At 63.0% G+C, this 230,686-nt stretch carries 219 protein-coding genes, 5 tRNA genes, 1 other RNA gene, 2 pseudogenes and 1 riboswitch (2 of these 228 running past the window's edge); of the genes and pseudogenes, 92 read left to right on the top strand and 135 right to left on the bottom strand.

The features are described from left to right. Nucleotides 1-838: the 5' portion of a glycerate kinase gene (locus P3G66_RS13985; protein ID WP_276116734.1), read on the bottom strand. The gene continues 230 nt to the left of window position 1, outside the view; the window shows 838 of its 1,068 coding nt (coding positions 1-838); its start codon is at nucleotides 836-838; its stop codon lies beyond the left edge, outside the window. Between the two features lie 134 nt (nucleotides 839-972). On the opposite strand from P3G66_RS13985, the gene P3G66_RS13980 reads away from it, so the two are divergent. The 6 genes from P3G66_RS13980 (at nucleotide 973) to P3G66_RS13955 (ending at nucleotide 6,100) form a co-directional block, all read left to right on the top strand. Beyond that, nucleotides 973-1,629: a DUF3043 domain-containing protein gene (locus tag P3G66_RS13980; RefSeq protein ID WP_276116733.1), complete on the top strand. Its 657-nt coding sequence runs from the start codon at nucleotides 973-975 to the stop codon at nucleotides 1,627-1,629. 2 nt (nucleotides 1,630-1,631) lie between these two features. Continuing rightward, a complete protein-coding gene (gene cobU / locus P3G66_RS13975) occupies nucleotides 1,632-2,219 on the top strand; it encodes a bifunctional adenosylcobinamide kinase/adenosylcobinamide-phosphate guanylyltransferase (RefSeq protein WP_276116732.1) in 588 nt (195 codons plus the stop codon). A 122-nt stretch (nucleotides 2,220-2,341) separates the two neighbouring features. Continuing rightward, nucleotides 2,342-3,400 (top strand): nicotinate-nucleotide--dimethylbenzimidazole phosphoribosyltransferase, encoded by a 1,059-nt coding sequence (cobT, locus tag P3G66_RS13970; RefSeq protein WP_276116772.1) that lies wholly within the window; start codon nucleotides 2,342-2,344, stop codon nucleotides 3,398-3,400. Nucleotides 3,401-3,402: 2 nt separating this feature from the next. Further along, on the top strand, nucleotides 3,403-4,170 hold the full coding sequence (locus P3G66_RS13965) for an adenosylcobinamide-GDP ribazoletransferase (protein ID WP_081341457.1): 768 nt from the start codon (nucleotides 3,403-3,405) through the stop codon (nucleotides 4,168-4,170). A gap of 9 nt (nucleotides 4,171-4,179) precedes the next feature. Then, a complete protein-coding gene (locus tag P3G66_RS13960; RefSeq protein ID WP_276116731.1) occupies nucleotides 4,180-5,154 on the top strand; it encodes a helix-turn-helix domain-containing protein in 975 nt (324 codons plus the stop codon). Between the two features lie 124 nt (nucleotides 5,155-5,278). Further along, complete coding sequence (locus tag P3G66_RS13955; RefSeq protein ID WP_276116730.1) at nucleotides 5,279-6,100, top strand: dienelactone hydrolase family protein; 822 nt, start codon at nucleotides 5,279-5,281, stop codon at nucleotides 6,098-6,100. On the opposite strand, the gene P3G66_RS13950 is transcribed toward P3G66_RS13955, so the two are convergent. Both P3G66_RS13950 and gcvT read right to left on the bottom strand, forming a co-directional pair. Then, a complete protein-coding gene (locus P3G66_RS13950) occupies nucleotides 6,094-7,197 on the bottom strand; it encodes a branched-chain amino acid aminotransferase (RefSeq protein ID WP_003941766.1) in 1,104 nt (367 codons plus the stop codon). The two genes, P3G66_RS13955 and P3G66_RS13950, sit on opposite strands and share 7 nt — an antisense overlap. A gap of 32 nt (nucleotides 7,198-7,229) precedes the next feature. Continuing rightward, a complete protein-coding gene (gene gcvT / locus P3G66_RS13945) occupies nucleotides 7,230-8,330 on the bottom strand; it encodes a glycine cleavage system aminomethyltransferase GcvT (RefSeq protein ID WP_003941726.1) in 1,101 nt (366 codons plus the stop codon). A 158-nt stretch (nucleotides 8,331-8,488) separates the two neighbouring features. On the opposite strand from gcvT, the gene P3G66_RS13940 reads away from it, so the two are divergent. Then, nucleotides 8,489-10,006, top strand: a complete 1,518-nt coding sequence (locus P3G66_RS13940) for a leucyl aminopeptidase (RefSeq protein WP_020908114.1) — start codon at nucleotides 8,489-8,491, stop codon at nucleotides 10,004-10,006. A 55-nt stretch (nucleotides 10,007-10,061) separates the two neighbouring features. Here the strand turns inward: P3G66_RS13940 and P3G66_RS13935 are convergent, their stop codons facing one another. Beyond that, nucleotides 10,062-10,412 (bottom strand): oxidoreductase, encoded by a 351-nt coding sequence (locus P3G66_RS13935; protein WP_276116729.1) that lies wholly within the window; start codon nucleotides 10,410-10,412, stop codon nucleotides 10,062-10,064. Nucleotides 10,413-10,776: 364 nt separating this feature from the next. On the opposite strand from P3G66_RS13935, the gene sucB reads away from it, so the two are divergent. The 5 genes from sucB to P3G66_RS13910 all read left to right on the top strand — a co-directional run bounded on the left by sucB (nucleotide 10,777) and on the right by P3G66_RS13910 (nucleotide 16,221). Next, nucleotides 10,777-12,528 (top strand): 2-oxoglutarate dehydrogenase, E2 component, dihydrolipoamide succinyltransferase, encoded by a 1,752-nt coding sequence (sucB, locus tag P3G66_RS13930; protein WP_058227023.1) that lies wholly within the window; start codon nucleotides 10,777-10,779, stop codon nucleotides 12,526-12,528. A 120-nt stretch (nucleotides 12,529-12,648) separates the two neighbouring features. Continuing rightward, on the top strand, nucleotides 12,649-13,536 hold the full coding sequence (locus P3G66_RS13925; protein WP_003941584.1) for a TIGR01777 family oxidoreductase: 888 nt from the start codon (nucleotides 12,649-12,651) through the stop codon (nucleotides 13,534-13,536). A gap of 29 nt (nucleotides 13,537-13,565) precedes the next feature. Continuing rightward, complete coding sequence (gene lipB / locus P3G66_RS13920) at nucleotides 13,566-14,327, top strand: lipoyl(octanoyl) transferase LipB (RefSeq protein ID WP_256519408.1); 762 nt, start codon at nucleotides 13,566-13,568, stop codon at nucleotides 14,325-14,327. Nucleotides 14,328-14,378: 51 nt separating this feature from the next. Then, complete coding sequence (gene lipA, locus P3G66_RS13915; RefSeq protein WP_003941610.1) at nucleotides 14,379-15,389, top strand: lipoyl synthase; 1,011 nt, start codon at nucleotides 14,379-14,381, stop codon at nucleotides 15,387-15,389. Nucleotides 15,390-15,465: 76 nt separating this feature from the next. After that, nucleotides 15,466-16,221 (top strand): DUF4191 domain-containing protein, encoded by a 756-nt coding sequence (locus tag P3G66_RS13910; protein WP_003941625.1) that lies wholly within the window; start codon nucleotides 15,466-15,468, stop codon nucleotides 16,219-16,221. Between the two features lie 73 nt (nucleotides 16,222-16,294). Here P3G66_RS13910 and P3G66_RS13905 read toward each other — a convergent pair whose 3' ends face one another. Beyond that, nucleotides 16,295-16,768 (bottom strand): hypothetical protein, encoded by a 474-nt coding sequence (locus P3G66_RS13905; protein WP_064113255.1) that lies wholly within the window; start codon nucleotides 16,766-16,768, stop codon nucleotides 16,295-16,297. Between the two features lie 213 nt (nucleotides 16,769-16,981). Here P3G66_RS13905 and glnA point away from each other — a divergent pair, with 213 nt between their 5' ends. Beyond that, on the top strand, nucleotides 16,982-18,418 hold the full coding sequence (gene glnA, locus P3G66_RS13900; RefSeq protein WP_003941609.1) for a type I glutamate--ammonia ligase: 1,437 nt from the start codon (nucleotides 16,982-16,984) through the stop codon (nucleotides 18,416-18,418). A gap of 143 nt (nucleotides 18,419-18,561) precedes the next feature. Here glnA and P3G66_RS13895 read toward each other — a convergent pair whose 3' ends face one another. Beyond that, on the bottom strand, nucleotides 18,562-19,182 hold the full coding sequence (locus P3G66_RS13895) for a YdeI/OmpD-associated family protein (RefSeq protein WP_042445829.1): 621 nt from the start codon (nucleotides 19,180-19,182) through the stop codon (nucleotides 18,562-18,564). A gap of 121 nt (nucleotides 19,183-19,303) precedes the next feature. Next, entirely contained in the window at nucleotides 19,304-20,269 is a 966-nt protein-coding gene (locus P3G66_RS13890; protein WP_007735427.1) for a YafY family protein, read from the bottom strand. 110 nt (nucleotides 20,270-20,379) lie between these two features. Between P3G66_RS13890 and P3G66_RS13885 the strand changes: the two genes are divergently transcribed. Continuing rightward, nucleotides 20,380-21,321 (top strand): alpha/beta hydrolase, encoded by a 942-nt coding sequence (locus P3G66_RS13885; protein WP_042445952.1) that lies wholly within the window; start codon nucleotides 20,380-20,382, stop codon nucleotides 21,319-21,321. A gap of 42 nt (nucleotides 21,322-21,363) precedes the next feature. On the opposite strand, the gene P3G66_RS13880 is transcribed toward P3G66_RS13885, so the two are convergent. From P3G66_RS13880 to P3G66_RS13870, 3 genes are all read right to left on the bottom strand, one after another. Next, on the bottom strand, nucleotides 21,364-21,681 hold the full coding sequence (locus P3G66_RS13880) for a hypothetical protein (RefSeq protein WP_228232664.1): 318 nt from the start codon (nucleotides 21,679-21,681) through the stop codon (nucleotides 21,364-21,366). A 320-nt stretch (nucleotides 21,682-22,001) separates the two neighbouring features. After that, complete coding sequence (locus P3G66_RS13875; protein ID WP_042921868.1) at nucleotides 22,002-22,460, bottom strand: DUF5994 family protein; 459 nt, start codon at nucleotides 22,458-22,460, stop codon at nucleotides 22,002-22,004. A 96-nt stretch (nucleotides 22,461-22,556) separates the two neighbouring features. Then, the gene (locus P3G66_RS13870; protein ID WP_042445944.1) at nucleotides 22,557-22,952 is read right to left on the bottom strand and encodes a PPOX class F420-dependent oxidoreductase; all 396 of its coding nucleotides are present in this window, start codon (nucleotides 22,950-22,952) and stop codon (nucleotides 22,557-22,559) included. Nucleotides 22,953-23,139: 187 nt separating this feature from the next. On the opposite strand from P3G66_RS13870, the gene P3G66_RS13865 reads away from it, so the two are divergent. The 5 genes from P3G66_RS13865 to P3G66_RS13845 all read left to right on the top strand — a co-directional run bounded on the left by P3G66_RS13865 (nucleotide 23,140) and on the right by P3G66_RS13845 (nucleotide 26,529). Beyond that, nucleotides 23,140-24,327, top strand: a complete 1,188-nt coding sequence (locus P3G66_RS13865) for an inorganic phosphate transporter (RefSeq protein WP_007735433.1) — start codon at nucleotides 23,140-23,142, stop codon at nucleotides 24,325-24,327. A 14-nt stretch (nucleotides 24,328-24,341) separates the two neighbouring features. Further along, nucleotides 24,342-24,623, top strand: coding sequence for a hypothetical protein (locus P3G66_RS13860; protein ID WP_064113254.1), 282 nt, complete (start codon nucleotides 24,342-24,344; stop codon nucleotides 24,621-24,623). A gap of 28 nt (nucleotides 24,624-24,651) precedes the next feature. Further along, complete coding sequence (locus tag P3G66_RS13855; protein WP_037129727.1) at nucleotides 24,652-24,984, top strand: DUF3349 domain-containing protein; 333 nt, start codon at nucleotides 24,652-24,654, stop codon at nucleotides 24,982-24,984. An 11-nt stretch (nucleotides 24,985-24,995) separates the two neighbouring features. Then, the gene (locus tag P3G66_RS13850) at nucleotides 24,996-25,334 is read left to right on the top strand and encodes a DUF3349 domain-containing protein (RefSeq protein WP_007735437.1); all 339 of its coding nucleotides are present in this window, start codon (nucleotides 24,996-24,998) and stop codon (nucleotides 25,332-25,334) included. A gap of 151 nt (nucleotides 25,335-25,485) precedes the next feature. Next, a complete protein-coding gene (locus tag P3G66_RS13845; RefSeq protein WP_172827113.1) occupies nucleotides 25,486-26,529 on the top strand; it encodes an alpha/beta hydrolase family protein in 1,044 nt (347 codons plus the stop codon). A 72-nt stretch (nucleotides 26,530-26,601) separates the two neighbouring features. On the opposite strand, the gene P3G66_RS13840 is transcribed toward P3G66_RS13845, so the two are convergent. Further along, nucleotides 26,602-26,994 (bottom strand): VOC family protein, encoded by a 393-nt coding sequence (locus P3G66_RS13840; protein WP_003941628.1) that lies wholly within the window; start codon nucleotides 26,992-26,994, stop codon nucleotides 26,602-26,604. Between the two features lie 56 nt (nucleotides 26,995-27,050). Between P3G66_RS13840 and P3G66_RS13835 the strand changes: the two genes are divergently transcribed. Beyond that, on the top strand, nucleotides 27,051-27,830 hold the full coding sequence (locus P3G66_RS13835; protein ID WP_223304497.1) for an AraC family transcriptional regulator: 780 nt from the start codon (nucleotides 27,051-27,053) through the stop codon (nucleotides 27,828-27,830). A gap of 2 nt (nucleotides 27,831-27,832) precedes the next feature. Beyond that, entirely contained in the window at nucleotides 27,833-28,183 is a 351-nt protein-coding gene (locus P3G66_RS13830) for an inorganic pyrophosphatase (protein WP_042921879.1), read from the top strand. On the opposite strand, the gene P3G66_RS13825 is transcribed toward P3G66_RS13830, so the two are convergent. Genes P3G66_RS13825 through P3G66_RS13815 form a run of 3 tightly spaced genes read right to left on the bottom strand, consistent with a single transcriptional unit; the run spans nucleotide 28,176 to nucleotide 31,094 of the window. Beyond that, nucleotides 28,176-29,285 (bottom strand): LLM class flavin-dependent oxidoreductase, encoded by a 1,110-nt coding sequence (locus tag P3G66_RS13825; RefSeq protein WP_193595217.1) that lies wholly within the window; start codon nucleotides 29,283-29,285, stop codon nucleotides 28,176-28,178. The two genes, P3G66_RS13830 and P3G66_RS13825, sit on opposite strands and share 8 nt — an antisense overlap. Next, nucleotides 29,285-30,130: a hydroxyethylthiazole kinase gene (gene thiM, locus P3G66_RS13820; RefSeq protein WP_276116728.1), complete on the bottom strand. Its 846-nt coding sequence runs from the start codon at nucleotides 30,128-30,130 to the stop codon at nucleotides 29,285-29,287. Before thiM ends, P3G66_RS13825 begins: the two co-directional genes overlap by 1 nt. Before the next feature lie 43 nt (nucleotides 30,131-30,173). Next, nucleotides 30,174-31,094: a rhodanese-like domain-containing protein gene (locus P3G66_RS13815; protein WP_276116727.1), complete on the bottom strand. Its 921-nt coding sequence runs from the start codon at nucleotides 31,092-31,094 to the stop codon at nucleotides 30,174-30,176. 128 nt (nucleotides 31,095-31,222) lie between these two features. On the opposite strand from P3G66_RS13815, the gene P3G66_RS13810 reads away from it, so the two are divergent. Further along, complete coding sequence (locus P3G66_RS13810; protein ID WP_003941581.1) at nucleotides 31,223-31,909, top strand: GntR family transcriptional regulator; 687 nt, start codon at nucleotides 31,223-31,225, stop codon at nucleotides 31,907-31,909. Between the two features lie 48 nt (nucleotides 31,910-31,957). Here P3G66_RS13810 and P3G66_RS13805 read toward each other — a convergent pair whose 3' ends face one another. The 4 genes and pseudogenes from P3G66_RS13805 to P3G66_RS13790 form a co-directional block, all read right to left on the bottom strand. Further along, nucleotides 31,958-32,479 carry a hypothetical protein gene (locus tag P3G66_RS13805; RefSeq protein ID WP_276116726.1) on the bottom strand — a complete coding sequence of 174 codons (522 nt, stop codon included), beginning with the start codon at nucleotides 32,477-32,479 and terminating at the stop codon, nucleotides 31,958-31,960. Between the two features lie 18 nt (nucleotides 32,480-32,497). Further along, nucleotides 32,498-33,527 (bottom strand): annotated as a pseudogene (locus tag P3G66_RS13800) (cupin domain-containing protein). A 59-nt stretch (nucleotides 33,528-33,586) separates the two neighbouring features. Next, entirely contained in the window at nucleotides 33,587-34,408 is an 822-nt protein-coding gene (locus tag P3G66_RS13795; RefSeq protein ID WP_003941629.1) for an alpha/beta hydrolase, read from the bottom strand. A gap of 188 nt (nucleotides 34,409-34,596) precedes the next feature. Next, nucleotides 34,597-35,724, bottom strand: coding sequence for an NDMA-dependent alcohol dehydrogenase (locus tag P3G66_RS13790; RefSeq protein ID WP_003941634.1), 1,128 nt, complete (start codon nucleotides 35,722-35,724; stop codon nucleotides 34,597-34,599). Between the two features lie 166 nt (nucleotides 35,725-35,890). On the opposite strand from P3G66_RS13790, the gene P3G66_RS13785 reads away from it, so the two are divergent. Continuing rightward, nucleotides 35,891-36,751, top strand: coding sequence for a fused MFS/spermidine synthase (locus P3G66_RS13785; protein ID WP_064113251.1), 861 nt, complete (start codon nucleotides 35,891-35,893; stop codon nucleotides 36,749-36,751). Nucleotides 36,752-36,760: 9 nt separating this feature from the next. Here P3G66_RS13785 and P3G66_RS13780 read toward each other — a convergent pair whose 3' ends face one another. From P3G66_RS13780 to P3G66_RS13770, 3 genes are all read right to left on the bottom strand, one after another. Continuing rightward, entirely contained in the window at nucleotides 36,761-39,775 is a 3,015-nt protein-coding gene (locus P3G66_RS13780; RefSeq protein ID WP_030537556.1) for a bifunctional [glutamine synthetase] adenylyltransferase/[glutamine synthetase]-adenylyl-L-tyrosine phosphorylase, read from the bottom strand. Further along, nucleotides 39,772-41,112, bottom strand: coding sequence for a glutamine synthetase family protein (locus P3G66_RS13775; RefSeq protein ID WP_003941637.1), 1,341 nt, complete (start codon nucleotides 41,110-41,112; stop codon nucleotides 39,772-39,774). The genes P3G66_RS13780 and P3G66_RS13775 overlap by 4 nt, the downstream gene beginning before the upstream one ends. 107 nt (nucleotides 41,113-41,219) lie before the next feature. Then, nucleotides 41,220-42,791 carry an alpha/beta hydrolase gene (locus tag P3G66_RS13770; RefSeq protein ID WP_007735453.1) on the bottom strand — a complete coding sequence of 524 codons (1,572 nt, stop codon included), beginning with the start codon at nucleotides 42,789-42,791 and terminating at the stop codon, nucleotides 41,220-41,222. Nucleotides 42,792-42,998: 207 nt separating this feature from the next. Between P3G66_RS13770 and panB the strand changes: the two genes are divergently transcribed. Genes panB through pip form a run of 3 tightly spaced genes read left to right on the top strand, consistent with a single transcriptional unit; the run spans nucleotide 42,999 to nucleotide 45,349 of the window. Further along, entirely contained in the window at nucleotides 42,999-43,868 is an 870-nt protein-coding gene (gene panB, locus P3G66_RS13765) for a 3-methyl-2-oxobutanoate hydroxymethyltransferase (RefSeq protein ID WP_007735454.1), read from the top strand. A 51-nt stretch (nucleotides 43,869-43,919) separates the two neighbouring features. Next, a complete protein-coding gene (locus P3G66_RS13760; RefSeq protein WP_007735455.1) occupies nucleotides 43,920-44,357 on the top strand; it encodes a hypothetical protein in 438 nt (145 codons plus the stop codon). Next, on the top strand, nucleotides 44,357-45,349 hold the full coding sequence (gene pip, locus P3G66_RS13755) for a prolyl aminopeptidase (RefSeq protein WP_003941632.1): 993 nt from the start codon (nucleotides 44,357-44,359) through the stop codon (nucleotides 45,347-45,349). Before P3G66_RS13760 ends, pip begins: the two co-directional genes overlap by 1 nt. A 4-nt stretch (nucleotides 45,350-45,353) precedes the next feature. Here pip and P3G66_RS13750 read toward each other — a convergent pair whose 3' ends face one another. The 3 genes from P3G66_RS13750 to rnpB form a co-directional block, all read right to left on the bottom strand. Continuing rightward, entirely contained in the window at nucleotides 45,354-46,763 is a 1,410-nt protein-coding gene (locus tag P3G66_RS13750; RefSeq protein ID WP_276116771.1) for an RNB domain-containing ribonuclease, read from the bottom strand. A 108-nt stretch (nucleotides 46,764-46,871) separates the two neighbouring features. Continuing rightward, complete coding sequence (locus tag P3G66_RS13745) at nucleotides 46,872-47,057, bottom strand: hypothetical protein (RefSeq protein ID WP_276116725.1); 186 nt, start codon at nucleotides 47,055-47,057, stop codon at nucleotides 46,872-46,874. A 319-nt stretch (nucleotides 47,058-47,376) separates the two neighbouring features. Then, nucleotides 47,377-47,791: RNase P RNA component class A (gene rnpB, locus P3G66_RS13740), an RNA gene on the bottom strand. Between the two features lie 54 nt (nucleotides 47,792-47,845). On the opposite strand from rnpB, the gene P3G66_RS13735 reads away from it, so the two are divergent. Both P3G66_RS13735 and P3G66_RS13730 read left to right on the top strand, forming a co-directional pair. After that, nucleotides 47,846-48,373 carry a DUF1697 domain-containing protein gene (locus tag P3G66_RS13735; RefSeq protein WP_037129712.1) on the top strand — a complete coding sequence of 176 codons (528 nt, stop codon included), beginning with the start codon at nucleotides 47,846-47,848 and terminating at the stop codon, nucleotides 48,371-48,373. Between the two features lie 28 nt (nucleotides 48,374-48,401). Further along, nucleotides 48,402-49,637 (top strand): SLC13 family permease, encoded by a 1,236-nt coding sequence (locus P3G66_RS13730; protein ID WP_276116724.1) that lies wholly within the window; start codon nucleotides 48,402-48,404, stop codon nucleotides 49,635-49,637. 29 nt (nucleotides 49,638-49,666) lie between these two features. Here P3G66_RS13730 and P3G66_RS13725 read toward each other — a convergent pair whose 3' ends face one another. From P3G66_RS13725 to cobC, 4 genes are all read right to left on the bottom strand, one after another. Then, nucleotides 49,667-50,782 carry a bifunctional RNase H/acid phosphatase gene (locus tag P3G66_RS13725; protein WP_050656436.1) on the bottom strand — a complete coding sequence of 372 codons (1,116 nt, stop codon included), beginning with the start codon at nucleotides 50,780-50,782 and terminating at the stop codon, nucleotides 49,667-49,669. Beyond that, nucleotides 50,779-51,516: a C4-type zinc ribbon domain-containing protein gene (locus P3G66_RS13720; protein WP_019748955.1), complete on the bottom strand. Its 738-nt coding sequence runs from the start codon at nucleotides 51,514-51,516 to the stop codon at nucleotides 50,779-50,781. Before P3G66_RS13720 ends, P3G66_RS13725 begins: the two co-directional genes overlap by 4 nt. 108 nt (nucleotides 51,517-51,624) lie before the next feature. Further along, nucleotides 51,625-52,758 (bottom strand): Nif3-like dinuclear metal center hexameric protein, encoded by a 1,134-nt coding sequence (locus tag P3G66_RS13715; protein WP_030537562.1) that lies wholly within the window; start codon nucleotides 52,756-52,758, stop codon nucleotides 51,625-51,627. After that, nucleotides 52,755-53,789, bottom strand: coding sequence for an Rv2231c family pyridoxal phosphate-dependent protein CobC (gene cobC, locus P3G66_RS13710; protein WP_276116723.1), 1,035 nt, complete (start codon nucleotides 53,787-53,789; stop codon nucleotides 52,755-52,757). Before cobC ends, P3G66_RS13715 begins: the two co-directional genes overlap by 4 nt. A gap of 56 nt (nucleotides 53,790-53,845) precedes the next feature. On the opposite strand from cobC, the gene P3G66_RS13705 reads away from it, so the two are divergent. The 3 genes from P3G66_RS13705 to P3G66_RS13695 are packed head-to-tail and all read left to right on the top strand — an operon-like array spanning nucleotide 53,846 to nucleotide 56,006. Continuing rightward, entirely contained in the window at nucleotides 53,846-54,541 is a 696-nt protein-coding gene (locus P3G66_RS13705; protein ID WP_042445748.1) for an HAD hydrolase-like protein, read from the top strand. After that, on the top strand, nucleotides 54,528-55,019 hold the full coding sequence (locus tag P3G66_RS13700; RefSeq protein WP_007735468.1) for a low molecular weight protein-tyrosine-phosphatase: 492 nt from the start codon (nucleotides 54,528-54,530) through the stop codon (nucleotides 55,017-55,019). The genes P3G66_RS13705 and P3G66_RS13700 overlap by 14 nt, the downstream gene beginning before the upstream one ends. A 48-nt stretch (nucleotides 55,020-55,067) precedes the next feature. Continuing rightward, a complete protein-coding gene (locus P3G66_RS13695) occupies nucleotides 55,068-56,006 on the top strand; it encodes an SURF1 family protein (protein WP_081558010.1) in 939 nt (312 codons plus the stop codon). Here the strand turns inward: P3G66_RS13695 and P3G66_RS13690 are convergent. The 6 genes from P3G66_RS13690 to P3G66_RS13665 all read right to left on the bottom strand — a co-directional run bounded on the left by P3G66_RS13690 (nucleotide 55,947) and on the right by P3G66_RS13665 (nucleotide 59,115). Then, nucleotides 55,947-56,966: a cobalamin biosynthesis protein gene (locus P3G66_RS13690; protein ID WP_276116722.1), complete on the bottom strand. Its 1,020-nt coding sequence runs from the start codon at nucleotides 56,964-56,966 to the stop codon at nucleotides 55,947-55,949. The two genes, P3G66_RS13695 and P3G66_RS13690, sit on opposite strands and share 60 nt — an antisense overlap. A 65-nt stretch (nucleotides 56,967-57,031) precedes the next feature. Next, a complete protein-coding gene (locus P3G66_RS13685; protein ID WP_050656439.1) occupies nucleotides 57,032-57,256 on the bottom strand; it encodes a hypothetical protein in 225 nt (74 codons plus the stop codon). Nucleotides 57,257-57,347: 91 nt separating this feature from the next. Next, nucleotides 57,348-57,419: transfer RNA gene (locus P3G66_RS13680), tRNA-Val, on the bottom strand. A gap of 32 nt (nucleotides 57,420-57,451) precedes the next feature. Next, nucleotides 57,452-57,916: a peroxiredoxin gene (locus P3G66_RS13675; RefSeq protein WP_003941619.1), complete on the bottom strand. Its 465-nt coding sequence runs from the start codon at nucleotides 57,914-57,916 to the stop codon at nucleotides 57,452-57,454. A 35-nt stretch (nucleotides 57,917-57,951) separates the two neighbouring features. After that, nucleotides 57,952-58,377 (bottom strand): DUF3052 domain-containing protein, encoded by a 426-nt coding sequence (locus P3G66_RS13670; RefSeq protein ID WP_003941575.1) that lies wholly within the window; start codon nucleotides 58,375-58,377, stop codon nucleotides 57,952-57,954. Between the two features lie 177 nt (nucleotides 58,378-58,554). Further along, nucleotides 58,555-59,115 carry a hypothetical protein gene (locus P3G66_RS13665; protein ID WP_231915136.1) on the bottom strand — a complete coding sequence of 187 codons (561 nt, stop codon included), beginning with the start codon at nucleotides 59,113-59,115 and terminating at the stop codon, nucleotides 58,555-58,557. Nucleotides 59,116-59,348: 233 nt separating this feature from the next. On the opposite strand from P3G66_RS13665, the gene aceE reads away from it, so the two are divergent. From aceE to P3G66_RS13635, 6 genes are all read left to right on the top strand, one after another. Beyond that, a complete protein-coding gene (aceE, locus tag P3G66_RS13660; RefSeq protein ID WP_042445740.1) occupies nucleotides 59,349-62,204 on the top strand; it encodes a pyruvate dehydrogenase (acetyl-transferring), homodimeric type in 2,856 nt (951 codons plus the stop codon). A gap of 99 nt (nucleotides 62,205-62,303) precedes the next feature. After that, nucleotides 62,304-63,632: a helix-turn-helix domain-containing protein gene (locus tag P3G66_RS13655; RefSeq protein ID WP_003941635.1), complete on the top strand. Its 1,329-nt coding sequence runs from the start codon at nucleotides 62,304-62,306 to the stop codon at nucleotides 63,630-63,632. A gap of 127 nt (nucleotides 63,633-63,759) precedes the next feature. Beyond that, complete coding sequence (locus P3G66_RS13650) at nucleotides 63,760-64,668, top strand: ACP S-malonyltransferase (protein ID WP_003941630.1); 909 nt, start codon at nucleotides 63,760-63,762, stop codon at nucleotides 64,666-64,668. A gap of 84 nt (nucleotides 64,669-64,752) precedes the next feature. Continuing rightward, a complete protein-coding gene (gene acpM / locus P3G66_RS13645) occupies nucleotides 64,753-65,028 on the top strand; it encodes a meromycolate extension acyl carrier protein AcpM (protein ID WP_003941649.1) in 276 nt (91 codons plus the stop codon). Nucleotides 65,029-65,035: 7 nt separating this feature from the next. Further along, on the top strand, nucleotides 65,036-66,286 hold the full coding sequence (locus tag P3G66_RS13640; protein ID WP_003941591.1) for a KasA/KasB family beta-ketoacyl-ACP synthase: 1,251 nt from the start codon (nucleotides 65,036-65,038) through the stop codon (nucleotides 66,284-66,286). A 108-nt stretch (nucleotides 66,287-66,394) separates the two neighbouring features. Then, entirely contained in the window at nucleotides 66,395-67,828 is a 1,434-nt protein-coding gene (locus tag P3G66_RS13635; protein WP_003941597.1) for a carboxyl transferase domain-containing protein, read from the top strand. A gap of 110 nt (nucleotides 67,829-67,938) precedes the next feature. Here the strand turns inward: P3G66_RS13635 and P3G66_RS13630 are convergent, their stop codons facing one another. From P3G66_RS13630 to P3G66_RS13570, 13 genes are all read right to left on the bottom strand, one after another. After that, complete coding sequence (locus P3G66_RS13630) at nucleotides 67,939-68,448, bottom strand: DUF3145 domain-containing protein (protein WP_042445731.1); 510 nt, start codon at nucleotides 68,446-68,448, stop codon at nucleotides 67,939-67,941. Between the two features lie 128 nt (nucleotides 68,449-68,576). Next, entirely contained in the window at nucleotides 68,577-69,416 is an 840-nt protein-coding gene (locus P3G66_RS13625) for a serine hydrolase domain-containing protein (RefSeq protein WP_083059168.1), read from the bottom strand. A gap of 36 nt (nucleotides 69,417-69,452) precedes the next feature. Continuing rightward, nucleotides 69,453-70,580 (bottom strand): NDMA-dependent alcohol dehydrogenase, encoded by a 1,128-nt coding sequence (locus P3G66_RS13620; protein ID WP_003941638.1) that lies wholly within the window; start codon nucleotides 70,578-70,580, stop codon nucleotides 69,453-69,455. A 308-nt stretch (nucleotides 70,581-70,888) separates the two neighbouring features. Further along, nucleotides 70,889-72,193 carry an HNH endonuclease signature motif containing protein gene (locus P3G66_RS13615; protein ID WP_276116721.1) on the bottom strand — a complete coding sequence of 435 codons (1,305 nt, stop codon included), beginning with the start codon at nucleotides 72,191-72,193 and terminating at the stop codon, nucleotides 70,889-70,891. 63 nt (nucleotides 72,194-72,256) lie between these two features. Continuing rightward, nucleotides 72,257-72,931, bottom strand: a complete 675-nt coding sequence (locus P3G66_RS13610) for a response regulator transcription factor (protein WP_042450142.1) — start codon at nucleotides 72,929-72,931, stop codon at nucleotides 72,257-72,259. Then, nucleotides 72,928-74,130: a sensor histidine kinase gene (locus tag P3G66_RS13605; protein WP_065352615.1), complete on the bottom strand. Its 1,203-nt coding sequence runs from the start codon at nucleotides 74,128-74,130 to the stop codon at nucleotides 72,928-72,930. Before P3G66_RS13605 ends, P3G66_RS13610 begins: the two co-directional genes overlap by 4 nt. A gap of 18 nt (nucleotides 74,131-74,148) precedes the next feature. Further along, nucleotides 74,149-76,365, bottom strand: a complete 2,217-nt coding sequence (locus P3G66_RS13600; RefSeq protein ID WP_276116720.1) for an MMPL family transporter — start codon at nucleotides 76,363-76,365, stop codon at nucleotides 74,149-74,151. Nucleotides 76,366-76,460: 95 nt separating this feature from the next. Next, a complete protein-coding gene (locus tag P3G66_RS13595) occupies nucleotides 76,461-77,378 on the bottom strand; it encodes a carbohydrate kinase (protein ID WP_007731141.1) in 918 nt (305 codons plus the stop codon). A gap of 47 nt (nucleotides 77,379-77,425) precedes the next feature. Further along, nucleotides 77,426-78,520, bottom strand: a complete 1,095-nt coding sequence (gene ugpC / locus P3G66_RS13590) for a sn-glycerol-3-phosphate ABC transporter ATP-binding protein UgpC (RefSeq protein WP_276116719.1) — start codon at nucleotides 78,518-78,520, stop codon at nucleotides 77,426-77,428. A 27-nt stretch (nucleotides 78,521-78,547) separates the two neighbouring features. After that, nucleotides 78,548-79,414, bottom strand: a complete 867-nt coding sequence (locus P3G66_RS13585) for a carbohydrate ABC transporter permease (protein ID WP_050657016.1) — start codon at nucleotides 79,412-79,414, stop codon at nucleotides 78,548-78,550. Then, nucleotides 79,414-80,364 (bottom strand): sugar ABC transporter permease, encoded by a 951-nt coding sequence (locus tag P3G66_RS13580; RefSeq protein ID WP_019748978.1) that lies wholly within the window; start codon nucleotides 80,362-80,364, stop codon nucleotides 79,414-79,416. Before P3G66_RS13580 ends, P3G66_RS13585 begins: the two co-directional genes overlap by 1 nt. Beyond that, the gene (locus P3G66_RS13575; protein WP_030536581.1) at nucleotides 80,361-81,713 is read right to left on the bottom strand and encodes a sugar ABC transporter substrate-binding protein; all 1,353 of its coding nucleotides are present in this window, start codon (nucleotides 81,711-81,713) and stop codon (nucleotides 80,361-80,363) included. Before P3G66_RS13575 ends, P3G66_RS13580 begins: the two co-directional genes overlap by 4 nt. A gap of 63 nt (nucleotides 81,714-81,776) precedes the next feature. Then, nucleotides 81,777-82,775: a sugar-binding transcriptional regulator gene (locus P3G66_RS13570; protein ID WP_030536582.1), complete on the bottom strand. Its 999-nt coding sequence runs from the start codon at nucleotides 82,773-82,775 to the stop codon at nucleotides 81,777-81,779. A 139-nt stretch (nucleotides 82,776-82,914) separates the two neighbouring features. Between P3G66_RS13570 and P3G66_RS13565 the strand changes: the two genes are divergently transcribed. Then, nucleotides 82,915-83,925, top strand: coding sequence for an NAD(P)-dependent alcohol dehydrogenase (locus P3G66_RS13565; RefSeq protein ID WP_030536583.1), 1,011 nt, complete (start codon nucleotides 82,915-82,917; stop codon nucleotides 83,923-83,925). 7 nt (nucleotides 83,926-83,932) lie between these two features. Beyond that, entirely contained in the window at nucleotides 83,933-85,405 is a 1,473-nt protein-coding gene (locus P3G66_RS13560; protein ID WP_042450149.1) for a mannitol dehydrogenase family protein, read from the top strand. On the opposite strand, the pseudogene P3G66_RS13555 reads toward P3G66_RS13560, so the two are convergent. The 4 genes and pseudogenes from P3G66_RS13555 to P3G66_RS13540 form a co-directional block, all read right to left on the bottom strand. After that, a pseudogene (locus P3G66_RS13555) lies at nucleotides 85,406-85,925 on the bottom strand (DinB family protein). Nucleotides 85,926-86,635: 710 nt separating this feature from the next. After that, nucleotides 86,636-86,983 carry a hypothetical protein gene (locus P3G66_RS13550; protein ID WP_054827189.1) on the bottom strand — a complete coding sequence of 116 codons (348 nt, stop codon included), beginning with the start codon at nucleotides 86,981-86,983 and terminating at the stop codon, nucleotides 86,636-86,638. Between the two features lie 314 nt (nucleotides 86,984-87,297). Continuing rightward, nucleotides 87,298-87,450: a hypothetical protein gene (locus P3G66_RS13545; RefSeq protein ID WP_276116718.1), complete on the bottom strand. Its 153-nt coding sequence runs from the start codon at nucleotides 87,448-87,450 to the stop codon at nucleotides 87,298-87,300. A gap of 158 nt (nucleotides 87,451-87,608) precedes the next feature. Further along, a complete protein-coding gene (locus tag P3G66_RS13540) occupies nucleotides 87,609-88,325 on the bottom strand; it encodes an SGNH/GDSL hydrolase family protein (RefSeq protein ID WP_024487644.1) in 717 nt (238 codons plus the stop codon). A gap of 366 nt (nucleotides 88,326-88,691) precedes the next feature. On the opposite strand from P3G66_RS13540, the gene P3G66_RS13535 reads away from it, so the two are divergent. Next, nucleotides 88,692-89,183: a hypothetical protein gene (locus tag P3G66_RS13535; RefSeq protein WP_276116717.1), complete on the top strand. Its 492-nt coding sequence runs from the start codon at nucleotides 88,692-88,694 to the stop codon at nucleotides 89,181-89,183. Further along, a complete protein-coding gene (locus tag P3G66_RS13530; protein ID WP_133727533.1) occupies nucleotides 89,180-90,142 on the top strand; it encodes an HTTM domain-containing protein in 963 nt (320 codons plus the stop codon). Before P3G66_RS13535 ends, P3G66_RS13530 begins: the two co-directional genes overlap by 4 nt. A gap of 827 nt (nucleotides 90,143-90,969) precedes the next feature. On the opposite strand, the gene P3G66_RS13525 is transcribed toward P3G66_RS13530, so the two are convergent. Then, nucleotides 90,970-91,043, bottom strand: a tRNA-Ile gene (locus P3G66_RS13525). A 177-nt stretch (nucleotides 91,044-91,220) separates the two neighbouring features. On the opposite strand from P3G66_RS13525, the gene P3G66_RS13520 reads away from it, so the two are divergent. Both P3G66_RS13520 and P3G66_RS13515 read left to right on the top strand, forming a co-directional pair. Continuing rightward, nucleotides 91,221-91,418, top strand: a complete 198-nt coding sequence (locus P3G66_RS13520; protein ID WP_003941659.1) for a hypothetical protein — start codon at nucleotides 91,221-91,223, stop codon at nucleotides 91,416-91,418. Beyond that, nucleotides 91,348-91,836, top strand: coding sequence for an HAD-IA family hydrolase (locus P3G66_RS13515; RefSeq protein ID WP_276116716.1), 489 nt, complete (start codon nucleotides 91,348-91,350; stop codon nucleotides 91,834-91,836). Before P3G66_RS13520 ends, P3G66_RS13515 begins: the two co-directional genes overlap by 71 nt. 55 nt (nucleotides 91,837-91,891) lie before the next feature. On the opposite strand, the gene P3G66_RS13510 is transcribed toward P3G66_RS13515, so the two are convergent. Beyond that, nucleotides 91,892-91,964, bottom strand: a tRNA-Asn gene (locus tag P3G66_RS13510). Nucleotides 91,965-92,100: 136 nt separating this feature from the next. Between P3G66_RS13510 and P3G66_RS13505 the strand changes: the two genes are divergently transcribed. Then, nucleotides 92,101-92,352, top strand: coding sequence for a hypothetical protein (locus P3G66_RS13505; RefSeq protein ID WP_003941570.1), 252 nt, complete (start codon nucleotides 92,101-92,103; stop codon nucleotides 92,350-92,352). Nucleotide 92,353: 1 nt separating this feature from the next. On the opposite strand, the gene dnaG is transcribed toward P3G66_RS13505, so the two are convergent. After that, on the bottom strand, nucleotides 92,354-94,273 hold the full coding sequence (gene dnaG / locus P3G66_RS13500) for a DNA primase (protein WP_007731115.1): 1,920 nt from the start codon (nucleotides 94,271-94,273) through the stop codon (nucleotides 92,354-92,356). 72 nt (nucleotides 94,274-94,345) lie between these two features. On the opposite strand from dnaG, the gene P3G66_RS13495 reads away from it, so the two are divergent. Beyond that, nucleotides 94,346-95,896 carry a serine/threonine-protein kinase gene (locus tag P3G66_RS13495; protein ID WP_276116715.1) on the top strand — a complete coding sequence of 517 codons (1,551 nt, stop codon included), beginning with the start codon at nucleotides 94,346-94,348 and terminating at the stop codon, nucleotides 95,894-95,896. A 13-nt stretch (nucleotides 95,897-95,909) separates the two neighbouring features. Here the strand turns inward: P3G66_RS13495 and P3G66_RS13490 are convergent, their stop codons facing one another. Both P3G66_RS13490 and P3G66_RS13485 read right to left on the bottom strand, forming a co-directional pair. Continuing rightward, the gene (locus P3G66_RS13490) at nucleotides 95,910-97,208 is read right to left on the bottom strand and encodes a deoxyguanosinetriphosphate triphosphohydrolase (protein WP_003941643.1); all 1,299 of its coding nucleotides are present in this window, start codon (nucleotides 97,206-97,208) and stop codon (nucleotides 95,910-95,912) included. A gap of 5 nt (nucleotides 97,209-97,213) precedes the next feature. Beyond that, the gene (locus P3G66_RS13485) at nucleotides 97,214-97,792 is read right to left on the bottom strand and encodes a YdcF family protein (RefSeq protein ID WP_128638009.1); all 579 of its coding nucleotides are present in this window, start codon (nucleotides 97,790-97,792) and stop codon (nucleotides 97,214-97,216) included. Nucleotides 97,793-97,972: 180 nt separating this feature from the next. On the opposite strand from P3G66_RS13485, the gene P3G66_RS13480 reads away from it, so the two are divergent. Both P3G66_RS13480 and P3G66_RS13475 read left to right on the top strand, forming a co-directional pair. Next, nucleotides 97,973-100,039 (top strand): TPM domain-containing protein, encoded by a 2,067-nt coding sequence (locus P3G66_RS13480; protein ID WP_276116714.1) that lies wholly within the window; start codon nucleotides 97,973-97,975, stop codon nucleotides 100,037-100,039. A 99-nt stretch (nucleotides 100,040-100,138) separates the two neighbouring features. After that, nucleotides 100,139-100,876, top strand: coding sequence for a polyprenol monophosphomannose synthase (locus P3G66_RS13475; protein WP_003944487.1), 738 nt, complete (start codon nucleotides 100,139-100,141; stop codon nucleotides 100,874-100,876). On the opposite strand, the gene P3G66_RS13470 is transcribed toward P3G66_RS13475, so the two are convergent. Beyond that, nucleotides 100,851-101,657 (bottom strand): helix-turn-helix transcriptional regulator, encoded by an 807-nt coding sequence (locus tag P3G66_RS13470; protein ID WP_047270801.1) that lies wholly within the window; start codon nucleotides 101,655-101,657, stop codon nucleotides 100,851-100,853. The genes P3G66_RS13475 and P3G66_RS13470 overlap by 26 nt on opposite strands. A gap of 138 nt (nucleotides 101,658-101,795) precedes the next feature. Here P3G66_RS13470 and P3G66_RS13465 point away from each other — a divergent pair, with 138 nt between their 5' ends. Together P3G66_RS13465 and P3G66_RS13460 are read left to right on the top strand one after the other, a co-directional pair. Continuing rightward, nucleotides 101,796-102,161 carry a nuclear transport factor 2 family protein gene (locus tag P3G66_RS13465; RefSeq protein WP_054826187.1) on the top strand — a complete coding sequence of 122 codons (366 nt, stop codon included), beginning with the start codon at nucleotides 101,796-101,798 and terminating at the stop codon, nucleotides 102,159-102,161. Nucleotides 102,162-102,209: 48 nt separating this feature from the next. Continuing rightward, nucleotides 102,210-102,686 (top strand): MepB family protein, encoded by a 477-nt coding sequence (locus P3G66_RS13460; protein ID WP_276116713.1) that lies wholly within the window; start codon nucleotides 102,210-102,212, stop codon nucleotides 102,684-102,686. On the opposite strand, the gene P3G66_RS13455 is transcribed toward P3G66_RS13460, so the two are convergent. Beyond that, nucleotides 102,661-103,242, bottom strand: a complete 582-nt coding sequence (locus P3G66_RS13455) for a dihydrofolate reductase family protein (RefSeq protein ID WP_276116712.1) — start codon at nucleotides 103,240-103,242, stop codon at nucleotides 102,661-102,663. The genes P3G66_RS13460 and P3G66_RS13455 overlap by 26 nt on opposite strands. Nucleotides 103,243-103,336: 94 nt before the next feature. Beyond that, on the bottom strand, nucleotides 103,337-104,728 hold the full coding sequence (locus tag P3G66_RS13450; protein WP_003944491.1) for a glycine--tRNA ligase: 1,392 nt from the start codon (nucleotides 104,726-104,728) through the stop codon (nucleotides 103,337-103,339). 294 nt (nucleotides 104,729-105,022) lie between these two features. Between P3G66_RS13450 and P3G66_RS13445 the strand changes: the two genes are divergently transcribed. Both P3G66_RS13445 and P3G66_RS13440 read left to right on the top strand, forming a co-directional pair. After that, nucleotides 105,023-105,310, top strand: coding sequence for a metalloregulator ArsR/SmtB family transcription factor (locus P3G66_RS13445; RefSeq protein ID WP_223257795.1), 288 nt, complete (start codon nucleotides 105,023-105,025; stop codon nucleotides 105,308-105,310). 11 nt (nucleotides 105,311-105,321) lie between these two features. After that, nucleotides 105,322-105,753, top strand: coding sequence for a Fur family transcriptional regulator (locus P3G66_RS13440; RefSeq protein WP_003944514.1), 432 nt, complete (start codon nucleotides 105,322-105,324; stop codon nucleotides 105,751-105,753). A 5-nt stretch (nucleotides 105,754-105,758) separates the two neighbouring features. On the opposite strand, the gene P3G66_RS13435 is transcribed toward P3G66_RS13440, so the two are convergent. From P3G66_RS13435 to recO, 3 genes are read right to left on the bottom strand one after another with little or no spacing between them, the layout of a single operon-like run. Then, a complete protein-coding gene (locus tag P3G66_RS13435; RefSeq protein ID WP_019749000.1) occupies nucleotides 105,759-106,181 on the bottom strand; it encodes a YbjN domain-containing protein in 423 nt (140 codons plus the stop codon). Beyond that, entirely contained in the window at nucleotides 106,178-106,996 is an 819-nt protein-coding gene (locus P3G66_RS13430) for an isoprenyl transferase (protein WP_003944543.1), read from the bottom strand. The genes P3G66_RS13435 and P3G66_RS13430 overlap by 4 nt, the downstream gene beginning before the upstream one ends. Further along, nucleotides 106,953-107,768 carry a DNA repair protein RecO gene (recO, locus tag P3G66_RS13425; RefSeq protein WP_029255636.1) on the bottom strand — a complete coding sequence of 272 codons (816 nt, stop codon included), beginning with the start codon at nucleotides 107,766-107,768 and terminating at the stop codon, nucleotides 106,953-106,955. Before recO ends, P3G66_RS13430 begins: the two co-directional genes overlap by 44 nt. A gap of 96 nt (nucleotides 107,769-107,864) precedes the next feature. Here recO and P3G66_RS13420 point away from each other — a divergent pair, with 96 nt between their 5' ends. After that, nucleotides 107,865-108,614 carry a TetR/AcrR family transcriptional regulator gene (locus P3G66_RS13420; RefSeq protein ID WP_276116711.1) on the top strand — a complete coding sequence of 250 codons (750 nt, stop codon included), beginning with the start codon at nucleotides 107,865-107,867 and terminating at the stop codon, nucleotides 108,612-108,614. Here P3G66_RS13420 and P3G66_RS13415 read toward each other — a convergent pair. Both P3G66_RS13415 and P3G66_RS13410 read right to left on the bottom strand, forming a co-directional pair. Continuing rightward, nucleotides 108,611-109,600: a diiron oxygenase gene (locus P3G66_RS13415; RefSeq protein WP_003944493.1), complete on the bottom strand. Its 990-nt coding sequence runs from the start codon at nucleotides 109,598-109,600 to the stop codon at nucleotides 108,611-108,613. The two genes, P3G66_RS13420 and P3G66_RS13415, sit on opposite strands and share 4 nt — an antisense overlap. Nucleotides 109,601-109,703: 103 nt before the next feature. Next, nucleotides 109,704-110,144 (bottom strand): DoxX family protein, encoded by a 441-nt coding sequence (locus P3G66_RS13410; RefSeq protein ID WP_165638846.1) that lies wholly within the window; start codon nucleotides 110,142-110,144, stop codon nucleotides 109,704-109,706. A 138-nt stretch (nucleotides 110,145-110,282) separates the two neighbouring features. Continuing rightward, nucleotides 110,283-110,376: riboswitch (TPP riboswitch) on the top strand. On the opposite strand from P3G66_RS13410, the gene P3G66_RS13405 reads away from it, so the two are divergent. Next, entirely contained in the window at nucleotides 110,367-111,158 is a 792-nt protein-coding gene (locus tag P3G66_RS13405; RefSeq protein WP_276116710.1) for a 3-oxoacyl-ACP reductase, read from the top strand. Its footprint overlaps the riboswitch before it by 10 nt. After that, nucleotides 111,158-112,438, top strand: coding sequence for an LLM class flavin-dependent oxidoreductase (locus P3G66_RS13400; protein WP_058039414.1), 1,281 nt, complete (start codon nucleotides 111,158-111,160; stop codon nucleotides 112,436-112,438). Before P3G66_RS13405 ends, P3G66_RS13400 begins: the two co-directional genes overlap by 1 nt. Here the strand turns inward: P3G66_RS13400 and dinB are convergent. Further along, nucleotides 112,435-113,733: a DNA polymerase IV gene (gene dinB / locus P3G66_RS13395; protein ID WP_276116709.1), complete on the bottom strand. Its 1,299-nt coding sequence runs from the start codon at nucleotides 113,731-113,733 to the stop codon at nucleotides 112,435-112,437. The two genes, P3G66_RS13400 and dinB, sit on opposite strands and share 4 nt — an antisense overlap. A 121-nt stretch (nucleotides 113,734-113,854) precedes the next feature. On the opposite strand from dinB, the gene P3G66_RS13390 reads away from it, so the two are divergent. Then, entirely contained in the window at nucleotides 113,855-114,316 is a 462-nt protein-coding gene (locus P3G66_RS13390) for a MarR family transcriptional regulator (protein ID WP_007731082.1), read from the top strand. Beyond that, nucleotides 114,313-115,293 carry a zinc-binding alcohol dehydrogenase family protein gene (locus P3G66_RS13385; protein ID WP_042924097.1) on the top strand — a complete coding sequence of 327 codons (981 nt, stop codon included), beginning with the start codon at nucleotides 114,313-114,315 and terminating at the stop codon, nucleotides 115,291-115,293. The genes P3G66_RS13390 and P3G66_RS13385 overlap by 4 nt, the downstream gene beginning before the upstream one ends. A 9-nt stretch (nucleotides 115,294-115,302) precedes the next feature. On the opposite strand, the gene P3G66_RS13380 is transcribed toward P3G66_RS13385, so the two are convergent. The 6 genes from P3G66_RS13380 to kdpF are packed head-to-tail and all read right to left on the bottom strand — an operon-like array spanning nucleotide 115,303 to nucleotide 123,070. Then, nucleotides 115,303-115,983 (bottom strand): response regulator, encoded by a 681-nt coding sequence (locus P3G66_RS13380; RefSeq protein WP_003944545.1) that lies wholly within the window; start codon nucleotides 115,981-115,983, stop codon nucleotides 115,303-115,305. After that, nucleotides 115,980-118,520, bottom strand: coding sequence for a sensor histidine kinase KdpD (locus tag P3G66_RS13375; protein WP_158170118.1), 2,541 nt, complete (start codon nucleotides 118,518-118,520; stop codon nucleotides 115,980-115,982). The genes P3G66_RS13380 and P3G66_RS13375 overlap by 4 nt, the downstream gene beginning before the upstream one ends. Nucleotides 118,521-118,527: 7 nt before the next feature. Further along, a complete protein-coding gene (locus tag P3G66_RS13370) occupies nucleotides 118,528-119,178 on the bottom strand; it encodes a potassium-transporting ATPase subunit C (protein ID WP_276116708.1) in 651 nt (216 codons plus the stop codon). Between the two features lie 6 nt (nucleotides 119,179-119,184). Next, the gene (kdpB, locus tag P3G66_RS13365; RefSeq protein WP_276116707.1) at nucleotides 119,185-121,290 is read right to left on the bottom strand and encodes a potassium-transporting ATPase subunit KdpB; all 2,106 of its coding nucleotides are present in this window, start codon (nucleotides 121,288-121,290) and stop codon (nucleotides 119,185-119,187) included. Next, nucleotides 121,287-122,972, bottom strand: a complete 1,686-nt coding sequence (gene kdpA / locus P3G66_RS13360; protein WP_276116706.1) for a potassium-transporting ATPase subunit KdpA — start codon at nucleotides 122,970-122,972, stop codon at nucleotides 121,287-121,289. The genes kdpB and kdpA overlap by 4 nt, the downstream gene beginning before the upstream one ends. After that, the gene (gene kdpF / locus P3G66_RS13355) at nucleotides 122,972-123,070 is read right to left on the bottom strand and encodes a K(+)-transporting ATPase subunit F (RefSeq protein ID WP_007731078.1); all 99 of its coding nucleotides are present in this window, start codon (nucleotides 123,068-123,070) and stop codon (nucleotides 122,972-122,974) included. Before kdpF ends, kdpA begins: the two co-directional genes overlap by 1 nt. A 329-nt stretch (nucleotides 123,071-123,399) precedes the next feature. On the opposite strand from kdpF, the gene P3G66_RS13350 reads away from it, so the two are divergent. Both P3G66_RS13350 and P3G66_RS13345 read left to right on the top strand, forming a co-directional pair. After that, the gene (locus P3G66_RS13350; RefSeq protein WP_228401096.1) at nucleotides 123,400-124,818 is read left to right on the top strand and encodes an amidase; all 1,419 of its coding nucleotides are present in this window, start codon (nucleotides 123,400-123,402) and stop codon (nucleotides 124,816-124,818) included. A gap of 4 nt (nucleotides 124,819-124,822) precedes the next feature. Then, nucleotides 124,823-125,374, top strand: coding sequence for a TetR/AcrR family transcriptional regulator (locus P3G66_RS13345; protein WP_030536607.1), 552 nt, complete (start codon nucleotides 124,823-124,825; stop codon nucleotides 125,372-125,374). Here P3G66_RS13345 and era read toward each other — a convergent pair. The 5 genes from era to P3G66_RS13320 form a co-directional block, all read right to left on the bottom strand. Further along, on the bottom strand, nucleotides 125,371-126,288 hold the full coding sequence (gene era / locus P3G66_RS13340; RefSeq protein WP_003944451.1) for a GTPase Era: 918 nt from the start codon (nucleotides 126,286-126,288) through the stop codon (nucleotides 125,371-125,373). The genes P3G66_RS13345 and era overlap by 4 nt on opposite strands. 24 nt (nucleotides 126,289-126,312) lie before the next feature. After that, on the bottom strand, nucleotides 126,313-127,617 hold the full coding sequence (locus P3G66_RS13335) for a hemolysin family protein (protein ID WP_003944509.1): 1,305 nt from the start codon (nucleotides 127,615-127,617) through the stop codon (nucleotides 126,313-126,315). Nucleotides 127,618-127,638: 21 nt separating this feature from the next. Then, nucleotides 127,639-128,181, bottom strand: a complete 543-nt coding sequence (gene ybeY / locus P3G66_RS13330; protein WP_003944525.1) for an rRNA maturation RNase YbeY — start codon at nucleotides 128,179-128,181, stop codon at nucleotides 127,639-127,641. 48 nt (nucleotides 128,182-128,229) lie between these two features. Beyond that, nucleotides 128,230-129,231, bottom strand: coding sequence for a PhoH family protein (locus P3G66_RS13325; protein WP_223304543.1), 1,002 nt, complete (start codon nucleotides 129,229-129,231; stop codon nucleotides 128,230-128,232). Between the two features lie 199 nt (nucleotides 129,232-129,430). Then, nucleotides 129,431-130,126 (bottom strand): TetR/AcrR family transcriptional regulator, encoded by a 696-nt coding sequence (locus P3G66_RS13320; RefSeq protein ID WP_007731067.1) that lies wholly within the window; start codon nucleotides 130,124-130,126, stop codon nucleotides 129,431-129,433. 128 nt (nucleotides 130,127-130,254) lie between these two features. Between P3G66_RS13320 and P3G66_RS13315 the strand changes: the two genes are divergently transcribed. Beyond that, entirely contained in the window at nucleotides 130,255-131,859 is a 1,605-nt protein-coding gene (locus P3G66_RS13315) for an MFS transporter (RefSeq protein WP_007731066.1), read from the top strand. On the opposite strand, the gene P3G66_RS13310 is transcribed toward P3G66_RS13315, so the two are convergent. The 5 genes from P3G66_RS13310 to hrcA all read right to left on the bottom strand — a co-directional run bounded on the left by P3G66_RS13310 (nucleotide 131,851) and on the right by hrcA (nucleotide 137,043). After that, nucleotides 131,851-132,627 (bottom strand): alpha/beta hydrolase, encoded by a 777-nt coding sequence (locus P3G66_RS13310; RefSeq protein WP_050654648.1) that lies wholly within the window; start codon nucleotides 132,625-132,627, stop codon nucleotides 131,851-131,853. The two genes, P3G66_RS13315 and P3G66_RS13310, sit on opposite strands and share 9 nt — an antisense overlap. Before the next feature lie 14 nt (nucleotides 132,628-132,641). Then, the gene (locus P3G66_RS13305; protein ID WP_054187678.1) at nucleotides 132,642-133,880 is read right to left on the bottom strand and encodes an Ig-like domain-containing protein; all 1,239 of its coding nucleotides are present in this window, start codon (nucleotides 133,878-133,880) and stop codon (nucleotides 132,642-132,644) included. A 123-nt stretch (nucleotides 133,881-134,003) separates the two neighbouring features. After that, on the bottom strand, nucleotides 134,004-134,765 hold the full coding sequence (locus tag P3G66_RS13300; protein WP_276116705.1) for a 16S rRNA (uracil(1498)-N(3))-methyltransferase: 762 nt from the start codon (nucleotides 134,763-134,765) through the stop codon (nucleotides 134,004-134,006). A 2-nt stretch (nucleotides 134,766-134,767) separates the two neighbouring features. Next, the gene (gene dnaJ / locus P3G66_RS13295; protein WP_003944460.1) at nucleotides 134,768-135,919 is read right to left on the bottom strand and encodes a molecular chaperone DnaJ; all 1,152 of its coding nucleotides are present in this window, start codon (nucleotides 135,917-135,919) and stop codon (nucleotides 134,768-134,770) included. A gap of 80 nt (nucleotides 135,920-135,999) precedes the next feature. Next, on the bottom strand, nucleotides 136,000-137,043 hold the full coding sequence (gene hrcA, locus P3G66_RS13290) for a heat-inducible transcriptional repressor HrcA (RefSeq protein WP_276116704.1): 1,044 nt from the start codon (nucleotides 137,041-137,043) through the stop codon (nucleotides 136,000-136,002). Between the two features lie 157 nt (nucleotides 137,044-137,200). On the opposite strand from hrcA, the gene P3G66_RS13285 reads away from it, so the two are divergent. Beyond that, nucleotides 137,201-137,524 carry a type II toxin-antitoxin system VapB family antitoxin gene (locus P3G66_RS13285; protein WP_003944521.1) on the top strand — a complete coding sequence of 108 codons (324 nt, stop codon included), beginning with the start codon at nucleotides 137,201-137,203 and terminating at the stop codon, nucleotides 137,522-137,524. Between the two features lie 3 nt (nucleotides 137,525-137,527). Here P3G66_RS13285 and P3G66_RS13280 read toward each other — a convergent pair whose 3' ends face one another. Further along, nucleotides 137,528-138,148, bottom strand: a complete 621-nt coding sequence (locus P3G66_RS13280; protein ID WP_054782177.1) for a hypothetical protein — start codon at nucleotides 138,146-138,148, stop codon at nucleotides 137,528-137,530. A 35-nt stretch (nucleotides 138,149-138,183) separates the two neighbouring features. Then, the gene (gene hemW / locus P3G66_RS13275) at nucleotides 138,184-139,410 is read right to left on the bottom strand and encodes a radical SAM family heme chaperone HemW (protein WP_054831429.1); all 1,227 of its coding nucleotides are present in this window, start codon (nucleotides 139,408-139,410) and stop codon (nucleotides 138,184-138,186) included. 502 nt (nucleotides 139,411-139,912) lie between these two features. On the opposite strand from hemW, the gene P3G66_RS13270 reads away from it, so the two are divergent. The 7 genes from P3G66_RS13270 (at nucleotide 139,913) to P3G66_RS13240 (ending at nucleotide 147,154) form a co-directional block, all read left to right on the top strand. Continuing rightward, entirely contained in the window at nucleotides 139,913-141,643 is a 1,731-nt protein-coding gene (locus P3G66_RS13270; RefSeq protein WP_042450188.1) for a nitrite/sulfite reductase, read from the top strand. Next, entirely contained in the window at nucleotides 141,640-142,353 is a 714-nt protein-coding gene (locus tag P3G66_RS13265) for a phosphoadenylyl-sulfate reductase (protein ID WP_003944488.1), read from the top strand. Before P3G66_RS13270 ends, P3G66_RS13265 begins: the two co-directional genes overlap by 4 nt. Beyond that, nucleotides 142,350-143,285, top strand: coding sequence for a sulfate adenylyltransferase subunit CysD (gene cysD / locus P3G66_RS13260; RefSeq protein WP_007731054.1), 936 nt, complete (start codon nucleotides 142,350-142,352; stop codon nucleotides 143,283-143,285). Before P3G66_RS13265 ends, cysD begins: the two co-directional genes overlap by 4 nt. After that, nucleotides 143,285-144,571, top strand: coding sequence for a GTP-binding protein (locus P3G66_RS13255; protein WP_020969973.1), 1,287 nt, complete (start codon nucleotides 143,285-143,287; stop codon nucleotides 144,569-144,571). Before cysD ends, P3G66_RS13255 begins: the two co-directional genes overlap by 1 nt. Before the next feature lie 4 nt (nucleotides 144,572-144,575). After that, complete coding sequence (locus P3G66_RS13250) at nucleotides 144,576-145,331, top strand: sirohydrochlorin chelatase (protein ID WP_030536613.1); 756 nt, start codon at nucleotides 144,576-144,578, stop codon at nucleotides 145,329-145,331. 94 nt (nucleotides 145,332-145,425) lie between these two features. Then, nucleotides 145,426-146,202, top strand: a complete 777-nt coding sequence (locus tag P3G66_RS13245; RefSeq protein WP_054801921.1) for a DUF998 domain-containing protein — start codon at nucleotides 145,426-145,428, stop codon at nucleotides 146,200-146,202. 55 nt (nucleotides 146,203-146,257) lie between these two features. Continuing rightward, nucleotides 146,258-147,154 carry a universal stress protein gene (locus tag P3G66_RS13240; protein ID WP_003944544.1) on the top strand — a complete coding sequence of 299 codons (897 nt, stop codon included), beginning with the start codon at nucleotides 146,258-146,260 and terminating at the stop codon, nucleotides 147,152-147,154. 125 nt (nucleotides 147,155-147,279) lie between these two features. On the opposite strand, the gene P3G66_RS13235 is transcribed toward P3G66_RS13240, so the two are convergent. The 6 genes from P3G66_RS13235 to P3G66_RS13215 all read right to left on the bottom strand — a co-directional run bounded on the left by P3G66_RS13235 (nucleotide 147,280) and on the right by P3G66_RS13215 (nucleotide 151,632). Then, a complete protein-coding gene (locus P3G66_RS13235) occupies nucleotides 147,280-148,329 on the bottom strand; it encodes a sulfate ABC transporter ATP-binding protein (RefSeq protein WP_007731046.1) in 1,050 nt (349 codons plus the stop codon). Further along, the gene (gene cysW / locus P3G66_RS13230) at nucleotides 148,326-149,132 is read right to left on the bottom strand and encodes a sulfate ABC transporter permease subunit CysW (RefSeq protein ID WP_003944503.1); all 807 of its coding nucleotides are present in this window, start codon (nucleotides 149,130-149,132) and stop codon (nucleotides 148,326-148,328) included. The genes P3G66_RS13235 and cysW overlap by 4 nt, the downstream gene beginning before the upstream one ends. Further along, a complete protein-coding gene (gene cysT / locus P3G66_RS13225) occupies nucleotides 149,129-149,977 on the bottom strand; it encodes a sulfate ABC transporter permease subunit CysT (protein ID WP_030536617.1) in 849 nt (282 codons plus the stop codon). The genes cysW and cysT overlap by 4 nt, the downstream gene beginning before the upstream one ends. Before the next feature lie 7 nt (nucleotides 149,978-149,984). Beyond that, the gene (locus P3G66_RS13220; RefSeq protein WP_003944569.1) at nucleotides 149,985-151,016 is read right to left on the bottom strand and encodes a sulfate ABC transporter substrate-binding protein; all 1,032 of its coding nucleotides are present in this window, start codon (nucleotides 151,014-151,016) and stop codon (nucleotides 149,985-149,987) included. A 196-nt stretch (nucleotides 151,017-151,212) separates the two neighbouring features. Next, nucleotides 151,213-151,302: an Ms4533A family Cys-rich leader peptide gene (locus P3G66_RS31965; protein ID WP_309599318.1), complete on the bottom strand. Its 90-nt coding sequence runs from the start codon at nucleotides 151,300-151,302 to the stop codon at nucleotides 151,213-151,215. A 123-nt stretch (nucleotides 151,303-151,425) separates the two neighbouring features. Next, nucleotides 151,426-151,632 carry a hypothetical protein gene (locus P3G66_RS13215; protein WP_003944489.1) on the bottom strand — a complete coding sequence of 69 codons (207 nt, stop codon included), beginning with the start codon at nucleotides 151,630-151,632 and terminating at the stop codon, nucleotides 151,426-151,428. 82 nt (nucleotides 151,633-151,714) lie between these two features. On the opposite strand from P3G66_RS13215, the gene P3G66_RS13210 reads away from it, so the two are divergent. After that, nucleotides 151,715-153,673 (top strand): glycoside hydrolase family 15 protein, encoded by a 1,959-nt coding sequence (locus P3G66_RS13210; RefSeq protein ID WP_003944557.1) that lies wholly within the window; start codon nucleotides 151,715-151,717, stop codon nucleotides 153,671-153,673. A gap of 56 nt (nucleotides 153,674-153,729) precedes the next feature. Here the strand turns inward: P3G66_RS13210 and P3G66_RS13205 are convergent, their stop codons facing one another. The 3 genes from P3G66_RS13205 to lepA all read right to left on the bottom strand — a co-directional run bounded on the left by P3G66_RS13205 (nucleotide 153,730) and on the right by lepA (nucleotide 157,619). Beyond that, the gene (locus P3G66_RS13205; protein ID WP_231915812.1) at nucleotides 153,730-154,710 is read right to left on the bottom strand and encodes an ABC transporter substrate-binding protein; all 981 of its coding nucleotides are present in this window, start codon (nucleotides 154,708-154,710) and stop codon (nucleotides 153,730-153,732) included. A gap of 80 nt (nucleotides 154,711-154,790) precedes the next feature. Further along, nucleotides 154,791-155,720: a nitronate monooxygenase gene (locus P3G66_RS13200; RefSeq protein WP_047270792.1), complete on the bottom strand. Its 930-nt coding sequence runs from the start codon at nucleotides 155,718-155,720 to the stop codon at nucleotides 154,791-154,793. Between the two features lie 6 nt (nucleotides 155,721-155,726). Next, a complete protein-coding gene (lepA, locus tag P3G66_RS13195) occupies nucleotides 155,727-157,619 on the bottom strand; it encodes a translation elongation factor 4 (RefSeq protein ID WP_003944564.1) in 1,893 nt (630 codons plus the stop codon). Between the two features lie 72 nt (nucleotides 157,620-157,691). Here lepA and P3G66_RS13190 point away from each other — a divergent pair, with 72 nt between their 5' ends. Further along, on the top strand, nucleotides 157,692-158,225 hold the full coding sequence (locus P3G66_RS13190; RefSeq protein ID WP_020969977.1) for a type II toxin-antitoxin system PemK/MazF family toxin: 534 nt from the start codon (nucleotides 157,692-157,694) through the stop codon (nucleotides 158,223-158,225). A 30-nt stretch (nucleotides 158,226-158,255) separates the two neighbouring features. Here the strand turns inward: P3G66_RS13190 and P3G66_RS13185 are convergent, their stop codons facing one another. The 4 genes from P3G66_RS13185 to P3G66_RS13170 are packed head-to-tail and all read right to left on the bottom strand — an operon-like array spanning nucleotide 158,256 to nucleotide 162,581. Further along, nucleotides 158,256-159,029, bottom strand: a complete 774-nt coding sequence (locus P3G66_RS13185; protein WP_058039402.1) for an aquaporin — start codon at nucleotides 159,027-159,029, stop codon at nucleotides 158,256-158,258. A 59-nt stretch (nucleotides 159,030-159,088) separates the two neighbouring features. After that, the gene (locus tag P3G66_RS13180) at nucleotides 159,089-159,919 is read right to left on the bottom strand and encodes a transglutaminase family protein (RefSeq protein ID WP_276116770.1); all 831 of its coding nucleotides are present in this window, start codon (nucleotides 159,917-159,919) and stop codon (nucleotides 159,089-159,091) included. A gap of 8 nt (nucleotides 159,920-159,927) precedes the next feature. Continuing rightward, entirely contained in the window at nucleotides 159,928-160,899 is a 972-nt protein-coding gene (locus P3G66_RS13175) for an alpha-E domain-containing protein (RefSeq protein ID WP_276116703.1), read from the bottom strand. A 56-nt stretch (nucleotides 160,900-160,955) separates the two neighbouring features. Continuing rightward, nucleotides 160,956-162,581, bottom strand: coding sequence for a circularly permuted type 2 ATP-grasp protein (locus tag P3G66_RS13170; RefSeq protein WP_003944471.1), 1,626 nt, complete (start codon nucleotides 162,579-162,581; stop codon nucleotides 160,956-160,958). Between the two features lie 197 nt (nucleotides 162,582-162,778). Here P3G66_RS13170 and rpsT point away from each other — a divergent pair, with 197 nt between their 5' ends. Beyond that, nucleotides 162,779-163,039, top strand: a complete 261-nt coding sequence (gene rpsT, locus P3G66_RS13165) for a 30S ribosomal protein S20 (protein WP_003944567.1) — start codon at nucleotides 162,779-162,781, stop codon at nucleotides 163,037-163,039. A 672-nt stretch (nucleotides 163,040-163,711) separates the two neighbouring features. Here the strand turns inward: rpsT and holA are convergent. The 11 genes from holA to P3G66_RS13110 all read right to left on the bottom strand — a co-directional run bounded on the left by holA (nucleotide 163,712) and on the right by P3G66_RS13110 (nucleotide 175,231). Then, on the bottom strand, nucleotides 163,712-164,689 hold the full coding sequence (holA, locus tag P3G66_RS13160) for a DNA polymerase III subunit delta (RefSeq protein ID WP_003944476.1): 978 nt from the start codon (nucleotides 164,687-164,689) through the stop codon (nucleotides 163,712-163,714). Further along, entirely contained in the window at nucleotides 164,686-167,046 is a 2,361-nt protein-coding gene (locus P3G66_RS13155) for a ComEC/Rec2 family competence protein (RefSeq protein ID WP_058227184.1), read from the bottom strand. The genes holA and P3G66_RS13155 overlap by 4 nt, the downstream gene beginning before the upstream one ends. Continuing rightward, on the bottom strand, nucleotides 167,043-167,924 hold the full coding sequence (locus P3G66_RS13150; protein WP_276116702.1) for a ComEA family DNA-binding protein: 882 nt from the start codon (nucleotides 167,922-167,924) through the stop codon (nucleotides 167,043-167,045). Before P3G66_RS13150 ends, P3G66_RS13155 begins: the two co-directional genes overlap by 4 nt. Nucleotides 167,925-168,005: 81 nt before the next feature. Next, nucleotides 168,006-168,848 carry a DegV family protein gene (locus P3G66_RS13145; protein ID WP_003944515.1) on the bottom strand — a complete coding sequence of 281 codons (843 nt, stop codon included), beginning with the start codon at nucleotides 168,846-168,848 and terminating at the stop codon, nucleotides 168,006-168,008. A 4-nt stretch (nucleotides 168,849-168,852) separates the two neighbouring features. After that, on the bottom strand, nucleotides 168,853-169,635 hold the full coding sequence (gene octT, locus P3G66_RS13140) for a diglucosylglycerate octanoyltransferase (RefSeq protein WP_042924057.1): 783 nt from the start codon (nucleotides 169,633-169,635) through the stop codon (nucleotides 168,853-168,855). After that, nucleotides 169,622-170,296: a histidine phosphatase family protein gene (locus tag P3G66_RS13135; protein WP_007731024.1), complete on the bottom strand. Its 675-nt coding sequence runs from the start codon at nucleotides 170,294-170,296 to the stop codon at nucleotides 169,622-169,624. Before P3G66_RS13135 ends, octT begins: the two co-directional genes overlap by 14 nt. Further along, nucleotides 170,293-170,739: a ribosome silencing factor gene (gene rsfS, locus P3G66_RS13130; RefSeq protein ID WP_003944502.1), complete on the bottom strand. Its 447-nt coding sequence runs from the start codon at nucleotides 170,737-170,739 to the stop codon at nucleotides 170,293-170,295. Before rsfS ends, P3G66_RS13135 begins: the two co-directional genes overlap by 4 nt. 46 nt (nucleotides 170,740-170,785) lie before the next feature. Further along, complete coding sequence (gene nadD / locus P3G66_RS13125; RefSeq protein WP_276116701.1) at nucleotides 170,786-171,502, bottom strand: nicotinate-nucleotide adenylyltransferase; 717 nt, start codon at nucleotides 171,500-171,502, stop codon at nucleotides 170,786-170,788. Between the two features lie 18 nt (nucleotides 171,503-171,520). Then, entirely contained in the window at nucleotides 171,521-172,984 is a 1,464-nt protein-coding gene (locus P3G66_RS13120) for a VWA domain-containing protein (protein ID WP_003944477.1), read from the bottom strand. An 8-nt stretch (nucleotides 172,985-172,992) separates the two neighbouring features. After that, nucleotides 172,993-173,904: a MoxR family ATPase gene (locus P3G66_RS13115; RefSeq protein ID WP_003944506.1), complete on the bottom strand. Its 912-nt coding sequence runs from the start codon at nucleotides 173,902-173,904 to the stop codon at nucleotides 172,993-172,995. A 40-nt stretch (nucleotides 173,905-173,944) separates the two neighbouring features. Further along, nucleotides 173,945-175,231, bottom strand: coding sequence for a glutamate-5-semialdehyde dehydrogenase (locus P3G66_RS13110; RefSeq protein ID WP_058039397.1), 1,287 nt, complete (start codon nucleotides 175,229-175,231; stop codon nucleotides 173,945-173,947). 195 nt (nucleotides 175,232-175,426) lie between these two features. Between P3G66_RS13110 and P3G66_RS13105 the strand changes: the two genes are divergently transcribed. The 9 genes from P3G66_RS13105 to P3G66_RS13065 all read left to right on the top strand — a co-directional run bounded on the left by P3G66_RS13105 (nucleotide 175,427) and on the right by P3G66_RS13065 (nucleotide 185,453). Continuing rightward, nucleotides 175,427-176,530 (top strand): NADH:flavin oxidoreductase/NADH oxidase, encoded by a 1,104-nt coding sequence (locus P3G66_RS13105; protein ID WP_054826982.1) that lies wholly within the window; start codon nucleotides 175,427-175,429, stop codon nucleotides 176,528-176,530. Nucleotides 176,531-176,773: 243 nt separating this feature from the next. Beyond that, on the top strand, nucleotides 176,774-178,216 hold the full coding sequence (locus P3G66_RS13100; RefSeq protein ID WP_276116700.1) for an MFS transporter: 1,443 nt from the start codon (nucleotides 176,774-176,776) through the stop codon (nucleotides 178,214-178,216). Beyond that, the gene (locus P3G66_RS13095; RefSeq protein WP_256519439.1) at nucleotides 178,213-179,094 is read left to right on the top strand and encodes a ribokinase; all 882 of its coding nucleotides are present in this window, start codon (nucleotides 178,213-178,215) and stop codon (nucleotides 179,092-179,094) included. The genes P3G66_RS13100 and P3G66_RS13095 overlap by 4 nt, the downstream gene beginning before the upstream one ends. Nucleotides 179,095-179,149: 55 nt before the next feature. Beyond that, nucleotides 179,150-179,971 carry a MerR family transcriptional regulator gene (locus P3G66_RS13090; RefSeq protein ID WP_007731010.1) on the top strand — a complete coding sequence of 274 codons (822 nt, stop codon included), beginning with the start codon at nucleotides 179,150-179,152 and terminating at the stop codon, nucleotides 179,969-179,971. Nucleotides 179,972-180,010: 39 nt separating this feature from the next. Beyond that, nucleotides 180,011-182,110, top strand: coding sequence for a DEAD/DEAH box helicase (locus P3G66_RS13085; protein ID WP_030536630.1), 2,100 nt, complete (start codon nucleotides 180,011-180,013; stop codon nucleotides 182,108-182,110). Nucleotides 182,111-182,270: 160 nt separating this feature from the next. Beyond that, nucleotides 182,271-182,786 (top strand): diaminobutyrate acetyltransferase, encoded by a 516-nt coding sequence (gene ectA / locus P3G66_RS13080; protein WP_003944572.1) that lies wholly within the window; start codon nucleotides 182,271-182,273, stop codon nucleotides 182,784-182,786. Between the two features lie 48 nt (nucleotides 182,787-182,834). Further along, a complete protein-coding gene (gene ectB, locus P3G66_RS13075; protein WP_007731008.1) occupies nucleotides 182,835-184,097 on the top strand; it encodes a diaminobutyrate--2-oxoglutarate transaminase in 1,263 nt (420 codons plus the stop codon). Between the two features lie 15 nt (nucleotides 184,098-184,112). Continuing rightward, on the top strand, nucleotides 184,113-184,511 hold the full coding sequence (locus tag P3G66_RS13070) for an ectoine synthase (RefSeq protein WP_276116699.1): 399 nt from the start codon (nucleotides 184,113-184,115) through the stop codon (nucleotides 184,509-184,511). 9 nt (nucleotides 184,512-184,520) lie between these two features. Further along, nucleotides 184,521-185,453 carry a D-isomer specific 2-hydroxyacid dehydrogenase family protein gene (locus tag P3G66_RS13065; RefSeq protein ID WP_007731007.1) on the top strand — a complete coding sequence of 311 codons (933 nt, stop codon included), beginning with the start codon at nucleotides 184,521-184,523 and terminating at the stop codon, nucleotides 185,451-185,453. Nucleotides 185,454-185,497: 44 nt separating this feature from the next. Here P3G66_RS13065 and P3G66_RS13060 read toward each other — a convergent pair whose 3' ends face one another. After that, on the bottom strand, nucleotides 185,498-186,019 hold the full coding sequence (locus P3G66_RS13060; RefSeq protein ID WP_346349158.1) for a VOC family protein: 522 nt from the start codon (nucleotides 186,017-186,019) through the stop codon (nucleotides 185,498-185,500). A 50-nt stretch (nucleotides 186,020-186,069) separates the two neighbouring features. On the opposite strand from P3G66_RS13060, the gene P3G66_RS13055 reads away from it, so the two are divergent. Continuing rightward, nucleotides 186,070-186,927: an NAD-dependent protein deacetylase gene (locus P3G66_RS13055; protein WP_042450219.1), complete on the top strand. Its 858-nt coding sequence runs from the start codon at nucleotides 186,070-186,072 to the stop codon at nucleotides 186,925-186,927. On the opposite strand, the gene proB is transcribed toward P3G66_RS13055, so the two are convergent. The 9 genes from proB to P3G66_RS13010 form a co-directional block, all read right to left on the bottom strand. Continuing rightward, nucleotides 186,900-188,003, bottom strand: a complete 1,104-nt coding sequence (gene proB, locus P3G66_RS13050) for a glutamate 5-kinase (RefSeq protein ID WP_003944552.1) — start codon at nucleotides 188,001-188,003, stop codon at nucleotides 186,900-186,902. The two genes, P3G66_RS13055 and proB, sit on opposite strands and share 28 nt — an antisense overlap. A gap of 44 nt (nucleotides 188,004-188,047) precedes the next feature. Continuing rightward, entirely contained in the window at nucleotides 188,048-189,499 is a 1,452-nt protein-coding gene (obgE, locus tag P3G66_RS13045; protein WP_276116697.1) for a GTPase ObgE, read from the bottom strand. 231 nt (nucleotides 189,500-189,730) lie between these two features. Beyond that, on the bottom strand, nucleotides 189,731-190,000 hold the full coding sequence (gene rpmA / locus P3G66_RS13040; RefSeq protein WP_003944532.1) for a 50S ribosomal protein L27: 270 nt from the start codon (nucleotides 189,998-190,000) through the stop codon (nucleotides 189,731-189,733). A 42-nt stretch (nucleotides 190,001-190,042) separates the two neighbouring features. Beyond that, complete coding sequence (gene rplU, locus P3G66_RS13035) at nucleotides 190,043-190,354, bottom strand: 50S ribosomal protein L21 (RefSeq protein ID WP_003944533.1); 312 nt, start codon at nucleotides 190,352-190,354, stop codon at nucleotides 190,043-190,045. 319 nt (nucleotides 190,355-190,673) lie between these two features. Then, entirely contained in the window at nucleotides 190,674-193,922 is a 3,249-nt protein-coding gene (locus tag P3G66_RS13030; RefSeq protein ID WP_276116696.1) for a translation initiation factor IF-2 N-terminal domain-containing protein, read from the bottom strand. Nucleotides 193,923-194,370: 448 nt separating this feature from the next. Beyond that, nucleotides 194,371-194,790: a nucleoside-diphosphate kinase gene (ndk, locus tag P3G66_RS13025; protein WP_003944527.1), complete on the bottom strand. Its 420-nt coding sequence runs from the start codon at nucleotides 194,788-194,790 to the stop codon at nucleotides 194,371-194,373. Nucleotides 194,791-194,808: 18 nt separating this feature from the next. Then, entirely contained in the window at nucleotides 194,809-195,249 is a 441-nt protein-coding gene (locus tag P3G66_RS13020; RefSeq protein WP_003944448.1) for a DUF4233 domain-containing protein, read from the bottom strand. Then, nucleotides 195,246-196,685, bottom strand: coding sequence for a folylpolyglutamate synthase/dihydrofolate synthase family protein (locus P3G66_RS13015; RefSeq protein WP_030536635.1), 1,440 nt, complete (start codon nucleotides 196,683-196,685; stop codon nucleotides 195,246-195,248). The genes P3G66_RS13020 and P3G66_RS13015 overlap by 4 nt, the downstream gene beginning before the upstream one ends. Continuing rightward, nucleotides 196,682-199,363 carry a valine--tRNA ligase gene (locus tag P3G66_RS13010; protein WP_099698216.1) on the bottom strand — a complete coding sequence of 894 codons (2,682 nt, stop codon included), beginning with the start codon at nucleotides 199,361-199,363 and terminating at the stop codon, nucleotides 196,682-196,684. The genes P3G66_RS13015 and P3G66_RS13010 overlap by 4 nt, the downstream gene beginning before the upstream one ends. 172 nt (nucleotides 199,364-199,535) lie before the next feature. Between P3G66_RS13010 and P3G66_RS13005 the strand changes: the two genes are divergently transcribed. Beyond that, a complete protein-coding gene (locus P3G66_RS13005) occupies nucleotides 199,536-200,237 on the top strand; it encodes a hypothetical protein (protein ID WP_019749074.1) in 702 nt (233 codons plus the stop codon). 71 nt (nucleotides 200,238-200,308) lie between these two features. Here P3G66_RS13005 and P3G66_RS13000 read toward each other — a convergent pair whose 3' ends face one another. The 3 genes from P3G66_RS13000 to P3G66_RS12990 form a co-directional block, all read right to left on the bottom strand. Then, on the bottom strand, nucleotides 200,309-202,342 hold the full coding sequence (locus P3G66_RS13000; RefSeq protein ID WP_276116695.1) for a S9 family peptidase: 2,034 nt from the start codon (nucleotides 202,340-202,342) through the stop codon (nucleotides 200,309-200,311). Nucleotides 202,343-202,354: 12 nt separating this feature from the next. Beyond that, complete coding sequence (locus P3G66_RS12995) at nucleotides 202,355-202,969, bottom strand: GNAT family N-acetyltransferase (protein WP_042450225.1); 615 nt, start codon at nucleotides 202,967-202,969, stop codon at nucleotides 202,355-202,357. A gap of 63 nt (nucleotides 202,970-203,032) precedes the next feature. Further along, nucleotides 203,033-204,040: an iron-siderophore ABC transporter substrate-binding protein gene (locus P3G66_RS12990; protein WP_030536639.1), complete on the bottom strand. Its 1,008-nt coding sequence runs from the start codon at nucleotides 204,038-204,040 to the stop codon at nucleotides 203,033-203,035. Nucleotides 204,041-204,161: 121 nt separating this feature from the next. Here P3G66_RS12990 and P3G66_RS12985 point away from each other — a divergent pair, with 121 nt between their 5' ends. Then, nucleotides 204,162-206,471, top strand: a complete 2,310-nt coding sequence (locus P3G66_RS12985; RefSeq protein WP_030536640.1) for an FdhF/YdeP family oxidoreductase — start codon at nucleotides 204,162-204,164, stop codon at nucleotides 206,469-206,471. A gap of 1 nt (nucleotide 206,472) precedes the next feature. Next, nucleotides 206,473-207,342 (top strand): formate dehydrogenase accessory sulfurtransferase FdhD, encoded by an 870-nt coding sequence (fdhD, locus tag P3G66_RS12980; RefSeq protein WP_003944453.1) that lies wholly within the window; start codon nucleotides 206,473-206,475, stop codon nucleotides 207,340-207,342. Here the strand turns inward: fdhD and P3G66_RS12975 are convergent. The 3 genes from P3G66_RS12975 to aroQ are packed head-to-tail and all read right to left on the bottom strand — an operon-like array spanning nucleotide 207,293 to nucleotide 210,530. Beyond that, complete coding sequence (locus tag P3G66_RS12975; RefSeq protein WP_230358827.1) at nucleotides 207,293-209,206, bottom strand: sugar phosphate isomerase/epimerase and 4-hydroxyphenylpyruvate domain-containing protein; 1,914 nt, start codon at nucleotides 209,204-209,206, stop codon at nucleotides 207,293-207,295. The genes fdhD and P3G66_RS12975 overlap by 50 nt on opposite strands. Then, nucleotides 209,203-210,081, bottom strand: a complete 879-nt coding sequence (locus P3G66_RS12970; protein ID WP_276116694.1) for a shikimate dehydrogenase — start codon at nucleotides 210,079-210,081, stop codon at nucleotides 209,203-209,205. Before P3G66_RS12970 ends, P3G66_RS12975 begins: the two co-directional genes overlap by 4 nt. Continuing rightward, a complete protein-coding gene (gene aroQ / locus P3G66_RS12965; protein ID WP_276116692.1) occupies nucleotides 210,081-210,530 on the bottom strand; it encodes a type II 3-dehydroquinate dehydratase in 450 nt (149 codons plus the stop codon). Before aroQ ends, P3G66_RS12970 begins: the two co-directional genes overlap by 1 nt. A 127-nt stretch (nucleotides 210,531-210,657) precedes the next feature. Here aroQ and P3G66_RS12960 point away from each other — a divergent pair, with 127 nt between their 5' ends. From P3G66_RS12960 to P3G66_RS12950, 3 genes are all read left to right on the top strand, one after another. After that, nucleotides 210,658-211,332, top strand: coding sequence for a TetR family transcriptional regulator (locus P3G66_RS12960; RefSeq protein ID WP_007730968.1), 675 nt, complete (start codon nucleotides 210,658-210,660; stop codon nucleotides 211,330-211,332). A gap of 71 nt (nucleotides 211,333-211,403) precedes the next feature. Further along, on the top strand, nucleotides 211,404-213,626 hold the full coding sequence (locus P3G66_RS12955; protein WP_042450290.1) for a glycoside hydrolase family 3 C-terminal domain-containing protein: 2,223 nt from the start codon (nucleotides 211,404-211,406) through the stop codon (nucleotides 213,624-213,626). Between the two features lie 190 nt (nucleotides 213,627-213,816). Then, nucleotides 213,817-215,154 carry an MFS transporter gene (locus P3G66_RS12950; RefSeq protein WP_003944496.1) on the top strand — a complete coding sequence of 446 codons (1,338 nt, stop codon included), beginning with the start codon at nucleotides 213,817-213,819 and terminating at the stop codon, nucleotides 215,152-215,154. A gap of 134 nt (nucleotides 215,155-215,288) precedes the next feature. Here the strand turns inward: P3G66_RS12950 and clpX are convergent, their stop codons facing one another. The 5 genes from clpX to P3G66_RS12925 form a co-directional block, all read right to left on the bottom strand. Further along, the gene (gene clpX, locus P3G66_RS12945; protein ID WP_003944582.1) at nucleotides 215,289-216,569 is read right to left on the bottom strand and encodes an ATP-dependent Clp protease ATP-binding subunit ClpX; all 1,281 of its coding nucleotides are present in this window, start codon (nucleotides 216,567-216,569) and stop codon (nucleotides 215,289-215,291) included. Nucleotides 216,570-216,901: 332 nt separating this feature from the next. Continuing rightward, nucleotides 216,902-217,564, bottom strand: a complete 663-nt coding sequence (locus P3G66_RS12940) for an ATP-dependent Clp protease proteolytic subunit (protein ID WP_003944539.1) — start codon at nucleotides 217,562-217,564, stop codon at nucleotides 216,902-216,904. A gap of 48 nt (nucleotides 217,565-217,612) precedes the next feature. After that, nucleotides 217,613-218,200, bottom strand: coding sequence for an ATP-dependent Clp protease proteolytic subunit (locus P3G66_RS12935; protein ID WP_007730960.1), 588 nt, complete (start codon nucleotides 218,198-218,200; stop codon nucleotides 217,613-217,615). Nucleotides 218,201-218,416: 216 nt separating this feature from the next. Beyond that, nucleotides 218,417-219,790: a trigger factor gene (gene tig, locus P3G66_RS12930; protein ID WP_073512225.1), complete on the bottom strand. Its 1,374-nt coding sequence runs from the start codon at nucleotides 219,788-219,790 to the stop codon at nucleotides 218,417-218,419. A 132-nt stretch (nucleotides 219,791-219,922) separates the two neighbouring features. Next, nucleotides 219,923-219,996, bottom strand: a tRNA-Pro gene (locus P3G66_RS12925). Nucleotides 219,997-220,391: 395 nt separating this feature from the next. Here P3G66_RS12925 and P3G66_RS12920 point away from each other — a divergent pair. Both P3G66_RS12920 and P3G66_RS12915 read left to right on the top strand, forming a co-directional pair. Further along, nucleotides 220,392-220,465 (top strand) — tRNA-Gly (locus P3G66_RS12920). 192 nt (nucleotides 220,466-220,657) lie between these two features. Next, a complete protein-coding gene (locus P3G66_RS12915) occupies nucleotides 220,658-221,434 on the top strand; it encodes a hypothetical protein (protein WP_050654637.1) in 777 nt (258 codons plus the stop codon). Here the strand turns inward: P3G66_RS12915 and P3G66_RS12910 are convergent. Beyond that, a complete protein-coding gene (locus P3G66_RS12910) occupies nucleotides 221,431-222,228 on the bottom strand; it encodes a DNA-formamidopyrimidine glycosylase family protein (protein WP_003944531.1) in 798 nt (265 codons plus the stop codon). The genes P3G66_RS12915 and P3G66_RS12910 overlap by 4 nt on opposite strands. 15 nt (nucleotides 222,229-222,243) lie before the next feature. Then, nucleotides 222,244-222,717 carry a ribose-5-phosphate isomerase gene (locus P3G66_RS12905; RefSeq protein ID WP_003944571.1) on the bottom strand — a complete coding sequence of 158 codons (474 nt, stop codon included), beginning with the start codon at nucleotides 222,715-222,717 and terminating at the stop codon, nucleotides 222,244-222,246. Between the two features lie 142 nt (nucleotides 222,718-222,859). Here P3G66_RS12905 and P3G66_RS12900 point away from each other — a divergent pair, with 142 nt between their 5' ends. Further along, a complete protein-coding gene (locus P3G66_RS12900) occupies nucleotides 222,860-223,696 on the top strand; it encodes a M48 family metallopeptidase (protein WP_228232720.1) in 837 nt (278 codons plus the stop codon). Here P3G66_RS12900 and P3G66_RS12895 read toward each other — a convergent pair. Further along, a complete protein-coding gene (locus P3G66_RS12895; protein ID WP_007730951.1) occupies nucleotides 223,684-224,307 on the bottom strand; it encodes a DsbA family protein in 624 nt (207 codons plus the stop codon). The genes P3G66_RS12900 and P3G66_RS12895 overlap by 13 nt on opposite strands. A 166-nt stretch (nucleotides 224,308-224,473) precedes the next feature. Here P3G66_RS12895 and P3G66_RS12890 point away from each other — a divergent pair, with 166 nt between their 5' ends. Then, nucleotides 224,474-225,709 carry an FAD-dependent oxidoreductase gene (locus P3G66_RS12890; RefSeq protein ID WP_073512178.1) on the top strand — a complete coding sequence of 412 codons (1,236 nt, stop codon included), beginning with the start codon at nucleotides 224,474-224,476 and terminating at the stop codon, nucleotides 225,707-225,709. 65 nt (nucleotides 225,710-225,774) lie between these two features. Next, nucleotides 225,775-228,354, top strand: coding sequence for an aminopeptidase N (gene pepN, locus P3G66_RS12885; protein ID WP_276116691.1), 2,580 nt, complete (start codon nucleotides 225,775-225,777; stop codon nucleotides 228,352-228,354). 71 nt (nucleotides 228,355-228,425) lie between these two features. Here pepN and P3G66_RS12880 read toward each other — a convergent pair whose 3' ends face one another. The 3 genes from P3G66_RS12880 to P3G66_RS12870 form a co-directional block, all read right to left on the bottom strand. After that, on the bottom strand, nucleotides 228,426-228,905 hold the full coding sequence (locus tag P3G66_RS12880) for a DUF5130 domain-containing protein (protein ID WP_003944512.1): 480 nt from the start codon (nucleotides 228,903-228,905) through the stop codon (nucleotides 228,426-228,428). Further along, nucleotides 228,892-229,155 (bottom strand): hypothetical protein, encoded by a 264-nt coding sequence (locus P3G66_RS12875; RefSeq protein WP_007730943.1) that lies wholly within the window; start codon nucleotides 229,153-229,155, stop codon nucleotides 228,892-228,894. Before P3G66_RS12875 ends, P3G66_RS12880 begins: the two co-directional genes overlap by 14 nt. A 118-nt stretch (nucleotides 229,156-229,273) precedes the next feature. Continuing rightward, nucleotides 229,274-229,972: an HNH endonuclease gene (locus P3G66_RS12870; RefSeq protein WP_003944465.1), complete on the bottom strand. Its 699-nt coding sequence runs from the start codon at nucleotides 229,970-229,972 to the stop codon at nucleotides 229,274-229,276. A 182-nt stretch (nucleotides 229,973-230,154) separates the two neighbouring features. On the opposite strand from P3G66_RS12870, the gene P3G66_RS12865 reads away from it, so the two are divergent. Continuing rightward, nucleotides 230,155-230,562: a globin gene (locus P3G66_RS12865; RefSeq protein ID WP_003944464.1), complete on the top strand. Its 408-nt coding sequence runs from the start codon at nucleotides 230,155-230,157 to the stop codon at nucleotides 230,560-230,562. A gap of 4 nt (nucleotides 230,563-230,566) precedes the next feature. Here the strand turns inward: P3G66_RS12865 and P3G66_RS12860 are convergent, their stop codons facing one another. After that, a protein-coding gene (locus P3G66_RS12860) for a cupin domain-containing protein (RefSeq protein ID WP_007730941.1) crosses the window boundary here: on the bottom strand, nucleotides 230,567-230,686 show its end. It continues 315 nt past the right edge of the window; only the last 120 of its 435 coding nucleotides appear in the window; the start codon falls outside the window, past its right edge; it ends in the stop codon at nucleotides 230,567-230,569.

The raw sequence follows: 230,686 nt of genomic DNA, 5'->3' as shown, positions 1-230,686 counted from the left end.
TGACGAGTTTGCCGCGCAGAGATTGGTGGTCGAACTTGCCTTCGCCTGTGATCACCAGGTCAGCGGATGCCAGTAGCGCGGCCTGTCCGGTGCGATCCGCGACGACGTCGGCCCCGGATCGCCGCTGTGCACCGAGCGCAAAGAACGCGGCACCGATACCACCCGCGGCGCCGGCACCCGGAAAATTCGACACTCGTTTTCCGGTGACGGACTCCAACTGTTCGGCCCATCTCGCGTTGCTCGCTTCGAGGACTGCGACGGCTTCGGCGTCGGCGCCCTTTTGCGGGCCGAACACCGCTGCCGCACCGTGCTCGCCGAGAAGTACGTGTTCGACGTCGGTGGCGGCGACCAACTGAATGCCTGCCGTAGCCGCCGTTGCAGCCTCCAGGCCGCCCAGCGCCTCCACCAGTCCACGTCCCCCGTCGGTGCAGCAACTCCCACCGAGTCCGACGACAACCGTCTTCACGCCTGCCTCGAGCGCGACAGCGATCAGCTCTCCCACACCGCGACTGTGCGCGGCGAGTGCGGTGTCCCGCGTCGGCGGACCTCCGAGCAGGCCGAGCCCGACGGCCTCGGCGGACTCGATGTACGCCGTGTCCGACTCGAACAGCCACGTGGCGTCGACGGCGGCGGTCAAAGGCCCGGACACCCGTGCAGTCCGGATGTCGCCCCCGACCGTGGCCAAGACGTCGACGAATCCCGGACCACCGTCGGATTGTGGCGCGATGACGACGTCGTCGCCGGGTCGACCGCGCCGCCAGCCGGCAGAAATGGATTCGGCCGCCGCGACGGCAGTCAGGGTTTCGCCGAATGAATCCGGAGCAACTATTACCCGCATAACCGAAGTCTAAGAGTCCCGAATGACCCCGATGTTTCACGATCTCGCGCGTTTCAGTGCCTCGGGCGATTGGGTTTTTCAGAAAGACCGAGGTCGGTTTCCCAGACCGTGCACTTATCCAATAGCCTGGAGGTGTGAAATTGCTACGCCGCGGTGACTCAGACAACTCCGACAAACGTGACGTCGAGGGCACTGAGGCATCCTCGGCCTCCGAAGAGTCGCCCATCGAGCAGGTGGGCAAGGGCCGCCCCACACCCAAGCGTCGTGACGCCGAGGCGAAGAGGCGTGGCCCCGTTGCCCCTGCCCCGCTGACCGCGAAGGAAGCCCGCGCCCGCCGCAAGGCGACCCGCGGCTCCAAGGAGGACCGCAAGGCCGAAGCCGCCGAGCGTCGCGCATCGTCGGCAGACCGCCGCGCCCGCATGCTCGCCGGCGAGGACAAGTACCTGCTCCCCCGCGACAAGGGACCGGTTCGCGCCTACGTCCGTGACTTCATCGACGCTCGCCGCAACCTCGTCGGGCTGTTCATGCCGCTCGCGTTGATCCTCATCATGACCATGTTCGTCACGCCCGCGCTCCAGCAGATCGTCACACTGGCAATGCTCGTGATGATGCTCTTCATGGTCGGTGAAGGCATCTGGCTCGGTCGCATGATCAACAACCGCGTCGCCGAGCGCTTCCCCGACAGCACCGACGGCGGATTCAAGCTCGGCTGGTACGCGTTCGTTCGCGCGTCGCAGATCCGTAAGCTGCGCGCACCGAAGCCTCGTGTGGGGCCGGGCGACGCAATCTGAGCGTGACGAACACGTATAGAACATTGGTCCTCGGCGGCGCGCGGTCTGGTAAGTCCGCGCACGCCGAGGATTTGGTTTGTGGAGGCCACCTACCCGAAGGTTCGGCACCGATCCGGTACCTGGCGACGGCAAGGCGCGATGTCTCCGACGCAGACTGGGAGAGCCGGATCGACCAGCACCGCAACAGGCGGCCTTCCCATTGGTCGACTGTCGAAACCGCAGATGCCGGCGACCTCGCGGCACAGCTCGAAAGCGATTCACACACAGCGACGTTGGTCGACGATCTGGGAACGTGGCTGACCACGGAACTCGATCGGCAAGGCGCCTGGGACGCTCCGCGCGGCACCGTCACTCCCGCTGCGGACAGCCTGGTCGCCAGTGTCGAGAACTATCGTGGACACCTGGTGCTGGTCAGCCCCGAAGTGGGTTTGGCCGTCATCCCCGAGACGCGGTCCGGACGATTGTTCCGCGACGAGATCGGCACTCTCAACGCTCGTATCGCCGCGGTGTGCGATCGTGTCGTACTAGTGGTTGCAGGGTTACCGCTCATCTTGAAAGATACTGCTGCACAACCGGAAGGCACGATGTGAGTACCGAGGCCAATCCAGGGGCCATTTCAGGGGCGAATCCAGTTGCCAACCCAGAATCCAACCCTGACGTCGCGCCAGTCAGTAACGCCGACTTCGAACCCGTCACCCCGCCCGACCGCGAGGTGCGAGCGCAGGCCGATGCGCGTCAGCGTGATCTGACCAAGCCGGCCGGTTCGCTGGGCCGACTGGAGGCTCTCGCCGGCTGGGCATCAGCCTGCCAAGGAGTTTGTCCCCCACACGCTTTCGCTCGGCCTCGCGTCGTCGTCTTCGCGGGTGATCACGGAATCGCCCGCAACGGCGTCTCCGCCTATCCGCCGGAAGTGACCGCACAGATGGTCGCCAACTTCCTCGGGGGCGGCGCGGCAGTCAACGTCCTCGCCGAGGTTGCCGGCGCCACGGTACGCGTCGTCGACATCGCAGTGGACGGCGATACCGATCCGTCCGTCTCGAACCACAAGGTGCGCAGGTCTTCCGGGTCCATTGACCGCGAAGACGCCATGTCGAACGAGGAAACCCTTCAGGCCATCGCCGCCGGCCGAGCGATCGCGGACGAGGAAATCGACGGGGGCGCAGATCTTCTCATCGCCGGCGACATGGGCATCGGCAACACGACGCCCGCAACCGTACTCATCGCAGCCCTGACGGACAGTGAACCCGTCGCGGTCGTGGGTCGAGGTACCGGTATCGACGACGCCGGGTGGATCCGCAAGACCGCAGCGATTCGCGACGCTCTCCGTCGCGCCCGTCCGCACGTTCGCGACACAGTCGCGCTGCTGCGCACGTCTTCGGGTGGCGACCTCGCCGCGATGGCCGGCTTTCTGGCCCAGGCAGCTTCGCGTCGTACGCCGGTGATCCTCGACGGCGTAGTGGTCACCGCAGCCGCCATGGTTGCCGACGAACTGGCTTTCGGCGCACGTGAATGGTGGGTCGCCGGACACCGCTCCACCGAACCCGCCCACACCATCGCATTGACCCGCATGGGTCTCGACCCGATCGTCGAGTTCGACATGCGTCTCGGTGAAGGTTCCGGTGCAGTCACAGCGCTCCCGATTCTTCAGGGCGCAGTGGCAATCCTGGGCAAGATGGCGACATTCTCCGAAGCCGGTGTCAGCACTCAGGGCAGCGCACCTGCCGACGAACCGGAGTCGATCGACCTGACCAAGACCGATACGGCGGAGTGAGCATGGCGGGCCCGCTGTCCGGAGTGCCTCTGGCCTTCTCGTGGCTGACGGTCCTTCCGGTTCGTGGTCCCTCCGACATCGACCGAACTGCCGGTCGTCGCGCCATCGCGGCAGCTCCGCTCACCGGGATCGCACTCGGCATTGCCGCGACGTTTCTGCTCTGGGGCACAACCAGTATCGGCCTGAATCCCTATCTCGCAGGCTTGCTGACGGTCGGTGCGCTCGCTCTCGGGACACGCGGGATGCACGTGGACGGACTGGCAGACTCCGTCGACGGACTGGGTTGTTACGGTCCACCGGAGCGCGCCCGCGAGGTCATGCACAGCGGCGGTGCCGGACCGTTCGGGGTCGCGGCACTGTTCATCTTCCTTGGGCTGCAATCGGTCTCCTTCGGCGTCCTCGCTGTTGCCGACTCCCCCACGCAGTGGATCGCCGTTCTCGTTTCTGTCGCTGCGGGTCGTGTGGCCGTCGTTTTTGCCTGCCGCCGAGGTATTCTCGCGTCTGGCCCGAGCGGATTCGGTGCGCTCGTCGCCGATTCACAACCGCTCTGGGCCGCAATCGTATGGTCGGTTCCGCTGATCGCCACTTCCGCCTTTGCCACCGACCGGTGGTGGCTCGGCCCTCTCGTGACCGCGTCGGCGCTGGTGATCAGTGTGCTGTGCGTGCGTCACTGCGTCCGTAGATTCGGCGGACTCAACGGAGACGTTCTCGGATTCGCACTCGAACTCACTGTGACGCTTACTGCCGTCGGCCTCACTCTCGGACTGTGATCCGACGTCGTGCGAGTAGGTGTCCTTGCGTACGAAGGTTGCCTGGCGGCCGAGATCTTCGTTTTCACCGACCTCCTCCTGATCGCGAATCGGGTCGCTGATGGAGCGCCCGCCGACCCCTTCGAGGTATCGGTCATCGCAGCGTCGGGCACGCCCGTAGTTGCGGCAGGTGGATTTTCGCTCGGGGTGCAGGAGGGGCATCACGACATCGATCACCTGGTTGTGCCGGGGTTCGACCTCGTGCCGTCCGAAGACCCTACGACGCGTTTGTCGCTGTGGGACAGAGAAATCGAGTTCATCCGTGCGTGCGAGGCGCGCGGCGTTCGGGTGTCGTCGGTCTGCGTCGGCGCGTATCTGCTGGGCGAGGCGGGACTGCTCGACGGACGCCGATGTACGACGTCGTGGCTGTACGGTGCGGACCTCGCGAGTCGTTACCCCGGTGCGACGGTTCGAACCGACTCGTTGATCGTCCAGGATGACGGCGTCACCACCACTGCGGCGTTCACTGCCGCGCTCGACCTCGCAACAGCACTCGTGCGCGAGCACCTCGGCGACAAGATTGCGCGAACGACTGCAAGAATTACTCTGGCGCCGGAAAACCGAACCAGTCAATCTCCGTACATCGTCGACTCGATACTGCCCGTCAAACACACACAGTTCGCCGACGACGTCGGAGGTTGGCTGGTCGAACGGATGGCGGAGCCTTACGACTTGGATCTGCTGTCGGATGCTTTTCACCTCAGCACCCGAACCATGCTTCGGAAGTTCAAGGACGAGACCGGGGAATCGCCGCGCAGTTACCTGCAGCGTGCACGGATCCGAAAAGCGAAACGGTTGTTGGAATCGACCGACTGGTCTATCGGAAAGATCTTGGGGCACATCGGTTATCAGGATCCTGGAACCTTCCGTCGCCTGTTCGCCGACCGCGTCGGCATCAGCCCGGCCGACTACCGAAAGCGATTCCGCAACGGCGGCACCGGATAAGGCGTTTGGCGAGCCAGCCCGAAAACGTGGCGAACCGCCCTCTTCTGTAGTTGATCCCGCGCCGAAAGACTGTGCAGAGGAATTGTTTCGACTACTGAGAGGGCTCACCGTGCCGAACCGGAGCATGACCGAAGACGATCCACTCGAAGACTTCGACCGTCGAACGATCACGATCGACGCAGTGGCGAAGTCCGTGTACGTGGCCGGCACCGGTCCCGCAGTAATCGTCATGCCGGAGATGCCGGGCATCAGCCCGCATGTAGCGCGATTCGCCCGCTGGGTGCGCGACGCCGGTTTCACTGTCTTCGTTCCGTCACTGTTCGGGCGCGCCGGAGCGGTCCCCACAGTGGACGAGGGGCTGACGGTGTTCAAGAGAGCCTGCGTCAGTGCGGAGTTCCGCGCCCTCGCTGTCGACGAACCGAGTCCGGCGGTCCGTTGGCTGCGTGCACTCGCCGCTTCGGCACACGAGGAGTGCGGCGGTCCTGGCGTTGGCGTGATCGGGATGTGCTTCACCGGAAACTTCGCGTTGTCGATGATGCTCGAACCCTCGGTCATCGCGCCGGTTCTCGCCCAACCGTCGTTACCGCTCGACCGACCGGACGAAACCGACAGCGGGCCCGAAGAACTCGAAGCCGTGCGCTCGAGACTCGAGGCCGAAGACCTCACGGTGCTCGCATACCGGTTTCAAGGTGACCCGTTCTGCCGCGCACAGCGATTCGCGGCCTACTCGAAGGCCATGGGCGAGCGCTTCGTCGGAAAGGTACTGCCCGACGAAGCGGCCAACGCGACAACGTCACCGTTCTTCGAACACGTCATTGCCAATCCACACAGCGTGGTGACGGCTCATCTCGTCGACGAGGCGGGATCGCCCACCACCGTCGCTCGAGACGAGATTCTGCAGTTCTTCCGCGAGCGGTTGCTCGCGGAACGAACCAGCGATCAGTGAAGCTTGGTCATCCAGCCGTGGGTGTCGGCGAAGGTGCCGCGCTGAATCCCCGTGAGGGTGTCGCGCAGTGCCATCGTCACTTCACCCGGCTCGCCGTCGGCGATGGTGAACTCGCCCTCGGCGGACTTGACGCGTCCGACGGGGGTGATGACTGCTGCTGTGCCGCAAGCGAAGACCTCGGTGATTTCACCGCTCTTGCACTTGGTGCGCCATTCGTCGGTGCTGATCTTGCGCTCCTCGACGGCGAAACCGGAATCGGCGGCAAGGGCGAGCAACGAGTTGCGCGTGATGCCCGGCAGCAACGAACCGGACAGCGACGGCGTCACGAGGCGAGCGTCGGGGCCGGAGCCGAAGACGAAGAACAGGTTCATTCCACCCATTTCCTCGACGTACGTGCGCTCGATGGCGTCGAGCCAGACCACCTGGTCGCAACCCTCGTCGGCAGCTTGCGCCTGGGCGAGGAGCGAAGCGGCGTAGTTGCCGGCGAACTTGGCCGCGCCGGTACCGCCAGGGGCCGCGCGAACGTATTCGGTGGACAGCCACACACTGACCGGCTTGACGCCGCGCGGGAAGTACGCACCGGCGGGTGAGGCGATCAGCAGGTAGCGGTACTCGTCGGCGGGACGGACACCGAGTCCGGCTTCGGTGGAGAACATGAACGGACGGAGGTAGAGCGCGTCCTCGCCACCGGCTGCGGGAACCCAGTCGAGATCGACGTCGATCAGTTCGGTGATGGAATCGATGAACATCTGCGACGGGAGCTCCGGCATGGCCAGACGGCGCGCAGATGCTGCGAAACGCTCGGCGTTGGCCTCGACGCGGAACGAGCTGATCTCGCCACCCGGCTGACGGTATGCCTTGAGGCCCTCGAAGATGGCCTGTCCGTAATGCAAAACCATTGCGGCCGGATCGAGCTCGATGTTTCCGTACGGCAACACCTGGGCGTCGTGCCAGCCCTTGCCCGCGGTGTAGTCGATCGAGACCATGTGGTCGGTGAAGTGCCGCCCGAAGCCGGGCGCCGCCAAAATGTCACGGCGCTCGGCGTCGGACTTCGGGGACGAGCTCTGAACACGAACGAAATCGGCGGCACCTGTCATGGGCGCAATCCTATCGAACGTGAAAAAGCTCTCTACTTGGTGTTGGTCTCCACGAACGGAGGAGACACCACGACGCACCGAAGAGCACGACCACGGACGTCGACTTCGATCTCGTCGCCGGCCGAGACATTGGCACCGGAATCGAGGAGGGCCAACGCAATTCCCACTTTGAGCGAAGGCGAAAACGTCCCCGAGGTGGTCTCGCCGATTGCCTCGCCGTCACGCAGAACACCGAGGCCGGCACGAAGCACACCGCGGTCGAGAGCCTTGATCCCCCAGAGTTTGCGAGCCGGGCCGGCAGCCTTCTCGTCGGTCAAGGTCTCTTTGCCCCAGAATGTCGGCTTCTTCCAACCGATCGCCCATCCGCAGCGCGCTTCGAGCGGAGAAATCTCGAGCGAAAGCTCATGCCCGTGCAGCGGATAACCCATCTCGGTACGAAGAGTGTCACGAGCGCCGAGTCCGGCGGCCTGCCCACCCTCGGCGCGCACTGCCTCGAGAAGCGCACGGAACAACGGCTCGCTGTCCTCCCACCGCGGCAGGAGTTCGTAGCCGACCTCACCGGTGTAACCGCTGCGGCACACACGAACAGGCACGCCGTTCCATTCCGCATCTTCGTACGCCATGTACTCGATCTCGGTGGGAAGTCCCAGCGCCGTCAGAACCGCCACCGATTTCGGACCCTGCACAGCCAGCACACCGTAGGCACGATGCTGATCCTCGACGGTGATTCCGTCCGGTGCGAGGGCGACCAGAGCCGCAACGACGTCCGCGGTATTGGCCGCGTTCGGGACGAGGAAGATCTCGTCGTCGCTGACGTAGTACGCGATGAGGTCGTCGATGACACCACCGGACTCGTTGCAGCACAACGTGTACTGAGCCTTACCCGGCCCGATCTTGTTCAGATCGTTTGTCAGTGCGGAGTTCACGAATTCTGCGGCGCCCGCGCCACGCACGACGGCCTTGCCGAGGTGACTGACGTCGAAGAGTCCGACATTCTCACGCACAGAGGTGTGTTCGGCCACGACGCCGGCGTACGAAACCGGCATCTGCCATCCCCCGAACGGCGCGAACGTCGCGCCGAGTTCGACGTGGACGGGGTGGATCGGGCCCTGCAACAGTTGTTCGTCGGTCATGGCCCACAACCTATCGGACTTCGCCGATCGAAACATGTCCGCAGCGAGAGCTCACCCGGCCGTGACGATCGCCCGTCCGCAAACGGCAAAGGGCCTAACATCGACTCAGGCATCCGCCAGAACCGGACGCATCGCACACTCACCTCACAGGAGACACCTTGAGCACTCGCACAGCCCGATCGTTGGGACCCGACCTCGTTCTCGCCGGCACAGTCGCCAAGCGCGCAGAGATATTGGTCGTCGGTCTGACGTCGGGTCCGGACGGCCCCGAGATCGCACTCAGCGAAGGCATCGTCGCCGAAGACGTGCTCGCCGAGATCCTCGACAGCCTCATCGCCGTCGGCGCCACCGGCAAGCCCGAGCAGCTCACCCGCGTCCCGGCACCGAGCGCGCTGTCGGTCACCAGCGTCCTCGCCGTCGGACTCGGCTCCGCCGACAAGCTCGACAGTGAGCAGATCCGCAAGTCCGCGGGCGCTGCAGCTCGCTCGCTGTCCGGCATCGACACCGTCGCAACCACGCTCTCGATCCTCGATCTCGGCGCAGCCGCCGAGGGATTTGCGTTGGGCGCGTACAGCTTCACCGAATTCAAGTCGTCCATGACGGCTCCCGGTCCTGATTCGCAGCCACTGGCCCGCGTCGAACTTCTGGTGCCCTCGCCGCGCACGAAGGAGACCAAGGCAACGCTGGCACGGTCGGCAGCGATCGCCGAGGCCGTCGCCACCGCACGCGAGTTCGTCAACACTCCCCCGAGCCACCTCTACCCCGCCGAGTTCGCCGCGCGCGCCAAGGCACTGGGCGTCGAGGCCGGGCTCACCGTCCAGGTGCTCGACGAGAAGGCACTCGAGAAGGGTGGCTACGGCGGAATCATCGGCGTCGGCAAGGGCTCGTCACGCCAGCCTCGTCTCGTCCGCCTCGAATACGCGTCGAAGAAGCGTGGAGCCCGCAAGGTCGCACTGGTGGGCAAGGGCATCACCTTCGACACCGGCGGAATCTCCATCAAACCCGCCGCCGGGATGGAGAACATGACCTCGGACATGGGCGGCGCCGCAGCCGTCATCTCCACCGTCGTGCTTGCCGCCAAGCTCGGTCTGCCCGTCAACGTCGTCGCATACGTTCCGATGGCCGAGAACATGCCGTCCGCGACCGCGCAGCGTCCCGGCGACGTGCTGACCCAGTACGGCGGAATCACCATCGAGGTCGTCAACACCGACGCCGAGGGCCGTTTGATCCTGGCCGACGCGATGGTTCGCGCGGGTGAGGACAACCCCGACTACATGATCGACACCGCAACCCTCACCGGTGCGCAGATGGTGGCGCTCGGCAACCGCACCCCCGGCGTCATGGGCACGGACGAGTTCCGTGACCGCGTCGCCTCCATCTCGCAGAGCGTCGGCGAGAACGGTTGGGCCATGCCGCTGCCAGAGGAACTGCGCGGAGATCTCGACTCCAAGGTCGCCGACATGGCCAATGTCACCCCGCACCGCTGGGGCGGCATGCTGGTCGCCGCTCACTACCTCAAGGAATTCGTTCCCGAGGGTGTCCAGTGGGCGCACATCGACGTCGCAGGTCCTGCGTACAACACGTCAGGGCCGTGGGGTTACACCGGCAAGGGCGGCACCGGCGTTCCGGTTCGCACGATGATCTCGGTCCTGGAGGACATCGCGGTCAACGGCTGACCACTTGCTGTGCGCCTTTATTAACCCCCCGCGGTTAATAAAGGCGCACAGCAGTTCAGGCGCCGTCGCGTAATTCCTGCTCTCGGGCCCGCTTGCGTTCGATTCGCTTACGTTCGTCGTGATCGCGCATACGCTGCGGATATCCCGTCTTGCGGACGTCGTAGACCGGGATCTTCAGGTCCTGTCCCAATTTGCGGGCACCACGTTCGCCGCCGACACGACGACGAGTCCACTCCCCGTCCTTCGCAACCAGGACGACGGTCACCTCGGTCACCGTCGTCTGCGGTTCCACATAGGCTTCGACGCCTTCGTGCGAGTGCGCCCAATTCGCCAGATGATCCGCATCACTTTGCGCTGCGACCTGAGCCGCACTCGGCGGACGCTTGAAACGATCGAACAGTCCCACGGTCGTACCCTCCTCGGTACCGACGCCGCGGATGCACCCCGGCGATATGTCAAGTTTGCCAGGCGATGTCCGTTGTGCCTGCGCACGACATACCGTTTGGTCCGCTTACGACGTTACAGCCGGACCCCCGACGCATACCTACTCGCCAGTAGCCGACACACCCGAAACGGACGGCATCCCCCTCATAGGACACGCCCGGCGTATCAATGGAAAGATGAACGACGGTGACGCCGCGCCCGCGCGTCGACATCGGCAAAATAGCTACAAGTAGCCGCACGTCGCGCGCCACTCGAGCACAATGCATTACGACCACAAGTCGACAAAATTCAACAACCCGAACACAACTGTCGAGGAGTCAAAAGACATGGCCTTCTCCGTCCAGATGCCAGCCCTAGGTGAGAGCGTCACCGAGGGAACTGTCACACGGTGGCTCAAGCAGGAAGGAGACACGGTCGAAGTCGACGAACCCTTGCTCGAAGTCTCCACGGACAAGGTCGACACCGAGATTCCGTCTCCCGTCGCCGGCGTCCTGACCAAGATCGTCGCGCAGGAAGACGACACCGTGGAAATCGGTGGCGAGCTCGCCCAGATCGGTGAAGCCGGCGAAGCCGCAGCACCAGCGGCAGAGGCACCCGCCCCCGCCGCCGAGGAAGCTCCCGCCGAGGAAGCGCCGGCTGCCGAAGCTCCCGCTGAAGAAGCTCCCGCTGCCGAGGCACCCGCCGCTTCGAGCGGTTCCGCTGAAGGTACCGCCGTGACGATGCCCGCCCTCGGTGAGTCCGTCACCGAAGGCACCGTCACCCGTTGGCTCAAGGCTGTCGGCGACGAGGTTGCCGTCGACGAGGCGCTGCTCGAAGTCTCGACCGACAAGGTCGACACGGAGATCCCGTCCCCCGTCGCCGGAATCCTGCTCGAGATCAATGCGCAGGAAGACGACACCGTCGAGATCGGTGGCCAGCTGGCCGTCGTCGGATCCGGCGCACCCGCCGCGGCTCCGGCACCCAAGGCCGCTCCCGCAGCACCGGCCGCACCCCCTGCCCCCAAGGCTGAAGCACCGAAGGCTGAGGCACCCAAGGCCGAGGCACCCAAGCCTGCTGCCGCACCGGCCGCCCCCGCTCCGAAGCCTGCTGCGGCTCCCGCACCGGCGGCTGCCCCCGCAGCGTCCGGCGACAGCAGCCCGTACGTCACCCCGCTCGTGCGCAAGCTCGCAACGGACAACGGCGTCGACCTCGCGACCGTCACCGGCACCGGCGTCGGCGGCCGCATCCGCAAGCAGGATGTGCTCGCCGCTGCGGAGGCCAAGAAGGCTCCCGCCGCCGCAGCTCCTGCTGCTGCAGCACCCGCGGCCGCACCGGCCGCCACCGCAGCCGCAGGCGTCCGACCCGAACTGGCACACCTGCGTGGAACCACGCAGAAGGCCAACCGTATTCGGCAGATCACGGCCACCAAGACGCGCGAGTCGCTGCAGAACACCGCTCAGCTCACGCAGACCTTCGAGGTGGACGTCACCAAGATCGTCGCCCTGCGGGCCCGTGCCAAGGCCGGCTTCATCGAGCGCGAAGGCGTCAACCTGACGTTCCTTCCGTTCTTCGCCAAGGCAGTCGTCGAGGCGCTGAAGTCGCACCCGAACATCAACGCCAGCTACGACGAGGCTGCCAAGCAGATCACCTACTACGACGCTGAGCACCTCGGCATCGCAGTGGACACCGATCAGGGCTTGCTCTCCCCCGTCATCCACAACGCCGGCGATCTCGGCCTGGCCGGCTTGGCCCGCGCCATCGCCGACATCGCCAAGCGTGCACGCTCGGGTGGCCTGAAGCCGGACGAGCTCTCGGGTGGCACCTTCACCATCACCAACATCGGCAGCCAGGGCGCGCTGTTCGACACCCCGATCCTGGTACCGCCGCAGGCGGCCATGCTCGGAACCGGCGCGATCGTCAAGCGCCCGATGGTGGTCACCGACGAGAACGGCAACGAGTCCATCGGCGTTCGCTCGATGATCTACTTGCCGCTGACCTACGATCACCGTCTGGTCGACGGCGCCGACGCCGGCCGATTCCTCACCACTGTTAAGCAGCGGTTGGAAGAAGCCTCGTTCGAAGCTGATCTGGGCCTGTAAGCAACTGCTCGGCCGGCCGGGGCGTCATCTCCATCAGGAGGTGGCGCCCCGGCTTTTTCAGTACGGTCGGAGATATACGTTCGGATATCGAAGCACGCTGAATCGAAGGAGGCTTTCCGAATGCGAGTAGTCATCGCCGGCTCGTCCGGTTTGATCGGAACGGCCTTGGTGTCATCGTTGCGCTCCGACAACCACGACGTGGTGCGTCTGGTGCGACGCTCGACCGCCGGCCCCGACGAATCGCGTTGGGACCCGGACCACGACCGTCTGGACCTCTCCGTCCTGCAGGGCGCCGACGCCGTCGTGAACCTCTGCGGCGTCGGCATCGGTGACAAACGGTGGTCGGGTTCCTACAAGCAAGCGATCCGTGACAGCCGCATCGTCGCGACCGACGTCTTGGCCGAAGCGGTCGCGAGTCAGAAGGTTCCCGTCCTCGCCAACGCGAGCGCCGTCGGCTATTACGGCGACACCGGCGACAAGATCGTCGACGAGGATTCGCCGGCAGGCACAGACTTTCTCGCCACGACGTGTCGCGATTGGGAACTTGCCACCGAACCGGCGCGTGCGGCGGGTGCCCGCGTCGTCAATCTGCGGTCCGGCGTCGTGATTTCACCTCATGGGGGCATGCTCGGTCGGCTTCGGCGCCTCTATTCGTTCGGCCTCGGCGGGCGACTGGGCAACGGTCGCCAGTACTTTCCGTGGATCTCACTCGAGGACGAGTGCGACGCGATCAAATTCGCGCTCACGAATTCCGAACTCTCCGGTCCCGTCAACCTGACCGGTCCGGCCCCTGTCACCAATGCCCAGTTCAATGACGCCATGTCCCGGGCGGTCCACCGCCCGGCTCCCTGGATCGTTCCCGGGTTCGCACTCGAAGCGTTGATCGGAGAATTCGCCAAGAGCGGCATCCTCGGTGGCCAGCGCGCCATTCCCGCAGCTTTGGAAAAGGCGGGATTCTCTTTCCGCCACAACACGATCGGCGAAGCGCTGGCGGCCGCACTCGGTTGATTCCGAAGTCGGGCGTAATCTCTACGTCCATGAGCAGCGCTGCCGTTTCCGCCCGGTTCTCGAAACTGCCGATCGCCGTCGAGCAACTCGGTTCGATCGACTACAACGCCGCGTGGGACCGCCAGCGTGAGCTCGCGGCAGCGCGGGCGGACGACATCGGACCGGACACGCTACTGCTCCTCGAACACCCGACGGTGTACACGGCAGGACGACGCACGGAACCCGAAGATCGTCCCGTCGACGGCACGCCTGTCATCGACGTCGACCGCGGCGGGAAGATCACCTGGCACGGCCCCGGCCAGCTGGTGGGATATCCGATCGTGAAACTGGCCGAGCCCATCGACGTGGTGCGGTATGTCCGACGCATCGAGGAAGCACTGATCACGGTGTGCACGGACCTCGGCCTGAACTGCGGGCGCATCGACGGCCGCTCCGGCGTCTGGCTGCCTGCCGAACTCGCAAACGGGCAATGGAAGCCCGAGCGCAAGGTTTCTGCCATCGGCGTGCGCGTCCAACGGGGCGTGGCACTGCACGGCTTCTCCCTGAACTGCAATTCGGTCCTGACCGGATTCGACAACATCATTCCCTGCGGCATCCGTGACGCCGGGGTCACGACGCTGTCGCATGAACTCGGTCGCGACGTCACCGTGGACGAAGTCACTCCCGCTGTGACCGAGGCAGTGATCGCTGCTCTCGACGGAACCATGCCCGTCACCGAACGGAACGTCGAGCGCGTCACCTTCGAAAGCGCCTCACCTACTCCGACTTTTACTACCGTTCAGTACAGCTGACGGGCTCGCCCGAACCCCGTTGCAGTAATCACCGGGCGTAGGATCACTGTCGTGACTATCGCCCCAGAAGGACGTAAGCTGCTCCGTCTTGAGATCCGAAACGCGGAGACGCCCATCGAACGCAAACCCAACTGGATCAAGACCCGAGCAAAGATGGGCCCCGAGTACACGGAGCTCAAGGGCCTGGTCAAGCGTGAAGGTTTGCACACCGTCTGCGAGGAAGCGGGCTGCCCCAACATCTACGAGTGCTGGGAAGACCGCGAAGCCACGTTCCTGATCGGCGGCGAGCAGTGCACACGCCGCTGCGACTTCTGCCAGATCGACACCGGCAAGCCCGAAGCCCTCGACCGCGACGAGCCCCGTCGCGTCGCGGAAAGCGTTCAGGCCATGGGCCTTCGATACTCCACGATCACCGGCGTCGCCCGCGACGACCTCCCCGACGGCGGCGCCTGGCTCTACGCCGAGACCGTCCGCAAGATCCACGAACTCAACCCGGGCACCGGCGTCGAGAACCTGGTTCCGGACTTCAACGGCAAGCCCGAACTGCTCGACGAGGTCTTCGCCTCACGCCCCGAGGTACTCGCACACAACCTCGAGACCGTCCCCCGCATCTTCAAGCGGATCCGTCCGGCATTCCGGTACCAGCGCAGCCTCGACGTCATCACCGCAGCACGCGACTACGGACTGGTCACCAAGTCCAACCTGATCCTCGGCATGGGCGAAACCCCTGAAGAGGTCACCGAGGCGATGGCAGATCTCCACGCCGCCGGTTGCGACATCCTCACCATCACCCAGTACCTGCGCCCCTCGCCCCGGCACCACCCCGTCGAGCGGTGGGTCAAGCCCGAGGAGTTCGTCGCACACTCGAAGGCTGCAGAAGAGATGGGCTTCGCCGGCGTCATGGCCGGTCCGTTGGTTCGCTCGTCGTACCGCGCCGGCCGCCTGTATGCGCAGGCCATGGCACATCACGGCCGTGAACTTCCCGAGGCGCAGCGTCATCTGACCGAGGGCGGCGACGCTTCCCAGGAAGCCAGCTCACTCATGGCGCGCCTGAATCGCTGATCCACTTTTTGCTGTGCGCCTTTATTAACCGCGGGCGGTTAGTAAAGGCGCACAGCAATGGACGTATCCTGGGTACATGGCGAACGGCAGCAAATCCGGTAAGGGCAAACCCACCAAAGAGGCAAAGGCTGCAGCGAAGGCTGCCCGCAAGCAGGCTTCCAAGGAACGTAGAACTCAGCTCTGGCAGGCATTCCAGATGCAGCGCAAGGACGACAAGCTCCTCCTTCCGCTGATGATCGGCACCCTCGTCGGTGCAGCTCTGGTCTTCTTCCTGGTCGGCCTCATCTGGGGCCTTCAGTGGTTCCTGCTGCCGATCGGCATCGTTCTCGGTCTCCTCGGCGCCTTCATCATCTTCGGTCGTCGCGTCCAGAAATCGGTGTACAAGAAGGCTGAAGGTCAGGCCGGTGCCGCTGCGTGGGCGCTCGACAACATGCAGGGTGCGTGGCGCGTCACGAATGCCGTCGCCGGCACTACCCAACTCGACGCCGTTCACCGCGTCGTCGGACGGCCGGGTGTCATCCTCGTCGCCGAGGGTTCGCCGCAACGCGTCAAGGGCCTCCTCGCGCAGGAGAAGAAGAAGACCGCCCGCCTCATCGGCGACACCCCGATCTACGACATCATCATCGGCAACGACGAGGGCCAGGTTCCGCTCTCGCAGCTCCAGCGCTACTTGAACAAGTTGCCCCGCAACATCGACACCAAGCGCATGGACAACATCGAAGGTCGCCTCGCTGCGCTCAGCGCACGCGGCGGCGGAGCAGCGCTTCCCAAGGGACCGATGCCCGGAGGCGCGAAGATGAAGGGAATGCAGCGGACCATTCGTCGTCGCTGACACTCCCCCACAGCAAAACGAAAGACCCGGGCCCACACGGACCCGGGTCTTTCTTTACTTCGAGAGATTTGTGTCAGCGCGATTTCACGAGCAAAGTGCCGGTCGCGCGGTCCTGCATACCGCGACCGTCGATGTCGGTGATGGTCGCGGGAATGACGAACACAAGCAGCGCCTGACGCCCGAGCGCGCGCACGAAGCCCACTCGGATCGGGCCTTCGATTCGCGCAACCTGAAGTCCGAGGACGAACTGCCCAGGGGAGAAGTTGAACAGCGCCACCGTGACGACGCCGACTGCGAACCACACCATCAGCGTGACAGTCGAGGTCATACCGTCGAAGAAGTCGCCGGTGATGAGCGAGGCCACTCCCACAGCCATCACCCAATCCACCAACAGTGCCGCGATACGACGGCCCGAACCGACCAGCGAACCCGGACCCTCCTGAGGGAAACCGAGGAGCTCGCCACGGTACGACTGCTCACGGCCGTCCGCGCTCTTCGGCAAAGCTGCTTGCGGCCCAGAGAGCCAAGTTCCGGTGATACGTGCCATGCTGTCCAGGATAGGCGTCGCAGCACCGTAGTCCAGATTTGCCGGGTTTTAACTGTGTGGCCGGTCACATGGACTTCGGAAATCCCCAGGATGCTGCGACGCGTAACACTGCCGAAACAAAGGGTTGACGAGCGGGCAACACCAGCTCCCTACCGTCTGCCTCGACGGATTCAACCGACATCACTTGGCTGAAGCGACTTAAGGAGCACAAGCGTGGCGTTCACCACGGCCGAAGAGGTCATCAAGTACATCGCGGACGAGAACATCGAGTACGTCGACATTCGGTTCAGCGACCTGCCCGGCGTCCAGCAGCACTTCTCGATCCCGGCGTCTGCTTTCAACCAGGACGTGTTCGAGGACGGCCTCGCATTCGACGGATCTTCGGTCCGCGGATTCCAGTCGATCCACGAGTCCGACATGATGTTGCTTCCCGACGTCACCACGGCGCAGATCGACCCCTTCCGCAAGGCGAAGACCCTCAACATCAACTTCTTCGTGCACGACCCGTTCACTCGTGAGTCCTACAGCCGCGACCCGCGCAACGTTGCCCGCAAGGCCGAGGAGTACTTGGTCAGCACCGGCATCGCGGACACCGCATTCTTCGGCGCCGAGGCCGAGTTCTACATCTTCGACTCGGTTCGCTACGACTCCGGCATGAACTCCGCTTTCTACGAATTGGATTCCATCTCCGGTTCCTGGAACACCGGCGCAGAGACCAACGCCGACGGCTCCCCCAACCTCGGTTACAAGGTTCGCGCCAAGGGTGGCTACTTCCCCGTCGCTCCGTACGACCACTACGTGGACCTGCGCGACGAAATCTCCACCAACCTGACCAACGCAGGCTTCGAGCTCGAGCGCGGCCACCACGAGGTCGGCACCGGCGGACAGCAGGAGATCAACTACAAGTTCAACACGCTGCTCGCAGCTGCTGACGACCTGCAGCTGTTCAAGTACATCGTCAAGAACACCTGCTGGCAGCACGGCAAGTCCGCAACCTTCATGCCGAAGCCGCTCTTCGGTGACAACGGCTCGGGCATGCACGTCCACCAGTCCCTGTGGAAGGACGGCAAGCCCCTCTTCCACGACGAGTCCGGCTACGCGGGCCTCTCGGACATGGCTCGCCACTACATCGGCGGCATCCTGCACCACGCTCCGTCGCTGTTGGCCTTCACCAACCCGACGATCAACTCGTACCACCGTCTGGTGCCGGGCTACGAAGCCCCCATCAACCTCGTGTACAGCCAGCGCAACCGCTCGGCAGCTGTCCGTATCCCGATCACGGGCAACAACCCGAAGGCAAAGCGTCTCGAGTTCCGCGCACCCGACTCCTCGGGTAACCCGTACCTCAACTTCGCTGCACAGATGATGGCCGGCCTGGACGGCATCAAGAACAAGATCGAGCCGATGGCTCCGGTCGACAAGGACCTCTACGAGCTTCCCCCGGAGGAGGCTCGCAACATCCCGCAGGCTCCGACCAGCCTCGAGACGGTCATCAACCGCCTCGAGGCCGATCACGAGTACCTGACCGAGGGTGGCGTCTTCACCACCGACCTGATCGAGACCTGGATCTCGCTCAAGCGCGAGCAGGAAATCGCTCCGGTCAACCTGCGTCCGCACCCGTACGAGTTCGAGCTCTACTACGACGTGTGATCCGCATCCTGACGTAAGTCAGACCTGCGAGTACCGAGTCCACCCGTCCCGCTTCTGCGGGGCGGGTGGACTTGTTTCGTCCGAGGGAAACCCCTCGGACAGATGATGACCGGCCTTCATACCGGACGCGGTCGAATCGCGGATCAGCCGCGGGCACGTTGACCGATGGCCGCATTGTTGACGATATGGGCGATTCGACCTGCCCGTGTTGCGTCTCGAGCGGCACTGACGATCCACCACAGCATCTGTTTGCGGGCGCTGGGCGGAAAACTGTCCCAGTTGCTTCGCGCTTGCGTGTCCAGGTCCAGCGCCGCCTGCAAGTCAGATGGTTCCTCGAGGTCTTCGACTTGGTCGAGAATCGTCCACCAACCAGTGGATTTCGCGGCAGCAATGGCACCACGACCAGCAGCGGTCATGAGGCCACGCGCCTCCATATCAGCTGCGCGTTCGCGGTTGAGTCGGGTCCAGGAACTCTTGCGTCTCCGCGGTGTGAACAGTTGCAAATTGCGCTCTTCGTCGAAGACGGTGTTGGTGGAATCGATCCACCCAAAGCAGATCGCTTCCTCAACGGCCTGAGGGTAGGGGCAGCGTGGTCGGCTGGTGGTGGTGCGCCAGGAGCACAACCACACTCCGCGGCCTGACGTGTGATTGTCCGTCAACCAAGTTCGCCACTGTTCGCGAGTCTCGGCGTGGATGATCGGGTAGTCGAACTTCCACGTCTGAGGGTGGACGGAAGCCGGCGGCGATGATTTCGAATCGGTCACTTACTCTCCAGCCTAGAGGGAATCGGATACGTGTCTCGATAGACGAGGGGCCTGCGCAGGGAACACGTCCCCGCGGCAACTTGGACGTGAATGGTCTTGTCGCGCAATCCTCTTCTGACTGTCATGGTGGCGAGACCCTGAGGTGAAGGGCGAGCCGACTGACGGTGTCGGCAAGCTCGGTTGGTTCGATGACGACCACTGGGGCGGTGAGCGCAATGCGCGCAACCGTCATGGCGAGCCTGCCGAGATCTTCGCTGCGGATCTCGACAAGGCAGCGGTCCGCTGCCACCTCGATCGGTGTGTGGTCAATCCATCTGAGTACGCCCTCGAGGTCGGCGAACGTAGCTTCGATGGCGAGTTTTGCATCGTGGTGACGGGGTGGCGAGCCAACTGATCTCGCGACGAAGCCTGCCGCGTCACCGCCCGGGATCTCGCGTGGCGTGAAATGACTGCCTGCCAGCCAGGGCTCCGAGAGCCGGTCCAGTCGAAATGTTCGCCAATCCGAACGATGGTGGTCCCATGCTACGAGATACCAACGACGCCCCGCCGTGACAAGGCGGTGCGACTCGACGAGTCGTCTGCTGCTCTCGCCATCACCTCGCCGATAGTCGAAACGAACGTGCTCGTGGTCGCGACATGCCGCAGCGAGCACACTGAGTGCTTCGGGATCGACGATGTCGTCATTTGCCCGCCGCATGGAACTGACGCTCGAATGCAGTGCCGACACACGTCGGCGTAGTCGATGGGGCAGGAGTGTTTCGATCTTCGTCAGCGCGCGCAGCGCCGTTTCTTCGATGCCTCCGATGGCGGCCTCGGCGGCGTAGCGCAGTCCGACGGCTACCGCCACGGACTCGTCATCGTCGAGGATCAGGGGCGGCACGTGCGCCCCCGTTGCAAGTCGGTAGCCCCCGTATTTTCCGGACGTGGAATCGACCGGATAGCCGAGGTCGCGTAGGCGATCGATGTCGCGGCGCACCGTCCGCTGCGTGACATCGAGTCGTGCGGCAAGTTCGGCACAGTGCCAGAAGCGATGAGTCTGAAGGAGCGAGAGCAGTTGCAGTGCTCGGCCTGTGGGATCGTTCCGCATTTCTTCAGATTGCCAGCGATCTAGGACTTTATGTGTCCACGATGCTCCCTATCGTCGGAGCAACCGGTCGATCCAGACACGAGATCGGTACTCGACTCAAAGGAGCATCCGTGAATCCATCCGACTTCCCCAGGCCCGTCCTCATCCCAGTGAACGGCGTGGAACTCGAAGTCTTCGAAGCAGGGCGACACAATGCCGGGAAACCCATCGTGTTGTGTCACGGATGGCCAGAGCACGCCTATTCCTGGCGATACCAGGTGCCCGCCCTTGTCGAGGCGGGCTACCACGTCATCGTCCCGAACCAACGCGGCTACGGCAATTCGTCACGTCCGACCGAAGTGACGGACTATGACATCGAACATTTGGCGGGTGATCTCATCGCACTTCTCGATCACTACGGCTACGACGATGCCACCTTTGTCGGTCACGATTGGGGTGCCTTTGTCGTGTGGGGCCTTACCCTGTTGCACCCGGACCGGGTAAACAAAGTGATCAACCTGAGCCTGCCCTACCAGGATCGCGGAGAGCAGCCGTGGATTGAGTTCATGGAAGCCGTGCTTGGCGGTGATTTCTACTTCGTCCATTTCAATCGACAGCCGGGCGTCGCGGACGCGGTGTTCGAAGACAACACCTTCCGGTTCCTCCGCAACCTGTACCGGAAGAACGAACCCCTCAGGGAACCTCAGCCGGGTATGGCGCTGATCGATCTCGCCAAAGCAGAGACACCACTCGGTGAGCCCCTGATGAGCGATAGAGAATTGGCCGTTTTCGTCTCCGCCTTCGAATCGACAGGATTCACGGGCAGTGTGAACTGGTACAGGAACCTTGACCGCAACTGGCATCTGCTGGCGGAGGTGGACCCGATCATCCAACAGCCCACACTCATGATCTACGGCGACCGTGACGCGATCGCGAGAGCTGAGAACCTGACAGAGTTCGTGCCCAATGTGGAAGTAGTCAATCTCGATTGCGGTCACTGGATCCAACAAGAAAGACCCGAAGAGACCAACCAAGCGATCTTGAACTGGCTGGAACGGCAGGATGCCACATAGTTTCAAGGCTAGGTGCGGTCTCAGTGAAAATGTCAGTCTCATTCAAGTCCAGTAGGGGGCTTGATCCGGACCGACCGTCTTCGAGATTTGGCGAGAGCGGCGGTAAACAAACCATGCACTCAACCCGACGATGGGCACAAGCCAAATCCCGACAGAGAAGGCGACAGCGCGCCACACACCGACTCGCCCGGACACAGAAACCACATCGGCCGTTCCGACAAGACACAGGGAAAGCCAAATCAAGGCGAGAATGAATCCGCCGCCGTACAGAAGAAAGAATGCTTCGAATCCGTCCATGCAGTCCATTCCACTGTCGGCGCAGTCCTGAAGCCCAGCCGCACCGAGTAGGGAAATGTTCACGGTGGCGATGCTACGGGCCAGGGCGTCCCGAACTGCCGAACAAGCGGGCGGATTCGGCGATGCGAACGCCGCTCAGCCCGAACAGAGTAGAAGCCCCACCCCCGTGGGGAGGGCGGGGCTTCCTCTGGTCCGGCGCTCACGCACAGTGGGAGGGTGGTGGACATGCCGGACCGACGACACGGCAGGGAGTCAAGCTGCCGCGCCCAAGCGCTGACCTGAAGGAATGCGCCTGAGATCGTGGTTACGAGAACCATCAAACCAGACAAACTGGACGCATGTTCAGGAATCGCGAGATTCGACCCCCGCACGTCAGAAAGATCTCACTGCACCCGATAGGTTTCGCTGCGGACAGGATCCACCAACCGCCGCATGACCTCGTACGCGCGGTCCGGATCCGTGTACGGCGGAATCATCATCAAAACGAGTTGACGACCATAGATATCGTCGAGATACATCAAATCGTGGGGCTGGCCAGGGTACGGACCCCGCACTTCCAGTCCGTCGACCTCGTCGATACGACGCTGCGCGCTGCTGATCGTGTTCCAGTCGAACGCAACCCGCGCGATCGGCCCCAACCTCAGCGAAAGTGCGGATATCAGATCGTGAAGCTCCGCCGTGACGTTCGTGGTCCACGGGAACCACGCGCCGTCAACCGATGCCTTGACGGCACCTTGCCCACGAAGCAGGAATCGCGGAGTCCGCGTCGGCGACGGGAAAGGTTGCCCGACATGGCGCTGCGGCGCTTCCATTGCATAGTCGAGAGTGCTGATGTGCGCCATGACGAGGCTCCTTGACGGAGGATTCGTGGAACCGTCAGGCAGAGGTGCCCGGTCGTGGGTTCCATACCTTCAGACTACTCCGCTACGCAATCCCGACTACGCATCGACGGAAATGATCACGCCGGTGTCGCCGTACGGGAACGGACCATTACCGATGTGACCAAGGGTGTTGAAGAATTTCGAAATAGGCACCATCACACCGTATTTCGCTTTGACTTTGCTGCGGATCTCGTCGAATTCAGCTCCACCGCTCACCAACTGAGCGGTCCCGGTGACCGGCGACGCACCGTCGGCAACCTTTCCGCGGTTGTTGCACGGCACCACGGTGACGCGTGGGTTGTTCCGCAGACGCTTGGCCTTACCCGACTTCGAGGAAGTCCAGAAGCCGATACGTCCGTCAGGCAGAGGCACGACCCACGTCGGCGTGGCTACGCCGTCACCGCTCTTACGGAATGTGGTGACCGAGATCGTCTTCTCTTCGCCCAGGGACATGAAACGAGCGTATGCCTCCACAACCTCCACGACCATGCACGCGAATGAATTTTCTCTACCCCAGGAGTTTCAAAACGGACAATTATCCGGACGAAGGTGAACAACAGGTGCCGAGTGGTGGAAATGTCGCGGAACGACCACGTCTGAGGTCGATTTGAGGCCCGGAGGTGTTGGAACATGACTTCTCGTGAATGCGGAACTCATCGTTCTCCTCGTCGTCGTCGTAACCGCTCTGGGGTTCGACTTCACCAACGGTTTTCATGACACTGGCAACGCTATGGCCACGTCGATTGCAACCGGCGCCCTCAAGCCCAAGGTGGCAGTCGCTCTGTCTGCTTCCTTGAACCTGGTCGGAGCTTTCCTCTCGGTAGAGGTTGCTGCCACCGTGGCCAAGGGCGTGGTGAACCTCGGAAATGTGGGTGGCCAAGCGCTGCTCACCATCGTCTTCGCCGGCCTTGTCGGCGGCATCATCTGGAACCTGGCAACGTGGTTGCTCGGCATCCCCTCGAGTTCCTCACACGCACTGTTCGGCGGCCTGATCGGCGCCGCCATCGCGTCCCTCGGCATGAGCGGTGTCGCCTGGAGCGGCGTCCTCAGCAAGGTTGTCATCCCCGCAGTTCTCGCTCCCGTCGTGGCCGGCTTGGTTGCCGCGGCCGGCACCTGGCTCATCTACCGCATCACCTCCAACGTCGGAGAAGAAACCAAGGACAAAGGTTTCCGACTCGGCCAGATCGGTTCGGCTTCACTCGTTTCCCTCGCACACGGCACCAACGACGCTCAGAAGACCATGGGCGTCATCTTCCTCGCCCTGGTCGCCCACGGAACCATTTCCGCCGACGCGGACATGCCGTTCTGGGTCAAGCTCACCTGTGCGCTCGCGATCGCTGCCGGAACCTACCTCGGCGGTTGGCGAGTCATCCGCACTCTCGGCAAGGGACTTGTCGAGATTGCCGCACCACAAGGCATGGCAGCCGAAGCATCCTCTGCTGCAATCATTCTCACCTCCAGCCACCTCGGCCTTCCGCTCTCCACCACCCATGTGGCGACGGGTTCCATCATGGGAACCGGTCTGGGACGCAAGGGCGCCGAAGTTCGTTGGGGCGTAGCCGGACGTATGGCGGTCGCCTGGTTGATCACTCTTCCGTCCGCTGCAATCGTCGGCGCTCTGTGCTGGGGACTGGCCGACATCGTCGGCGGCCTGCCCGGTGTCCTGGTCGTCTTCGCCGTGCTCATCGCGTTGGCCGGCTGGATGTACCTGCGCTCCCGCAAGGAGCCCATCGATCCGAGCAACGTCAACGCCGAGTGGGACGGCGGCCTGGTGCCTGCAGAGGTCCCCGGTCCGGACGCCCGCGTCACCACCGACGCCAAAGCCTGAAAGAGGGAATCGACATGGATATCTTGAAAAACACCGTCGACTCGCTCTGGCAGGTCGTACTGGTCGGCCTCCTGCTGGGCGCCGGACTACCGGCGATCTTCGCAATCGGCCTGAAGTCGCTCGACGCCGGACAACGTGGCAGTGGCGGCGGGAGCACTGCCGTCGTGGCTCGCAGTCCGTTGGCCGTGGCAGGCGCAGTGGTGTGCTTCGCGGTCGTGCTCATCGCGATCGTCACCGGAATCCTCTTCATCATGCAGGGCTTCCTCAGCCACACATTCGGCATCGAGATCTTCTGATCCCGTGCGCCCTCACGAGCGGAAAGACATCACCGTGACTGCACCGACTCCATCCCTTCCTCAATCCATTCTTGACTGGCTTCGCGCCGGCTACCCCGAAGGCATACCGCCCAAGGACCGCATTCCGCTGGTCGCATTGCTACGACGCAAACTCTCGGACGCGCAAATTCGAGACATTGCCATCGGCGCTGCACTCGCAGAACTGAGCGACGTCAACAGCGACCAGGTGATCTCGAGCGACGAGATCAGCGCTCAGATCGCCGATCTGACGAGCCAGACTCCCTCGGACGAGGACATCGCGCGCGTTGCCTCCGTCCTTGCTGCCGCCGGGTGGCCCCTCGCTGATCTCGACAACCACTGAAGCTCGATTCGTTGAGTCTTCCACCACTTCTGGCTTCGATACTCGGCTGGCTGCGTGCCGGGTATCCGAACGGTGTGCCGGAGCAGGACTACGTCCCTTTGATGGCCCTGCTCCGGCGACAACTGTCCGACGACGAGATCGCCGTTCTTGCTGACGATCTCGTCGCCGGCTTTCCGCTTCCGGTCGATCCGATCGACTTTCCCGGTTCGGTCGATCCGATCGACATCGGCGTCCTCATCACCAAGGTCACCGACGATATTCCGCACGAATCGGACGTCGCTCGGGTACGTGAACACCTGATTCGTGGAGGTTGGCAAATCGTGGCACAACCTCCGGTCGACGACGCCTGACGGCATTACGGTAAATCGGACCAGTTTGATAACGAACCGGTAACGGTGCCGTCGAGGTCAATACAGACCACTTAGTGTCATAAGGAATTCCGCGCCTCGGGGGGCTCGGTCGGATTTCGGTGTGCAAGCACCTTTGGGGCGGGAGTGATACATGCACGAGGCTCACACAGATTTGGCGAAGAACCCAGATATTTCGAACCCGGATCTTTCGAGAAACCGTATTTCGAAACGAATCAAGCGTCGGATCCTGGGCCTCGCAGCGACAGCACTCGCACTCCCCCTGACCGCAGGCCTGATCAGCGGATCGGTAGCGACCGCAGCGCCCGCGCGTACCGCCCCGGCCGGTGGCTACGAGGAAGTGTTCGTAGACTCGTCGATGGGACCGATCAAGGTTCAGATCCAGTGGGCTTCGCGCGGCGGCAACGCGGCGCTCTATCTTCTCGATGGCCTACGAGCACGCGACGACCGAAACGCATGGAGTTTCGAGACCAACGCTCTCGAGCAGTATCGCGGCGACAACGTCACCCTGGTCATGCCGGTCGGCGGGCAGTCCAGCTTTTACTCCGACTGGTATGCGAACAGCAATTTGAATCGCCAGCCGGTCACGTACAAATGGGAAACCTTCCTCACCCAGGAACTTCCCGCCTATCTGGAATCGCGCGGCGTCTCCCGAACCAACAACGGCGTGCTCGGACTGTCCATGGGTGGCAGCGCGGCACTGACGCTAGCCGCCTACCACCGCGATCAGTTCAAGTTCGCCGGTTCGCTCTCGGGATACCTCAACATCTCAGCTCCAGGCATGCGTGAGGCGATCCGGGTGGCCATGGTCAGCGCCGGGTCCTTCAATGTCGATGCAATGTGGGGACCGCCGTGGAACCCCGCTTGGCTCCGCAACGATCCCTTCGTGTTTGCACCCGAACTGGCTGGGCTCTCGCTGTACATATCCGCTGCGAGCGGCCTGCCCGGGCAGTTCGATCAACCGCGTCGGCCCGTCGACTTCGTGAATACCGGTAGTGCCATCGGGCTCGAGGCCCTTGCCTTGATGAACTCACGGGCATTCCAACTGCGCATGAACTCCCTGGGAATTCCGGCAACGTACAGCTTCCCGGCCAACGGCACTCATTCGTGGCCGTACTGGGGTGCAGAACTGTGGAAGGCCCGAGGCCAGATCCTCGACACCCTGAACGCTTGGTGAACTGACAACGACTCGATCACCGACAACCGCAGGCCCCGACCGATATTCGTTCGGGGCCTGCGTCGTTCGAATTCAGAGCGCGGCAAAGAGATCCACGGTATTGCCGTCGGGATCGAGAAGAACGGCGTAACGCTGCCCCCATACGGCGTCGAAGGGCGCCTTGTGCCCGGGGAAGTCGGCTGTCATGCGCTGATACGCCTCGTCTACTGCGGCGGGAGTCCCGAAATCGAAGGCCAAAGCGACGGGGTGTCGACCTTCCCCGACAGCGAAGTCCGGATCGAAGCTCGCGATGGTGGACAGCGCGTCCCAGGCCAGCCGAAGCCCACCGTCGAAAGTGAACTCCACATGCGGAGCGTCAGCGGGTGTTTCCGGAATGTCGAGCCCGAGGGTTCGGTAGAACGCGAGGGAACGCGCGAGATCGTTGGTGACGATTCCGACGAGATCGAGTCTCGGAGAGACGGACACGGTATTTCTCCTGTTTCGGGTCGAGAAGTGATCGGCGAGTGTGTGACGATGATCTGATGACCGGCACTGACACCCTCGCTCTCGACGGTAGTCGGACGGTAGCGTCGAGTCTTGAACAAAACGGCCACACCTATGTCGAGACTCGGATCACCGGTTCGGCCGGCCTCTTCAGTTGCACGTGGAAAAGCACCAGCGAAGCCCATACGCCCACGGAAGCAAAGCGGATTCTTCCCGATCTCTGCGCCGACTTCATCGTCGACAGCACCGGAAAGTCGTGGCTCGTCGGACCTGCCACCGGTGCCGATCTGGTTTCGGTCGCCGCCGGTACAACCATGTGGGGCATCCGGATCAATCCACCGGCTCTGCGGAGCCTGCTCGGCACAGCTGCCGACGCGGTGCAGGATTCGAAGATCGCCTTCGACGACATCCTCACTTCCAGACAAGCGCGGGTACTTGCCGACGCCCTGAGCCACGAGGCAGTCGACGCTCACCTACTGGGCCAGTTGTGGCGCGGACTGGAACCCGACCACGGAATCGAGCGTGGTTACTCCGCGCTCATCTCCTCCCCTTCCACGCCGATACGAGAGATTGCTGCAGACCTCGGTGTTTCCGAACGTCATTTCAGACGATCGATCACGTCAGCGGTCGGGCTGTCCCCCAAACTGATTCAGAAGGTGCAACGAATGCAGGACGTGTTGACTCTCAGCCGCGGCGCAAAACTCACGCTGTCGTCGCTGGCCGGTCGCGCCGGCTACGCCGACCAAGCCCACCTCGCACGCGATACGCGTGCACTGGCAGGTCTGACACCGACTCAGCTACTGCGCGAGCACCGGTAACGATGAGCGAAGATCTGTTCGCCGCCCTCGATCACCTGGCTGCCACGTCAGCTGTCGTGATCGATCGCCCCCGAGGGTCGGCACACCCGCGGTACCCCGATGCGATCTATCCGCTCGACTACGGCTATCTCGACGGCACGGTCAGCGCGGACGGCGACGGGATCGATCTGTTCCGAGGCTCGGCCGTCGGCAACGGTGTTGTCGCTGTGGCCGTTGTTGCCGACATCGTCAAGAAGGACGTGGAAGTCAAGATCCTTCTCGAATGTACTGCGTCTGAAATCGACACTGCCACAGCATTTCTCCGCGACGTTCTAGGTCTCGGTGCCACTGTCTTGCGGCGCGCCGTCAGCTGAGTTCGTCGAATCGCGGAACAAGATGCTCCGCAACCCACTTCGCTTCCTCGATCAGAGGCCAACCTGCCAGGATCAGTGCAGTCAAACCGGTTCGGCTGCGAAGCGTGCGTACCGAGTCCGTGATCGAATCCGGATCGCCGACGTAGTACACGGCCGATGACCCGGTGCCGAAGATGTCGAGGGGTGACCACGCCGTGATACCCGCGTACAGCCCGTCACCGACGTACAACTCCTCCGGTTCCGGAAGTCGGCCGGAGGCAATCTTGTCCGCCCAACCCTGTCGCTGAGCGTCGCGGGCGGTGAAGGTCTTGAGGTCTTGCTTCCCCTGAGTACGACGACGCACTGCGTTGTCCAAGACATGAGCGATCTGCTCGACGCCCGTCTTCTCGAACAACGAACGGAACCGGTCGTGCGCCTGCGCCTTGGTGGGGCGAACGATCACACCGGTGAGCGCACCGAAGTCGGTGAACTCGCGCCCGGCTGCCTCCGCCGCCGCCCGTGCGGCAGAGAATTTGTCTTCGATGAACGAAGTCTCGCGCAGCATCGCCAAGTAGGTGTCGAGCACCTTGCCTGAATTCGCCAGGCCTGCAGGCGAATCACCGGTACCCCACAGCGGAACCTGATGCCCAGCGGGCGCATCGACACGCAGTGGTGTGTTGGGAAAGTTCGACTCCGTGCCTTCGGCGTAGATGCGGCGGAAGTCCGCCCAGTACTGCTCCCCCAACTCGTAACGCTCGTCGTGGGGCACGTTCATGTCGTACTTGGTCAGGATGTTCTCGCGTCCGTTGACCGAGTTGATCAACAGTCGGCCGCCGCTGAAGGCGTCGAAAGTCAATGCCTTCTCCGCCAGCAGTCGCGCCGGCGTCATGTTCGCGTAGACGGCGACGAGGAACTTCATGCGCGTGGTGTGCGCTGCCGCCCACGTCGCCGAGATGAACGGATCGTTCGGCCAGGTGGCAACAAGCGCACCTTCGAATCCGCCGTCGTCGATGGTCTTCGCGAGCTCGATCTGCCTGGCCCCGTCCACGGGGAACAGCCCACCGGGGCTCCACGGGTAGTCCCCGTCTGCCTGGGTGAGATACCAGAATGTCTTGATGCCCATCAGTTCTGCACTCCAGCCGGCAGGTCGAACGATTCGATTCGGGCACGCGAACGGATGGTGTCCGCATTCACGCTGTAGAGCGCGTCGAGGTATGCGACCGCGAAAGAACCGGGGCCCGAGGCATTTTCCTCGGCGATCTCCGATGCCACGGCAACATGCGTGTGCGCGGCAACCAATCCGTCCAGCGCGGTCGACGTGACGGCGAGGTAGGCGGCGACAAGACCGCCCAGAGAGCAACCGGTACTGGTCACGCGCGGCAACAGAGCGCTGCCACCGGAGACTCGGATGCCCCGAACGTCGCCGCCACCATCGCGGCCGACGATGTAGTCGACCGGTCCGGATGCCGACACGGCATCCGCATGCTTCAAGAGTGACAGAGCGGCGGGCACCGCGTCGGCGGAATCGGAGGCACTGTCGACGCCGCGGGTGTCACCGCCGAGTCCGGCCAGAGCGATGATCTCCGATGCGTTCCCGCGGATGGCGCTGGGGTGAAAGCGCAGCAGATCCACAGCGATACCGCTCCGCCAGGGTAGTCCGCCGACACCGACGGGATCCAAAACCCATGGCGTACCGGCAGTTCGGGCCGCTTCTGCAGCTATCAGGAAAGCTTCGGCTGTCCCGTCGTCCGGCGTTCCGAGGTTGACGAGCACTCCCCCGGCGATGGCAGCGAACCCACCCGCTTCGTGGACGTTGTCGATGTGAGCGTTGCTTGCGCCGGCGGCGAGCAGAACATTGGTCAAGAAGTTCGCAGAAACGATGTTGGTCAGCGACTGGACGAGCGGTACCTGATCGCGGAGTGCGTCGATCGCCGACGCGACGGTTTCGACAGAGACAGTGTCAGACATGAGAATTCCTTCAGAACGGGAGGTAATTGAGGACTGCGGCGATTCAGGACCGCGGACATCGAACATCCGCAAGCGCGCCGCCGGGCTCACCGCCGACAACCATCGGCAAAGTCGGATCTGCAGTCCATTCCTCCAACGAACCGTCGTAGACCTTGACGTCCTCATAGCCGCCGCGGATCAGTGCGAGTGCTGTCAGGCACGCCGAAACTCCACCGCCGCAATAGATCACGACAGGTTCAGCGACGGGTGGTAGAATGTCAGCAGATTTCGACCGAACATCGTCCGCCGGAAGCATCCGGGCATCGGCGTCGAGAAGACCCTTCGCAGACAGATTCACACTTGACGGAATATGTCCGCGTCGCGAATATCGCGTCTTCTCCGTTCCCTCGTACTGCTCAGGCGCCAGCGCGCACACCAGCGTTCCGGCTTCTTCTCCTGAGGACAGTGAGGCAACGCGAGGTAGATCGACCCACAGGCCAAGGTCCGTCACACTCCAACGCTTCGAAGCCGACGTGTAGGTGACGTCGTCGCCGCTCACGAGGGCGAAGCCGCATCGAGTCCATTCGGCGAGGCCACCGTCGAGGACTCTTGCTTCGATGCCGGCGTTGCGAAACACCCACCAGAGCCGTGATGCCCAGGTGGTCGAACCCTGGTCGTAGATCACGATTGTCGCACCCGGTTCGATACCACTGGATTGGAGATCGGAAATCAACTGCTCCGTTGACGGGCGTGTGAAATGCAGCGCCGCTTCCCTTTCGGAAAAGACGTCCATGAGGTCGACGTGTCGGGAACCCGGGATGTGCGAGGAAACCCAGCCGTCGTACCCGGACTCCGGGCGATAGTCGCCGTCAAATCGCGCGGGAGGAAAATGAACCGTCGCGTCGAGCACAGCGACGCCTCCCTCGCGCAGCATCGCGTCGAGTTCAGCAGCACTCACCAGCGGCGACGCGGTCTCTCCAACCACTTCAGACCCTCTCCCTCGGAAACGAACAAGCACGAACCTAAATGAGTACTAGCGTATACGCAAGTACTCACTCGTCGCCGATGGCATAATCGAACGCGCTCTACTTGCATGCACAGGAATGAGGACACATGGATCTCGACGCCGATACGAGCACCACCGATCTGCTGGTGCCGGAGGCTGCGCTGGGCCGGTCCGATCAGACCTCGCGGCAGTACCTGCGCCTGCGAGCCGACATCCTGGCCGGCAAGTTCCCCCAGGGCTCTCCGCTGCACGAGACTCAATTGTGCGAATCGTACGGCGCATCGCGTACCCCGATCCGCGAGGCACTCAACTGGCTCGCGCACGACGGTCTACTCGAACGAGCCGCCCGCGGTTTTCGTGTCCGTTCCGGCACACCCGAGGACGTCATCGAAATCTACGCAGCGCGGGTTGCCCTCGAATCGGAAGCCGCCGGCGCCGCCGCACTCCGCCACAGCGATCTCGACCTTGCCCGCCTGGACGGATTGCACGAGTTCTGCTGCACTGCAACAGAAGGCACCGAGGTTCGTGCCGGAAACTTCAAGTTTCACGAGGCCCTCTGGCAGGCCGCCCACAATTCCACGATCACCTCATTGCTGATCCGCCTCACCACCCAATTGCGAATCTACGACAGCGGCCCGCCGTCGAACTACGGCGAACCTGACCTGCTCAATTCGGAGCATCAAGAGATCCTGAACGCCATCCGCGCCCGGGACGAATCGTCCGCACGTGGTCACATGCGCAACCATCTCGAGCGCAGCCGCGACCAACGAATAAGGATGTTCGCCAGCCGCTGACTTCAGACAGCCCCGAGTTCTGCACACTGACGCCTGCGCCGCCGTCGCTCAGACGGGGAGCGTGCCGGTGTCGACGTCGTACACGCTCTCGGCCGGGCTCGACATCACTCGATCCGCCATCTCCTGCTTGAGCTCTGTCAGCCGTGACTCGTCTTCGGCCGTCCGGTCGGACTTACGGGACAGAGTAATGAACTCGTCGACGACGAACCCCTCCCGAACAGTCAGCGTGACGCTCGCGCCGCGATAGGTGATCCGAAATACATACAGCGCGAGCGTATTTCCACGTTCACGCCTGGCCAAGGAACTGTCAACGGTGTACCGCCCTTCGGTCACCGCGCGCGTGACCAACTCGAACGCATCGCGCACTCCTGGTCCGCCGTGTGCGGTGGTGACGACCAGCGCGCGACGCTCGACGGAGCCTTCCCCGCCGAGCACACCGAGAGCGCGCTCGAGAACCTTGTAGGCATGCGCCACGCCGCCCGGGGCCTGCGGACCGTGATAGCGGAGGGCGTCCTCGTACGTGAAGTCGAGCGTCGTCCCGTGATCGGTCACGGTGAGCGTGGTGGTCATGATGGGCGTCCTTGCCGGTCAGTGCTGGCGGTCGATCGGATTGATCCGCGAGACGATGAGCGGATCGATCGGGGTGAAAGGAAAGTGCGGCAGATCCCGTTCCGAAACACCGAACGAGGCCGAGAGAACGCCGCGTGAGAACGCGGAAGCCGTTGCACGGTAGCCTATGTCGCCCGGCGTCGGCTGGTCGAAGAAGATGAGGAAGTTGATGTCCTCGTCACCTAGAACCTCGATGTGATGGGGATAGGCACGGAACGAAATACACCTGACCAGGCTCCAGTAGGTAGGTGTCGAGCGAACCGTCCGGATCGAGGACCGTCATCCGCCCGTGACCACGATGCACGTATCCCATTTCGGCAGTGACGGGATGCCAGTGTGGCTCACGCATCCCACTCTCGCGAATTGTCAACGAGTACATCGAAAGATCCTCCAGCGCCGCCCAATACTGCTTGCGCGCCACTTTCGCCTGTCCGTATGGATATGCGAGAGGCGCGATCTGGCCTTCGAGATCGAAGAGATGCGCGTTGGGAAGGCCGGCGGTATCGGGAACGACGGCGGCGCCGTCCCGCCGAACTATCTGGGACGCATCGGCCCTACCGAAGACGTCGAAGGCCGATGCGGCGAGATCGTACGTGTTGCCGAGCACCGCGTTCGACATTGCGCTGACGCTACTCTGCAACGAAAAGTGCTGCGGGAGTGAAGTACGCAGGGCAGCGATGATCTCCGCCTCCTCCTCTCCGACATTCTCGATGTGATAAATCGCGCCGGATTCGACGTGATACATCTGCCCCGCTCGCACGACGAAACTGGCGAACTCGTCAGCATTGCCCAACATCGAGACGAGCACGGTTCCGCTGGTGACGTAGGCGATCTGGTTCGCGTTGACGTTCCATTGTGGTTCACGGATCGCGCCGGGACCGAGAACAATTCGTTTGATCGACAGACCGGACAGGATCGGCAACGAACTCGTGTCGAGTTGCGAGATCGACCCGAGTTCGTTCTCGAAGACACTGGGGCCATTGCGTAGTGAGGCAACGTGTGTAGACATGGCAATTTTATCCTTCCCACTCTGGTCCTTTCGACTCCGGTCCTTCCGCCTCGCTGACGTCAGTCCTCGATGAACGCGAGAATGTCCTGGTCCAGTGTCTTCTGATATGAGCCGTAGATGCCGTGAGGTGCGCCCGGATACACCTTCAGCGTGCCCTTCTTCACCAGCTTGATCGCCTTCTCGGCCGCTGCGCCGATCGGCACGATCTGATCGTCGTCGCCCTGAGCGATGAGGAACGGAACGTCGATGGCTTCGAGATCGGAGGTCTGGTCCGTCTCCGAGAACGCCTTGACGCAGTCGTAGGCCGCGGCGAGGTTGACCAACATACCTTGCCGCCAGAAGTCGTCCTTCGCCCCTTGCGAGACGTCGGCACCTTCGCGGTTAGCGCCGTAAAAGCTCTCGCTGAGATCCTTGTAGAACTGCGATCGGTCTCGCAGAACTCCCTCACGAATGCCGTCGAAGACCTCGATCGGCGTGCCTTCGGGGTTGCCGTCCGACTTGACCATGATCGGCGGTACGGCGCCGGCGGTGATCACCTTGGCCACGCGCCCTTTGCCGTGCTGCGCCGCGTACCGGACCACTTCCCCGCCGCCGGTCGAATGGCCAACCAGGACCAGGTCTTTCAGGTCGAGTGTGTCGATCAGCTCAGCCAGGTCCTTGGCATATGTATCCATGTCGTTGCCGGTGTACGTCTTCGACGAGCGACCGTGTCCTCGACGATCGTGCGCGATGGTCCGGTATCCGGCGTCGGCGAACAGCTTCATCTCGACCTGCCACGCGTCAGAACTCAGCGGCCACCCGTGGCTGAGGACGATCGGCCGGCCGACGCCGTGCTCGGTGTAGTAGATCTCGGTTCCGTCGGAGGTGGTGATGTAGGGCATGCTCTGCTCTTCTCTGTCGAGTCGTGGACTGAGATCCGGACACGGTGCCCGGTTTCCTCACTCTGCGAGTGCCCACTACGGGGGCAGTCGACTCATCGATCGACAGAAATGTGCATGGGGGCAGAAGACTCCGGCCCGACACCACGAAGCGTGGTGCCGGGCCGGAGCCTTCAGTCAAAGGGAAACGATCAGTAATCGTCCTCCGTGTAGACGATCATCCCGCGCAGATTCTTTCCTTCGAGCATGTCGGCGTACCCCTCGTTGATCTCCTCGAGCTTGTAAGTCTTGGTCACCAACTCGTCGAGTTTGAGTGCGCCGCTTCGGTAGTGATCGAGCAACTTGGGAATCTGGGACCGTGGCCCTACCCCGCCGAAGATGGCTCCCTGCAAACGCTTCTGCAGAAGGGTCAGCTCGAAGAGGCTGAGCGTCACCTGCGAATCTGCGTAATGCCCCATTCCGACGACCACGACCTGGCCACCCTTGCCCGTCGCGCTGAGCGCGGGCTGAATGATGTCGCCGTGAATCTCGCCCACGGTGATCACGGTGACGTCGGCCATCTTGCCCCAGGTGATCTCGCCGATCACCGGTAGCGCTTCCTCGAGGGAGGCAAAAGTGTGTGTGGCGCCGAATTCCTTTGCCTTGTCGCGCTTGAACTCGACGGGATCGATCGCGATCACAAATCGTGCTCCGGCGGACGCCGCACCCTGCACCGAGTTGATTCCGACGCCGCCGACGCCGACGACCACCACCGTGTCGCCGACCTTGGCTCCACCGATCGCGGTGGCCGATCCCCAACCGGTGGCAACACCGCAGCCGAGCAAGGCCGCCTTGTCGAGCGGGATGTCCTTCTCGATCTTGATCACCGACGCCTCGTTGACGGTCACGTACGGCGAAAATGTTCCGAGCAGGCACATCTGGATGACCGGCTCGTCGTCGAGGGTGACGCGGTACGTCTTGTCGGAGATCGCCTGCCCGGTCAACAGGCCGGCTCCCTCGTCGCAGATGTTCTGCAGACCCTTCGCACAGGACGGACAACGTCCGCACGCCGGGATGAAGGCGAGAACCACGTGGTCGCCTTCTTCGACGCTCGCGACACCCGGTCCGACCTTCGTCACCACTCCGGCTCCTTCGTGCCCGCCCAGGGCCGGGTAGAAGGGCAGCGGGCTGGCGCCCGTACGCAAATGTTCGTCCGAATGGCACAGCCCCGATGCGGCGAGTCGGACCTGCACCTCACCCGAGACCGGGTCCCCCAGCTCGACCTCTTCGATCTCCCACGCCTGACCTGGCGCCTTGACTACCGCTGCCTTGACCTTCACCTGCACTCCTCGAAATTCTTCGTGATGCACGGACGACGAAAGAACGCGCCGGCATTTGTGTCGCCGATCACACTCCACGTACGAGTGTGCCTGAAGTAGCCCGAGAATACCGTCGGTCCGTGTGCCTTTTTGGTAGTGGGCACTACCAAAAAGGCGCACGGCTAACATGGACACAGTGGCCAAGGGAACTCGCAAGACCAGAACTCGCAGCAGTACTCCCGAGCGAGGCGAGTCCGGTCCCATCGCCGGCACTTTTCCGATCGATACCGGGACGTGCGAACTAGTCCGCGATCAGTACTCCGATGACAGTTGGATCATCCAGATCAACGGAGTGCCCAGTTCCCACGTGAACGTCGCGGATCCCACGGTGCTCGATTTCGAGTACATGCGGTGGATCGCGCATCTGGTCGATTCCGAACGTGACAAGGCCGAGCGCCTGCGGGTGCTTCATCTCGGCGGTGGCGCCTGCTCCATGGCCAGATACTTCGCCGCCACGTACCCCGACGCGCGTCAAGTGGTGGTCGAAATCGACGGTGCTCTGGCGGAACTCGTACGCGATTGGTTCGACCTCCCGCGTGCGCCTCTTCTGCGCATCCGCGTCGGAGAAGCCCGCGCCGTCACCGAAACTCTCACCGAGTCCACCCGGGACATCGTGATTCGAGATGTCTTCGCCGGCAGCACAACTCCGACACCATTGACGACGGCGCAATTCACCACCCACGTACGACGCGTGCTCGCACCGGGCGGTATCTACATCGTCAACTGCGGCGACACCCCGGATCTTCAGGGCGCGCGCAGTGAAGCCGCAACCATCGGTGCGCAGTTCGAACACATGGCGATCATCGCCGATCCCGCGATGCTCAAGGGCCGTCGCTACGGCAACATGATCATCGCGGGCAGCGACGTACCGATCGGCGGGCAACCCGCGCTCGCGCGCGAGCTACTCGGCGGAGGAGTTCCCGCCCACGTGTGGCAGGACGCCGAAGTCCGCAAGTTCGCCGCGAATGCGCCGGTTCGCCAAGACTGAGCAAAAACGCTACTCCCCGCCGAAGACCCTCTCCACCACTGCTTTTGCCCGACGCGTGATGCGCAGGTAGTTGTCGAGGAACTCCCCTGCGTCGTCGCCGTATCCAGCGACCTGCGCCACCGCCGCGAGAACACGGCCCGGGCCGGGAAGCTGATCGGTCGGCTTGCCTCGCACCAGAACGAGGCAGTTGCGTGCCTTCGTCGCGGTGATCCAGGCGTCACGCAGCAGTTCGACGTCACCTTCGCTGAGCAGTTCCGCGGCGCCGATGGCGTCGAGAGTCTCGAGGGTCGATGTGTTGTGCAGCGACTCGATCTTGTCGGCATGGCGTAGCTGCAGCAGTTGCACAGTCCACTCGATGTCGGCCAAGCCTCCGCGACCCAGTTTCGTGTGCGTCGCCGGATCGGCTCCGCGCGGGAGCCTTTCGGAATCGACTCGCGCCTTGATGCGCCGGATCTCGCGCACCGCCGCATCACTGACGCCGCCCTCGGGGTAGCGGGTCTTGTCGATCATGTGCAGGAACCGCAGTCCCAGTTCAGGATCACCGGCAACCGGGTGCGCACGAAGCAGCGCTTGAATCTCCCACGCCTGAGCCCACTTCGCGTAGTACGCGTCGTAGGACTCGAGAGTGCGCACCATCGGACCGTTACGGCCTTCCGGACGCAATCCGGTGTCGACTTCGAGCGGCGGATCGGTACTCGGTGCCCCGAGGAGCTTGCGGACCTTGTCGGCAATGCTGTTGGCCCACTTGACCGCAACGGTCTCGTCGACGCCCTCGCGGGGTTCGCACACGAACAGCACGTCCGCATCGGATCCATAGCCCAGTTCGCCGCCGCCGAGTCGACCCATGCCGATGACGGAGAAACTGGCCGGCGCCTCGGTCCCGAGTTCGGTGACGCTGGCCTTGATCACCGCGGAGAGCGATGCATTGAGCACCGCGGCCCACACCGAGGACAGCGCCTTGCAGACTGCAGGAACATCGAGCATGCCGAGGATGTCGGCCGACGCGATTCGCGCAAGTTCGTGTCGCCGCAGCGAGCGGGCCGCAGCAACAGCACGATTGGGATCACTGTGTCGGCCGGAGGCGGTGAGGATTCCGCGAGCGACGTCCTCGGGCTTCGGCTCGACCAGGCGCGGTCCACTCGGCGAATCCGCGAACAAGCGAATCACGTCGGGAGCCTTGATGAGCAGGTCGGGTAGGTACGCCGACGAGCCCAGCACGGTCATCAGACGCTCGGCCACCGCAGCCTCGTCGCGGAGCAGGCGCAGGAACCACGTCTGGTCGACGAGCGCGTCCGAGAGCCTGCGGTAAGCGAGCAGACCGGCATCGGGATCCGGTGTGTCCGCGAGTGATTCGAGCAGAGTCGGCAACAGGAGCGCTTGAATGCGACCCTTGCGTGAAGCGCCACTCGTCAGTGCAGTCAGATGCCCGAGAGCATGCTCGGGTGCCGTGTAACCGAGAGCGGCCAACTGGCGAACCGCGGCTTCTGGCCCCAGGACCAGTGCTTCCTTGTCCATCCGCGCCACCGATTCGAGAAGCGGGCGGTAGAACAACTTGGCGTGCAGGCGGCGAATCCGATGCGAATTCCGCTTGATCTCGGCGCGCAGGACTCCCAGGGAATCCAGACGACCGTCGGGTCGCATGTGCGCGGCGCGGGCCAGCCAACGCAGCGCTTCCTCGTCGTCCGGCGGCGGCAGGGTGTGTGTGCGCTTGAGCTTCTGTAACTGCAGACGGTGCTCGAGCAGACGCAGGAATTCGTACGACGCAGTCAGGTTGGCGGCGTCGTCGCGGCCGACGTATCCACCCGCCGCCAATGCAGTCAGTGCATCGACGGTGCTCTGGACATGCAACGAACTGTCGGCGCGCCCGTGCACCAATTGCAGGAGTTGGACGGCGAATTCGACGTCGCGCAAACTTCCGCGGCCGAGTTTGAGTTCGCGCTCACGCAGTTCGGGGGGAACCATTTCCTCGACGCGTCGACGCATGGCCTGGACTTCGGGGACGAAGTCCTCGCGCTCGGAGGCGATCCACACCATCGGGCTCATCGCCTCGGAGTACTGGCGACCGAGCTCCATGTCGCCGGTCATCGGACGAGCCTTGAGCAGTGCCTGGAACTCCCAGGTCTTGGCCCAGCGCTTGTAGTACGTGATGTGGGATTCGAGGGAGCGAACCAGTTCTCCGCGCTTGCCTTCGGGCCGCAGCGCAGCATCGACCTCGAAGAATGCGGAGGTACCGATACGCATCATCTCACCGGCAACGCGACTGGCCGTCGCATCGGCCGGTTCGGCGACGAACACCACGTCGACGTCGGAGACGTAGTTCAGCTCGCGCGCACCACATTTGCCCATGGCGATCACGGCGAGCCGGATCGGACAGCTGCCCTCGGGACACACCGTTGCGATGGCCACCGCAAGTGCAGCGGTCAGCGCGGCGTCGGCCAGATCGGAAAGCTGGTGCCCCACAGTCTGATACGGAACTACGGGTTCGTTCTCGACGGTCGCCGCAAGATCAGCCGCAGCCAGCAGCATCAGCTGGTCCTTGTAGCTCTTACGCAGAGCAACAACAGCTTCCGGCCCGGTCACCGTGGCGCGGTAGGTCAGGGAACCTTCGGTGGCACCCTCGTCGACAGTTGCACCCACGACCTCCAGCAAGGCTGCAGTCGCCTCGTCCTTGGTCGGCAGAGCGGTGCCGTCGAGCAGTTTCCAGCCGATCGGATCCGCGGCCAGGTGGTCGCCGAAGGCCGACGACGCACCCACCAGTGCGAACAAACGGCCGCGCAGGCTCTTGTCCTTGCGCAGGACCTGATCGAGTTCGCGCCACCCGTCGCCGAGCCCGTCCTTGATCCGCACAAGGGTGCGCAGAGCGAGGTCGGCGTTCGCGGCACGCGACAGCGACCACAAGAGTTCGATGCTCTCGGCGTCGACCCAACCGAGCTGACGCAACTCGTCGGCAGCGGTGGGCTCGACCAGCCCGAGTCGACCCGGTCCTGGAACTGCTGATCTCGCAGCGGGCGGTTTCACCGTCACAGACCGAGGTAGGTCTTGAGCTCGAACGGCGTCACGTGGCTGCGGTATTCCTCCCACTCACGACGCTTGTTGCGCAGGAAGAAATCGAAGACGTGCTCGCCGAGTGCTTCGGCCACGAGCTCCGACTTCTCCATCTCGCGCAGAGCGCTGTCCAAGTTGCTCGGCAGTTCCTTGTAACCCATGGCGCGGCGCTCGGCGGAGGTCAACGACCACACGTCGTCTTCTGCCTCGGGCGGCAAGGTGTAGCCCTTCTCGATGCCGCGAAGACCGGCAGCAAGCAGGACCGCGAAAGTCAGGTACGGGTTGCAAGCCGAGTCTGGGCTACGGATCTCGACGCGGCGCGAGGACGCCTTGTTGGGCGTGTACATCGGGACGCGAATGAGAGCCGATCGGTTGGACGGGCCCCACGACGCAGCAGTGGGTGCCTCTCCCCCGTGGACGAGTCGCTTGTACGAGTTGACCCACTGGTTCGTGACCGCACTGATCTCGTTGGCGTGCTCGAGGATGCCGGCGATGAACGCCTTGCCGGTCTCGGAGAGCTGCATCGGATCGTCCGGATTGTGGAAGGCGTTGGTGTCGCCCTCGAACAGGCTCATGTGGGTGTGCATCGCGGAGCCGGCCTGATCGCTGAACGGCTTGGGCATGAAGCTCGCCCGGACGCCTTCACCGATCGCGACCTCCTTGACGACGTACCGGAACGTCATCACGTTGTCGGCCATCGAGAGTGCGTCGGCGTAGCGCAGATCGATCTCCTGCTGACCCGGCGCGGCCTCGTGGTGGCTGAACTCGACCGAGATGCCCATCGACTCGAGTGCGTCGATGGCGTGGCGGCGGAAATTCGGAGCCGAATCGTGCACGGCCTGGTCGAAGTATCCGCCCGAGTCGGCCGGGATCGGCGGAGTGCCGTCGATCGGGCCGTTCTCCAGAAGGAAGAACTCGATCTCCGGGTGGACGTAGCAGCTGAAGCCCAAGTCGCTGGCCTTGCTCAGCTGGCGACGCAGTACGTGGCGCGGATCGGCCCACGACGGCGAACCGTCGGGCATCGTGATGTCGCAGAACATGCGAGCGGAATGCTGCGCACCGTCCTTGTGGGCCCACGGCAGGATCTGGAATGTCGAGGCGTCGGGCCGAGCGACGGTGTCGGCTTCGGAGACTCGAGAGAATCCCTCGATGGCGGAACCGTCGAATCCGATTCCCTCCTCGAAGGCGCCTTCGAGTTCGGCGGGGGCGATCGCCACCGATTTGAGGTACCCGAGAACATCGGTGAACCACAAGCGGACAAACCGAATGTCGCGCTCTTCCAGGGTACGAAGCACGAATTCTTTTTGGCGATCCATGCACGCGAGACTAAGCAAGCCACGTTAAATCTGTGTTACATCAGTGGTCCCGGTTAACAGAGTGATTGGTCACCATCGAATAGGCGCAGCGTACGGCGTCGCGCCGGCTAACATGTCAGACCCTCTTCCGGAGCCTTCAAGTAAACGAAGTAGTCGACGACGGCATCGTCGACGCAGGAGTTTCCGTCCAGAACCACCGTGTGTTGGGTTCCGTCGAACGTGATCAGAGCAGCGCCCAACTGCTTCGCGAGATCCACTCCGGCCTGATACGGGGTCGCCGGATCCTGCGTCGTGGACACGACGACCAGCTGCGGCAGACCGGCGTCAGCGAGTGCCTGGGGGTCGAGCGCGTGAGGGCTGCCGGTAGCCGGAACGGGCCAGAACGCGCACAGGTCGAGCGGCGCTTGACCCGTCCCGCGGCCGTCGTCGAGGAACGGCGCCGCCTCGCGGTACCGAGTGTCGGATTCGCCGGCCTCGGCGCGGTCGGTGGTTGCCGGATCGTCCACGCAGCGAATGGCGTTGAACGCGTCGTTGATGTTGGAGTAGCTGCCGTCATCCTCACGGCCTTCGTACATGTCGGCGAGATTGAGCAGCGAGTCGCCGCGTCCGTCGGCCAGACTCGACAGACCCCCACGCAGCGGCGTCCACAACTGTGGCGAGTACAGAGCTTGCTGCACGCCCGTGATCGCGTCGGAATAACTCAGCCCGCGCGGATCGGTGGTCTGTGCCGGCTTCTCGATCAACGGATCGACGAGTGCCTGAAAGCGTGCCTGCGCCTGCGCCGGATCATCACCCAGCGGGCAATCCGTTCGCGAGACACAGTCGGCGACAAAGGCGTCGAACGCGCCTTGGAAGCCCTGCCCCTGCAAGACCACTTCGTCGACCGGATCCTGCTCGGGGTCGAGCGCGCCGTCGAGGACCATCGCTCGGACGTTCTGCGGAAAGGTTTCCGCGTACGTGGATCCGAGCCGGGTCCCGTACGAGAACCCGAGGTAGTTCATCTTCGGATCGCCGAGAACGCCCCGAATGACGTCCATATCTCGCACCACCTCGTAGGTACCGACATGAGCGAGGAACTCCGTACCGGTCCGCTCAGCGCACTTGGCGGCGTAGTCCTTGCTGTCCGCCTCGGCGAGAGCGATGCCCTCCGGCGTCATGTCGACGTTGACCTCCGCACGCTCCGCGTCGGTCTCCTCCGGCGTCAAACACCGAACCTGCGGGGTCGACGCCCCGATCCCCCGCGGATCGAAGCCGATCATGTCGAAACGTTCCTGCAATTCGGTGCCCGAACCCGAGGTCGCCATCGACAGCCCGGACCCACCCGGCCCGCCGGGGTTCAGCAACAGTGAGCCGATGCGGTCGCCGGTTGCCTTCGAACGCGAGATCACCACCTTCGCGGTGTCGCCGTTCGGATTCGCGTAGTCGACGGGAACGCTCACCTCGGCGCAGTCGATCCCACGCCCCAGCGGCGCAGTTCCTTCTTCGACAAATTGGTCGCACGAACCCCAGTCGAGCGTCTGCTCGTAGAATTTCTCGAGGCCGGACGGCACCGCGGACGCGGCAGAACCAGCAGGTTCCACTGATTCGGGCGTGCCTTCCGAACTGGTGCAACCGACAACCAACACGAGCACTGCTGCGCTTCCGGCGAGGGCACCGGAGAGGCGAACGAACTTCGACATGCCATCGATGGTGCCAGGAAACCGCGATAGCCAGCGGTTCGCCTCGTCTCGGCACCTACCTGATACGCGCGCGGTGATGTGACCCATTGCACCCCGTCAACTATTCGTGTCGGCGATGTCCGGTGGCAGACTGAACACGTCATCACCCACACCCGGGGACCCGAAGGCGATCAACGCTCAGGGCCTCGAGGCCAGAAAGGGACAACGATGTCCGAAACACCTCTCTACGGTTCTGTACCCAGTGCAGTTTCTGTACCCACTGCAAGCTCTACCGATGCACCGAAGCGTAAGACGCGCATTCACCACCTCGCCGAGATGAAGCAGAACGGCGAACGCTGGTCGATGCTCACCGCTTACGACTACTCCACGGCACGCATCTTCGAAGACGCAGGCATCCCGGTGCTGCTCGTCGGCGACTCTGCCGCCAACGTCGTCTACGGCTACGACACCACCGTGCCGATCACCGTCGACGAACTGCTCCCGCTCGTGCGTGGCGTCGTTCGCGGCGCGCCGCACGCACTCGTCGTCGCCGACCTCCCCTTCGGCACCTACGAGGGTTCCGCCGAGCAGGCCCTGGCGACTGCCACACGGTTCATGAAGGAAGGCCTCGCACACGCCGTCAAGCTCGAGGGCGGCGAGCGGATGAGCAAGCAGATCGCGGCAATCACCTCGGCCGGCATCCCCGTCATGGCTCACGTCGGATTCACCCCGCAGAGCGTGAACTCGCTCGGTGGTTTCCGCGTCCAGGGTCGCGGCGACGCGGCCGAGCAGCTTGTGGCGGACGCCATTGCAGTCCAGGAAGCCGGGGCGTTCTCTGTCGTCATGGAAATGGTTCCGGCCGAGATCGCGGGCCAGGTCAGCCGCAAACTCACCATCCCCACCGTCGGCATCGGGGCCGGTTCCGAATGCGACGCTCAGGTACTCGTCTGGCAGGACATGGCGGGTTACACGAGTGGTAAGACAGCCAAGTTCGTCAAGCGTTTCGGTAACGTCGGTGACGAACTGCGTTCCGCAGCCGCAGCCTATGCATCAGAAGTTCGCACTGGCGCTTTCCCGGCCGCAGAACACAGTTTCTGATCCGAGACCGGCGAACGCCGCCTGTCTCTCAACCAGCCAGGGGTGCGTTCAATGATCGGTAACCGTCGAAGTTCTACTGCCGCAGCTGTAGTCGGCGCGGCAGCTCTCGTCACGGTGCTGAGCGGATGCGCGGGAGGGTCCACCAACTCTCCCGCGCCCAGCAGCACTACGCCCGCGAGTTCCACCACGACGGCGCCGGCAACAACCGCGTCCGGTTCGACGTTCACCGACGCTCAAGTCCAGCAGTTGTGCTCGGATATGGAAGGGCAGCTGCAGAACTGGCGGACCGTCACCCCGACGCTCGGCAAGGGCGGACTGAACACGATCGTCATCACGTGGGCGACGCAGAACGGCATCAACCTGCTCGATCTCGCTCAGAACCGCGAAAGCATCGACGCGGCAACCTCAGCCGCGTGCCCCGACGTCCGGAGCGGCGCGATTTCCGCACTCGAGATCCCCGATCTCGCCTCCGGCCTGGTGGGCTTCTGATGACCGACACGTCAGCCACTTCAGGGCAGCCGTCGACTCTCCGGAGTCTGTATCCCCCGATCGAGCCTTTCGTCACCGGCTTCCTCGATGTCGGTGACGGCCAGAGCATGTACTGGGAAGTCAGCGGAAATCCGGACGGCAAGCCGGTGGTGTTCCTGCACGGTGGCCCCGGCGGTGGTGCGCAACCGGCGGTACGCCAGTTCTTCGATCCGGCCGCATACCGCATCGTTCTACTCGACCAGCGCGGCTGCGGGCGGTCCACCCCTCACGTTGCCGACGGCGCCGACCTGTCGGTGAACACGACGGACAAGCTGCTGGCCGACATCGAAGCCCTGCGCGAACATCTTTCGATCGACAAGTGGATGGTTTTCGGCGGGTCCTGGGGTTCCACGCTGTCCATCGCCTACGCCGAAACGTTTCCTACGCGCGTCACTGAGCTGGTCCTGCGCGGGATCTTCCTCCTGCGTCGTAGCGAGATCGACTGGTACTACAACGGCGGCGCGGGAAACATCTTCCCGGAGCGCTGGGACAAATTCCTCGAACCTGTACCCGAGGCGCAGCGCGGCGAAGACCTCGTCGCGGTCTATCACCAACTGCTCCATTCCGAAGACCCCGCCGTCGCAGCCCGGGCAGCGATCGCCTGGTCGGCTTGGGAAGGATCGACGAGCTACCTGTACCCACAGGCGGACAAGATCGAACAGAACTCCGAGACCCGGTTCGCCTTGGCTTTCGCCCGTATCGAGAACCACTACTTCGTCAACGGCGGGTTCTTCGACGAGAACCAACTCCTACGCAAAAGCTCCGCACTGCACGGCATTCCGGGGACGATCGTCCAGGGCCGCTACGACGTCGTCTGCCCGGCCACCAGCGCCTGGGCGCTGCACAAGGCGTGGCCCGAATCCAAGCTCGTGATCGTCGACGACGCCGGACACTCCGCCATGGAGCCCGGCATCATGCATCACCTGGTGGAAGCCACCGATTCTTACCGGTAACTCCCTACGCCGGGAACGTGAATTCCACCGTCCGTTTGACGGTGTCGACGGCGGTGAGTCGCACCTTTGCGCGCTCACCGTCGTCGGGCGTTCCGACGCATTTCGCAATCACGGCGACCGACGGGACAAACACTTCCGCCGAGCGCTTTCCGTCCTTGGCGCGCATCACCACTGCGTCGAAGACCTCGCCGACCCGGCCGTCGAGCAGCGTGGACTCGGCCAGATCGATGCACGCACGGTCGACCTTGTTCGCCAGCGAGTCGGACCCACTCATGATGTCGGGCAGCTCGGGAAGGGCAGTGCGCGCCCATTCCGGTACCGGCGTACCAGCTGTGATCGCCAGACACACCTCGGTGCTGAAGCGGTCGGACAGCCGGCGCAGCGGAGCAGTCACGTGAGCGTAGGGCGCTCCGATCCCCGCATGCACCGTCAACTCCGGTAGTCGGCCGTCGAAGGCTGCGTAGTCTGCGCCGCGCAGCAACGACGGCGCAACCGACATCAGCGCCATCGTCGACGGCTCGTTGGAATCGAGTCCGGCAAGAATCTGCCCGACGCTTTGCCCCTCCGGCCACGTGATACCCAGCGCCACTGCAGTTCTCCGCAAGGTCCGAACCGCGGACTCCTCGGCCGGCGGCAGCGTGCGAAGCAACCCGATACCTGCGTCGATCATCATGCGGCCGGCACACATCCCGGTCAGCAGCGACACTTCTGCGTTCCAGTCGTCCGCTTCGGTACGTGGCTCCAGTTCGATCCGCCAGCGAGCCGAGGACTCGTCCTCCGACTGATCCCGAACCACTGACTGCTCGGGCAGTTTCAGCTCGATGGCACCCCTGGCAACCGCCGAGACACTGCGCAATCGTCCGAACTCCGGTAGTGCGGCGATGGACGGATGCAAGGTTCCCGCGTCGGCATCGCGCTGCACGGTCGAATAGTCCAGACGTGCCACCGATTTCACCAGAGCGCGTTTCACCTGCCACGACGTCGGCTCGGCCTGCGCGTCGAGTTCGATCCGCCAGAGCGCGGCGGGGCGAACCACGTCCGGCAGCAGACTCGCCGATCCCTCCGACAACGCTCGGGGATGCAGCGGGACGGAACCGTCCGGGAGATAGAAGGTTTGGCCCCGCTTGCGGGTTTCGATGTCGAGAGCGCCACCCGGCGTCACCACCGCCGCGACGTCGGCGATCGCGTAGTGCACGACGTACCCGGTCGAGGTCTTCTCGATGTGCACTGCCTGGTCGAGGTCCATCGATCCGGGAGGGTCGATGGTCACGAAGGCGATACCCGTTTCGTCGACACGCCCGGCACCGAAACGATCCACCGCATTCTCGGCCTCAGCCTGCGCCGCAGCCGAGAATGCTCCTGGCAAGTCGAACTCCGCCCGAACCACTCCGAAGTCGATTCCCTGCACCATCATTCGACTTGCGGGCACGCATCCTCCATGATCGGTTCGGGCCGGTGTAGCAGCAGTACCGGTCCCAGTTGTTCGAGTCCCAGCTGTTCCAAGTCTCAGTTATTCCAAGTCTCAGTTGTTCCAGTCTTCGTCTGCCCGATCGGCGGCTTTGTTGCGTTCGGCAGCGATCTTCAATGCATGCTCGGCAGAGTCCCGATCAGGGTACGGCCCCATCCTCGTCAGCGAGGACGCACCCTTTCCCCGCGTGACGGAACCGTCGGACACGTCGAAGTACCAGAGTCGATCTTCATCAGTCATATCCACAGTGTGACATCAGAGTGAGATAGAAGCTTGTAGATCGCTGTGAGACTGATATTCTTTCTACTTGGCCTGGCAGGTGAGAACCGGACATTCGAACGGTGAGTTCTGCTTGAATGCCCAACACAAGCTACGAACAGAAAATGGAGTGCGCATGTCCGCAATTCTTTACGATTACCTCCTCCCGCTCATGGGCCATGACGCGGCAACGTACTGGGCTACGCTGCTGGTCATCAAGCCTGTCTGACAGCTTTTCGAACAAAGAAGACCCCCACCGATCCGGTGGGGGTCTTCTTTTTCTCACTGTGCAGATCGCGGGCGGACGAGTCGGCGTGTAAGCCGGATCCTGTCCTGCGGCACCGAAGTGCCGAGTGGCGACCATCCATCTGGGCACACCGTCGCCGGGTGCCTCGAGCGGTTCACCCGCAGGCTCGGGCGAGCAGCCCTCGAACACCTGCGCAGCCGCACCGCGAGCGATGCGACCTTCAACCTTGCTCCGGGCGGGGTTTACCTAGCCACCCCGGTCACCCGAGGTGCTGGTGCGCTCTTACCGCACCGTTTCACCCTTACCTGCCTCGAAAGGCAGGCGGTCTGTTTTCTGTGGCACTGTCCCGCGAGTTGCCTCGGGTTGCCGTTAACAACCGCCCTGCTCTGTGGAGTCCGGACTTTCCTCGGCCCCAGGCCTGTGCGCGATACGCGCTGGTTCCAGAAGCCGCGGCCGCCCGGCCAACTCGTCCGCCCCCGTATGCTACCGGGCGCCTGTCGGTGGCCGGCACTATGGTCACCGTATGACTCGGTACGTGGCCCTGCTACGCGGTATCAACGTGGGCGGCATCAACATCAAGATGGCGGACCTGGCGAGAGTCTTCGGTGACCTCGGATTCCAAGGGGTGAAAACCGTGTTGGCCTCAGGCAACGTTCTGTTCGACAGTCCGAGCACCGACATCCCGACGCTGAAGAAACAGATCGAGTCCTCCCTTGCCCGCGAGTTCGGCTACGAGGCTTGGGTGTTCGTCCTCGACATTCCGACACTGCAGGCGATCGTGGACAACTACCCGTTCGAGCGCGAACGCGAGGGTTGGCACGCTTATGCGATGGTTGCCTCCGAGCCGGAAATCCTGAAGGAATTGAGCACTGCGGCAGCGCAACTCGATGCCTCGGTCGAGCGTGTGGCGGCAGGCGACGGAGTCTTGTACTGGGAGGTCGAGAAGGGGCAGACCGTCAAGAGCGCGTTCGGCCGGAACACCGGAAAACCGAAGTTCAAGGCGTTCACCACAACCCGAAACCTGAACACGCTCTACAAACTGCTCAAATGACGCTCGCCCCGACGCGGAGCACAACCGCGTGACTCTTCTTCCCATCCTGCTCGTCGCCGCCGTACTCGTCTTTGCGATAGTGCGTCCACGCGGACTTCCCGAAATCACCGTTGCCGGCCCAGCAGCCGTGATCGTGCTTCTGACCGGTGTCGTCACTCTCGAAGAAGCCCGCGAAGAACTGAAGAGCATGGCGCCTACCGTCGTTTTCCTGGTGGCCGTGCTGGTTCTCGCTCACGCCGCGGACGCTCTCGGTGTCTTCCGCTGGGTCAGCCAGGTCCTGCAGCAACGATCCCTCGCCGATCCGCACCGACTGCTGATCTATGTGTTCGGCGCCGCCGCCCTGACCACGGCGGTCCTGAGCCTCGACGCCACCGTCGTGCTGCTGACACCCGCGGTGATCGCGGCCGCCCGATCCATCGGAGCAAGTCCCCGGCCGCATTCCTATGCCAGTGCGCACCTGTCGAATTCGGCGTCGACCCTGCTGCCGGTGTCCAACCTGACCAACCTCATCGCGTTTGCCGCAACAGGTTTGACGTTCTTGCACTTCACCGCATTGATGGCGTTGCCGTGGGTTGTGACGATCGCTGTCGAGTACCTGATTTTTCGACTGTTCTTCCGTTCGGAACTCGCGCGGGGCGACAGCGCCGAACCGCCGGTGGCAGCCAGATCTGCGCCTGCGCCGATTCTGCCGCTGACGGTGATCGGAATGACGCTGCTCGGTTTCGCGGTTTCGGGTTTCTTCGGGATCGAGCCCGCCTGGATCGCGGTGGTGGGTGCGAGTGTCCTGGGAGCGATCGCTCTGTCTCGGCACCGTACGACCGCCGCCAAGATGCTCTACGCTGCCGACCTCTGGTTCTGCGCGTTCGTCCTGGTTCTCGGAATCATCGTCGCCGGAGTCGCGAACGGGCCGGTGGGTGAATGGATTGCGCAGATCCTGCCAGGCGACACCAGCTACGGCTCGCTGCTCTTTGTCGCCGCGGTAGCGGCGGTTGCGTCCAATCTCGTCAACAACCTGCCGGCAACCTTGCTGATGATCGCAGCGCTCGGAACGGCGGCACCTCCAGCGCTGGTGCTTGCGATGTTGATCGGCGTCAACCTCGGCCCCAACCTCACCTACGTGGGCTCACTGGCAACGATGCTCTGGCGACGAGTCGCCACCAGCGCGGGCGCACCGCCCACGCTGGCGACATTCACTCTGCTCGGGGTCATCACGACGCCACTGACATTGCTCGCCGCCGTGAGTGCCCTGTGGTTGGTGATCTGATCAGAGGCTGATCAGCCGTCGGGGCTCTTTCAGCGAAGGTGTGACGTGTCGTTGACCAACCGGACCGAGGCTCCCCCGTCGGGATAGAACTCGGTGATACTCAGCGACGCCAGATCCAGATGCAACCGATACAGCAACGACGGCCCGGCATCGAGGGCCAGCTGCACCAAAGTCTTGATCGGGGTGACGTGAGAGACGACCAACAGCGTCGCGCCGCCGTAGGTCGAGATCAGGTCGTCACGCGCGGCGACGACTCGTTCGCGTACCTCGTCGAAACTCTCGCCGCCCGGTGGACGCACCGAAGTGTCCGAGAGCCATTCGCGATGCAGGTCCGGGTCACGCTCGGCTGCCTCGCGGAACGTGAGTCCGTCCCAGTCGCCGAAATCGGTTTCGATCAAACCCTTGTGCTCGACGACGGGTAAACCGAGCACGCGGGCCGATGCCTCTGCCGTCTCACGGGTTCTGCCGAGGGGTGAGCAGACGATGGCGTCGATACCGCCTCGGTTCCCGAAGCGTCCGGCTGCGCCGGCAGCCTGCGCGCGGCCCAGTTCCGTGAGCTCCGGATTCCCGCGTCCGGAGTACCGGCGATCGACCGACATCGCTGTCTGTCCGTGACGTAGCAACAACATTCGTGTCGGCTTGCCGGTGGTGGCGATCCATCCCGGAGAGCCGGCGATCTGCGGCTCCGACGTCTCTTCGGACGGCGCGGCGGGTGCGGGGGCTGCGGTTTCGATGCCGGCAGCCGCGTCCATCGCCTCGTTGGCAAGACGATCGGCATGAGAGTTCTCGCCGCGAGGAATCCACGTGTAGGTCACTCGCGAGAACTGCGTCGCCAGCTCGGCAGCGCGCCGCTGCAGCGGAATCATGTCCGGGTGCTTGACCTTCCAGCGCCCGGACATCTGCTCGACGACCAACTTGGAATCCATGCGGACGTCGACCGTCGACGCGCCGAGTTCACCGGCAGCGGTCAACCCGGCGATCAGTCCGCGGTACTCGGCGACGTTGTTGGTCGCGATACCGATGCTTTCCTTGCGTTCGGCCAACACCGAGCGCGAGGCGTCGAACACCACCGCTCCGTAGCCGGCCGGACCGGGATTGCCCCGCGATCCACCGTCGGCCTCGACGATGACCTGCGTGGGAGTCACAGACCGGACTCCTTGGTACGCACCATGATTGCATTGCACTCTGGGCAACGAACTACGACGTCGGCCGGCGTCGCGGCGATTCGCGAGATCTCGCCGCGGTCGATCTCGATCCGGCAAGCGCCGCATCGGCGTGCCTGCAGAAGCGCCGCGCCCGGTCCGCCCAGGGTGCGCTGCTTCTCGTAGACAGCAAGGAAATCGGCGGGGAATTCACCGACGAGTCGTTCACGATCGGCGGCGCAACGCTCCTGCGCCTTGTCCAGATCAGCGACGGCATCGTCGCGGCGACGCTTGGCGTCGATCAGCTCTTCTTCGGCCTGGGACAGCTGGGCACCGGCGTGATCGTGATCGGCCTGCAACGCCTCACGCTGCTCCATCACTTCGAGCAACTCGTCTTCGAGAAGCCCCTGACGCCGGACCAGGCTGCCGAGTTCGTGTTCGAGTTCGGTGAGCTGCTTCGCCCCGACCGACCCGCTCTGCAAGAGTGTGCGGTCACGATCCTCGCGCTGACGAACCGCGTCGACCTCGCCTTCGAGCTTGCGAATGTCGCGATCGATGTCGTCGATCTGGATTTCGACGGCTACGGACGCGTCTTTACGGCTGATTCGCTCGGCCTCGAGACGTTCGACTTCCTGCTGCTCGGGAAGCGCTCCGCGTCGGTGGGTGATCCGAGTGAGCTCAGCATCCACCCCGGCGAGGTCGAGAAGCTTGGATTGCACCTGTGGTTCGACGTTCACGCTGTATAACTCCTGCTGTAAGTCCGATGTCGGCAGTGCTCGCGAAGGACGGCTCTCGAAGAACTGCTCTTGAATTGTTCGTGCAACCGTACCTTGCAGAGCGCTGCACTAATGCGCACTCAAACACCACGGATCGGTGCGAATTGTCGAAACCCGGCTTTCCCACTCCGGATTGTCGGCAAACGCGGCGTCGAGCACCGATTTCGCCTGTGCGCACCACGGGTATTCACTCGCCCAGTGCGCGACGTCGACCAGAGCCGGGCCACCGGCGCGTAGATGCTCGTCCGCGGGATGATGCCGCAGGTCCGCAGTGACGTAGACGTCGGCGCCCAGTGCCGCCACCACGTCGAGATACGAGTCGCCGGAACCGCCGCACACCGCCACGGTACGAACGGTCGCGTCTGGATCTCCGGCCGCGCGAACACCCCACTCGGTCGAGGGCAGTGAGCGCGCCACTCGCGCGGTGAATTCCCGCAAGGTTTCGGGGTGGTCGAGCTCACCCAACCGCCCCAGTCCGAGTGAACTGGGGAACGCTGCGAGTTCGAAGACATCGAAGGCCGGTTCCTCGTACGGATGGGAGGCACGCAATGCGCCCAGCACTGCGCTTCGCTTTCCGCGAGGGGCAATCACCTCCACACGATTCTCGCGAACCTGCTCCACAGCGCCGACGGTCCCGATCGTCGGATTCGCTCCGTCGGCGGGCAGGAACTGACCCGTACCGGTGACGGTCCAACTGCACTGGCTGTAATCACCGATCCGCCCAGCCCCGGCCTCGAAAAGTGCATCCTGCACGGCCGATGCATTCTCCACCGGAACCATGACGACCCACTTGTCGAGCGGCTGCGTCGGCTTGGGTTCGATCGGGCGCAGCACGGTCAGGCCCAGAGCCTGCGCCAACGCGTCGGACACTCCGGGGTCGGCCGAGTCCGCATTGGTGTGCGCCGAGAACAGCGCGCACCCCGCCTTGATGAGCTTGTGAACCAACGCACCTTTGGGAGTGTGAGCACCGACGGTGTCCACCCCACGCAGCAGAAGTGGATGGTGAACGACCAGAAGGTCGGCACCGGAGGCGATGGCGTCGTCGACCACTGCCTCGGTCGGATCCACCGCGAAAACCACTCTCGTCACAGCGTCGGCCGGATCGCCGCAGACCAGGCCGACCGAGTCCCACGATTCCGCCAGGGCCGGCGGATAAGCGGATTCCAGCACGGCTATGACGTCCGCAAGGGTTGGGCCACTCACAAGATCTCCTTCATCGCTTCGATCAGTACCGCAACCTGCTCGGCTGGACGGACGGCCACGCGCAGCCGATCCGGGCCGAGTCCGGGAAAGGTGTCGCACCTGCGGACGGCGATTCCGCGGGCACGCAGGTGCTCTCGCATCGTGGCGCCGTCACGGACGTCGATGAGCACGAACGGCCCCGCAGCGGGTTCGTGCACGGCAATCCCGATCTCGGTCAGTCGCCGCGACATGTCTCGGCGGTCCACGGCAATCGCGTCGGCTTTGATCCTCGACTGCTCGACGGCGAACGGTTCGCAGCACGCCGTGATGGCCTCGATCTGCAGACTGCCCAATGGCCAGTGGGCTCGGCCGTGACTGAGTCGAGCCAGAAGATCGGGAGAGCCGATCGCGTATCCACACCGCAATCCGGCGAGCGCCCACGTCTTGGTCAGGCTCCGAAGGACCAGTACATCCGCCGACTCGACACCGGCGATGCTCTCCGTTTCGCCGGGGACCGCGTCGCCGAAGGCCTCGTCCACCACCAGGATCCGGCCCGGCTGACGCAATGCCAACACATCGGCCTTGGGGTGAAGCACGGACGTCGGGTTGGTCGGATTGCCCAGAACGACAAGGTCCGCGGATTCGGGTACCTGCGCGGTCCGAAGCTCGAATGGCGGCTCCAGAATCACCTGCGTCACCGGCACTCCGGCCTCTCGCAGTGCCAGTTCCGGCTCGGTGAACGACGGATGGATCAGCGCTGCCGAACGAGCGCCCAGGCGCGGCAGCATCGCGAATCCCTCGGCACCGCCCGAGAGCAACAACACCTCTTCGGGCCGGCGCCCGTGCCGCTGCGCGACGGTTTCGCGGGCCTTCAGTTCCGCTGCGGCCGACGGGTACGAACCGAGCGTCGACAGCCCTGCGGTCAGCCGATCCCGCAACCACTCCGGTGGGCCCGAGCCTTGAACGTTGACGGCAAAATCGAGTAACCCGGGCTCCACTTCGACATCGCCGTGATGTCGCAAGCTCTCCAGGTCAACCGTTCCGGTACTCACCCGGTCAGCCTACGGTCGAGCACCGTGCGCGGACATCACCCCTGCCGTCCGGGACAATGAGTGCCGTGACGACACCACCCCTCGACCGTTTTCCTGTAGTTCTGTTCGATCTGGACGGCACCATCACCGATTCCGCTCCCGGCATTCACGGCGGCTTCCGACATGCGTTGGCAACTGTCGGCCATCCGGAGCCGACGGAAGCGATGTTGGCATCGGTGATCGGCCCGCCGATGGTCGATACCTTCAGGTCACTCGGTATGGCCCCGGCGGACGTGGATCGGGCGATCGCCGCGTACATCGAGCGTTACGACGCGACCGGGTGGCAGGAGAACTCGGTGTACGAAGGCATGGACGTCGTCCTGGGTAAGGCTCGCGCGAGCGGCACCCGACTGGCCGTCGCCACCTCCAAGTCGGAGCGATTCGCCATTCGAATCCTCGAGCATTTCGGCCTGGCCGAGCACTTCGAGTTCATCGGCGGCGCGAGTGACGACGGAACTCGTCGGGCGAAACCCGATGTGATCGCGCATTCCCTGACCTCACTCGGGATCACTCCCGTCCTCGCATCCGACGGCGGAACCCCCGACGTTCTCATGATCGGCGACCGTGATCACGACGTGCTCGGCGCCGCGAAGTACGGCATCCCCACCGTCGTCGTCGAATGGGGCTACGGTTCCGCCGAGGAAGCGCGGCAAGCGTTTCGCTCCGTATCGTCGGCATCCGAACTGGGAGGACTTCTCGATGGCCGCCACTGAACCACTCCACGTGACTGAACCACTTCATGTGACGTTTGTGTGCACCGGCAATATCTGCCGGTCACCGATGGCCGAAAAGATCTTGCTCGCGCATCTGGACCGTGAAGGCCTCGCCGACCGAGTCCGTGTCAGCAGTGCAGGTACCGAGGGGTTTCACACCGGTAGCGAGGCCGACGAGCGGACCAACGTCGTGCTCCGAGCGGCCGGATATCCGACGGGCCACAGTGCCGCGCAGGTCAATGCAGATCATCTCGCGGCCGATCTGGTCGTCGCCCTCGACACCGGCCATGAACGTGAGCTTGCTCATCTCGGCGTGCCCACCGAGCGTCGGCGCCTACTGCGATCGTTCGACCCCGAGGCTGACGGAGAATCGGTTCCGGACCCGTACTACGGGGATCAGGAGGACTTCGAACTGGTGCGAGACCAGATCGAAGCAGCCATTCCCGACATACTCGACTGGATCCGCGAGCGGGCCTGAACCCGGAGCAAAATTCACTCCCGTTCGGGCAACGGATACCGTGGACGTGTGCGAAGACTGAAATTCCTGTTGCGGCCCGGTTGGTTGGTACTGGCAGCTGTGGTCGGGCTCTTCGCCTACCTGTGCTTCACCGTGCTCGCCCCATGGCAACTCGGCAAGAACACAAAGACCGAGCACCGCAATGATCTGATCTCGAACTCGATCAACGCGGAGACCGTGCCGATCGGTGACGTCATCGCCGATTCGACGATCGCACCGGACGACGAATGGCGAAACATCACCGCGGCAGGCACCTATCTGCCCGACGCCGACATCCTCGTTCGACTGCAGTCCATCGAGGGCGCACCGTCGTACGAGATCCTGACGCCTTTCCTTCTCGACGACGGCCGCACGATCCTCGTCAATCGCGGATACGTTCGGCCGATCAACGGCGCCGAGGCACCGCCCATCGCTGCGCCGCCGACCGATCCGGTCACTCTCAACGGTCGCGTGCGTCTGTCGGAAGGCACCGCGCCCGGCCGAGTTCCGATGTTCGAGAACGGCGCGAAACAGGTCTACTCGATCGACGCACAACCTATCGGCGAGTTCATCGGAACGGACCTGATCGACGCGTACATCCAACTCGAACCCGACCAGCCCGGCGGCCTGGGGACGATCCCTCTCCCCCAACTCGATGCAGGCCCCTACCTCTCGTACGGGTTCCAGTGGCTGGCGTTCGGCATCATGGCGCCGCTCGGACTGGCCTACTTCATTCGCGCGGAGTGGCGCGAACGTCGCAAGGAGAAGGCAGCTCAAGCAGCTGTCGACGGCTTCGCAGCGGACGACGCCGCTACCGAGACGACCCCGGAAGCGCCGGTATCCGCGCCTGCCGCACCCCCCGCCGAACCGACTCGTACCTTCAGCCGTCGCAAGAAGCCGGAGCCGGAATCAGTGCCGCTGACGGCGCAGGAAGCCAAACTTGCCGATCGATACGGCAATACCCGCTGAAATACCCGCTGACACCACAACTGCACTGATCTGCACCGCCGACGAAAGCCTTGCCGCGCGGCGCAGATCGTTCGGCGTCGGCACAGGCCCGCGGCCGAGGACGGGACGCATCTCCACCCCGTGCGCGTACTCGGTCCGACCACCCAACGAAATGCCCAACGCCCCTGCCGCCGACGCTTCCGCGACGCCCGCATTGGGGCTTGGATGAGCCGCTGCGTCGCGTTTCCACGCTGCCAGTGATTCCTGAACCGAGCCGCCTACCACCGGTGCACACGCAGCCGTCAGCGCACCTGTCAGCCGAGCGGGGACGATGTTGACCAGGTCGTCGAACCTCGCCGCAGCCCACCCGAATCTGCGGTATTTCTCGGAGCGGTAGCCGATCATCGCGTCGAGGGTGTTGGCGGCGCGGTAGACGAACAGACCCGGCACGCCCGCAATTGCACCCCAGAACATTGCACCGACGCTTGCATCCGAGGTGTTTTCGGCGACCGACTCCAGCGCTGCACGCGTGAGGCCCTCCTCGCCCAGCACTGAGGGATCGCGTCCACACAGTGAAGGGAGAAGCTCGCGCGCTTTCGTCAGGTCGCGATCGACCTGTGACGCCTCCAATCGAGCGGCCATGTCGATGCCGGTGCGTGCAAGCGACGTCCCGCCGAGCACGGCCCAGGTAGCCATCGCTGTCGTACCCGTGACGGCCACCCAACCGGCCCGGCGCGACACTTTTTCGGCTGCGAGCCCAAGTCCTGCGGTGCCGGCCAAGAGCACGGCAACATGAAGTGTTCCGGCCGCGCGCGAGTCCCGGTAGGACATCTTCTGCAGCGCGATAGCCGCGGTTCCGAAGCCGGCAACCGGATGGAACCGCCCCGGATCGGCGAAGACCCGATCCGCGACGAAGCCGAGGAGAAGCCCGGCAGCTCGCGCATTGAATCGAGACTGGGACGAACGAACCGAAATCTGCACGAGCGTAGTTGTAGCAGCGACGCTCGTTCTCTGGCCAACCGTCACGTGTCTGCACGAGCCGATCTCTACCCGTCCCAGTCGATCGTCAGGTAGATCAAGCGGTGCATTCGGTTGATTTCCCAGACACGGGCAATCCCGGTCGCCAGTGCGTCGCTCTGGGAACGAACCCGGATCGTCTGCCCCGCGAACAACGCAACACTGAGACTGGGCATCTCGGCGATGTGTATGTGCGGACGGGTGGGATGCACGCGCGTCGGGTCGACGGCTACTTCGATCACAGAACTGGACATGCGTCCAGAATGGCGTATTGCGGACAATTCGTTGCCGAAAATGAAAAAACCCCGATCTGCGTCGACGCAGATCGGGGCTTGAATTCTTCGGTGGGCGCGGAGGGTTTCGAACCCCCGACCGCTGGTGTGTAAAACCAGAGCTCTACCACTGAGCTACACGCCCGAACTCCCGGTGAGACCCTCACCGGGAGTGCTCTAAGACTCTAGCGCGGCAAGCGCATTTGCCCAAAGTCCGTGGTCACGGGCTTCTCCGGGGCCGTTCATCTCGGCAAAACGAATGATTCCGTCTTTGTCGATGACAAAGGTGCCACGATTCGCGAAGCCCAACTTGTCGTTGAACACCTCGTACTTCTGAGCGACCTCACCGTGCGGCCAGAAGTCCGACAGCAAGGGAAATGTGTATCCCTGCTCGGCCGACCAGATCTTGTGAGTCGGCGAAGCACCGACAGAAATCGCGAGAATGGCGGTGTCGTCGTTCTCGAACTTCGGAAGCTCGTCACGGACCTTGCAGAGTTCCCCCTGACAAGTCCCGGTGAAGGCCAACGGATAGAAGACCAGCAGAACGTTCTTCTTACCGCGGAAATCTGCGAGCGAAACTTCCTGGTTGTTCTGGTCCTTCAAGGTGAAATCCGGTGCCTGGGCACCAACTTCGAGAGGCATGTGCGATTCCTTGGGAAAGTGCGGAAAGGACCGGGTCAGCGCTTGTTGGCCGGACGAGCCTTCGGCTGAACCAGTCGACTTCCCGACCAGTCACCGAGGTTGGCTGCCGATGTCTGCGTCAGGCCGGCAGTCGGCGCCGATTCGGCGATCTCGCTGGGCTCGACGTGTCCGTCGAGACCGGTCTTGGGAGTAAGAACCCACACGAAGCCTTCGTCGGCGAGGGGCCCGATGGCATCCATGAGGGCGTCCACCAGGTCACCGTCCTCGTCGCGCCACCACAGCAGCACGACGTCGATGACCTCGTCGGAATCCTCGTCGAGCATTTCCCCGCCGATGGTTTCCTCAACCGCGGCACGAATGCCGTCGTCGGTATCCTCATCCCAGCCCAGTTCCTGCACCACCATGTCAGTGGTAATCCCGAGTTTCTGAGCGTAGTTCTGGGCATCCGCCGCGGCGACCACGGTGGGGTCCTCCTTTTGTTGATGGTGTGTGGCGACCCCGCACACCTACCGTTTGACGATCAATTAGGGAAAGCGAACATGGTCTGAGGCGTTAGCGCAAGCCGACCACGCCGAAAACTTTCACCAAAGATCGTCTTCTGACACACGGCGAACCTTACGCCTGCGGATTACCGCAGGTCACAGGGATCCACATTCATCGAAGATCGACTTGCGAATCGAATTGCTCGTATCGCTGATCGAATTGATTTCATCGGCCGAATGATCACTCTCGATCACGACAGCAGATGAACGTAGGTTCGCGGCCAATTCGGCGAACAGTCCGGAAAGTTGCGTCGGAAGTTCACTCGAGACCGAGTCGAACCACGAGGCCGTCTCCCTTGCCGAGGAAGCAGCAGCGCTTGCTTCGGCTCTCAGGTCGGTCTCACCATGATTTCCGGCGTCGACGTAGGCATTGAACGCGACCACGTCGTTTTTCGATCGGGAGACCGCTTCCTCACAGATCGCGAACGCCGCCTCTGCCGCATCTGCCGCCGCTTTCGACGAGGATGCGGCGGCCATCGAAATACTCACCTCGGATTGGTATGCAGCCACGTGCGCTTCATTGGGTACTGCCGATCCGGTCACCGCCGCCGAACATCCCACGATCACCGACAGTCCCACTGCGATCGATCCGACCGAGACCCACGCCCCGACCCTGCCGTAATTGATTTCTTTGTTTATTTTTTCCCACCCCTTCATACGTTCCGATCGATCCCCCAAGCCTGTGACTACGGGGAACCATCACACCCCTGCGTCACGCCGAAAAACGCTACCCGAGAGTAACCAGAGGCGAGGTGTGCCGGACCGACCGGGATGGTGAAAGATGAGGTACGCGCCATATTCACGATGGAAGTGCGTCGGACCTAACAAGGCCTCGATCACCTATGTAAGGACGCCCCACCACGCGTCCCCAAACCAATGAGGAGCACACGTTGTCTGACCTGATCCAGGGTCCCGCGTCCGGGCAGAACGCCGATTCCGGCGCCGCCGGCGAGTCGGGTTCGCCCGCGTCGAATACGCCGGGGGGAACCGACGGTCGCGTTCGCGTCATTCGCGAAGGTGTTGCGTCGTACCTGCCGGACATCGATCCGGACGAGACCACCGAATGGCTCGAATCATTCGACGGACTTCTGGATCGATCCGGACCCACGCGTGCCCGCTACCTCATGCTCCGCATGCTCGAACGCGCCGGCGAGAAGCACGTCGCACTCCCCGCGCTCACTTCGACCGACTACGTCAACACGATTCCGACCGAAAACGAGCCGTGGTTCCCCGGCGACGAAGAGGTCGAGCGCCGCTATCGCGCCTGGATCCGTTGGAACGCCGCGATCATGGTCCACCGCGCTCAGCGACCGGGCGTCGGCGTCGGCGGTCACATCTCGACCTATGCATCCTCGGCAGCGTTGTACGAGGTCGGCTTCAACCACTTCTTCCGCGGCAAGGACCATCCCGGCGGCGGCGACCACATCTTCATCCAGGGTCACGCCTCCCCCGGCATCTACGCGCGCGCCTTCCTCGAGGGCCGGATCCCCGCGGAACAGCTCGACGGATTCCGCCAGGAGAAGTCCCACGCCGACTTCGGCGGCGCACTGCCGTCCTACCCGCACCCACGGCTGCTTCCCGACTTCTGGGAGTTCCCGACGGTCTCGATGGGCCTCGGCCCGATGAACGCCATCTACCAGGCCCGGTTCAACCACTACCTCAACGACCGCGGCATCAAGGACACCACCGATCAGCACGTGTGGGCGTTCCTCGGCGACGGCGAAATGGACGAGCCCGAGTCACGCGGCCTCGCTCACGTCGCGGCAACCGAAGGCCTCGACAACCTCACGTTCGTCGTGAACTGCAACCTCCAACGCCTCGACGGCCCGGTCCGCGGCAACGGAAAGATCATCCAGGAACTGGAATCGTTCTTCCGCGGTGCCGGCTGGAACGTCATCAAGGTCGTCTGGGGTCGCGAGTGGGATGCGCTGCTGCACGCCGATCGCGACGGCGCACTGGTCAACCTGATGAACGTGACGCCGGACGGTGACTACCAGACGTACAAGGCCAACGACGGCGCGTTCGTACGCGATCACTTCTTCGGACGTGACCCCCGCACCAAGGAACTGGTCAAGGACCTCACAGACCAGGAAATCTGGAACCTCAAGCGCGGTGGCCACGACTACCGCAAGGTCCACGCCGCCTACGCAGCGGCCATGGCACACAAGGGCCAGCCGACGGTCATCCTGGCGCACACCATCAAGGGCTACACCCTCGGTAAGCACTTCGAGGGCCGCAACGCCACGCACCAGATGAAGAAGCTGACGCTGGACGATCTCAAGGCGTTCCGCGACATGCAGCACATCCCGATCTCGGATGCCGAGCTCGAGAAGGATCCGTACCTGCCTCCGTACTACCACCCGGGCGCGGACGCTCCCGAGATCAAGTACATGCTCGACCGTCGTAAAGCACTCGGCGGGTTCCTGCCTTCCCGCAACACCGATGCGGCGCCGCTCAAGCTCCCCGAGGACAAGACGTACGACGTCATCCGCAAGGGTTCGGGCAAGCAGGAAGTCGCCACCACCATGGCGATCGTGCGCATCCTCAAGGAACTGTTGCGCGACAAGGAAATCGGCAAGCGCATCGTGCCGATCATCCCGGACGAGGCTCGCACGTTCGGTATGGACTCGTGGTTCCCGTCGCTGAAGATCTACAACCGCAACGGGCAGCTCTACACCTCCGTCGACGCCGAACTCATGCTCGCCTACAAGGAGAGCCCGATCGGCCAGATCCTGCACGAGGGCATCAACGAGGCCGGTTCGACGGCTTCGTTCACCGCAGTCGGCACGTCGTACGCCACCCACGGTGAACCGATGATTCCGCTGTACATCTTCTACTCGATGTTCGGTTTCCAGCGCACCGGCGACGGCCTGTGGGCGGCTGCCGACCAGATGGCTCGGGGATTCGTTCTCGGCGCCACCGCCGGTCGTACAACTCTGACCGGTGAAGGTCTCCAGCACGCCGACGGACACTCGCTGCTCCTGGCATCCACCAACCCCGCAGCTGTCACGTACGACGCCGCGTTCTCGTACGAGTTGGCGCACATCGTCAAGGACGGCTTGCGCCGCATGTACGGCGGCACCGAGGGCGTCGACGGTTTCGGTGGCGAGAACATCTTCTACTACCTGACCATCTACAACGAGCCGTACGTTCAGCCGGCGGAGCCCGAAGGTCTCGACGTCGAGGGCTTGCTCAAGGGCATCTACCTCTACAAGACGTCCGAAGCATCGGGCCCGAAGGCACAGATCCTCGTCTCCGGTGTCGCGATGCCCGAGGGGCTGCGCGCGCAGAAGCTGCTTGCCGACGAATGGGGCGTCTCGGCCGACGTCTGGTCGGTCACGTCCTGGGGTGAGCTGCGCCGCGAAGGCGTCGAGTGCGAACGTCAGGCGCTGCTCAATCCGTCCGAGGATGCTCCGGTTCCCTTCGTCACCACGGCGTTGTCCTCGGCCCAAGGCCCCGTCGTCGCGGCTTCGGACTGGATGCGGGCGGTCTCGGATCAAATCCGTCAGTGGGTTCCCGGCGACTACACCACGCTCGGCACGGACGGGTTCGGGTTCTCCGACACCCGCACTGCAGCGCGTCGCTACTTCAACGTCGATGCCGAGTCCATCGTCGTTGCCGTGCTGATCGGTTTGGCGAAGGAAGGATCGATCGAGCGGTCGAAGGCCGTCGAAGCAGCGAGCCGATACCGCATCGACGACGTGAATGCTGCTCCCGAGCAGACCGGGGACACCGGTAGCGCCTAAGTCGTAGGGCAACAGTCCCAGCGATCGAAAACAGACCTACGCCCATCGCCGCGGGTGTCATCTCGACATCCGCTGCGGCGATGGGCGTAGGTTTTTCTCATGCCCGAACCTGATCCCGAGAAACCCGAAGAGGGCGTACGCCGCACTCGACCACAGTCGTCCGGGTTGCAGGCTGTACTCGCCCGCCGTCGTCAGGTTCGCGATCCACTTCCAGAAGCCTTGCTCCGCCGCGTCAAACAGTTCTCCGGCCGGCTCTCCACCGAGGCCGTGACCGTGATGGAGGAGCAGCTTCCGTTCTTCGACAGTCTCGACGCTTCGCAACGCGCCGACGTTCAACTGTTGGTGCAGACGTCGGTGGTGAATTTCCTGGAATGGCTGCGGCAACTCGACTCGGAGATCAGCTTCGGATACGAGTCGTTTCCGGTCATCCCTCAGGATCTTGCTCGACAGCTCACGCTGCGCCAGACCGTCGACATGGTCCGGGTGGCGATGGAGTTCTTCGAGAAATGGCTGCCGGCTCTCGCCCGCAACGATCAGCAGCTGATCGCGCTGACAGAAGCCGTCCTGCGCTACGGGCGTGAACTCGGTTTCGCAGCAGCGACGGTGTACGCAAGCGCTGCCGAGTCGCGGGGTGCCCTGGACACGCGACTGGAAGCGCTCGTCGTCGACGCCGTCGTGCAGGGAGACACCGGCTCGGACATGCTCTCTCGCGCCGCCACCTTGAACTGGGATGCCACGGCTCCGGCCACCGTCATCGTCGGGTCTCCCCCGCCGGACGAGCGGGTCTCGGTTGCCGGCACCGTCCACGCGACTGCCGCCGCGCACGGGCGCGCTGTTCTCGCCGTGGTGCAGGGTCCGCGACTGGTGATGATCGTCAGCGGCGAGCTGAGCAGTAAGACGGAAGGCAGCCAATTCCTTCAAGACCTGCTCATGAGTTTCGCCGACGAGCCGGTGGTGATCGGCCCGACGACACCCTCGTTGAGCGCAGCGCACTTCAGTGCGTCCGAAGCTCTGGCAGGAATCAAGGCTGTTGCCGGGTGGCGCGGCGCACCTCGTCCCGTTTTCGCGACTGAACTGCTCCCGGAACGGGCACTACTGGGAGACGCCGCTGCCGTGAAGGCTCTTCGCGATTTCCTCGTCGCACCTTTAGCTGAATCCGGCACAGTCTTGACCGATACTTTAGACAGTTATCTCGACTGTGGAGGTGCGGTTGAGACTTGTGCACGTCTTCTGTTTGTTCATCCAAATACCGTTCGGTACCGCTTGAAGCGAATCGCGGAAGTTACCGGCCGGGATCCAACGAATCCACGCGACGCGTATGTACTACGGATCGCCGCTACCGTGGGCCGATTGACACAAATCGATCTCAAATCGAACAATTCGGTTACTTCAGTCACATCTTTAACATCCGGACAAACAAACCTGTAACCCCTGAGCGTCCAATTTCGATGGCCGAGCGCGACGTGGGATTTTGTGGGAACCCTACAAAACACTTCGCCAGAGTTCATCGCGACCGACATCTCGCAGGTCGCTCGCGGCGGTGTTCTCTTAATAAGTGATTTCGTTGCTCGCCCCGGGACAGGGCTCTCAGACACCCGGCATGCTCAGCCCCTGGCTGGCACTGCCCGGAGCACAAGACCGCCTCGAAGTGTGGTCGAAGGCAGCCGGCCTGGACCTCGTCCGACTCGGCACGACCGCGACCGCCGAAGAAATCACCGACACCTCGGTAACCCAGCCCCTCGTCGTTGCCGCTGCTCTGCTGGCATACGAGGAAATCGAATCACGTGGGCTCCTCGGCGCCGACGTCATCGCTGCCGGCCATTCGGTGGGTGAACTTGCCGCTGCTGCGGTCGCCGGTGTTATCTCCGCTGACGACGCGGTCGCGCTTGCCGCCCTCCGTGGCGCCGAGATGGCCAAGGCTTGTTCGCTCGAGCCCACGGGCATGTCAGCCGTTCTCGGTGGAGACGAAGCCGAAGTGCTCGCACGAATCGAAGAACTCGGGCTGGAAGCAGCCAACCGCAATGCGGCCGGCCAGATCGTGGCGGCCGGACTGCTCACCGCGCTCGAAGAACTCGCAGCAAACGCACCCGAAAAGGCCCGAGTCCGCGCACTACCCGTCGCCGGAGCTTTCCACACCCGCTTCATGGCGCCGGCGCAGGACGCCGTCGCAGCTGCTGCCGCCAAGATCACCCCTTCCGATCCGACGCGCACGCTGCTTTCCAACTCGGATGGCGCACCCGTCTCCTCGGGCGCCGACGCCCTCACCAAGCTTGCCGCGCAGGTAACCCGCCCCGTTCGTTGGGACCTCTGCTCCGCGTCGTTGCGGACAGCAGAAGTCAGCGCGATCGTGGAACTCCCGCCGGCCGGAACCCTCGTCGGAATTGCCAAGCGTGAAATGCGTGGCACACCGACGGTGGCCCTCAAGAACCCGGAGGATATCTCCGCACTGTCCGAGCTGACCTAGCTCGGACGCCCACCCGGCCGATCAGCCCGAACGGCGGCCGGACGTTTCACCCCACCTCAATCGATCAAGAAGGGAGCCACACCAGTGGCCCACACTCAGGAAGAAATCATCGCGGAACTCGGCCAGATCGTGGAGGAGGTCACCGGTATCGAGCCTTCCGAGGTCACCGTCGACAAGTCCTTCGTGGACGACCTCGATATCGACTCCCTGTCCATGGTCGAGATCGCCGTTCAGACCGAAGACAAGTACGGCGTGAAGGTCCCCGACGAGGATCTCGCAGGCCTGCGCACCGTCGGCGACATCGTCGCGTACATCCAGAAGCTCGAAGCCGAAGGCGCCGAAGCCAAGAACGCAGAGTGAGCCGACCGTGACTTCCGCTTCTACCCGCAAAGGGAAATTCCCCGACATCGTCGTCACGAGCCTCGCGACGTCGACCTCGGTGGCTGGTGATGTGGATGGCACGTGGAAGGCGCTACTCGCCGGCGAAAGCGGCATCGGAATCCTCGATGACCCGTTCATCGACGAGTTCGACCTTCCCATTCGCATCGGCGGGCACCTGAAGGTTTCACCGGACGAGGGCTTGTCCCGCGTCGAAATTCGACGGATGAGCTGGGTGGAACGCCTTGCCCTCACGTTGAGTCGCACGGTCTGGAGCAACGCCGGCAGCCCTGAAGTCGATCAGGACCGCCTGGCCGTTGTCATCGGCACCGGACTCGGCGGCGGCGACACGCTCATCGACGCCGTCGACAAGCTCCGTGGCGGCGGATACCGCAAGGTGTCCCCGTTCTCGGTGCAGATGGTCATGCCCAACGGACCGGCCGCAACGGTCGGACTCGAACTCGGGGCCCGCGGTGGCGTCATCACTCCGGTGTCGGCATGTTCATCAGGTTCCGAGGCAATTGCTCACGCTCACCGCATGCTTGTCATGGGTGACGCGGACATGGTTGTGGCTGGTGGAGTCGAGAGCTTCATCGACGCCGTTCCGATCGCGAGCTTCGCCATGATGCGTGCGATGAGCACCAACAACGACAATCCGGCCGCAGCTTCACGTCCTTTCGACAAGGACCGCGACGGATTTGTCTTCGGCGAAGCCGGCGCCTTGATGATCCTCGAAACCGAGGAGCACGCAAAGGCACGCGGGGCAACGATTCACGCCCGCCTGCTTGGTTCCGGAATCACTTCGGACGGGTACCACATCGTGGCACCGCATCCGGAAGGCCTGGGCGCGGCGCGAGCCATGACCCGAGCAATCGAGATGGCCGGACTGACGAAGTCCGACATCAAGCACATCAACGCCCACGCCACTGCGACGCCGATCGGTGACATCGCAGAGGCAAAGGCAATCAACGCAGCGGTCGGCAATCACGCTGCGGTGTACGGCCCGAAATCCGCGCTGGGACACTCGATCGGCGCTGTCGGCGCCCTCGAATCAGTCCTCACGGTTCTGGCAGTGCGTGACGGGATCATCCCGCCCACGCTCAATGTTGACAGCCAGGATCCAGAAATCGATCTCGATGTCGTCAAGGGTGAACCCCGAACCGGCTCTTTCGATTTCGCACTGAACAACTCGTTCGGTTTCGGTGGGCACAATGTCGCGCTCGCCTTCGGTCGGGCCTAGCCCGAACCGCGGTTTGCACCTGTCCGCGGGTGTCGTTGCAACACAACGTCACCCGCGGACAACACCGACCTTTCGTTCCACCCAAGGCTCGTACTGAAGGAGGACGCGATGACCATCCTGGCCCCCGTGACAAAGTCCGAATCATCGACAGACCCGCGCGATCCTCTTGCGCGCCTGGAAAATCTGTTCGACCCCGGCACAACAGTGCCGCTCCACGCCCGTGACAAGTCCGGTGTGCTCGCCGCGTCCGGAAACATCGACGGCGTCCGCACCATCGCATACTGCTCCGACGCCACTGTCATGGGTGGCGCCATGGGCGTCGACGGTTGCAAACACCTCGTCAAAGCCATCGATACCGCTATCGAGGAAGAGTCCCCCATCGTGGGCCTCTGGCACTCCGGTGGCGCGCGTCTGGCTGAAGGCGTCGAGGCGCTCCACGCCGTCGGACTGGTCTTCGAGGCCATGGTCCGCGCGTCGGGTCTCATACCTCAAATTTCCGTCGTGCTCGGCTTTGCCGCTGGCGGAGCCGCGTATGGTCCAGCCCTCACCGATGTCGTGATCATGGCGCCGGAAGGCCGAGTGTTCGTCACCGGGCCAGACGTAGTTCGTAGTGTCACCGGCGAACAGGTCGACATGGTGTCACTCGGCGGTCCGGACACACACACCAAGAAGTCGGGTGTCGCGCACATCGCCGCACACGACGAGGCCGACGCATTGCACCGCGCGCGCCGCCTGGTCTCGATGATGTGCGAGCAGGGCGAATTCGATCAGCGGGCAGCGGAACTCGGCGACAGCGATCTGCGCGCCATGATGCCTGCCTCCGCGAAACGCGCGTACGACGTTCGTCCGATCGTTCACGAAATGCTCGACAACGTCGAAGGCGAGTCGAGTTTCGAAGAACTGCAAGGCAATTACGCTCGGAGCATCGTCACCGGTTTCGGCCGGATGGCCGGACGCACCGTTGGCGTCATTGCGAACAACCCACTGCGACTCGGGGGGTGCCTGAACTCCGAAAGTGCAGAGAAGGCCGCTCGATTCGTGCGACTGTGCAACGCATTTGGCGTGCCGCTCGTGGTCGTCGTCGATGTTCCCGGGTATTTGCCGGGCGTCTCGATGGAGTGGGAAGGCGTTGTCCGACGCGGAGCGAAGTTACTTCACGCCTTCGCCGAGGCAACGGTCCCCCGCGTCACCGTCGTCACTCGAAAGATCTACGGCGGCGCCTACATCGCGATGAACTCGCGAGCACTGGGAGCCACGGCCGTATTCGCTTGGCCCAACTCCGAAGTAGCCGTGATGGGTGCGAAGGCTGCTGTCGGCATCCTGCACAAGCGGGCCCTCGCAGCTGCACCGGACGACGAGCGTGAAGCATTGCACGACCGACTCGCTGCCGAGCACGAGGCAATCGCGGGCGGCGTCGACCGCGCGGTCGAAATCGGCGTCGTCGACGAGGAAATCGACCCGGCGAAGACTCGCAGCATCGTGACCGCTGCCCTCGCGTCTGCACCATCTGTCCGCGCGCGGCACAAGAACATTCCGCTCTGACAACCCTGGACAGCAAGGTGGGCCTCGCCTATACGGCGGGGCCCACCTTTGTCGTTCAAGTCTTTGTCGTTCAAGCCGCGAGAGCACTCCGGGTTCAGGATGGACCTCGGTCAGCTGACACGCCTTCGCAGCCATGTCACTTCGGCACCTTCGCCTGAACTCCGGAAGGGTTCGAGTTCCTCGTCCCACGGTGTACCTATCGCCCGATCGATTTCCGCGGCGATGTCTCCACCGGAATTCATGATGGACCGCAGTTTCATCTCCCCTACGACGACATCACCGTTCGCACTGGTGGATCCGCGCCACAGGCCCAGACCGGGCACATGGCTGTACCGTTCGCCGTCGACGCCATGACTCGGGTCCTCGGTGACCTCGAACCGCAACATCGGCCACGCGCGTAGCGAGTCGACCAGGCGGGCACAGGTTCCGACGGGACCCGTCCAGTCCGTCGTCGCACGCAGAAGCCCGTCGTAGGCAGGCTGTGAGGTCCATCTGAGCTTGGCAGGGCTGTCCAACGTGGCGGACAGAGCCCAATCCACGTGCGGGCACAGCGCCGCGGGCGACGAGTGGATGTAAACCACACCAGTCGTCACGTCCGCGAATTGATTCATTTCGCGCACTCGAGCCTCCTGCTTCGACGAGGGACGTCTTCCCCAACGACCTCTGTCGAGTTCGTGCAGCACGCTCGATTGAACAGTGTGCCTTGTGTTACCCGTGTTGCGCCAGTGGAAGGAGAGAAATTTGTGCTCTACCGCGAAACTTCACCGACCACGCCATCCGACAATTCGGTCCACAAAGGCTTGGCCCAATCACCGAAATCGCGATCGGTAAGCACGACGCACGCAGTATCGATCGTGGGATCGACCCACAGGAACGTCCCGGACTGGCCGAAATGACCGAAGGTAGCGGCCGAGTTCTCGAGACCCGTCCAATGCGGACGCTTGTCGCCCCGAATTTCGAATCCGAGCCCCCAGTCGTTGGGGCGCTGAGAGCCATAGCCCGGAAGAATTCCGTTGAGCCCCGGGAACTGCACAGTTGTCGCCTCTGCGAACGTCTGCGCCGAGACCAGAGTCGGCGAGAGCAGTTCAGCCGCGAACTTGGCCAAGTCGTCTGCCGATGCCTGCGCACCGTGACCGGCCGGACCGACAAGAGCCGCGCTGGTCATCTCCAACGGCGCGAACACCGCCTCGGCCAGATAGTCGGCAAATTCGATCTCGGTCTCCCGGGAAACCAACTCGGCAAGCACCTCGAACCCCGCACTCGAGTAGATCCGCTTCGACGCCACCGGCGCCTGAACAACACGTTCGGCGAATGCCAATCCCGAAGCATGTGCGAGGAGATGACGAACGGTCGACCCCTCAGGCCCGGCCGGCCCATCCAACTCGACCGCCCCCTCCTCCACTGCCACGAGAATCGCGTAGGCGCACAACAGTTTTGTCACCGAAGCCAGGGGGAAAACATGCGCCTGGTCGCCACTGAAACCACGAATGCGGTCGCCCTCACCGGGATTCTTCCCGGAGAGGACGACCGCTGCCGCATTGTCGACCGGCCACTGCTGGATTACGTCGAGACTGTGAGTACTGGGCACCCGATCAGACTACTGGCACAAGAGTTGCGCTTCCGATCACCAGTCAGCTTCGGTGTAGCGGATGACGCCGCGGATGTTCTTGCCATCCAACATGTCCTGGTAGCCGTCGTTCACGCCTTCGAGCGTGTAGGTCCGAGTGACCATGTCGTCGAGGTTCAGCTTGCCTGCCTTGTACATCGCGAGGAGGTTCGGCACGTCCTGGCGAGCGTTGCCACCGCCGAAAATGTTGCCCTGAAGGTCCTTCTGAAGCATCGCCATCAGGAACAGGTTCAGCTTCACATCCATGTCCGTCAGGTGCCCCATTGCGGTGACGACACAACGGCCGGCCTTTGCCGTCAGAATCATCGCTTCTTCGACGTACTCACCCTTCATTTCGCCGACGGTGATGATCGTCTTCTGCGCCATGCGGCCATACGTAGCGTCGATGATCGGCTGAATGGCAGCGGCAGCGCTTTCGAAAGCGTGCGTTGCGCCGAACTTCAGAGCCTGCTCACGCTTCCACGGCACGGGGTCGATGGCAAAGATGTACCGGGCGCCCGATGCAACTGCACCCTGTAGCGCACTGATACCGACGCCGCCGACACCCATGATCACAACGTCTTCGCCGGGCTTCACATCGGCGATGTGGGTTGCCGATCCCCAACCGGTCGGGACGCCGCAACCGACGAGTGCGGCAACCTCGAACGGAATATCCTTGTCGATCTTCACCACTGACGACTGGTTCACGACCATGTAGGGCGAGAACGTCCCTAGCAGGCACATCGGGATCACGTTTTCGCCGCGAGCCTGGATTCGGTAGGTACCGTCACTGATGGCCTGGCCGCTGAGGAGGCCCATCCCGAGGTCACACAGGTTCTGATGGCCAGCCGAGCACGCCGGACAGGTTCCACAAGCCGGAATGAAGGACAGAACGACGTGGTCGCCGACCTCCAGACCCTTGACCTCCGGGCCGAGCTTGGTGATGACGCCCGAACCCTCGTGCCCACCCATGACGGGGAACGACGGCATCGGGGTCGCGCCGGTGACGATGTGGTGATCGGAGTGGCACATTCCGGCCGCTTCCATGCGAATCTGAACTTCGCCGGCTACCGGCTCACCGATCTCGATCTCCTCGACGGACCACTTTTCATTGAGGCCCCACAGGATTGCACCCTTGGTCTTCACGTCACTTCACCCTTTCATTCGCACACCCGCATCTATCTCTGTGACCATAGCCACAAATCTGCGAAATTGGAACGTGTTCTAACGAAAGATTTTGCACTGCAGGTCAGACGTCCAAATGACCTGGCACAACCGGCGCGGCAACAACGGAATAATGACCCACTGAGTGGGACAGGCCACACGGGCACCCGAAAGTAGAGCCGCCCCGAAAGCACGCAACCATTCGACTCCACCCCCCACCAATCGGTCGGACACAGAGCAGCGGGTCTGAAACAGACCTGGGCATGTTCTGGTGCATCTGAGGTTCGTCCTCAGGTTTTGAAGGTGGTGTTCGCCGGCCGCGGGTGCTGCTGCGGGTCGATCGAGGGTGGCGGGATGAACCAGGGTTTGTTGTCGACTCCTATTCGGATTTCCCATTTGCCGACGAACCCGGATTTGCGGTGCATCAGTCGGTGGTGTGAACGGCACAGCAGGACCAGGTTGTTCATCACCGTCGGGCCACCGTTGGCCCAGTGCCGGATATGGTGCGCATCAGTCCACGCGGGCACGCATGTGCAGCCCGGGAAGGCGCAGCCTTTGTCTCGGGCGATGAGGGCGACGCGTTGTTCGGCGGTGACCAACCTCTTCCCTGGTTGCGCATCCAAGGGCGCGCCGTGATCGTCGAGCAGAACGGTCGACAGGAAACAATCACACCCGAGAAGTCGGGTCTGCGACACCGACAGCGGTCCGAGCCAGGGCATGTGCCCGACATCGAGATCCGATACAGCCATTCCGTCATCAGCAGCGGAGGGTGTCGCGGCGCAGTCCCGATGCTCAGCGAGATCCCGAGCGTTGATGTGCACGTTCACGTGCGGGCGTTGACCACCGTCTGTGCCTGTTTTGGCGCAGTCCAGGTAACGGCGGATCAGTTCGGTGAACCCGTCGGCAGTCCGTTTCGCCGCCGACCGAGCATCGGGCGTCCCATCCGGCGCCGGGGTGGGCATCGTCAGATTCGACAGGGCCGAGAGCAGCATTTCGCCCGTGAGGGCATCGAAATCCCCACGCACCACCACCCGACCATTGAGCGTCGACGCGATCCGCAACTCATTGAGATCCACATCCTCGGCGGGCGGAATCTCATCCGATTCGAACAACCTCTCCAACGTCGCGATCACGTTCCGCACCTTCGTCGTCGTCGCCTCCACCCCCGACGCAGCCGCAAGCAACAAATCGATGCACTTCGGTAATGCCTCCTCCGGCATGCCTTTCGGCGGTGATTCACAGAACGCCACGATCAACACGGCATGCTCGAACGAGCAATCCCCATCATCGAAGCCTGCCGCCACCGCCGGAAACGGCCGCAAAGCCGCACCCAGGGCGGCGATCTTCTTCCCGTCCCGAACCTGCAGCATCGTGTTCGCCGCCAACCAGGACCCCACACCGCGGCTGGCAATCACCTGATCATCGGAACGCAACGAGAGTTCGTCCACCACCGCCACTCGAACGGCTTCGAGGCGCAGAATCTCCGCACTCGCCTCGACAGCAGCAGCACGCAACTCAGCAGCAGTCAACTGCCACAACCGTCCGCGCAACCCCACCGCAGAACCCGACACCACATCCGACAACAAGACACTCATTGACCCCCCGATCCCCTCCCCAAACAATACTCGAACACCCGTTCGAGTCAAGAGTTTCTCGAGTCAATCCACCGAGCGTCCCGGAATCACCACACCGCATTGATAGGCGAGAACCACCAGTTGCGCGCGGTCGCGGACATCCAGTTTTGTCATCGCCCGGTTCACGTGCGTTTTTGCCGTGACCGCGCTGATCACCAATTCCGCAGCGATTTCGTCGTTGGACATCCCGAGGGCAACGAGGGTTACCACTTCGAGTTCGCGTGGGGTCAACTGACCGAAAATCCCAGAAGTCGAGTCGGCCCGCGACGGAGTGGAAAGGAACCGAGAAATCAACGCGCTGGTCGCAATCGGCGACAGCAAAGAGTTCCCACCTGCGACCGTCCGAACAGCATCGAGTAGATCCTCGGCTCGGATTCCTTTGCCGATGAAGCCGCTGGCTCCCGCCCGGATCGCCTGTGCCACATGCTCATCCACTTCGAAGGTGGTAAGAATCAACACGTGCACGTCGGTCAAATCCGGATGATCGGCAATCATGGCGGTCGCTTCGACTCCGCTGGTGCCTGGCATTCGAATGTCCATCAATACAACGTCGGGTCGATGCTCGAGCGCCGCCTGGAATGCCTGCTCTCCGTCTGCCGCCTCGGCGACCACCTCCATGTCCTCTTCCGAACCGATCAGCAGCGCAAGCGTTTGACGGAAGAGCGCCTGATCGTCTGCCACTACCACCCGAATACTCACGACTCCTCACGCTCCGAACCCCTGGACACCGAGACAAGCGGTAGTTGGGCGTCCACACGAAATCCCCCGTCGGCGCGGAATCCTGCTGAGACCTCGCCTCCCATCGCCTGTGCCCTCTCCTTCATTCCCAGCAGTCCGTACCCGGGTGGTGACGTCGAAGGCACTGCCGTTCCGGCGTTTTCGACCGACAGCATCAGAACCTCGGCTTCGTATGACAACGACACGGTGACGGCTCCTGGCAGCGCATGCTTGCTCGCATTCACGAGTGCCTCCTGGATAATTCGGTACGCTGTGAGATCTACTGCGGGCCCGAGTGGGCGCAGCGAACCCGCAGCGCGCACATCGATTTCCATTCCTGCACTGACGAATTGATCCACCAGTGCCGGTAGATCCGAAAGCCCCGGAGCCGGCTTCATCGAGCGATCACCGTCCTGAGCATCACGGAGAACTCCGACCGTGGCCCGAATTTCATCGAGTGCCGCCTTGGACGTTTCCTCCACTCCGCGTAGTGCAGTCGTCGCCTTCTCCGGGTCTTTCCCGATCAAGTGCGACGCGACCCCGACTTGCAGGTTGACCAAGGCAATGTGGTGCGCGACAACGTCGTGCAAGTCTCGCGCAATCCGCATCCTTTCTTCGACGACGCGGTGTCGGGCCTCGTCCTCGCGCATTCTTTCCGCTTGCACCGCGCGCGCCTCGACGGACTCCAGATAGGCCCGGCGAGAACGGACCTCGGCGCCGGCAAAACTTGCCATCAGCAACCACGACAACAACCCCAGTGCCTCCTGCAGGAGATTGTTCCCCACTCCCAAAAAGATCGTGACGAGCATCAGCGAGCTGACTGTGCTCGCCGCTGCGAAGAAGGTCCTCCGGCGGTCACTCGTGCTGGCAACGTAATAGAGGCACACCATCGCTGCGGAACCTGTGCCGGCATTCGGCGGCGCTGACAGTGCAATCATCAATACGCCGAGCAGTACTGCCACCGCCAGTGCCGAGAACGGATAGCGCCTTCGGAACACGATGGTTGCCGCTGCGATCGCTGTTACAAGCACTCCCACAACCGTGACCTCGCGGGTGTCATTGCCGTCGAGCGCGATGCGGTGCGCCGTCCACGTGGCAAGGAGCACGAGAATCGCCAGTGCCAGGTCGATGGTGCGCGGGTGTTCCGCACACCATCGACCCCACGTCGATGTCGAAGTCATCGATCTACCGTATCCGGGTCACACCGACAACTTGTCGCTCGTGGGTTCACTGGATTCCTTCGAATCTGCGAGCAGCGCAGTCAACTGCTCCCCCTCGACATCGACGTTCGGGACCAACCGGTCCAGCCATGAGGGGAACCACCATGCCCTCGAGCCCAACAGGGACATGACGGCCGGTACGACGGTCATACGAATCACGAAGGCGTCGAACAGAACCGCGAACGAGAGTCCGAGTCCGATCTGCATGATGAAGGCGTCGCCGCCGAAGATGAAGCCCGCGAAAACGGCGATCATGATCAGCGCCGCGGCCGTGACCACTCGCGCGCCCTGGTCGAAGCCCTTCACGACTGCTTCATCCGGTCCGTCACCGTGGACGAACGCTTCACGCATTCTGGTCACCAGGAACACCTGGTAGTCCATCGCCAACCCGAAGACGATGCCAATCATGAAGATGGGCAACATCGCCACAACTGATCCGGTTTGACCTTCGACTCCGAGAATGCCGGCGAACCAACCCCACTGGAAGATCGCGACCAGCACACCGAACGTCGCACCGATCGAGAGCAGAAATCCGAGAGTTGCCTTGAGTGGTACCAAGATCGAGCGGAACACCAACATCAGGAGGATGAAGGCGAGGCCGACGACCAATGCGAGGTAGGGAACCAGGGCGTCGGCCAGGCGATCCGAAACGTCGATCGTCAACGCTGTCTGACCGGTGACCGACATCGTGGCTCCGGTCTCGTCGGTCAGTGATCCGGCGACCTCACGTATATCTGCGACGAGTGCCTTTGTTGCCTCGGTTTCGGGGCCGCTCGAGGGAACCACCGTGACGACTGCTGTATCGCCGGCCTGGTTGAGTGCTGGCGGCGTCACTGCCGCTATGTCAGGCAGAGCACCGAGCTTTTCCTGGGCGTCGCTCAATGCCGCTGCCGGATCTGTGGCGTCGGCAACGTCGACGACCACCATGAGCGGACCGCTGAACCCGGCACCGAACCCCTCGGATAGTCGGTCGGTAGCCCTGGCGGCAGTTGTGTCGGGCACTGGTGGGCTCGCCAAACTCAGGTTGATTCCGAAGGTGGGGATCGCCAGCAATCCCAACCCGAGGACAGACGCGAGCAAAACCGGAACTCGACGCCGGATCACGAACTTGGCCCATCGCGAGCCTGCGCCTTCCTTCGTCTTGCGATGCGTCAACTGACCACCGGACGCAAGCAGGCGACGATCGGATCGGCTCAGAACGCGCGATCCAGCAAATCCCAGCGTGGCGGGCAGCAGGGTCAGTGAAATCACCACTGCAACAGCAACTGCAAACGCCGCAGCCAGACCCATGCTTGTCAGGAACGGGATGTTCACGACGAACAGTCCTGCCAATGCGATGAGCACCGTCAACCCCGCGAACACTACGGCCGAACCCGCAGTCCCCGCTGCGCGGCCCGCAGCAATTTCCGGATCATGTCCGTCACGTAGTTCGGAGCGGTAGCGCGAGACGATGAAGAGCGAATAGTCGATCGCCACGGCGAGCCCAAGCATCATTGCCAGGACGGTTGTGCTCGAACCCAATTCGATGAAACCAGTTGCGATAGTGATCGTGCAGATCGCGATGCCGATGCCGATCAACGCGCTGATCAAGGGAAGCCCTGCTGCCACCAACGAACCGAAAGTGACCGTCAGGACCACAGCGGCGATCGCGACGCCGATCACTTCGCCCATCGATTCGGCACTGCTTTCCATCAGCACGTTGCCGGCAACATCGACTGCCAGCCCTGAATCCGCGGCGTCGTGGACGGCGGACTCGAGCAGTTCTTTCGAGCTGTCCGGCAAGTCGATCGAGTCGGCGGTATAGGAGACCTGCATGTATCCGATCGTCCCAGTCGGCGACACTCCGCCGGAGGCATACGGATCCGATACCGCTGCAACCTCGGGGTCCTTCCCGAGCGCAGAGACCAAGTCACTGACGGATTGTCGAATCGCCGGATCGGTGAGCGTCGTGCCTGCCGGAGATTCGAAGACGATGCGAGCACTGGCTCCGTCGGTGGACGACTGCGGAAATCTTTCAGCCAGAAGATCCTGCGCCGCTTGTGATTCGGTGCCCGGAATCGACAACGTATTGACGGTCGGACCGGACAGCGTTGCTGCGCCTACTCCGCCCGCCACCAGCAGGACGACCCAGAAGCCCACCATTGCCCAACGGCGCCGAAACGCGAGTCGCGAGAGTTTGTACAGGAATATCGACATGCGTGTCACTGTGCCGATACACGACCCCGTCGCACATCGTGCACAGGTAGGCAGTTCGACGTACTGCGCTCGCAGTAGGGCGGTGGTCCCCAGTGCTAGACGGGCAGGCCCAACTCCCTTGACCACGGCGGATCCGCCCCGGGACGTGACACGGTGACGGCTGCCGCGCGTGCGGCAAAGGTCAACGCGGCCGACCAATCTGCCTCGGTGAACGCACGCACAACAGCGACGTCGAGTGCGTCGTGACGATCAAGGTAGGCCAACAGGGCTCCGTGAACGGTATCGCCCGCACCGATCGTGTCCGCGACGTCGACCGCGGGCGCCGGCACCGAAACATCGAGTTCCTCGGTGATCAACCGCAACCCGTCACCACCACGGGTGAGCAGGACGGCGCCGACGCCTTCGTGGAGCCACTCGGCGCCGTCGACCGAACCCAACCACTTCGCGTCGTCGTCGCTCACTTTGAGAATATCGATGGCGGGCAACCACGAACGAAACCGTCGTCGATACGCGTCCGGGTCGGAGATCACCGCCGGACGAATGTTGGGGTCCACCATGGTGAGTCGACCGCGGGCGTGTGCTTCGTGCAGCAAAGCTTCGTAGGCAGAGGCCCCGGGCTCGAGCACCAGCGACAGCGTTCCGAACGAGAATGCCCGGGCAGAGGGAAGTTTCGGCAGCGCGAACTGTCGATCCGCCGTTCCCTCGAGGTAGAAGGAATACCGCGCACCTCCGTCCGCTGCAAGGTTCACGACGGCCAGAGTTGTCGGCTCGGGCCCACGTTCGACCCCAGTTGTGTCGACATTGGACGCGGCCAGCGAGTCGATCATCCGATCTCCGAAAGCGTCTGTGGACAAGCGAGAGACGAATCCCACGTCGGATCCGAGTCGACCCAGTGCAATCGCAACGTTGAACGGTCCACCGCCCAACTTGGGTGAGAAGTTCTCCCCCACCGGAACCAGATCAACCAGTCCCTCACCACACACCACGACGGATCGTTCGCGTGTATCACTCATCGGTAGACCCTAACCTTCTCACCAGTCGAAGATGGATGTGATGGGATTCAGCTACCCACACGCTCGCCCGTAGCCGGGTCGAAGAGGTGAACGAGGCCGTCCACCCGCTCGAAGCCCAGCGTCTGGCCGTACTGCAGCTTCGATCGACCGCCGGTGCGTGCAACGAGCGAGATCGGGTCGGCTTCGGTACCAGGCACGTGTGCGTAGATGTACGACTCGTTGCCCAGTTCCTCTACCAGGTCGATCTGAGCTGCGATTCCGTCACCGGCAGCAACCACCTGGAATTGCTCGGGCCGAATTCCCACTGTGACCGAAGCCAGACCGGCCGCGGCGATTGCCGCCATCTGCTCGCGGTCCAGCGGAACCTCGACGTCGCCGAAACGCACCCCACCCGAACTGACCGGCGCCGTTACCAAGTTCATACCTGGAGATCCGATGAAGCCGGCAACAAACGCATTGGCCGGCCGATCGTAAAGTTCGGTCGGAGAAGCGAATTGTTGCAACTTGCCGCCCTTGAGCACTGCCACGCGATCACCCATCGTCATCGCTTCCACCTGATCGTGCGTGACGTAGACGGTGGTGGTTCCGAGACGACGCTGCAACGCCGCGATCTGCGTGCGGGTCTGGACGCGTAGCTTTGCGTCGAGGTTGGAGAGCGGCTCGTCCATGCAGAACACTTGCGGTTCACGAACGATAGCTCGGCCCATGGCAACTCGCTGCCGTTGACCACCGGAAAGCTTGGCCGGTTTGCGGTCGAGGTATTCCGTCAGGTCAAGCAGTTTGGCCGCTTCGGCAACTTTCTTCTTACGCTCCTCGACGGGCACACCGCGCATCTTCAACGCGAACCCCATATTTTCCCCGACGGTTTTGTTGGGGTACAGCGCGTAATTCTGGAAGACCATTGCGATGTCGCGATCCTTGGACGGGACATCGGTCATGTCCTTGCCGTTGATGGTGATCGCGCCGGAATCGATGTCCTCGAGCCCTGCCAACATGCGCAGGGCCGTGGACTTTCCGGAACCTGACGGACCGACGAGCACGATGAACTCCCCGTCGTTGATGTCGAGATCGAGTGAATCGACAGCGAGGGTCCCGGCACCTTCGTAGATGCAAGACGCTTTCTGGTACGAGATTTCAGCCATGACGAACTCCTGAGAGGGTGAGGAGAATTATTTGATTGCACCGAAGGACAGGCCGCGCACCAGTTTGTTCTGGGCGAACCAACCGGCCAGGATGACGGGCAATGCCGCCATGGTCGCTGCCGCGGAGAGCCGAGCCCAGTACAGGCCCTCGCCGGTGATGAACCCGACCAGGAAGACCGGAATCGTCTGTGCTTGAACAGCTGTCAGGTTGACGGCGAAGAAGAATTCGTTCCACGAGAAGATCACGCAGATCAGCGCAGTCGCAGCAATTCCGGGCGAGATCAGCGGGAGGATCACCTCGCGAACCGAGGTCCACAAACTCGCGCCGTCCATGCTGGCAGCTTCGAGAAGTTCGCCGGGGACTTCGAGAAAGAACGAACGCATCATCCACACTGCGATCGGCAGATTCATCGATGTGTACAAGATGACCAGCGCCCAGATGTTGTCGAGCAATCCGATGTCGTTGACGATCACGTACAGCGGCACGATTGCAGCGACGACTGGGAGCATCTTGGTACTGATGAAAAAGAACAGAACGTCCTGAGTCTTGGCTACCGGGCGAAGCGACAATGCAAACGCAGCCGGAACACCCAGTAGCAGAACAAGAATCGTCGACATGGCCGTCGCAAATGCGGAGTTTGCCAGCGTCGTGCCGAGACCGGAGTCGAGGACGGCACGGAACTGTTCGAGGGTGGGAGTGAAGAACAGCTTCGGCGGATCCGTGTAGGCGTCTGCCTCGGTCTTGAACGCGGTCAGGACCATCCAGAAGACCGGGAAGAAGAATCCGAGAGCGGCGATCCACGCCACGACCGACCACGGACTGAACTTACTGCTCTTCTTTTTCTTGACGACGGGTTTGTCGGTCGTCGCGCTTGTCGTCTCTACGGCAGTCATCACGCCGCCTCCTCGTTGCCGGTGAAGCTCTTGAAGATCAATCGGAGCGCAAGTGTCGACACGATGATCGTCGCGATCACTGTCACGACACCCATCGCCGCAGCTTGACCTACGTCGAAGCCGAGGAACGCGCGCTGGTAGATGTAGAACGGCAGGTTCGAGCTGGCCACGCCGGGCCCACCCGAGGTCATCATGTACACCGCGTCAAAGGTGTTCACGAGGTAGATCGCACCCAGAACTGCACCGAGTTCGATGAAGCGGCGCAGGTGCGGCAACGTCAGTTCGCGGAACATCGCAAACGGCTTGGCTCCGTCCACTCGTGCGGCTTCGAGAATGTCTCGGGGCATGGACTGCAAACCGGCCAGAATGAGCAGCATCATGAAGGGCGTCCACTGCCAGATCAGATTGATCATGACGGCGGCGAGCGGAAACTTACTGACCCAGTCGACCTGGCCGACGCCGAAAGGCTGGAGGACAAAGTTCACGATACCGAACACCGGGTCGAACATTGTTGTCTTCCACAGCAATGCGCCGGCGACGGGAGTGATGAGAAACGGCGTGATCAGCAGTGTCCGCACGATCCCCCGACCAAGGAATGCGCGGTCGAGTAGCAGCGCCAGCGCGAGTCCGAGGATCACGGAAACGATGACGGTTCCCACGATCATGATGACCGTGTTGACCGCGACTTCCCGAAACTGACTGTCCTTGAAAACCTCTATGTAGTTGTCGAACCCGTTGAAGTGCCGCGATCCCGGCCGGACTAGGTTCCACGACTGCGTCGAGTAGTAGAGGGTGAACAGAAACGGAATCTGGGTGACGACGATCGAGAAGATCAACGCCGGCAACAGGGGACCTCTACGACGCCAACCCTCGGCGCGGGAGATCTTCTTTTCGACCCGGACCGGTGGCGCGTCGTCCACCGTAGTTCTGGGCTCGGCAACCGTAGTCATCGGTTCTCCTGATAGGTCTTGCCGACCACCTCGGCATACTGCTGGGATTGTTCGAGTGCTTCTTTCACGCTCTTCTGACCCGCGATGGCCGCACTGATCTGCTGGCTGACGCGAGTGCCCAGGTCCTGAAACTCAGGGATGGTGAGGAACTGGACGCCGGTGTACGGAACCGGTTGCACTGTCGGGTTTTTCGGATCTGCATTGTTGATCGATTCGAGGGTGATCGGACCGAATGCCTGTGCGGCCTCTTGATATTCCGGAATCTCGTAGGTCGATAGGCGACTTCCCGGAGGAACTCTCGACCAGCCGAGTTCGGTTCCGACCTTCTGGATGTAGTCCTTGTTCGTCATCCAGGAAATGAACTTCCAGGCGTCATCTTTGTTCTTTGCCGACTCCGGGATTCCGAGCGCCCACGTGTAGAGCCAACCAGGATCGGACTTCTCGACCTTCGGGGCCTTCGCATATCCGATGTTGCCGACTACCTTCGACGAGGCGGGATCTTCGAGCACCGACACAGCTGAGGTCGCGTCGTACCACATCGCCGTGTTGCCTTGCGCGAATTGTGTTGCACATTCACCGAATCCGCTTGTGGCAGGACCCGGCTGACCGTGCTCCTTGACCGTGTCCACGTAGAACTGAACCGCATCCTCGACCTGCGGACTGGTCAACTGCGCATTCCAATTCTCGTCGTACCAGCGTCCACCGAAGGTGTTGATCACTGTGTTCAGCGGTGCGAGTACCTCACCCCAGCCAGGCTTTCCGCGCAAGCAGATTCCCGCCATCTTGGCATCCGGGTTGTCGAACTGCGCTGCCCAACCTGCGACTTCTTGCCACGTCGGGTCTTCGGGAACTGTAATCCCCGCCTGATCGAACAGATCCTTGCGGTACATCAGGAACGACGACTCCCCGTAGAAGGGGACCGCGTACATACTGTCCTCGTACGACAGAGAAGTCTTGATCGACGGTACGAAGTCGTCCTCGTCGTAACCGGGCGTCGTGTCTGCATAGTCGGACAGGTTCGTGAGCCAACCGTTTGCAGCCCACTGAGGTGTCTCGTAGTTGCTGATCATCACGACGTCGAACTCACCGCCGCCGGTTGCCGTCGACGCTGTGATCTTGGCGCGCGCCTGGTTCTCGGAAAGGCTGACGAATTTGAGGTCGATGCCAGGGTTCTCGGCTTCGAAAGCCGGCGCCAGCTTGATGGCGTCCTGCATCTGCGAGTTCGACACCATCGCGATGGTGACTGTTCGTTCGCCGGAACCACCGAGCGCACCAGCGCCCGCACATCCCGACACCAGGAGGCAGAGCGCCGCCGCGGCAGCGCCCCACACTCGTCTTCCTGTTTTCACGGATTACCTTCCTTCACACTTGCGTGTCAGTCGCGCGCTCGGACAGCGAAACTCGTGAGATCGCTAGCCTTCGAGCAGCCACTGGGCGCACTCGACGTCGGTGACGAGTACGTTTGCCAAACCTCCGCGCAATGCGCCCAGAACGGCCTGGCGTTTGTGTGTTCCCCCCGAAATCAGAATCGTCTGATCGCAGGATTTCACTGCGTCGAGCGAGACGGAGACCGTTCGCTCAGGCAGTGGCCCCTCCACTGGATTGCCGTCGATCGTGTAGAAACGGCCGCCGATTTCACCGACAGCGCCTCGACTTTCCAACTCGTCCAGCATGGTCGAGTCGACGAAGCTACCGGCAAACAAGGTCGTCGCGGTCGAGACGGCACCGACTCCGAAAACCATGATGTCGGAATCAGTTCCGGCTTGCAGCGCCTTCGAGATCACCGAGTCGTTTCGCATCGACTCCACTGTCGCCGAGTCGGCATACAGCGGAGCGTTGAGACGAATAGGATTGGCCTGCAACTGTTGTGCACATCGGCCGATGGTGAAGTCGACACCGGTTTGGTAGTCGGTCACCGTCATGGAGCCGTCAAGTTGTACCACAGCCGAGCACTTCGCGGCCTTGTCTGGCAAAGATCTTGCTACCGCAACGGTTTCCGGACCCCAGGTAAACCCGAGAACGCTCGACGGCTGCAGACGGCGAACCAGAACTTCCGCTGCTCTTCGGCCGAGTGCGTCGAAGTCCGGGTCGTCCGTATCCGAAATCGCTTCGGGGACGATCAACACTTCGGCCAACCCGAAGTGCTTCTCCAGCTTCGATTCCAACTCCGTGTTCACCGAACCTTCGAGCTCAGGCGGCACCAAAATCTCGACCCTGACCAAACCTTGCGTCCGCGCCCTGGCCAACAGTCGCCCGGCTGTCGGCCGCGAGACGCCCAACTTCGCTGCAATCTCCGCCTGAGTGGCACCTTCGAGGTGATACATCGTCGCCGCCCGCAAGGCGAGCCGCACATCCTCGGAAGCGGGCAACTTCGACGACTTGAGTCCTGTGGGCTGAGCCGACTGGTTCACACGGTCTCCTTGTGCATCAGGTTCAAAGTTTCTCGATCGTGAGCAAATGATCACTAGATGTTCTTATGCTCATTAAGCTAACATCTACGTTGTGACCCACACAACAGTTTCCGGAGAATCCGTCGATCTACCTGCGACAATTCGGGCAAATGTCCTCGTTGAGACCGGAAAGATGCAGATGGTCGAGAGACCACGACCGTCCCCGAAGGCGGGTGAAGTCCTCGTTCGCATCCATGCCGTGGGCGTGTGCGGGTCGGACGCGCACTACTTTCACGAAGGTCGCATCGGCCCTTACGTAGTCAACTCACCGCTCGTTCTCGGACACGAAGCATCTGGACGCATCGCCGCAGTCGGTGACGGCGTCGACCCAAGACGCATCGGGCAGCGTGTCTCCATCGAGCCTCAGAAGCCCGATCCGACAAGTCCCGAATCCAAGGCAGGCAGATACAACCTCTGCCCTCATATGGAGTTCTTCGCGACGCCGCCGATCGACGGTGCGCTGACCGACTACGTCACGATCGGTGCCGACTTCGCCCATCCCATCGCAGATTCCGTGTCCTACGAGGCAGCTGCGCTGTTCGAGCCACTCTCCGTAGGGATCGCCTCAGCCCAGAAGGCGGGGATCACTGCCGGCTCTCGGGTGTTGATCGCCGGCGCCGGCCCGGTAGGAATCGTGACGACGCAGGTGGCCAAGGCATTCGGCGCGACGGAAGTCATCGTCTCAGACATCGACGCGGCCCGACGTGATGTGGCACTGAAATTCGGCGCAACAACCGTCGTTGATCCACGTGAGGGCGACGTACGCTCGCTGGCCGTCGACGCATTCATCGACGCCTCGGGTGCCACGGCCGCGGTGATCGACGGGATTCACGCAGTTCGGCCCGCTGGAACCGTCGTTCTGGTCGGAATGGGTGCCGACGAGATACCGTTGCCGGTCCCGATCATTCAGAATCGCGAACTGATGCTGACCGGAGTGTTCCGGTACGCCAACACGTGGCCGATCGCCGCCGCATTGGTCGCTGCCGGGCGCGTCGATCTGGACTCGATGGTCACAGCACGCTTTTCACTCGAACAGTCGCAAGAGGCCCTGGTGGCCGATCGCATTCTCGGCAGCATCAAAGCCGTAGTCATCGTCGCCGAAGGAGACTAGTACTTTCATGGAACTCAATACGAAGACCCTGTTCGACTTCGATGCTGCACTCGAAGTGCCGAACTACGACCGGAGCAAAGTCACTACTGGCATAGTGCATTTCGGTGTCGGAGGCTTTCACCGTGCACACCAGGCCATGTACATCGATGATCTCCTGCGACGCGGTGAGGGCTTCGACTGGGGAATCTGCGGAGTGGGAGTGATGCCGTCGGACAAGCGGATGAAAGACGCTCTCCGCGCGCAGGACTGCCTCTACACGCTGGCGCTCAAGCATTCTGACGGAACCCTCGAGGCCCGGGTCATCGGGTCGATCGTCGAGTACCTGTTCGCTCCGGAGGATCCGGAGGCGGTGATCGAAAAGATGGCATCCGAATCGACGAAAATCGTATCTCTCACCATCACCGAGGGCGGATACAACATCTCGCACACTACGGGTGAGTTCGACGCGTCCGATCCCGATGTAATGCACGATCTCGAGCCGGGAACACTCCCCCACACCACCTTCGGTCTGATTTGTGCGGCACTCGCACTCCGTCGCGACCGGGGCCTCGCCCCGTTCACGATCATGAGTTGCGACAACATCGAAGGCAACGGATCGGTCGCCAGGACGGCAGTCGGAGCGTTCGCCGCCCTGAAGGATCCCGAACTTGCGGAGTGGATCGACGAGAACGGCGCCTTCCCCAACTCCATGGTCGACCGGATCACACCCGTCACGACAGCCGAGGTGACCACCGAGATCGCCGAGACGTTTGGCGTGGAAGATCAGTGGCCGGTCGCGGCTGAGCCGTTCACCGCGTGGTTCCTCGAGGACGAGTTCACCTCAGGCAGGCCACCTCTGGAGAATGCCGGCGTCAATCTCGTGCCGGATGTTCGCCCGTACGAACTGATGAAACTGCGCCTTCTCAATGCCGGCCATCAAGGCATCGCGTACTTCGGCTACCTTGCCGGATACCGCCTGGTCCACGAGGCATGCCAGGACGAACTCTTGTCGGGGTTCCTGCTCGACTACATGAATCTCGAAGCGACGCCGACCCTTGACCCGGTACCCGGCGTCGACCTCGATCAGTACAAGAAGACCCTCATCGAAAGATTCTCGAACCCCCAGATCCGCGACACGATTGCACGTCTGTGTGCCGAGTCGTCCGATCGAATTCCCAAGTGGCTGTTGCCCGTCATCCGGAACCAACTCGACACCGGTGGGTCGATCAACCTGTCCACCGCAATTGTCGCTAGCTGGGCCCGCTACGCCGAGGGCACAGACGAGAACGGAGATCCCATCACCGTCGTCGATCAGCTGTCGGACACTCTGGTGCCGCTCGCCCAGAAACAGTCGAGCGACCCGTTGGCCTTCATCGGGTACCGCCAAGTGTTCGGCGATCTCGTGGACGATCGCCGATTTGTCGCTAGCTTCCGAAAGACCCTCGACTCATTGCACTCCGTCGGAGCCAGAAGAACCCTCGAGGAGGTGCGCGGGCTCTGACTACACCGAGACGTCGTGCAGGTGATGGATCGGATCGTGAATGAAGTAGGCCGCCAACGATTCGACGGTGAACGCCGATCCGTCACTGCGGAGACCCCGTCGTTGGCGGCTACCCTCTGGCACGGTTTCGAAGGCATTCGCGACCTCCGCCGCGGCGTCGGACAATTCCGATGCCACCTTTGCCGGATCTTGGTCGTTGTACCGCTCGGCCTCGGCTGTTGCGTCCTGATCCCAGTTCTCGAATCGCGGATCGTCGAATTCGAGCATCTGTTCCAACCGCACCTTGAAGATCCGGAACACGTCGCGTACGTGGGCGGAATACTCCAGCGCTGACCATGTTTCGCTGTCCGGTCGCTCCGTCACATTCTCGCGCTCCAGTACCTCGGCCCACGAGACGGCATTGCTACGCACAAGATCTGGAAACATCCGCGAACGCCACAGCGGACGAATCAAACCCGCACTCGGCGCATGGGCGTTCGAGGACCCAGGTCCAGTTCTTTGTATCCGGGGTGGTCGGCATGGATCGAGAATAGTCCGCCAGGGCGGGGTCAGTCTGCTTCGATTGGCCGATGAAGCGAATCATGATCGCTATTGCGACTCCATTCGTGCTGATGCTTACTTCGTGTGGCGGGGACGTGGGCGACGCGGAACCCCACGAACTCGCCTTCACATGCGACGACGCACATGCGTACCTCGAAGTTTTCGGGACGGTCGAGGCGGCGTTGGCCCGGCTACAGAGCCCTGGATGGAACGATGTCCCTGAACTCGTGGGTTCCGCCAGCGCCTGGGCAACGTTCACACCACAACAGCAGACTGCGATAGTCAATTCACTTCATGCGGCTTCCCGAGGTGAATGTTGATCCGTATTTCTGTGCCGGTATCGGCATCTGACTCCGTCGACAAGATTTGCCGGTCGATACTCGGATCGGCCGAAGAACTGGACATACTCCGACTGATTCCACGTCGCCGATCGATCGAGTCCGCGATGACACGAGCGGACCGCACGACGACTGAAGAGGATTCGACGCTGAGGCGCGTGAGCGCACCCAAGAAGCCTTCGAAGCAGCGAAATCGGGATCGTGCGACCGAGCAACGCCGGAGGCCTGATTCGCCGGTCGCACAACAGAATTACAAACGACGACGTAACTACGTCATTCCGTTCGTGACAAAATACTCGTTCGTCGGCGACGGACCGATCACTTCGATTTCCTCGACGGGTCTCGTCGCCCCTCACGTGAAGGGCGTCGAGTCGACATGTACCCCTTCCGAACGCAGTAAATGCTCGGCCGCACAAATCAACAGGGAAATGGATTCGTACGAGAGTCCCTCGATCGCATGCATCAGCCTGTCAGGCGCCGGAATCGACCGGTCGACCGGCGAACCCTCGGATCTCCGCACAGAAAGCACGGTCGAGAGTTCTCGTTGATTCACCACCTGACCTGCGCTGTTCGCTCGCTCGAACATGGCATTCAGCCGCTGGACCAGTTCCTCACCTTCAGCTGATCGAATAGTGTTGCCGAACAGCCTGTTTCCATGATCGGCTTCGACACCAGGCCCGATCGAGTTCTTGATTGTCACAGTATGTTCTCCGTTACGTTGGTCTGTCAGGTTGATCAGGGGTGCGACCCGGCGCAATTCACAGAGCCTTTATCCGTGCCGCCCAACGGCGTCGCGTCCATCGACAGCAGACGAATCTCCCCCGGCGCCCATCGGCTTCCGGTAGCGAGACCTCGAAGCCGCTGTTCATTTGCGACCTATCGTTACATATTAACATCAACTGTAACTCTTCGACAAGCACTTTGTTCCGATTGCCCGGTTTGATCACGGGTAGCGCAGAACATCAGGGGTGGCCAACTTATCGACATGATCTACGCCGTCCCTGCCATCTCCGTTCAGGCTGCAGTGATGGTCGAGCCACCGGCAAGGGACACGAACGACATTCCGCCGACGAGCTCCCAGCGTAGGTATCGCCGCGCGTGCATCACCTGCGGTGAACTGCGATGCACGAAAGCCGCAACGCGGATAGGGGCGGCGACACAGTCCACGAGAGCTTTCTTACCCGAACTTCTCCATCACCGTGTGAGGCAGCCGGCCAGCCAAGACTGCGCCCAAAGTCCTCGCTACTGATGACCTAAGTCCGACAATACTTTTCACGAAAAAGAGGACCCCGCGCCTGCGGGGTCCTCTTCGCTTTCCTTCAGAGCTAGAGACCGAGCGAGTGAAGGTGCTCGCTGATCTTCTCGAACATGAGCCTTTGACCTGCCGGCGTGGGATGCATGCCGTCTTCCTTGAGTAACGTCGGGTCCGACAGCCAGTTCTCGGCGAGCGCATCAATGAAAGGCAGCTTGTACTGCTCAGCGGCGGAACGGATTCGATCGTTGACATTGACAGCGGTCTCGGATGGAGGCCGGTTGTCCATGATGGGGCCGATGACGACAACCTTGGCGTGAGGAAGCCGATCTCGTAGCTGCGCATACAACTCCCGAGTCGCATCTCGCACCTCGAGCGGGTACGAAACATCGTTCCGACCGCCGGCGATGATGACGACCTCGGGATTCACCGCAACGACCTGATCAATTTTCGCACCGAACGGTAGCTTGCCTTTTTCCTCGTTTCCCTGGACGTAGCCGGTGCCACCGCTCGCAAAATCTGCCAGGTACCAGCGACGATCGAAGGCGAGCAGCGCCGGCCAATGATCTCCCGTCGTGTTCGGAATCGAGTACGAGTCCCCCAAAATTGCGACCGTGTCGAAGTCGTCGGTAGGGGCATTCAGCGCCGGCGCCGAACTGTCAGGCTGCGATACAGAGGCAGTTGCCCGACTGTCTCGGGATTGCTCGTACGCAAATCCTACGATCACCGCTACGACGGTGAAAACCATGGCACCGATGACGGCGACAGTTCGCTTGTTGGGTTTGGTCACCCCGTAAACATACGGGGTCGAATCATGTTGCCTCTGAGCGAGTGTCAAGCATCTGTCGTTCCGCTTGAATCGGTCATCAACGAAGGAGTGAAATCCCGCTCTCACAGCAGACTGGGGCCAAGCTTGCTGGAAGTTAAGGCGCGGCAAAGCATTCAGGGCACACCGTCCCCCATTCGACGGACCAAAGTCCATTTTCAAATCAACACTGCGACAAGCGGCAATCGCGCAGCTATATTTCGTCGACACTTCAACTACTTTCGGCACATCTGCACGGACGCGCGACAACACCCAGTCCCCCCGCTCGGCAATCCCCTCTATTTTTCTCATTCGAAGAAACCGGCACCAGGTGCCAGGAAGAACGTCGACATGCCGGAAACAGAAGCAAAGCGCAGCAATCGGCGACTGATCGCGTTCGCAGCACTCGCAGTCGTACTCCTCGTGCAAGGCGCCTACTCGTTCGGTGTCCGCCCTGAGCCATACCCGACAATTCGCATGCCCAGCTTCGGTGGCGTGCCCAATGCAGACGGCGAGTTCAGTGGAAGTGGCTTGGATATCACTCTCCATTACACCGACGGATCCACGATCAGTCCCAACCCAGTGGATCTCGCCGGCGATATTCGCTACTCATCCGCGAGAGCATCACTCGATTATGCGTTCCGCCCCAGCGGGGCAGGCGACCGCAACACCCGAACCGCGGACCCTGAATTGGTCGAATGGCTCCGAAACCGCAGCGTCGAAGTCGGAAGTGGTGCCATCCCGGACAGTATCGAGTTCTGCTGGCGCAAAACAATTATCGACATTACCGACGGAACCGATGCGTCAACTGACCCGTGCGAAACGACAAGGGTTGATCTATGAGTGCCCGTGCGGGAACTCTGTTGTTCCTGCGCGACCACATCGATCAGTTGTGCGAGGCGTACCGCGGGGATGCGAGGTTCCTCGCTGTCATTCGAATCCTCTTCGCGCTATATGTGATCGCGTTTCCCATCGACTACACGTGGGCGGGCGAGGTTCCCTCGATTCTGTTTCATCCGCAATCCGGTCCGTTCTCCCTGCTGTCGTCACCACCCTCCGAGAACTTCCTCGTCGGACTCGAAGTCGCCCGATTCATCCTGGCGATCGCCATCTTGGTCGGATATCGAACGACAGCCGCGTCCATCGCAATGACCCTCACGCTCATGACCGGCAGCGGGTTGGTCAATTCCTTCGGCAAGGTCGACCACTTCATTCTTTTCGAAATCTTGCCGGTGGCCATGGCAGCCGCTGGATGGGGCGCCGCATGGTCCCTCGACGCACGACGTTCACGCACACAACGCAAAGCACTTCAAACCCGCGGACTGCCCATGCTCATCTGGGCAGTGACGGTCGCCTACGCCCTGTTTACAGCGGCACTACCCAAAGCTGCGTCGGGCTGGCTGAACCCCGAATTGCAGGCAACCCGGGGCTACGTTGCGCGAGACGTCGCTGACCCCACCAAGCTCGGTCCGCTGACCCACGAACTATTCGACATCCATTCGGAGTGGCTATGGAAAGCACTCGACTACGCCACTGTCTTCGCTGAAGGCTGGTTGATCGTTGCCGTGCTCTTCCCTGTCTTGTTCAGAATCGGGATCGTCGTCTTACTCGGGTTTCACCTTGGGGTTTATCTCGCGTTGGGCATCGAGTTCGACAGCTATATCTTCGTGTATCTGCCGTTCCTGTCGGCACCTGCCGTATGGGTCACCAAGCGAGTCCTGGGCAGAAGCCCCGATATCGGTAGAACGTCGGCGCCGGAAACTCCACGTCAAGTGTCTCCGGCCAGTTCGGACGCACCGTAAATCTAATATCCGGGAGCGGACCTTTCCGTCACAGTTCGTGAGTGCCCCAATCACAGGTAGGCGATCCCCAGACTCCCTCAACCTGGGGATCAAACAAACCTACTGTCTCCCAATGAAATTCCGAGAACTTCTACATTCACTGACATTCGGTTCGCAGACGGGCGCCCTAATCGCCAATTCGGCGCCGCCATTCGGACCCCACATCGCGTGTTGAGGGCAGTCGAGCCGCGGGGGGTCGGCTCGACTGCCTGCACTTACACCAGGCGAAGATGGTTTCTTGCCAGCTATCTGCTAAACCAGCGTGCGTCGACGCTCAGGGGGTCACTGGAACGCATCGTCGTCACCTGTGGGCCGGGCTCGCGCCGGCAGGTACAGACAATTGTTCAGTGACCCCTGAGTTCGATCATCGAAATCACCTTCGATCGCCGTGCGTAAGTACATCTAGAGCGTGACACTTCGGCTGGTTGAGCACATACGCTGAAATACCTGGATAGGTACCTGCTTTTCCTTCGTCTTCCGAGTGGTCGCTGTCTCGGTCACGTCCAGAAGCGTTGCACATCCGACACTGTCGGGAAATTGGTCATCTGGATCCGAGACTTTCACCTCATCTGCGATCGACGATCATGATGCGACGATTCCTTGTGTGACCACGAACGCTCGACTCAGACGCAACCGCAGGCGCATTGCCAGGCGATTCAATCCCAACAACGTGTGGGCAACTGTCCTGGTGATTGCACTTTGCGCACTAGTCGCCTTGGCGATCGTCTGCAGCATGATTTTCGACAAAAATCATTGGGGCTGACCCGCGGGCTCACGGCACCTGAACGTGGGGCGGGCGGGGCTCGAACCCGCGACCAATGGATTATGAGTCCACGGCTCTAACCGACTGAGCTACCGCCCCATCCGGATGCGATGCATCGCGGCGAATCCGAATGTTACCGGCACATCCGACGCGGATCACAATCGGGCAGGCGGTGACGCGTTGCACTCTTTCGAGTCGAGTCTTCCAAGGTTGGTCGGCACAGGAGCGATGAGCCGATACCGTGGGAGTGCACACCCCACGGAACAGGATCACCACATGAAGCTTGCACTGACCGAATTCAAGAACTCGAAGGCCACGATCCGGATCATCATGTCCGACGGCGCGAAGCTGAACGGCACCGTCACCGATTTCACCGAAGACACTCTCGTCCTCAATTCTCCGAATGGTGTCTATTACATCAACCCCAGCCACATCATCCGGCTGTTCGAGCCGTCGGATCGCGCAGCGAAGTAAGCGCACCCGTCAAACAGTTCGACGGTTCCACCGAAAGCCCGACGCAGACACTTGCGTCGGGCTTTGGTGTATCTGTCGCCAATATCTACGCGTCGCGTTCACGGGTGCAGCGGCCATCGGCGTCACTGAAAACGACAATGGGCCTGTCCTGTTGGCCGCCATCGAGAGTGTCGTAACTCCATCGGCAATCGACGAGCATGTTTTCTCCTGCATGCTCGGAGCTACCAAACCCGAACCTGCGGCCTTCCTGGCTGCGCTGGAATTGCTCGATGCGCGTCCACAGCAGACCTTCTTCGTCGACGACAACCCGGTGAACGTCCTCAGCGCTCGACGGCTGGGAATTCGCGGCGAACAAGCAAACAAGGCGGCAGACGTCGAATCGGCACTTCGATCGGTGGGTCTGCTGCGAGCGCACTAGGTCAGACAAAAACAAGAAAGCCCCCACCCGATTTCTCAGGTGAGGGGCTTCGCTGCTCCCCCGGCTGGACTCGAACCAGCAACCGTCCGATTAACAGTCGGAAGCTCTGCCAATTGAGCTACAGGGGATTGTCTTGCTCGCTTCGCCCGTTCCGGCGTTGCCTGAGAAACTGTAGCGAATCCTTCACCGAAGTACCAAATCGCCTGCACGGCGAGTCATCAGGCAGGATGGAGTCAGGACGATCGGTGCTGGAGGGAAGCAGGAATGATGCGTTTGTTGATCGGTGTTGCAGCTGGGTACGTCCTGGGAACCAAAGCGGGCCGCGCACGATACGAGCAGATCAGCCGGGCCGCGAAGGCGGTGGCCACCAGTCCGGCCACCAAGAAGGTGTTGGACGCGTCACGGCAGAAGCTGGCCGACTCACTGAGTACTCAGCCCAAGCTCGAGCCGATGAAGCCGATCAACGAGGAGACTACGATTCTGGTCCCCCACGACCAGTTGAAGAAAAACCGTTAGGTCAGACGCTTTGGTCGCCGACAGCCTGCTCACGCAGCTGTCGGCGATACTGCTCCAGCGCCACGAGGTCGCCGAACAGTGAGTTGTACTCCTCGGGGGCTGCAGCAGGTGAAACGCGCTGAAGCTTGGATTTGAGGTCGGCAACCTGCTCGCCCACCCACGCTTCCTGCAGTCGTGCGAGCACTCCGTTGATGTAGCGCGGAACCGTGTCTTCGTCACACGGCATCGGTTCGACGGCCAGCTCAGATACAACCGAGGCCACCGTCATGTCTTCGACGCCCTTGGTGACGACTTCGATCCACTCGGCGCCGCCGAGTCCCTTGCTCGTTCCACCGGCGTCAGCCATTGCCTGTCTGATGACAACGTAGGCGGGGTGGGTGAACGTCTCGGGCGGCAACGAGTCGAAGACACTGCCGGCGATGCCAGGGTGCTGCAATGCGGCCTTGAGGACAGCTCGCTGCGTCGAGAGCGCGGGATCGTTGGGCCGGGGCCTGGAGATTCCGATCGGCAGCGCAAGCGCATCGGCAGCAGGTTGGTCGACAACCTGACGACGCTTGGGTGCCGGTGACGATCCACGCGTCGACGCCCGTTTGCGAGCTTCGTCACGCACGCGTCGTCGAACCGACGGAAGATCGTCCCAACCGACCCATCCGCACAACAGATTCGCGTAGCTGTCGCGCAGAGTTGATTCCTTGATCTGCGCAACGACGGGCACGGTACGACGCAGTGCCTCGACACGACCTTCAGCGGTCTCCAGATCGTGTTCGGTGAGGATGGACTTCACCACGAACTCGAACATCGGAGTGCGCCGTGCCACGAGGTCGCGAACGGCGGCGTCACCAGACTTCAGACGCAGATCGCACGGGTCCATTCCGTCGGGCGCGACGGCGACGAACGTCTGCCCGGCCATCTTCTGATCACCCTCGAACGCCTTCATCGCAGCGGCCTGCCCCGCGGCATCACCGTCGAAGGTGTAGATGATCTCACCGCGAAAGTAGCTGTCGTCCATCAGGAGTCGGCGGAGCATCGCAAGGTGCTCCTCACCGAAGGCGGTCCCGCACGAAGCGACGGCGGTCTTGACGCCGGCCAAATGCATCGCCATGACGTCGGTGTAACCCTCGACGACTACCGCCTGGTGCCCCTTGGCGATGTCGCGCTTGGCGAGGTCCAAGCCGAACAAGACCTGAGACTTCTTGTAGAGAATCGTTTCCGGCGTGTTGACGTACTTACCCGGCATGGTGTCGTCGTCGAAGAGCTTGCGGGCACCGAAGCCGATGACGTCACCGGCGACGCTGCGGATCGGCCACAGAAGTCGGCGATGGAACCGGTCGATCGGACCTCGCCGGCCTTCTTTGGACAGCCCGGCTGCTTCTAGTTCTTTGAACTCGAAACCTTTGGACATCAAGTATTTTGTGAGAGTGTCCCAACCTTCTGGCGCGTATCCACACCCGAACTGCAGGGCCGCTGCACCGTCGAAGTTTCTCTCGGTGAGGTAGTCGCGAGCCGCCTGGGCATCGGGTTCGCGCAGACGAGCGGCGTAGAACTCCTGAGCCGCCGCGTTTGCTGCGATCAAGCGTGCACGGGTGCCGCGATCGCGCTGAACGGACGGTCCGCCGCCCTCGTACGAAATCGTGTAGCTGAGTCGATCCGCCAACTGCTCGACGGCCTCTACGAAGCTGATGTGATCCATCTTTTGCAGGAACGAGTACACGTCACCACCCTCACCGCAGCCGAAGCAGTGGTAGAGGCCGTGGTTGGGTCGCACATGGAACGACGGCGACTTCTCGTCGTGAAAGGGACACAGACCTTTGATCGAATCGCCACCGGCACGCTTGAGTGAAACGTATTCACCGACGATGTCCTCGATGCGAGTGCGTTCGCGAATGGCCGCGATGTCTCTGTCAGAAATTCGGCCCGCCACGTACATCAGTCTAGGCGGTCGCCCGGCACCTCCTGACAACGATATGTTGATGGCCGACTCTGCACCGCAGCGATGGGACCGACGATGACTGAAAACGCCTCGAGCTCGCACGAAGGGCGATCAGGAACCCGATTCGGCGTGTACGAGTTGCGTAGCCTCCTCGGCCGAGGCGGAATGGGTGAAGTGTACGAGGCGTACGACACCTCGAAGGATCGCCTGGTCGCTCTCAAGTTGCTCCATCGAGAGCTTGCGGCCGACCCGTCATTCCAAGCTCGTTTCCGCCGAGAATCTCGCACCACCGCCGCCCTGAACGAACCGCACGTGATCCCGGTGCACGACTGGGGCGAGATCGACGGAGTTCTCTTCATCGACATGCGATTGGTCGAAGGTCATACGTTGCGAGCCGAGTTGACCGAATTCGGCCGACTCACGCCTGTACGAGCCGTCGACATCGTCTCGCAAATCGCGTCGGCGTTGGACGCCGCCCATGCCCGCGGGCTCATCCATCGTGACGTCAAACCAGACAACATCATTCTCACGAACAACGGCTTCGCCTACCTCGTCGACTTCGGAATCGCATACTCACAGACGGACACGAAGATCACCACCGAGGGAAGCGCAGTCGGTTCGTATGCATACATGGCGCCGGAGCGGTTCGGAATCGAAACGCCGACGGCCGCAGCGGATGTCTATTCCCTGGCTTGTGTCCTCTACCAATCACTCACCGGAACAACACCTTTCAACACCACAAGCATCGAGCATCTGGTCAATTCGCACCTGAACGCTCCGCCGCCACGCCCCACACTGGCGGTTCCGTCGCTCCCGCAAGGCCTTGACGCCATCGTGGCTCGCGGCATGGCAAAGGATCCCGCACACCGCTATCCGACTACGGGAGCGCTCGCACTCCAAGCGCGGCAGGCCCTCTCGACGACCGATACCCCCGGTGCCGCCGGCGGATTGCACCCCACGATCGTCGGGCCGCCCATCTACACCACGGTAAATCCCGCTCACGGGAACTACACGCACATCGCGACAAAGACCAAGCGAAACCGAGCCCCGATCGCGATCGGTGCGGCTGGAGTTGCACTCATTCTGGCCGCAGGAGGCACGGCGGTCTGGGTGACGCTGGGGAACTCGGGCCCCGAATCACCAACCGCTGTAGCAGCTTCCACCGCCACGTCGGCACCGGCACCCATTCAGGATCCGGTCAGAACGCCGAAGCTCGAGCCGCTACCCACCGCCGGACAGCAGGCAACCACGACCACGCGGGCGCCGAACCCCGCCACGAAGAACGGCGATCTCGGGGTGAGCAAGCCGATCACCGTCCCCTCATGCAAAGGAACCGGAATCGTGGTGTTGGCCAATGCCACCGATCCGGCAACGTACGCCAGCGAGATCCAGAACTACCTCGACGCGTTCCCCGGCTCGAAATACCTACGCACAGACCAGTCCTGCCCGTCACTGCGTCAAGTCTCCGATTCGGGGACGGCGATCTACACGGTGTATCGCGAATCCGGGAACACCGAGTCGAAGATCTGCAAGGACGTTCGCGCAGCAGGCGGCGACGCTTACGGCAAGTGGCTCGATACCACTACCGACCCGTCGACGCGGATGACCTGCTGAAGGCGTAAGCGGCTCAGCCCCAGCTGGCCTGCGCGCCCAGGCTCGCTTTGTCCACCCGTTCCAGCCGACTCTCCGTGTACGACGCGATCTGATCCACCACTACCCGGACCCGAGCACCGTCGTCCGCGGCGCGTTCCCACGCGGGCAGCAGGATCGGATCGAGCCCGGCCGGCGCAGTTGCCAGCAGCCATTCCGCGACGCGATGAACACGATCACGCTGCCGATCCTGACGCGCCTTGTGTCCGGCGTCGGACATCACGTAGTACAGCGCCACGGTCTTGAGCAACGCCACCTCGGATGCGACGGCCTCGGGTATGTCGAGGTCGGCTTGATAGCGCGAGAGGGGTCGATCACCGTGTGTCAGCCGGGTGCTGGCGATCGCCGCGGTGGCGAAGCGTCCCACCAATTCACTCGTCAGATTCTTCAATGCGACGGAACTCCCTAGCGTTCCGTCGAAACTTCCGACCCCGCGTACGACGGGGAGTTCGGACAGCCGTTGGGCGGCTTCGATCAGATCGTCGACTACCAATCCGCGAAACTCGGAGGCCCCGAGTTCTGCCAGTGCGCGCTGCTCGGACGGATCGGCAAGCGAGCGAAGGTCGATGCGGCCTGCGATCACCCCGTCCTCCACGTCGTGCACGGAATACGCGATGTCATCGGCCCAGTCCATGACCTGAGCTTCCAGGCATTGCCGACGCTCGGGCGCTCCCTCGCGAACCCAGGCGAGCACCTCTGCGTCGTCGTCGTATGCCCCGAACTTCGCGCCGGGCTCAGGGCGGGTCCAGGGATACTTGATGGCTGCGTCGAGTGATGCCCTGGTGAGATTGAGGCCTGCGCTCAGACCGTCGGGGCGCAGGATCTTGGGTTCGAGGCTGGTCAAGATCCGCAGATTCTGCGCATTGCCCTCGAAACCTCCGCAGTCCTTGGCGACTTCGTCGAGGGCCTTCTCGCCGTTGTGACCGTACGGTGGGTGCCCGATGTCGTGCGCGAGACCGGCGAGGTCCACCAGGTCCGGATCGCAACCGAGTCCGTCGGCAATCCCTCGCCCGATCTGTGCGACCTCCATCGAGTGTGTCAACCGCGTACGAGGCGTGTCACCGTCGCGCGGGCCGACAACCTGGGTCTTGTCGGCCAGCCGCCGCAAAGCCGCGGAGTGTTGGACGCGGGCCCGATCTCGCGAGAAGTCCGAACGATGCTGCGCCGCTGCGATCTGCGAACCCGGCAACCCCGCTCGCTTCGGCGCCTCGACGACACGACGTTCGAGGTCGTGTTCGGAGTAGGTGCCGCCTCCGTAGGTGGTGTGAGCTGTCATGGTCTCTATTGCCCTGCCGTGTAGGGGAAGTCTGCCGAGAAGTGCGTGAGCTGATACCAGAGCAGCGCGCCGGTTTCGCGAGCGATTCCGTGTAACTGGGATTCGCGGGTGAACACAGCCGGGCCTTGACGAGTAGGTGCGGTCCACGCTTGAAGGCCCGTGTCGCGGGCCATCGTCCGCGTTCGCAAGGAGTGCCACGGATCACTGACCAGGACAGCGGAATTGATTCCCTGCGAGGACATCTCGGCGCTCACCGCGTCGATACTGAGCAGTGTGTCCGAACCGGTCTCCACCGCGGTGATCGCACTCGAAGGAATTCCGCGATCGGTCAGATACATCTTTCCCGACGCCGCTTCGGTGTACTCGTCGCCTTCTTGTTTACCGCCGACAGTGATGATCTGCGGAGCCACTCCGCGCTTGTACAGCTTGTACGCCTGCTCGAGTCGGGCCTCGAAGACGGACGACGGAGTGCCGGAATACTGAGCCGCGCCCAGAACGACTATCGCGTCGGCCGGCCGCGTGTCGTCGATCCGCGCCACCTGCCACACCCGGAACGCAGTACCCCCGACCAGAACCACGGCCATCAACACCGCACCGGCGATCAGACGGCGCGTCCAGCGAGCCAATCCTGCCCCGAAGCCGCCCGCCCGCGAGGGTGATGGGTCGTGGGGGCGGGTACCGAAAGCAGGTTTCACTCCCGCAATTCTGCCAGTTCGCAGCGATCACCTCCGATGCCGACGCGCCACAACGGATAGATTTGCGTCATGGCCCTCGCACCACACTTCGCGCAGTTGTCCTCGGTAGAGCAGAGTCGGACAACCACCCGACCCGTTCGGCGTCGGGGAAGCGCCGCCGCCGTCGCTGCGATTTTCGCTTTGCTGGCGCTCGTCTTCAGTCCTGCGCTCGCCTCGGCGGATGCCCCGATGGTGTTGCCGAATCACATCACCGACACCTCCGGGGTCCTCGATTCCGGGCAACGCAGCGACATACAAGCCGCGATCGATCAACTCGGCGAGGACCACCAGATCGATCTGTGGGTCGCGTTCGTCCCCGATTTCAACAACCTGGGTGGCCAGGCGTGGGCACAGCAGACAGCCGCGAAGTCGACGCTGAGTACCAAGTCCGTCCTGCTTGCAGTTGCCACGGCAGAGCGTGCTTACTACCTCGACGTCCCGGCCGAGCTGCGCAACATCACGGATTCCGACATCGAATCGATCAATACCGACGCGGTGGAACCGGCTCTCGCCGAGGATGATTGGACCGGCGCGGCGATTGCCGCGGCCGGCGCACTCGGCGACGCGAACAACACGAGCGGCGGAATGGGAGTCGGAACACTCCTCATCGCGGGCGGCGCTGTGGTGGTCGGGACGGGCGGCGTGGTCCTGTACTCACGCAAGCGCAAGAACGACAAGAACAAGGCAAGCGTCGAAGCCGCGAAGAACATCTCCCCCGACGACATCGCCAGCCTCAATGCACTCCCGCTGCCAACGCTCGACGAACGCGCGAAGGAGATCCTCGTCGAGACGGACAACGCGATCGCCGGCAGCCAGGAGGAACTCGATCTGGCCCGCAGCGAGTTCGGAGATTCCGCCGTCGCACCCTTCTCGGCAGCATTCGACAAGGCCAAGGCCACCCTCGCCGAAGCCTTCGCGATCAGGCAGCGACTCGACGACGCCATCCCGGAAACTCCCGATCAACGCCGCCAGATGCTGATCGACATCATTTCCTCGTGCGGTCGAGCCGACCAAGAACTCGAAGCTCGCGTCGAGGAGTTCGACGGGCTTCGCGACCTTCTCATCAACGCCCCCGCCCGTCTCGATGCGTTGACGCAGAGTGTTGTTTCTCTCAGCGTGCGCTTGCCCGAATCCGAGGCGATTCTGACCAAATTGAAGGATCAATTCCCCGCGCCGACGCTGGCATCGGTCGTGAACAACGTCACGATGGCGAGTGAGCGCCTGACGCTCGCCGAGAAGTCGATCGAGGAAGGACGAGACGCGACGGCACTGCCGGCCGGTAAGCAAGGCGCTGCCGTCACTGCGATTCGCACGGCCGAAGCCGCCCTCGATCAGGCACGCAAGCTACTCGACGGCGTCGATCACGCCGCCGACGACATCCGAAACGCCATCGCGACACTTCCGTCCGCGATGGACGACGTCCAGCAGGGCATCACCGCTGCGGACGCTTACCTGGCGCAAGGCGGGCAGAAGTTGGCGGACGCGAAGGCCGCAGCCCAGGCAGCGTTGGCGAATGCTCAGACGTCGAAGGACAGCGATCCGCTGACAGCCTTCAACCAGATCGTCGCAGCCGACGCACAACTCGACGCGCTTCTTGCCGACGCTCAGGAGCAGAAGCAGCAGCTCGAACGTGCACAGCAGCGCCTCGCCCAGGACATTCTGGCCGCACAGGCTCAGGTGACCGCTGCAGGCGACTTCCTCGGAACCAGGCGCGGCGCGATCGGAGCGGAGGCGCGCACTCGCTACGCCGAGGCTCAGCGGCACCTGCAGGCGGCCCAGCAATTGCAGGCCTCGGATCCGTCGAAGGCGCTGCAACACGCCCAGGCCGCGACCACCTTGGCGACGCACTCACTTCGCGCCGCGCAGAACGACGTCAACACCTGGGAAGCAAACCAACGACCCCGTGGCGGCGGTGGCGATGCGACAGGAGCGATCCTCGGCGGCATCCTGATCAACAGCATTCTGCGAGGTGGCGGAGGGCCCCGTTCGTACGGCGGACCGAGCAGCAGCGGACGCTCCGGTCGCGGTGGCGGCGGCGGTGGTTTCGGCGGCGGGGGCGGCGGCCGAACCAGTCGAGGCGGCGGCGGCCGGTTCTGACGGATCCCGTCGAGGTAGTAAAATCCCTACTTTGTTCACGACCGCACTCGTCGTACGCTTCATCCGGCAAGTCGGGATCACAGATCATACGAAGGTGTTATGGAAAGCGTCGCCCCGCAGATAACCGTCGTTGTACCCACATACAACGAGCGTGAGAACCTGCCAAAGCTCGTCGATCGCCTCGCCGCGTTGAAGATCCCGAACCTGCACGTCCTCGTGGTGGATGACAACTCCCCCGACGGAACGGGCGAGGTTGCGGACAAGTTGGGTATCGATGGTCCCATCCCGGTCGGAGTGCTTCACCGCACGGTCAAGGACGGTCTCGGCCGTGCTTACGTCGCGGGCATGAGCCGGGCTCTGGCGGAGAACGCAGACATCGTCATTCAGATGGACGCAGATCTCTCGCACCCGTCCGAAGCGATCCCCGCCATGATCGAGATCCTCACCACTACCGATGCGGCAGTCGTTCTCGGCTCCCGCTACGTCGAAGGCGGCGCAGTCGCCGGCGACTGGCCGTGGCACCGCAAGGCCTTGTCCGCCTGGGCGAACTTCTACGTCAACGCCATTCTGCGACTGCACGTCAAGGATGCGACCGCCGGCTTCAAGGCGTGGCATGCAAAGACCTTGCGCGACATCGACGTCGAATCGGTGCAGAGCAACGGCTACGCGTTCCAGGTCGAGATGAACTACCGAGTTGTTCAGCGCGGCATGAAGATCGCCGAAACGCCCATCCGCTTCGAGGAGCGCACCGAAGGCGTCTCCAAGATGAGTCTCTCGGTTCAGTTGGAGTCTGCTCTGGTGCCGTGGAAGCTCAAGTTCGGCAAGAAGTCCCTGTGACCTCGGCGGCCGATCGAAAGTAGTCGGCCGTCTGCGTGTCCGACGGGTAGAACGATTCGATCGCAATCTCTGCGAGCGTGACGTCGCGCGGCGTACCGAACACGGTGGTGGTGCTGAACATCGCCAGTTCGGTATCGCCGACGCGTACACGCAACGGAACCAGCAGGGAATTCGCGCGGTCGTCGTGCCAGTCTCCGCCGCTCGGATAGGCGCGCAGCTCGTCGAGCAACGACGACAGCTGCACATCCGCACTGACCTCCACTTCCCGAGCCAGCCTTGTGAGCAGGTGGGCCCGCCACTGCGCGAGGTTCACGATCCGCGGCGCCATGCCCTCGGGATGCAAGCTCAGACGCAATACGTTCACCGGTGGTTCCAGGAGGAAATCAGCGGCGCCCGCGGTCAAAATTCCCACGGCCTGGTTCCCGGCGACCATCTCCCACTGCTGATCGACCACCACGGCCGGATACGGGTCATGCGCGTCGATGATGCGATCGATGGCCTCACTCACCGCTGACATCGGCGCTTCTGCCAACGACTTCTGCGAGTACTCCGGCGCGTGGCCACTTGCCAGCAGAAGCGTGTTCTGTTGTCGTAGAGGAACATCCAGACATTCGGACAGGTGAAGAATCATGTCCCGGCTCGGCTTGGAGCGGCCGGTTTCGATGAAGCTCAGATGCCTGGTCGACACTCCTGCCGCCGCCGAGAGTCCCAACTGAGTGAGCCTTCGCCGCTCCCGCCACCGCTTGAGTTCGGAGCCCACGTCCATCGTCTCGAAGGTCATTCTTTCAAGTTAGCGACCCGAGGTAGCCGAGGCCATGACCTCAGAGGTAATCGACCCGACGCAGTTTCGGAGGAACAGTGGTCTCAGCCGGCGAGGCCGCCGGACATTCACCACCGGAAACTGATCAAGGGAGCGACCATGAGCGACTTCGACGCAATCGCCGACGCCTACATCGACATGTGGAACGAAACCGATACCACCGCCCGTAAAGCACGGGTCGAGCAATTGTTCGCACCCGGCGGTCGCTACACCGATCCGCTCGCGGACGTCACCGGACACGATCAGATCGACGCGATGATCAACGCTGTGCAGCAACAATTTCCGGGCATGCACTTCACCCTCGTCGGACCTGTGGACGCGCATCACCGACAGGCTCGATTCGGTTGGACTCTCGGCCCGTCGGGGGCCGAGTCACTGATCGACGGATTCGACGTACTCGAACGCGACGACGACGGCCGGGTGACGCTTGTTCTCGGGTTTCTCGACAAGGTGCCTTCGGCCTGAATCGGGACTACCACCGACAGCGTTCGTCACGAAGGCTGTCGGTGGTTCGTGGCATCATCGGTGCCGATGAACGCCGACGGATTTACCTGGTCCACACCGATTCCCGAGTCCGAGGGTGCTGAGTACGGCGCTCACACGTTGACCGTCAACGGCCTTGCCTTCGTCTATCGAACCGCCAAGACGACGCCGACCAAGCTCGGTCAGTTCGTCACACTGTGGCGCCGTTCCGAGGCCGGGCCCATCCGCCCATTCGACACCAGCGACCGCGTGATGCTGTTCGTGGTGAAGGTATACGACGAAGAGCATTCGGGGCACTTCGTCTTTCCCGTCGAAACCCTCGTCGAACACGACATCGTCTCGACGAACTTCTCCGGCGGTAAGCGCGCTGTCCGGGTCTATGCGCCCTGGGTTACGCCGACCAGCGCGCAAGCAGTCAGAACTCAGCGCTGGCAGATTCGGCATTTCGGCGAGTTCCCTGATGTACTCAGCTCGACTGTGTTCAGCTCAACTGATACGTCGCGATGATGACGCCTGTTGTCGTGGGGACGCTGTCGGTGAGGGTGAACTGAGCGAGCGCAGCTCCGTCGGGGAACAATCTGCGCCCGGTTCCGAGAACCAGCGGATGTATCAGCAGAGTGTAGGTGTCGACGAGACGCCGTTCGGCCAATGACGTGATCAAGTCGCCGCTGCCCAGAATCACCAGATCCGGGCCCTCACTTTCCTTGAGCGTGGCGACCGCGTCGGCGGCATCACCTTTCAACAAGGTCGAGTTCTTCCACGGGAGCTGTACGCCCAAAGTTCTTGAAACTACGTATTTCTGCGTGTTGTCGAGCACCTCGGTGAACGGATTGTCGGTCTGAAACGGCCAGTACGAGGCGAAGTTTTCGTACGTTCTGCGGCCGAACAGCAACTCCGATTTCTTCGCCATCCCCTCCCCCATCTTCTGCGCCATGACGGAATCGTTGAAGGGTGCTGCCCACCCACCGTGCTCGAATCCGCCACGACGGTCCTCGTCCGGCCCACCAGGTGCCTGCATGACACCGTCGAGAGTCACGCTGTTGGTCACGCTGAGTTTTCTCATAACTTCGATCCTGCGCCTGAAGGACCATCGGGGAAAGAGAAAACGGGCGGTCCTTCTCGATTGAGAAGGACCGCCCGTCAGCTTCGAACGAGAATCAGGAGCCGATCAGCCGTGCGGCCAGGTAGCTTTCCACCTGATCGAGGGCGACGCGTTCCTGCGCCATGGAGTCACGCTCACGCACCGTCACAGCCTGGTCTTCGAGAGTGTCGAAGTCGACCGTGATGCAGAACGGTGTGCCGATCTCGTCCTGGCGACGGTAACGACGACCGATGGCGCCGGCGTCGTCGAACTCGACGTTCCAATTCTGACGCAGCTGCGCTGCAAGATCTTTGGCCTTCGGCGTCAGGTCCGCGTTACGCGAGAGCGGCAGAACGGCAGCCTTGACGGGAGCGAGTCGACGATCCAGGCGGAGCACTGTGCGCTTGTCGACGCCGCCCTTGGAGTTGGGCGCCTCGTCCTCGGTGTAGGCGTCGACCAGGAAGGCCATCAGCGAACGCGTGAGACCGGCCGCCGGCTCGATGACGTACGGCGTGTACCGCTCGCCCGTCGTCTGGTCGTAGTAGTTCAGCTCGGTGCCCGAGTGCTTGGAGTGCGTCGAGAGATCGAAGTCGGTACGGTTCGCGATACCTTCGAGCTCGCCCCATTCGCTGCCCTGGAAGTGGAAGCGGTACTCGATGTCGGTCGTGCCCTTCGAGTAGTGCGAAAGCTTTTCCGGCGCATGCTCGTACAGACGCAGGTTGTCCTTGTTGATACCGAGGCCGGTGTACCAGTCAAGGCGGTAGTCGATCCAGTACTGATGCCACTGCTCGTCCTCGCCCGGCTTGACGAAGAATTCCATCTCCATCTGCTCGAACTCACGGGTGCGGAAGATGAAGTTGCCGGGGGTGATCTCGTTGCGGAAGCTCTTGCCGATCTGGCCGATGCCGAACGGCGGCTTCTTACGCGAGGTGGTCAGCACGTTGGCGAAGTTCACGAAGATGCCCTGTGCGGTCTCGGGGCGAAGGTAGTGCATGCCCTCTTCGCTCTCGACGGGGCCGAGGTACGTCTTGAGCATCATGTTGAAGTCGCGCGGCTCGGTCCACTGGCCGACGGTGCCGCAATCGGGGCAACCGATGACATCCATCGAGACGTCGTCCGGGTTGTCGAGCTTCTTCTTCTCCGCGTACGCCTCCTGCAGGTGATCCTGACGGTGACGCTTGTGACAGTTGAGGCACTCGACGAGCGGGTCGTTGAAGACACCGACGTGACCGGACGCGACCCACACCTCGCGGGGCAGAATCACCGACGAGTCGAGGCCGACAACGTCCTCGCGGCTGGTGACCATGTTGCGCCACCACTGGCGCTTGATGTTCTCCTTGAGCTCGACACCCAATGGGCCGTAGTCCCATGCGGACTTGGTACCGCCGTAGATCTCACCGCACGGGTAGACCAGGCCTCGCCGCTTGGCGAGATTGACAACGGCTTCGATCTTGGACTTGGGTGCCACTCGATTGCTCTCCATCTGGGTAATAGATGCATGATTTTCGTGCGCTTTTCGCACCATCAGCCTATCTGGCGGCTGCCACGCACTTCCGTCCAAGGTTGACATGCATACTTGTGCATATCAAAATGAAAGTGATTTGCAATAATGTGGTGAGATGGCTATGCCCGGACATCATGATCTACCCCTCGAAGGAGCCTCGCTGTGAGCATTGCGGATACCGGCGATCTCCACAAAAGCCATGATCATTCCGACCTCGGACACACGCACGACCCGTTCGAAGCCGCACCGCCCGCGCCCGTGCCGCCCAAGGAAACCCTGGCGGCAGCCGGCGAAATTCTGCGGGCGCTCGCTGCACCCGTTCGGATCGCGATCGTGCTTCAGTTGCACGAGTCGGAGCGTTGCGTTCACGAACTCGTCGGAGCTCTCGGTGTCACTCAGCCACTCATCAGCCAGCATCTGCGCGTACTCAAAGCAGCGGGCGTCGTCCGCGGCGAGCGCAACGGACGAGAAGTTCTCTATCGACTCGTCGACGATCACCTTGCACACATCGTCGTCGACGCTGTCGCCCACGCCGAAGAAGGATGAGATTCCACCGCATGAACACCCCGGGCAGTACGACCTCGAAACGTGGACCGGCCACAGTCGGCGTTCGTTCCACGAAACAGCGCAGCGCCATCTCCGCCCTGCTCGACGACATCGACGAATTCAAGTCGGCACAGGAATTGCACGACGAACTGCGCAAGCGAGGTGAAGGCATCGGCCTGACCACCGTCTACCGCACGCTGCAGGCACTCTCCGACGCCGGAACCATCGACGTCCTACGCACCGACACAGGTGAGTCCGTCTACCGACGCTGCTCCTCCGGGCACCACCATCACCTGGTGTGCCGCAACTGCGGATTCACCGTCGAGGTCGAGGGCCCGACGGTCGAGCAGTGGTCACAGACCATCGCCGAGGACAACGGTTTCACCGAAGTGAGTCACACCGTCGAGATCTTCGGCACCTGCCGCGACTGCGCCGCCGCCTGAGAGCGTCAGGGAATCAAACCCTGCCGGGCGGTATCGGCACCGGTGAGCGCCAGTAGCAACATCGTGGTCAGTGCCTCGTCGTCCAGTCCGGCGGCAGGGAACGTGTAACGCAGGATGACGTCCGCCAGACTGCCGTGGCCGAACACCGCGATGGAGCCGAATTGGATGGTGCGATTCCGCTCGGCCACCTTGCGATGCAGTGCCGCGCTCACCGGTCGGTCCCATGCGAGAACACACGTCATGGACAGCACGTCCAGACCCTCGGACAGATTCATCGCCTGGATGGAACACAGCGCGCCGGAGTACTGGAAACCCAGTGATCCGTCGGCAGCCACATCGACCGTCACGAAATGCGCCAGCGAGGCGGCCGCGCGTTCTTGTAGGCGGGCTGCTTCGTCGGTGGTGTCGGTCATGTTCTCCCCTGTCATTTGACGCCACCGAATCTACGGTCGCGTGAGGCGTACTCGACGCAGGCGGCCCAAAGGTCGCGGCGGTCGAAATCGGGAAACAGCTTCTCCTGGTACACCATTTCGGCGTAGGCGGATTGCCAGATCAAGAAATTGGACGTCCGCTGTTCCCCCGACGGACGCAGGAAGAGGTCGACGTCGGGCATGTCGGGTTCGTCGAGGTACTTGGCAACCGTCGCCTCGGTGATCTTGTCCGGATTGATCTCACCGGCCGCGACACGCTTCGCGATTTCCTTTACCGCATCGGCAATTTCGGCCCGGCCGCCGTAGTTCACACACATGGTCAAGTTCATGACGGTGTTGTTCTTGGTCAGTTCTTCGGCGATCTCGAGTTCCTTGATCACGCTGGCCCACAGGCGCGGCTTACGACCGGCCCAGCGAACACGCACACCCATTTCGTTCATCTCGTCGCGTCGGCGGCGGATGACATCACGGTTGAAGCCCATCAGGAATCGAACCTCGTCGGGACTCCGCTTCCAGTTCTCGGTGGAGAAGGCGTAAGCGGAGAGCCACTCGACACCCATCTCGATGCACCCGCAGACGGTGTCCATCAGGACAGCTTCGCCGCGTTCGTGCCCGGCGGTTCGGGGCAGACCGCGCTCCTGCGCCCATCGTCCGTTGCCGTCCATCACCAAAGCGACGTGGCGCGGGATCAGTTCGGTTTGCAGGATCGGCGGGGTTGCCCCGGACGGATGTGGGTCCGGTGGTCGGATCACCCGGTCAGCAGCAGAATCAAGCGGAGTTCGCGGTTCGCGTCGTCGAATCACGTGTTCCATCCTGCCTCACGGGCAAGTCGACCTCGACGGCTGCATGCGGCCTCGAACGCTCGATCAGCGGCAACGTCCGCAATTGACGCTCGAGATGCCACTGCAGGTGTGCCGCGACCAGTCCGCTGGCTTGCGTCCGCAGCGTCGCGGGCGCCGAATCGGTACCCTCCCACTCCCCTCGGAGCAGGGCTTCCATCAAGTCGAGCACTCCGGGCGACGGCGTCGCAGCACCCGCCGGGCGGCAATAGGTACACACGGCTCCGCCTGCGGCGACATGAAAGGCCCGGTGCGGTCCAGGAGCACTGCAGCGGGCGCACTCTTCGAGGGCAGGCGCCCAACCCGCATAGCCCATGGCTCTCAACAAGAACGCGTCGAGCACGAACTCGACCGGTCGTGCCTGCTCGGCAATCGCACGCAGCGCTCCCACCGTCAATCGCTGAAGCTGCGGGGCCGGCGCGCGTTCCTCGCCGGCCAACCGCTCGGCAGTTTCGAGTACGGCGCAGGCCGTGGTGTACCGGCTGTAGTCGTCGACGATGTCGGTGGCGAATGCGTCGACCGTCTGCACCTGAGTGATGATGTCGAGATTCTTGCCCGGAAGTAGTTGCACGTCGATGTGAGCAAACGGTTCGAGTCTGGCACCGAATTTGGAGGTGGTTCGGCGGACACCTTTGGCCACGGCACGTACCAACCCGAACTGACGGGTGAGCAACGTGACGATGTGGTCGGCTTCGCCCAGTTTGTGCAGGCGCAGCACCACCGCCGTGTCTCGATACAACCTCACTCGACCAGTGTCCCACGTTGTACCGACGACCGATCCCGATGCCGCGCCCGATGACAAGTCGGAAACACGACAGGTCCGTCCGGATAGACTGGCGCGATGCCGAGCGACGCAATTGCGCAACCTGTCACTGCAGAGTTGACCGGTCGCGAAGCGCGGTGGGAGCGACACAACTCCGAGCGTCAGAAACGGATACTCACCTCGGCGGTCGAACTGCTCGAAGAGCGTGCGGCAGGTGCCGAGGTGTCCGTCCAGCAGATCGCCGATCGTGCCGGCCTCGCCAAGTCGGTGGTGTACCGCCAATTCAGCGGCCGAGACGACCTCGATCGACGAGTCCGAGCGTTTGTGCTCGGACAATTTGCGGCGGCCCTGGACGCGTCGATGAGCATTTCGGTAGGCACTCTCGACCAGATCCTGACCCGAACCATCAGCGCCGTCGCCGAGTGGATCACCGAGCATCCGCGGATTCACGAGTTCATGGGTACCGGCCCCACCGACTACGACGACGAGAGCATCGACGCGATCAGCAGTCTGAAGGCCACAATCGCCGACTCCGCCCGCACCACTATCACCGAAGTCGGTCGATCCGTGGGGATCGACTCCTCACCCTTCGATTCACTACCGTTCGCAGTGGTGACAATGGTCGAGGGCACGCTCACCCACTGGGTCCGAAGCACCGATCCGAAGCCGAGCCGCGAAGAGATCGTCGCCGACCTCGCGAAATACACCTGGTACATGTTCGACGGCGTTGCCCGCTCGAGCGGACTACAGATCGATCCCCATGTCGAATTGTCCACGCTCATAGCCGAGCTGGTGTCCTCCGACGGAGGAACTTCGCGGCCGGACTAGATCCGGGTCTTGTCGGAACGCTTCGGCTCGCCGCGGTAGCGGGCGTAGTCGCCGTCGATGCGCAGCTTTCGCCACGCACGCTTCGACACCGGATTCATCAATCCGAGTTCGTCTGCCAGGGCTCGCATTTCACCGAAGTAGTTACCCAGGATGCGGCGTGAATGCGGGCTCCCCCAGAAGGCGCTCTTCATCACCTCGTCCGGGATTCCGAATTCTTCGGCGAATTCCTTTGGCGGTGACATGATTTCACCCGCAAGCCAACGCATCGCGCCGGGGAAGGCGACCGATGTGATGGCTCGACTCGTACGACTGAGTCTGGGGACGTGATTGCGCAGGAACTCGTGAGCAAACGAGATGTGTCTCGCTTCTTCGGCGATGTGAATCTCCATGGTGCGGAGCATCGCCGGCGGCGTGTCCTTACCCTCACGGATGAGATCCTTCTGGAAGTGGTCGATCGGTTCTTCACCAGCCAGAATGCCGATGAAGAAGATGACCGGGAACTTTGCTCCCAGCACTCCGATGATCGGCGACAGCCGCCGGAACATCGGACGCATACCCGGCACGTCGATGTCCATGCGATTGACGAGTTCCTGGAACATCTGGATGTGATTGCACTCTTCGGTCATCTCGTGCAGGCAGTACCGGAACTCAGGCGACTGGTTGGGTAGCGCCATGATGTATTGCAGCATTCCCCGGATCAAGATGCTCTCGAAAGCCGAACCCACCTTGGTCACGTTCGCCTGACGCCACATTCCCATGGCGATTCGACGCTCCAACGACTGATCCTGGTACCACTGCGTCGCCCCGAGGGGGTCCGACACGGACGAGAGCACCCATCTCGGATCATGGGGATCGATCGCGAACTCTGGTGAATCCCAGTCGATGTCGAGATAGGGATCGAAACTGCGGGCAACTGAGCCCTCGGACAAAGTCTGCAGTACCTGGTGGTACGGCTTTTCCACTTCGATCGACGCTGACCGAGCCATCGGTGTCTCCTCACGGCCAGTCCGTCGATTGCAGTCGACGGACTTGAATGAGGTCAAACATAATGGGACACCGCGTCCCACGCAACCCCCTCTGGGGCCTATTTCAGGCCCGACGCAGCGGGATGATCTCGCGAACCTTCTCGTCCCGGAGATACAGTCCCGCCCACATGACGATTCCGGTGTAGACGGCAAACAGGGTCGTGCTCAGCAGAGGCTGTTCAGCTCGAAGGTTGGTCAACACCGCTCCCCCCAGGTAACCGGTGAGCAGAATCGCGCCGAGTATCGACGTTCGCGGAATCACGTACAGCGCAAGGCAGATCAGTTGCACCACCCCAGCCGTCAATGCCAGCGAGTCCGGCAACCCAAGTTCAGCCGACGCATCCTTGACTGTCTGAAGGTTGAGAATGTGGATAATGCCGTCGAAGAGCATGAAAACGACGAACAGCCCACTCAGGACGTATCCGAGCTTGCGAGCCGTGGCCGAAGGTGTCGTCGTCGTGGCGCTACCGGAAACAGTTTCGTTGTGGACGGGCTGGGTGGTCATCGGAATCTCCTGGGGCGAAGGCGAGCGGCCGGTTGCCACTTCGCTTGCAATTACGACTCCCGAGCGATCGAAAACTCATCGCGCCGGCCGTTACAACGCACCCGGCGTTCAGGACGATTCACCTCACGTGGTCTGATGGACGCTGACACGGGGTGCCGAAAAAGTCGGCTGAGATCAGACCCGATGAACCTGACCAGTTAGCACTGGCGGAGGGATGTCGACATGACCGAACAGCAATTTCAGCGCGCACTCAGCCTGGACGAGCAGATCGTTCTGATCACCGGTGGCGCCCGCGGGCTCGGCGCCGCACTGAGCCGAGCATTCTCCCGCTCGGGGGCCCGGGTGATCGTGAACTACAACAAGAGCCGTGACGCCGCTGAGACCCTGGTCACCGAACTGGGTGAGGATCGCACCTTCGCAGTCCAGGCGGACGTGACGGACCGCAGTTCCGTCGACCAGTTGTTCTCCGCTGCACGCGAGCGATTCGACGCACCGATATCGACTGTGGTCGACAATGCACTCGTCGACTTCTCGTTCAACGGCGATGCCCGGCCGAACGCGGACACGATCACCTGGGCCGACTTCGACTCTCAACTACGCGGAGCTGTTGCCGGAACACTCAATACCACCCAGGCAGCGCTACCAGGCATGCGCGAACTCGGCTTCGGCCGAATCATCACTGTCGGAACCAATCTGGTCCAGAATCCGGTAGTTCCGTACCACGACTACACCGCTGCCAAGGCCGCACTGTTGGCACTGACACGGACGCTGTCCGCCGACCTCGGTCCGGACGGGATCACAGTCAACATGGTCTCCGGCGGCTTGCTCCGCACCACCGATGCGAGTGCCGCGACACCGGAAGCCGTGTTCGACATGATCGCGGCAAGCACTCCCCTGCGCCGAGTCACGACGCCGGACGAATTTGCCGACGCTGCACTCTTTTTCGCCTCACCATGGTCACGGGCCGTGACCGGCCAGAACCTGGTTGTCGACGGCGGACTCGTCAAGAACTGATGGGCGCACAGCTGCGGATAGGTGCGTTCCTGCTCGGTTGCGGACATCACAGTGCGGCATGGCGTCATCGCGACTCACCGGTCGAAAGTCTCGGCGACATCACGTATTACGAGTCGCTCGCCCAGATCGCCGAACGCGGCAAGCTGGACGCCGTCTTCTTCGCTGACGGTCACAGTGTTCGCGAACCCGAGTCGGGTGCGTCGTGGTTTCTCGAGCCGATCACCGCATTGACTGCCATGGCACGAGCGACAGCGGACATCGGCCTGGTGACCACCATTTCCACCACTTTCTACACGCCGTTTCACGCGGCGCGACTGTTGGCCTCGCTCGACCACATCAGCGGCGGACGGGCCGGCTGGAACGTCGTGACCTCGATGTTCGACCAGGAGGCGCGCAACCACGGACTCGAGGCGATGCCCGATCACGCATCCCGATACGAACGAGCCGACGAATTTGTCGAAGTGGCCCTCGCATTGTGGGATTCATGGTCGGAAGACGCGCTGATTCTCGACCGGTCGGGGCGTTTTGCCGACGCAAACAGGATTTCTCGAATCGATCACGACGGCAAACATTTTCGGGTGGACGGGCCGTTGACGGTTCCGCGCTCCCCGCAAGGCCGGCCGGTGTTGTTCCAGGCCGGGGCGTCCGAGCAGGGCCGCGATCTGGCGGCGCGTCGCGCCGAGGCAATCTATTCGGTTGCCTACGACTTACCCAGCGCACAGGCCTACTACGCGGACGTGAAATCGAGAATCGAGCGAGCCGGCCGGGATTCGAACTCTGTCGCCGTGATGCCGGGACTGGTCACCTACGTCGGCAGCACCGTCGCCGAGGCCAGGGCGAAGAAGGCCGAACTCGATCTCCTGCTGCCCACCGAACAGTCGATACGCCAACTCTCGTTGTTCACCGGACAGGATTGCGAGAACTGGGATCTCGACGGGCCCGTGCCCCCGTTGCCTCCACTCGAAGCGTTCACAGGGCCGCAGGGACGCTACGCCACTATTTTGCGGATCGTCGAGAAGGACGCACCGACTGTGCGGGAGCTCCTCGGGACGCTCGCTGCGGGTGGTGGTCACGCAACGATGATCGGAACACCGGAGTCGATTGCCGACGAGATGGGATCCTGGTTGAACGGCCGCGGTGCCGACGGTTTCAATCTGATGCCGCCGACCTATCCGCGGGGTCTGGAAGATTTTGTCGATCACGTGATTCCGGTGCTGCAGGCGCGTGGGTTGTTCCGTCGCGAATACGAGGGAGCGACTCTGCGAGAAAACCTCACCTAGTCCGGCAGTAGCGGCACCGACAGGTCCGGATCGCGTCCCAGGAGCACTCCCCTCGTGAGGGCCGCGAAGCCGAACTTCTTCCGGACACTGTCCATTGCCGAGTCGAGGGCGGCAGTGTCCGGACCCGCGAATCCTGGACCGTCGAAGGGCAATTCGAGTTGTTCGGCGCCGTCCCGATCCAGGTTGGAGACAGCGACACCGATCAACGTGATGCCCTTGTCCGCGATCATCGGTATCGCTTCGTCCAGCAGCACCATCGAGGCGCTCAGCAATTCCGCTGTGTCGGCGGTGGACCGGCGCAGCGTGTGAGATCGAGTTGCCCGCGTGAAATCCGCGAAGCGGAGCCGGAGCGTGACCGTGCGCCCCGTCCGCTGCGCCGAACGCATGCGTCGACTGACACGGTCGACAAGGGACATCAACGACGCATCGAGTTCTGCGCGGGGATGGGATTCGCGACCCAGCGCATGCTGAGCACCCATCGAACTGCGGCCACGATAGGCGCGGACGGGGCGCGGATCTCGATTGTGTGAGAGTGCGTAGAGATGGCGACCGGCGCCGCCCCCGAGAATCGAGACGATCGAGGATTCGTCGTGCCGAGCGATGTCACCCACCGTCACGATGTCGAAGTTTCGCAGCTTCTGGGCCGTGATCTTGCCGACGCCCCACAGCTTCTCGACCGGCAAGGGATGCAGGAATTCGGTCTCGCCCTCCGGCGGCACTCGCAGCAATCCGTCGGGTTTCGCGAATGCACTGGCGACCTTGGCCAGGAACTTGGTGCGTGCGATTCCGACCGTGATCGGTAGTCCGACCTGCTCGGCCACATCGCGTCTGAGGTTGGCTCCGATCTGCAGCGGGTTTCCCACGATCTTGGCGAGCCCGCCGACCTCGAGAAAGGCCTCGTCTATGGAGATTCCTTCGACCAGCGGCGACGTGTCGTGAAAGACGTCGAACACGTCTTTGCTCGCCTGCGAGTACGCCGACATTCGCGGAGGGACGACTATCGCCTGAGGACACAGTGATCGGGCCTGACCACCGCTCATGGCTGTGCGAACCCCGAACGCCTTGGCCTCGTAGCTTGCCGCCAAGACCACCCCACCACCGACGATGACCGGCCTGCCGGCCAGAGTCGGGTCGTCGCGTTGCTCGACTGATGCGTAGAACGAATCGAGGTCCGCATGCAGGATTGTTGCGTCACCTGTGGACCGACTACCGCCAGAATGATTACCGCCGGAACGAGCACCGCCAGGGTGATTACCTGGCGTTTCTTGATCCAGCGGTTCATGCGACACGAACATATGTTCCCATGCGCCACCGACACAATGAAAGGCCGCAAATAGATTCCATGGAATTAATCACGAATCGGGCGTACGGTGAGAAAATGATTCCACGGAATGCATATCGGTTCGGAGTCTGCTCGTGACCAGATCAGCCCTGAGCAGGCACTTCGACAACCTCGTCCGCTTCGAAACCGAACTGTGGACGGCCGTCGACCAGCGACTCCGAATCGAGCACGACCTGCCACTGAGTCGATTCGAGCCGATGCAGATCATCGACAGGCTCGGCTCCTGTCGGGTCTTCGACATCGCCGAGGCCCTCGCGATCACCGTCGGTGGCACGAGCAAGCTGGTGGATCGAATCGAAGCGGCTGGACACTGCCGTCGAAAATCCAATCCCACCGACAAACGATCCTCACTCATCGAGTTGACTCCCGAGGGCAATGAGCTGTTGCGGCGGGCGAAGGCAACGTTCGACGGCGAATTGGAGCGCCGTCTCGGTTCCGTGCTGACGCCCGACGCTCTCGATCGATTCGGCGCCACACTGGCCACGCTGCGTGAAGCCAATCGAAACCTGACACCGACCACGAAGGAAAAAGCATGACCGACACAATGCGCGCAATCGTGCTCGACGCCCCCGGCCCGCCAGAAGCATTGACTATCAAAGTGATTCCGATACCCGTGCCGATTGCGGGCTGGGTACTGGTCCGGGTGAAGGCTTTCGGCCTCAATCGATCCGAACTTCACACCCGCCTCGGCCTCGCCGAAGGCGTGACATTCCCGAGGGTGCTGGGCATCGAGGCCGTCGGCGAAGTGGTGAACTGCCCCGGCGGGGAGCTCACCGAAGGCCGGCAAGTCGCCGCCATGATGGGTGGGATGGGGAGGACGTTCGACGGCGGTTATGCCGAGTACACGTGCGTTCCCGTCAGTCAGGTCGTTCCCTTCTCGAGCGAACTGGACTGGTCGACAGTGGGAGCTGTTCCCGAGATGCTGCAGACGTCCTACGGCTCGCTGACGGTAGGACTGGACGCGAAATCCGGTCAATCCCTGTTGATCCGGGGAGGAACCTCCTCGGTCGGCATGGCAACCGCAGTCCTGGCGAAGCAGTGGGGACTCACTGTCCTTGCGACCACCCGAGATGCGAACAAAGCGTCGTCGTTGACCGCGATCGGGGTTGACCACGTTATCGTCGACGACGGTGCTGTGGCCGGCCAGGTTCGAGACATCCTCCCGGGCGGTGTTGATCTGGCCCTCGAATTGGTCGGAACACCAACACTTCCCGACACGTTGCGCGCGACCCGCGTTCACGGCACCGTGTGTTTCACGGGAATGCTGTCCAACGAGTGGACAGTCAAAGACTTTTATCCGATCGACTACATTCCACGCGGAGTGCGATTGACCTCGTACGGTGGGGACGCGTCCGACCTGCCTGCCGGCGTACTGCAAGACTTCCTCTCCGCTGTGGCGTCAGGCGAGGCGGTGGTACCGATCGACGAGGTGTTCGCGTTCGAGGACATCGCGCGAGCACATGCCAAGATGGAAGCCGGTACGGCACGTGGCAAATTGGTAGTTGTGCTCTGACCTGGCTTCTCACACCACGAATCGATAACCCATTCCTGCCTCGGTGATCAGATGCTTGGGGTTCGCCGGGTCATCCTCGAGCTTCCGACGAAGTTGAGCCAGGTAGACACGTAGATAGTGGGTCTCGGTGTCGTACGCCGGTCCCCACACTTCCCGAAGCAACTCCTTCTGCCCGACCAGCTTTCCGCGGTTGCGCACAAGCATCTCGAGCATGCCCCACTCGGTCGGAGTCAGGTGCACCTGTTCACCGCGCCGACTCACTGTTTTCGCAGCCAAGTCCACCGTGAAGGACGCGGTCTCGACCGACGGTTCCGAAGTGTCCGCCGCGGAGGTTCCCCGCCTCGCCGCAGCGCGCACGCGGGCCAGAAACTCGTCCATCCCGAAGGGCTTGGTGACGTAGTCGTCCGCACCGGCGTCGAGAGCCTCGACCTTGTCCGCGGAATCCGTGCGCGCCGACAGCACGATGACCGGCGCCGTGCACCAGCCACGCAGGCCGGCAAGCACTTCGGTGCCGTCCATGTCGGGCAGTCCGAGATCGAGTACCACGACGTCCGGTGGACGCTCGGCAGCAGCCCGCAAGGCACCGGCGCCCGTCGACGCGGTCACCACCTCGTACCCGCGCACCGAAAGATTGATACGCAGAGCTCGCAGAATCTGCGGTTCGTCGTCCACTACCAGGATTCGACTCATGATCCATTCCCATTCGTACCGGCCGCAGCCAACTCCACGATCATCGTCAATCCCCCACCAGGTGTGTCTGTGGCGCTGACCGTTCCGCCCATCGCATCGACAAATCCGCGCACCACGGAAAGTCCGAGGCCCACTCCGCCGGTGTTGTCGCGATCTCCCATCCGTTGGAACGGCTGGAACATCGTTTCGGCCTCACCTCGCGGAACACCTGGGCCCGTATCGGCAACACTGATCACCACACGATCACCGAGTTGCGCCGCCCCGACGCGCACCGGGGTTTCTCCCCCGTAGCGCAGAGCGTTGTCGACGATGTTCGCAATCACCCGCTCGAGCAGACCTTGATCTGCCTGCACTGCAACGGTACCCACGTCGACGACTACACTTCGAGCCCGCGAATCCGAGCGTCCACCGATGCCGAGGCCCAGCAACGCGCGGTGAACCACCTCGTCCAGATACACCGGCCGCAGCGTGGGTTTCACCACCCCGGCGGCAAGTCGGGACGAGTCGAGCAAGTTCCCGACCAGCGCCGTCAACTGATCCGCCGACTCCTCGATGGTTGCCAACAATTCAGCGGTGTCTTCGGGCGAGAACTCGATGTCGTCGCTGCGCAGACTCGACACCGCCGCCTTCACTCCGGCGAGAGGCGTTCGCAGGTCATGGCTTACCGCTGACAGCAGGGCTCGACGCAGTTGATCAGCCTCGGTGAGCGCGGCAGCCTTGCTCGCCTCGACTGTCAGTTTCTCCTGGCGGATCATCCCAACTGCTTGGTGAGCCACCACCGTCAGCACTCGTCGATCCCGCGCACTCAGGTCGGGCCCAGCCAACAACAGCGCGTATTCCCCGTCGTTGACCTCACAGACCGTATCCGCTTCGTCGTCCGTGGTCGGCGGCTGCGTACCCACGGCGGCGATGACTCCGTCGTCGTGATGAATGACGGAAACCCCTCGCTGGCGATAGATTTCGAGTGCCTTCGACAGAAGTGTCGACAGATCCGCTCCGCGGAGAACTGATCCCGCGAACAGTGTGAGCAGTTCGGCTTCCTCGGATGCGCGCTTCGCCTCGCGGGCGCGCTTTGCTGCGGCGTCGACCAGAACGGCAACTGCCACAGCCACGATCAACAGCACGACAGTGGTGATGAAGTTGTCAGGTTCGGCGATGGTGAAGCTGTACCGCGGATCGGTGAAGAAGTAATTGAGCAGCAGTCCCGAGATCAGGGCCGACAATATCGCCGGGCCGACGCCGCCGAGGAGGGCGACCAGAACGACCACGACGAAGAACAGCGCGTTCTCGCCGTTGACCCCGGAGATTCGGTCGACGAGACCCATGATCGCGGCCGCGAGCGAAGGCACGACGATCGCCGCAATCCACGACAGGACCCGGCGCTCCGAGCGCCCCAGCACCGAAATGCGTCGTCGCGCCGTCGCTTCCTCGTGCGTGACCATGTGAACGTCGATACCACCGGACTGCTGAACCACCGCAGCGCCGATCCCCTCGTCGAGGATGCGAGCCAGGCGGGAACGCCGCGACGTTCCCAGCACCAACTGTGTGGCGTTCTCCTCACGCGCGAACTCGAGGAGCGTCGACGGTACGTCGTCACCGACAACGGTGTGAAGCGTGGCGCCGACTCCGACAGCCAACGCGCGCACCTTGCCCATCTCGGGGGCCGAGACGCCGGTGAGTCCGTCACCGCGTACGACGTGGACCACCATCAGCTCGGCGCTCGACTTCGACGCGATTCGAGATGCGCGTCGTACCAGGGTTTCCGACTCCGGTCCCCCGGTCACGGCAACGACGACACGCTCGCGCGCTTCCCAGGTATCGGTGATCTTGTTCTCGGCCCGGTATTTCGCCAGTGCGGCGTCCACCTGATCGGCCACCCACAGCAGAGCCAGTTCGCGTAGCGCCGTGAGGTTTCCGCGTCTGAAGTAATTGCCCAAGGCCGCATCGACCCGTTCTGGTGAATACACGTTTCCGTGAGAAAGTCTGCGGCGCAGCGCCTCCGGGGTGATGTCGACCAGCTCGACCTGCGCCGCACTACGCACTACCGCGTCCGGAACCGTCTCCTGCTGAACCACGCCGGTGATGTGCGCGACAACGTCGTTGAGGCTTTCGAGGTGTTGCACGTTGACCGTGGACAGAACGTCGATCCCGGCTTCGAGCAGTTCCTGTACGTCCTGCCAGCGCTTGTGATTCTTGCTCCCTGGCGTGTTGGTATGTGCCAACTCGTCCACCAGGACAAGGGCCGGACGCCGAGCCAACACGGCCTCGACGTCCAGTTCCGGCATCCGTGTTCCGCGATAATCCACCAGCTTGGGCGGCACTGTTTCGAGGTCTCCGATCTGCGCCGCGGTGCGGGCGCGGCCGTGTGTCTCCACGACGGCCGCGACCACGTCACAGCCACGATCTCGACGCCGATGAGCCTCACCGAGCATCGCGAAGGTCTTTCCGACGCCGGGCGCAGCGCCGAGGTAGATACGCAATTCACCACGTTTGCGTGCCCTACCGAAAGATTGACCGACCTTCTCCGAAGAACTCACGTGACAATCATCCACCAGTCGTCGGTGCAGCACACGTAGGTGCCGTCAATCCGAGTGCCAGGTTCAATTCCAGTACGTTGACTCGCTCGGCTCCGAGAAATCCGAGTTGCCGACCGTCGGTGTGCTCGGCCACCAAGTCCCGCACCTGGTCTTCCGAGATGCCGTTGTTGGCCGCCACCCTCGCGACCTGCAGTTCGGCGTACGCCGGACTGATGTGGGGATCGATACCCGAGCCCGAACCGGTGACTGCGTCGACGGGAACCGATGCCGGGTCGACACCCTCACGTGCCGCGATGGCTGCCCGGCGCTCGATGACGAATCCGGCCAGAATCTCGCTGCTCGGCCCCTGGTTGGACGGCAGTGCCGCAGCGGGATCACCGGTGGCAAACGGATCCTCGTTCGAAACGGATCCGACAACACGATTGTGGAAGAACGGGTCCTGCTGCCCTTCGGCGACCTGCGGATCGACACCCACCCAGGCACTGCCGACCACGCAACCGGCGGCATCGGTGACCGGTGAGCCTTCGGCAGATCCGGAGCTGATCCGGCTGACACCCCAGACCGCGGCGGGATAGACCACACCGAGAACGACGGTGAGCGCGAGCAATACGAGCAAACCCGCCCACACCTGTTTGGCAAAACCGATAGTGAAACGCATGTCAGGTCACCCAATTCCAGGAATCAAACGTACGACGAGATCGATCAACCAGATACCGACGAACGGTGTGATCACACCGCCGAGACCGTAGACCAGCAGGTTACGTCCGAGCAACTGCGATGCCGTCGACGGTCGGTAGCGAACACCCTTGAGTGCCAACGGAATCAAACCGATGATCACCAAGGCGTTGAAGATCACGGCCGAGACGATCGCCGATTCGGGGGTGGCGAGACGCATGATGTTCAACGCGTCCAGCTGCGGGTAGATGCCGCTGAACAAGGCCGGCAGGATTGCGAAATACTTCGCCAGGTCGTTCGCCAACGAGAATGTGGTCAACGCGCCGCGGGTGATCAGCAATTGCTTGCCGATTTCCACCACCTCGATCAGCTTGGTGGGATCGGAATCGAGATCGACCATGTTCCCGGCCTCTTTGGCTGCCGAGGTTCCCGTGTTCATCGCGACCCCGACATCCGCCTGGGCAAGGGCGGGAGCATCATTGGTGCCGTCACCTGTCATCGCGACGAGACGTCCGCCTTCCTGTTCCTTCCGGATCAGGGCCAGTTTGTCTTCCGGGGTGGCCTCCGCCATGAAGTCGTCGACGCCCGCCTCGTCGGCAATCGCCTTCGCGGTCAACGGATTGTCGCCGGTGATCATGATCGTGCGAATACCCATCGCCCGGAGTTCGGCGAACCTGTCAGCCATTCCCGGCTTGACGACGTCGGACAACGCGATCACGCCGAGGATCGAGGTACTCTCACCATGCTTGACGGCAACTACCAGCGGCGTTCCGCCCGCTTGGGCGATGTCGTTCACGGTGTCGGTCACCGCGCTCTCCGCGTGTCCACCGCCACTGACGACCCAGTTCATCACCGCATCTGCTGCACCCTTTCGGATTTGGCGTCCGGAATGGTCGAGTCCGCTCATCCGGGTTTGTGCCGTGAACGGAACGAACTCTGCGCGTTCCTCGTCCAGCGTCGGCTCGGCAGCGAGACCGAAATCCGCTGCGCACAGCTCGACGATGCTCCGTCCCTCGGGAGTTCCGTCGGCCAGGCTCGACAAGCGAGCTGCCGCAGCAAGATCGTCGGCGGATACACCGGGCGCCGGATGGAGTGCGGTGGCCCGGCGGTTACCGAAAGTGATGGTTCCGGTCTTGTCCATCAACAGGGTGTCGATGTCGCCCGCAGCTTCCACCGCGCGTCCCGACATCGCGAGAACGTTGCGCTGGACGAGGCGGTCCATGCCCGCGATACCGATCGCCGAGAGCAGCGCTCCGATGGTCGTCGGGATCAGGCAGACGAGAAGTGCGATCAGCTTGATCGGATCCTGCTCGTGCCCCGCGTACAAGCCCATCGGGCCGATGGCTACGACGGCGAGGAGGAAGATGACGGTCAACGACGCGAGCAGGATGTTGAGCGCAATCTCGTTGGGTGTCTTCTGACGTGAAGCACCCTCGACGAGCGCGATCATCCGGTCCACGAACGAACTGCCCGGTGCTGCGGTGATTTCCACGACGATGCGGTCCGAGAGAACCGTCGTACCACCGGTGACGGCGCACCGGTCACCACCGGATTCACGGACCACCGGCGCGGATTCACCGGTGATCGCCGATTCGTCTACGGAGGCAATACCTTCGACCACGTCGCCGTCGCCGGGGATGACCTCGCCGGCAACCACTATCACCCGATCGCCGACCACCAGTTCGGTGCCGGAAACCGATTCGATCGCACCGCTCATCGTGATCCGATGTGCTGTGGTGTCCTGCTTCACCTTTCGCAGGCTCGCCGCCTGCGCCTTGCCGCGCCCTTCGGCCACGGATTCGGCGAGGTTCGCGAAGATCACCGTGAACCAGAGCCACAGGGTGATCACCCAGGAGAACACCGAGGGATCGGCGATCGCCATGACAGTGGTGATGACGGAACCGACCAACACCACGAACATGACCGGGTTGCGGGCGAGGTGGCGTGGGTCGAGTTTGCGCACGGCCCCCGGCAACGCGGTGATCATCTGCCGCGGGTTGAAAACGCCTGCGTGTACTTGACGGGACTGCCCTGGATCAGCCTTGTCGGCGGCGTCTTGCGCTACCACGGGTTTCTCACTGATACGCACGGTCATTGAAGAGCCTCCGCTAGCGGGCCCAGCGCGAGGGCCGGGAAGAATGTAAGTGCAGCAACAAGAACGACGGTGCCGGTCAACAAACCGGTGAACATCGGTCCGGACGTCGGGAGGGTGCCGGCCGTCGGCGCCACCTTCTTCTGCGAGGCAAGAGCACCGGCCAAAGCGAGAACGAAGATGATCGGCAGGAATCGGCCGAGAAGCATGCAGATTCCGAGAGACGACTGGAACCAGTCGCTGGTGACCGTCAGACCGCCGAAGGCGCTGCCGTTGTTGTTGGAGGCGGAGGCGAAGGCGTAAAGCACCTCACTGAACCCGTGGATCGATCCCGGCGTGCCCGGATCTCCCCCATTGCCTTGATAACCGGTGGTCGAACCGAGGATGACGGTGATGGCGGTACCGATCAAGACCAGCGCGGGCATGACCAGAATCGACAGCGCCGCAAGGGTGATCTCGCGTCGACCCAACTTCTTGCCGAGATATTCGGGCGTGCGACCGACCAGCAGTCCGCCGACGAACACTGCGATCAATGCCAGCACAAGAATCCCGTAGAGGCCGGTTCCGACTCCACCTGGCGCAATTTCGCCGAGCAACATGTTGAGCAGGACCGCGCCGCCGCCGAGGGGTGACATGCTGTCGTGGGCCGAGTTCACCGCGCCCGTCGACGTTCCCGTGGTCGCCACCGCGAACAACGCCGATCCGGGGATTCCGAAGCGAACTTCCTTGCCCTCCATCATCGAACCAGCTGCTGTGGCGGCAACACCGCGTGCGCCGGATTCGGCAGCGAGCGTGACTGCGAGCAGCCCGCTCCACAGGATTCCCATCACTGCCAGCAAGGTGAGGCCTTGCCTACGATCCCCGACGAGAGTTCCGAACGTTCGGGTGAGGCAGACCGGAATCAACAGGATCGCCAGGATCTCGACGACATTGCTCAACGGGGTGGGGTTCTCGAACGGGTGCGCCGAGTTGGCAGCCAAGATCCCGCCACCGTTGGTGCCGAGTTCCTTGATCGCTTCCTGGGACGCGACGGGGGCCAGTGCATTGGTCACCGCATTGCCGTCGAGGCCGGTGGAGGCGAAACCGCTGTGGAACGACTGGATCACACCCTGGCTCAACAGGATCAGGGCGATCACGAAGGCGAGCGGGAGGAGGATGCGCAGAGAACCACGCGTCAGATCGACCCAGAAGTTGCCGATCTCGCCGCCCCTGGCCACCCGAATGAAGCCGCGAACCAATGCGATGGCCACCGCCATGCCGACCGCTGCCGAGACGAAGTTCTGCACCGCCAGACCGACGGGCTGAACGAAGTTGCTCATCGTCGTTTCCGGCGTGTACGACTGCCAGTTGGTGTTCGCCACAAACGAAATCGCGGTGTTGAACGCTACGGCGGGACTGACCCCGGACAGACCGTCACTGAGCGGCAGTACTCCCTGAATCCGTTGCAGGAAGTACAGGAACAATGCGCTGGCCAGCGAGAATCCGAGAACGCTTGCGGCGTAGCCGTACCACGTCTGCTCGGCCCTGGAGTCGATCCGACCGACGCGGTAGATCACACTCTCGACCCGAAGATCTCGCGTCGACGAGTAAACACGCGCCATGTAGTCGCCCACCGGGACGTAGGCGATTGCCAGAACGACGAGGACAAAAGCGATCTGCAGGCCGGCTGCAAGAGCGGGCGACATCAGAACCTCTCAGGATCTACGAGTGCAACGAGCAGGTAAATGACCAATGCCGCGGCGACGGCGATCAGAACCACGCTGACCACACCGGCAACCGTCATTTGGGAGCGCTCGCCTGTAGGGCGCGCAGTACCAGCGCGCACACGAGAAAACCGCCGAGAATCAGAGCAACGTAGGCCAGATCGGCCATGAGCTTCCCTCTTCGAAATCTTTTGCCGTGCTGCTGTGCATCGCAGCCATGACGCGCGGTCGCCCTCGACCGGATGCGCTCTCTCAGCTTCGACCTCCGGAAAGGCCGATTCCGCGTCTCTGACGATCCGCTTACGCACTGACCTGGCGTCTTGACGCGATCTTGACGCGAAACCGAAGTTCACTAATACTGAAACAAGTTACTGTTCGTTCGAACGAACAGTTTTGCGAAGGGAACCTGATGACTTCTCGAACCGACCACGATCTCGCCCCCGGTCTTGTCGACCAGGTTGCGAGCCTGGCCTCGGGCGCTACCTCGTCCGTCGCGGCCACCGAGGCAACGCTGAGCCGGATCGAGGCCACTCAGCCTCACCTCAATGCGTTCAAGATCGTGCGGCGAGAGAAGGCACTCGAGGAAGCTGCCGAGGCCGACAGACGTCTCGCACGCGGCGAGCGTCTGCCGCTGCTCGGTGTGCCGATCGCAGTAAAGGACGACGTCGACATCACCGGCGAACCCACGGCCTTCGGTTGCCCTGGCGATTTCCCGGCCAAGACCGAGGACTCGGAGATGATTCGACGCCTCCGCGACGCCGGCGCAGTGATCGTGGGCAAGACCAACAGCCCGGAATTGGGCCAGTGGCCGCTCACGAGCGGTTCAGCCTTCGGTTACACGCGCAATCCGTGGTCGCGTCACCACACTCCAGGCGGATCGTCGGGCGGCACCGCCGCGGCCGTCGCCGCCGGATTGGTCAGCGCCGGAATCGGTTCCGACGGAGCCGGTTCCATCCGAATCCCCGCGGCCTGGACCAACCTCGTCGGAATCAAACCGCAGCGCGGGCGCATCTCAACCTGGCCCGACGCCGAAGCGTTCTACGGCCTGACGGTCAACGGACCGCTCGCTCGCACCGTCGCCGACGCGGCACTGTTGCTCGACGTCGCTGCCGGCAACCACGACGGCGACCTCCACAAGCCGACACCGGTGACGGTCAGCGACGCGGTGGGACGCGACCCCGGAAAGCTGAAAATCGCTCTTTCCCTTCGTAATCCGTTCACCGCCACTCCCGTGAAGCTGGACCCGGAAGTGCGCCTGGCCGTGCATTCGATCGCCGAAACGCTGCGGGAACTCGGACACCATGTCGTCGTCGACGATCCCGCATACGGCCTGATCTTCGGCCTGAACTTTCTGCCCCGCTCGCTCGTCGGGGTCCACGACTGGCTCGGACGCGTTCCCGACCCGAAACTGGTCGATGCCAGAACACGCGGAAATGCCCAGAACGGCAAGCTACTTCGCGGCGCACCTCTGCGCGCGGCCCGCGCGGCCGAGCCGCGGATGCGAAAGCGGATCGGAGCGATCTTCGACACCTACGACGTCGTCCTGGCACCCACGACGGCAACTCCACCGATCATGGCGACCGCGATCGACGGCATCGGTGGCTGGGACACCGACAAGGTCATGACCGGCGCCTGCCCCTACGCGTGGCCGTGGAACGTCCTCGGCTGGCCCTCGGTCAACGTGCCGGCCGGATTCAGCAAGGCCGGCCTGCCCATCGGTGCGCAGTTGATGGGCAACGAGAACACCGAACCTCTGTTGGTCTCCCTCGCTTCACAGTTGGAATCGGTCCTGCGTTGGGATCAGGTCCGACCCGAGCCGTGGTGGTGACCCGATGAGTAACCGGGACGTTCGCGAGCGAATACTCGACGCCGTTCTGCACGTCGTCGGTACCGACGGCATCCCGGGTGTGAGCAACCGGCGCATCGCCGCGCAGGCCGGCGTCTCACTCGGATCGATCACGTATCACTTCGCCAGCCAGTCGGACATGCTGCGGGCCGCGCTGTCTCGTTTCGTGACCGACGAGACGACGCGCCTGCGCGCCTTGGCCGAGGAGTACCGCGACAAAGGTCTGAGCGTCGAGGACGCCGCGGCAATAGCCGAAAAGGTGACGCGAGATCTTTCGTTCTCGGCCGAGCGGATCGCGCCGTTCGAGATGTACATCGCCGCCGGGCGCGACCACGAACTCCACGAAGTCGCCGTCGAATGCTTCGCCGCCTACGACGATTTGACCGTCACGATTCTGACGGCACTCGGTGTACCTGATCCGGAGTCGATTGCATCGACGCTCGTCGCCGTCATCACCGGGCTCCAACTCCGACGCCTGGCCACCGGCGTCGACGAGCAGGACATCGGCGCGGCGATCCTCAGGGTCCTCCGGCCCTAGAAGCCCAGCCGGCCGAGCTGCTTCGGGTCGCGCTGCCAGTCCTTGGCGACCTTGACGTGCAGCTCCAGGAAGATCCGCACACCGAGCAGCTTCTCGATCTGCAGGCGCGCACTGGTACCGACTTCCCGCAGACGCGCCCCGCCCTTACCGATGACGATGCCCTTCTGACTGGGCCGCTCGACGTAGAGCAACGCATGCACGTCGAGCATCTCGCCCTGCTTCTCGGTGCGACCCTCACGCGGGATGACCTCCTCGATCACCACAGCCAGAGAGTGCGGCAATTCTTCGCCGAGCCCCTCGAGCGCAGCCTCACGGATCAGTTCGGCCATGAGCACCTCTTCGGGCTCGTCCGTCAATTCGCCGTCCGGGTAGAAGGCCGGGCCCTCGTCCATCAGACCGGCGAGGACGTCGACCAGGATCTCGACCTGTTCACCCGACTTCGCGGACACCGGAACGACCTCGGATTCGGGGCCGAGCAGGGTGGACAGCGCGAGCAACTGCTTTCCGACGGCGTCGCGGCTGACCTTGTCGATCTTGGTCACGATGCCGACAAGCTTGGTCTTGGGCGCCATCTGACGGACCTGCTGCACGATCCAGCGGTCTCCGGGCCCGATGGCCTCGTCGGCCGGGATGCACAGGCAGATGACGTCGACCTCGGAGTACGTGTCGCGAACCAGGTCATTGAGGCGCTGCCCGAGCAAAGTGCGGGGCTTGTGCAGTCCAGGGGTGTCGACCAGGATCAGCTGCGCATGCTCGCGGTGAACGATGCCGCGAATCGTGTGGCGCGTCGTCTGCGGGCGCGAGGACGTGATCGCGATCTTGCTGCCGACCAACGCGTTGGTCAGCGTGGACTTGCCCGTATTGGGTCGACCCACGAAACACACGAAGCCTGACCGGAATTCGTTCTTGCTCATAACTGCTCCTCGCTGAACTCTCGCTCAGTCATCGGTGTCTTCTGTCTCTTCGTCTTCGGACGGCGGGATGCGCTGCACGAACACCGTGCTGATGCGTACCCGGCCTCGGCCCGTATTGGTTCCCTCGCCGCGCAGGATCAAACCGTCGTACTCCACTTCGGAACCGGGAAGTGGCACTCGGCCGAGTACGTATCCGATCAGCCCGCCGACGGTCTCCACCTCGTCGAGTTCGAGTTCGAGATCGAACAATTCACCGAGGTCTTCGATGGGAAGTCTCGCGGATACGCGGAACATTCCGTCTCCGAGATCCTCGATGGGCGGCGTCTCGTCCTCGTCGTACTCGTCGGCGATCTCACCGACGATCTCTTCGATGACGTCCTCGATCGTGACGAGCCCGGCGATTCCGCCGTACTCGTCGACGAGTATCGCCATGTGGTTGCGGTCGCGCTGCATCTCGGCCAGCAAGCTGTCGAGCGGCTTCGAGTCGGGAACGAAGACGGCGGGCCGCATGACGTCGCAGACGTTGACGTTCCGGCCGCCGTCGGGCAGGTGGTAGGTCTGCTTGACCAGATCCTTGAGGTAGACGACACCGAGCACGTCGTCGACGTTCTCCCCGATGACCGGCAGGCGCGAGTGACCACTGCGGACGGCCAACGACGTTGCCTGCCCGGCATTCTTGTCGTTCTCGATCCACACCATGTCGGTGCGCGGCACCATCACCTCGCGCGCCGACGTGTCTCCCAGTTCGAAGACGGACTGGATCATTCGGCGTTCTTCGTCGGCCACGACGCCGCGTTCCTGCGCCATGTCCACGAGTTCACGCAACTCGATTTCCGACGCGAACGGGCCGTTGCGGAAGCCCTTACCCGGGGTCAATGCGTTACCCACGAGGATCAGGACGCGACTGATCGGCCCGAGCAGAACCCCGATCCACAGCAGTGGCAGCGACGCGGCCATCGCGATGGAGTACGCATGTTGGCGCCCAAGCGTTCTCGGTCCGACGCCGATGACCACGTACGAGACGAGAACCATGATCACCGCGGTGACGGTCAGTGCCCAGCCCAGCGAGAGGACGTCGATCAGGCCGCCCACGAGTACGACGGTGGCCGTGATCTCGCACAAAATGCGAAGCAGGACCATCAGATTCACGTATCGCGGACGATCGGTCAGGATGCGTTGCACTCGCGCGGCGCCGGCTCGCTCTTCCTTTGCCATCTCGTCGATCCGCGCCGACGAAATGGTGTTGAGCGCCGAGTCGACGGCCGCGAACACACCACCGACCGGGACAAGAGCAATCGCCAGAACAAAGAGCGCTATGGCGCTACTCACTACAGAACCCCCGGATAACTGTTATCGGTCCACTCCGTCGACGAAACCGGTCTTACCGAGCAGCTTCTGATCGCGTTCGGCCAGTGCTGCTTCGCGGTCGATACGGCGAAGGTCTTCGTACCACTCTTCGAGGAGGCTGTTCTGCAAGCCGAACATCTCCTTCTCCTCTTCCGGCTCCGCATGGTCGTAGCCGAGAAGGTGCAACACACCGTGGACGGTCAGGAGGGCAAGTTCGTGAGCCAGTGAATGCCCGGCCTTGTCAGCCTGATCCGCGGCAAAAGACGGACACAGCACGATGTCGCCGAGCATCGACGGCCCCGGCTCGGGGGAATCGGGACGGCCACCCGGCTCGAGTTCGTCCATCGGGAACGACATGACGTCGGTCGGACCCGGCAGATCCATCCAGCGAACGTGCAGATCCGCCATCGTCGCGGAGTCGACGAGAACCATCGACAGCTCGGCCGCCGGATGGACATCCATCCGAGCGATCACGAAACGGGCAACGCTGATCAACTCCGGTTCGGAGATGTCCATGCCCGATTCGTTCGAGACCTCGATGCTCATGTGCGACGCTCTTTCCTGGGAAAAGTAGGGGTTGATGCGTCGCTCAGCCTACCGTCGCGGTGAATGAGCATGTGCAGCGCGGCGCTGCGCCCGGTTTCCGACCGCCAACTCGCCGGACCGATCCGATTCGTGACGCTCGTAAGCGTCGACGATGTGAGAGACCAGCCGATGACGTACGACGTCGCTGCTGTCGAGAGTGGCGAAATGAATATCGTCGATCCCGGTGAGGATTTCGGATGCCGCGCGCAGACCCGAACGGGCCCCGCCCGGCAGATCGACCTGGGTCACGTCTCCGGTGACCACGATCTTGGAACCGAACCCGAGGCGGGTCAGGAACATCTTCATCTGCTCGGCCGTGGTGTTCTGCGCTTCGTCCAAGATGATGAAGGCGTCGTTGAGCGTCCGGCCACGCATGTAGGCGAGCGGAGCGACCTCGATGACTCCGGCCTGCATCAACTTCGGAATCGCCTCGGGATCCATCATGTCGTGCAATGCGTCGTGCAGCGGGCGGAGATACGGATCGATCTTCTCGTGCAGCGTGCCGGGCAGAAAGCCCAGTCGCTCCCCGGCCTCGACTGCCGGCCTGGTCAAGATGATCCGAGAGACCTGCTTGGCCTGCAACGCCTGAACGGCCTTGGCCATGGCGAGGTAGGTCTTGCCGGTACCGGCCGGGCCGACTCCGAACACGATGGTGTTCTCGTCGATGGCGTCGACGTAGCGTTTCTGGTTGAGGGTCTTCGGCCGAATCGTCTTGCCCCGACGCGAAAGAATGTCGAGGGAGAGCACCTCGGCCGGAGACTCGCCGACCTCGTTGGTGAGCATGCCGATGGTTCGTCGAACAGCGTCCGGGGCAATGGGCTGCCCTCGACCGGCCAGCGACGCCAATTCACTGAACACACGTTCTGCCAGCGCCACGTCTGCAGCCGTCCCCGACAAGGAGATGGTTCCGCCACGTACATGAATGTCGGCACGAAGCTCACGTTCGATCGCGGTGAGATTCTCGTCCGTCGCCCCCAGGATTTGACGCACGGTCTCCGGCGCCAGATCCATACTCGAACGGACGGTGCGCTCTGCGGGCAGAGCGCGCTCGGTGATGGTGGTTACACGGTTCCCGTCGAGTTCACTGTGTTCACTCACGTGGTGAATATGGCCTGCTTTCTGGTCCGATCAGCCCACTCGACTCGTGAGCCTCGATACTTCGAAGTCTAGCGCCAGAGTCGGACACGGCCCACTTGTTAATCGTCCCGGCCTAATCCTCGCGGCGACCGGACGGCAGCGATTCGCGGATCCATTCCGACGCTTCGGCGACGATCTCGGAGCTTCTGTCCGGACTGATACCCGCGATGACCAGGCACACGGCGGCAAAGGATTCGCCCGAGTCCGTGATCAGCCCACTGTTGGCCTGATCGAACAAAGTGATCGTGATCGCCTCGGTCATCGCTACCAGAGTCTCGGCCGGCAGGTATTTCGAGAAGGTTCCGTCACGCTGACCGCGCTCGACGACGCTGATACTCACGGCGCGCGCGGGCTCCATCAGATCGAGAATCCGCTGCTCCCCCAACTCTTTGCGAGCAAAGCTGAGCAGCATCCGGAAGCGATCACCGACCGGCCATGACAGCAATGCCAGTACGGCAGTCGCCAGATCCGGGCGCTCGGGCGGCTCGCCGGCTTGGCTCAGCGCAGCTACGAGATCGGTCGACGCCTCGTCCACGATGCCGTTGATCAGCGCCTCTCGGCTGTCGAAATGCGCGTACACGGTTCGCCTGACCACACCGGCGGCCTTTGCGACGTCGTCCATGCTCGCATCCGGATCAGCAGCGAACGCCGTGATCGCCGCCTCGATGATGCGATTGCGATTGGCCGCGGCCTGACTACGACGCTGCCGTCCGCCCGATTCGGCAGTTCCCGAAACGACTGTGCCCGAATGCGTCAATGCGCGTTCCACCTCTTTCGACTGCCCAACTGTGATCTAGGTCAATCATAGTTGCACATCGGTGTGCAAGTTATTAACTTACACATCAGTGTGCAAATAGATCGAGGAGTGTCTTCGATCATCAGGAACGGAGTCGCGTCATGACGACACTCATGAGCAAACCTGTCTCGGAGATGGACCAGCCGTACTCACGGCGGTGGGCCGCGCTCGGGGTGTTGTGCCTGAGTCTGCTGATCGTCGTGATGGCGAATACCGCGCTGATCGTCGCGGCGCCGGACATGACCAGAGACCTCGGCCTCACCAGCACGCAACTTCAATGGGTCATCGACGGCTACACCGTTCCCTACGCCGCATTGATGCTGCTGTTCGGCGTGATCGGTGACAAGTACAGTCGCCGCGGCGCACTTCTCGCCGGACTCGCCGTGTTCGCCGGCGGCGCCGTCTTCGGCAGCATCGCGGACACCACCAACGCCGTCATCGCGGCACGAATGATCATGGGCGTCGGCGCCGCGATCATCATGCCCGCGACGCTTTCGCTTCTGGTCGCTACCTTTCCCAAAGCGGAGCGATCACGCGCCATCGCGGCGTGGGCGGCGACATCGGGTCTCGCGATTGCACTCGGTCCGCTGTTGGCCGGATGGATTCTCGACAGTCATTCCTGGAGCATCACTTTCCTGATCAACGTCCCGATCGCCGCAGTCGCTGCCGTCGCCGCCGTAATTCTGGTGCCGCCGAGCAAGGCCGAGCACCTGGGCCGGATCGACTGGATCGGCGGCGCACTCTCGGTGGTCACCATTGGCTCGCTCGTGTACTCGATCATCAACGGATTCCACTTCGGGTGGACCGGCGGACCCATCGGTGCCGCCGTACTCGCTGCGATCGGCCTCGTCTCGTTCGTCGTCTGGGAACTGCGTCACCCGCAGCCACTGCTCGACGTCCGTAAGCTCGGCCAGCGCATGGTCGGCGGCGCGACGCTCGCCGTACTTCTGCTGTTCCTGGCCGCCTTCGGCGCCATCTACTTCATCTCACAGCAGTTCCAGTTCATCCTCGGCTACGGCGCACTCGAAACCGGTGTTCGTCTGCTGCCCTTGGCAATTGCCGTCTCGATCGGCGCCGTTGTCAGTGGGCGGATCACTCCGCTGATCGGCGTCCGGGCATCCATCGTCGGCGGCATGGTGGTCGCCGCGATCGGCGTTCTGATTCTCACGCAGGTCGACGGCGATTCGGGCTACTGGATGTTCGCAGTCCCACTGATCCTGCTCGGCCTGGGCATCGGTCTCAGCGAACCGCCGGCCACCGACGCCATCATGGACAACTTCTCCGAGGACGATCTCGGTGCTGCGGGTGGCCTCAACGACACCGCCATCGAACTCGGCGGCTCGCTGGGTATCGCGATCCTCGGCTCGATCCTCGCTGCGAGCTACAAGGATTCGATTGCCGGATTCATCAATGGAATGCAGGTTCCGCAGTTGACGGGCGAACTTGCACAACAGGCTGCGTACGCGATGGAGGTGTCGGGCGAATCCGTCGGCGGCGCTTCGTTGGTCGCCGAAGAGATGGCAGGCAACCCGTTGGCTGCAGCTCAGGCAGGGCCGCTGCTCGACGCCGCAGGCAGTGCCTACGCCGACGCGATTTCGGCGGCCAGTTGGGCGGGCGGTCTTGCACTGTTCGTGGGGGCAGTTGTCGTGGCGTTCATCCTGCCGGGCAAGAAGGCCCCTGTGGAAGTGGACCCCGCGTCAGTCTGACGTGCTCGGAGCCAGCGGGTCTTCGGCGAGAACCAACTCGCGGGAGACCCGCCACGACTCGGTCGAGGGTGAGAGAAATGCGTCGTGTCCTTCGCCCTCGATCACACGCAGTGACACGGGATCACCAGCCGCTTCCGCGGCTTTCGCGTACCGGGAGCTCACCTTGGCCGGCACCTGCAGGTCCTCCGCACCCGTAACGCACACAACGGGGACGCCGATCGGCAATCGATGCTGCGGCGACGCACTGCGATACAGATCCGGGTCCGCGTCGAACGGAACGCCGAACAGATCCTCGATGAAGCTGATCCGTCGTCCACGCTCGCCTGCCGACGCCAGATCGAGTGCGGCCGCCTGGGCGATGACCCGTTCAGGCCGGGTGAACGTGTCCTTCTCCCCCGCCAGCCACACTGCAAGATGTCCTCCGGCCGAATGCCCGAGCAAGCGAATCTGATTCAGATCCAATTCGGCCGAGGACTTCGCGGCAACCAGTCCGGGGATTTCGTCGTATGCCGTTTTCACGTCGGCGGACATCTCCGGCCAACCACCGCCCGCCCCGAGACGGCGGTATTCGATGTTCCACACCGCGACGCCGTGCCGCGCGAGTTCGACAGCAAATGCGGTGCCCAGAGTCAATCCGTACTGCCCGCTCCAGAAGCCGCCGTGGATCTGCATGACGACCGGGATCGGGCCGTCAACGACTCCGTCGGGAACGTAGAGATGCCCGAACTGCTGCTCGTGTCGGCCGTACGGAATCTTGAATCGAGGCACCGAGGAAATCTATCTCAGGCGAGGGCGCTGCCTGCGGCCCAGTCTGCCCAGGAAAGGGTCCAGTCGCCGTTCTGCCACACCTCCAGCGGAGCGCCGCCGGTGTTCTTGATCTCGACGACATCTCCCGGCTGCGAGAAATCGAAGAACCATTTGGCATTGGCCGCACTGAGATTGAGGCAACCGTGCGAGGTGTCGGTGTTTCCCTGCGCCCAGACGGTGCTCTCCAACTCGTGAAGATAGATACCGTCCGTGCTGATGCGGGTGGCCCAGTTGATGGATTCCTTGTAGCCCAGGCGCGAGTTGATCGGCAGACCGTAGGTCGACGAATCCATGATGACGGGATTTGCCTTGTCCATCACGGTGTACGTGCCGGGCTGGGTCCAGAACGAGAGCGTCGTGCCGCCGATCGTCTCGGTGCCGCCCATTCCCATCGAGGTCGGCATTTCCTTGATCACCTGACCGTTTTCGTAGACGGTCACCATCTTGGTGTTGTCGTCGGCGACCGAGACGTGGGAGTCGCCGATCTTGAAGGACACGGTGTCGTCCTGCTGGCCGTACAGTCCGTTGCCGAGCTGCTTGCCGTAGATGTTCGCATTCACCGAGACCGTCGTGCCTGGTGCGTAGTAGTTCTGCGGTCGCCAGTGAACGTTCTGACCGTCGACCCAGTACCACGATCCCTGTACGGGCGGATTGGTTGTGACCAGCAGAGACTTCTCGGCCGCGGCCTTGTCACCGATCAACTCGTCGAAATGAACGGCGACGACGGTGCCGACACCGTACGTGCCACCGTCCGATATCGAGGCGCCACCGGTGGTGTTGATGTACGCCCGGGTCTGGTTACTCGGCGCGACGGTGGTCAGCGTCGTGTTCTTGGTCGTGGCAACACCATTCGCGTCGACGACGTCGACGACCAGCTTGTAAGTCTTGCCGTATCCGAGTGGTTCGCTCGGTTTCCAGGACGTCTTGTCCGGCGTGGTGATACCGGCGACTTCCTTACCCTCGGGATTGGTCAGCGCGACGGTCGTCAGTGTTCCCTTCGCGACCTGGACCTCGATGGGGTCGAGTGGACTCACCGGAGTTCCGCCGTCCGCCGGTGTGACGGTGACGAGCGCCTCGCTGGTCGGGGTAGTGGTGACGGCGCTGCTGGAGGAACCCGTGTTGTCTCCGGTGGAGACCGTGCACCCCGCGACGAGCATCAACGCCGCCGCGGCACACACCGCTCCAACGATTCGCATATGCGCACGTGACAACATCTGGCCTCCTGAAATCCCCGAACCAACTCACGCCGAAGGCGACCCCCGACGTCCTTACGATAGTGCGCAAATCTGACACTTCGCTGAGCGCCGGATCCGATTCAGCTCGGGATCACAACAAGATCAGTGCAGTGGCCGTGGTCCCCAGCGATCGGTCAGCACTCCGATCGCGCCCAGAGCAACAGCCCCGGCGGTCGACGTGCGCAGGACCGTCGGGCCGAGAAGCACCGGAGTGGCCCCGGCCTCCGACAACGCGCTGATCTCCGAATCGTCGAGCCCACCTTCGGGACCGACAACCAGAAATACCTCGTCCGCGCTCGCCAGCGGCAAACCGGCCAACGGCGTCGTCGCCGATTCGTGAAGCACCGCAACCACAGCGCCACGGGCAACGGCGTCACGAACCAACGCGATCACCGCCGGCGTCTTGTGCAGTTCCGCAATTTCCGGGACGAACGCGCGTCTGGACTGCTTTGCCGCAGACACTGCCGCACTTCGCCAGCGTGCGACGCCCTTGGCGAGCTTGGGGCCCTCCCACTTGGCGACACAACGCAAGGACTGCCACGGGATCACCGCGTCGATCCCCGCCTCGGTCGCCAGTTCGACGGTCAACTCGGAACGCTCGGCCTTGGGAAGTGCCTGAACGAGGGTCACCAACGGCTTGGGCTGCTCGAGAACCTGAACGTCACTGACCAACAGTTCCAGGCGGTCCTTGCCGACGCTCGTCACCTCGGCGTCGGCCACCCGGCCACGGCCGTCGGCCAACACCAATCGCTCACCGACGCCGATCCGGCGGACAGTGGCCGCGTGGCGACCCTCCTGTCCGTCCAGAACTGCGATTTCACCGACGCCGGGAACCGGGTCGAGAAAGAAGACCGTTGCGGCCACCGTCAGCGGCCGCTGAATGCTTCGCGAAGACGCGAGAACAATCCACCGCTGTTCTGCGAGGCCGTCGAGACAACCTCGGCCTCGTCACGATCGCGGAGCAGCTTGAATTCCTTGAGCAGCTTGGACTGCTTGTGATCGAGACGGCTCGGGATGACCACCTCGAGGTGAGCGTGCACGTCGCCGCGCACTCCCGACCGCAGTTTCGGCATGCCATGACCGCGAAGAACAGCAACGTGTCCGGGCTGGGTGCCTGGCTCGATGGTGATTTCCTTGGGGCCGTCGATGATGGTGTCGACGGTGACAGTCGTACCGAGCGCTGCGTCGACCATCGGAACGCGGATCGTGCAGTGCAGGTCTTCACCGTCTCGAACGAAGACGTCGTGCTGCTGCTCGACGATCTCGACGTAGAGGTCGCCGGGGTGTCCGCCGCCCGGGCCCACTTCACCCTGCGCGGTCAAACGGATACGCATGCCACCGGCGACGCCCGCGGGAACCTTCACGGTGATGTCACGCTTGGCCCGAACTCGGCCGTCTCCGCCACACTTGTGGCAGGGATCCGGGATGGTCTCACCGGCACCGCGGCACGTCGGGCAGGGACGCGAGGTCATGACCTGACCGAGGAACGAGCGCTGGATGGACTGAACTTCGCCGGCACCGTTGCAGGTCTCACAGCGGACAGGCTTGGAGTCGCCGTTGGTTCCGGCTCCGGTGCAGCTGTCGCACAGAATGGCCGTCTCGACGGTCACGTGCTTGCTGACTCCCGTCGCACATTCTGCGAGGGTCAGCTTGGTGCGAAGCAACGAGTCGGCTCCGGGCTGAACGCGACCGCGCGGCCCACGACCTGCGCCGCCACCGCCGCCGAAGAATGCTTCGAAGACGTCGCCGAGGCCGCCGCCACCGAATCCGCCGCCGAAGCCACCACCACCGCCACCACCAGACTCGAGCGGGTCTCCGCCGAGATCGACGATGCGACGCTTCTCCGGGTCGGTCAGGACCTCGTAGGCCGTCGAGATCTCCTTGAACTTGGCCTGCGCCGCCTCGTCAGGGTTGACGTCCGGGTGCAGTTCGCGTGCCAGCTTGCGGTAAGCGCGCTTGAGCTCCTGGTCTGTCGCGTTCTTGTCGACGCCGAGCAATCCGTAGTAATCCCGTGCCACGTTGAGTCTCTCGTCCTTCTCTTACTTCTAGGTTTTCCTCAGTCCTCGCGAGGAGGCGTGCCGACGAATGTCGACGTCCGTCATCGCTCGGAGAGAACTTCGCCGATGTATCTGGCAACGGCGGCAACCGATGCAATTGTTCCCGGATAGTCCATCCGAGTGGGTCCGAGCACACCGACACCACCGAAAACGGTACCGGCCGCGCCGTAGCCAGTCGAAATCACAGAGGTTCCGCGCATCTGTTCGACCTGCGTCTCTTCACCGATCTGAACGGTGACCGTGCCGGAGTTCTGCGTCGCAGCGAGCAGTTTGAGGACCACTACCTGCTCTTCCAGTGCTTCGAGCACAGCGCGCAGCGAACCGGGGAAGCCGGCCAGACCGGAGAAATCGGCGGCGTTGCGCGTGAGATTCGAGGTTCCGCCCAGAACGAGACGATCTTCCGGATGTTCGACCAGGGTCTCGACCAGCACCGTTGCCGAGCGGATCACGGCGTCGCGAAGGTAGGCCGGAGACTCGTCAGCCAGTTCCGCCACGGCAATCGACGCGGCGGCCAGGCGCTTGCCTTCCAGTGCTCCGCCGAGAAGCGTGCGCAACCGGGAAAGGTCTTCGTCTTCGAGGACGTCTCCGAGTTCGACGATTCGCTGATCGACGCGGCCGGAATCGGTGATGAGAACGAGAAGCAGGCGCGCCGGCGTCAACGCGACCACCTCGAGGTGGCGAACCGACGACGCGGACAGCGACGGGTACTGGACAACCGCGACCTGACGGGTCAGTTGCGCGAGCAGTCGCACACCGCGGCGCAGAACGTCGTCGAGATCGACACCCGACTCCAAGAACTCGAGGATCGCTCGACGCTCGGGCCCGGACATGGGCTTGACGTCGGCGATGCGATCGACGAATTCGCGGTATCCCTTGTCGGTGGGGACGCGGCCGGAACTGGTGTGCGGTTGGGCGATGTAGCCCTCGGCCTCGAGGAATGCCATGTCGTTGCGCACAGTGGCGCTCGACACTCCGAGGTTGTGACGCTCGACCAGTGCCTTGGATCCCACCGGGTCCTGGGTGGAGACGTAATCGGCCACGATTGCACGTAAGACCTCGAAACGCCTGTCGTCGGTACTCGACATCGTTGCCACCTCCGTTTCCTGAAAAGAACGAACACCGACATTTACACATCGGTTTCCACTGGCAGTCTAATCGCCCGAGCGCCAGAGACGGCTGTTGCCCTTACTGTGGAGTGAGATCGGCGAAAGGTCGATCGCACAACCATGGACAAGGCGGCACATGATCTTCAAAGGCGTGATGGACGGCAAACCGTATCCCGATCACGGACTGTCTCTACGCGACTGGTCGAAGTTCCCTCCACGTCAGGTTCGACTCGACGAGATCGTGACCACCACGAAGGTCCTCGAACTCGATCGCCTGCTGTCGGAGGACTCGACCTTCTACGGCGATCTGTTCCCGCACGCAGTGCAGTGGCGCGGCACTCTCTACCTCGAGGACGGTCTGCACCGAGCGGTTCGTTCGGCCCTGCGAAACCGCGTCGTGCTGCACGCGCGTGTCTTCGACTTCGACGCGATGCCCGGTGTCATCGAGGGAGTCCGCTGACGCTCAGGCGATAGTCACGAGCAACGCAGGTGTCGTTTGCCCCGGCCAGGTTCCGGTGAGCGTCTCCGAGTCCGAGACTCGATCTGCGTCGATCACTCTCGCCACAGTCAGTTCCAGGCTTCCCGCGCGGATGATCGTGTCGGTGCCGACTGTCGAGCAGGTCACCGATTCGACTGCCGGTACGGAAGAGTGGGCCGTACCGCTGCCTACTACGTGAGCCGTCACGGGGATGTGATCGGCGGTGTCCGCGAAGACCAGTTCGACTCCGGCCCCACCGGTCAGAATCGCGGTCGCCACCGCGCTGACGTAGACCGGATCACAGCATGCGTCGTAAACCCACCGTTCGCCGAGTACCGAATGATCCATGGTTGCGATCAGTGCGGTCTCCGCCCCGTCCAGCGGAGCACCACGATAAGTGAGCGGGACCTGAAGAATTCGACCGTCGGCAGAGCGCATCAGGTGCGTCTCGATTCCGACCTCGCCGTCCGGGTCGTCGAAACGATAGGCGTCGACGCGTTCGAGCGTCGAACAGTCGACCGACCCGAGCCACGGCTGCTTGGGCACCCACGCTCGGAGCAGGTCGTTCTTGGACGGATTCAGCTGCGCACGATGAATGATGGCCACCACGGCCACATTACGCGGCGAAGGATGGTTGCGCGTCAGGTCAGGATCGTGCGAATCACCGCATCAGCGAGCAGGCGACCACGGTCGGTGAGAACCACGTGATCGTTCTCGATCACGGCCAACCCGTCGACTACCACCTGTTCGGCCGAAAGACGTTCGGATGCAGACAGTTCCGACAACGGAAGTCCCGTACGCAACCGCGCGGTCAACATGACGCGCTCCATGTGTTCGTCCTCGGCGGTCAGTTCTTCGCTGCCGCCGACGGGAAGTTCACCGAGCGCCAACTGTTCCGCGTACCGCGCCGGGTGCTTGACGTTCCACCACCGCACTCCGCCGACGTGACTGTGCGCGCCCGGACCGGCACCCCACCAGTCACCACCGTCCCAGTAGCCGAGGTTGTGACGACACCGGGTGTCACCGGAGTCCGCGGTTTCCGCCTTTGCCCAGTTGGAGACCTCGTACCACCGCAAGCCTGCCTCGGACAGGCGTGAATCGATTCGTTCGTACCGCGAGGCCAGCACGTCGTCGTCCGGGGCGGGCAGCTCGCCGCGCCTGACCTTGCGAGCCATGGCGGTGCCGTCCTCGACGATCAACGCGTAGGCCGAGACGTGATCGACATCGGCGGAGAGGACCGCATCGAGTGAGGCGTCCAGGTCTTGATCGCGCTCCCCCGGGGTTCCATAGATCAAATCGAGATTCACGTGCGAAAAACCAGCTGCGCGAGCCTCTTTCGCGGCAGCGACGGCGCGGCCCGGAGTGTGCGTGCGGTCGAGAATCTTCAGCACGTGCTGGGCGGCCGACTGCATGCCGAGGGAAATCCGGGTGAATCCGGCACTGCGGAGAGCACCGAAGAACTCCGGCGACGTCGATTCGGGGTTCGATTCCGTGGTTACTTCGGCGCCGGACGCCAGGCCGAAGCTGCTCCGCACCGCCGACAGCACGTCGGCCAATCCGTCACCACCGAGCAGCGACGGCGTTCCACCGCCCACGAACACGGTCTCCGCCGCCGGGGCGCCCGTCATCTCGGCCGCGAGATCGAGTTCGCGCCGCAGACCTTCCAACCACGACTGCGGCGAGGCGGAGGTTCCGAGCTCTCCGGCCGTGTAGGTGTTGAAATCGCAGTACCCACACCTGGTGGCACAGAACGGGACGTGGATGTAGATCCCGAACGGCCGTTTCCCGACACCCTCGAGCGATCGCGCGGGCAAGGCGAAGGGCGTCGCCTCGCTCTGTCGAGTGGGAGTCGTGCTGGTGGCATTCACACCTCCAGTGTCCCAGCATCCGGAACGCACACCTATTCAGCCTGCGATGCAGGTCGGCGTATGGCTTGAACTCGATATTTCCCCCGTTTTTCGTGGAAATATGCGCCCGAGTCGGAATTATCGAGTTGACGTGGCACAATGGTCCGCATGACCGGACTCGGAGTGCGACTTGTGGCGCGTCGCCATGTCGACTTCAAGCGTGTGTGCAGCTCGTCGTGTCTGCACCTGTGTAGCTGTTGATCTTTCACTGATCTTCCAGCCTTTCCCGCTCATCTCCATCTGCTTCACCGAAACACTCTCTGCAGAGACATGCCTTTTCAGGGACGCAGCTTCTCCAGCTGTTCGTTTTCGTGAGCACACCTGCCGGCCGCGAGCTTTCCGAGACCGAGGACAGCCCCCTCGATTTCCGACACGGACCGGTGCGTCCCGATCAGACACCGCCACAGTTCATCGATAGTGCGTGCCGCGTGCCGATCAACCGCCCAGATCCAGGAGTTCATCGATGACGTCGACCACCGACGCCGCCACACCCGCCGATTCGGCAGCAGCTGCCGAAGCCCGGCCTGCACGCGCTGCGCGTCCCGCCAAGCGTCGCGCCGAAGGTCAGTGGGCCCTCGGTTACCGCGAGCCTCTCAACGCCAACGAGCAGGCCAAGAAGGACGACAACCCGCTCAACGTTCGGGCCCGCATCGAGAACATCTACTCCAAGCAGGGCTTCGACAGCATCGACAAGGGCGACCTTCGCGGCCGCTTCCGCTGGTGGGGTCTCTACACCCAGCGCGAAGAAGGCTACGACGGCACCTTCACCGGCGACGAGAACATCGACCTGCTCGAGGCCAAGTACTTCATGATGCGCGTGCGTTGCGACGCCGGCGCTCTGAACGTCGAGCAGCTGCGCACCATCGCCGGTATCTCGAAGGAATTCGGCCGGAACACCGCCGACCTGTCGGACCGTGAGAACGTTCAGTTCCACTGGATCGAAGTCGAGAACGTCCCGGAGATCTGGAAGCGCCTCGAAGCCGTCGGGCTCAAGACCACCGAAGCGTGCGGTGACTGCCCTCGCGTCGTCCTCGGTTCTCCCCTGGCCGGCGAATCGCTCGACGAGGTCCTCGATCCCACCCCGGCGATCGACGAGATCGTGCGCCGCTACATCGGCGACCCCAAGTACTCCAACCTGCCGCGCAAGTTCAAGACCGCTATCTCCGGTCAGCAGGATGTTGTTCACGAGATCAACGACATCGCCTTCATCGGCGTGAACCACCCCGAGCACGGCCCGGGCCTCGACCTCTGGGTCGGCGGCGGACTGTCCACCAACCCGATGCTGGCGCAGCGCGTCGGCGCCTGGATTCCGCTCGACGAGGTCCCCGATGTCTGGGAGGGCGTCGTCTCGATCTTCCGTGACTACGGCTACCGCCGTCTGCGCGCGAAGGCCAGGCTCAAGTTCCTCGTCAAGGACTGGGGTATCGAGAAGTTCCGCGAGGTTCTCGAGACCGAGTACCTGAAGCGTCCGCTCATCGACGGCCCCGCGCCCGAGAAGCCCAAGCGCCCGATCGATCACGTCGGTATCCAGAAGACCCGCAACGGCCACAACGCAGTCGGTTTCGCTCCGATCGCCGGCCGCGTCTCGGGAGACATCCTGGCTCAGGTCGCCGACGCCGCCGAGAAGGCCGGCAGCGACCGGATCCGCTTCACTCCGTACCAGAAGCTGATCATCCTCGACGTCGCCGACGAGACGCTCGAGCCGCTCATCGCCGATCTCGACGCGCTGGGTCTTCCCGCCCGTCCGTCGCACTGGCGCAAGAACCTGATGGCCTGCTCCGGCATCGAGTTCTGCAAGCTCTCGTTCGCCGAGACCCGCAAGCGTTCGCAGGTGCTCGTGCCCGAACTCGAACAGCGTCTTGCCGACATCAACAGCCAGCTCGACGTGCCGATCACCATCAACATCAACGGTTGCCCCAACTCCTGCGCTCGCTCGCAGATCGCCGACATCGGCTTCAAGGGCCAACTCGTCGACGACGGTGAGGGGAATCAAGTCGAGGGTTTCCAGGTTCATCTGGGAGGCAGCCTCGGATTCGACAGCGCCTTCGGACGCAAGCTGCGCCAGCACAAGGTCACCAGCGTCGAGATGGGTGACTACATCGACCGCGTCGTACGTCAGTTCGTCAAGAACCGCAACGAAGGTGAACGGTTCGCCGAATGGGCAGTGCGCGCAGACGAAGGAGATTTGCGATGACAGTGGACATTTCGCGAGCAACTGCCGACGAGCTTCGGTCCATCGCCGAGCGCGGTGCCGTAGAACTCGACGGAGCCGGCGCGCAGGAACTGTTGCAGTGGACCGAGGACACGTTCGGCGACTCGTACATTGTGGCGTCGAACATGCAGGATGGAGTGCTGGTTCACCTTGCCGCACAGGTGCATCCGGGCGTCGACGTACTCTTCCTCGACACCGGCTATCACTTCCCCGAAACCATCGGCACGCGTGACGCGGTCGAGCAGGTGTACGGCGTCAACGTCATCAACGCTCGTGCGCTGGCAAGCGTCGCCGAGCAGGATGTCGCCGAGGGCAAGGATCTGTTCGCCCGTGATCCCAACCGCTGCTGCGCACTACGCAAAGTCGCGCCGCTCAAGCAGACACTGTCCGGGTACAGCGCGTGGGTGACCGGCATCCGCCGCGTCGAAGCGCCCACCCGCGCCAACGCTCCCCTGATCTCCTTCGACGAAGCCTTCGGACTCGTGAAGATCAACCCGATCGCTCCCTGGTCGGACGAGGAGATGCAGAACTACATCGACACCAATTCCATCCTCGTCAATCCCCTTGTCGACGAGGGATATCCGTCCATCGGCTGCGCACCCTGCACCAGCAAGCCAGCCCCCGGCAGCGATCCGCGTAGCGGTCGTTGGGCCGGTGCCTCCAAGACAGAATGCGGGTTGCACGCATCATGACAGTTGACTTGACACCTTCACGGCCTCAGCTCGACGGCACACAGTTCGATACTCTCGACGCCCTCGAGTCCGAAGCGATCCACATCTTCCGAGAAGTAGCCGGCGAATTCGAACGCCCGGTCATTCTCTTCTCGGGCGGTAAGGATTCCACGGTGCTGCTGCATCTGGCGATCAAGGCCTTCTGGCCTGCGCCGCTGCCGTTCACCCTGCTGCACGTCGACACCGGCCACAACCTGCAGGAAGTCCTCGACTTCCGCGACCACGTGGTAGCCAAGTACAACCTGCGCCTGCACGTGGCCAGCGTCGAGGAGTACATCGCGGACGGTCGCCTCACCGAGCGCCCCGACGGTATCCGCAACCCGCTGCAGACCGTGCCGTTGCTGGACGCGATCTCGGAGAACCGTTTCGACGCCGTCTTCGGCGGCGCTCGCCGCGACGAGGAGCGGGCCCGCGCCAAGGAGCGGATCTTCTCGCTGCGCAACGCTTTCGGACAGTGGGATCCCAAGAAGCAGCGCCCGGAGCTGTGGAACCTGTACAACGGTCGCCACTCCCCCGGCGAGCAGGTACGCGTCTTCCCGCTCAGCAACTTCACCGAGCTGGACATCTGGCGTTACATCGCCCGCGACAACGTCGAGCTCGCCAGCATCTACTACGCCCACCAGCGTCCGGTGTACCAGCGCGACGGCATGTGGATGACCCCCGGAGTCTGGGGTGGGCCGGCTGACGGCGAAGAGCTGCAGACCCTTTCGGTGCGATACCGCACCGTCGGCGACGGTTCGACCACCGGTGCTGTTCTCTCCGATGCGGCCGACAACGAAGCGATCCTCGCCGAGGTTGCGGCATCACGTTTGACCGAGCGCGGCGCGACCCGTGGCGACGACCGAGTTTCCGAAGCGGCCATGGAAGACCGCAAGCGAGAGGGCTACTTCTGATGAGCGATCTGCTCAGACTGGCAACTGCCGGCAGCGTCGACGACGGAAAGTCCACCCTCGTGGGCCGCCTGTTGTACGACACGAAATCCGTTCTCGCCGACCAGATCGACGCCGTGACCCGTGCGTCGGTGGACCGCGGTCTCGACACCCCTGACCTCTCGCTCCTGGTGGACGGACTGCGCGCCGAGCGTGAGCAGGGCATCACCATCGACGTGGCGTACCGCTACTTCGCGACCCCCAAGCGCACCTTCGTGCTCGCCGATACACCGGGCCACGTGCAGTACACCCGCAACACTGTCTCCGGTGCCTCGACGGCTCAGCTCGTGATCCTGCTGGTCGATGCTCGCAAGGGCGTCATCGCGCAGACTCGCAGGCACGCAGCGGTTCTCGCGTTGCTCGGTGTCCCGAAGCTCGTTCTCGCCGTGAACAAGATCGACCTCGTCGAGAACCCCGAAGAGGTCTTCACCTCGATCTCCGCCGAGTTCAACGAACTCACCAGCTCACTTGGCTGGGCAAGCGAAGACGTCGTCGAGATCCCGGTGTCGGCACTGCACGGTGACAACGTCGCCATCCGCTCCGACAAGACCCCGTACTACACCGGCCCCACACTGATCGAGCACCTCGAGTCGATTCCGGTCGACGCCGAGCCACATCGCGTCGGTCTGCGTTTCCCGGTGCAGTACGTGATCCGCCCCCGCACCGCAGAGTTCCTCGACTACCGCGGCTACGCCGGTCAGGTCGCTGCCGGTTCCGTCGTGCCCGGCGACGAAGTGGTGATCCTGCCCTCGGGTACGCGCACCACCGTCACACGTATCGACACGGCCGACGGCGAACTGGACGTCGCCCACGCCGGACGCAGCGTCACGCTGATCCTGGCCGACGACGTCGACGTCTCACGCGGCGACACCATCGCATCGCCGTCCGACGCACCCGAGCCGATCGGCGAATTCGACGCCACTGTCTGCTGGCTGGCCGAGAAGTCGCTGCGCCCCGGTGCACGTCTGCTGCTCAAGCACGGCACGCGAACGACGCAGGCCATCGTGGGCAGCTTGGTGGAACGCTTCAACGAGCAGGACCTCACCACGGATCAGGGCCCGGACACTCTCGAGCTCAACGAGATCGGCAAGATCTCGATCCGGGTGGCCGAGCCGATCGTGGCTGACGACTACGCCGTCAACCGCCACACCGGCAGCTTCCTGCTGATCGATCCCGCTGGTGGAAACACTCTCGCAGCCGGCCTGGTGGGCGACGTCATTTCCGCTGTCGAATTGGGCGAGCGCGTCTAAGTCGATGGTTCCGCTCATCGCTGTTGCGCACGGCAGCCGTGACCCCCGTTCTGCTCGGGTGATCGCGGCTGCTGTGGCAGCTCTTCGTGAAGTCCGGCCAGACCTCGATGTCCGGCTGGCGTTCCTCGACCTCAATGCACCGTCCATCGATCAGGTCCTGGACGGAGTTGCACACGACGGCCACACTCACGCCGTTGTTGTTCCGATGCTGCTGGGCAATGCCTTCCACGCCCGGGTAGATCTGCCCGGACTCTTGGCCGCTGCCGCGACACGCCACCCCCAGTTGACCGTGTTCCAAGCAGACGTGCTGGGTCGCGATGCTCGGCTGATCGAGGCAGTACGCGAGCGAATTCTCGAAGCGGGTGCCCGCCCGGACGATCCGTCGGTCGGTGTCGCTCTTGCGGCAGTCGGCTCGTCCGACGCGCGCGCCAATGCCGCGACCGCAGAATTGGCGTCCACTCTCCTCGGCGGAACCAACTGGTCGGGCGTTCGAATCTGTTTCGCGACATCCGCGGAACCGACAGTTACCCAGGCGATCTCCGCACTCGAGCAGGACGGCGCCGAACGTGTTGTCGTCGCGCCGTGGTTCTTGGCTCCCGGCCTACTGACCGATCGACTCAGCGCTGCCGCAGCAACTGCATGTCCGCGCGCGCGTTTCGCCGACACGATCGGTGGGCACTCTCTACTGATCGAAACGATGATCGACCGTTACCGACAAGTCGCTGATGCACTACCCGGCCGTCTGGTCCGCTCCGCCTGATCCGGTTTCACAGGCCGTTATCAGATTGTTACCGTAGTGTTGGATCTGTCCAGCTCGCGAAGGTACCTCCTTCGCCTGCGAAACAGATCTTTGGGTGCAATCCCCTCAGAGCGCCGCGAGAGGGAACACCATCACTCACAATCTTCGCCTCGGCACAGCCGGCATCGCATGGGTCCTGTCGGTGCTCTACCTGCTTGTCGAAATCTTCACAGCCGGAGCATGGAAGACGCCGTACAGCTTCGCGCGCGACTCCATCAGTTCGCTGGGCGTGACGACATGCAGCGTGGATTCATGTTCGCCGATGCACGACGTGATGAACGCGGCCTTCATGATCCTCGGTGCGCTCACCATCCTCGGTGCGGCCTTGCTGCACAAGTACATTCCGGACGGTCGTGCGAAGAAGTGGATTCTCGGTCTTGCCGTCGTCGTTGCATTGAGCACCGCGGCCACCGGCCTCTTCCCGGCGAACGACGGGACCTTCGTTCATTGGACCGCCGTACTTCCCGGCTTCGTCGCACGTCATGCCGTTCTCGTCCTCATGGCAATTCAATTCTGGAAGCACAGCAAATGGATCGCAGTGTGGTCAGGGCTGTGCGCGGCTACCGGAATCGTCGGTGCCGTACTGCTTCTCGGACGAACCCTCACTTTCGGCCTTGGTGAACGCCTGACGCTGTACCCGCTGCCTATGTGGATGGCCGTCACCGGCGTCGCGGCCCTCCTCGCGTTGATGCGCCGAACCGTGTTGAAGAACGTGGAACTGACACTGCCTGGTAACGGATTCATCACCGCTCTGTTGTCGTTGCGCCCGCGTCGATCTCGCGCGGCAGTGCCCACCGACGTTCTCGCACCACGGGAGCTGACCGGTTTGTAGCGAACCGGGGGTGAGCAGGGACACACTGGTAAGGAGGCGACGCGAGGAGACTTCCATGACCAGTGCATCTGTTCGACACGGAATCGTGGCCGGTATCGACGGCTCGGCAAGCGCGGTCAACGCCGCGAGGTGGGCAGCTTCGGCTGCAAAGAGATTCGACGAACCACTTCGCCTGACCCACGTGCTGCCAGGACAACCCGAGTCCGGTGGCGGTACCAACGTCACCGACGAAGAGATGTTCGACCACCACCTTCGCGTCGAGGGTGCAAAACTGCTCGACGAGGCCGAGGACGCCATCCGCGATGATCACACCGACGTCACCGTCGAACGTGGCCTCGTGACCGGTACTCCCGCAACCACACTCGTCGAACTCTCGAAGTCGGCTCGCATCGTTGCACTGGGTCAGGCCGGCACCAGCGAAATGCAGTCCGTGTTTCTCGGATCCGACACCATTCGGGTGGTCAACCGCGCGCACTGTCCCGTGGCCGTATTCCGCGGTACGGGTGATCACGCGATGGCCGACACCAGGCCCATCGTCGTCGGCGTCGACGGGAGCAAGCTCAGCGAACTCGCCGTCGCGCATGCCTTCGAATTTGCCGCGTTCCTCGGCGCACCTTTGGTTGCGGTCCACACGTGGAACGAGCACGCCTCGCTGGGCGGGTATTCCGAAGCCAGGCGCTTCGTCGACTGGGGACCGTACGAACAGCATGAGCATGCACTGCTGTCCGAGTGCCTCGCCGGCTGGACGGAGAAGTACCCCGATGTCGAAGTCACCCGCAGTGTCCAGCGCAGCGGACCGATGAAGGCACTGCTCGAGCACTCGGCGGAAGCGCAACTCGTAGTCGTCGGTAGCCACGGCCGCAGCCCGTTCATGGCGTCGATAGTCGGATCGACCAGTCAGAGCCTCATCCACCACGCCCAATGCCCGGTCCTCGTCTGCCGAGAGGGCTGAACTCGTCTCGCTGTTGCCCGGCCCCCAACTCTGAGCGAACGGCACTTTCGGCGCCATCAGGAGGCCGAAAGTGCCGTTCGCTCAAACAGGAGTGGGGGTACAACAGGTCAAACAGGGCGAGCGGGTCATACCTGGCCGACCACGCTCACCGTGACCGGCTCCTGCACCGGCGTCGACACCGGGGTCTCCGGCAGATCCGGCACCCGGGTAGCACGCGCGTACACCGTCTCCCCCGCCTCGAGGTGCAGCGCTGCACTGTCACCGCGCGTGACCTGAGCCGAGAAGAGCTCGCCGGTTGCCTCGTTGCGCAGGTCCACTCGAACCTCGAAGCCGAGGTACACGACGCGCTCGACTGTTGCGCGTGTGACGCCGAGCGACTCGGCCGTTCCGGATTCCTGCGCGAGAGCCATGCTCGGATCGCGGCCGAGGCGGATGTCGTGCGGACGGACCAACTGCCCGTTGAGCTTCGCGACGGATCCGAGGAAGGACATCACGAAGTCGTTGGACGGGCGGTCGTACAGGTCGGCAGGTTCACCGATCTGCTCGATCCGCCCCTTGTTCAGCACCGCGATGCGGTCGGCGACGTCGAGAGCCTCTTCCTGGTCGTGGGTGACCAGGACGGTGGTGACGTGCACCTCGTCGTGCAGGCGACGCAACCACGTGCGCAGGTCGGCACGCACCTTCGCGTCGAGCGCGCCGAAGGGCTCGTCGAGCAGGAGCACCTGTGGATCCACAGCCAGAGCGCGCGCCAACGCCATGCGCTGACGCTGACCGCCGGAGAGCTGCGCGGGGTACCGATGCTGAAACCCGTCGAGACCGACGATCCCCAGTAGTTCGTTGACCTTCTTCTCGATCTCCGGCTTCGGGCGCTTGCGGATCTTGAGCCCGAACGCCACGTTGTCCCGCACGGTCATGTGCTTGAACGCCGCGTAGTGCTGGAACACGAAACCGATGTCACGCTTCTGCGGCGAGACGCCGGTGACGTCCTTGCCTGCGATGGTGATGGTTCCCGAATCGAGTTCTTCGAGCCCTGCGATCGAACGCAGCAACGTCGACTTTCCCGAGCCACTGGGCCCGAGCAATGCCGTCAACGAACCCGAGGGAATGTTGACCGTCACGTCGTCGAGCGCCGCGAAATCACCGTAGTTCTTGCGGGCCCCGGTCACTGTGATCATGTGGTGCTCCTCTTACGGTCCAGCAGCGTCATCAGCAACAGGACAATGATGGCGATGCCCATCAGCAGCGTTGCCGCCGAATACGCACCAAAGGTGTTGTGGTCGTCGATGTATCGCGAGTGCACCAGCAATGTCAGTGTCTGGGATACCCCCGGGAAGCCGGAAGAGACCATGATGACTGCGCCGAATTCACCGAGCGAACGCGCCACCGTCAACACGATTCCGTACGTCAGGCCCCAACGGATCGCGGGCAAGGTGATCCGCCAGAACGTCTGCCAGCCCGAGGCACCGAGCGTCGCGGCTGCTTGTTCCTGCTCGTCGCCGATCTCGTGAAGTACGGGTTCGACTTCCCGGACGACGAAGGGCAGCGTCACGAAAATCGTCGCGATCACCATGCCTGGCAACCCGAAGATGACTTTGAACCCCAACGATTCGATGCCGCCGAACCAACCGTTGGCACCCCACAGGAGAATCAACGACACACCGACGACGACGGGCGAGACCGCGAAGGGCAGGTCGACCACCGACTGCAGAACTCCGCGGCCCGGGAAACGCCCACGCACGAGTGCCAGAGCCGTGACGACACCGAACACCACGTTGATCGGAACCACGATCGCCACGATGATCAGCGAAAGATTCAGCGCGGAAATCGCTGCCGGTGTCGTGATCGATTCGAGAAACGGGCCGATTCCGTTCTCGAACGTTCGCGTCAGGATCACACCGATCGGCACGACCAGCAACACGAACAGGTAGACGAGAGCGATGGTCCGCAGACCGATCTTCGATCCTCTGGACACGTTCATCGGGAACTCTCCTCACGTCGCTGTCCCCGCGAGGCGAAGATTCGCAGGACGAACAGCGTCACGAATGCGATGGCCAGCAACGCTACCGAGACGGCAGCGGCGTTGGTCGGACGATCGATCTCGATCTGCTGCTGAATGTACTGCGACGTCATCTGTGTCACGCGTGGGATGTTGCCGCCGATCAGAACGACCGAGCCGTATTCACCGATCGCTCTGGCGAACGCGAGGCCCGCACCGGAGATGACGGCAGGCGCCAACGTCGGGAGAACAACCGAGCGAAAGATCGTCCAGTTGGAAGCTCCCAACGACGCAGCGGCTTCCTCGACTTCGCGGTCGACCTCCATCAGCACCGGCTGCACGGAACGGACGACGAACGGCAAGGTCACGAAGGCCAATGCCACGATCAGTCCGGGCTGAGTTGCATTGAGATGGATGTCGATCGGTGACTGCGGGCCGTAGAGGGACAGCAGCACGATCGATGCCACGATGGTCGGTAGCGCGAACGGCAGATCGATCATCGAGTTGACGATGCGCTTGCCCGGGAAGTCGTCCCGGACCAGCACCCACGCGATGATCGTGCCCATCACGACGTTGATCAATGCCACGATCACCGAGACCAACAACGTCACGCGCAACGACGCCAAGGCGACGGGTGCGGTGACGGCGTCCCAGAATCCGGAGATCCCCTCGTCGAACGCGGTGGCGGTCAACGCGGCGAGCGGAAGCAGAACGATGACGGAGAGCCACAGGGTGGCCACTCCGATTCCGAGCGGCCCCACACTCCCCGTGACCCGCGCGAGTTTTCGCCGACGAGCCACGGGGGTGGGGTCAATAGTGTCAGTCACGTCAGTCTTACTTGGTCGCGTTGTCGTAGATCACTGCGATCGAACCGGTGTCCTTGGTGAACAGAGCACTGTCCACGGCCTTCCAGCCGCCGAGGTCTGCAATGGTCCACAGCTTGGTCGGCTCGGGGAACTTGTCGGTGAACTTGGCAGCGACGGCGGGATCCACGGGACGGAATCCTGCTTCGGCCCAGAGCGTCTGACCCTCGGTCGTGTACAGGTAGTCCTTGAACGCGGTCGCCTTGTCGAGGACCTTGCTGTTCGAGATCACGGCAACGGGGTTCTCGATCTTGAAGGTCGTGGGCGGGGTGACGTGCTCGACCGGGTCGCCGTTGCCTTCGATGAACAGTGCCTCGTTCTCGTAACTGATCAGAACGTCACCGCTACCCTGCAGGAAGGCTTCCGAAGCCTCGCGTCCCGACTTGGGCTGGATCTTGACGTGGTCGTTGACCAAGGCGGTGACGTAGTCGAGACCCGCCTGCGGGTTCTTGCCACCGTCGCTCTTCGCGGCGTACGGCGCCAAGAGGTTCCACTTGGCCGAGCCGGAGCTGAACGGGTTCGGCGTGACGACCTCGAGGCCGGGCTGAAGCAGGTCGTCCCAGTCTTTGATGCCCTTCGGGTTGCCCGGACGCGTCACGATGGTGACTACCGATCCGAACGGAATTCCGTTGTAGGCGTCCTGGTTCCAGTTCTGATCTACCAGACCGGCATCGACCAGACGGGTGATGTCGGGCTCGACGGAGAAGTTGACGAAGTCTGCCTCGGCACCGTCCTTCACCTTGCGCGACTGGTCGCCCGAGGCGCCGTAGGAAGGATTGAAGTTGACGTTCTTGCCCTCGTCGGTCGCCTGGAAGGCTGCGGTGAGCTTGTCGAAGCCAGGCTTCGGCACGGCGTAGGCGAACAGGTTGATCGTGCCGGCGCTACCGTCGCTGGCGGCGCTGTCACCACCCACGGTGTCGCTCGAGCCACCACTGCACGCTGTGAGTACCACGGCCCCCATGGTCGCGATAGCAGTGAGAAGTGTGCGGGAACGGCGTTTCATTGCAGATACCTTCCTGAAAGGACTGACAAACGAGGGTTGGTCAAACGACAAGTCCGAGACCTCTGGGGCTGATTCCATCGGGATGTTCAGACATGGAGAGCCGACGGGCGATGAGCCCTGAATCGGGGGCGCGAGTTACGCGCAGAGAAGTTCGAGTGGGGTGCGCAGCACCACCGGAGAGGTCGAACTCAGGAAATCAACAACAGGCGACGTCAGCGACGTCGAGCATGCCGACAGCAATCAACGCCAACTGGTGGCGGATTACGGGAGCTGTTGCTTCGGACACGCGGTGGACTTTAGCAGAGCACCGGCGCCCGCTCTAATCGGGAGAACTAACGGGTGAGAAGCCACGCGACGATCACGAGGAGAATCAGGGCTATCAGGGCGAGAGTGACCCGTGAGCGGGGCATCAGCTTTCCTCTACTTCTCGAGAATTCCTACGCAACCAGCCGAAGAGCGGCAGAGCGAGAACGGCGGCCAACGCGCGATCCAGACCGATGGCCACCAGGCGGCACAGCGGAACGACGACGATCAGGACCAACGCGACCTGCGGGATGAACGGGAGCCCCGCCATCCACAGCTCGAAGCTGTCCCACCAATCCGCTATCCGATCCACGCCAACACCCTATCCTTCGGACGATACGGTCCCGACAGCGTGTGGATTGGACGTGTGCCGATTCTGGCCGGATGATGGCCGAATGAGTGCTGACGACGAAGTGGTGCAGACGATTCCTCCCGCCTCCACGGGTCACCATCGAAGCAACTTTCCCCCGATCGACGACTATGCGTTTCTTTCCGATTGCGAAACCTCGTGCCTGATTGCCCGTAACGGATCTGTCGAGTGGATGTGCGTTCCCCGCCCGGACTCCCCAAGCGTGTTCGGTGCCATCCTCGACCGCAGCGCAGGCCATTTCCGTATCGGCCCCTACGGCCAGAACGTGCCGGCCGCTCGGCGCTATCTGCCGGGTGGACTCATTCTCGAGACCACCTGGCAGACCGAGACCGGCTGGCTCGTCGTCCGCGACGCCCTGGTTCTCGGTCCCTGGCACAACGTCGACAAGCGATCGAACACGCACAAGCGCACACCGACCGACTGGGATGCCGAACACACCCTTCTCCGTACGGTCAAATGCGTCAGCGGCACCGTCGAACTCGAGATGAGCTGTGAGCCCGCGTTCGACTATCACCGTGGCACGGCGAATTGGGAGTACACCGGAAAGGTCTACGAGGAAGCAACGGCAACGTGTCGCTCCGCCAAGCCCGGAGACCATCCCACTCTGCGCTTGACCACCGACCTACGACTGGGTCTGGAAGGTCGTGAAGCACGAGCGCGGACGCGACTGGTCGAAGGCGACAACGTGTACGTCGCGCTCTCGTGGTCGGATCTTCCCGCGCCGCAGACGTTCGACGAGGCCGCCGACAAGATGTGGCAGACGTCCAAGTCCTGGCGTGAGTGGGTGACGATCGGCAAGTTCCCCGATCACCCGTGGCGCGGATACCTACAGCGCAGTGCGCTCACACTCAAGGGGCTCACCTACGCACCGACCGGAGCCCTACTCGCGGCTTCGACGACCTCGCTACCGGAAACACCAGGCGGAGAACGCAACTGGGACTATCGCTACGCGTGGGTTCGCGATTCCACCTTCGCACTGTGGGGCCTCTACACGCTCGGGTTGGACCGTGAGGCCAACGACTTCTTCAACTTCATCTACGACGTGTCGAGTTCGGACAACGGTCAGCCACATCCCTTGCAGGTGATGTACGGCATCGGCGGCGAGCGCACGCTCGAGGAATCCGAACTCAACCATCTGTCCGGCTACGACGGCGCCCGTCCGGTGCGTATCGGCAACGGGGCGTTCGATCAACAGCAGCACGACATCTGGGGCACCATGCTCGACTCGGTGTACCTCCACATCCGTACCCGCGAGCGCGTCCCCGAGGCGTTGTGGCCGCTACTCAAGAAGCAGGTCGAGGAAGCGATCAAGCACTGGCGTCAACCCGACCGCGGGATCTGGGAGGTGCGCGGTGAACCGCAGCACTTCACGTCGTCGAAGATCATGTGCTGGGTCGCTCTCGATCGCGGCGCCAAGCTGGCAGAGATGCAGGGCGAGAAGAGCTTTGCACAGCAATGGACGGCCATCGCGGACGAGATCAAGGCCGACATCCTCGCGCACGGTGTCGACTCGCGCGGAGTTCTGACACAGCGGTACGGCCACGATTCACTCGACGCGTCGCTCTTGTTGGCACCGCTGCTGCGCTTCCTGCCGGCCGACGATCCGCGCATCCGGGCGACGGTGCTGGCGATCGCCGACGAGCTCACCGAAGAGGGGTTGGTCCTGCGCTATCGCGTCGACACCACCGACGACGGATTGAGCGGAGAAGAGGGCACGTTCACCATCTGCTCCTTCTGGCTCGTCTCCGCCCTCGTCGAGATCGGCGAACTGGATCGGGCAAAGCATCTCTGCGAGCGTCTGCTCGGGTTCGCGAGCCCGCTCAAGCTGTACGCGGAGGAGATCGACGCGCACACCGGTCGCCATCTGGGTAACTTCCCGCAGGCGTTCACACACCTGGCGCTGATCAACGCCGTGGTCCACGTGATCCGCGCCGAGGAAGCTGCCGAAGCCGGAGCTTTCCAGCCCGCGCACAACGCGACCTAGACCCCTGCTGTGCGCCTTTATTAACCGCCCGCGGTTAATAAAGGCGCACAGCAGGTCTAGCCGGCCACCGCTTCGAGCTGCGGCGTGATCGATTCGAGCGAGTACTTCAGCGACAGCGACGACGGAGTGTTCAACCCGGCGACAGTCGGATAGTCGACGATGGCCAATCCGCCACCCTTGACTGCAGGCAGGTCGGCAAACCCCGGCAGCTTCATCATGTCGTCGAGCGACCCGCCGTTGGGCAGCAGCACCACGACGTCGGCGCTGAGAGCGTCGACCCGTTCCGGGCTGAGTATCAGCCGGCCACCGGTCACACCGGCCTCGTCGACCAGCTTGGGCGGCAACGACATTCCCAGACGCGTGAACAGTCCCGAAGCACCGTCCTTGGGATCAGCGACGATCACCAACTGCGACGTCGGGAAGACGTACTGCGACAAAAGAGCGGTCTTACCCTTCAGCCCCGGCAACCGCTGTGCGAGCGCATCGATCTGCCCGTTTGTCGCCTCGACGATCTCGTCGGCTCGCGACTGCTTGTCGAGAACCCGGCCGAGAATCTCCACCTGGTCCTGCCACGGATCGACCTGGACGTCGGACAGACCGGCAATGGTCGGAGCGATCTTGCTCAACTGGTCGAAATCGTCCTGATCGGCGACGGAGAACCCGCCGAGAATCAGATCGGGATCCAAGGCTGCAATTTCTTCAGCTTTGAGCGGGACACCGAACTGCTGGATCGCCGAGCGATCGAGTTCCTTCGCCGACGCGTCCACGCCACTCTCCCACGGGAACAGACCACGCTCGTCGCCCATCGGGCCGGCAGCCAGGTACCCCACCGGCTGGATTCCGAGTTCGAGCAGAGCGTCGAGCCACTGGGTGTCGGCCGCGACGATGCGCGTCGGCGTCCCGGTGATCGTGGTGGCGCCGAACTTGTGGTCGATCGTGGTGACCCGACCGTCCGCGATCTCGTCGGCGTCCGAGGACGAACATCCGCTGATACCTACGACCAGCGCTCCCAAGAGAGCCACCGCCGAAAACTTCATCGCACGCACGAAAATACTCCTCCACTAGTTAGCAGAGGCTTACCTTCTCATATGGGACCCGGCTGTGTCCGACCTTGCTTTCAGGCGAAACGAGAGAGCAGACGCTCCGCATCGGCGCCGATGCGTCGAACCACGTCGCCGGCCGGATGGGTTCCGTGTACGAGTCCGACAGCTTCTCCGGCGTAGACGACTCCGCTGTGGGGATCCGAGGGGTCGTACGCCTTTGCCAGCATTTCCTCATCGGCGTCGACTCCGTGCCAGGCGGCGGTGAACTCGTTGGCCACCGCGCGGCCACCCCACCGCTGCGGCCACGGTTGACTGCGCGCTCGGTCGAACACCGAGGTGTAAATCGTGTCGGCACTTCCGGCTTCGACGACGCGCTCGCGGGCATAGTCCGGCCCGACCGTCTCCGGGCTGGCGAGCAGCGCCGTTCCGATCATCACGCCTTCCCCGCCGGCCGCCAGGACTGCGGCCAAACCGCGGCCGGTCCCGATTCCGCCGGCCGCCAGTACCGGAAGTGATGTCGTTTCGAGGATCTCCTGCAGCAGCGGCAAGGTTCCGATTCGGCCCGTGTGACCGCCTGCCTCACCGCCTTGCGCGATCACGCCGTCGACACCCGCGGCCTCGACAATGCGAAGGTCTTCGAGCGTATTGATCTGTGACACAACGGGAATGCCCGCATCGTGGATTCGTCCGACATACGAGGCGGGATCACCGAACGACAAGGTGATCATGGTCGGCTCGACGGCAATCGCGGCGTCGAGCATCAACTCGTTCTCGGGCAGCGACCACGTCATCAGGCCGACGCCGAACTTTCCGCCGATCGAGCGGGCCACCTCGGCTTCGGCCTCGATCCACTCCGGTGTGTTGTACCGAGCCGCGCCGAGCAGCCCCAACCCGCCGGCCGCCGAAACAGCTCCGGCGAGCGCGCCGCCCGCGCGACCACCCATGGGCGCCCCGAGAACCGGGATTTCGATTCCGAACTCTCGGGACAACCAGGTGGTGACCATGCGCTCCTACTTCTTGGGCTTCTCGCCGACCGATTCCGACGTCAAGGCCGCCACGAATGCTTCCTGCGGCACCTCGACGCGACCGATGGTCTTCATGCGCTTCTTGCCTTCCTTCTGCTTCTCGAGCAGCTTGCGCTTACGGCTGATGTCGCCGCCGTAGCACTTGGCGAGAACGTCCTTGCGGATTGCGCGAATGTTCTCGCGCGAGATGATCTTCGCGCCGATCGCGGCCTGGATCGGAACCTCGAACTGCTGGCGAGGAATCAGCTCACGAAGCTTCGACGTCATGCGTCCGCCGTAAGCGCCGGCGTTGGAACGGTGCACGATCGAGGAGAACGCGTCGACGGCCTCGCCCTGCAGCAGGATGTCGACCTTCACCAGATCGGCCTGCTGCTCACCGGCCTCCTCGTAATCGAGGCTGGCATAACCCTTGGTGCGGGACTTGAGGGCGTCGAAGAAGTCGAACATGATCTCGCCCATGGGCAGTTCGTAGCGCAGTTCGACGCGAGTCTCGGAGAGGTAGTCCATGCCGCCGAGCTCACCGCGACGGGACTGGCACAGCTCCATGATGGCGCCGACGTACTCACTCGGGGCGATGACGGTGCATTTGGCGACGGGCTCGTAGACCTCGCGAACCTTGCCTTCCGGCCAGTACGACGGGTTGGTGACGATGACCTCGGCCCCGTCCTCCATCACGACGCGGTAGACGACGTTGGGCGCGGTGGAAATCAGTTCGAGGCCGAACTCACGCTCGAGGCGGTCGCGGGTGATCTCCATGTGGAGCAGGCCGAGGAAGCCGCAGCGGAAGCCGAATCCGAGGGCAACCGACGTCTCGGGTTCATACGCCAGCGCCGCGTCGTTGAGACGGAGCTTGTCGAGGGCATCGCGCAGCACGGGGTAGTCCGAGCCGTCCATCGGGTAGAGGCCCGAGTAGACCATCGGCTTGGGATCGCGGTAGCCGACCAGCGGTTCGGTCGCGCCGTTGCGGGTGGTGGTGACGGTGTCACCGACGCGCGACTGGCGGACATCCTTCACACCCGTGATGAGGTAGCCCACCTCGCCGACGCCCAGACCGATACTGGCCTTCGGCTCGGGCGAGATGATGCCGACCTCGAGCAGTTCGTGTGTGGTGCCCGTGGACATCATCGTGATCTTCTCGCGGGGACGGATCCGACCGTCGACCACACGCACGTAGGTGACCACGCCGCGGTAGGCGTCGTAGACGGAGTCGAAGATCATCGCGCGGGCGGGACCGTCAGCATCGCCGACAGGCGCAGGTACCTGCTTGATGACCTCGTCGAGCAGTTCCTTGACGCCCATGCCGGTCTTACCCGAGACGCGCAGGACATCACCGGGCTCGCAGCCCGTGATGTGCGCGATCTCTTCGGCATAGCGGTCGGGATCCGCGGCCGGGAGGTCGATCTTGTTGAGGACGGGAATGATCTTGAGATCCTTCTCCATCGCCAGGTAGAGGTTCGCCAGCGTCTGAGCTTCGATGCCCTGAGCAGCGTCGACCAGCAGAATTGCGCCCTCGCATGCTTCGAGCGCACGGGAGACCTCGTACGTGAAGTCGACGTGGCCGGGTGTGTCGATGAGGTGGAGGACGAACTCTTCGCCGTCGACGGTCCAGGGCAGACGAACGTTCTGAGCCTTGATGGTGATGCCGCGTTCACGCTCGATGTCCATGCGGTCCAGGTACTGCGCACGCATCGCCCGCTCTTCGACCACACCGGTGAGCTGAAGCATGCGATCTGCCAGCGTCGACTTACCGTGGTCGATGTGCGCGATGATGCAGAAGTTCCGGATCTGCGCAGGATCCGTGAACGTCTTGTCGGCGAAGCTGCTGATGGGAGACCCCTTAGTCGGACCGGCACCGGCCCGGATCCGGGCCACTGTCAACCCTCAGGATATCCAAGTCTCGGCGCCGCCGTACCAGGGGTTCCCACGGGCGGGTGATTATGCTCGAACGCTATGGCAAGCATGTGGAAGCAGATCGGCAGAACCCTCGGCGCCCTCGCGGTGGAGAAGGGCCCTGCGTTGCTGCGCCAGCTGCAGTCGTCCACGTCCCAGTCGTCTGCCTCGAAGCCGGGTCCGTCCGGCCGCCCGATCGCCGCGCGAACGTCTCCGACCGCACATCGCGCCCGCAAGGTCGAGTACTCCCCCGACCTCGACGGCAAGGCCGATCCGGGCGAGATCGTCTGGACCTGGGTTGCCTACGAGGAGGATCCGACCCAGGGCAAAGACCGCCCGGTGCTGGTTGTCGGCCGCGACGGCAACACGCTGCTCGGTTTGATGCTGTCCTCGCAGAGCAAACGCGAAGGCGAGCGTGATTGGCTCGCAATCGGTTCGGGCCCGTGGGACGGCGAGGGAAGGCCCAGCTGGGTCCGGCTCGACCGGGTGCTCGACGTTCCCGAGAGCGGGATTCGGCGCGAGGGCGCCGTCATGGATCACAAGAAGTTCGACGCGGTCGCGGCAAAACTTCGGGCCGACTTCAGCTGGAGCTGAAGCCGACCCGAACGATGGAAACAGTATCGATCAGCTGTCCAGACGGTTGAACCGTCCGAATAGTGCTCGATAGATGAGTGCACCGAGCGCACCGCCGATGAGCGGGAACACGATGAACAACCACACCTGACCGAGTGCACCGTCCTGGAACGGCGCGACAGCGAGGCTTCGAGCAGGGTTGACGGAGGTGTTGTCGATCGGGATCGAGATCAGGTGAATGACGGCCAGGGTGAAGCCGATGGACACCCCGGCGAGCGGCACGTCGGAGATCTGGTCGGTCGACGCGAGAACGACGAATACCAGCAGTGCTGTCAGCAGGATCTCGATGATCATGGCGGCACCGATGCCGTAGCCGTCGGAAACCACGTTTCCGAGAAGATTCTTCTCGGCAGACGGACTGTGTGCGCCCCAACCGTTTGCACCCAAACCGTCAGCAGCACGGTTGTACGCCGGGAGACTGTTGGCCACCGTGTAGATCACGACGCCTGCGACCAAGCCGCCGATCACTTGCGCGACAACGTAAATCGCCGCATTGACGGCTGAGATTCGCCCGATCACGAATTGGCCGAGAGTCACTGCTGGGTTGACGTGGCAACCGGAAATCGGTCCGATCGCATATACGAGGAACAGCAGGGTCAGGCCGAATGCGAAGGCAACTCCGAGATTGCCGACTTTCGCACCTGCAAAGACGGCAGTTCCGACTGCGGAGAACACGAGCACGAATGTTCCCACCGCTTCGGCCGCATACTTCTTCACATCCGAGATCGGTTCGATCTCAGTCAATTCCTGTGCAGTTGGAGACATATTCCCACCTTCTTCTCATCGAACGGTAGTAATGCTCACGCGCCTAGATTTGCCGGACTTTACGCAAGCCTGGTGATCTCCACAACAACTTCGAGATCTGTGGAGCGTCCACCGGAAAAGATTCCCTTCAAAGGCGGCACATCCGAATAGTCCCTTCCTATTCCGACCGAGACATGCTGTTCATTCACAGCTATCGCATTGGTCGGGTCGTATCCCCACCACGCGCCGGTCCACGCCTCGATCCACGCGTGCGATTCGCCGACCACCGTGTCCCCGACTGCCGCATCACGTTTGGGGTGGAGATAGCCGGAAACGTATCGACACGGTATCCCCATCGTTCGAAGCAATACCAAGGTCAGATGCGCATAGTCCTGGCAGACGCCTTTCCGTGCCGACCACGCCTCGACCGCCGACGTATGCACTCCGGTCGTACCCGGCACATATGACATTTCGCCGTAAACCCATTGCGACGCAGCCACTACTGCATCTTCAGGTGATTTATCTTTGCGCAATTCCTTGGCAATTGTCGCCAGCTTACGATCACGCGGAACATATCTCGTGAAACTCAGTTGTTCGTTGAATCGATCTTTAATCGCGTTTCCCGACAATTCATCCCAGTCGACGGTTTCCTCGGGCTGAACGAACGGTTCCGTCTCCACCACCGACAGTCCGGTCACTTCGAGTTCCGTATGCGGGGCGTGCAAGTCGAAGGCGGTCACCGCGGTGCCCCAGTAATCGGTGTATCGGTAGGAACGCGTTGCCGGCTGGGTTTCGACGCGCGTGAGTATCACCGTCTGCCTGGTGTCGCCGCAAGGTGTCAATCGCGCTTCGTTGTACGACGACGTCACCGGGGCGTCGTACGCATATCCCGTGGTGTGCACGACCCTCATTCGCCAGCTCACAGCTCTCCCTCCACCGTCGACTCCGCATACGCGGCGCCGGCATCCGTCCACGCGACCCACGGCGCAGCGTGGAAGTACTGCAATGCAATTGCCTCACCCAGTTCGCGGCAGGTCTCCTGCCAACCGAGCAACCGTCCCTGCAGATCCTCGAGCAACACGCCCTGCGGCAGGAACTCGAGTTCGCTGCGTGCGCGGCCCAGAAGCCGCGGCGCCTCCGCCCGGATTCCGACGCGACTGCCCGGCTGCGGGTCGAGCTCCTGCAGGCACTTCTCGGCCTGCCTGATCGAGTGGAACACCGAGCGCGGAAAGAGCCTGTCCAACAAGATGAACTCGACGACGCGATTGGCGTCGAGTGCTCCGCGATACGTACGCAGATACGTGTCATGTGCGCCCACCGAGCGAAGAACGCTGACCCATGCCGGCGACGACGGGCGGTCACCGGCGCGCGCCAGAAGCATCCGCACGATCATGTCGACACGTTCGATCGACCTGCCCAGCAGAAGGAACCGATAGCCGTCGTCGCGACTGAGCGTGGAATCCGCCAGGCCCGCGAACATCGCTGCGCGTTCCTCCACATAGCGGAAGAACTCGTGTGGCCCCAGCCTGCGTGAGGCACGTTCACGCTCGGCCAGTCCGTTGTACGTGGTGTTCAGGCACTCCCACATCTCACTCGACGTGACCTCACGCGCCCCGCGAGCATTCTCACGAGCACTTGCCAGCGAGTCCACGATCGAACCAACCTGGTTGCGGCTGAACGCAACCAGATCGGTGAGCGAGCGCACGTCGAGCTTGCCCTCCGGCGCCTCGATGCCGAGGACACGCAGGAGCAGACGCGACGTGCGGTCCGGGTCGACGGTGGCGTCGTCGAGCAATTGATGGACGGCGACGTCGAGGATCCGAGCAGTGTCGTCGGCGCGCTCGACGTAGCGGCCGATCCAGTAGAGGGACTCTGCGTTGCGAGCAAGCATCGGTCACCACGCTCCGTTCACTGATAGTTCTTGGTAGCTGGGCACTTCCGAGGTGTTCACTGTTGCTGCTGCTGTTGTTGCTGCGAGGTGCTCAGTTCGGGACCCTGCACCGGCTCCGCGGATTCCGGGGGCTCGGACACCAGTTCCTCGCCTGACAACTCTGGGTCTTCGTCAGAGGTGCGACTCGCAAGCACCCACGTGTCCTTGCTTCCGCCGCCCTGGCTGGAGTTGACCACCAGCGAACCTTCCGGAAGTGCCACCCGGGTCAGGCCGCCGGGCAACACCCACACGTCCTCACCGTCGTTGACGGCAAAGGGCCGCAAGTCCACGTGGCGCGGCGAGAGAACATCGTCGATCTTGGTCGGCACCGTGGACAACTGCACGAGTGGCTGCGCAATCCACCCGCGCGGGTCTGCCTTGATCTTGCGGGTGATCGCGGCCAGTTCCTTGGGGCTCGCGTCGGGTCCGAAGACGATTCCGTAGCCGCCGGACCCTTCCACCGGCTTGATCACCAGTTCGGCGACGCGGTCGAGGACTTGCTCGCACTCCTCGTCCAACCAACAGCGGAACGTGTCGACGTTCTGCAAGAGCGGCTTCTCACCGAGGTAGTAGTCGATGATCTGCGGAACGTAGGTATAGACGAGTTTGTCGTCACCGACTCCGTTGCCGACGGCGCTCGAGATCACCACGTTGCCCGCCCGCGCCGCATTCAGTAGGCCTGCGACGCCGAGAATCGAATCCGGACGGAAGTGCATCGGGTCGAGATACTCGTCGTCGATGCGGCGATAGATTACGTCGACCTGGCGCTCGCCTTCCGTCGTGCGCATATACACCATGTTGTCGCGGCAGAACAGGTCGCGACCTTCGACGAGTTCCACACCCATCTGACGAGCGAGCAACGAATGCTCGAAATAGGCGGAATTGGCGATACCCGGTGTGAGAACAACCACTGTCGGGTCCGCTTCGTTGAGTGCAGCACCCGCACGCAGCGCCCTCAGCAGATGTGTTGCGTAATCACCGACCGCCCGCACCTTGTGGGACATGAACAGATCCGGGAACACCCGAGTCATGGTGCGACGGTTTTCCATCACATAGGAGACACCGGACGGAGATCGCAGATTGTCCTCGAGAACTCGGAACTCTCCCGCCTCGTCTCGGACCAGGTCGATACCCGCGACGTGAATTCGCACACCGTTGGGCGGCACGATGCCTGCCGCTTCACGGTGGAAGTGCTCACACGAGGTGACCAGGCGGCGCGGCAACACGTGATCGCGCAGGATTCGCTGCTCTCCGTAAATGTCCGCGAGAAACAACTCGAGCGCCTTCACCCGCTGTTTGATGCCCTTTTCCAGCCGCGACCACTCCTGGGCGGCGATGACGCGTGGCACCAGATCCAACGGGAAGGGTCGTTCCTGCCCGGACAGCGAAAACGTCACACCTTGGTCGATGAATGCGCGTCCGAGTGCGTCGGCACGCGCGGCGAGGTCGGCGCTGCTCGTCGGCGCCAGGGCTTTGTACACACCCTTGTACGGACCACGCACCGAGCCGTCGGGCTCGAACATCTCGTCGAAAGCCAACTCGTAGCGACCGATGTCTGAATATCCGTCGAACACTGCGGCAGGACGCGCTCGGGTGGTGGTCGAACCTGTTTTACTCGAACTTTTCGAAGGCGGCGGCGTCATAGGGCAACATGCTGCTACAAGTGGGGCTATTCGGCAGCGCGGCGAGAAATCGGGCACTCGGTGTACCCTTCTCGACAGACGCAACGTGCGACGGTTTGGGTTCTTGGGCCCTCGGCTGGTAATCTTGCCAGTCGGTGCATCAGTGCGCCCACAGCTTTCTCGACCGTAACCAGCTAAAGACGACAAGGATTTTACGCGTGGCCAACATCAAGTCCCAGGTGAAGCGAATCCGTACCAACGAGGCGGCCCGACTCCGTAACCAGTCGGTGAAGTCCTCGCTGCGTACCGCGATCCGTTCATTCCGCGAGGCTGCGGCAGCCGGTGACAAGGACAAGGCCAACGAGCTCCTCGTCTCCACCAGCCGCAAGCTCGACAAGGCAGCCAGCAAGGGCGTCATTCACGCCAACCAGGCTGCCAACAAGAAGTCTGCACTCTCGCAGGCTGCCAACAAGCTCTGACGTTTCCACTGTGACGGTTCGCCGTCACACTGGTTCGTCTCGATAGCCGCCAGGTCGAAAGACCAGGCGGCTATTTTGCGTATTCAATCGGGTCAGTGCGAAGACCCGCCATCCATGTCTTGCAGCGAATATGTGGAGCGGGCTGCAACCATCTGATGATGGCGATCAACGGGCACGGGAAGCGCCCTCGCAGCTGGTTGTTCACGACTGTCTTCTGGGCGGTCGTCGCTTTCGGCGTAGTGGCCGCCCTGGGAATCCCTCGTTGGTGGGAATCATTGACGGTTGCAGTCGTCGGAGGTGCCGCAAGCTACGGATGGTGTAGGCGCAGGCAACGTAGCGAATTCCGGATCTTCTTCGGCGTGATGTGTTCACTCGTTGCGATTCTGGCGTTTCTCGCCGTTGGACGAGCGGTACTCACCACCGTGAAGGTGCCGGTGGACAGCATCGGCCAAGAAACCATTGCCTGCGGCAGTGTGGTGAATCCGGTGTCGCACGACTCACTACGGGTGACCGACATCAGAACAGGTGAACCAACGACACGGCCTCAGGCCATTCCGCATACTCAGTTGGAGCAAGCCTGCGTGAAACGCCTCGACTACCGGGCGGGCGAGGCCACGGCCGCCACTGTCGTCGGACTACTTCTGGCCGGACGCGCAGTAGGCCACGTTGTACTCAGTTCTTCCGCAACGCGCACACTTTCCGCACTGCCATCTCCAGGGCGAAGGACGAGTCGACTGCGGCACCCTTCACGTCGGCGTTGAGGGCAGCGACGATCTGCATCGCAGCGCCGATCGACGTGGGATCCCAGCCGCCGACCTCCTTGATCGCCTTCTTGACCTTCCACGGCGGCATTCCGAGATCCGACGCCAACCGGAACGGGTCACCGCCCCGTGCAAACGGGCCGACCTTCGCGATGGTGTGGACTGCGTCGGCGAGGGCATCCGCGAGCAGAACATGGGCTGTTCCGATCTGATCTGCCCATCGGAGCGCCTCGAGCGCACCCCGGGTATCGCCGACGATGACTTTGTCGGCCACGTCGAATCCGGAAACCTCGGCCTTGCCCGAGTAATACTTGTGGACCGCATCGACGTCGATCTTGCCGCCCGTATCTGCCGCCAATTGCGAGCAGGCCGACGCGAGTTCGCGGAGGTTGGAGCCGACGCTTTCGATCATCGCGGCGATCGCATCTGGCGCAACCCTCACGTCTGCGGTCCGGAACTCACCCCGGACGAAGTCGACAAGCTGACTCTTGTTCAGTTTTCCGCAGTTGTGAACCGTCGCGCCGAGCTTCTCGAGGGCCGGAGCCAACGCTTTCGCGCGACCGCCGCCCGAGTGCACGACGATCAGAACCACACCTTCTGCCGGCTCGCGTGCAGCCTCCAGGACAAGCGCTACGGCATCTTTGCCTGCTTCTGCAGCCGATTCCAAGACGATCACACGGTCTTCGGCAAAAAGAGAAGGGCTGAGCAACTCGGCCAACTCGGGAGCATTGGTGTCGCCCGCACGCATCTTGGTCACCGGGAGATCCGAAATACCCTGGCCGCGGTCACCGCGGACGGCTCTGATGAGCTGCGATACCGTGCGGTCGATCAGGAACTCGTCGTCCCCGAGAACAAGATGCAGCGGATCGACTCCAGACGGATTACTCACCCGAAGATGGTCCCACGAGGAACCGACACGATCGACACAGACCCGCCGCCCCCGCCGTACACAGCGACGGTGCCGTCGACGTCGGTCCGAACCACCGCCCCGCCCAATGAATCCAGTTCATCGAGAACCTCCGCATTCGGGTGCCCGAAACTGTTGCCGACGCCGACGCTGATCATCGTCAACCTCGGACGCACCGCTTCCAGAAATGCCGACGACGTGGTCCGAGAACCGTGATGGGGCAGCTTCAACACATCGGCCTTCACGTCCGCTCCCGATCGGAGGATCGCCTCCTCCCCCGCAACTTCGGCGTCGCCCGTCAACAGAATTCGACCCGCGCCCGTGTGCGCCATCACCACCAGCGACTGATCGTTGGCTGCATCTGCGGCACCGACGGAATCGCGGGGAGCTGGAACCAACGGACCGAGAACCTCCACGTTCACCGATCCCAACGTCAACTCCATACCTGCGAGCAACGAGACAACCGGAACGGCCTGCGAGTCGGCGGCATCCTTCACCGCCCGAAAACCTGACTCCGGCAACAACATCGACCCGACTCCGATCGCAGCGACCGAACGCCCACTCAGGACTGCTTCCAATCCACCGATGTGATCGGCATGAAAATGACTGATCACCAGCAACGCGATGTCGTTGACGTCCAACATGTTCAGGCAACGATCCATCGACGTGGGATCAGGACCGACATCGATCACGATCACCCTGCCGTCTCCAGTCGAGAGCACAAGACCGTCTCCCTGGCCGACGTCGCACATCACCAGTGCCCACCCCGGAGCAATACGGCCACCCCCGAACACGTGCTGAAAGATCAGGGCCAGAACAACTCCCAGAACGAGAACGCCGAGCACCCATCTCGAAATCCGATTCCACAGCGTCAGGGTCGTCGCCAGTAGGACTCCCACGACGACGAGGGCACCGATGAGTCCTGACGGCACTACCACCGACGCTCCGGGAAGCGCCGCCGCCCGCTCGGACACGCACAGCAGCCACCCCATCGGCGGCCGCACCAATGGCGCGACGAACACCGCGATCGGTGGACAGATCAGCGCACACAAGGCAATCACCGCACCGAACACCGTGATGATTCCGATCACCGGCGCCACCGCCATGTTCGCGGCAATCGTGACCACGCTGAAGGTTCCCGCCATGGCGCCCACCAACGGTGCAGTCACGACAAACGCAGCACCCGAGACAGCTGTCATCTCCGAAAACCAACGGGGCCAGCCTCTTCGGCGAAGCACGTCCACCCACACCGGAGCAATGATCACCAGCGCGCCCGTCGCAGTAGTCGACAGCGCAAATCCCCAGTCGACGGCCAGCTCGGGCCTCACGACTACCAGAACGATGACGGCGGCGGCAAGCGCAGGCAGCGCCTGTTTGCGACGACCGGTGACCAGACTGAGCAGGCCTACCAAGCCCATCACCGACGCGCGTAGAACACTCGGCGACGGCCTCGCGACGACAACAAAGGCAACGAGGGCTACCACCGCCAAAGCGGCGCCGACCCGTGGACTGAGCGCCGCGGCTCTGACCAACAGCAGAACGGCCCCGAGCAGAATGCTGATGTTGGCGCCGGACACCGCGGTGAGATGGGAAAGTCCGGCAACGGTGAAGTTGTCCTTCACCACCGGCGACAGCGCCGACGTGTCTCCGACGACGAGGCCAGGCAGCAGACCCGCCTGATCCGGCGGGAGTGCAGCCGAGCACGCAGCGGCGAAACGAATGCGCACCACACTTGCCCATCGCTGATACCAGGGCACTTCTCCCACCGCGACGGGAGGCCCTTCGGACGTGATCACGGCGAGCGTGGAATCGCTACGCCATGGCTGACTCGCCCGGCCACGAACCGTGAGGCTCTGCCCTGGAACAACTTCGAGCCACGACGAACTGGGCGCCCGGATGGTGACCAAGCCGCCTCCGGAGTACCTGCGGTTCTGGGCAGTCACCGAATTGACGGTTGCCCTGAAGACGACCTGACCTTGACCCACCGCGCCGGAGACCGCGTGCGGATCCTCCGAGGGTTCCACTTCGACACTCACCCAAGCTCCCTCGAGAGAAGCTCGGGTCAGTGGGTGCCTCTCCGCCTCGGACGCCCGCCACCCGCCGACGGCACTACACCCGGCACCGAACAGCAATGCAACCAACATGATTCGTACCCACCCCGCTGATGTCCGGCGCACAACCACGTAAGTGAGGAGTGCCGCTGGAACCGCACACGCCACCGCCAGTACCCACGCGGCGACCGGGCCGAACAGGATCCCCACCGCACTGCTCCCCCACACCGCGACCGCCGACAGAAGCAGTCGAGCGTCGAGGACCGGCGAGGCTTCCGGTTCGTTCACACCGACACCAGCACTCGCAATTTGGCCAACCTTGCCGGGCCGATCCCGTCGACTTCCCCCAATTGTTCTATGTCCGTGAATTTTCCGTTGGAGGTGCGCCAGGAGATGATCGCCGCAGCCGTTACCGGCCCTACCCCGGGAAGCTCGTCCAGTTCGGCCTCGGTGGCGGTATTGAGGTTCACCAGCCCAGCCCCGCCGGATTCCCCCGTAGCTGCGGGGCTGGTCCCTCCTGCAGTGGTACTCGAAGAAACACCACCGGACTGATCGGCCGCACCAACCACGATCTGATCGCCGTCGACAAGTTTCTGAGCCAGATTCAGGCCCACCGTCTCCGCTCCGTCGAGCACGCCACCTGCCGCAGCAAGCGCGTCGGCGATGCGCGAGCCCGAATGAAGATTGACAAGCCCAGGCGTGCGCACGAGCCCGACGACACTGACCACCACAGCCTCGGGCGGCTGCTCTGCCACGACGCCGGTCGGTACAGGACTGGCTGATTCACCATCGCCGGCAGTCACATTCTTCTCCGTGACATTCTGGGGCGAGGGCAACGGTGGGACCGCCTGCATGCTCGGAGCATCCCACCACACGGCGAACAAGCCGATTCCCGTGGCCAGAACTGCAACGATCGCCAACACCCAGGTCGCCGACCGACTCGGGCGCCAACGTGTACCGCGCCAGTGTTCGGGCAATCGGTCGAACCGTGACGAGTCGGGCTGAGCGTCGTAGTCGTCCTCGTCGAAGTCCCGAAGCCACTCGGGGGACCTCTCGAAAGACCCTGAATCCTCGAATTCGTCGACGTCCTCGTGTCGCCGCCGGTAGTTGCCGTCCATCGCCGCGAGGCGATCACGCGCCCGCTCGCGCTCCTCGCTGATCCTCATGACTGGACGCTAACGAGAGACCTCGCCGCCAACGACGAACAATTTGTATCTGTGGAGAACTCGCGGATTGTGGAGAAACGATCAGGCGCTCGTGTCGATCTCCGGCAACGGGCACACCACAACACCGATCGCGCCGACACCGACGTGCGCTCCGATAACCGCACTGAAGTCGGTGACGACGGATTCCGCTACATCGGGAATGCGCTCGGCCAACTGTTCGGCTATCCCGTCCGCACGCTCTCGCGCGCGCATGTGATGCACGGCTATCGCCACACGACCGAGACCGGCGCGTTCGACTGCCGAATCCACCAAGCGCGCAAGAGCTTTGGTGGTGGTACGTGTTTTCTCGCCGAGCACCAGCTTGCCGTCCACCAGATGCAGGATCGGTTTCATGGCCAATGCAGTGCCCAGCAGTGCGGCCGCGGTTCCGATTCGTCCGCCCCTACGCAATTGATCAAGTTTGTCGACGACGATGTAGCAGCGCCCACGGCTCGCTACGTCGACCGCCCGGCCGTACGCCTCTTCGAGTGAAGCGCCCTTCTCGGCCAAGCGTGCAGCTTCGAGAGCCGGATAGCCCAAACCCATACCGGCGGACTGTGAATCGACGATCCGGACGGCGCCACCGAATTCCTGGGCTGCGACTCGTCCGGCTTCCCACGTTCCCGACAGTTGACGTGAAATGTGAACGGCGAGAACGCCGTCACCGTCGCTCATGTCCAGGGCGCGTGCATACGCTTCGGACAACTCGGCGGGCGACGCTCCGGCCGTTGTCACTCCCGACAGGTCGCTCGGCATTGCGTCGACGCCCTCTCGCAAGTCACAACCGTCACGGAGCACGTGGAGCGGAACAACCTGAATGCCACATGCGTCGGCCGACTCCTGCGGGATGCAGGCGGAGGAATCCGTGACGACGACGACCGGCATTCTGCTACCCGACTTCGCTCGGCGGTGCTACCAGTTCCGGCGAAACCACTTTCTGCGCCTCGACCCCGCGAATCGCAGCGATCATCGCGCGGGCTACGCCGAGGTGACCGTCCCAACCCCAGTGAATGCCGTCAGGATTGCCGTTCTCGGAAAAGACGTTGTCACGCACTGCATCTGCAAGGTCGACTACGGGAACGTCTTTCTCCGTAGCCCACTCGGTGATCGCGGACACCGCGGCAGGTCGTCCGGCATGCACGCTGGCGTAGGCATCACTGCGGTGCACCGACGGCAGGGTCGCGATCATCGGCAGTTCGGGCCGCATGTACTCCAACGCATTTCGCGAGCTTTCCAGATACTCGACGCTCAGCTTGGGCGGAAGTGCGACCGGGCGGCCCAGAGGTGCAAGCCGCGGCTGCAGCCACTGATAACCCTCGCGCACCACGCGTCGAAGCGCGGGTGGCCGAACGTAGCGGATGGTCTCGCGGAGCGCGGTAGGCAATGGGGACGGCAGCGAGTCCATCCCGCCGACCGCGAACACGACGGCGCCGGCCCGCGGCACCGCCGCCCACACACGAGGATCCTGAGTCAGTGCCCACCACGCGTCGCGACACGTCCATCCGATACGGGCGACCAACTCGACGTCCCAGCCGAGTTCGTCGGCCACGATGTTGGGCCAGATGCGTGGATGATCTGCCGCGAGGCCGCCTTTGGGGCCGAAATACGACAGCGAATCCGCGAGTACGAGGAGGACGGGGCGCTGCCCGTCGGCACTTTCAGAGGACGTCATTTGCGACACTCGCAGAAGCATTCCATACGTCGAGTCGCCACTCGATCGACTTGACGTCACCATGTCCACTGAGTTGCACCCAACTGGTGTTTCCCAATCCGCCGAGGACGGCCCAGCGATCGATGGGTAGGTCGAGCAATGCCGCTGTCAGTGCCGCGATCAAGCCTCCGTGCGCCACCAGAACCACGGGCCGCTCGGCCCAGTCCGGGTGCGTGTCGAGCAATTCGTGAACTACGGGGAGGCTGCGATTCGCGACGTCGATTCGGCTTTCGCCGCCGGGCGGCGCCAACGTGGCATCCGCTCGCCACGCAGATCGCACACCGGGAGTGCGCTCGTCGACGTCATGATGAGTCAGGCCCTGCCATTCCCCCAGGTGTGTCTCACGCAGACGCATGTCGGTGAGGACCGGAAGTCCGGCGGCATCACCGACAGCGACGGCCGTGAAATACGCGCGCCGCAGATCCGAGGACACGATCGTCAACGGCCTGCGATCGGCGATCACCGGACCTGCACTCTTGGCCTGCGTGCGTCCCAACTCCGACAGGTCGGTGTCGAGTTGCCCCTGCATCCGAGAGTCGGCGTTGTATTCGGTCTGTCCGTGACGCAGCAGGATGAGCCGGCGGACAGGGTTCGACGCCGCACTGGGCGCCGACGAAGTCACAGCGAGGGATCCTGCGCGTCCGGCTCGGAAACCGTGTCGGTCTCGAACACCGTGTTGGCATCGGCGGGGCCGGGACGGTTCTGTCCGAGGCCTTCGACCTCGACCGTCGGGCAGTCCTTCCACAGACGATCGAGAGCGTAGAAGTTGCGCTCCTCGTCATGCTGGACGTGGACGACGATGTCGGCGTAGTCGAGCAGTGCCCAGCGGCCCTCGCGGGTGCCTTCACGGCGGACCGGCTTGTGTCCCGCTTCGCGGAGACGGTCTTCGATGTTCTCGACAATCGAGTTGACCTGACGCTCGTTCGTCGCAGATGCGATGACGAAGCAGTCCGTGATGACCAGCTGTTCGGACACATCGAGCACCACCACTTCGGTGGCCAGCTTCTCGTCGGCTGCCAAGGCCGCGATGCGTGCCATGTCGATGGCTTCGGTGTTTGCGCTCACTCGATGTTCTCCAGTTTCGTCTTCAGAAAGTACTTGTTGTGCTCGGCTAGCTCGATTCGGCGCCCGGGACGGCTTCCGACTTCCCCGGTGCGGGCTCCGACATCGTTGTAGCTCCGTCGCGGCGCTCCGCGTCGACAGGTCGATACAGGTTCCGCTTCGAGATGTACTGCACCACTCCGTCCGGCACCAGGTACCAGACGGGGCGGTCTTCACTTGCCCGACGCCGACATTCGGTCGACGAAATGGCAAGTGCCGGAATCTCTATCAACGTGACCGCGTCGGCGGGCATGGTGTCGAGGTGACCGGCCAGGTGCTCTGCATTGAGATCGAAACCCGGTCGCGATACCCCGACGAACTTCGCCAATGCGAACAACTCTTCCCAATCTTGCCAGGAAAGGATGTTGGCCAGCGCATCGGCACCGGTGATGAAGAAGAGTTCGGCGTCAGGGTGGTAGGCCCGGAGGTCTCGCAGCGTGTCCACGGTGTACGTCACTTTTTCACGGTCGACGTCGACCCGAGAGACGGAAAACCGCGGGTTGGAGGCGGTGGCGATGACCGTCATGAGGTACCGGTCCTCGGCAGGACTGACGCCCTTCCCCTGCTTCTGCCAAGGCCGTCCGGTGGGGACGAAGATCACTTCGTCGAGTCCGAACCGGTCGGCGACCTCACTGGCCGCAACGAGGTGGCCATGGTGAATGGGGTCGAAGGTGCCACCCATCACTCCTAGGCGTCGAGCACGTTCCACCGATAGTCCCTTCTGCACGAGTGTCGAGCTTACGGGTCAGACCGGCAGCAGACGGGACACGACGTCGGCAAGCTGCTGGGCCGAGCGGCACTCGTGCATGCTGATGACCTCGTTGTAGACCTTCGCCGCGGAGTCACCCGTTCCCCATTGCCCCTTCGGCTCGGGGTTGAGCCAGTGCGCGTGCTTGGCTACTGCCACCATCTGCGACAGCGACTGAAGGTTGGGATCGCGGTAGTTGTTGCGACCGTCGCCGAGTACCAGTAGCGACGTGCGACTGGTGATCGACTGCGCGAACTTCTCCTGGAACACTCCGAAGGCGTGTCCGTAGTCTGAGTGGCCGTCGTAGGTGATCAGTTCGGCCTCACGCACCATCCGTGACATCGCTGATCCGAGGTCTGCGTTCGAGTCGAAGAACCGCGTGACCTCGTCGGTCGTGTCGATGAACGCGAACACCCGCACGCGCGAGAACTGCTCACGCAAAGCGTTCACGAGCAGCAGAGTGAAATGGCTGAACCCCGCCACCGAGCCGGACACGTCGCACATCACCACAAGTTCGGGCCGCGCCCGCTTCGGCTTGCGCTGCACCAGATCGATCGGCACTCCGCCCGTCGACATGGACTTGCGCAACGTACGACGTAGGTCGATCGAACCCGCGCGAGAGCGGCTACGACGCACGGCGAGACGACTGGCCAACAAACGAGCCAGAGGTGCGACGTTCTTCTTCAGCGTGGTGAGTTCGGCATCGGACGCTCGCAAGAAGTCGACTTCCTCGGCGAGTTTCGGAACGCCGTACGTGGCGACCCGCTCCTTGCCCAAATTCTCGGCTGTGCGTCGACGCGTTTCCTTCTCGACCATCTTGCGGAAGTCCGCGATGCGCTGCGCTGCCGTGCGCTTGGCGACCTCGGATTGATAGTCGGAGTTGTCCTTGCCCTCTGACCCGGAACCCTCCTGGTTGCCGAGCAGGCCCTGCAGGATCTTGTTGAGCAACGTCTCCGGGGCGACGTCGCGCAGCGCCTGGTAGGCGGAGAACGACGGGCCGTTGCTCGACTGATACTGCCCGAGTTCCTCGACCATCGCGGCGGTCAGGAGTTCGGTCATCTCCATCGCCTCGTCACTGCCGTCTGTCAGCAGTTCGGCGATCAGCTCACGCAAGGCCTGCAGGTCGATCGAGCCGTCTGGCTTGCGCGGCAGTGTGACGTCGACGTCGCCGACCGCACGGTCACCGATCGCCTTGGGGAACCACAGGTCGAAGACGGCGTCGAACGTCGCCCGGTGGGTCGGCCTGCGCAGGAGCGAGCATGCCAGCCCTTCACGAAGCGCTTCACGATCGAGCAGGTCGAGAACAGACATGACCTGACCGGCGTCGACTGTCTCGGACGGGCCGACCATGATTCCGCGTCGTCGCAGAGCCTCGACAAAATCGACGAGGTGACCGGGAATCCCGTGCGGCGCTGCCAGGCCGCCAGGTGAGAGCGGCGACGTCGATCCTGCGGGAGCCATGTCAGACCTCAGTTCAGCCGAAGTTCAGCGGCGGCACGCACCTGGTCCGACTGGTGCTTGAGGATCACGCCGAGCGTGGCGCGAACGGCATCGTCGTCAAGAGTGTCCATGCCCAGAGCAAGAAGGGTGCGTCCCCAGTCGATGGTCTCGGATACTGAAGGGACCTTCTTGAGCTGCATTCCGCGAAGAACACGAATGGTGTTGACCAGCTGCTCGGCAATCGCTTCAGGAAGCTCCGGCACACGGCTTGCGAGGATGCGACGCTCGAGGTCGGCGTCCGGGAAATCGAGATGCAGGAAGAGGCAACGACGCTTCAGAGCCTCCGAGAGTTCACGAGTGGCATTCGAGGTCAACACCGTGAACGGCTTGCGGGTGGCGGTGATCGTTCCGAGCTCGGGGATCGTGACCGCGAAGTCGCTGAGCACTTCGAGGAGCAGACCTTCGATCTCGACGTCTGCCTTGTCCGTCTCGTCGATCAACAGCACCGTCGGGTCCTCGCGGCGAATGGCCTTGAGCAGTGGACGTGCGAGCAGGAACTCCTCCGAGAAGACATCCGCCTTCGTCGAGTCCCAGCTGTGGTCGACCGCGACATCACCCCTCGCTCCGCTCGCCCCGCCCGACTGAATCCGAAGAATCTGCTTCGCGTGGTTCCACTCGTACAGCGCACGAGCCTCGTCGACGCCCTCGTAGCACTGCAGACGCACCAGTTCTGCGCCCGTGGTCTGGGCGACTGCGCGGGCGAGTTCCGTCTTTCCGACACCGGCCGGGCCCTCGATGAGCAGCGGCTTGCCCAGACGATCGGCCAGGAAGACTGCCGTCGCGGTGGCCTTGTCGGACAGATAGCCGGTCTCGGCCAGCCGTTCGATCACGTCGTCGACGGTCGAGAAGAACGGCGTCGTGTCGGGAAGTGCTCGGTCCACGGTTAACTCCTTGAGAGGTGGGGCAAGTCTGGTGAACTTTTCAGGCGGGTCGGGTATGCCCGTCGCCCCAGACGATCCACTTGGTGGACGTCAGTTCCGGCAACCCCATGGGGCCACGCGCATGCAGTTTCTGGGTGGAGATGCCGATCTCGGCGCCGAACCCGAACTGCTCACCGTCGGTGAAGGCAGTCGACGCGTTGACCATCACTGCCGCAGCGTCGACTCGAGCGGTGAACTCGCGGGCAGCCGAGAGATCGGACGTCACGATGGCTTCGGTGTGGCCGGTCCCGTACTGGTCGATGTGCTCGACGGCAGCGTCCAAGTCCTTGACGACCTTGAGGGCGACGTCGAGGGTGAGGTATTCCTTCGACCAGTCGTCCTCGGTCGCGGGAACCAGTCCCGGCAGATCACCGTGCACGACGACGTCGTGCATCTGGAGCGCTTGGAGCAGCTTCGGCACGGCCGTCTCGGCAATAGCGGCGTCGACCAGCACCGTCTCTGCCGTGTTGCACACACTGGGCCGACGGGTTTTGGAGTTGAGAAGAATCTTCTCGGCCATCAGTAGATCGGCGGCCGAGTGAACATAGACGTGGCAGTTACCGACACCGGTCTCGATGGTGGGGACAGTGGCATCGCGAACTACGGCGCTGATCAGGCCGGCGCCACCGCGCGGGATGACGACGTCGACGAGGCCACGGGCCTGAATCAAATGAGTGACCGTGGAGCGATCCGCACTTGGCAGAAGTTGAACGGAATCCTCGGGCAGTCCCTGATCAACCAACGACGCACGCAGAGCCGCCACCAACGCTTCGTTGGACTTGACCGCCGAGGACGAACCACGAAGCAGCGCAGCATTTCCCGATTTGAGGGTGAGCCCGAAGGCATCGACGGTCACGTTGGGACGAGCCTCGTACACCATGCCGACGACACCGAGCGGAACGCGCTGCTGCCGTAGTTCCAAACCGTTAGGCAGAGTGGAGCCGCGAAGAACTTCGCCGATCGGATCGGGTAGTCCGGCAACCTGACGCAAACCCGACGCGATGCCCTCGATCCGGTCAGCGGTCAGACGAAGACGGTCGAGCAGCGATTCCTCGGTGCCGCCCGCCTTCGCGGTGTCGATATCGAGAGCGTTGGCCGCGAGAATCCGATCACTTGCCGCGAGTACCGCGTCGGCTGCGGCGTTGAGCGCAGCATCCTTCTGCGCGGTGGTCAGCAGAGCCAGGACGCGCGAAGCCTTGCGGGCTCGGCGTGCGGCGTCGTGCACGACGGACTTGGTGTCGGACGCGTTCGAGTCGACGGTTTCTGCGTTGGAAGTCACAGCGGTCATGAATACACATTAACCACCCACCGTGACGGCCTGCTCGGCGGAACGAGGCTGTGACCACCCGGGACCATTCCGGCGGACCGCCTGCGAACATTTAGGCGGACCGCCTGCGAACATTTCGGCGGACCGCCGGGGAACAATTCCGGCGCGCGACACTGTTGCACCCACCGACCTTCTTCTTCGAGTCAGGAGCCATCCGTGAGTGTGTTGTTCGAGCCTTTGACCCTGCGCGGCGTCACCATCCCGAACCGCGTCTGGATGGCACCGATGTGCCAGTACTCCGCTGACGTCATCGGCGACCAGGTCGGAGTGCCCAACGAGTGGCATCGCACGCATCTGGTGAGCCGTGCAATCGGCGGCACCGGCCTGATTCTCACCGAGGCGACGGCCGTCAATCCCGAAGGCCGCATATCGGCAGCTGATCTGGGGATCTGGAACGACACGCAGGCGCAAGCCTTCGCCGAGATCAACGCGCAACTCGCGTACTTCGGCGCAGTGCCCGGAATCCAGCTGGCCCACGCCGGACGCAAAGCGTCGACGCAGGTTCCGTGGCGCGGCGGCAAGAGCCTGCCCGCCGACGACCGACTCTCGTGGCAGACGGTGGCCCCGAGCGCGGTTCCGTTCGGTCACCTTGCCGATCCGGTCGAGCTCACCACGGAAGGCATCGAGAAGGTCGTCGCAGACTTTGCAGCGGCGGCTACCCGCGCACTGAAGGCCGAATTCAAGGTCGTGGAAATTCACGCGGCTCACGGATACCTGATCCATCAGTTCCTCTCCCCCGAGAGCAACAAGCGGACCGACCGCTACGGCGGCAGCTTCGAGAACCGCATCCGGTTGCTCCTCGAAATCCTGAGCGCAGTCCGCGAGGTGTGGCCGGCCGAGCTACCGCTCTTCGTCCGGGTCTCGGCGACCGATTGGCTCACGGAAGAACGTGGGCTCGACGTCGAGAGCTGGACCGCGGATCAGACCGTAGCCCTCGCCAACATCCTCTCCGACTACGGCGTCGATCTCGTCGACGTGTCCACCGGCGGTAATTCACCGGCAGCCAAGATTCCGGTGGAGCCGGGATACCAGGTTCCGTTCGCCCGTCGCCTGCAGAACGAGAGCCTGCTACCGGCCGCCGCCGTCGGCCTCATCACCGAACCCGAACAGGCCGAGAAGATCGTCGAAGACGGAAGCGCAGTGGCGGTGCTCCTCGGTCGCGAACTGTTGCGTGATCCCTACTGGGCGCGCCGGGCGGCCCGTGAACTGAACGCCGAGGTAGGACCGCATATCCCGTCGCAGTACGCCCGCGCCTTCTAGCCCGAAAATCGGCTCCCGCGCACAACTTTGATAGCGTAAGCGTCTTACTTGCCGGTAGTCCGGAGCCCTGTGGGCTCCGGACACTGCCGCGGGCCAGAGCCGTGCGACGGGGGTCGCAACGAGCCACAGGGCACGCGGACGCTCGATTTCCCGACCGGCTCATCGGCGAGTGGGCAACGAAAAGATGCGTGCATCAGGTACGTGCCCCGCTCGGTTCGATGATTGCGCTGGGGAGCGCATGTCATGACTACACCAGAGAACTCGATCAGCGCTCTCGAAGTGGCCGAATCACCCGATGTCTGCGTCACCGACAATGCGTCCGTCAAGCGCGCTGTCAAGGCAACGATGCTCGGAAATGCCATGGAGTGGTTCGATTTCGGCGTTTACGCATATCTAGCTACCACTATAGGAAAAGTGTTCTTCCCGGACGCGAGCGGCAGCGCTCAACTCCTCTCTACCTTTGCAATTTTCGCGGCAGCCTTCATCGTCCGCCCACTCGGCGGATTGTTCTTCGGTCCACTCGGTGACCGCATCGGACGCAAGAAAGTCCTGGCCACCACCATCATTCTGATGGCGGGCAGCACCTTCGCCATCGGCCTCATCCCGAGCTACGAATCCATCGGTATCGCCGCCCCGATCCTGCTGGTACTCCTACGCCTACTGCAGGGCTTTTCCACCGGCGGCGAATACGGCGGAGCCAGTACGTTCGTCGCCGAATACGCACCGGACAAGCGCCGCGGTTTCTTCGCCAGCTTCCTCGAATTCGGGACTCTGGCAGGATATGTGGCGGCAGCGGGCATCGTGACGATCATCCAGACCGTCGTCAGTGCCGAGGACCTACTCCAGTGGGGCTGGCGCATCCCCTTCCTCATTGCCGGACCTCTGGGTCTCATCGGCCTGTACCTCCGTCTGCGTTTGGAGGAAACTCCCGCATTCCAGATGATGGAGCAGGCCGAAGAGCGCTCCCTCGCAGATGAATCCACAGGCAAGAAACTACGCGAAACTCTCGTCGACAACTGGCGTCCGCTTGTTCTGTGCATCGTCCTGGTGGCCACGTACAACATCGCTCACTACGGACTGCTCAGCTACATGCCGACGTATCTGACCAACACGTTGGGTTACGACGAATCCCACGGACTCGTTCTGATGATCATCGTCATGATCGTGATGATGATGGGAATCAGCTACGTCGGAAAGTTCTCGGACCGCGTCGGGCGTAAACCCTTGCTGCTCAGCGGTTTCATCGGATTCTTCGTCCTGTCCCTGCCTGCCTACCTTCTGGTCGGCGTCGGCAACTACGTGACGGTCTTCCTGGGACTCGCAATTCTCGGCGGCTTGCTCCTGCTGTTCGTCGGAGTGTTCCCGTCCGTGCTTCCCGCACTCTTTCCGACCGGAATCAGGTACGGCGGCTTGGCAATCGGATACAACCTCGCGGTCTCCATCTTCGGCGGGACCACTCCCCTGGTGCTCACCGCCCTCGAAAGTGCAACGGGCAGCAACTTGGTCGCACCGATGTACATGATGATCGCCGCCGTGATCGGCGGTATCGCAGTCCTGATGATCCCCGAGACCGCACGCAAGCCACTCGACGGCTCTCCGCCCTCCGTCGCCACCGACGAGGAAGCACGTCGGATCATCCGCAAGGTTCGTCGAAAGAGAATGAAGGCCGATAACCTCGAGGTATGAGCACGCCTCGAATCGTCGTCGTCGGCAGTATCAACATGGATCTGACCACGTCAGTGTCCAGATTCCCCGCTCCGGGAGAAACGCTACTCGGCACTGCCTTTGCCACCGCGGCGGGAGGCAAAGGCAGCAACCAGGCCATCGCCGCCGCGAAAGCCGGTGGGGACGTGTCGTTCGTCGGCGCGGTCGGCGACGACGGTTTCGGCACCCAATTGCGCGAGACCCTGCAAGACGCCGGGGTCGACACCGCGTTGCTTCGTAGTGTCGACGGCCCGAGTGGCGTTGCCGCCATCACCGTGAGCGCGGACGCGGAGAACAACATCATCGTCGTCCCGGGCGCCAATTCCTCGGTCACCTCGTTGTCAGAAGCAGACCTCGACGCGATCGCACACGCCGACGTTCTACTGTGCCAACTCGAAATACCCCTCGACACGGTCACCGCAGCGGCCCGGCACGCGCGTGCCAACGGAACAACTGTCATCCTCAATCCTTCGCCGGTACAAGACCTTCCGGGCGCCCTGATCGAGTCTGTCGACATCCTGATCGTCAACCAGACCGAGTCGGAGCAGTTGGCCGCGGTCACCGGTCGCGTCCGATACCTCGTCACGACGCTCGGGGCCGGCGGCGCGGATCTCCGGTCGGGCGAGGAGACAATCCACGCCGACTCCCCGGCCGTGACACCCGTGGATACAACTGGCGCAGGCGATGCTTTCACCGGCGCCTTCGCCGTGGAGTGGGTGCAGGGCCAGGACCGCGCCCTGCAGTTCGCTGCCACGGCGGGAAGTCTGGCGACGACGGTCCGCGGCGCGTCGGTGTCGTCACCCACTCGCGCTGCGATCGAAAAAGTCCTGAACCGACAGCTTGACTCTGACACCGTGTGAGGTCGTAAACCTGTAGGTATCGGGTTTGTGAGAGAGAGAAACGGGGCGAGCAAGGATGTTGAGTATCGGAGACTTCGCGAGAGCAGGTCGTGTGTCGGTGCGCATGCTCCGCCACTACGACGCCATCGGTCTGCTCAGACCCGCGAGGGTCGACGCATCCACCGGGTATCGCTCGTACACCGCGGGCCAGTTGGCGCTGCTCAACCGCATCGTCGCTCTCAAGGAGTTGGGCCTGACTCTGGCCCAGGTCCAGCAAGTGGTGGAGTCAGCGGTCACCGTCGACGAGATCCGCGGGATGCTCACGCTTCGCCGAGCAGAACTCGAAACCCGAATCCAGGAAGACACCGCGCGACTGGCACATGTACAGGCGCGCCTACGGATCATCGAAAGTGAGGGACAGATGTCCGCATACGAGGTTGTGATCAAGTCAGTTCCGGCGCTGCGGGTCGCGGAGTTGACCGGTACCGCCAAGACGATGGATCCGTCGTCGATCGGCCCGGTGGTTCGCGGGTTGTACGAGCGCCTTTGTACCGGTTTGGATCGTGCCGGTATCGCCGCGATCGGACCCGCTGTCGCTTACTACGAGGATGCCGGTGACGACGAGAACGTCGTCGTCCATGCGGCGCTACCGGTAGACGCGAATCCCGATGGCGACTACGAGTTCGCTGTGGTGGACCTGCGGGCCGAAGAGCACGTGGCCTCGCTGCTGCACAAGGGTTCGATGGACAACTGCCTGCCCGCTTATCAGGCGTTGGCCCAATGGATCGACGCAGCGGGATACCGCAATGCCGGCCCCAGCCGTGAGGTGACGCTGGCGTGCCCGGAGGATGTCGACGGCTGGGTCACCGAACTGCAGGAACCTGTTGCCAAGGCCTGAAGCCCGCACGTGTCGGCAGGGTCGTGCACCATGGGGTCCATGACCACCGCCACTGCCCCAGCCATGCGCGACGAAGCCGAGCGGCTGCTCCGCGAACTCGCGGGGCCGGATGCCCGCCTACGCGAGGACCAGTGGACGGCCATCGAGGCGCTGGTGGTGCAGCGCAAACGCGCGCTCGTCGTACAGCGGACCGGCTGGGGCAAATCTGCGGTCTACTTCATCTCGGCGAAGCTGCTCCGGGCAACGGGCCACGGCCCCACCGTCATCGTCTCTCCGTTGTTGGCCCTGATGCGAAACCAGGTCAGTTCTGCCGAACGTGCCGGAGTGCGCGCCGCAACCATCAATTCGGGCAACGTCACCGAATGGGACGACATCCATGCCCGCGTCGCAGCCAATGATCTCGACGTCCTTCTGGTCAGCCCCGAGCGCCTGAACAACCCTGACTTCCGCGATCAGGTGCTCCCGGCCCTGGCAGCTGATGCCGGCCTGGTCGTAGTCGACGAGGCTCACTGCGTTTCCGACTGGGGCCACGACTTCCGTCCCGACTACCGCCGCATCAGGACCTTGATCGCCGAACTCGGCGAGGGCATTCCCGTCCTCGCAACCACGGCGACGGCCAACAACCGCGTCGTCGAGGACGTGTCCGCCCAACTCGGCGTCGGCGGTGAGGAAACCCTCGTCCTTCGCGGCGGGCTCGAACGCGAGTCGCTTCACCTCTCTGTAGTCCACATTCCGGAGGCGACGGCGCGCGCTGCCTGGCTTGCCGACATGCTCGAGACGCTGCCGGGTTCGGGCATCATCTACACGCTGACGGTTTCGGCCGCGCGCGACCTCGCAAGCCTGCTCTCCGAGCGCGGCCATACCGTCGCCGCCTACACGGGCCAGACCGATCCCACTGAACGTGAATCTCTCGAGCAGGACTTGTTGGGTAATCGCGTCAAGGCTCTGGTGGCCACCTCGGCACTCGGGATGGGCTTCGACAAGCCTGATCTCGGGTTCGTCGTCCACCTCGGCGCACCGTCGTCGCCGATCTCGTACTACCAGCAGGTGGGCCGCGCCGGTCGTTCCACCGACAGGGCAGACGTGATCCTCCTGCCGGGGGCCGAGGACAAGCAGATCTGGAGTTACTTCGCCTCGGTCGCCTTCCCCCGCGAGCACCTGGTCCGCAGCGTGATCGAACACCTCGACACCGAAAAGGCCACGTCGACACCGGCACTCGAACCTCTGGTGGAGCTCAATCGCACGCGTCTCGAGATGGTCCTCAAAGTCCTCGACGTCGACGGCGCGGTCAAACGCGTCAAGGGCGGGTGGATCAGCACCGGCGAACCCTGGGTGTACGACGCCGAGCGCTACGGCCGACTCGACGACGCTCGCCAGGCCGAGCAGGCCGCAATGGTCGAGTACCAGAGCATCACGACGTGTCGAATGACCTTCCTGCGTGAACAACTCGACGATCCTGGTCTGACCTCGGAGAACTCACAGTGCGGTCGCTGTGACAACTGCACAGGCAATCGCTACGACACCACTGTCGACACCGCCGCCCTCGACGAGACTCGGGCGCGCTTGCAGCGCCCCGGATTCGACCTGGAGCCGCGCAAGATGTGGCCGACCGGCCTGAGCAAGCTGGGCGTCAAGCTGTCCGGGAAGATCACCGAGGGGCCCGAAACCGGGCGCATTCTCGGACGGATGTCGGACCTGGGCTGGGGTCAACGTCTCCGCGCGCTTTTCGACGGTCCCGACGCCGAGGTACCCGATGCGGTGGTCAGCGCGTGTATCAGCGTTCTGGCCGCCTGGAATTGGGCCGAGCGACCCACCGGTGTCATGGCCCTCGAATCCACAACGCATCCTTTGTTGGTGTCGAGCCTGGCTGCCAAGTTGGCCGAGGTCGGGCGATTGACCGACCTGGGCACTCTTCGCTTGCGCCCCGACCACCCTCCGGTGTCGGCAGCGAACTCCGCCTACCGCGTGTCCGGACTGGTCGATGTTTGGGAAGTCCCGGACATGAGCATCCACCAGGGACCGATACTTCTTGTCGACGCAATCGCCGATACCGGTTGGACTTTCACGATGGCCGCGCGCGCACTTCGACAGGCTGGTGCTCACTCTGTACTTCCGTTGGCGCTCGCAAGCCCGAAATAGCGAGTTTTTGCCCGAAATAGTCGCTCCGACAACGGCAAAAGTTACATAATGTGAGCACCATCACATTCATGTCCTCACCTGGGGCGCAACGGGTTCCACACGGCCCGAAACGGACATCTGCATGACTTCGACAGCAATGATTGTTACGTTCAGATGACCGATGAAGCCTGTTGATACGAGAGCTATCCCGACCACCGCGCCGGACGCGGTGTTGTTCAGAAGCCCACAGATCGATGACGGAGTCCGGCTCTGGGAGATCGCACGTGATTCGAAGGTGCTCGACCTCAATTCGAGTTATGCATACCTGTTGTGGTGCAGGGATTTCAGCGCGACGTCCATCGTCGCGGAGGTAGACGGCCGCGTAGTCGGATTCGTTTCCGGTTATACCCGTCCCAGCGCGCAGGAAACCCTGTTCGTGTGGCAAGTTGCGGTCGACGAAGACCAGCGCGGCAAGGCAATTGCTGCCCGCATGCTGTCCGACTTGATGGATCGCACTGCCCCACTGGGTGTTACACATCTGGAGACCACGATCAGCCCCGACAACGAGGCTTCGATCGCACTCTTCACCGCGCTCGCACGTCGACGCGAAGTACCGATAACCAGGCAGACGTTGTTCTCGCCCAACGATTTTCCCGATGGACACGAAGCCGAAGATCTTTACACGATCGGCGCCTAGCGCACTTCGCGCTCGGCATACAGCATGCCCCGGAGGAACAAAGAAGATATGAATATCAACGAAGCAAGCATTTTCGAAACCCTCGAGTCCGAGGTTCGCAGCTACTGCCGTGACTGGCCCGCAGTGTTCACCAGCGCATCCGGATCCTGGATTCGTGACGAGAACGGGCGCGACTACCTCGATTTCTTCGCCGGCGCCGGCGCACTCAACTACGGCCACAACAACCCGGTGCTCAAATCCGCACTGGTCGACTACATCATGAGCGACGGCATCACGCACGGCCTCGACATGTCGACAGTCGCCAAACGCGAATTCCTCGAGACCTTTCAGCGCAACATCCTCGAGCCACGCGGCCTGGACTACAAGGTCCAGTTCCCCGGCCCGACCGGATCGAACACCGTCGAGGCTGCACTGAAGCTGGCCCGCAAGGTCACCGGACGTTCGGCAGTCATCAACTTCACCAACGCATTTCACGGAATGACACTTGGTGCACTCTCCGTGACCGGCAACTCGATGAAGCGCGCGGGCGCCGGTGTCCCCCTCGTGCACACGACACCGATGCCCTTCGACAACTACTTCGACGGCGTCACCGAGGACTTCCAGTGGTTCTCCCGCGTTCTCGATGATTCCGGCAGTGGAATCAACCGCCCCGCGGCAGTGATCGTCGAAACCGTGCAGGGTGAAGGTGGCGTCAATGTCGCCCGCCCCGAATGGCTTCGGGCGCTGGCAACACTGTGCTCGGATCGCGGAATCCTGTTGATCGTCGACGACGTCCAGATGGGTTGCGGCCGTACCGGCCCGTTCTTCTCCTTCGAAGAGGCCGGAATCGTTCCCGACATCGTCACGTTGTCCAAGTCGATCAGCGGCTACGGAATGCCGATGGCGCTCACGCTGTTCAAGCGTGAACTCGACGTCTGGGGACCGGGCGAGCACAACGGCACATTCCGCGGCAACAACCCGGCGTTCGTCACCTCCAAGGTGGCACTCGACCACTACTGGTCCGACGACGCCCTCACCAAGACGACGTTGAAGAAGGGCGCACGCATCAGCGAATGCTTCGCCAACCTCTCCGATCAGTTCCCCGGCGAGGTCTCGCACCGCGGGCGTGGCTTGGTTCAGGGCCTCGTCTTCGAACAGCCCGAGCGCGCCGGCAAGGTCTGCCAGTTGGCATTCGACGAGGGATTGCTCGCCGAGACCTCCGGACCCTCCGACCAGGTTGTGAAACTGCTTCCCGCACTGACGATTACCGACGACGAGCTCGAGCACGGCCTCTCCATTCTGGCCGAGGCGACACTCAAGGTCTGCAGCTAGAGGAAGGACTCTCCCATGATCGTTCGCACCACCACCGAGATCACCGACACCGACCGCGACATCACGAGTGAGGACGGAAACTGGCGCAGCAAGCGCATCGTCCTCGGCGGCGACCGCGTCGGGTTCTCGTTCCACGAGACCACCATCAAGGCGGGTTCGGTCAACGAGTTCCATTACGCCAACCACGTCGAGGCTGTCTGGCTCGTCGAGGGCACCGGCAAGCTGATCGACCTCGGCAACAACAAGGAATACGATCTCGCACCGGGGTCGATGTACCTGCTCAACGGCCACGAGCGTCACCGCGTCGAGCCGGACACGCAGATGCGCATGCTGTGCGTGTTCAATCCGCCGGTCACCGGGCGTGAGGTGCACGACGAGAACGGTGTCTACCCACTGGTGGAGGTCCCCGCGTAGCGTCTAGTCATGGCGACTGACACCTCTCCACGCGTAGCGATCGGCCCCGTCCCCGATGCACTGCTCGACAGCGCGGTGCTTCGGGGCGGTGGTCTGATCAGTCCGATCGACACTGCGGACGCCCTGATCTGGGCGGGCTCACCCGAGACCTTTCCGTCGGAGTTACCGGCGTCGGTCAGGTGGGTGCAGCTTCCGTCGGCGGGAATCGAGGATTGGTTCGACTCCGGTGTGATTCCGAAGGACACAGAAATCACGTGGACCTCGGCGGCCGGTGCATTTTCGGCGTCGGTGGCCGAGCATGCACTCATGCTTCTCTTGGCCGGAGTTCGTCACTTGCCTGCACACATCGAGGCTCGAACGTGGCGTCAGTTCGAGTTCTTTCCCAAGATCGGCACCCTCCGTGGCTCGACGGTTGCGATCATCGGCGCAGGCGGTATCGGCCGCGCGCTGATTCCGATGCTGGCCGCGCAGGGGGCGGACAGCATCGCAGTCAATCGTTCCGGTAGCCCGGTCCCCGGGGCGATCTCCACGTACCCCGCATCCAGAATGGATGAAATCTATTCTCGCGCAGATCACTTCGTGATTGCTGCGCCCGCCACCCCGGCCACCCGTCACCTCGTGGGTCGTGCGCAGTTGGCGGCGATGCAACCCCATTCCTGGGTGATCAATGTCGCGCGAGGATCACTGGTCGACACCGACGCACTGGTCGAGGCCATCGAGTCGGAACAGATCGGCGGCGCCGGTCTCGACGTCACCGATCCCGAACCCCTCCCGGACGGTCACCCACTGTGGGATCTGACGAATGCGATCATCACACCCCACGATTCCAATCCGCCAGGCGTTCGCCCCGCCGCGTTCGCGGATCACGTCTCCAAGAACGTGACCCGCTTCGCGAAGGGTGAGGCGCTGGCTGCCCTCGTGGACCCCGTAGCCGGATACTGAGCACGCCGCCGAAGCTCGAATGCTCGGACGACGGTTGCCACAAATTACTGTGACGACTGCGTCTCCGGAAAGAAAAGCGCCCGCGCCCGGCGAGCGACCTCTTCGGCAGGTACATCCTCGACCTTCGTGCATACTGCCCACCTGTGGCCGAACGGATCGAGAAACACTCCATGCCGGTCGCCCGAAAATGTATCGGCCACAGCCGTGACCAGCATGCCTCCCTCGGCGACTGCCCGAGCGACAAACTCGTCCGTGTCCTCGGTGTAGACGACGATCGACGAATGCACCCAGCCGTCCTGCGGTGATTTGAGACCGAAGTCCGGCATCTCCTGCGAAAGCTGCAGCATCGAATCGCCGATCCGGATCTCCGCATGCATGAGGGAGCCGTCAGGTGCGTTCATCGCATCGACTATCTCAGCTCCAAGTGCTCGTTTGTAGTAGTCGAGTGCGGCATGGCCGTCCGGCACCGCAAGGTAGGGAGTGATCGTGCGGTAACCAGCAGGGATCGGGTTCACTGTGTTCATGTGTACGAGTATTGGCGATCGCACACGTGTTCTATTGAACATTTCGGACTTCCTCCGCGCCTCCGTCTCGCACACGCGCCTATCCTGGAACGGTGCCTACCGACAACAGCCGCCTCGACGCCCTCCCCGAGCTCCTGGCCGGCCGTCGCCTGGCAGTTCTGACGGGCGCCGGCATCTCCACCGACTCCGGAATCCCGGACTACCGCGGACCTGATTCACCCCCGCGCAATCCGATGACGTTCCAACAGTTCATCGGCGATCCGGCGTTTCGGCGGCACTACTGGGCGCGCAACCACATCGGCTGGCGATACATGGACAGCTCCCGCCCCAACCAGGGCCACCGGGCCGTCGCGGCACTGGAACGAACAGGGCGAGCCGTCGGCGTGATCACCCAGAACGTCGACCTCCTGCACACCAAGGCCGGCGCGCGAAACGTCATCGACCTCCACGGCACCTACGCGCAGGTTCGATGCCTGAGCTGCCAGCGGCTGATCTCCCGCACCACTCTCGCGGAGAGGCTGGAAGAAGCCAATCCCGGATTCGCCGAAACAGTCGCTGCTGCAACAGGAGTCGAAATCGCACCCGACGCAGATGCCGTGATCGAATCCACCGCACACTTTCGCGTCGTGGATTGCGCCGTGTGCGGTGGCTTACTCAAACCGGACATCGTCTACTTCGGCGAATCCGTCCCCAAGGAACGCGTCGCCCGTGCATACAGCCTTGTCGACCAATCCGACGCACTGTTGGTAGCCGGGTCGTCGTTGACCGTGATGTCCGGCCTACGTTTCGTCCGGCATGCCGCCAAGACCGGGAAGCCGATCGCCATCGTCAATCGAGGCACGACTCGCGGCGACGAATTCGCCGACCTCAAGCTCGAAGTCGGTTGCGCTGAAGCACTTTCCGCCCTCGTCGAGCACGAAAGCTACAGCGCCACCAAGTCGTCCGCGTGAACCACAGGACGCTGCATGTCGGCCGGCAGATCGGTGGTGGAGCGCCCCAGGATCTCCTCGATCTCCGCAGCGTCGAACGCAACGACACCCCGGGCGACGGGCTTCTCCCCCGGCCCCATCAGGGACACTACGTCGCCGGCGTGGAAGTCACCGGATACACCGACGATGCCAGCGGACAGAAGGCTTCGACGCTTGGACACGACCGCGCGGACGGCGCCTTCGTCGAGGTGGAGGTCACCCGATGTGTCAGCGGCGTGACGAACCCAGAATCGGCGTGCCGACAATCGCGTCGGCCGCGGCGCAAATGCCGTTCCGACATCGGCACCACTGAGTGCCTGCGCAGCGTCCGATGCTGCCGCGAGCAGAACCGGCACGCCGGAATCAGCGGCCAGGCGTGCTGCTGAGAGCTTCGACGCCATGCCTCCGGTACCGAGGGCGCCACCCGAACCGGCAACCACACCGTCGAGATCCTCGGGACTGTTGACCTCGGGAATCAGTGTGGCATCGCCCTTTCGGGGATCCCCGTCGTACAGTCCGTCCACATCCGACAACAGGATCAACGCGTCGGCGCCGACCAGATGAGCAACCAGAGCAGCCAGCCGATCGTTGTCACCGAATCGAAGTTCGGTGGTGGCAACGGTGTCGTTCTCGTTCACGATCGCCACCGCGTGCAATGCCCGTAGACGATCGAGTGTCCGTTGGGCGTTGCGGTGCTGCGTCCGTCGAGCGATGTCGTCAGCCGTGAGTAGAACCTGCCCGACGGTACGGCCGTAACGGGCGAACGACGTACCCCAGGCGTGAGCCAGAGCCAACTGACCGACGCTGGCCGCAGCCTGCTTGGTCGCGAGATCCCGCGGTCGCTTGGTCAGTCCCAGCGGCGCCAGTCCGGCGCCGACGGCACCGGACGAGACAACGACGACATCGGAACCCGCACGCATGCGAGCCTCGATGGCATCGGCCAACAGATCGAGTCGGTGAGTATCGAGTCCCGCCACCAGACTGGTGAGCGCAGACGACCCGATCTTCACGACGATACTGTGAGCCGACGCTATCGACTCCCTGGTGGACCCGAGCACAGTCCCGTTCCCTCTCTTCGGTTTTCGTCCTGAAATCGCGTGGGTCAGACGTCTTCGTCGAGCAAGCCGCGGCGGACACGACGCGCGTGCTTGCGCTCGTCGGCGCCGATGCGCTCCACCTGATCGAGACGCGGGTCGGTTCCACGGCCCGTGCGGGTCAGATCGATACCGGCCGGCGTCATCGGCTCCCACTCGAAGCTGACGTCGCCGATGGTGACGGAAGCTCCTGGCTGAGCGCCCTTCTTGACCAATGCGTCCTCGACGCCCAATCGAGCAAGACGGTCGGCGAGGTAACCAACGGCCTCGTCGTTGTCGAAGGCGGTCTGACGAATCCACCGCTCCGGGCGGGTGCCTCGGACGACGAACCCACCGGGAATATCGGGATCCTTCTCGATGGTGAAGCTGGAATCCTTGACCTTGACCGGGCGAATGACCTGGCGCTTCGGCTCGGGCTTCGGATGAGCTTCGCGGTAGTCGCGGACCATCTTCGCCAGCGCGAATGTCAACGGTCGCAATCCTTCTCGGCTCACCGCCGAGATGGTGAAGACCGGCCATCCGCGAGCTTCGATCTCAGGCGTGACCATTTCGGCCAATTCGGCGGCCTCGGGAACGTCGGTCTTGTTGAGGATGACGACGCGCGGGCGCTTGTCGAGGTCACCGAGTCCCGAGTCGCCGGAGAGCGCGGGCGTGTACGCGGCCAGCTCTGCTTCCAGGGCGTCGATGTCGGAGATCGGGTCACGTCCCGGATCGAGGGTGGCGCAGTCGATCACGTGCGCCAATACGGCGCAGCGTTCGATGTGGCGCAGGAAGTCCAGGCCCAAACCGCGGCCTTCGCTTGCACCGGGGATCAGCCCGGGCACGTCGGCGACGGTGAAGGTGGTGTCACCGCTCGAGACGACGCCGAGGTTGGGGACCAGAGTTGTGAAGGGGTAGTCGGCGATCTTCGGCTTGGCCGCAGAGAGAACGGACACAAGCGAGGACTTACCGGCGGAGGGGAATCCGAGCAGACCGACGTCGGCTACCGACTTGAGTTCGAGAACCAGGTCACGCTCGACACCGTCCTCACCGAGGAGTGCGAAACCGGGAGCTTTGCGGGCTTTCGAGGCGAGTGCTGCGTTGCCGAGTCCGCCGCGGCCGCCCTGAGCGGCGTCGAAGCGTGAACCGACTCCCACGAGGTCGGCAAGCACGTTGCCGTCGGTATCGAGAACCACAGTTCCATCCGGAACCTTGAGGATGAGGTCTTCACCGTTTGCACCCTCGCGGTTACTGCCGGCGCCCTGCTTGCCGTTGGTCGCCTTCGCGTTGGGATGGAAGTGAAAGTCGAGGAGGGTGTGGATGTTCTCGTCGACCACGAGGATGACGTCGCCACCGCGACCTCCGTTGGCACCGTCCGGACCGCCGAGCGGTTTGAACTTCTCGCGGTGTACGGAGGCGCAACCATTGCCGCCTTTTCCAGCGCTGACGTGCAGCACAACACGGTCAATGAATCGGGACATGACTGCCGGATCCTTCCTCAGTCAATTGCGGGTCTCACGCGATGAGCTGAACTTCTGGTGAGCAGGGTTGCTCGGGGCAAAACGGGTACTGCTTAAACAAACGATAGGGGCGGACCGGGTTATTTCAACCCTGGTCCGCCCCTATCGGGAGCTTGGAACGCGTCACTCTCTTACCGAAAGCAGAACCGGCTTACCGAAGTAGAACCGATGACGCACAACTAGCGAGAAAGACTAGACCTCAGCCGCAACGACGGCCGGAACGATGTTCACGGTCTTGCGTCCACGCTTCTGGCCGAACTCGACTGCACCGGCAGCGAGAGCGAACAGGGTGTCGTCGCCGCCACGGCCGACGTTGACGCCGGGGTGGAAGTGCGTGCCGCGCTGGCGAACCAGGATTTCGCCTGCGCTGACCGACTGGCCGCCGAAGCGCTTCACGCCGAGGCGCTGGGCGTTTGAATCGCGACCGTTACGGGAGCTGGATGCACCCTTCTTATGTGCCATGCTATTGACCCTCCTCGGGTGAAATTAGCTAGAAAGAACTGGTTACTTGATGCCCGTGACCTTGAGCACCGTGATCGGCTGCCTGTGGCCCTGACGCTTGTGGTAACCGGTCTTGTTCTTGAACTTGTGGATGCGGATCTTCGGGCCCTTGGTGTGCTCGACGATCTCACTGGTGACTGCGACCTTGGCCAGCTTGGCCGCGTCGGTGGTCAGGTCGGATCCGTCGACCACGAGAACGGGAGCAAGCGAGACAGCAGTGCCGGGCTCACCCTCGATCTTCTCGACCTTGACGAGGTCACCAACAGCGACCTTGTACTGCTTTCCGCCGGTCTTGACGATCGCGTACGTTGCCATCGGAGGGCTACCCCTTGCTTCTTCGAACTTGCTCGCGCTGCTGCCTGAGGCTTCAAATGCATCGCGACTGGTCTGGTTTATGTCACCTCGGCTCGGCACTGACGTACCGGGACATTCACGCACACTCTAGGCACACGGAATCTCTACCGCCGGGTGGCGACCCTCCAAGGTTACGGGAAAGCAACCGTCAGGGTCAAACCGCCCCGCCGAGGGGTGGTGCTCACTACTCTGTACTGCTTCTACCAGCTGAAACTTCGGATAACGGTTGGATGTCCTCGCTCATCGCGAAGTCATCCAACCGACCGAAAGCCAGTAGTTCTTACTCTCCGTCTACCGGAGGCCCTGCGGGACGTGCTGCTGCACGCCTGCGACGGGGTCTCTTGACGACGACAACTTCTTCCTCGGCCGGAACTTCGGTGGCCGGAGCCGGAACGTTTTCCGCGACCGCGTCCACCACGGGTTCCGGAGTCGGAATCACGAAGACCGTGCCCACCTCGGGAGCTGCCTCGGCAACCGGTGCCGACGCTGCCCGCGACGCCCGGCGACTACGCCGACGACCGCGCGGAGCTGCTTCGGTCGAAGCTGCGGCCGACTCGTTGTCCACTGCGGATACTTCTTCCGCAGCAGAGTCCACAACAGGAACGTCATGGTGCTCAGCAGCAGCAGGAGTATCGATCGGCCGATCTTGTTGCCGATCGGCACTTTTGGATGCATCGTCCCCCGAAGACACACCGGCGGAATCAGACTCGGTCGAGTCGGCCGCGACGGTCTCGTCGTCGTCGTGGTGATGCGAGGCCATCGCCAATGCCACCGGATGAGCCCGCTTGACCGTCGCGTCGACGGCCGGAACCTCCGGCGCCGGAGCTTCCTGTCCGTTGGACTCGGTCGAAGCCGACTTGTCTCCGCGGCCACGCTTGTTCTTGCGCGAGGTACCGGAATCACTGCGCTGCGAGCCCGAACGCGATCCTCCGTCGTCCGAGGACTTCACCTCGACGGGCTCGGAATGGACGATGATGCCGCGGCCGTGGCAGTGCTCACAGGTGGTCGAGAAGGCCTCGACCAATCCGGTGCCCAACTTCTTGCGCGTCATCTGCACGAGCCCGAGTGACGTGACCTCCGACACCTGATGGCGCGTGCGATCGCGACCCAGGCATTCGGTGAGCCGACGCAGGACCAGGTCCCGGTTCGATTCGAGAACCATGTCGATGAAGTCGACGACGATCATTCCGCCGATGTCCCGCAGGCGCATCTGGCGAACGATCTCCTCGGCCGCTTCGAGGTTGTTACGGGTGACGGTCTCTTCGAGGTTTCCGCCGGCTCCGGTGAACTTGCCGGTGTTGACGTCGACGACGGTCATGGCCTCGGTGCGGTCGATCACCAGGGTGCCGCCGGACGGCAGCCACACCTTGCGATCGAGTGCCTTGGCCAACTGCTCGTCGATACGGCGAGCCGCGAAGACGTCGATACCGTTGTTCGGCGTGTACTTCTCGAGCCGCGGAAGCAGGTCGGGCGCAACGGAGTTGATGTAGTTCTCGACCGTCGTGTGCGCCTTCTCGCCCTCGATGACCAGCTTGGAGAAGTCCTCGTTGAACAGATCACGAATGACCTTGACCAGCATGTCAGGCTCTTCGTACAGCGCCTGCGGGTTGCCGGACTTACCGGTGTCCGCAGCCGCAGCCTGCTCCTCGATGCCGGCCCACTGAGCCTGCAGACGAGTCACGTCGCGCGCCAACTCTTCTTCGCTGACGCCCTCGGACGCCGTGCGAATGATCACGCCCGCGTCGGCGGGCACGATGTCGCGCAAGATTTCCTTGAGACGCTTGCGCTCGGTGTCCGGAAGCTTGCGGCTGATACCCGTGGACGTACCACCGGGCACGTAGACGAGGAAACGACCGGCAAGCGAAATCTGTGTCGTCAGTCGAGCACCCTTGTGGCCGACCGGATCCTTGCTGACCTGAACGAGCACCTGATCGCCAGGCTTGAGAGCCTGCTCGATCTTGCGCGAGTTGCCACCGAGACCGGCAGCCTCCCAGTTGACCTCACCGGCGTAGAGAACACCGTTGCGGCCACGTCCGATGTCGATGAACGCAGCTTCCATGCTGGGGAGCACGTTCTGGACACGTCCGAGGTACACGTTGCCGACCATCGACGCCGACGCCGAGTTGGTGACGAAGTGCTCGACCAGCACTCCGTCTTCGAGGACTGCTACCTGTGTAGTCGCATGCGGCTGACCGCTGTCTGCCCGATCGCGCACAACCATGACGCGATCGACGGCCTCACGACGCGCGAGGAACTCCGACTCGGTCAGGATCGGTGGGCGACGTCGGCCGGCGTCACGACCGTCGCGGCGACGCTGACGCTTCGCTTCCAGACGTGTCGAACCACTGATGCCCTGGACCTCGTCCTTGACGCGGGTCTTGTTGCGAGGTTCGCGCTCGTGAACGACGGTGTTCGGCGGATCGTCCTCGGACGTCGCAGTCGCGTCGGTGGCGCCGTCGGTGCCGGTCTTGCGACGACGACGACGGCGGCGACGGCGGCTCGATCCGTCGGCATCGAGATCGGAATCGTCGGCATTCTCGGAATCCGCATCAGCGGTGGACTCGGACTTATCACCGGATTCTTCGCCGGCAGCGTCGTCGGTTTGCTTCTCGACTGCCGCAGGGGCAGATTCCTGCTCCGATTCGGTAGCGGTATCCGACTCTTCGTCCGAACCCTGCTCGCCACCCTGTTCACCGCGACCACGTCCACGTCCACGGCGTCCACGACGACGGCGACGCGGCTGATCGTCGTCCTCGTCCTCGGACTCGGCGCTCTCGCCCTCGGTTTGCGGTGCGGTCACAGCCGGCTCTTCGACGGCAGGAACTGCAACCGGCGCTGCCTCGAGAACGACGGTTTCGGCTTCCGCGGTTGTCTGCTTCTCTTCGACGACCGCCGGTGCAGCAGGCTCGCGGCGTGCGCGACGGCGACGCGGAGCTACCTCGGCGGCTTCGAGATCCGGCTGCAGGAACAGCGGGACCTGCGGCGCGGCGGGAGCCACCTCGGGCTGATGGGTCTGCGGTGCCTCGAAGGAAGTGAACAGATCGGACTGCTCGGCTTCCTTGCTCTGCAGCGCAGCTGCGGCGTCGAGTCCAGCGCTGATCTCGGCGACAGCCGGATCCACTGTTTCTTCTGCTGCAGGTTCTTCGACGACGACCTTTTTGCGAGTGCGACGAGCCCTGACAGGCTTCTCGGCCGGAGCCTCTGCAACAGGAGCAGCCTCCACGGGAGCTTCTGCAGCAGGCTCCTCGGCAACCGGCGCCTCGACAACCGGGTCGATGAGGGTGTCGAGCTCGGCGACGACGGGCTCGATGGCCTCGGCCGCGGAAGTCAACGAGGCATGAATCCGCTGAGCGACGTCACGGTGGAGACTCGACTGCGCGCTGCGCAATTCGGTACCGAGCGCTGCGGCTTCGGCAAGGACCTGCTTGCTGGTGACGCCGAGCAACTTCGCCAGCGCGTGTACGCGCATCTTGTCGGGAAATTCCGGGGTGGTGCTGGAATCTGATTCGGTTGGGGATTGATCGGCCACGTAAGTCTCCTCAGCCCCCGGGCGCGTCCAACCCAGAAGTCGAGTTGTCACGCGGCCACGCGGGAGCGTGCTGTGTGTACTCGCACTCAGAAGTGAGTACGAGATTGTAAGGTCTCGCTCCGCATGGTCCGCAATGCCCGTTATTCACTGCGAGCACATGAAGTGCCTGGCTGGATGGCCGTTGTCCTGTGCGCGAGCGCCTGATCATCCAGCGTGCAGAGGTCCAGGGATTTCCTGTTGACCTGGAGCAGCGATGAAAGGGCATCGAACCTAGGTGTCATCCGGTTGAACGTGCGTAAAACAAATTGCGGTTCAACTGAAAGCAGTATCCCACACCAACGCGCCTGCAACTGCAAAGGGCGCACCGATGTGGGATACGTGCCGAGAATTCGCTGTGGAGATGTGGGCCGAAGGCCCGTTCATGTGGGCCAGAGGCCCGATCGGAGATTCAGATGGACGACAGCGCGGGGAACCACAGAGCGATTTCACGCTCTGCCGACTCCACGGAGTCGCTGCCGTGAACGAGGTTCTGCTGCGCTTCGAGTCCGAAGTCGCCGCGGATCGTACCCGGAAGAGCCTTGTCGACCGGGTCGGTTCCGCCGGCCAACTGACGGAAAGCAGCGATGGCTCGGGGGCCTTCGAGCACTGCGGCCACCAGCGGACCGGAGGTGATGAACTCCAACAAGCTCGGGTAGAACGGACGCTCGGCGTGTTCTGCGTAGTGGCTACCAGCCACCTCTTCGGAAGCTACGCGGAGGTCGAGTGCTGCAATTGTCAGGCCTTTGCGCTCGATACGGCTGAGGATTTCTCCTACGTATCCACGGGCAACGGCGTCGGGCTTGATAAGTACGAGGGTGCGCTCAGTCACAGCGGACAGCCTAAATGGTCAGTCCCGCTGACCGGGAAGCAGGCCCTTGTCCATCCGGCGCTTGATGTCTCTCTGCAGGTAGACGAGGTATCCCCAGACGATCCCGAAGGTGATCGCCACACCGGCGATCGACGGGTGGACGAAGAAACCGAACAGAAGAATCACCTGCAGCGCGACGTTGAACCCCATCGCCCACGGCTTGCCCTGGATGCCCGCACCCAGAATCATCAGTACCGCCAACCCGATGATGAATCCCGCGGAGGCCGCGGTGAGGCCTCCGCCGACGACCGCGACAACCGGCAAAGCCAGCAGCACGACGATCGCCTCGAGGATCAGGGTTCCGGCCATCACTCCGCGGAAGCTTTTCCACGGGTCCTTGGTCGGCGGCCCGAACTCGCCGGCAGTGTCTCCGGGCTCGTGGTCTCCGGACTCGGGATTGGCATCTGACGGGGTACTCACGCGGGGTCCTTTCCGAACAGCGTGCGGGCGGCGCCTGCGGTCACGACGGATCCCGTCACCACCACACCCGCCCCTGATACGGCCTCACCGGGTTCGGCGACCTGCTCGGCGATTTCGATCGCGACTTCCAAGGCGTCGGCAAGCACCGGCGCAACGACGACGCGCTCGTCGCCGAACTTCGCGACGGCGATGTTCGCCAGTTCTTCGACGTCCATCGCCCGGGGTGACCCGTTGTGGGTGACGACGATCTCGTCGAAGACGGATTCGAATGCAGTCAAGATGGCGTCGACGTCCTTGTCCGCCATGACGCTGACCACTCCCACGAGCTTGCGGAAGTCGAACTCGGCGGACAGTGCGGCCGCGAGAGCGCGAGCACCGTCTGGATTGTGGGCGGCGTCGAGAAAGACCGTCGGCGCACTCCGAACACGTTCGAGGCGACCGGGATTGACGACCGAGGCGAACCCGTTGCGGATTGCATCCTGATCCAGTTGTCGATCCGGACCGGCACCGAAGAACGCTTCTACGGCAGCGAGCGCGAGCGCGGCGTTGCGCGCCTGATGCTCACCGTGAAGGGGGAGGAAGATGTCGGTGTACACACCGCTCAAGCCTTGAAGTTCGAGCTGCTGTCCGCCCACCGCGATCTGGCGAGCAAGCACCTTGAACTCCGAGCCTTCACGAGCGACCGCGGCCTCCACCTCGACAGCACGCCGCAGCAATACCTCCATGACTTCGGGAGTCTGCTCGGCGATGATCGCGACGGTGTCCACCGGAACCAGGTCCTCGCGGCCCTTCTTGATGATCCCGGCCTTCTCCTCCGCGATCCCGGCCAGGTCGGTGCCCAGGTACTCGGCGTGATCGAGGCTGATCGGGGTGATCACCGCAACCTGCCCGTCGATCACGTTGGTGGCGTCCCAGCGTCCGCCGAGGCCGACCTCGACCACGGCGACGTCGACCGGCGCCTCCGCGAAGGCCGCATAGGCCATGGCGGTGAGCACTTCGAACTTGCTCATCGCCGGTCCCCCGGCTTCCTCCGACTGTGCGTCGATCATCTGCACGTACGGCTCGATCTCGCGGAACGTGTCCACGTAGAGCCGCGGCGAGATCGGATGACCGTCGATGCTGATCCGCTCGGTCGCGATCTGCAGATGAGGGCTGGTGGTTCGCCCGGTGCGACGATGCAGAGCCGTCATCAACGAATCGATCATGCGCGTTACCGACGTCTTACCGTTGGTTCCCGTGACGTGCACCGACGGATAGTTGTGCTGAGGCGAGCCCAGGACATCCATGAGCGCCTCGATACGAGTCAGTGACGGCTCGATCTTGGTCTCGGGCCAACGCTTGTCGAGTTCTGCTTCCACCAGCGCCAGTTCGGCGATGTCGACCGGAGTCGGAACCGAACTCTGAGCGTCGAATTGGGACGGCTCGTACGAACTCACTTGTCGGCCAACTCCTTCAGACGTCCCGTGATGCGCTCGATCTCTTCGACGGCGATCTGGCGACGTGTCTTGATCTTGTCCACGACGGCGTCGGGCGCCTTCGCCAGGAAGGCCTCGTTCGCCAGCTTGTTGTCAGCGGTGACGAGCTCCTTCTGCGCTGCCGCGAGGTCCTTTTCGAGCCGCTTCTTCTCCGCGCCGAGGTCGATGGTGCCCGAGGTGTCGATGTCGACAGTGACGGTGCCCTGGCTCAGGCGCACCTCGACGGAGATCGACGCGGTGAATCCCTCTTCGGGTTCGGTCAGCTTGGCCAGCGCCGCCACGTAGGCGAACTGGCCGTCCATGCCGGCCTCCGATAGCCCGGACGCACGAGCCGGGACCTTCTGGGAAGGCTTGAGTCCCTGATCGTTTCGGAATCGTCGCACCTCGGTGATCAGCTTCTGCGTGTCTTCGATCCTGGTTGCGGCCTGGGCGTCGACTGCCTCACCGGACAACACGGGCCATTCGGCGACGACGACGGACTCGCCGCCGGTGAGCACCTTCCACAGGGTTTCGGTCACGAACGGAATGACCGGGTGCAGGAGGCGGAGCAGTGCATCGAGAACGTTGCCGAGCACGGCGCGGGTGTTCGCGGCGACGGCCTCGTCGGCGGCGAACTGCACCTTGGCGAGTTCGAGGTACCAGTCACAGACCTCGTCCCACGCGAAGTGGAACAGGCCTTCGCACGCCTTGCTGAACTCGTAGCGATCGAATGCGGCGTCCGCCTCGGCCTGGACCGTGTCGAGACGGTCGAGGATCCAACGATCGGCGTCGGTCAGTTCGCTTCGAGCGGGCAGCGGCGCGGGGGCAGCGCCGTTCATCAGAGCGAACTTGGTCGCGTTGAACAACTTGGTCGCGAAGTTGCGCGAGGACTGCGCCGAATCCTCGCCAACGGACAGGTCGCTGCCCGGGTTGGCGCCGCGTGCAAGTGTGAATCGCAGGGCGTCGGCGCCGAAACGATCGACCCAGTCGAGTGGGTCGATACCGTTGCCGCGAGACTTCGACATCTTCTTGCCGTACTGATCGCGGACCAGTCCGTGCAGGAACACGTCCTTGAACGGCATCTGCGCGCCGGACTTACCCGAACCGGCGGTGATCGACTCGTCCTCGGACACGTAGGTGCCGAACATCATCATGCGGGCGACCCAGAAGAACAGGATGTCGTAGCCGGTGACGAGAACGCTGGTGGGATAGAACTTTTCGAGTTCGGGCGTGTTGTCCGGCCAGCCCATCGTCGAGAAGGGCCACAGTCCGGAGGAGAACCAGGTATCGAGGACGTCGGGATCCTGGACCCAGCCTTCCGGCGCCGTTTCGTCAGGACCGAAGCACGCAACTTCACCCTCGGGGCCGTACCAGACCGGAATGCGGTGACCCCACCAGAGCTGACGGGAAATGCACCAGTCATGCATGTTGTCGACCCAGTCGAACCAGCGTGGCTCCTGGCTCGCCGGGTGAATGACGGTGTCCCCGTTGCGAACCGCGTCACCCGCAGCCTTGGCGAGCGTCTCGACCTTGACCCACCACTGCAACGAGAGACGAGGCTCGATGGCCTCGCCACTGCGCTCGGAGTGCCCGACGCTGTGCAGGTACGGACGCTTCTCGGCGACGACGCGTCCCTGCTCGGCGAGAGCTTCGCGAACCTTGACGCGAGCCTCGAAGCGGTCCATTCCGTCGAATTCGGTTCCGGTGTCGGCAATCTTGCCGGTCTTGTCCATGATGGTGGGCATCGGCAGGTTGTGCCGCAGGCCCATGTCGAAGTCGTTGGGGTCGTGAGCCGGCGTGATCTTCACAGCGCCGGTTCCGAACTCGGGGTCGACGTAGTCGTCGGCGATGATCGGGATCTGACGCCCGGTGAACGGATGATCGAGAGTGGTGCCGATGAGGTGCTTGTAGCGCTCGTCCTCGGGATGGACCGCTACTGCGGTGTCACCGAGCATTGTCTCGACGCGAGTGGTCGCGACGATGACGTGCGGCTCGTTGTCGTCGAGCGAGCCGTAGCGCAGGGAAACCAGCTCACCCTCGACGTCCTCGAACTTCACCTCGATGTCGGAGATCGCGGTCTGCAGCACCGGCGACCAGTTCACGAGACGCTCGGCGCGGTAGATCAGGCCCTCGTCGAACATGCGCTTGAAGACGGTCTGGACGGCGCGGGAGAGGCCCTCGTCCATCGTGAAACGATCACGACTCCAGTCGACGCCGTCACCGATGCGCCGCATCTGGCCACCGATGGTTCCACCGGATTCGCGCTTCCAGTCCCAGACCTTGTCGATGAACAGCTCGCGGCCGAAATCTTCCTTGGTCTTTCCGTCGGCAGCGAGTTGCTTCTCGACGACGGACTGCGTGGCGATACCGGCGTGGTCCATGCCTGGCAGCCACAGCACCTCGTAGCCCTGCATCCGCTTGCGACGGCTGAGCACGTCCATGAGGGTGTGATCCAGGGCATGGCCCATGTGCAGGCTGCCGGTGACGTTCGGGGGCGGCAGCACGATGGAGTAGCCGGGCTTGTCGCTGGTCGCGTCGGCCTGGAAGTACCCGGCGTCTACCCAGCCTTGATACAGATCGGCCTCTACCGCGCTGGGGTCCCAGCTCTTGGGTAGGGCATCGGCGGGGGTCTGGGGGTTCTCTGGAGCTGCACTGGTCACCACTTGATCCTAATGACTCCCCCGTCGTGAACGAATTCGCCCGTCGGCCGCCGCAGCGCACACGAACGACTGCCCCGCGGTCCGGGGTCAGCCGAACAAACGATATTCACCGATCCGCTCGGCTGACAGGATCGCTCTGAAGGACGACCGACCAACTACCCGTGGAGCAAATATGTTGAACAACTGGAGTTCTCGCCGTCCCGGCGTTCGAACCTTGGCGGCGGCCGCGACGATCGGAGCGGCGGTTGCCCTCGTGCTTCCGGCGACTGCGTCCGCTGCCCCCGGCATCGAAGAAAGTGTGCAAGGAAGCATCGACAGTGGCAGCGCCACGATCAACGGAAGCGTCGGCGATATCGGGAACGACATCGCAAACGGCATCGCCAGCGGCAGCGTGGGTGACATCGTCGGCGGGATCGCCACCGGGAACCTCAACGACGTCCTCGGCGGCCTGAACGCCGGCTCGACCAGCGCGACGGACATCGTCAACGGCCTGGCCAGTGGCAACGTCAGGGACATTCTCAGTGGCCTGGCCAGCGGCAGCGGCGGCGGCGGATCGTTTGCGCCCACGCAGCGCTGCGACGCCTCGACCGTCTCGGGCGGCGCAGGAATCACCAGCACCAAGCACGAACTCGGCCGCGGTGGCCCGACCTCGTTCGTGCTCGGCTACGAGACCGAAAACGTCCCGGACCTGATCGAGGTGTACTACGAAGGTCGGTTGATCCACAGCACCGGATACATCGGCGACAACATCAACGAGGGAACTGGTTCAGCTGTCGTCAACGTGCCCGCCGGTGGGGCGTCGTCCGTTCTGGTTCGCGTCACGGGCCCTGACCACACCGAGTGGTCGTACACCGTTCGTTGCCCCGGCGCCTGATTCCGGTCCGGATCCACGCGAAGACGCTCGTGCCTCGTTCGGTGTTTCATCCGAACGAGGCACGCGCGGGTTCAGCCCAGAATCTCCGGTAGCGCGACATCTTCGCCGAGAACGTGCTCGGAGAGGAACGCGGTGACCACCTCGTACCAGATCTTGGTGTGCTGCGGCTTGAGCACCCAATGATTCTCGTCGGGGAAGTAGAGGAAGCGATGGTCCGTTTTCCCGTCGTCGTCGGCGGGCAGACCTGACTCGGCAAGCAGTTCGTACCAGAGTCGCAAGCCCTCACCGATCGGAACCCGGTAGTCCTTGTCGCCATGGATGACCAGCATCGGAGTCGTGATGTCCGCGACGTACAGATGCGGCGAATTCTCGACGGCCATCTCAGGCGACATCTCGCGCTGCCAGTACCAGGCAGCGTCCGTCGTCGGGCCGAATTGATCGAGTGCCCACAGACTCGCGTGGGTGACGATGGCGTCGAAACGGTTGGTATGTCCGGCAATCCAGTTGGCCATGTAACCACCGAACGAACCACCCATCGCGCCGGTTCGCTTGGGGTCGATCTCGGGCTGGGCGACAGCAGCATCGGTGATCGCCATCAGATCGGTGAAGGGCGCCTTGCCCCACTGACCCCACCCCCGCTGGACGAAGTTCTGGCCGTATCCGGTCGAGAGCGCGGGATCTGGTAGCAGTACTGCATAGCCCTTGGCGACGAGCAGCCACGGATTCCACCGCCAGGACCAGGTGTTCCACGAACCGAGTGGGCCGCCGTGGACCCAGAGAAGCAATGGCACCGGTGCATGCGGCGCGGCGCCCGTCGGCAGCGCCAACCAGCTACGCACCGTCGAACCGTCCTCGGCACGCGCGGTGATCTCGGTCAGTGTTCCCGGCAGCTCCGGCAAAGTGTCGGGCCCACGAAGTGCGGTGATCTCACCTGATCGCAGATCGACCCGCACCACGTGCGGGGGCGCTTCGTACGAGGCTCGCAACGCGTAGATCGACTCACCGTCCGGCGCCACTCGAAGGTCGGTGTACGCCGCGTCGTCGGCTGTCAGGCGCACTGGTTGGCCCCACAGGTCGATGGTGAAGATCGGACCGCGGCCGCCGTCGTCAGCGGTGACGACCAGCCCGGATCCGTCGGGTAGCCAGGCAAGTGAGGTAGGCCAGCGATCCCAGCCGTCGGCGACGCCGGTCACGGCACCGGATCCGAAGTCGTAGAGCTGCAGAGTCATTCGTGGTGCGGACTCCGGTGTGGTGAGTGTCTCCCGGATGAACGCGAGCTTGGTTCCGTCCGGCGAGAGCACCGGGTTGTAGACGTCCGCGTCGGCCTCGTCGACAAGCGTGACTCGGTCACCGGTCACCGTGTCGATCCGAACCAACGTCGATCGGCGGGCGGCACTCGCATCGCCGACAGTCCACGTGGTCACGACGAAGAGACCGTCGTCGGAAATCGTGGTCGACGTCTCCCGCAGCGCTGCGCCTGCCGTCGGTGTGATGTCCCGCAACTCGACGGATTCCTTCGAATCCGTCTCGGCCACAACCAGATGCGGATGATCGGGGCCCAGGTCGTGGTCCCAGTGGCGCACCGGATAACCGGTGTGCAGCATCGCCGTGACTTTCTTGTCCTTGCGCGCCGATCGCACCTGATCGTCCTGGTCGAGGCTGATCGCCGAAGCCATGACCGACGTCTGGGCCACGAACGTCGGCGCCGCCTTCGCCGCTGATACCGACGAGACACCACCGGGACGCGAGATCAGCAGCTGAGCTTCTCCGCCCGCCGCTGGTAGGCGCCAGAGTGCTGGTTGCGGATCACTCTCGCCCGGCACGGCTCGCGTGGCAGTGAAGAGCACGTCGCCGTCGAACGCGAAGGCAGCACCGGACTCGCTGGTCGAACCCCAGGTCAACCGACGCGCAGGACGCCGGCCTTCCGGGTCGATCTCCCACAACGAGGACACGTATTCGGCGCTCTTGTCGTCGAGAACGGCGCGCGCGCAGATCAGCAGCGAGCCGTCAGGTGACAACACCAGGCCGGACAACCTGGCCAGAGCGATGTAGTCGTCGAGTTCGTCGAACGGTGTGCCTGCGTGGAGCTCGGGAATCTGGGTCACCACTAGTTCGTATCACGCGCCCCGCGGTTGACGCATCATTGCGTAGATCGTCGGCCCGCCGCCTGGCATGACGATGTCACGGGTCACTTCGAAACCGAAGCGGTTGTAGTACGGGATGTTCGATTCCTTGCTGCTCTCGAGGTAAGCGTCGACATGTTGACGGTCACAACGCTCCAACCGAGAGTTCAGCAGCGCTTTGCCGTATCCCCCACCGCGCGCCGCGCTGCCGGTCCCGACGGTCGCGAGATACCAGTGCGGCGAATTCGGGTGTGCTCCTTCGAGAACGGAGCTGACCTCGGCCGCGTGTCGAAGCCCCCTGCCGAAGACACGCACCATTGCGGGCAGGCTCACGAGCCCGGAAATCCACGACTGCTTCCACCGCCCCGGCGGATCCCACAGAGTTGCCCCGCCGATCAGGCCGTTGTCGTCGGTGGCCACCTCGACGCCGCCCCCGGCGAGGTGGTGGTAACGAGCTTCTGCGGCAAACAGTTTCGTCAGGCGATCAGCCCTGGTGGCCTCGTCCGGCAACATCCACGCCATCAAGGGATCATCTTCGAACGCCTCGGCCAACACTGCCGACAGTGCCGGAATATCGGATCGGACAGCCGGCCGTACGTGTACACCCATGAGGCGAGAGTACCGCCGACTGTCCGAATCACTGGACTTTGAACAGCGCTGTCCTTGAACCGATCAGACGAGCAAGCCCGCAATCCGCGGCGGAATCTGTTCGAGCGCGTACGGCAAGCTCAGTACGGTGCTCCACGTCATGGCTTCGGCAGCAGCGTCTTCCAGAATGATCGCGCGGCCGTCCTTCACGACGTCGAGTTCCTGGTAGATCGGGGTCTTGTCCAGCTCCGCGCGAAGCTTGTCGCCGTAGCCGCCACCGGCGTACCAGACGAGTACATCGACGTCCGCGAGCGAGAGTTGCTCGGTGCTGATCTCGGCGAAGTTACCCGTGATCTGATCGGTGACAGGCGGATTCACGAATCCGAGTTCGGTGAAGAACCGCACCTTCGGGTCTTCCGGTCCGTAGACCCCGAACTGCCCCGGCCCCTTCAACGCGCCGACCAGAACGGTCTTGCCGGCAAACGCCGGATTGGCCGTCTTCACGTCGGCGAACTTCTGGTCGACGCCGGCGATCAGCTCGGTGGCCTTACCCTGCTGCCCCAACGCTTCGCCGATGATGGTCGTCTGGTTCTGCCAGGGGATTCCGTAATCCGCGAACTCCTTGGGCTGCGCCACCGTCGGCGCAATGGCACTGAGTTTGTCGTATTGCGCCTGAGTGAGCCCGGAGTAGGTGCCGACAATGAGGTCGGGTGTCGTGGCAGCGACCTTCTCCATCTGAATGGTGGTGCCCGCAGTTCCGATGATCTCGGGAGTCGCCCCGTTCAGCAGCGGCTGCGCCCAGGGCCACACTCCGTAGGGGTAATCGCCGTACCAGTCGAAGGTTCCGACCAAGGTCCCACCGAGCGCCAGGATCGCATCTTGATCGTTGTATCCGACACTGACGATCCGCTGCGGATCCTTGGGCAACTCCGTAGCCCCGAACTTGTGGGTGATCGATTCCGCAGAGTCACCGCTGGGAGGCGTGTCCTCGTCGTTCGAACTGGAGCAGGCTGCGGCGAATGCCAGCAACGCTCCCGACGTGCCGATCAGAAATCCGCGCCGGGTCAGCCGACCTGCGTCCGTTCGATCCATGTTCCTACCCCTTAAAGTCTGCTGGTTCGGTAGGTAAGGCTAGCCGATGAAAGCTTCATTCCGGCTAGTTCGACCGGCCCATTCGATGGCAGTACCGCGCCGTTCGGGCCACTATGGAGACATGACGCGCCAGGGCCCCTCGAAGGACATCGACGAATCGGATCTCGAAGTCACGCACCCCAAGGACTACGCCGCCGGAGTTCCGGCCGTTCTGGTGTCGCTGCAACGAGGAATCGAGCAGATGGGAGCCTTGCGGACCGCCCGAACGCTCACCAGACTCAACCAGCGACACGGCTTCGACTGCCCGGGGTGTGCGTGGCCGGAGACTCCCGGACATCGCAAGCCCGCCGAATTCTGCGAGAACGGAGCGAAGGCTGTTGCCGAGGAAGCAACGCTTCGCACCGTCACACCCGAATTCTTCGCGGAGCACTCGATCGCCGATCTCGAAGGCAAGACCGACTACTGGCTCGGACAGCAGGGGCGACTGACGCACCCGATGGTCCTGACGCCGGGAGCAACCCATTACCGGCCGATCGACTGGGACGGCGCGTACGCACTGATCGCCGAACATCTGAACGGCCTCGCATCGCCGGACGAAGCGGTGTTCTACACCTCCGGTCGCACGTCCAACGAAGCCGCGTTTCTCTACCAGTTGATGATTCGCAGCTACGGCACCAACAACATGCCCGACTGTTCCAACATGTGTCACGAGTCGTCCGGAAGCGCACTGACCGAATCCATCGGCATCGGCAAAGGCTCGGTGACGGTTCCCGACCTCGAGAACGCCGATCTCATCCTCATCGCCGGACAGAACCCCGGCACCAACCACCCTCGAATGCTCTCGACGCTGGAGAAGGCAAAGAGCAACGGCGCCAAGATCATTGCCATCAATCCTCTGCCCGAGGCGGGATTGCGCAGGTTCAAGGATCCACAGAAGGTGTCCGGCGTGATCGGGCACGGAGTCGACATCGCGGACGAGTTCCTGCAGATCCGGCTGGGCGGCGACATGGCGCTGTTCCAAGGCCTGGGGAAGCTGCTGCTCGAGCAGGAAGATCGCGCTCCCGGGACGGTCGTCGACCGTGCCTTCGTCGACCGGTACTGCGCCGGTTGGGACGAATACGAGAAGCACATCCGCGCGGTCGATCTCGACACGGTACTCGAGGCAACGGGTCTGTCGATGGCTCAGCTCGAGGAAACGGCTGCCGCACTTGCCCGATCCGAGCGAACCGTCACCTGCTGGGCCATGGGGATCACTCAGCACACACACGGAGTCGCCACCATCGAAGAAGCAGTCAACCTGCTGCTCATGCGTGGAATGATGGGCAAACCCGGTGCCGGCGTTTGTCCGGTGCGAGGACACTCCAATGTCCAGGGTGACCGCACGATGGGCATCTGGGAAAAGATGCCGGAAGAGTTCCTGGCCGCGCTCGACACCGAGTTCTCGATCTCGAGTCCCCGCAAGCACGGATGGGACACCGTCGACGCGATCCGCGCCATGAACGCAGGCAAGGCAAGCTTCTTCATGGCGATGGGCGGCAACTTCATCCAGGCAAGCCCGGACACCGCAGCGACTGAAACAGCGTTGCGTCAATGCGAACTCACCGTGCAGGTGTCCACCAAGCTGAACCGCAGTCACGTGGTCCACGGGCAGACCGCGATCATCCTCCCCACCCTCGGACGCACCGACCTCGACGTCCAAGCCGGCGGAAAGCAGCTTGTCTCCGTGGAGGATTCGATGTCCATGGTGCACCTGTCGCGCGGACGCCTCACACCGGTCAGCCCCTACCTGCGTAGCGAAGTCGCCATCATCTGCCAACTCGCCCGCGAACTCCTCGGCAACGATCACTCCGTCCGCTGGTCGGCCTTCGAGGGCAACTACGACCTGATCCGCGATTCCATCTCACGGGTAGTGCCAGGCTGCGAAAACTACAACTCCCGCGTTCGAGAGCCAGACGGATTCCAACTCCCCCACCCGCCGCGTGACTCGCGTGAGTTCCGCACGCACACCGGCAAAGCCAACTTCGGCGTGAACGACCTGCACTGGATACCCACTCCGAGTGGGCGCCTGATTCTGCAGACGATGCGCAGCCACGACCAGTACAACACCACAATCTACGGCCTCGACGACAGATACCGCGGCATCAAGGGCGGACGCAAAGTCATCCTCGTCAACGCCGAAGACATCACCGCGCTCGGATTCCGTGACGGCGATCTCGTCGACATCGTGTCCGAGTGGACAACACCCGACGGCACACTCGAAGAGCGTCGGGTCACGGAATTCCGCATCGTCTCCTACGACACCCCGCGCGGCAATGCTGCGGCGTACTACCCGGAGACAAATCCGCTCGTTCCCCTCGAACACGTTGCGGCCAAGTCGAACACGCCGGTGTCGAAGGCCGTCACCGTTCGACTCGAAGCATCGGGCGCCTGAGATGGGACGAGTCACCGCACGAACACCGGTCGTTCGAATTTCGGGCGATCGGGTCGTCACGCGCCCCGACACGCTGGCCGTCGAGGAACCACTCGAAATGAGAGTTGGCGGTCAGGTGCTGGCAGTGACGATGCGGACCCCCGGCAACGACGTCGACCTCGTGCACGGATTCCTTCTCAGCGAAGGTGTCATCGCCACCCGCGACGACGTGAGCGTCGTCCGCTACTGCGACGGCGTCGACGAATCCGGTGCGAACACGTACAACGTCCTCGACATCGCTCTCGCTCCCGGAGTGCCGTTGCCCGACCACACCACCGATCGGAACACCGTCGTCAGTTCCGCGTGCGGCGTGTGCGGCAAGACCTCGCTCGACGCCGTCCGAACCACGACGCGACATCCGCTGGTCGGTGACACGACTTCCGTCACCTCGACCATCCTGTCGGCCATGCCGGTCACACTGCGGGAGAGCCAACGGATCTTCGAGCGCACCGGTGGCCTGCACGCGGCCGGATTGTTCACCGCCACCGGCGAACTCCTGGCACTGCGCGAGGATGTCGGCCGTCACAACGCCGTCGACAAGGTGATCGGTTGGGCCATCACCGACGGCCGAGTGCCCCTCTACGACACGATCTTGATCGTCAGCGGTCGGGCGTCGTTCGAACTCGTCCAGAAGGCCGTCATGGCCGGCATTCCGATCCTCGGTGCTGTCTCCGCGCCGTCGTCGCTGGCCGTGGAACTAGCGCAGGAGTCCGGGCTGACTCTCGCCGGTTTCATCCGCGGCGATTCGATGAACGTCTACTCGCACCCGCACCGAGTCGAGGTCACGTCGAACTCGCACGCAACTGAGCCGACAGTCGCACAGCGGAGTTGACTTCCCCGTAGCCCTCGTATCCACCCACCCGCTGCACGACCTCGAAGAACAGGTCTCCCCCGACGGTCGGGGTGAACAGGTGGAAGAACTCGCCGTGAGCGTCTGCGTCGTAAAGAATTCCGGTGCTGCGCATCCGGTCGAGCAGTTCCGGATTCAGTCCGAAACGCGCGTCCAGATCGTCGTAGTAGTTCGGGGAAATGGGTAGCGGAGCAAATCCCCAGTCCTGCATGGACGCAGCGGCACCGAAGATGTTCTCACACGCGAAGGCGACGTGGCTGACGCCGCCGCGACGGACCGTCGGCAGCCCGCTTCGACTTCCCTCCACCATGTTCAGCGAGATGCGCAGGGTATGTCCGTCACCGCCTTGAACGAGCGTGAGCGCCTGGCTTCGCATGAGGCCGACAGAATCGGTGACGTCCTGCCCCTCGTGTGGTTGCATCTCGAACACGGACCGCAGGAGCAGCATGATGCCGTCCCAGCTCTCGGCCGGAACCGCCAGTGCCACGTGGTCGATCCCGGTGAACACTGCGCCCTGTTCACGATTGCGCTCGGCGGGCAGCGGGTAGATCTCGAATGCCGATTCCCACGCTGCAGCGCTGCCGGGGCCACGAAGGTCGATCGATGTCGCATCGGTGACCTTCAGGCGTACGACGTCCGGTACCTCGGAGTTCTCGTCGCTCGACCCCGGCAACTGCACGCGCGTCGCCGGCACTTCGAGAGCCAGAGCGCGCTCTCCCCACACCTCGGGTTCGGTTGCCCGGATGCCGATCTGAGTGAGAACCGGTAGATCCGCAGGCAGCCCGGGCGCCGTCCACACCGTGCCCGCAGTCGCATCCACGGCAACGGTGAGCGGTCCGTGCCGCCACAACTGCAAATCGTGATCGTGGTGCCGTCCGACAAGATGAAAACCGACGCGGGAGAGCATCGAGTGCACCTGGTCCTGTTTCGCCGGACCCGCCGCGATTCGCAGAGACACGATTCCTTCGAGCGGCGTGCGCTCCGGGGCGGTGAACAGCGTGGGTCCACCGGCGGCAGGGTTCGCGGCGGCGACCTGTTCTTCCAGATGCAGGAGCGACCGATGAGCGTCGATTGCCGTCCGCTGGGTGTCGGCGCGGCGGAATACGTCGTTGAAGATCTCGAGCGACCACGGTCCGTCGTAACCGGTGGCGTAGACATGCTGAGCGAACGCATTGAGATCGAAGCTGCCCTGCCCCGGGAAGTTTCGGTGATGCCGGCTCCACTGGAGGATGTCCATCGCCAAGAACGGAGCGTCCGCCAACTGGAGGAAGAAGATCTTCTCGCCGGGAATCTCGCGAATTCCGGCGGGATCGTCACCGCGCGAGAGGATGTGAAAGCTGTCCAGACAGGTACCGAGCGAAGGATGGTCGACGCCCTCGACGATCTGCCACGCATGGCCGTACGTGTTGACGTGGGCACCCCACGCGAGCGCCTCATAGGCAACCTTCTTGCCGTGCTCGGACGCCAGTTCGGCGAGAGCTCCGAATTGCTCTGTCAACTGACCGTCATCGTGACTCGCGGTCTTCAGGGGCGAGGAGCACACCAGGAGCGTCTCGCACCCCAGTTGATCCATGAGCTCGAATTTGCGTTGCACTCGAACAAGATTCCGAGCAAATTGGGCCTTGTCCACCGTGTCGAAGTCACGGAACGGCTGATACAGATCGAGGGTCAAGCCCAGATCCGCAGCCCTCGTTCGTAATTCCTTCGGGGACCACGGCGAAGCAACAAAATCCGGCTCGAACACCTCGAAGCCGTCGAAGCCGGCAGCAGCGATGGCGTCGAGCTTCTCCTCGAGAGTGCCACTGAGCGATACCGTCGCGATCGACGTCCGGACCGGGGCACTCACAGCGCTGCCGCAGTCTGTTCGCCGTGTACAAGTTCCGTCATGTGCGCGAGCATCCGCTTACTGTCGGGCTCGATGCCCGTGAAGATCCGGAACGCGTCGACGGCCTGGAAGACAGTCATTCCGCCTCCGCTGAGCGTCGGGGCTCCGATCAACCTTGCCTGACGCAACAGTTCGGTTTCGAGTGGACGGTAGACGATTTCGGCCACCCACAGATCAGGGCGAAGCAGATCCGGCGAGAATGCCATTCCGGGATGAGCCGCCATTCCCATCGGCGTCGCGTGGATCAATCCGTTTGCCTTGCCGAGCACTTCGGCGAGGTCGCTCGTGTGCCGCGCCTCGACAACCTGCGCCGGAAACTGCTGCGCGAAGGTTTGTGCAAGTTCCTGCGCGCGAGGCAGGCTCGAATCGACCAACGTCAGCGTCCCGACGCCGCGGGTGAGCGCGGCATAGGCAACCGCTGCACCGGCTCCGCCCGCACCGAGCTGGACGACACGATCGAGCTGGGCTCCGGGAAGTCCGTCGTCGAAATTTCGGCCGAAGCCCGACCAATCGGTGTTGTGTCCGATCGCCTTGCCGGAGTCGAAGAGGACCGTGTTCACCGCACCGAGCCGGCTCGCATCCGGCGAGAGCTCATCGAGGTGCTCGATCACCAACTGCTTGCACGGGTGAGTGATGTTGAGGCCGCGGAAGCCGAAACATCTTGCATAGGTGAGAAGTTCACCGATGTCCGACGGCGCCATCCCCATCGTATCGAGATCGAGGATGCGGTAAACGTACGGCAGGCCCTGTCTGCGCCCTTCTTCCTCGTGCATGATCGGAGTCAAGGAGGCTCCGATGCCGGTGCCGATCAGACCGCAGAGGATCGAATCACTCATCAGTTCTTCCCTTCTCGAATGCAGACGAATTCGACTGCGGCGCTGTATCCGTCGATTCCCAATCCACAGATGACGGCGTCGGCGATGCCGGAGACATACGAGTGGTGACGGAATTCTTCGCGACTGTGGATGTTGCTGATGTGCACTTCCACGACGGGGGCATCGAGTGTGACCAGAGCGTCGCGCAACGCAACGGAGGTGTGCGAGTACCCACCGGGATTGATGACGATGCCCGCGACATTTCCCCTGGCCTCGTGGACCCAATCGATCAGTTGACCCTCGTGGTTCGACTGCTTTGCCTCGACCACCGCTCCGAACTTCGCGGCCGCCGCTTCACAGCGGGAAACTACGTCGTCCAGTGTGTCTCTCCCGTAGAACTCCGGTTGGCGCTGGCCCAACAAATTCAAGTTGGGCCCGTTGAGGACCAGGACCGGTAGAGATGAAGTCATCAGGGGCACCTCGGGGTTGACGCTCGAAACTAATGTACGAACTAGTGAGTTAGTTCACTGGACGTTACTCCCCCGACGCGGACTCGACAAGCAAAGTCGACAAACTGCTGACAGATAGAGTGAGCACATGGTTTCCGAGCAGTCAGTGAACTCTGTGGTGTCGAAGCCGGAGAAGCGACGCCGAAACAGCGATCTGACCAGGGTGAACATCATCGCCGTCGCCACCGAGGAGTTTGCCGACAAAGGCTTTGCCGGCGCCCGAGTGGACGAGATCGCAACCAAGACTCACACCACCAAGCGCATGATCTACTACTACTTCACCGACAAGGAAGGGCTGTACAAGTCCGTCCTCGAACACGCGTACAGCGTCATTCGTGCGCAGGAACGTGAACTCGACCTCGAGGGATTGAAACCCACGGCAGCAGTCCGCGCCTTGGCCGAACTCACCTTCGACCACCACGAACAACACCCGAACTTCATTCGGCTGGTAGCCAACGAGAACATGCTCCGCGGCGAGCACATCGAGAAATCCGAGCTACTCAGCGGTCTCGGCGCCCCCGCCGCCGACCTGGTCTCGCAGATCCTCCACGACGGACAGCAGTCGGGAGCATTCCGCTCCGACGTAGATGCTCTCGATATTCACATGTTGATCAGCAGTTACTGCGTCTTTCGTATCGCCAATCGTTACACCTTCAAAGCGCTCTTCGACCGCGATCTGACCGACTCGACGCATCGTGAGCATCTTCGAACAATGCTCGGCGACATGGTTGTTGCGTTCTTGACCTCGAAGGCGCCGTCCTGACCCACCCCGAAGTCCGAAAAATCCCCCTACGGTGGTGAGTGGAACTCACAGCTGCCACCGGGAGGAATGACGTGACCGAGAATTACGTAGACGGGCTTTCACTCGAGGAGAAGGCGTCGTTGACGTCGGGCTCGGATTTCTGGCACAGCCAGTCCGTTCCCGGAATCGAATCGATACTCCTGACCGACGGTCCGCACGGAGTCCGGAAACAACCCGAGGGCGGCGATGCACTCGGACTCGGCCACAGCATTCCAGCGACATGTTTCCCACCGGCGGTCGGGTTGGGCTCGTCGTGGAACCTCGACCTCATCCGCCAGGTCGGTGAGGCTCTGGGCGACGAGGCCAAAGCCGAACAGGTCTCGGTCCTCCTCGGCCCAGGCATCAACATCAAACGATCACCCTTGTGTGGCAGGAATTTCGAATACGTCTCCGAGGACCCATTCCTCTCCGGCCGCGTCGCGGCAGCGCTGATCACCGGCATCCAGTCTCGCGGCGTCGGAACCTCGCTCAAGCACTTCGCTGCCAACAACCAAGAACACGACCGGATGAGAGTCAGTGCCGACGTCGACGAACGGACGCTGCGCGAGATCTATCTGGCCGGCTTCGAATACGCCGTCAAGACCGCGGCCCCGACGACGGTCATGTGCTCGTACAACAAGATCAACGGTGTGTACTCGAGCCAGAACCATTGGCTGCTCACCGAGGTACTCCGCGAACAGTGGGGCTTCGACGGCCTCGTCGTTTCGGACTGGGGAGCGGTCAACGACCGCGTGGCGGCACTCGCCGCGGGCCTCGACCTGGAAATGCCGCCGACCGGAACCGATACCCAGATCGTCGACGCCGTGCGCGGCGGCGACCTGGACGAATCAGTGCTCACCACTGCCGCCGAGCGCCTGGCGACGCTGGTGGCACGCACCGCCGCCGCGCGCACCGAAGGCCACACGTACGACGTCGAGCGTCACCACGAACTGGCACGGACCGCTGCAGCGGAGTCCGCTGTCTTGCTGGCCAACGACGGAGAACTACTGCCGCTGACCCCCGGCGGGCAAACCGTCGCGGTGATCGGCGAATTCGCGTGCAGCCCGCGGTACCAGGGAGCCGGCAGTTCACAGGTGGTCCCGACCAAGCTCGACAATGCCTTGGACGCGATCCTCGACCTCGAAGGCGCCGACCGCGTCACTTTCGCACCGGGCTTCACCTTCGACGGCACTCCGGACGACGACATGGTCACCGAGGCTGTCGACGCCGCACGCCGCGCCGACGTCGCGGTGCTGTTCCTCGGACTACCGTCCGCCACGGAATCCGAAGGATTCGACCGAACCGACATCGAACTGCCGGCTGACCAGATCGCCCTGCTGGAAGCGGTCCACGGCGCGAACCCGAACACGGTCGTCGTGCTCGCCAACGGCGGCGTGGTTTCGATCGAGCCTTGGAAGGATCATGCCGCCGCAATCCTCGAGGGCTGGCTACTCGGCCAGGCGGGCGGCTCGGCGATTGCCGATCTTCTGTTCGGCATCACGAATCCGTCCGGCCGCCTGACGGAGACCATTCCGCTTCGCCTCCAAGACAATCCGTCGTATCTGCATTTCCCGGGATCACAGCAGCACGTCCGCTACGGCGAAGGCCTGTACGTGGGATACCGCTACTACGACTCCGCGCTGCGCGAAGTGGCGTACCCGTTCGGGTTCGGGCTGAGCTACACCACCTTCGACATCACCGATACCTCCGTCGAGGCCGGTGAAAACTCCGCCGAAGTGACCGTCACCGTGCGCAACAGCGGCGACCGATCGGGCAGCAGCGTCGTTCAGGTCTACGTCCACGACGCCTCGGCAAGCATCGATCGACCCGCGCAGGAATTGAAAGGCTTTGCCAAGGTCCACCTCGACCCCGACGAATCCGCGACTGTGACCATCACGCTCGACAGCAGGGCATTTGCCTATTGGTCTGTCACGGAAAAGGACTGGGCGATCGAGGCCGGCGACTACGAGATCCGCGTCGGCTTCTCGTCTCGGGACATCGCAACCACCGACACGATCACCCTGGCCGGGAACGTCGGCGTCGGCACGCTCGACGCCATGTCGACCATCGGCGAATGGCTCGCCCATCCGGTCGGCAGCGCAGTTCTCGGCGCCGCCATGGCTGCCGCAGCGGGCGACGGTGCACAGGCGGTCAGCCCCGAGATGATGGCACTCGCAGGCTCGATGCCGCTCGGAAAACTCGCCACCTTCGGCCTCGGGATCACCGAGGAACAGGTGGAGCAGTTGGTGGCGGCCGCAGCACAGCCGGCCTCCTAACTCTCTGAACTGCGGTTTCGACGAGCAGCGTGACCGCCAGTAGATTTTTATGAACTATTTGGTTAATAATCTTGTGTAGTTGCTGTGGCGTCGGTTACATTCCTTGTATCGCTCTCCGCACAGACGTTCTTGATACGAACACAATCGGCGGATGTAGAGCCTCCACGACGCTTCCACCCAGGAGATGAGCATGTCAGCTAGCACGGTTACACCGTCCGGGCCCGAGGCGGGATCCTTGGCAAGGCCGGATACGACCAAGGTCAAGCGCGCCGCAACGTCGTCGTTTCTCGGCAGCATGCTCGAGTACTACGACTTCTACATCTACGCCTCCGCCGCTGCGCTCATCTTCCCCACGGTGTTCTTCCCGGACAGCGGGCATGCGGCTCTACTTTCGCTGGCCACCTTCGGTGTCGCGTACGTCGCGCGTCCCCTCGGCGCTGTAGTCCTCGGCCATTTCGGTGACCGCGTCGGCCGCAAGAAGATCATGCTGCTCACGCTCATTCTGATGGGCGCAGCCACCTTCCTCATCGGATGTATTCCCAGCGCAGATTCGATCGGAGTTCTTGCACCGATCCTTCTTGTCCTGATGAGAATCGCCCAGGGCATCTCCGCCGCGGGTGAACAGAGCGGTGCCAGCTCACTGACGCTCGAACACGCCCCCGAAGGCCGACGCGCGTTCTTCTGCAGTTGGACCCTCAACGGCACCCAGGCCGGCTTCATCCTCGCCAGCCTCGTATTCCTGCCCATCGCCGCGCTCCCCGACGACATCCTTTACACGTGGGGTTGGCGAATCCCGTTCTGGGGCAGCCTGATCGTTCTGGTCGCGGCATACATCATGCGTCTCAAGCTCGAAGAGCCCGAAGAGTTCACCGAGCAGCAGGAATCCAAGACCGTCGCCAAATTGCCTGTTGCCGATCTTCTTCGCACCCACAGCGCAAATCTGATTCGCGTGATCTGCTGCGCTTTCATCGCCGTCGTCTCGACCATCTTCTCCGTCTTCGGTCTCGCTTTCGCCACCACCGAAGAAGTGGGGATTCCGAAGTCGACCATGCTCTGGGTTGCCATCGCAGCCAACGCCGTAGCCCTGCTCAGTCAGCCCGCCTGGGCGATGCTCTCCGACCGGATCGGTCGCAGGCCGTTGTTCATCGGTGGCGCCCTCGGTAGCGCGGTGTTCATCTACGTGTACTTCGGCGCAATCGCCAGCGGCAACGTTCCCCTGATCTTCCTCGCCGCAATCGGATTGATGTCCGTCTTCTACGCTGCCCCGAATGCCATCTGGCCGTCGTTCTACTCCGAGATGTTCAACACCAAGGTCCGCTACTCGGGCATTGCGATCGGCACCCAGGTCGGCTTCGCCCTCGCAGGCTTTGCCCCCGCCATCGGCAACGCCCTCATGGGCGGCGACAAGACACACTGGATGCCCGTTGCCATTCTGACTTCGGTGGCCTGCGTCATCTGCGCGATCTCGGCGTTCACCGCTAAGGAGACGTTCCGCACCCCCCTCAAGGAGCTCGGCAACCCGATCTAGCCGACCACCCCACAGACACCCTGCACGAACCACTGTGTTGCACGAACCACTGTGTTGCGCGAACCACTGTGTTGCGCGAACGACTGTGGCCCGGCATCTCGCGAGAGATACCGGGCCACAGTCGTTTTGAAGTTCTACGCCGTCTTGTCGCGACGCTCGCCACGTTCCGGCTTACGCGGAACGATGGTCGGAAGTACGTTGTCGTTGACGGTCTCCGCGGTGACGACCACCTTTTCGACGTCGTCACGGCTGGGAATGTCGTACATCACGGGAAGAAGAACCTCTTCCATGATGGCGCGCAGGCCACGCGCACCGGTTCCACGCAAGATCGCCTGATCGGCGATAGCGTCGAGCGCTTCTTCGGTGAACTCGAGTTCGACGCCGTCCATGTCGAACAGGCGACGATACTGCTTGACGAGAGCGTTCTTGGGCTCCGACAAGATCTGAACGAGCGATTCCTTGTCGAGGTTGGTCACCGACGCGATCATCGGCAGTCGGCCGATGAACTCCGGAATCAGACCGAACTTGATCAAATCCTCCGGCATGACCTCGGCGAAACGATCGACCGTATCCAGTTCGGCCTTCGACCGAACCTCGGCACCGAATCCGATACCGCGCTTACCGACACGATCGGAGACGATCCGCTCGAGACCTGCGAAAGCGCCCGCGACGATGAACAGCACGTTAGTGGTGTCGATCTGAATGAATTCCTGGTGCGGATGCTTACGGCCACCCTGCGGCGGGACGCTCGCCTGCGTACCTTCGAGGATCTTCAGCAACGCCTGCTGAACACCTTCGCCGGACACGTCACGCGTGATCGACGGGTTCTCGCTCTTACGGGCGATCTTGTCGACCTCGTCGATGTAGATGATTCCGGTCTCGGCGCGCTTGACGTCGTAGTCGGCAGCCTGAATCAGCTTGAGCAGAATGTTCTCGACGTCCTCACCGACGTAACCGGCCTCGGTCAACGCCGTCGCGTCAGCGATGGCGAACGGGACGTTGAGCATCTTCGCGAGAGTCTGAGCGAGATACGTCTTGCCACAGCCGGTGGGGCCGAGCATCAAGATGTTCGATTTCGCGAGCTCAACCGTCTCACCCCGCGCGTCACGGCCCTTGTCGCCGGCCTGAATGCGCTTGTAGTGGTTGTAGACGGCCACGGCCAACGTCCGCTTGGCGGAGTCCTGACCGATGACGTAGTTCTCGAGGAATTCTCGGATCTCCGCAGGCTTGGGAAGCTCGTCGAGCTTGACCTCGCTCGATTCGGCCAATTCCTCTTCGATGATCTCGTTGCAGAGGTCGATGCACTCGTCGCAGATGTACACCCCGGGTCCTGCAATGAGCTTTTTGACCTGCTTCTGACTCTTACCGCAGAAAGAGCACTTGAGCAGATCCCCGCCGTCGCCGATGCGTGCCATCTCGTGAGGTCCCTACTTTCCATCATGTACGTGCACTCGCCGCCACTCGATCGGTCGAGACGCTCCGCAGTACTTCGGTAGTTGTCAGATCAGACAAACTGATCGAACAAATCTGGTCGAACAATCGCAGAACGCCGGTCGAGAACCAGCCCGTGAAGTGACGGTACCCGCAGATCCCGAACGGGGTCGACCTGTTCTCGGCGTTTCGCCTGCGGATAAAAAAGAAAAGAGTCGAGATTTCAGCCTGGCGAGCGCTCCACCAGGCACTTCTCGACGTGTCCGCCTCGTGTCGGGAATCGGGATACAGATCCTCGACACGAGGCGGAAATCGACTACTTCTGTGCGCTGAGCTTCCGGTAAGCCAGCACGTCGTCGATGATGCCGTACTCCTTGGCCTGCTCGGCCGTGAGGATCTTGTCGCGATCGGTGTCGACGCGGATGGTCTCCGGATCCTTACCCGTGTGCAGCGACAGCGTGCTCTCCATGAGCCGACGCATACGCTCGATCTCCGCAGCCTGGATCTCCAGATCGGAAACCTGACCCTGGATGCCGCCCGTAGCCGGCTGGTGGATCAGAATGCGCGAGTTGGGGAGCGCGAAGCGCTTGCCCGGCGTACCGCCGGCCAGAAGCACGGCAGCTGCCGAAGCAGCCTGACCGAGGCAGACGGTGGAAATGTCGGCACGGACGTACTGCATCGTGTCGTAGATCGCCATCAGCGCGGTGAAAGAACCACCGGGCGAGTTGATGTACATCGTGATGTCGCGGTCCGGATCCTGCGATTCGAGAACCAGCAACTGCGCCATGAGGTCGTTGGCGGACACGTCGTCGACCTGCGAGCCGAGGAAGATGATGCGCTCCTCGAACAGCTTGTTGTACGGGTCGGACGTCTTGACGCCGTAGCTGGTCTGCTCCGTGAACTGGGGCAGGATGTAACGCGATTGGGGGCCCGACGGCGCCTGGCCGCCCAGCGAGTTAGCTCCGAAAAGATTGGTCATCAGTTCTCCAAAGTATGAATTGGGCAGCGAAAGGATGGGCGAACCGGCTCAGTTGCCGGTGCCGCCGGCCTGATTCGCACGGGAGACGACGTGGTCGACGAAGCCGTACTCGAGAGCTTCCTTCGCCGTGAACCAACGGTCACGATCGGAGTCCGCGGTGATCTGCTCGACCGTCTGGCCGGTGTGCTGAGCAATCAGCTCGGCCATTTCGCGCTTGGTGTGCTTGAACTGCTCGGCCATGATCGCGATGTCGCTGGCGGAACCACCGATGCCGGCGGACGGCTGGTGCATCATGATGCGGGCGTGAGGCAGTGCGTAGCGCTTGCCCTTGGTGCCTGCCGAGAGCAGGAACTGACCCATCGACGCCGCAAGGCCCATGCCGAAGGTGGCGATGTCGCACTCGGCGAACTGCATCGTGTCGAAGATCGCCATACCTGCGGTCACGGATCCACCGGGCGAGTTGATGTAGAGCGAGATGTCTCGCGTCGGGTCCTCGGCCGAGAGCAGCAGGATCTGTGCGCACAGCTTGTTGGCGATGTCGTCGTCGACCTGGGTACCGAGGAAAATGATGCGCTCTCGCAGCAAGCGCTCGTACACCGAGTCGCTGAGGTTCAACCCAGCGGTCGCTGAAGTCATGGCGGGACTCTGCAAAGTCTCCAGGTGATTGGAAGTCACGGTACCTGCCTTCTATGTGGATCTACTTGTGCGGTGGATCGTCTATGCGAAACACTTCTACTGACACAGACAGTAACGAAGTAGGGCGGCACCGGAGTCCCGGTGCCGCCCTACTTCGCTCAAAGCGGAAAACTCAGTGCAGTCGATCGTGGTGAAAACACCCGTCCGCCTGCGTTTTTACTTGTCTTCGCTCTCGGCGGAATCAGACTCGTCCGCTTCGGTTTCGGCCTCACTGCTGCCGAACAGCTCTGCGGTGTCGACAACTGCGCCGGAGGTGTCCTTGACACCGGCCGACTCGACGACGGACGCGAGAGCCTTGCCACGACGGACGTCTGCGAAGACGGCGCCGAGCTGGTTGGCCTGCTGGATCTGCTGGATGAACTGCTCAGGAGCCATGCCGTAACGCTGCGCCTGGAACAGGATGCGCTCGGTGAGCTCGTCCTGACCGACGGTGACGTTGCCCGCATCGGCAATCGAGTCGAGCAAGAGCTGCGTCTTGACGGAGCGCTCAGCGGCTTCCTGTGCATCCTTGTCGAACTCTTCGCGGCTGCTGCCCTGCTCTTCGAGGAGCTTGTTCAGTGCCTCTTCGTCGTGATCGAGACCGTGAACGGCGTCGTGCAGTGCAGCGTCGACCTCAGCCTTGACGACAGCCTCCGGCAACGGAACCTCGACGGTCTCGAGCAGCTGCTCGAGAACCTTGTCGCGGATCTGACCGGCCTGCTCGACCTTGCGGACGCGTGCGACGCGCTCACGGAGGTCAGCCTTCAGTTCTTCCAGGGTGTCGAACTCGCTGGCGAGCTGAGCGAACTCGTCGTCCTCAGCCGGAAGCTCGCGCTCCTTGACCGTCTGCACGGTCACGGTGACAACAGCTTCCTTGCCTGCGTACTCGCCGGCGACCAGCGTCGACGTGAAGTCCTTGGACTCCCCCGACTTGAGGCCGATGATGGCTTCGTCGAGGCCCTCGATGAGCTGGCCCGAACCGACCTCGTGCGACAGTCCGCTCGCGGTTGCCTCGGCAACGTTCTCGCCGTCGACGGTGGCCGACAGATCGATGGAGACGAAGTCGCCGTCCTCGACTGCGCGGTCGACGCCGGTGAGGGTGCCGAAACGCTGACGCAGCGAAAGCAGCTGCTCTTCGATGGCTTCGTCGGTGATCTCGATCGGATCGACCTCGACGTTGATGGAGCTGAAGTCAGGGAGCTCGATCTCCGGGCGCACGTCGACCTCGGCGGTGAACTCGAGGAGCTCGCCGTCTTCGATCTTGGTGACCTCGATCTCGGGCTGGCCGATGGCCTTCACGCCGGCGCTGGTGACAGCCTCGGAGTAACGCGACGGCAGAGCGTCGTTGACGACCTGCTCGAGCACAGCGCCGCGACCGACACGCGCTTCGAGGAGGCGGGCCGGAGCCTTGCCGGGACGGAAGCCGGGGAGACGAATCTGCTGCGCGAGGGCCTTGTAGGCCTTGTCGAAATCAGACTTGAGTTCCGCGAAGGGCACCTCAACGTTGATACGGACTCGCGTCGGGCTGAGCTGCTCGACGGTGCTCTTCACGAAACTTCGCTCCTTCGTCTGGTCTTGCTCACAACTTGTGTTGAATCGGTACTGCTGTGTGTTCGGTACTGCTGTCTGGCGCGGCACTTCACTCCCGGACTTACTGGAGGTGAAGTGCCATGTACGTACTTGTCGGGATGACAGGATTTGAACCTGCGACCCTCCGCTCCCAAAGCGGATGCGCTACCAAGCTGCGCTACATCCCGTTTCCGATCACATGAAACACACGATACGGCCATCCGAGGCCACTAAGACAGCGGGCCACAAAGGCAGCCACCATCGGTGACCGCGCACAACCCTATCGCGCTCACTACTCTCTCACGAACCCGACCGCCATTTGTACACGGCCCGGCTGTCGACCCCGTCAGTATGTCATCCGACGGCAGCCACATACAGCCTTGCCTCAACTGCCATTCAGAGCCGGAATCAGAAGTCGCGCCTGCGGCCGAGACACCCCAACTCGCCGAGCAATTCGCCAATTCCCCAGGTGAACGACGGTCTCGAACTTCTCCGACCCCCCGATTATGAAATCCGGTGGGGCATTGGGTACAGTTTCGTATCGCAGACGACGAACACGGCGATCCCGAGTTGTCGTATGCACGGGGATGTAGCTCAATGGTAGAGCCTCAGTCTTCCAAACTGATCACGCGGGTTCGATTCCCGTCATCCCCTCCATCAGGAGGGAAACTCCACAAAAGATCCGCATCGGCCCAGCCGGTGCGGATTTTTTGTATTCCGACTTTGTCCACTCAGACCACTCCCCTGCGGTCCGTATCCTGGAGTTGTCCGGATCGATTCTGCTCGGGAGGCCACGTGACCACGATTCTTCTCATACTCGTCGTTCTGGCCGTAGTCGTATTCCTGGTCATGAAAAGCCAGCAACGCGGTTCCGGCCACAGCGCAACACAACTCGACGATGCGAAAGCCGATGCCCGGCAGGCGATCGAACGCCTCGGCGGTCAGGTCTACAACCTGACCGGCAGTGACGACGCGTCGCGCCAAGCCCTCGCCGACGCGGCCGAACGGTACAACGCCGCAGGCTCGCAGATCGATCAGGCCGCAACGCCGGTCCAAGCACGTCTCGCGAAACAGACTGCACTGGAAGGGCTTTACTACATCCGCGCGGCACGGGTGGCGATGGGCATGGATCCGGGACCGGAAGTTCCTTCCATCGACGGACAGAAGGCTGCCGGTTCGGTCACCGAAGACCGTGAGGTCGAATTCGAGGGCCGCAAGGTCGCCGCATCACCCAATCCGTCGTCGCACACACCCAACTACTACCCCGGTGGCCGAGTCGCCGGACGCCCGGTCCCGGCCGGCTGGTACTCCGAACCCTGGTGGAAGCCTGCACTCGTAGCCGGCGCCTGGGGTCTGGGTTCGATGATGCTGTTCTCGACCATGTTCTCCGGCATGGCCGGGGTTCCTTACGGCGCAGAGGCTTTCGCCCAGGGTGGCGATCCCGGCGCCGACACAGGCTCCGGTGACTCGGGAGATCAGGGTATGGACGCCGGTGATCCCGGCGCCGACCAAGGAAGTATCGACAACACGGACTACACCGCTGACGGCGGAAGCGACTGGTCTGGTGGCGACGGAGGCGGAATGGATTTCGGGGGCGGCGGGGACTTCGGCGGCTTCGACTTCTAAGCCGACTGACAGACCGGGCACCAGAACAGGTTTCGTGCCTTCATGACGGAATGCAGGATCGGTGTGCCGCACACGCGGCACGGCGATCCTGCTCTTCTGTAGACATAGGTACGCGGACGATCCTTCGCGTACGCCGGATCTCCGTTGTCGTGCTCGGCGCGAACGACGTGCATCTTCCCCCGTCTGACGCCGACTTTCATCAATTCGACTAGGTCTGCCCACATGGCGGTCCACTCGCCGTGAGAGACGAGATTCCCCGGTCGTTCAGGGTTGATTCCGTGACGAAAGAGAAGTTCGGCGCGATAGACGTTGCCGACACCCGCCAGGACCGCCTGGTCCATCAGCAGGGCGCCGATTGCCGTCTTGGACTTGGAGATTCGCAACCAGGCCTTCTCTGGATCCGCGTCGCGGCGCAGTGGGTCCGGCCCGAGTCTGGCCTCGATCGCGGCGACCTGAGGAGGTAGCAGGACTTCGCAGGCGGTGGGACCACGAAGGTCGGTGCCGAAATCGGCACCGACCATACGCATCCGGACCTGACCTACCGGTTCTTCCATCGGCAGGGCGGCGTCGGTGAACTTTCCGTACAACCCGAGGTGTACGTGAACTGTCAGACCGTTGTCGTACGTGTGCCAGAGGTGCTTTCCCCAGGCATCCGAGGACGTGAGTACGTGTCCGTCCACCAGGCGCGCGTCCTCGGCGAATCTGCCTTGCGGACTGAGGACGCGGACCGGTGAACCGACGAACTTGCGGGCATGCAACCGTGCCAGCCGGTGCAGGGTATGACCTTCAGGCACGGAACAACTTTCGGATCAGGCTTGCGGCAGAGCCGGTGCGACGCCGGTCTTCTCGTACTCGGACAGGATGTCGATACGACGCTGGTGGCGCTCTTCACCCGACCATGCGGTGGCGAGGAAAGCGTCGACGATGGCAAGCGATTCCTCGAGGGAATGCATACGTCCGCCGATGCCGATCAGCTGAGCGTTGTTGTGCTCACGTGCCAGCTTCGCCGTTTCGACGCTCCAAGCGAGGGCGCACCGTGCGCCGGGAACTTTGTTCGCTGCGATCTGCTCGCCGTTGCCACTGCCACCCAGGACGATTCCCAGGCTGCCCTCGTCGGCGACGACGCGCTTTGCGGCTTCGATGCAGAAAGCCGGGTAGTCGTCCACGGCGTCGTACTCGTGAGCACCACAGTCGATGGCCTCGTGGCCGTTCGCTTTCAGGTGTTCGATGATCTCGTTCTTACGTTCGAATCCGGCATGGTCGGCACCCAGGTATACGCGCATGGCGACAATTCTCTCAGGCCCGACCAGCCGGGCGCACCCGGGTCGACGTCACACTTTCAGGAACACGCATCGCCGCGCGAGCACACCTATCGTGGTGCCCATGTACCCCGTCAACGGCCAGGCCGCTGCACCCGCCCTTCGTATGTCACCGGGCAGTGACGCCGTTCGCCACCCGTGGGAAATCCCGCTACTCGTGCTCGCGGTACTGACGACGGTCGTCACTTATGTGGTGGCGATCGTTCTGATCGCTGCGGGTGATCTGTCGACGTGGATCCTCGTGGTGCTCGCGGCTCCGATCCTGCTGTTCCTCGCGCGAGGTCAGCTGTACGGATCGCAACAGGTCAACGGAATCAAGATGACGCCTTCACAGTTTCCGGAGGGGTATCAGCTGGTTGCCGAGGCTGCGGCACGATTCGGCATGAAAACTCCGCCGGATGCCTACGTCGTGCTGGGGAACGGACGGATCAACGCGTTCGCGTCGGGGCACGGATTTCGCCGTTTCGTCGTCGTCTACAGCGACCTGTTCGAAGTCGGTGGGCAGGCACGCGAGCCCGATGCGCTCGCATTCATCATCGGCCACGAGGTCGGCCACATCGCTGCCGGGCATGCGTCGTACTGGCGCCAGTGGGGACAGTTCGCGTCGAACTACATTCCGGTGATCGGGTCTTCGCTGTCGCGTTCCATGGAGTACACGGCGGACAACTTCGGCTTTCACATGCGTCCGCAGGGTGCACCGGGCGCGATGGGCGTCCTAGGCGCGGGAAAGTATCTGGTGGGTCTGGTCGGGTTCGACGAACTGGCCGATCGGGCGACACTCGAATCCGGGTTCTTCCCGTGGTTCGTCAACATCTTGTCGTCGCATCCGGTGCTGACCTGGCGTGCGGCTGCACTTCGCAACCGCACGCACTCAGGGCATCTGTTCTTCCGGCCGGGTCAGCTCTACCGAAATCCGGCGCTCACTGCCGCTCAGTCGAACTGAGGATCCTCGTTGCGGGTCCGCTTGAGCTCGAAGAAGTGGGGGTAGCCGGCCAGCGCGACTGCGCCGTCCCACACCTTGCCTGCGTCCTCGCCGCGCGGGATGCGTGAGAGCACGGGGCCGAAGAACGCCACACCGTTGACATGGATCGTCGGGGTTCCGACGTCGGGTCCGACGGCGTCCATGCCCTTGTGGTGGCTCTCGCGCAGAGCCTCGTCGTACTTGTCGGTGTCGGCGGCCTCGGCCAGTTCAGGTGGCAGGCCGACCTCGGCAAGGGACGACTTGATGACGTCGGCGAAGTCCTTGTTTCCCTCGTTGTGAATCTTCGTCCCCATCGCCGTGTACAGCGGCAGCAGGATATCGTCGCCCTTCAGCTGCGCTGCAGCGATGGCGACACGGACCGGGCCCCAGGCCTTGGTCATCATCTCCCGGTACTCGTCGGGAAGGTCACGGCCCTCGTTGAGAACCGCAAGGCTCATCACGTGGAACTTGGCCTCGATGTCGCGTACCTGCTGGGCCTCGAGAATCCAGCGTGAGGTGATCCAGCACCACGGGCAGAGCGGATCGAACCAGAAGTCAGCAGTGTCCGTGGTCTTGCTCGAGGTTGCGCTCACGAAGAAACTCCCTATCAGTTCATGTCGGTCAGGTCATATCAGTTCGGGGACATACTCCCGTTCTGCCAACAATCATGAACCCGCAATCCTTCCCGCGCTTTCCCCCGAACCACCTCCCGATCGCAGTAGTGTCGAAAAGAAACGAGTACGAAGGAGTGGTTCAGTAATGAGCACCAACCGGAGATTCGTGATCGTCGGCGGCGGGCTCGCGGGCGCAAAGATCGCAGAAGCCCTGCGTGACAGAGATTTCGACGGTGAGATCACCGTATTGAGTGAAGAAGACCACCTCCCGTACGAGCGTCCGCCGCTGTCGAAAGAGTTCTTCGCCGGCAAGAAGACACTCCCCGAATTCACCGTCCACGACGGCGAGTGGTTTCGCGACCATCGCGTCGATCTTCGCCCGGGAACGACGGCAACGGCCATCGACCCCGCTGCGCACACCGTGTCACTTCCGGACGGTTCCACGATCAGCTACGACAAGCTCGCCTTGGCCACCGGTTCGCGGTCGCGGCGCCTCGACATCCCGGGATCCGACGCCGAGGGCGTTCACTACGTGCGAACAGTCGATCAGGCCGCCGCGCTGCTGCGCACCCTGGCCGCCGACAAGAAGCTCGTCGTGATCGGTGCCGGCTGGATCGGCCTCGAAATTGCCGCGTCGGCTCGCGGTTTCGACGTCGACGTCACCGTGCTCGAGCATGCCGGACTTCCGCTCGAATCGACCCTCGGCCCGGAAATGGGTGAGGTCTTCGCCGCACTGCACCGCCAGAACGGGGTGGACTTACGCACCGGCACGGACGTCACCGCAATCTCTGTCGACGGCGGTCACGCCTCGGGCGTCACTTTGATCGATGGAACCGTGATTCCGGCCGACGCCGTGTTGATCGCTGTCGGCGCATTGCCGAACACCGAGTTGGCATCGGAGGCGGGTATCGACGTCGAGAACGGGGTTCTCGTCGACGCCGGTCTGCAGAGCAGCGACCCCGACGTGGTCGCAGTGGGTGACATCGCGGCCGCACAGCATCCGATTCTGAATGCACGAATTCGGGTGGAGCACTGGGCAAACGCACTCAACCAACCCGAGACGGCCGCAGAGACCATGTTGGGACGGCCCGCCGAGTACGTACGCATGCCGTATTTCTTCACCGATCAGTACGACCTCGGAATGGAATACGCAGGTCACGCACCGCACGGCGGCTACTCCCGTGTCGTCACTCGCGGCGACGTCGACAAGCGCGAGTTCCTGGCATTCTGGCTCGATTCCGCGAACAAGGTGCTCGCCGGCATGAACGTGAACATCTGGGATGCCGGTGACGCCATCAAGGAATTGGTCGCGTCTTCGCGTCCCGTCGATCCGGAGCGGTTGGCCGATCCGGAGATTCCGCTGGCAGAAGTGTCCGCTTGAGTGAAGTCGTTCTCTTCGTGATGGGATGGACGTAATAGATCCGCACCATCTACGAGGAGATCTTTGTGGTCGCACCGAACCTGACACGCGAAACCGCAGCGCAACGGTCAGCAATCCTGACCGTCGAGAACTACCTGATCGAACTCGATCTCACCGACGGCAAAGACGCACCCGGCGAGGAGACGTTCTCCTCGAAGACCACCGTCACGTTCACCGCCACGGCCGGAGCAAGCAGCTTCATCGACATCGTCGCGGCCAGAGTCCATTCCGCGGTCCTCAACGGCACCGCGCTCGACGTCTCCGGCTACGACGAGTCGACTGGCATCAGCCTGCCTGATCTCGCTGCCGACAACGAGTTGGTCATCGAGGCCGATTGCATCTACTCCCACACCGGCGAGGGACTGCACCGATTCGTCGACCCGACCGATGACTCCGTCTACCTCTATTCACAGTTCGAGACGGCCGACGCCAAGCGCATGTTCGCGTGCTTCGATCAGCCTGATCTCAAGGCCACGTTCGACGTCCGCGTCACCGCTCCCACGTCGTGGAAGGTCATCTCCAACTCCGCGGTCGTCGAGACCCTTGCCGCCGATCCCGGCAAGCTCATCTTCAGGACCACCCCGAAGATGAGCACGTACCTGGTGGCGCTCATCGCCGGTCCCTACGCGCAGTGGACCGACAACTACTCCGACGAGCACGGCGACATCCCGCTCGGAATCTTCTGCCGCGCTTCGCTGGCCGAGTTCATGGACGAGGAGCGACTGTTCACCGAGACCAAGCAGGGATTCGACTTCTACCACCGCAACTTCGGTGTTCCCTATGCTTTCGGCAAGTACGACCAGCTCTTCGTCCCCGAATTCAATGCGGGCGCGATGGAGAATGCCGGCGCCGTGACATTCCTCGAGGACTACGTCTTCCGTTCCAAGGTGACCCGCTACTCGTACGAACGTCGTGCCGAAACGGTCCTGCACGAAATGGCGCACATGTGGTTCGGCGACCTCGTCACGATGGCGTGGTGGGACGACCTGTGGCTCAACGAGTCGTTCGCGACCTTCGCTTCGGTCCTGTGTCAGACCGAGGCCACGGAGTACAGGAACGCCTGGACGACGTTCGCCAACGTCGAGAAGTCGTGGGCGTACCGCCAGGACCAGTTGCCGTCGACGCACCCGATTGCCGCGGACATTCCGGACCTGGCCGCCGTCGAGGTGAACTTCGACGGCATCACCTACGCCAAGGGCGCCAGCGTCCTCAAGCAGTTGGTGGCATACGTCGGACTCGAGCCGTTCCTCGCCGGACTGCGTGAGTACTTCCGTGAGCACGCATTCGGAAACGCAACCTTCGACGATCTGCTGGGCTCACTCGAAAAGTCCTCGGGCCGTGATCTTTCCGACTGGGGTCGGCAGTGGCTCAAGACCACCGGTTTGAACATCCTGCGCCCCGACTTCGATGTCGACGCAGACGGAAAGTTCACCCGCTTCGCCGTCCTGCAGGACGGTGCTGCACCAGGCGCCGGCGAGCGGCGAATCCACCGGATCGCAATCGGCATCTACGACGACGTCGACGGCAAGTTGGTACGAAGCCATCGCGTCGAACTCGACCTCGATGCTGTGGAAAGCACGGATGTCCCCGAACTTGTCGGCGTCGCCCGCGGTGCACTCGTGTTGGTCAACGACGACGATCTCACCTACGGCTCCGTGCGACTCGATCCCGAATCGTTGGCGACGGCGATCGAGCGGGTCGGCGACATCACCGATTCACTCCCCCGCACCCTGGTCTGGTCGGCGGCGTGGGAAATGACCCGTCAAGCCGAACTGAAGGCACGCGACTTCGTCGCGCTGGTCGAGCGCGGCATCAGTTCGGAGACCGAAGTCGGTGTGGTGCAACGTCTCTTGCTCCAAGCCCAAACCGCCATCGGCTCCTACGCAGATCCGGCCTGGGCCGAGGCCGAAGGCGCGGCGAGCTTCGCCAATCGGTTGCTCGAACTCGCACGTGAGGCAGAGGCCGGGTCCGACCACCAGCTGGCATTCGTCAACGCACTCACCGGCGCAGCACTCTCCCCGTGGCACACCGAGGTACTGCGCGAATTGCTCGACGCCGATCCCTCCACCGTTGGGCTCGACGGCCTGATCGTCGACACGGACCTGCGCTGGCGCATCGTCGGGGCACTCGCGGCCGCCGGTGAGATCGACGCCGAAGGAACCGCAACTCCATTCATCGACGCCGAAGCTCAGCGTGACCCGACCGCTGCGGGCGCTCGTCAAGCCGCGGCGGCCGCGGCCGGACGTCCGCAGGTCGCTGTCAAGGAAGAGGTCTGGGCAAAGGTCGTCGGCGACGACTCCGTGCCCAACATCACCGCGCGATCGATCATCGGCGGGTTCGCTCGCGAAGGCCAGGACGAATTGCTCGAGCCCTTCGTCTCCCGCTACTTCGCCGATATCGCGGCGGTGTGGGAACGACGCTCGAGCGAAGTGGCACAGACCGTCGTCATCGGGCTGTACCCGTCGTGGTCGATCTCGGACGAATCCGTAGCGGCAGCAGACCGGTTCCTCGAAGGCGACATCCCTCCCGCGTTGCGTCGCCTGGTCGTCGAAGGCCAGGCCGGCGTGGTTCGTTCACTCGCAGCACGAAAGTTCGACGCGAGCTGACATGCAAAAGGCCGGTGCCCGCGTCGATTCTCACGAATCGACGCGGGCACCGGCCTGTGTCTGACAAACAGTTACGGCGCTGAAATTGCGGCTGCCATAACGCGGATGGCACTGATCAGTCCGTCGATCAGGTTGCCTTCACTGAAGGATGCAACAGCTGCCGTTGCTCCGAGCTGGGTAACACGATCGGTGACCCGATCGGCGATTGCCCGACCGCTGCGAACCTCGACGGTGCGCTGGTTGGGCGAAACGGCGATCAGGACGGAACGCTCGGCTTCGGGCGTGGTCGGGAACAATGCGTCGGCACCCGCTGCCGGATCAGAACCGAGATCACCGACGTACGCGTTGAACCGCACCTTGGTGGCCCGCGTCGCTTCGGTCATCGCGACGTCGAGCGCGACCAGATCCATGGTCTCGAACGGAAGATCGTCGGTGAACGGCTCGCCGATGCGATGCACACCGGATACGCGTCCACTGGACGTGACGACGCTGCCGACGGGCAGGTCCTCGGGCGCTACTGCGAGCGCGGTCGAATGATCACCACTTGCCACTTGCGGACCCTCCGATCAGATCAGCCGAACCGGCTTCGATTGCGTGTGCACTGCCGTGATGGCCACCGCGAACGGTGACCTCGTCGACAGCACTCCACAGCACGGGAGCGTGATCCCACGACTCACCGAGATGGAACGCCGGCGGAACCGGTCCCGGCGTCTTCTTCCCGAGGAAGGACGCAGCCGCGAAGAACGCGGTGATCAAGGCCGGAATCCCAACGTATATCAGTACTACCTCGAGAATGCTCACACCAGATAACGTAGCCCAGAACGCCAGGAAGGAAAGCGTCAGGGCCACAAATTCTCGGGCAATTTCGTTTCGGTGACGCTAGAACTCAATTCAGGCTGCGCCCACGCCGACACATTGCTCAGGCTGCGCCCACGCCGAGATACGGCATCCACGCCGGATGCAATTCCTTGGTCGCCGCGAGCAGACGCCAGTGAGGTCCGGACGGCGGGACCAATTCCGCACGGAGGGTCCATCCGAGTTCGCTGAGCATCTTGTCGGCCTTGCGGTGGTTGCAGGGGGCACAGCACGCGACGCAGTTCTCCCACGAATGCCCGCCACCTCTGCTGCGAGGAACGACGTGGTCGATGGTTTCGGCTTTGGCTCCGCAGTACGCACATCGGAAGTGGTCACGATGCATCAGCGCGGCACGAGTCATGGGGATGCGGGCGCGATACGGAACGCGCACGTAGGTGCGCAATCGAATGACCGAGGGAACCTGCACCGACCAGTCCGCGGAATGGACTACCGGGCCCTGTTCGTCCTCGTGGACGGTATCGGCCTTGCCGCAGGCCATCAGTACGACCGCGCGCCTGGCAGGAAGGGCGGTCAGCGGTTCGTACGTGACGTTGAGCAGTAGCACCCGACGTTTCACCCACTCGGGGACTACGCGATCGGGAGGGAACATCTCGAGGTGAGAATGCTCGTCGGAAAAGAGTGGGTCGGCAGTGTGCGCGAACCCGTCAGGAACAACTTCCAGAACAGCCCCTAACGCGTGGTCGTTCCGCGCGCTAGTGGGCTGGAGTTGTCGGTGATTGCGTGCAGCATGTCGGTTCTTCATACGACCTCCGGGAGACTGCCCCCAAGTTGACCACGGATGATCGCGTTACGCACTCCCATTTCGAACAAAATTGCCAGGACGGCCGGTGAATTTCCGGTGAATGGGTACGCACTCCGACTCGATACAACCGTCGTCGACCCGGAAACCGACCACTACGGCCGTCAGGCACAATGGAACTTGCCATGAATGACGTACAGCACGACGTGCAGCAGACCTTCTACGACGCCGTCGGCGGAGCCGAGACGTTTCACAAGCTCACCGCGCGATTTTACGAAGAAGTCGCGAAGGACGAGGTTGTGCGCCCGCTCTACCCCGAGGCCGATCTCGGACCGGCCGAGCGGCGGATGAGGATGTTCCTCGAGCAGTACTGGGGCGGACCGCACACGTACTCGGAGGAGCGTGGACACCCGCGTCTGCGGATGCGCCACAATCCATTCGTGATCGGCCCGATCGAGCGTGATGCGTGGCTGCGGTGCATGCACGTCGCCATCGCGTCCATCGACGAGAAGACTCTGAGCCCGGTGCACCGCAAGCAGTTGATCGACTACATGGAGATGGCTGCCGCGTCCATGGTGAACTCCGCTATCTGACCGTCTACTTAGCCTTCGGCCTGAACACGCGCGCGACTCGGCGGGCAGCGCGTACCCCGAACGACACCGTGGGATGCAGGGGTGAACTCAAGATTGCATGCTTGCGCACGTACTCTTCGACCTC

Source organism: Rhodococcus sp. C3V (assembly GCF_029269915.1).
GTDB classification, from domain to species: Bacteria; Actinomycetota; Actinomycetes; order Mycobacteriales; family Mycobacteriaceae; genus Rhodococcus_F; species Rhodococcus_F qingshengii.
This window is presented reverse-complemented; position numbering and strand designations above follow the sequence as displayed.

Excerpts from the sequence above, each read along its gene's own strand:
- P3G66_RS13965 (WP_081341457.1), top strand. The coding sequence starts at position 3,403 with ATGGCGGGCCCGCTGTCCGGAGTGCCTCTGGCCTTCTCGTGGCTGACG.
- P3G66_RS13955 (WP_276116730.1), top strand. The coding sequence starts at position 5,279 with ATGACCGAAGACGATCCACTCGAAGACTTCGACCGTCGAACGATCACG.
- P3G66_RS13950 (WP_003941766.1), bottom strand. The coding sequence starts at position 7,197 with ATGACAGGTGCCGCCGATTTCGTTCGTGTTCAGAGCTCGTCCCCGAAG.
- gcvT (WP_003941726.1), bottom strand. The coding sequence starts at position 8,330 with ATGACCGACGAACAACTGTTGCAGGGCCCGATCCACCCCGTCCACGTC.
- sucB (WP_058227023.1), top strand. The coding sequence starts at position 10,777 with ATGGCCTTCTCCGTCCAGATGCCAGCCCTAGGTGAGAGCGTCACCGAG.
- P3G66_RS13925 (WP_003941584.1), top strand. The coding sequence starts at position 12,649 with ATGCGAGTAGTCATCGCCGGCTCGTCCGGTTTGATCGGAACGGCCTTG.
- lipB (WP_256519408.1), top strand. The coding sequence starts at position 13,566 with ATGAGCAGCGCTGCCGTTTCCGCCCGGTTCTCGAAACTGCCGATCGCC.
- P3G66_RS13910 (WP_003941625.1), top strand. The coding sequence starts at position 15,466 with ATGGCGAACGGCAGCAAATCCGGTAAGGGCAAACCCACCAAAGAGGCA.
- P3G66_RS13905 (WP_064113255.1), bottom strand. The coding sequence starts at position 16,768 with ATGGCACGTATCACCGGAACTTGGCTCTCTGGGCCGCAAGCAGCTTTG.
- P3G66_RS13890 (WP_007735427.1), bottom strand. The coding sequence starts at position 20,269 with ATGCGGAACGATCCCACAGGCCGAGCACTGCAACTGCTCTCGCTCCTT.
- P3G66_RS13875 (WP_042921868.1), bottom strand. The coding sequence starts at position 22,460 with ATGGCGCACATCAGCACTCTCGACTATGCAATGGAAGCGCCGCAGCGC.
- P3G66_RS13870 (WP_042445944.1), bottom strand. The coding sequence starts at position 22,952 with ATGTCCCTGGGCGAAGAGAAGACGATCTCGGTCACCACATTCCGTAAG.
- P3G66_RS13860 (WP_064113254.1), top strand. The coding sequence starts at position 24,342 with ATGGATATCTTGAAAAACACCGTCGACTCGCTCTGGCAGGTCGTACTG.
- P3G66_RS13845 (WP_172827113.1), top strand. The coding sequence starts at position 25,486 with ATGCACGAGGCTCACACAGATTTGGCGAAGAACCCAGATATTTCGAAC.
- P3G66_RS13835 (WP_223304497.1), top strand. The coding sequence starts at position 27,051 with ATGACCGGCACTGACACCCTCGCTCTCGACGGTAGTCGGACGGTAGCG.
- P3G66_RS13830 (WP_042921879.1), top strand. The coding sequence starts at position 27,833 with ATGAGCGAAGATCTGTTCGCCGCCCTCGATCACCTGGCTGCCACGTCA.
- P3G66_RS13825 (WP_193595217.1), bottom strand. The coding sequence starts at position 29,285 with ATGGGCATCAAGACATTCTGGTATCTCACCCAGGCAGACGGGGACTAC.
- thiM (WP_276116728.1), bottom strand. The coding sequence starts at position 30,130 with ATGTCTGACACTGTCTCTGTCGAAACCGTCGCGTCGGCGATCGACGCA.
- P3G66_RS13810 (WP_003941581.1), top strand. The coding sequence starts at position 31,223 with ATGGATCTCGACGCCGATACGAGCACCACCGATCTGCTGGTGCCGGAG.
- P3G66_RS13805 (WP_276116726.1), bottom strand. The coding sequence starts at position 32,479 with ATGACCACCACGCTCACCGTGACCGATCACGGGACGACGCTCGACTTC.
- P3G66_RS13795 (WP_003941629.1), bottom strand. The coding sequence starts at position 34,408 with ATGCCCTACATCACCACCTCCGACGGAACCGAGATCTACTACACCGAG.
- P3G66_RS13785 (WP_064113251.1), top strand. The coding sequence starts at position 35,891 with ATGGACACAGTGGCCAAGGGAACTCGCAAGACCAGAACTCGCAGCAGT.
- P3G66_RS13775 (WP_003941637.1), bottom strand. The coding sequence starts at position 41,112 with ATGGATCGCCAAAAAGAATTCGTGCTTCGTACCCTGGAAGAGCGCGAC.
- P3G66_RS13770 (WP_007735453.1), bottom strand. The coding sequence starts at position 42,791 with ATGTCGAAGTTCGTTCGCCTCTCCGGTGCCCTCGCCGGAAGCGCAGCA.
- panB (WP_007735454.1), top strand. The coding sequence starts at position 42,999 with ATGTCCGAAACACCTCTCTACGGTTCTGTACCCAGTGCAGTTTCTGTA.
- P3G66_RS13760 (WP_007735455.1), top strand. The coding sequence starts at position 43,920 with ATGATCGGTAACCGTCGAAGTTCTACTGCCGCAGCTGTAGTCGGCGCG.
- pip (WP_003941632.1), top strand. The coding sequence starts at position 44,357 with ATGACCGACACGTCAGCCACTTCAGGGCAGCCGTCGACTCTCCGGAGT.
- P3G66_RS13750 (WP_276116771.1), bottom strand. The coding sequence starts at position 46,763 with ATGATGGTGCAGGGAATCGACTTCGGAGTGGTTCGGGCGGAGTTCGAC.
- P3G66_RS13745 (WP_276116725.1), bottom strand. The coding sequence starts at position 47,057 with ATGACTGATGAAGATCGACTCTGGTACTTCGACGTGTCCGACGGTTCC.
- P3G66_RS13735 (WP_037129712.1), top strand. The coding sequence starts at position 47,846 with ATGACTCGGTACGTGGCCCTGCTACGCGGTATCAACGTGGGCGGCATC.
- P3G66_RS13705 (WP_042445748.1), top strand. The coding sequence starts at position 53,846 with ATGAGTGCCGTGACGACACCACCCCTCGACCGTTTTCCTGTAGTTCTG.
- P3G66_RS13700 (WP_007735468.1), top strand. The coding sequence starts at position 54,528 with ATGGCCGCCACTGAACCACTCCACGTGACTGAACCACTTCATGTGACG.
- P3G66_RS13685 (WP_050656439.1), bottom strand. The coding sequence starts at position 57,256 with ATGTCCAGTTCTGTGATCGAAGTAGCCGTCGACCCGACGCGCGTGCAT.
- P3G66_RS13675 (WP_003941619.1), bottom strand. The coding sequence starts at position 57,916 with ATGCCTCTCGAAGTTGGTGCCCAGGCACCGGATTTCACCTTGAAGGAC.
- P3G66_RS13665 (WP_231915136.1), bottom strand. The coding sequence starts at position 59,115 with ATGAAGGGGTGGGAAAAAATAAACAAAGAAATCAATTACGGCAGGGTC.
- P3G66_RS13655 (WP_003941635.1), top strand. The coding sequence starts at position 62,304 with ATGCCCGAACCTGATCCCGAGAAACCCGAAGAGGGCGTACGCCGCACT.
- P3G66_RS13635 (WP_003941597.1), top strand. The coding sequence starts at position 66,395 with ATGACCATCCTGGCCCCCGTGACAAAGTCCGAATCATCGACAGACCCG.
- P3G66_RS13615 (WP_276116721.1), bottom strand. The coding sequence starts at position 72,193 with ATGAGTGTCTTGTTGTCGGATGTGGTGTCGGGTTCTGCGGTGGGGTTG.
- P3G66_RS13605 (WP_065352615.1), bottom strand. The coding sequence starts at position 74,130 with ATGACTTCGACATCGACGTGGGGTCGATGGTGTGCGGAACACCCGCGC.
- P3G66_RS13600 (WP_276116720.1), bottom strand. The coding sequence starts at position 76,365 with ATGTCGATATTCCTGTACAAACTCTCGCGACTCGCGTTTCGGCGCCGT.
- P3G66_RS13595 (WP_007731141.1), bottom strand. The coding sequence starts at position 77,378 with ATGAGTGATACACGCGAACGATCCGTCGTGGTGTGTGGTGAGGGACTG.
- ugpC (WP_276116719.1), bottom strand. The coding sequence starts at position 78,520 with ATGGCTGAAATCTCGTACCAGAAAGCGTCTTGCATCTACGAAGGTGCC.
- P3G66_RS13585 (WP_050657016.1), bottom strand. The coding sequence starts at position 79,414 with ATGACTGCCGTAGAGACGACAAGCGCGACGACCGACAAACCCGTCGTC.
- P3G66_RS13580 (WP_019748978.1), bottom strand. The coding sequence starts at position 80,364 with ATGACTACGGTTGCCGAGCCCAGAACTACGGTGGACGACGCGCCACCG.
- P3G66_RS13560 (WP_042450149.1), top strand. The coding sequence starts at position 83,933 with ATGGAACTCAATACGAAGACCCTGTTCGACTTCGATGCTGCACTCGAA.
- P3G66_RS13535 (WP_276116717.1), top strand. The coding sequence starts at position 88,692 with ATGCCGGAAACAGAAGCAAAGCGCAGCAATCGGCGACTGATCGCGTTC.
- P3G66_RS13530 (WP_133727533.1), top strand. The coding sequence starts at position 89,180 with ATGAGTGCCCGTGCGGGAACTCTGTTGTTCCTGCGCGACCACATCGAT.
- P3G66_RS13520 (WP_003941659.1), top strand. The coding sequence starts at position 91,221 with ATGAAGCTTGCACTGACCGAATTCAAGAACTCGAAGGCCACGATCCGG.
- P3G66_RS13515 (WP_276116716.1), top strand. The coding sequence starts at position 91,348 with ATGGTGTCTATTACATCAACCCCAGCCACATCATCCGGCTGTTCGAGC.
- P3G66_RS13505 (WP_003941570.1), top strand. The coding sequence starts at position 92,101 with ATGATGCGTTTGTTGATCGGTGTTGCAGCTGGGTACGTCCTGGGAACC.
- P3G66_RS13495 (WP_276116715.1), top strand. The coding sequence starts at position 94,346 with ATGGGACCGACGATGACTGAAAACGCCTCGAGCTCGCACGAAGGGCGA.
- P3G66_RS13490 (WP_003941643.1), bottom strand. The coding sequence starts at position 97,208 with ATGACAGCTCACACCACCTACGGAGGCGGCACCTACTCCGAACACGAC.
- P3G66_RS13485 (WP_128638009.1), bottom strand. The coding sequence starts at position 97,792 with ATGGCCGTGGTTCTGGTCGGGGGTACTGCGTTCCGGGTGTGGCAGGTG.
- P3G66_RS13480 (WP_276116714.1), top strand. The coding sequence starts at position 97,973 with ATGGCCCTCGCACCACACTTCGCGCAGTTGTCCTCGGTAGAGCAGAGT.
- P3G66_RS13475 (WP_003944487.1), top strand. The coding sequence starts at position 100,139 with ATGGAAAGCGTCGCCCCGCAGATAACCGTCGTTGTACCCACATACAAC.
- P3G66_RS13470 (WP_047270801.1), bottom strand. The coding sequence starts at position 101,657 with ATGACCTTCGAGACGATGGACGTGGGCTCCGAACTCAAGCGGTGGCGG.
- P3G66_RS13465 (WP_054826187.1), top strand. The coding sequence starts at position 101,796 with ATGAGCGACTTCGACGCAATCGCCGACGCCTACATCGACATGTGGAAC.
- P3G66_RS13455 (WP_276116712.1), bottom strand. The coding sequence starts at position 103,242 with ATGAGAAAACTCAGCGTGACCAACAGCGTGACTCTCGACGGTGTCATG.
- P3G66_RS13440 (WP_003944514.1), top strand. The coding sequence starts at position 105,322 with ATGAACACCCCGGGCAGTACGACCTCGAAACGTGGACCGGCCACAGTC.
- P3G66_RS13435 (WP_019749000.1), bottom strand. The coding sequence starts at position 106,181 with ATGACAGGGGAGAACATGACCGACACCACCGACGAAGCAGCCCGCCTA.
- P3G66_RS13430 (WP_003944543.1), bottom strand. The coding sequence starts at position 106,996 with ATGGAACACGTGATTCGACGACGCGAACCGCGAACTCCGCTTGATTCT.
- P3G66_RS13420 (WP_276116711.1), top strand. The coding sequence starts at position 107,865 with ATGCCGAGCGACGCAATTGCGCAACCTGTCACTGCAGAGTTGACCGGT.
- P3G66_RS13415 (WP_003944493.1), bottom strand. The coding sequence starts at position 109,600 with ATGGCTCGGTCAGCGTCGATCGAAGTGGAAAAGCCGTACCACCAGGTA.
- P3G66_RS13410 (WP_165638846.1), bottom strand. The coding sequence starts at position 110,144 with ATGACCACCCAGCCCGTCCACAACGAAACTGTTTCCGGTAGCGCCACG.
- P3G66_RS13405 (WP_276116710.1), top strand. The coding sequence starts at position 110,367 with ATGACCGAACAGCAATTTCAGCGCGCACTCAGCCTGGACGAGCAGATC.
- P3G66_RS13400 (WP_058039414.1), top strand. The coding sequence starts at position 111,158 with ATGGGCGCACAGCTGCGGATAGGTGCGTTCCTGCTCGGTTGCGGACAT.
- dinB (WP_276116709.1), bottom strand. The coding sequence starts at position 113,733 with ATGTTCGTGTCGCATGAACCGCTGGATCAAGAAACGCCAGGTAATCAC.
- P3G66_RS13385 (WP_042924097.1), top strand. The coding sequence starts at position 114,313 with ATGACCGACACAATGCGCGCAATCGTGCTCGACGCCCCCGGCCCGCCA.
- P3G66_RS13380 (WP_003944545.1), bottom strand. The coding sequence starts at position 115,983 with ATGAGTCGAATCCTGGTAGTGGACGACGAACCGCAGATTCTGCGAGCT.
- P3G66_RS13370 (WP_276116708.1), bottom strand. The coding sequence starts at position 119,178 with ATGCGTTTCACTATCGGTTTTGCCAAACAGGTGTGGGCGGGTTTGCTC.
- kdpB (WP_276116707.1), bottom strand. The coding sequence starts at position 121,290 with ATGACCGTGCGTATCAGTGAGAAACCCGTGGTAGCGCAAGACGCCGCC.
- kdpA (WP_276116706.1), bottom strand. The coding sequence starts at position 122,972 with ATGTCGCCCGCTCTTGCAGCCGGCCTGCAGATCGCTTTTGTCCTCGTC.
- kdpF (WP_007731078.1), bottom strand. The coding sequence starts at position 123,070 with ATGACGGTTGCCGGTGTGGTCAGCGTGGTTCTGATCGCCGTCGCCGCG.
- P3G66_RS13350 (WP_228401096.1), top strand. The coding sequence starts at position 123,400 with ATGACTTCTCGAACCGACCACGATCTCGCCCCCGGTCTTGTCGACCAG.
- P3G66_RS13345 (WP_030536607.1), top strand. The coding sequence starts at position 124,823 with ATGAGTAACCGGGACGTTCGCGAGCGAATACTCGACGCCGTTCTGCAC.
- era (WP_003944451.1), bottom strand. The coding sequence starts at position 126,288 with ATGAGCAAGAACGAATTCCGGTCAGGCTTCGTGTGTTTCGTGGGTCGA.
- ybeY (WP_003944525.1), bottom strand. The coding sequence starts at position 128,181 with ATGAGCATCGAGGTCTCGAACGAATCGGGCATGGACATCTCCGAACCG.
- P3G66_RS13325 (WP_223304543.1), bottom strand. The coding sequence starts at position 129,231 with ATGGATCTGGCGCCGGAGACCGTGCGTCAAATCCTGGGGGCGACGGAC.
- P3G66_RS13315 (WP_007731066.1), top strand. The coding sequence starts at position 130,255 with ATGACGACACTCATGAGCAAACCTGTCTCGGAGATGGACCAGCCGTAC.
- P3G66_RS13305 (WP_054187678.1), bottom strand. The coding sequence starts at position 133,880 with ATGTTGTCACGTGCGCATATGCGAATCGTTGGAGCGGTGTGTGCCGCG.
- hrcA (WP_276116704.1), bottom strand. The coding sequence starts at position 137,043 with ATGTCGAGTACCGACGACAGGCGTTTCGAGGTCTTACGTGCAATCGTG.
- P3G66_RS13285 (WP_003944521.1), top strand. The coding sequence starts at position 137,201 with ATGATCTTCAAAGGCGTGATGGACGGCAAACCGTATCCCGATCACGGA.
- P3G66_RS13270 (WP_042450188.1), top strand. The coding sequence starts at position 139,913 with ATGACGTCGACCACCGACGCCGCCACACCCGCCGATTCGGCAGCAGCT.
- P3G66_RS13265 (WP_003944488.1), top strand. The coding sequence starts at position 141,640 with ATGACAGTGGACATTTCGCGAGCAACTGCCGACGAGCTTCGGTCCATC.
- cysD (WP_007731054.1), top strand. The coding sequence starts at position 142,350 with ATGACAGTTGACTTGACACCTTCACGGCCTCAGCTCGACGGCACACAG.
- P3G66_RS13255 (WP_020969973.1), top strand. The coding sequence starts at position 143,285 with ATGAGCGATCTGCTCAGACTGGCAACTGCCGGCAGCGTCGACGACGGA.
- P3G66_RS13250 (WP_030536613.1), top strand. The coding sequence starts at position 144,576 with ATGGTTCCGCTCATCGCTGTTGCGCACGGCAGCCGTGACCCCCGTTCT.
- P3G66_RS13240 (WP_003944544.1), top strand. The coding sequence starts at position 146,258 with ATGACCAGTGCATCTGTTCGACACGGAATCGTGGCCGGTATCGACGGC.
- P3G66_RS13235 (WP_007731046.1), bottom strand. The coding sequence starts at position 148,329 with ATGATCACAGTGACCGGGGCCCGCAAGAACTACGGTGATTTCGCGGCG.
- cysW (WP_003944503.1), bottom strand. The coding sequence starts at position 149,132 with ATGAACGTGTCCAGAGGATCGAAGATCGGTCTGCGGACCATCGCTCTC.
- P3G66_RS13220 (WP_003944569.1), bottom strand. The coding sequence starts at position 151,016 with ATGAAACGCCGTTCCCGCACACTTCTCACTGCTATCGCGACCATGGGG.
- P3G66_RS13210 (WP_003944557.1), top strand. The coding sequence starts at position 151,715 with ATGAGTGCTGACGACGAAGTGGTGCAGACGATTCCTCCCGCCTCCACG.
- P3G66_RS13205 (WP_231915812.1), bottom strand. The coding sequence starts at position 154,710 with ATGAAGTTTTCGGCGGTGGCTCTCTTGGGAGCGCTGGTCGTAGGTATC.
- P3G66_RS13200 (WP_047270792.1), bottom strand. The coding sequence starts at position 155,720 with ATGGTCACCACCTGGTTGTCCCGAGAGTTCGGAATCGAAATCCCGGTT.
- P3G66_RS13190 (WP_020969977.1), top strand. The coding sequence starts at position 157,692 with ATGGCAAGCATGTGGAAGCAGATCGGCAGAACCCTCGGCGCCCTCGCG.
- P3G66_RS13185 (WP_058039402.1), bottom strand. The coding sequence starts at position 159,029 with ATGTCTCCAACTGCACAGGAATTGACTGAGATCGAACCGATCTCGGAT.
- P3G66_RS13180 (WP_276116770.1), bottom strand. The coding sequence starts at position 159,919 with ATGAGGGTCGTGCACACCACGGGATATGCGTACGACGCCCCGGTGACG.
- P3G66_RS13175 (WP_276116703.1), bottom strand. The coding sequence starts at position 160,899 with ATGCTTGCTCGCAACGCAGAGTCCCTCTACTGGATCGGCCGCTACGTC.
- P3G66_RS13170 (WP_003944471.1), bottom strand. The coding sequence starts at position 162,581 with ATGACGCCGCCGCCTTCGAAAAGTTCGAGTAAAACAGGTTCGACCACC.
- P3G66_RS13150 (WP_276116702.1), bottom strand. The coding sequence starts at position 167,924 with ATGAGGATCAGCGAGGAGCGCGAGCGGGCGCGTGATCGCCTCGCGGCG.
- P3G66_RS13145 (WP_003944515.1), bottom strand. The coding sequence starts at position 168,848 with ATGCCGGTCGTCGTCGTCACGGATTCCTCCGCCTGCATCCCGCAGGAG.
- octT (WP_042924057.1), bottom strand. The coding sequence starts at position 169,635 with ATGACGTCCTCTGAAAGTGCCGACGGGCAGCGCCCCGTCCTCCTCGTA.
- P3G66_RS13120 (WP_003944477.1), bottom strand. The coding sequence starts at position 172,984 with ATGGCTCCCGCAGGATCGACGTCGCCGCTCTCACCTGGCGGCCTGGCA.
- P3G66_RS13110 (WP_058039397.1), bottom strand. The coding sequence starts at position 175,231 with ATGACCGCTGTGACTTCCAACGCAGAAACCGTCGACTCGAACGCGTCC.
- P3G66_RS13100 (WP_276116700.1), top strand. The coding sequence starts at position 176,774 with ATGACTACACCAGAGAACTCGATCAGCGCTCTCGAAGTGGCCGAATCA.
- P3G66_RS13095 (WP_256519439.1), top strand. The coding sequence starts at position 178,213 with ATGAGCACGCCTCGAATCGTCGTCGTCGGCAGTATCAACATGGATCTG.
- P3G66_RS13090 (WP_007731010.1), top strand. The coding sequence starts at position 179,150 with ATGTTGAGTATCGGAGACTTCGCGAGAGCAGGTCGTGTGTCGGTGCGC.
- P3G66_RS13085 (WP_030536630.1), top strand. The coding sequence starts at position 180,011 with ATGACCACCGCCACTGCCCCAGCCATGCGCGACGAAGCCGAGCGGCTG.
- ectA (WP_003944572.1), top strand. The coding sequence starts at position 182,271 with ATGAAGCCTGTTGATACGAGAGCTATCCCGACCACCGCGCCGGACGCG.
- ectB (WP_007731008.1), top strand. The coding sequence starts at position 182,835 with ATGAATATCAACGAAGCAAGCATTTTCGAAACCCTCGAGTCCGAGGTT.
- P3G66_RS13070 (WP_276116699.1), top strand. The coding sequence starts at position 184,113 with ATGATCGTTCGCACCACCACCGAGATCACCGACACCGACCGCGACATC.
- P3G66_RS13065 (WP_007731007.1), top strand. The coding sequence starts at position 184,521 with ATGGCGACTGACACCTCTCCACGCGTAGCGATCGGCCCCGTCCCCGAT.
- P3G66_RS13060 (WP_346349158.1), bottom strand. The coding sequence starts at position 186,019 with ATGTTCAATAGAACACGTGTGCGATCGCCAATACTCGTACACATGAAC.
- obgE (WP_276116697.1), bottom strand. The coding sequence starts at position 189,499 with ATGTCCCGATTCATTGACCGTGTTGTGCTGCACGTCAGCGCTGGAAAA.
- rpmA (WP_003944532.1), bottom strand. The coding sequence starts at position 190,000 with ATGGCACATAAGAAGGGTGCATCCAGCTCCCGTAACGGTCGCGATTCA.
- rplU (WP_003944533.1), bottom strand. The coding sequence starts at position 190,354 with ATGGCAACGTACGCGATCGTCAAGACCGGCGGAAAGCAGTACAAGGTC.
- P3G66_RS13005 (WP_019749074.1), top strand. The coding sequence starts at position 199,536 with ATGTTGAACAACTGGAGTTCTCGCCGTCCCGGCGTTCGAACCTTGGCG.
- P3G66_RS12995 (WP_042450225.1), bottom strand. The coding sequence starts at position 202,969 with ATGGGTGTACACGTACGGCCGGCTGTCCGATCCGATATTCCGGCACTG.
- P3G66_RS12990 (WP_030536639.1), bottom strand. The coding sequence starts at position 204,040 with ATGGATCGAACGGACGCAGGTCGGCTGACCCGGCGCGGATTTCTGATC.
- P3G66_RS12985 (WP_030536640.1), top strand. The coding sequence starts at position 204,162 with ATGACGCGCCAGGGCCCCTCGAAGGACATCGACGAATCGGATCTCGAA.
- fdhD (WP_003944453.1), top strand. The coding sequence starts at position 206,473 with ATGGGACGAGTCACCGCACGAACACCGGTCGTTCGAATTTCGGGCGAT.
- P3G66_RS12970 (WP_276116694.1), bottom strand. The coding sequence starts at position 210,081 with ATGAGTGATTCGATCCTCTGCGGTCTGATCGGCACCGGCATCGGAGCC.
- aroQ (WP_276116692.1), bottom strand. The coding sequence starts at position 210,530 with ATGACTTCATCTCTACCGGTCCTGGTCCTCAACGGGCCCAACTTGAAT.
- P3G66_RS12960 (WP_007730968.1), top strand. The coding sequence starts at position 210,658 with ATGGTTTCCGAGCAGTCAGTGAACTCTGTGGTGTCGAAGCCGGAGAAG.
- P3G66_RS12950 (WP_003944496.1), top strand. The coding sequence starts at position 213,817 with ATGTCAGCTAGCACGGTTACACCGTCCGGGCCCGAGGCGGGATCCTTG.
- clpX (WP_003944582.1), bottom strand. The coding sequence starts at position 216,569 with ATGGCACGCATCGGCGACGGCGGGGATCTGCTCAAGTGCTCTTTCTGC.
- P3G66_RS12940 (WP_003944539.1), bottom strand. The coding sequence starts at position 217,564 with ATGACCAATCTTTTCGGAGCTAACTCGCTGGGCGGCCAGGCGCCGTCG.
- P3G66_RS12935 (WP_007730960.1), bottom strand. The coding sequence starts at position 218,200 with ATGACTTCAGCGACCGCTGGGTTGAACCTCAGCGACTCGGTGTACGAG.
- P3G66_RS12915 (WP_050654637.1), top strand. The coding sequence starts at position 220,658 with ATGAAAAGCCAGCAACGCGGTTCCGGCCACAGCGCAACACAACTCGAC.
- P3G66_RS12905 (WP_003944571.1), bottom strand. The coding sequence starts at position 222,717 with ATGCGCGTATACCTGGGTGCCGACCATGCCGGATTCGAACGTAAGAAC.
- P3G66_RS12900 (WP_228232720.1), top strand. The coding sequence starts at position 222,860 with ATGTCACCGGGCAGTGACGCCGTTCGCCACCCGTGGGAAATCCCGCTA.
- P3G66_RS12890 (WP_073512178.1), top strand. The coding sequence starts at position 224,474 with ATGAGCACCAACCGGAGATTCGTGATCGTCGGCGGCGGGCTCGCGGGC.
- P3G66_RS12870 (WP_003944465.1), bottom strand. The coding sequence starts at position 229,972 with ATGAAGAACCGACATGCTGCACGCAATCACCGACAACTCCAGCCCACT.
- P3G66_RS12865 (WP_003944464.1), top strand. The coding sequence starts at position 230,155 with ATGAATGACGTACAGCACGACGTGCAGCAGACCTTCTACGACGCCGTC.